The organism is Aquibium oceanicum (genome assembly GCF_001889605.1).
Lineage (GTDB): Bacteria > Pseudomonadota > Alphaproteobacteria > Rhizobiales > Rhizobiaceae > Aquibium > Aquibium oceanicum.
The window spans coordinates 2760114-2990799 of sequence record NZ_CP018171.1; the positions used below are offsets into that span (position 1 = coordinate 2760114).

Genomic DNA, 230686 nt, shown 5'->3' on the forward strand with positions numbered 1-230686 from the left:
CGCCGTGGCCGCAAACGGCGTGATCGGCCGCGAGGGCGGACTTCCGTGGAAGCTATCGACCGACCTCAGGCGGTTCAAGGCCGACACGATGGGCAATCCAATCGTCATGGGGCGCAAGACCTATGAGGGAATCGGCAAGCCGCTACCGGGCCGGCTGAACATCGTGGTGACGCGCGACGCGCGCTGGTCGGCGCAAGGGGTGGAGACGGCCGGCTCGCTCGACGACGCGATCACTCTCGCCAACGTGCGTGCCCGCTGCATGAGCGGCGCCAGCGAGATCGCGATCATCGGCGGCGGGGAGATCTACGAGCAGGCCATGGAGAAGGCCGACCGGCTCCATGTCACCCATGTCCTGGCCGACATCGACGGCGACACCTCGTTCCCTGCGATCGATCCCGCCGTCTGGGAAGAGGTCCGCCACAGCGACCATCCGGCGGGCGAAAAGGACAGTCACCCGACTCGTCATGTCGTCTACCGCCGCCGCGGATCATTTGGCTGACAATATCGTTATATCCGATTCTGATGGTTTCGGGCCGAATTCTGGTCCCTGCGCGCGATTTCGCTTGCGCGCGGCTCCCGCCCGCGTTGAAAGGGTGGGTGCCGATGCCTATAACACGGCCGAACGGCGCGACCCGCTCAGGCAACAATCAGCGGGCGCCGGCTTCGAAACGAGAGGAAATCGATGCCCTGGAGCAATCAGAGCGGAGGCGGCGGTCCATGGGGCGGCGGCGGCAACGGCGGTGGCCCGTGGGGCCAGGGTCCGCGCGGTCCACAGACCCCCAAGGGCACTCCGCCCGATCTTGAAGACATAATCCGTCGCGGACAGGACAGGCTGAAACGGGCGCTGCCCGGCGGCGGCGGGTTCAATCCTGCGATCGTGGCCATCGTCGTCCTGGCCCTCGTCGCGCTCTGGGCATTCCAGTCCGTCTATACCGTGCAACCGGACGAACTCGCCGTCGAATTGCGATTCGGCAAGCCGAAGCCGGAACTGTCGCAGCCCGGATTGCACTTCCACTGGTGGCCGATCGAGACGGTCGAGAAGGCAAACACGGCCGAGAAGCTGATCGACGTCGGCGAACTGCGCGGCGGCACCTCCTCGGGGCTTATGCTTTCGGGCGACCAAAACATCGTGGACGTCAAATTCTCGGTCGCCTACCAGGTGACGGATCCCGGCGCCTATCTTTTCAACGTGGCAAGCCCCGACGAGATGGTGCGTCAGATCGCCGAGAGCGCCATGCGCGAAGTCGTCGGCCGCCGTCCGGCGCAGGACATCTTCCGCGACGATCGCCAGGGCATTGCCGACAGCGTGCGCGACACAATTCAGTCCACGCTCGACGACTACGGCGCGGGCATTGCGGTGAACGCCATCTCGATCGAGGACGCGGCTCCGCCGCGCGAGGTCGCCGACGCGTTCGACGAGGTGCAGCGCGCCGAGCAGGACGAGGACCGGTTCGTGGAGGAATCCAACCAGTACTCCAACCAGAAGCTGGGACAGGCGCGAGGCGAGGCGGCGCAGTTGCGCGAAGAGGCCGCGGCCTACAAGAACCGCGTCGTTCAGGAAGCCGAGGGTGAGGCTCAGCGCTTCGTCTCGGTCTACGACGAATACGCCAAGGCGCCGGAAGTGACCCGCAAGCGCCTCTTCCTCGAAACCATGGAGAGGGTGTTGCGGGACTCCGACAAAGTCATCATCGAGCAGGGAGCGAACGGCCAGGGAGTGGTGCCATATCTGCCGCTCGACGAGCTTCGCCGCCGCCCGGGAGCCAATAGCCAATGACAAACCGCCTCGCATTCATAGCCGTCGCCGTCGCGATCGTGCTCGTCGTCGCGCTTTCGTCCTTCTTCGTCGTCACCGAACGCCAGCAGGCGATCGTCCTTCGCTTCGGCGAGATCGTCGACGTCAAGACCGAGCCAGGCATCTACTTCAAGCTGCCGTTCGGCTTCCTCGAGGCCGACAACGTGCAGATCGTCGAGGACCGGGTCATGCGCTTCGATCTCGACGACATCCGCGTCCAGGTCTCGGGCGGTAAGTTCTATGAGGTGGACGCCTTCGTCGCCTACCGCATCTCCGATCCGCGCACCTTCCGCCAGACCGTGTCGGGCAGCGTGGCTCTGGCCGAACAGCGGCTGCGCACCCGTCTCGACGCCGCCCTCCGCCGGGTCTACGGCCTGCGCGGCTTCGAGGCGGCGCTCTCCGACGAGCGCTCGTCGATGATGCGCGAGGTCGCCGAACAGCTTCGTCCCGACGCCGCATCGCTCGGCCTCGAGGTGCAGGACGTGCGTATCCGCCGCACCGACCTGACGCAGGAGGTCTCGCAGCAGACCTACGACCGCATGAGCGCGGAGCGCCTTGCCGAAGCCGAGAGGCTCAGGGCGCGCGGACGCGAGGCGGCGCAGCGCATCCGTGCCCGCGCCGACCGCGAAGTGGTCGAAATCCTCGCCGAAGCCCAGAAGGAATCGGAGATCCTACGAGGCGAGGGCGAGGCGGAACGCAACTCGATCTTCGCCGACGCATTCCAGCGCGATCCCGAGTTCTTCGAGTTCTACCGCTCCATGGCCGCTTATTCGCAGGCGCTCGAGGGAACGGGAACCACCATGATTCTCTCGCCGGATTCGGATTTCTTCCGCTATTTCGGTAGCGGTGGAGGTGGCGGCCGGGCCAATCCCGTTCCGCCGGCCGATCCGGCGCCCACTGGTGCCTTGCAGGATGGCGCGGACGCCGGAGCGAGCAACGCCGCGCCCGTGGCGCAGGAGCCCGCGACGGCGCCGCTTGCGCCTGCAACGACCGGGACCTCCGTCCCCGCCGCCGAATAGGATGAGCGACTTCTTCGCCGCCCTCGGTCTCGTACTGGTGATCGAGGGCGTCATCTACGGTGGCTTTCCCGCGACGGCCAAGCGCCTCGCATCGCAGATGCAGGAGATGCCGGAAAACGCTTTGCGCTACGGCGGTCTCGCCGCCGTCGCACTGGGGGTCGCCGTCGTGTGGATGGTGCGGGGATAACGCAGGATTTATCCGCCGCGCCTGTATCCTGTCGCAAACGCGCCCTAATTCTGGCAAACGGTCTGAACGTCGGAATGCGTGGCGGCACTCTCGCCTGCCGGGTCCGGCTCCATGCGGCGCCCACGTGGCTCGGGAGAATGTATTCATGGCTCTGATGCGAATGCCGGTTCTTATCCGCAAGACAGCGATATCCGCCTTCGCAGCGGCCGCTTTGGTCGGACTGGCGCTCCCGCCCGTTCCCGCGGTGGCCCAGACTCGCGGACCGGCGTCGGTCGCCGATCTCGCCGAAAACCTGCTCGAGGCGGTGGTCAACATCTCGACCTCGCAGAATTCCAAAGGCGGCGGGTCGGACAACGTGCCGATGCCGGATCTTCCGGAAGGCTCTCCGTTCCAAGATTTCTTCGACGAGTTTTTCCAGAACCGGCAGGGCAACGGCATGCCCCGGCGCGTGCAGTCGCTCGGATCCGGCTTCGTGCTAGACGCGGAGCAGGGCATCGTCGTCACCAACAACCACGTCATCGCGGACGCCGACGAGATCGAGGTGAATTTTTCCGACGGCTCCAAGCTCAAGGCCGAACTGGTCGGCAAGGACACCAAGACCGACCTTGCGGTGCTGAAGGTCGATCCGACGAAGAAGCAGCTGAAGGCCGTGTCGTTCGGCGATTCGGATGCCATCCGGATTGGCGACTGGGTCATGGCCATCGGCAATCCGTTCGGGCTCGGCGGGACGGTGACGGTGGGAATCGTGTCCGCCCGAAACCGCGACATCAATTCCGGACCTTATGACGACTTCATCCAGACGGACGCTGCCATCAACCGTGGCAATTCCGGCGGGCCGCTATTCAACATGGAGGGCGAGGTGATTGGCATCAATACGGCCATCATCTCCCCGTCCGGCGGTTCCATCGGCATCGGCTTCTCGATTCCGTCGCAGCTGGCCGAAAACGTCATAGCGCAGCTGCGGGAATTCGGCGAGACGCATCGCGGCTGGCTTGGCGTGCGTATCCAGCCCGTGACCGACGACATCGCCGAGAGCCTCGGAATGTCGAGTGCGAAGGGCGCGCTGGTCTCCGGCATCATCAAGGGCGGTCCGGTCGACAACGGCGTCATCCAGCCTGGCGACGTCATCACCAGATTCGACGGCAAGCCGATCGATGGGATGCGCGACCTCCCGCGCATCGTTGCCGACAGCCCGGTCGGGCAGGCCGTGGAAGTGGTCATCATCCGCAAGGGAGAGGAACAGACCGTCGAAGTGACGCTCGGCCGGCTCGAGGACGGGGAGCAGCTCGCCTCTGCAGAAACCGGCGACGGGGAGGAAGAGGAAGACGGTCCCCTGGCGACGGCGTCTGTGCTCGGAATGACGGTCGGCGAACTCGACGACGAAACGCGCACGCGCTTCGAGATATCGCCGGATGTTTCGGGTGTCGTCATCACTGAGGTCGCGGAAAACTCCGCCGCGGCCGAAAAGGGCGTCAAGGCTGGCGAGGTCATCACGGAAATCGCGCAGGAATCGGTCTCGTCGCCGCAGGACGTGATGGACCGGGTTGCCGCGCTGAAGGAGCAAGGCCGCCGCAATGCGCTTCTGATGCTCGCGTCCAAGACCGGCGAACTGCGCTTCATCACCCTGCGAATGGATTGAATTCACGCCTGGCGTGAAAGAACCGGCGCAAGCATCTTTGCGAAAGAGAAAAGGCGGCTTAGAGGGCCGCCTTCTTCCGTTCGCGCCAGTCGCTCCGTTTCAGGCTGTAGAACACGTGCCGCTTCAGATGCGGATGCGTGTCGGGCACCTTGGGGTGAGCGAAGTCACGCTCGGGATCCGGCCGTAGGCCGAGGCGTCGCATGACGGCGATCGAGCGATCGTTGTTCCAGACTGCGAAGGAGACGATCTCGTCGAGATCGAGTTCCTCGAACCCGAAGTCGAGAAGTGCTTCGCCGGCTTCGGTGACCAAGCCCTTGCCCCAGAATTCCGGTGCAAGCCGCCAGCCGATCTCGATCGTGTCCCCCGGCAGGATAGGCTCCAGCCCGCACGGGTTCAGGCCGGCGAAGCCGATCGTCTCGCCTGTCGCTGCGAGTTCCAGGGCCGTGAAGCCGTAGCCTCGTGCCGCGATCCCGGCCCGCAGGCGCTCCATGAAGTCGTCGGCCTCCTGCCTGCTCCGCCGGAACGGAAAGAAGGTCATCACCGCCTCGTCGGAGTTGACGCGGTGGAACAGGTCCCGGTCGCGGCTCTCCCAGTTGCGGATGACGAGGCGCTGGGTGCGCAGCGTCCTCATGCGGCGAACTCTTCGCTTGTGTAGCCTTGGAGGTAGAGCAGGGCGGTCAGGTCGCCGTGGTCTATACGGAAGCGCGCCTGCGCGGCGACGGAAGGCTTGGCATGGAGGGCAACGCCCATTCCGGCAATCTTTAGCATGTCGAGGTCGTTGGCTCCGTCTCCGACGGCAAGCGCCGCGTCGGTTGCGATGCTCAGCCGCTCGCAGGCGGCACGCAAGGCCGTCGCCTTCGCCTCGCGCCCGAGCACGGGCTCGGCGACCATTCCGGTCAGCTTTCCGTCTTCGTGAAGCAGGGTGTTCGCCTGATGCTCGTCGAAACCGAGTTTCGCAGCCACGGGACCTGTGAACAGAGTGAAGCCGCCCGATACCAGCGCCGTCCACGCGCCGTGCCGCTTCATCGTGGCGATCAGTTCGCGCCCCCCCTTCGCGAGGGTAATTCGTCCGGCGATCACCGCGTCTATGACGGGGAGGGCCAATCCCTTCAGGAGAGCCACCCTTTCGCGCAAGGCCGGTTCGAACGCGATTTCGCCGTTCATGGCGCGTGCCGTGATGGCGGCGACATGCTCTTTGAGCCCGACTTCGGCCGCGAGTTCGTCGATGCATTCCTGATCGATCATGGTGGAATCCATGTCGGCGAGCAGGAGCCGCTTGCGCCGGCCGTCCTCCGGTTGGACCGCGACGTCGATCGGCAACCCGGCAAGTGCGTCGCGCAGCGCCGTCTCGACCTGGCTCGGGTCAGGTACCTCCGGCACGGCGATGTCGCAGGCAATGCCGTCGGCCAACCATCGGCATCGGCTTGCACCAATCGCTTGCATCGCGTTATTCGCCGCCTCGGCGGTGACGGCCGCCGTTTCGGGGCTGGAGATGATGGTGGCGACGAATGGCACGGAAGGGGGCGCTCCGGAGGTCGGCCCGGGGCCGCTGAAGGACGCGATCCTGATAGCGGGACCGACCGCCAGCGGCAAGTCGGCACTGGCCGTGGCGGTCGCCAAGGCGACCGGTGGCGAAATCGTCAATGCGGATTCCATGCAAGTTTACTCGGTCCTGCGCGTCCTGACCGCGCGGCCCGGCGAAGCCGAACGCGCGAAAGTGCCTCACCATCTCTACGGACACGTGCCGCCCGATCGGCGATACTCGACCGGCGCCTGGCTGCGCGACGTCGAGGCTTTGCCGCGGCAATCCGACGGTCGGCCGAAACGCTACATCTTCACGGGAGGCACCGGTCTCTATTTTCGTGCGCTGACGGAGGGCTTGTCCGAAATGCCGCCGGTCGCCGCCGAAATCCGCGACAAGTGGCGCGAACGCCTGCTTCACGAAGGACCCGAGGCGCTTCATCGCGTGCTTCGGAAGAAGGATGCGGAGTCCGGCGATCGCATCCGCCCCGCCGACGGCCAGCGGATCGTGCGGGCGCTGGAAATTCTGGAGGCGACCGGCCTTCCCATTGGCTCGTGGCAATCGCGACCGGGACGGCCTCTGGTCGACCGAAACTCCGTTCAACTGTTCGTGATCGATCCGGACCGCGCCGCACTTCAAACCAGGATCGAGGGCCGTTTCGACCGGATGCTGGAGGCAGGCGCTATCGACGAGGTGAGACGATTGCTCGACCTCGGACTCGATCCCGCCCTCCCGGCGATGAAGGCGATCGGCGTTCCCGAACTTGGCGCGTTCCTGCGGGGCGAGGTCTCCAGGGAAGAAGCCGTGGCACGTGCGAAAGCGGCAACGCGGCAATATGCCAAGCGTCAGGCCACCTGGTTTCGCACGCAATTCGGTCCTGAATGGCGAAAGATCCAAATGCCGACGACGTCGGAAAACCCTGATTTACCTTTGGGGAATTAGAAGTCGGCACGCCTTTGGCGTTTAGTTCATGTTCGCGCATGAGTTGCAGATATTAACGCGCCTGTAATTCGGATCGTGCGACCATGCTTCGAGCTTGATAGGGGTCAGATGCGCTTCCACAAATCGGAGACGGCATTCTTCGTGTTCGTCGCCCTGATCCTGGTATCGGGCGTGCTGACCGTCTATGCCTATCACTCGGTTGGCGATTACGGTTTCGGCTACGTCCCGCGCGTGGACACCCTCACCGTGGCACGCCTGCTTTTCGGTTCCGCCGTCCTCACGGCCACGGCGCTGACGTTCGGGATGTTCTTCATCTATCCGCTGATCCGCACGCAGGTCAGGGAAGAGGGAAAGCTCAGGGCGATGACCGAATCCCTGAGCATGCGTTCGCAGACGCTCGAGCATGCCGCCCTGACCGACAGCCTCACCGGTATGCAGAACAGGCGCTACTTCGACGATGCGCTCGGCGAGTACCTGCAGGAGTTCAGGCGCATCAACAAGCCGGTCGGGCTCGTCATCCTCGACCTGGACCACTTCAAGGCGGTGAACGACACGCATGGCCACGATGTCGGTGACGAGGTGCTCAAGGCGGTGGCGAACTGCCTGCGCGACTTCACCCGGCACCATGACGTCGCCGCGCGCCTCGGCGGCGAGGAGTTCGCGGTCGTGGCTCCCAACATGGACATGGAATCGCTCGCGAAACTCGCCGAGCGCATCCGCATCGCCATCGCCCAGCTTTCGGTCAGTTCCGGCAACGTGACGCTGCGCGTCACGACGAGCGTCGGCCTGGCGGTCTGGGATCGCAAGGAAAGTGCGGAGGACTTTTTCCGGCGCGCCGACCGGATGCTCTACCAGGCGAAAAGAATGGGCCGCAACCGCGTCTGTGCCTGAAGTCTGGCGTTGTCTCCCGGGGCCGGTAGCCGGTTCGGGCAAAACGACATCCGCAAGAGATAGACACCCCTAGTGCAGGGCGAGCGAATCCGAAATTTCGCAGCGCGGCTTGGACATGCTCCGGACGCCATGGTCGCCCGCCGGCCGGAAATTGGCCTGCTGGCGAGGGTACCGATCGATGGTCCCAGGCAAGAGCAGCGGTAGGTTCGCCTGTAGGCTGGGCGAATGGGATCAGTCGTTGTTCTGCCGGAAGGCGCCGTCACCGAAGCGGCGAAGCGGGCGCCTTTCGGGTGTTTCGGGGCGCTGCGCCCGCGACATCTCGAAATCGGCCACCGGGCGCTTGAGTAGCGGGCTCTGCTCTCCGAAGAAGGAAGGGTCGCTTTCCGGATCCGCGCCCAGCGCGGGCCGCTCGATGCGGCGCATGCTGTCGATGATGGCGGCGAGGTCCACCTCTTCGTCCCGCGAGGCCTCTCCGATGCTGGCGTCCGCGTGGGCACCAGGGATCAGCGATTGCTCGAGTTCCTCGAACTTGAGGCGCATCGGCGTCGCTACCGCCTCGCCGAAGGCAATCGCCTCCCGCTGGCCCATCGACGACAGGAAGGCCAGCGTGGACGCGGAGGAATCCGCGATTGCCGAACGGATGATATCCTGGTCACGGTCGTTGGCCAGACGCATCGCGAAGACCGTGGAACACTGCGAAAGGATCGTCGGGTCCAGTTCGCCCGGTCGCTGCGTGACGACGCCGAGATAGCAGCCGTACTTTCGCCCCTCCTTGGCGATGCGCGCGAGCGCGTGCCGCGTCGGCGCGAACCCCAGCCTGTGGTCGGACGGCATGTAGCGGTGCGCTTCCTCGCAGACCACCAGGAGCTTCAGCTTGCCCTGGCTGCCTTGTGCGAGATCGAATGCGAGCCGCGCCAGAACCGAGCAGACGGAATTGACGACCTCGGAAGGCATGCCGGCGAGCTGGAAACACATCACCGGCTTGCCGTTGTGCGGCACGCGGAAGATCTTGCCGATCGCTTCGTGAATGTTGTCCTCGACGATGTGCGAACCGAACATGAAACGGAAGGCGGCATCGTTGACCACGCTCTCGATGCGTCCCTTCAGCGCTTTCAGCGCCGGGCGCTCGGCCTTCGATTCCAGCATTCCCATTCGCTCTTCGATCAGCCGCAGGACGTCCGACATGCGATAGGGAATGGGCGTGTCGGCTGTGATCGACCCCATGTCCGACGAGCGGCGCAGCCGCAGAGCGCCGCCGGGGTTGCGGTAGTTCACCTTGGCGACGGGGATGAGGTCGCGCAGGATGTCGATCTCCTCCACCACGTTGTCGCGCCCCCTGAAAAGAACCTCGGTGAGTTCCTCTAGGCTGAACAGCCAGAACGGCAGGTCGAGCGTCGTTTGGTCGAGGCGCGCCGCCTTCGACTTGAACGCCACGTAGAACTCGTTGTGCGGATCGAGGATCAGGATGCGCAGGTCCGGCCGCTCCTCGATCGCCTTGTGCAGGAGAAGCGAGACCGCGGTCGACTTTCCGACGCCGGTCGTGCCGACGATCGCGAAATGGCGGTTCAGCATCGAATCGACCGATATCCGCGCGCTGATGTTGGAATTCTGCGACAGGCAGCCGATGGACACGGACTTGCGCCCCGCGAGCTGGTAGACGGCTTCCAGATCACGCACGCGGATCTGGTGGGCGATCGCGCCGATGTTGGGATAGGTCGTGATGCCCCGGTCGAAGATCGGCTTCCTGGTGCCTTCCTCGTCGCGGACCTCGCCGATCAGTTCCAGATGCACCTTGATGGGGTTGTGGGAATCCTCGAGCCAGATGCCCGACGGCATCTCGATCGAGGAAACCAGGCCGACGAGGCGTGAATGGCCGGTATTGACCGAAATGAGCTTTCCGATGTTCCACAGGTTCGTCGGCGCGCCTTCGGCGGCGTCGGCGTAGGAGGCGATGCTGGCGCGCGCGCCATCGCAGTTGATGACGCGGCCGAGCATGCGCGCATCGGGCTGCCTGGGATCACGGCGGTCCTGGGCCGTCGCTTCGCCGCGCGCTCCGTCCTCGGCATACATCGATCGCGTCCCCGTCTTTTCGTTCGTTTTAAAGTCAAGACTAACCTGGCGGAGTTAAGGACGCGTGAGAGTGGATGGTTCACGGCCGGTAAACGCACGCGGTGCGATTGACGGAAGGTCCGTCTTCCGCGCTATGGCCGAGCCGCATTTTCTGCGTTGACGGCCGAACCATTGCGCCGTAGTGTCCGCGCCCATGACGACAGGGATCATTCTCGTAGTAGGCGCGCGCATGGGCAAGGCGGTGTAACCGCCGGGCGACAGCACCCCATGCGCGACAGACAGGCTCCTCCGGGGGCCTTTTTTATTGCTCGAAACGGAACTACACGGCTTCAAACGCCTCGGCAGGCGGACAGCAACGGGAACAGGACGATGAACAAGGCTCACAGCGACACCGGCAGGCGCGAGATGACGGGAGCCGAGATGGTCGTGCAGGCGCTCATCGACAACGGCGTCAAGCACATCTTCGGCTACCCCGGCGGCGCGGTACTTCCGATCTATGACGAGCTGTTCCAGCAGGAAGAGGTCCAGCATATCCTCGTGCGCCACGAGCAGGGCGCCGGCCACGCTGCCGAAGGTTATGCCCGCTCTACCGGCAAGGCCGGCGTGATGCTCGTCACCTCGGGTCCGGGCGCCACCAACGCCGTGACGCCGCTGCAGGATGCGCTGATGGATTCCATCCCGCTGGTCTGCATCACCGGGCAGGTTCCGACCTCGCTTATCGGCTCGGACGCTTTCCAGGAATGCGACACCGTCGGCATCACGCGGCCATGCACCAAGCACAACTGGCTGGTGAAGGACGTCAACCAGCTGGCCGGCATCCTGCATGAGGCCTTCCACATCGCCACCACGGGGCGCCCCGGTCCGGTCGTCGTCGACGTGCCGAAGGACGTCCAGTTCGCCAGGGGCATCTATACGCCGCCCCAGACCGCGCCTCGCACCTCCTACCAGCCAAAGGTTCAGGGGGACCTCGAAGCGATCAAGGCCGCGGTGGCGCTGATGGCGACGGCGAAGAAGCCGGTGATCTATTCGGGCGGCGGCGTCATCAATTCGGGACCCGAAGCCAGCCACCTCCTGCGCGAACTGGTCGACCTGACCGGCTTCCCGATCACGTCCACGCTGATGGGCCTCGGCGCCTATCCGGCGAGCGGCAGGAAGTGGCTCGGCATGCTCGGCATGCACGGCACCTACGAGGCCAACATGGCCATGCACGACTGCGACGTGATGCTGTGCCTCGGTGCGCGCTTCGACGACCGCATCACGGGCCGCATCAACGCCTTCTCGCCGAATTCGAAGAAGATCCACATCGACATCGATCCGTCGTCGATCAACAAGAACGTGCGCGCCGACGTGCCGATCATCGGCGATGTCGGCCGCGTGCTGGAGGACATGGTTCGCCTGTGGCGGGCGACCGTGCGACAGGACAAGAGCGGGCTGCATCCGTGGTTCGAGCAGATCGAACGCTGGCGCGCGCGCGATTGCCTCGCTTATCGCCCGAACGACGATGTCATCATGCCGCAATACGCCATCCAGCGGCTCTACGAGGCGACCAAGGACCGCGATACCTACATCACCACCGAGGTCGGGCAGCACCAGATGTGGGCTGCCCAGCACTACGGCTTCGAGAAGCCGAACCGCTGGATGACGTCGGGCGGGCTCGGCACGATGGGCTATGGCCTACCGGCCGCCCTCGGCGTGCAGATCGCCCATCCCGACGCGCTCGTCATCGATATCGCGGGTGACGCCTCGGTGCAGATGACGATCCAAGAGATGAGCGCGGCCATCCAGTTCGACGCGCCGATCAAGATCTTCATCCTCAACAACCAGTACATGGGCATGGTGCGCCAGTGGCAGCAGCTGCTGCACGGCAACCGGCTGTCGCATTCCTACACCGAGGCGATGCCCGACTTCGTCAAGCTCGCCGAAGCCTATGGCGGCCACGGCATCCGCTGCGAGAAGCCGGGCGACCTCGACGACGCCATCGCCGAGATGATCGAGGTGAGGAAACCGGTGCTCTTCGACTGCCGGGTGGCGACGCTCGCCAACTGCTTCCCGATGATACCGTCGGGCAAGGCGCATAACGAGATGCTCCTGCCCGACGAGGCGACGGACGAAGTGGTGGCGAACGCCATCGATGCCAAGGGCAGGGAACTTGTGTAGCCGATGGAAACCTTTCCGATTGCCATTTTCGAGGATCGCTATACCGGCGTCTATTCCGGTGGACGCTGGCTGGCGGTAGCAAGCGCGACTGACGGACTGGATGGGAAAGAGACGCGCATCGGCTTCTGCCTAGAATCGGATGACGGGCCATCTGGGTCGGATGTAGAGGCGGCAACATTCTGGGTAGATCCACCGCTCTGGATCGCGGTCGGCGGCACACCAGACGAAGCGCTTGCAAACTTGAGGAATACCCCGAAATGAACGCCCAGCTTCAGCCCACCGGCTCCGCCTACTTCATCGCCAGCGAGACCGAGAAGCCGGTAACCCATACGCTCTCCGTCCTCGTCGACAATGAGCCCGGCGTGCTCGCGCGCGTCATCGGTCTGTTTTCGGGACGAGGCTACAACATCGATAGCCTGACCGTGTCGGAAACCGAGCACGAAAAACATCTCTCGCGCATCACCATCGTCACGCGCGGCACGCCGCACGTGCTGGAGCAGATCAGGCATCAGCTGGAGCGCATCGTGCCGGTGCACCGGGTGGTCGATCTCTCCGTCGTGGCGCAGGAGCGTGGTCAGGACCGTCCGCTGGAACGCGAACTGGCCATGGTGAAGGTTTCGGGAACTGGGGATGACCGCGTCGAGGCGCTGCGGCTGGCCGACGCCTTCCGCGCCCAGGTGATCGACGCCAACACCGAGCATTTCATCTTCGAGATCACCGGCCGCGTCTCCAAGATCGAGCAGTTCATCGCGATCATGAAGCCGCTGGGGCTCGTCGAGGTGTGCCGCACGGGCGTGGCGGCGATGAACCGCGGACCCGAGGGTATGTGAGGGAAGGGGGCGGCGGCCGATCTGCGGCTAACCCGCCCGCTCAGATATCCAGCTCTTCCGTATGCGCGAATTCCGCCCGCTCCTGGATGAAGCGGAAGCGCGCTTCCGGCTTGGTGCCCATGAGCGCATCCACCATCGACTTCGTCGCCGCCGCGTCGTCCAGCACCTCGACCCTCAGAAGCATGCGCTTCTTCTTGTCCATAGTGGTCTCCTTGAGCTGGGAAGCCATCATCTCGCCGAGACCCTTGAAGCGGCCGATCTCGATCTTGCCCTTGCCGGTGAACTCGTTGGCCAGCAATTCGTCCTTGTGAGCATCGTCACGCGCGTAGGCGACCTTGCCGCCCTGGCTGATGCGGTAGAGCGGCGGCACCGCCATGTAGAGATGGCCGCCGCGGATCAGGTCCGGCATCTCCTGATAGAAGAAGGTGATGAGCAGCGAGGCGATGTGGGCACCGTCCACGTCCGCATCGGTCATGATGATCACGCGGTCGTAGCGCAAATCCTCGTCCCGGTACTTCGAGCGGGTGCCACAGCCGAGCGCCTGGATCAGGTCCGAGATCTGCTGGTTGCCTGCGAGTTTTTCGCTGCCGGCCGATGCGACGTTCAGGATCTTGCCACGCAGCGGCAGGATCGCCTGGCTGGCGCGGTCGCGCGCCTGCTTGGCAGAGCCGCCGGCCGAGTCGCCCTCGACGATGAAGATCTCCGCCCCGGCCGCGGCATTCTGCGAGCAGTCGGCCAGCTTGCCGGGCAACCGCAGCTTTCGCACGGCGCTCTTGCGCGAGACTTCCTTCTCCTGGCGGCGGCGCACCCGGTCGTCGGCGCGCGCGATGACCCATTCCAGCAGCTTTGACGCTTCCTGCGGATTGTCCGCCAGCCAGTGGTCGAACTGGTCGCGCACGGCGGTCTCTACGATGCGCTGGGCTTCCAGCGTCGCCAGCCGGTCCTTGGTCTGGCCGACGAATTCCGGCTCGCGGATGAACACCGACAGCATGCTGGCGGCCGAGATCATCACGTCCTCCGAGGTGATGATCGAGCCGCGCTTGTTGCCGGTCAGTTCCGCGTGGGCACGCAGGCCGCGCGTCAGCACGCCACGGAAGCCGGCCTCGTGCGTACCGCCCTCGGGCGTCGGAATGGTGTTGCAGTAGGAATTGACGAAGCCGTCGCCGCCAAACCAGGTGACGGCCCATTCGACCGAGCCGTGGCCGGATTGTTTGTCGCTCTTGCCGGCGAAGATTTCGCGGGTGACCTGAAAGTCATCGCCGAGCGAGGCGGCAAGATAATCCTTCAGTCCGCCGGGGAAGTGGAATACCGCCTTGGCAGGCGTCTCGTCCTTGCCGGTAATGAGTTCAGTCGCGCAGGACCACCGGATCTCGACGCCGCCGAACAGGTAAGCCTTGGAGCGCGCCATGCGGCAGAGCCGCGCCGGCTCGAACTTCGCACCCTTGCCGAAGATCTGCTCGTCGGGATGGAAGCGAGTGCGCGTGCCGCGCCGGTTCTGCACGTCGCCGAGCATTTCGAGCGGGCCTTGCGGAACGCCGCGCGAGAAGCGCTGCCGATAGAGTTTTCGCCCGCGTGCGACCTCCACCTCGAGGTCGTCGGACAGCGCGTTGACCACCGAGACGCCGACGCCGTGCAGGCCGCCCGAGGTCTCGTAGACCTTGGAATCGAACTTGCCGCCGGCATGCAGCGTGGTCATGATGACCTCTAGCGCCGACTTGTCCTTGAATTTGGGGTGCGGGTCGACGGGAATGCCGCGGCCATTGTCGGTGACGGTCAGGTAGCCGTCGGCGCCGAGTTCGACCTCGATGAAGGTGGCATGGCCGGCCACGGCCTCGTCCATGGAGTTGTCGATCACCTCTGCGAAGAGGTGGTGCAGCGCCTTGTCGTCGGTGCCGCCGATATACATGCCCGGCCGGCGCCGGACGGGCTCCAGCCCTTCCAGAACCTCGATGTCGGCGGCGCTGTAGGCGTCGCTGGCGTCCTTCGCCGCCGGTTGCGGCCGCGCGGCCTGTTTCCTCGGCGCCGATGCAGGTCGCTCCGCGGATGCCTTTTCCTGCGGCGGCGCCCGGTCGAGCGCTGCGAAGAGATCGTTGTTGCTGTCATCCATGCGGTGCAGATATCCGGTCAGCGAATCACATTCAATAGTGCCACGGAAGGACGGCCGGGCGATATCGGTTCCTGTTCCGTTCGGCCCATTGTCCCAACGAAATCGAACGAAATTCCTAACCTGGCGATAACCACGGTGCGCGATCGGTGCGAGCGGCCTGCGCCCCGATTGGCATTTGTTGAGGATTCCACCCGCAATGTCGAAGGCTACCGATCGAAACAGGCTACTCAGGGGCAAGCGTGAGAAGCAGGATTGTTACCATGATCGGGATCGCGGCCGTTTTTGGCGCGATTTCGATCTTCGCGGCCGACTTCTGGATCAAGAGCGCTGCCAATGCGCGGACGGCGGAAGTGACCGTGGAGGTTCCCGCCGGCCCAGCGGTCGCATTCGGGAAGATCGTCGTCGCCAACCAGCCGCTGCGCTACGGCACGCCGGTTGCGCGCGAGATGCTTTCCGAGATCGCCTGGCCACAGGAATCCCTGCCGGCAGGGGCCTTCGCCGGGATCGACGCGCTCCTCGCCGAGGGCGAGCGTGTCGTGCTGTCGCCCGTCGAGGTCAACGAACCGGTGCTGCTGTCAAAGCTCTCGGGGCCGGATGGGCGCGCCACGCTCTCCAACCTTCTGTCGCCGGGGATGCGCGCCGTCACCATCAAGACCGACGAGGTCGCCGGCGTCGGCGGCTTCATCACGCCGGGCGACCGCATCGACATCATGCTGACGCGCGACGCGGGACGCATCATGGAGGTCGAGCGCGCGGCGAAGGAAGCCTCCGGATCGACCGTCACCAGCGAGGTGGTGCTGGAGAACGTCAAGGTGCTGACGGTCGGGCAGGGCGCCGACACGAGGGACGTCAATCCGAAGGTCGTGAATTCCGTGACCGTCGAGGTGAACGCCGAGGGAGCCCAGAAGATCGCGCTGGCGCGCACCATCGGATCGCTGTCGCTGTCGCTCCGTTCGGCGGGCGAGGCGAAGGTGTCGAAGGCGGGCCTGATGACCATTTCGGCGTTCGGCGGCTCGGTGGGCGAGGAAATGGCCAGAGCGGCGAACGCGGTTGCGGCCGTGGCCAGCGGCGGCGACGAACCGAAATTCAAGACCGTGATCGTCACGCGGGGAACCGAAGAGGGACAGTCGTACCAGGTGCCGGACAACAGGTAGGCACACTAGGTAAGCAGTGGGGGCCTGCACGCAGGCTGGGGCAAGACAGACATGCAGACCATCGGGAGAACATCAGGCCTGGGTAGGGTGGCGCGCGCGATCTTCGTCGCCGCATGCGCCATGGCATGGACCGGCTCGGGCGGATCGCCGGCCTTCGCGAACGGCGAGGTGATCCACGTCTCCTCCGCCCGACCGGCGTCGATCAAGGTCGCGCGCGGCAAGCCGCAGACGATGAAGACGGCGACGCCCTTCTACGAGATCGTCATCGGCGATCCCGAGATCGCCAACGTCAGTCCGCTCACCGACAGGTCCTTCTACGTACTCGGCAACAAGCTCGGCACCACCGGCATCGCCCTGTTCGACGAGAACAAGCAACTCGTGGGTACTGTGGACATCGAGGTCACACTCGATACGGGCAAGCTCGCAGCGACGATCCGCGATGCCGTCCCGGGCGCCGACATCAAGGTGGAATCGGCAAACGGCCGGCTCGTCCTGTCGGGATCGGCCGAGGACGCGGTTGCCGCCGAAAAGGCCAACCGCATCGCCACGCGGTTCTCGGACGGGGAGGAGATCATCAACTCGGTCGACGTCTCCTCGTCGCAGCAGGTCCAGCTCAACGTCCGCTTCGTCGAAATCAACCGCCAGGTCGGGCAGGAACTGGGCGCCGCGCTCGGTGTCGCCTACACCGACGGCAATGGCGGCATCAGTTTCAACAGCAGCCCGAAGGCCTCATCGAACACGCCCGCGGCCAGGATCATCGGCGCGCTGACGACAGGTGGTCTCACGATCGATCTCGCGATCACCGCGCTGGAGGACAAGGGCGTCGCCCGGCGTCTGGCGGAACCGAACCTGATCGCAAGATCTGGTGAGAAGGCGAGCTTCCTCGCCGGCGGCGAGTTTCCCATCCCGGTCGCCCAGGACGAGAACAAGATCACCGTCGAGTACAAGAAGTTCGGCGTCAGCCTCGACTTCACGCCGAAGGTCCTGAGCGAAGGCCTGATCAGCCTCGACATCGAACCGGAGGTCTCGTCTGTCGATCCTTCTTCCTCCTACAAGGTCGGCGACATCGCCATCCCGGGCTTCATCGTGCGTCGCGCGCAGACCTCGGTCGACCTCAAGAGTGGCCAGAGCTTCATGATCGCCGGCCTGCTGCAGACGCAGAACGACATCACCACCCAGAACGTCCCGGGTCTGTCGAAGCTTCCGGTGCTGGGCAACCTGTTCTCGTCGAAGGCCTACCAGCGTCGCGAAACCGATCTCGTCATCATAATCACACCGTATCTCGTACAGCCGATCGACCCGTCCAGGAAGCCCGTCACCCCGATCGATCAGGTGCCGCCGGCCAGCAGCGTCGACTACTTTCTCGGAAACCAGGACGAGGGCCGTGTCGCGGAAGCCCTGCGGGTGCAGACGGCGGCGCGGCAGGGCTTGGCAATCGCCAGGGAAGGCGGACCGGGCCATTTCCTGGACCTGAACTGAGGAGCCCCAGATGTCCTTCGGACGCATGAAACTCGTGGCGGGCCTCGTCGCACTCGCGGCGCTGCCGGCTTGCACCTCGTCCGACTACATGCGGGTCGACGGCGTGACTCGCGGTGCCGGCGATGCCATCGCGGCGAACACGGTGATGCAGATGGTGGATCCCTGGCAGCCCGGAGTCGAGGACGCGGACCTCACAGTACCGGCCGACCGCACTCTGTTGACCACGTCGACCTCGAAGGACGACGCCGCCGTGGCCGATGCGGGCACCGATGACTAGGAGCAGCCGATGAGTGCCGAAGCACAGAAGAAGCGCATTGCGCTGATTTCGACCGACCGCGAGTTCGTCAAGGAAACCCGCGTCGCCTTCGCGACGTCCGAGGCGATCGAACTGGTCGTCATCGAGAAGCCCGTCGCCGAGTTGCGCGGCGAGGTTCAGCAGGCTGAAGCCGGAGCGATCATCGTCGATATCGACGCGTCGCAAATCGGCGACATCGAGGCCCTCCAGCGGCTGATCCGGAAGCTGGAAGGTCGGACGCCGGTGGTGGTGGTAACCGCCAGCTTCAATGCCGCGGCGGCCCGCATGCTGGTCCAGCTCAAGGTCGCCGATTTCCTCGTCAAGCCGGTGACGACCGCCGATCTAGTCCGTTCCGGCATCCGCGCGCTGCATGGACCAGGCCGGGAGGAAAATCCCGAGGCGCAGATCCACACCTTCGTCCCTGCCGCGGGCGGGGTCGGCAACACCACACTCGCCCTCCAAACGGCGTTTCAGCTGCACAACTCTGTCCTGCACGGTGCTTCCACCTGCGTGGTCGACCTCAATCTCCAGCAGGGCGCGTGCGCAGAGTATCTCGACCTCGAGCCGCGCTTCGATATCTCGGAAGTCGAAAGCCAGCCCGAGCGGCTCGACCGCCAGCTTCTCGACGTGATGCTTTCCAAGCACGCCAGCGGCCTCTGCGTGCTGGCCGCGCCGACGAGCCCCACCGAGATGCGCACCTTCGACACCGAGATCGTGGTGCGCATGCTCGATCTCGTGTCGGCCTATTTCGACAACGTCGTGATCGACATGCCGCGCACCTGGTTTCCGTGGACGGAAGCCGTGCTGCTCGGCTCCAACAAGCTCTACATCGTCACGGAGATGACGGTGCCGTGCCTGCGCCAGACGCAGCGGCTGATCCAGGCTTTTCACCAGACGGTGGGCAGGGAAGTGCATCCCGGCGTCATCGTGAACCGCTTCGAGCAGCGCCGCTTCGAGAACGGTGTCAAGCAGTCCGACGTGGAGGAGCTGCTGGGAGAGCACTTCGTCGGCGGAATATCGAACAATTACAAGCTCGTACGCGAGGCCGTCGACCGCGGCGTTCCGCTGCACGAGATCGATCCGGAGGCGAACGTGGTCAAGGACCTGAAGCGCATCATCCTGCCGGACGAAGCGAAAGCGGTGGCGACCAGGTCCCGGTCGCTGTTCGGCTACCGGCCGGGCTTCCTGAAGAAGGCCGGGTAGGGACAGGAAACGACGCAGATCATGTCGAGCCGATTTTCAGCACTGCAGAACCGCACGATCGCGACCGAAACCAGGCCGGAAACGCCGGTTGCCGAGCGGTCGAAGCCGGTCGTCATCCCGACCACCCGCAAACCGGAGCCCAAACCCGACGCGGCCGCCGCGCAGCCGAAGACCTCGAACCGGGTCATGGAGGCGCGCGGCCGTATCCACCGCATGCTCATCGAGGAGATCAACCTCGTGGCGCTGGAGAAGCTGCCGCGCGACGAGATGCGCCGCCAGGTGCACGACTTCGTTTCCGAGAAGACGCGCGAGGAGCGCATGGCGATCAACGTCGCCGAGCTGGACGATCTCGTGGACGACATCGTCGACGAAATGGTCGGCCTCGGGCCGCTGGAGCCGCTGTTGAAGGATCCGTCGATCAACGACATCCTGATCAACGGCCATGAGAACTGCTTCGTCGAAAGGCATGGAAAGCTTCAGCAAATCCACGTTCCGTTCAAGGACGAGGCGCACCTCCTGCGCATCATCGGAAAGATCGTCGCGGCGGTCGGACGGCGGGTCGACGAATCCTCGCCCATGGTCGACGCGCGCATGCTCGACGGGTCGCGCTTCAATGCCGCCATCCGCCCGGTCGGCGTCGACGGGCCGCTGGTGTCGATCCGGAAATTCTCCAAGAACAAGCTCGGGCTGCACAAGCTGGTCGAGTTCGGCGCGATCACGCAGCCGATGGCGGAGGTACTCGCGGCGGCGGTGCATGCCCGCAAGACGACGATCATCTCCGGTGGCACGGGCACCGGCAAGACGACGATGCTCAACGCCCTGTCGGCCTTCATCCCCGAGGACGAGCGCCTCATCACCATCGAGGACGCGGCGGAGCTGCAGCTCCAGCAGCCGCACGTCGCGCGCATGGAAACGCGTCCGCCCAACATCGAGGGCAATGGCGAGATCAGGCAGCGCGACCTCGTCAAGAACGCGCTGCGCATGCGCCCCGACCGCGTCATCCTGGGCGAGTGCCGCGGCGAGGAAGCGTTCGACATGCTCCAGGCGATGAACACGGGCCACGAAGGCTCGATGGCCACGATCCATGCCAACACGCCGCGCGACGCCATCGGCCGCCTCGAACAGATGCTCGGCATGACCGGCATGCCGATGACCGTCTCCTCGATCCGCAGCCAGATCGCCAGCGCGCTCGACATCATCGTCCAGCTCACCCGCCTTTCCGACGGCAAGCGCAAGGTGACGAGCGTCGCCGAAGTGACGGGTATGGAAGGCGACGTTATCCAGATGCAGGAAATCTTCCGCTTCGTGCGTACAGCCACCGAGAATGACGGCAAGATCGTCGGCCATTTCGAGGCGACTGGCATCCGGCCGCGTTTCCTCGACGACCTGAAGGCGATGGGCATCGAGTTCCCCGGCAAGTATTTCGAGCCGGGTCGGCCGCAGGAGTAGACCGTGGTCGAGGAGTTCACCACCGTACACCTGGTCTACGCCGCGGCCGCGATCTGCGGCATCCTGATCGCCGAGGCCGCGTACCTGCTCTTTGCCGGCCGCAGCGACCGGCGCAGCACGATCAACCGCCGCATGAAGCTGCAGCAGTCCCAGCTCAGCCAGGAACAGGTGCTGATCCAGCTGCGCAAGGAGCGCGGCGTCGGCACCTCCCGTTCGGTCTTCTCGCTTGCCCGCCTTCGCGATCTGCGCACGCAATCAGGGCTGGTGATGCCGCTGGCGAAGTTCCTGATGGCGACGTCCGGCGTGGCATTCGCGCTCGTCCTCGGTGCCATCGCCATGGGGCTTTCGATGCGCTTCGGCCTTCTCGCGCTCCCGCCGCTGACGCTGGCGCTGCCCTTCCTGGTGCTGCGCTTCCTGCGCAAGAAGCGGCACAAGCGCTTCGGCATCCAGCTTCCGGAGGCGCTGGAATTGATCACCCGAAGCCTTAAGGCCGGACATCCCGTGCCGGTGGCAATCGCCATGGTGGCGCGCGAGATGCCGGATCCCATCGGGACGGAGTTCGGTCTAATCGCCGACGAAGTGACGTATGGTTCCGACCTTGTGACGGCGCTCAACAACATGTTCCAGCGGGTCGGACACGAAGACCTTCCGCTGTTCGTCACCGCCGTCTCGATCCAGGCCACGACGGGCGGCAACCTGCGCGAGATCCTCGATGGGCTGGCGACCGTGATCCGCGAGCGCGGCAAGCTGCGGCGCAAGGTAAAGTCGATTTCCACCGAAGGCCGCATGTCGGCCTACATCCTGACGGCGGTTCCCATGTTGCTCGCGCTCGCCATGCTCATCCTGGTGCCAGACATGTACGGCGCGGTGATCGGCGAGCCGCTTACCTGGTATCTGCTGGGGGCGACCGGCTTCTGGCTGTTCCTCGGCAATTTCATGATGTTCAAGATGGCGTCCTTCCGGTTCTGACATGCTGGAGCACCTCGCATCCTTCTCGGGAATAGGACCGACGGCCATCGCCGCGCTAGCGTTGCTCCTGTTGGGCGGAGGCGCGCTCGCCTGGCCCATGCTCGCCGGCGACAGCGCCAAGAGCGACGTCAAACGGCGGCTGCGCGTTGAAGGGCTGGCAGAGGAGGACGGCGCAAGCCGGACCGAGCGCCGCGGCCGCAAGAGCGCGGTTCAGGACAAGGCGGTGAAGACCGCGCAGGAATTCTACGCCAAGAGCGATCCGAAAAGCGTCGCGCGCATCCGCCTGAAGCTGATCCAGGCGGGCTACATGGATCCGAGCGCCGTCGGCAACTTCTTCCTGTGCCGTTTCGGCGGCCTTTTGGCGGGTGCCGTCGCCGGCTTCGTCCTTGTGAACATTCTCGGCTTCGGTTCGTCGCCCCTGGAGCGCTGGGGGACTATCGGCGCGCTGGCGATCTTCGGCTACTTCCTCCCGGGGCTGGTGCTGTCGCGCATCGTATCGGCGCGCATGGCGGAGTATCGCAACGGTTTCCCCGACTTCATGGATTTGATGATCGTGTGCTGCGACGCCGGCATGAGCATGGAAGCCGGCATCGAACGTGTGGCGCGCGAAATCTCGGTCACCTATCCCTCGCTCGGGCAGAACCTCCAGCTCGTCTCGATCGAGCTTCGGGCCGGGCGCGGCATGGACGATGCACTGAAATCGCTCGGGGACCGGCTCTGCCTGGAGGAAGTCCGTTCCTTCGCCACGCTCCTGCAGCAGTCGCGGGAACTCGGTACCAGCCTGTCGGGCGCGCTGCGCGTCTTTTCGGACGACATGCGCAACAAGCGCATGTCCGTCGCCGAGGAGAAAGCACATGCGCTGCCGGCCAAGATGTCCGTCCCCGTGACGGTGTGCATCCTCCCCGTCGTCATCCTGATCGCAATCATCCCCGTGATCGTGAAGTACTCGGTCGGCATCGAGTGAGCCGTCTGGTTAACGGCTCGTGATCTTGTTCCCGCAAAATCCGCGCAGTCGCCAAACCGGGGTTTAACGCGCGCCTGTTATGGTCCGGAATCGAGGACGTGCATTCGGGGGCAGGGGCCATGACCACTCATTCCAGGCACATCGTTGCCGCCATCGCGCTGACCGTTCTGGCGCTGACGGGCTGCAGCAACACGACCGGTGGGATCGACACGACGCAGACGACGGCAATCGCCGGGTACGGCGACGTCAGCCAGAAGGATCTCGCGGCCGGCAAGCTCAATTTCCGCGAGGCGAACTACGGGTTGGCCGAGAAGCACTTCCGCAAGGCGGTGGAGTTGCGCGCCGACAACGCCGAAGCCTGGCTTGGTCTTGCCGCCTCATACGACCAACTCGGCCGGTTCGACTTTGCCGACCGCGCCTATGACCAGCTGGTCAAGCTGGCGGGGCGCCAGCCGCGCGTCGTTTCCAACATGGGCTATTCGCACTATCTGCGCGGCAACCCCGCCAAGGCGCGGGCGCTGCTCGAGGAGGCACGCCGCTCGCTGCCCGGCGATGTCGTGATCGAGGCCAACCTGGCGCTGCTCGACAAGGCCTGACGTCCCTTCAGTGCGCCGTGGCACGGGTGCCGCGGGCGAATGCACGGCGCGCCCTTGTGCTCGCCGTCGCGAGCATGGCGACGAGCGCCGGCCGCGCGGGTGTCTCCACGAACCGCCAGACCGCCCACGAGAGCGCCAGCATCCCCATTGTGACGAGAGCCACGGCCGGCCAGCGCCCGAGGTCCGGTGCAACCGCATTGATGGCTGCGTAGCCGATGTGCTGGTGCAGTAGGTAGAGCGGGTATGTCATCCCGCCGAGCGCCAGCACCATGGGTGTCGCGGGCACTGTTCTGTGGAACCGGATGGCGAGGATCGCAACCGCGAAGAGCGCGACGTTGGCGGCCAGCAGGTTCGGCAGCGCGATGGCTTCGCCGTAGTGCACCAGCATCCATTCCCGCCCCGGAAGCAGCATGTTGCACGAGAGCAGGAAGCTCGCGGCCAGAAGCAGCAGCGTCTCGGCGGATCGGCCGTGCTTCCAGACGTGCTGGAGCAGGATGCCACTCGCGAACCACGGCGCGTATTCGGTGATGAAGAGCATGCGCATCGCGCCGCTGCCGACGAAGAACTCGTTGAGCACCGAAAGCGCCAGCCAGCCGGCGACAAGCGCGATCTTCCAGCGGTCGAAGACCCCGAGGACCAGCGCAAGCGCGACCCAGCCGTAGAAGACGAGCTCGAGCACGATCGACCAGTAGACGCCGTCCATGAAGGGTTGCCCAAGCGCCGGCGACAGGATTATCAGGTTGGCCGCGAATTGCTCCGGGCTCGCCGGCAGGCGCGGATCGGCGACGACCCACAGCACCGCGAAGGTGATCGCCATGCAGGCGAGGAAGCCGGGATAGATGCGTGCGAAGCGGGCGATGGCAAAGGACTGCCAGTCGCGCCCGTCCGCCGACCAGGCGATGACGAAGCCACTGATGAGAAAGAACAGGTGGACCCCGAGGTAGCCGTAGATCGCGACCGGCGCCGCCTCGGGATAGGCGGTGTCGAGGTAGGAGTCGCCCGCAGCGCCGCGATAGAGATAATGGAAGCCGATCACCGCCAAGGCCGCGACGAGGCGCAGGAGATCGAGCGTGGCGAAGCGGTCGCTTTTCGCTGCGGTCCGTCTGCTGTCGGATGCGGATGCGGCCATTCGGGGCTCCTGTCTTTCAGGCCCGGAAAATAGCGCTTTCGGTTGCCGCTCGGGGAACTTCCTTAATTAACCATTAACCGGCCTCAGGCGGCCTGGCCGTAGAGGTCATAGGCGTCGGCCTCGTCGATCTTCACCGTCACGATGTCGCCGACGCGCAGCGGCCTCCGCGACTGGACGTGTACGGCGCCGTCGATCTCCGGGGCATCGTAGCGGCTGCGGCCCTTGGCAGCCGTGCCGTTCGCCTCGTCGATGATCACGGGCAGGCGCTTGCCGACCTTCTTCTTCAGGAGGTTGGCCGAGATCTTCTGCTGTCGGGCCATGAAGCGGTTCCAGCGCGTTTCCTTGATCTCCTCCGGCACCTCGGGCAGCCCCAACTCCTCGGACCGCGCACCGCCGACCGGCTCGTACTTGAAGCACCCCGCGCGGTCGATCTTCGCCTCGTCCAGCCAGTCGAGCAGCATCTCGAAATCCTCCTCCGTCTCGCCAGGGAAACCGACGATGAAGGTGGAGCGAAGCGCGAGGTCGGGGCAGATCTCGCGCCAGCGGGCGATGCGCTCGAGCGTCTTTTCCTGGTGCGCCGGTCGGCGCATGTTCTTCAGCACTTGCGGCGAGGCGTGCTGGAAGGGGATATCGAGATAGGGCAGGATCTTGCGCTCGGCCATCAGCGGGATGACCTCATCGACATGCGGGTAGGGGTAGACGTAATGCATGCGCACCCAGACACCGAGCGAGCCGAGTTCGTTCGACAGGTCGAGGAACTTCGCCCGCACCTCGCGGTCGTGCCAAAGGCTGGTCGCGTATTTGACGTCGACGCCGTAGGCGCTCGTATCCTGCGAGATCACCAGCAGTTCCTTCACCCCCGCGTTCACTAGCCTTTCGGCCTCGCGCAGCACGTCGGCGGCGGGCCGCGAGGCGAGGTCGCCACGCAGCGCCGGGATGATGCAGAAGGAACAGCGGTTGTTGCAGCCCTCCGAAATCTTCAGATAGGCGTAGTGGCGCGGGGTCAGCCTGACGCCCTGCGGCGGGATCAGGTCCACGAAGGGCTCGTGCGCCGGCGGCGCCGCTTCGTGCACGGCGGCCATCACGCTCTCGTAGGCCTGCGGCCCGGTGATCGCCAGCACGTTGGGGTGTTTCTCGCGGATCAGCTCCGGCGTCGCGCCCATGCAGCCGGTGACGATCACCTTGCCGTTCTCCGACATCGCCTCGCCGATGGCGGCGAGCGACTCGTCGCGCGCGGAATCCAGGAAGCCGCAGGTGTTGACGACCACGAGGTCGGCACCATCGTGCTTGCGGGCGATCTCGTAGCCCTCGGCGCGCAGGCGGGTGAGGATGCGTTCGGAATCGACCAGCGCCTTGGGGCAACCGAGACTGACGAAGGAGACGCGCGGAGCGTTCATGGGACGGCTTTCGACATGATGTAAGGGAGTTGTCGCGCCCATAGCACACTTGGCGCGCCTGCGTCATCTGCCCTGACGCGACGCAGCCATGCGACGGTGCGGCTTGTCATAGCGTTGGTCCAGGGCGGGTTCGCGGTTGTCCTTCCATCCGGATAGCCACTAGAAGCGAACCGATCCGGCATCGCGGGCGCGATCCGCCCGCACCGCGCCGGATCGCTTAAGGGTTGTCGATCGGCCGGATGTCCTTCTTCCTTTTCCTTCGCGACAATGCGCGCTGGCTCGCCGGCGGCTTCCTGATGACCTTCTTTTCCTCCTTCGGCCAGACCTTCTTCATCTCGCTCTCGGCTGGAAACATCCGGACGGAGTACGGCCTCTCGCACGGCGATTTCGGCCTGATCTACATGATCGCCACCTTGGGCAGCGCGCTGACGCTGCCGCGGCTCGGCCAGATCGTCGACCGCCATTCGGCCCGGCGAGTGGCCTTCCTCATCATGCCGATGCTGGCGCTGGCTGCGGTGCTGATGGCGTTCTCGCAGAACCTTATCCTGCTCGTGGTCACCATCTACATGCTGCGCCTGTTCGGGCAGGGAATGATGACGCACAACGCCTTCACGGCCATGGCGCGTTGGTTCTCCGGCCAGCGCGGACGGGCCGTTTCGGTGACGACGCTCGGCCACAATGCCGGCGAGGCGGTCTTTCCGCTGCTCTTCGTCTTTGTCGCCGGGCTTGTCGGCTGGCGCAATTCCTGGCTCGTCGCGGCGGCGGTGCTGGTGCTGGTGGCGCTGCCGGCGATCGCCGGCCTGATCGCCGTCGATCGGGCGCCACGCGCCACCGATCCGGTTTCGCGCAAGACCGAGGCACGCGACTGGACGCGCGGCGAGGTGCTGCGCGATCCGCTGTTCTACCTCCTCCTGATGGGTGTCATGGCGCCGGGCTTCATCGGCACGACGATCTTCTTCCACCAGGTCTATCTGGTCGAGCTACGCGGCTGGTCGCTCGAGTTCTTCGCCACCTCCTTCACCTTCATGGCGGCGATGACGATCACCTTCGCGCTGGTCGCCGGACAACTCGTCGACCGGTTCTCCTCGGTGGCGCTGCTGCCGAGCTTCCTGGTCCCGCTCGGGCTCTCCTGCCTGACGCTCGGGCTGCTCGACGCGCAATGGGCGGCCTACGTCTTCATGGGGCTGCTCGGTATCTCTTACGGCTTCTCCTCGACGCTGTTCGGCTCGCTCTGGCCGGAGATCTACGGGCTGAAACACCTCGGCTCCATCCGCGCCATCACGGTGGCGATCCTCGTCTTCGCCACCGCCATGGGTCCCGGCCTCACCGGCTACCTGATCGACCTCGGCTTCCCGCTGCCGGGCCAGGTCGTGGTCATGGGCGTCTACTGCCTCGCCATGGTGGCGCTGATGACCTACGTGTCGGCACGCATCAAGGCGCGCGCCTTGCCAGCGCCGCGGGCTTCGGATACCTCGCGATCATGACCGTCACCGTCCGCTTCGCTCCCTCGCCGACCGGCAACATCCACATCGGCAACGCGCGAACGGCGCTGTTCAACTGGCTGTTCGCCGAAAAGCACCGCGGCCGCTTCGTGCTTCGCTTCGACGACACCGACGCGGCGCGCTCGAAGCAGGAATACGCCGACCAGATCGTCTACGACCTGCACTGGCTCGGCATCTTTCCGGACATGATGGAGTACCAGTCCAAACGCGTCACGGCCTACGAGAATGCGGTCGAGAAACTGAAGCAGGCCGGGCTGCTCTACCCCTGCTACGAGACGCCGGAGGAACTGGAGCTCAAGCGCAAGATCAGGCTGTCGCGCAAGCTGCCGCCGATCTACGGCCGCGACGGGCTCGCCCATACCGACAAGGAGCGCGCCGAACTTGAGGCGGACGGGCGCAGGCCGCACTGGCGTTTCCTTTTGCCGAACTACAAGCGCGACCCGTTCGAAATGGTCCGCACCGACATCTCCTGGAACGACGTCGTGCGCGGCCAGGAGACGGTCGATCTGGGCTCGCTGTCCGATCCGGTCCTGATCCGCGAGGATGGCTCCTATCTCTACACGCTGCCTTCCGTCGTCGACGATATCGATTTCGGTATCACCCACGTCATCCGCGGCGACGACCACGTGACCAACACGGGGGTGCAGATCGCATTGTTCCGGGCGCTCGGCTCGCAGGAGCCAGAGTTCGGCCACCACAACCTTCTGACCACGTCGAGCGGCGAGGCGCTATCCAAGCGCACGGGCTCGCTTTCGATCAAAGGCCTGCGCGAAGACGGAATCGAGCCCATGGCGATCGCCTCCATGGCGGTTCTGACCGGAACGTCGGAGAACGTTACGCCGGAGAGCTCGCTGTCGGAACTGGCGCAGAAATTCGATCCCGCCGCGACGTCGCGCTCCTCCGCGAAGTTCGAGCCGGGCGATCTCGTCAACCTGAACCGGACGCTCCTGCAGGCAATGCCGTTCGGGGCTGCGCGGGACCGGCTGCTCGCCTACGGCGTCTTCGGCGAGAAAGCCGAGGCCTTCTGGCTGGCTGTGCGCGGCAATCTCGACCGCTTGCCGGACGCCGAACCCTGGTGGCGCATCGTCACGGTGAAGCCTGAGCCGGGCGCCGAACTGAGCGACGAGGACACGGAGTTCCTCCGGACGGCGTTCGACCTGCTTCCGGAAGAGCCGTGGGACGCCGGCACGTTCAAGGCCTGGGTGGGCAGGATCCGTGAAGAGACCGGCCGCAAAGGCAAAGGGCTGTTCATGCCGATCCGGCTGGCCCTCACGGGACGGGATTCGGGGCCGGAGCTCGCAGATCTATTGCCGCTTCTGGGTCGGGAAGGAACGATGGCCCGACGACCCTGATCCTGCGCTCCTCGACCGGCGGCAGCGTCGTCGGCGCGCTGACGGAGGCCGTCAACTCGGAGCCAGAATTTTCGCCGCCCAGGAGCTTGCGGATCGCCGCGGCATCGAGCCCGCCCTGAAGATTGGCGAGCGTCTCGGGATCGGCGGCAGGATCGGGACGGGCGGCAGGCCTGGGGACGACGGGTTCCTGCAGCGGGACGGGTCCGATGCTCATCGGTGGCGCCGTTTCCCCTGCGATGATCGAGAAGCTGCGCGTCGCCGCCGAGCAGCCGCAGCCGGGCGGCCGCTGGTATCCCGCTTCCCGATAGCGGAACGCGGTCGGAAGCTCCGTGTAGGGCACGCCGCTCATCGAGATCATCTGGTTCGTCTCTTCACCTGGCGTTCGATGCATGTAGAGCTCGACCTCGGTGCCGGGGCACATCGCCGAACACGCGGCCGCATCCCGGTCGAGATCGTCGGCATGAGACGAATAGGCAACCGGGAAGAAGTAGCCGTCGCAGGTGCGTACGCAGAGCGTCCGGAAGGTGCCCGAAACGCGCGGTTGAACCTCGATCAGATTGCCGCGACGGACGACGATGCGCCGGCGGCCTTCGTCTTCCAGTGGGAATCGCCGGGATTCGTTTTCGCTGCGATCCTGCGCGGCGCGAGCCTTGAACAACTGGTCGAACAGATTTCCGCCGCCCCTGCCGCCGTCCATCTGCCTTTCGCGGGCGCTGGCCTGACGCTCGCGGCAGCCGTTCCGGTCGATCGCGGCGAGGATGTTGGCCCGTTCGGCCCGCGAGCCGCCGCCGCCCAGTTGCCGGTGCTTGCGCTCCAGGGAGGCGAGGTTGGCCTGCATCCGGTCCAGCGTGTTCGAAAGCGACTGGCAGACACGGGCCGGATCGCCGCGCGAGAAGAAACCGCCGCCGCAATTGGCCCGGCGGCTCTGGGCCTCGGCCTTGGCGATCTGCGCGCGCTGCTGCTCGATCGCGCGCTCGTACTGACGTGCCTGCCGGGGCGAACCGCCGCCGGCAGAGAAATTCGCAAGCTGGGCTTCGAGGTCGCGGCAGACACGAGTCTGGGCAACTGCCTGACCGATCAGGGAAAAGACGGCGCACGCCGCCGCGAATGCCACAAGGGCAGCGCGCAGACGGATACTCCACCGCTTCCTCATCGAAATCCTCTGCCGGCTGGGCCTTCGTTTCCGGGCGCATTTCGCGCGAGCGGGAGGATAGGCGATCGAAGTTAACCGTCTCTTTAGGATGTCTCCCGCGCAGACGCTGTCTGCAAAGCGGCCTGCGAGGCTTCCACCACGGAAAGCGCGGTCATGTTGACGATGCCGCGCGAGGTGACCGAAGGTGTGAGGATGTGCGCCGGGCGCGCCGTGCCGAGCAGGATCGGCCCGACATGAAGCGCATCCGTCATGGCCTTGGCGGTATTGAGCGCGATATTGGCGGCGTCGAGGTTCGGAAAGACCAGCAGGTTCGCCTCGCCCTTGAGCTTGGAATGCGGAAAGACGCGATTGCGCAGCGCCTCCGAGAGCGCCGAATCGGCGTGCATCTCGCCATCCGCTTCGAGGTCGGGATCGCGTTCGGCGATCAGTGCCGCGGCGGTGCGCATCTTGAGCGTGCTCGCCGTGTCGCGCGAGCCGAAGTTGGAGAACGATAGCAGGGCGGCCTTGGGCTCGATGCCGAAACGGCGGATTTCCTCTGCGGCGAGGATGGTCATCTCCGCCAGTTCCTCCGCCGAGGGATCCACAGTGACATAGGTATCGGTGAAGAAGGTGACGCCGCGCTGCATGATCAGCATCGAGAGCGCCGAAAGATCGCGCACGCCAGGCTTGCGGCCGATGATCAGGTCGACGTTGCGCAGGTGTCGCTCGAAGCGTCCTTCCAGGCCGCAGATCATCGCATCCGCCTCGCCGCGCACCATGGCCAGCGCCGCGATCACGGTCGTGTTGGTTCGCACCAGCGTGCGCGCCGCCTCCTGCGTGACGCCGCGCCGCCCGCCGAGCCTGATGAGAAGGTCGACATAGTCGCGGTAGCGCGGATCGTCCTCGGGATCGATCAGGTCGAAATCCGTGCCCGGCCGGATCTTCAGCGCATAGCGCCTGAGCCGCGTGTCGATGACGTCGGGACGCCCGATCAGGATCGGCCGCGCGATGCCTTCCTCCAGCACCACCTGAGCGGCGCGCAGCACGCGCTCGTCCTCGCCGTCGGCATAGATCACCCGGTTGGCCGCTGCCGTGCGCGCGGTCGAGAACACCGGCTTCATGACCAGGCCCGAACGGAACACGAAGCGGTTCAGGCGATCGAGATAGGCATCCATGTCGGTGATCGGCCGCACCGCGACGCCGGTGTCGCAGGCGGCTCGCGCGACCGCCGGGGCGATGCGCAGGATGAGACGCGGGTCGAAGGGCGAGGGGATCAGGAAATCCGGCCCGAAGACCGGCGTCTCCGTAGCATAGGCGCGTGCGGCGACGTCGGAAGGCTCCTCGCGAGCGAGTGCGGCGATCGCCCGAACGGCCGCCATCTTCATCTCCTCGTTGATGGCGGTCGCGCCGACGTCGAGCGCGCCGCGGAAGATGTAGGGGAAGCAGAGAACGTTGTTGACCTGGTTGGGGAAGTCCGACCGGCCGGTGCAGATCATCGCGTCCGGCCGCGCCGCCCGCGCAACCTCCGGCATGATCTCAGGGACAGGGTTGGCGAGCGCCAGGATCAGGGGTTTTTCCGCCATGCCCGCGAGCAGTTCCGGCTTCAGCACGCCGGCCGCCGAAAGCCCCAGGAAGATGTCCGCCCCGCCGATGACGTCGGCGAGCGTGCGCGCGTCCGTCTCCTTGACGTAGGCGTCCTTCCAGCGGTCCATCTCCTCGGCCCGGCCGCGCCAGGCGACGCCGTAGCGGTCGGTGACCCAGATGTTTTCTCGCTTCGCACCGAGCGAGACGAGGAGGTTGAGGCAGGCGAGTGCTGCCGCGCCGGCGCCCGAGGTGACGATCTTGACCGTCTCGATCGCCTTGCCGGCGAGTTCCAGCCCGTTGAGCACCGCCGCCGCCACGATGATCGCCGTACCGTGCTGGTCGTCGTGGAACACCGGGATGTTCATCCGCGCCTTTAGCTGCTCCTCGACCTCGAAGCATTCCGGCGCCTTGATGTCCTCGAGGTTGATGCCGCCGAAGGTCGGCTCGAGCGCCGCGATTGTGGAGACCATGCGGTCGATCTCCGGTGCGTCGATCTCGATGTCGAAGACGTCGATGCCGGCGAACTTCTTGAACAGAACCGCCTTGCCTTCCATGACAGGCTTGGAGGCGAGCGGCCCGATGTTGCCGAGACCGAGCACGGCCGAACCGTTCGACACCACACCGACGAGATTGGCGCGCGCCGTGTAGTCGGCGGCGGTTGCCGGATCGTCGCGGATGGCGAGACAGGGCGCTGCGACGCCCGGCGAATAGGCGAGCGCCAGGTCGCGCTGGTTGCCGAGCGGCTTGGTCGCCTGGATCTCCAGCTTGCCCGGCGAGGGGTAGCGGTGGAAGAACAGCGCCGCCTCGTCGAAGTCGGAAGGGGCGGGGGCGTCGTGCTGGGTCATGTAGGTCTGTTCCGCGTTCCTGGCTCGATACCGGACCGGTCTAGCATGCCCGGCGGCGATTTCGACATGGTGACGGTCAAACCATTTCGGCGAACGCCTGGGAAGTTCTTAGCCTCCGACGCGCTCCTGCAGCGCCATCGCCCCTTGCGGCGCGCGGATCTTGCCCTCGTGGATGATGTAGATGAAGACGTCGCGCGGCTTCTTCTCGACCTTCGCATCCGGGTCGGCGAGCGGCAGGTCGTCCGGAACGCCGCCTTCCGCCCAGGTCTTCGCACGCGAAGCCCAGGCGTCGAGCTCGGTCGGCGCATAGGCGGTGGGCACGTCGTCCTCGCCCTTCTGCAGCCGCGCATAGACGAAATTCGCCGTCACGTCGGCGATCTCGGGATAGTCGTGGTGGTGGGCGTAGCAGATCGCCGCGCCGTATTTGCGCGCGAGCGGAGGGAAGGCGGGGTCGATGAAGGTCGGGTGGCGCACCTCGAGCACGTGGCGCAGCCTCAGGCCGGCGTGCTTGTCCGGCAGCAGCTTCAAGAAGCCCTCGAAATCTTCGGGCTCGAATTTCTTCGTGTTGGCGAACTGCCAGACGATCGGGCCGAGCTTGTCGCCCAGTTCCTCGATGCCCTGCGCGAAAAACTTTTCCATCGAGGGGCCGGCGTCAGCCAAGACCTTCTTGTTGGTGACGAAGCGGTTGCCCTTCACCGCGAAGACGAAGCCGTCCGGGCTCTCGGCGGCCCATTTGGCGAAGGTCTCCGGCGTCTGGCCGCGATAGTAGGTGCCGTTCACCTCGATCGTCCTCAGCCGCTGCGAGGCGTATTCGAGCTGGCGCTTCTTCGGTAGGTCGTCGGGATAGAACGTGCCCTCCCACGGCTCGAAGGTCCAGCCGCCGATGCCGCAGCGGATCGTGCCTGATCTGGTCATCGTCGTTCTCCGGGTTTGCGTCCGTCTGGGATGGCGGAAGTCATGGCCCACGAGCGGCAGCGATGTCCATGGGGCGAAGGCGGATCGCGCAGACGCTCCTGACAGACATAGCGAACTTCGCGGATGGCGTTTGCGAAGCATTAAGCCTGCGCGGCGGTGCCGGGGAACCGCGCGCGCCGCACGCCTGTTGAGCCGCCACGAAACGATCTCCCAAGGAGGGGAACATGTCGAAAGGCGCCTTCACCGCGGCAGTCCTCGCCGCAACGGCAGCAGGAGCGGTATCGCCGGCCGGCGCGGGGGAGCGGCACCATCACCGGCACCCGGTCGTCATCCATGTCCACGAGACCCACGGCGCGCCCTGGTATCGGCAGCCGCCCTGGATCGGCACGGGCGTGGCGCAATACTACAGCTACCATCCGAACCATCTGCCGGGCTACCCGCACGATCTGGCAGGCTACCCGATCCCGATCCATCGTCTGGACGCGGGCGATCCCGTCGTGCGGGCGTTCCGCGCGGCGCCCTCGATGCACGTCGACTGGTGCCTCGCGCGCTACCGCTCCTACGATCCGCGCAGCGACACCTTCCAGCCCTATCACGGCCCGCGCCGCGTCTGCCTCTCGCCGTATCGCTGACGACCCGAACTCGTCTCCTTCTGCGTCCGCCCTATGTAGCGGCGCATTGCGGTTCACGAGCGGGGACGAGGACGAATGAGATCGACTGGAATGCCGCGGGCGCTGATGCTGGCGCTCGCCCTTGCCATGGGGCTCGCGGCCACCGGCGCGCGGGCGCAGGTGCTGGCGACCGAGACGCTGACGGTCGCGACGCGCGAGGCGCCGCCCTTCGCCATGAGGGATGCCGACGGCAAATGGTCGGGCATCTCCATCGCGCTCTGGGAACACATCGCACGCGACCTGCAGCTCGACTACCGCTTCGAGGAAGCCTCGCTGGCCGACATGATCGACGGCGTCGAGGACGGCCGATACGACGCGGCGGTCGCGGCGCTGACCATCACGCCCGAGCGCGAGGCGGTCGTCGATTTCTCCCATCCCTTCTACACCACGGGCTTCGGCCTTGCGGTCTCGCAGGAGCGGGTGAACTGGCTGGGCATGCTGTTCGGGCTCCTGTCGTGGCAGTTCCTCCAGGCGGTGCTGCTGCTCGCCGCCGTGATCGCGGTGGTGGGGTTCCTGTTCTGGCTGTTCGAACGCAAGCGCAACGCCGACGAGTTCGGCGGCAAGTGGTGGAAGGGGCTCGGCTCGGGCTTCTGGCTGTCGGCCGTCACCATGACCACGGTGGGCTACGGCGACAAGGCGCCGCGCACGCCGAGCGGGCGGGCGGTGGCACTGGTGTGGATGTTCACCGCCATCATCATCACCTCGACCTTCACCGGCATGATCGCCTCGGCGCTGACGGCCGACCGCATCTCGGGCTCCATCCGCGGCCCCGACGACCTGCCGAAAGCTCTGGTCGGCTCCATCCAGGGCTCGGCCAGCGAGATCTGGCTCGCCGAGCGGCGGGTGAACTTCCGCAACTTCGACACCGTCGCGCAGGGCATGGACGCCGTCGCCGACGGTCGCATCGACGTCTTCGTCTACGACAAGCCGCTGCTGCAATATCTCGCGGCCGATATGGACGACGGCGAGACCGAGGTGCTGAGCGGTACCTTCGGCCGCCAGGACTACGGCATCGCCCTGCCGCAGGGCAGCCCGATGCGCGAAGCCGTCAACAACGCCCTGCTCACCTTCCTCGAGACCGAAGACTGGGACGCGCTGACGTTCCGGTATCTGGGCGAAGAGGAATAGCGGCGGGCGGCCCGGTCCCGGCTGCGGACGCGACCGGTCGTCGCCACCCGGCGGGTTTCGCCGTGGCCGATGGAGCGGTGGCGACGTTAGATAAGCACGAGCTCTGCGTTGGCTAACCCTCTACTCCGCCGCTTGCCTCTTCCCTCCCGCCGGCCTTCTCTCCAGCAGCTCCTTCAAAAACTGCCCCGTATAGCTCCGCTCCACCGCCACCACGTCCTCCGGACGTCCGGCCACGAGCAGTTCGCCGCCGCCGTCGCCGCCTTCGGGGCCGAGGTCGAGGACCCAGTCGGCGGTCTTGATCACTTCGAGGTTGTGCTCGATGACGACGACCGTGTTGCCCTGGTCGACGAGCTCGTGCAGCACCTCGAGCAGTTTCGCCACGTCGTGGAAGTGCAGGCCGGTGGTGGGTTCGTCGAGGATGTAGAGGGTCTTGCCGGTGGCGCGGCGGGAGAGTTCCTTGGCGAGCTTGATGCGCTGCGCCTCGCCGCCCGACAGCGTGGTGGCCTGCTGGCCGATGTGGATGTAGCCGAGGCCGACCTTCTTCAGCGTCTCCATCTTGTCGCGCACGGACGGCACGGCGGCGAAGAAGTCGGCGCCTTCCTCCACCGTCATGTCGAGCACATCGGCGATCGACTTGCCTTTGAAGGTGACGTCGAGCGTCTCGCGGTTGTAGCGCTTGCCGTGGCAGACGTCGCAGGTGACGTAGACGTCGGGCAAAAAGTGCATCTCGATCTTGATGACGCCGTCGCCCTGGCAGGCCTCGCAGCGGCCGCCCTTGACGTTGAAGGAGAAGCGGCCGGGCTGGTAGCCGCGCGCCTTGGCCTCGGGCAGGCCTGCGAACCAGTCGCGGATCGGCGTGAAGGCGCCGGTGTAGGTGGCGGGGTTCGAGCGCGGGGTGCGGCCGATGGGCGACTGGTCGATGTCGATGACCTTGTCCAGGAATTCCAGGCCCTCGATGCGCTCGTGCTCGGCCGGGTGCTCGCGCGAGCCCATGATGCGGCGCGAGGCGGCCTTGAAGAGCGTCTCGATCAGGAAGGTGGATTTTCCTCCGCCCGACACGCCGGTGACGCAGGTGAAGGTGCCGAGCGGGATCTCGGCCGTGACGTCCTTCAGATTGTTGCCGCGCGCGTTGACCACCTTGAGCCGGCGGCCCTTCTTCAGCGGCCGGCGCTGCTCGGGGAGCGGGATGGCGAGGTCGCCGGAGAGGTACTGGCCGGTGAGCGACTTCGGGTTGGCCATGATCTCGGCCGGCGTGCCTTCGGCCACGATGCGGCCGCCATGGATGCCGGCGGCCGGGCCCATGTCGACCACGTAGTCGGCGGTGCGGATGGCGTCCTCGTCGTGCTCGACCACCACCACGGTGTTGCCGATGTCGCGCAGGTGTTTCAGCGTATCGAGCAGGCGCGCATTGTCGCGCTGGTGCAGGCCGATCGAGGGCTCGTCGAGCACGTAGAGCACGCCGGTGAGACCGGAGCCGATCTGCGAGGCCAGCCGGATGCGCTGGCTCTCGCCGCCGGACAGCGTGCCGGAATTGCGCGACAAAGCGAGATAATCGAGGCCGACGTCGTTGAGAAAACGCAGGCGCTCGCGGATTTCCTTGAGGATGCGCGCGGCGATCTCGTTCTGCTTGGCGTTCATCGCCTGCGGCAGGGTCTCGAACCAGTCGCCGGCCTTGCGGATCGATAGCGCGGTGACCTCGCCGATGTGGCGGCCGTCGATCTTGACCGCCAGCGCCTCGGGCTTGAGGCGGTAGCCGGAACAGGCCGGACAGGGGGTCTCCGACATGTAGCGCTCGATCTCCTCGCGGCTCCAGGCCGACTCGGTCTCCTTCCAGCGCCGCTGCAGATTGGGGATCACGCCCTCGAAGGTCTTGGTGGTCTTGTAGGAGCGCAGGCCGTCGTCATAGGCGAAGGTGACCTGGCGCGAGCCGGTGCCGTGCAGGATGGCGTGGCGCGCCTCGTCGGACAGGTCCGACCAGCGGTCGCCGACCTTGAAGCCGAATACCTTGCCGAGCGCGTCGAGCGTCTGGCCGTAATAGGGCGAGGTGGAGCGCGCCCAGGGGGCGACGGCGCCGGCGCGCAGCGTGAGATTTTCGTCGGGGATGACGAGGTCGGGATCGATGGCGCGCTGGCTGCCAAGCCCGTCGCAGGTTGGGCAGGCGCCGAAGGGATTGTTGAAGGAGAACAGCCGCGGCTCGATCTCCGAAATGGTGAAGCCGGAGACGGGGCAGGCGAATTTTTCCGAGAAGAGCAGGCGCTCGTGCGTGTCGTTGAGCGACTTGTTGGCGCCGCCGCCGCCCGACGTCTCCTCGGCCGGCAGGGGCCGGTCGGCGAATTCCGCGATGGCGAGCCCGTCGGCGAGGCGCAGCGCGGTCTCGATGGAATCCGCCAGCCGGGCGGCAAGGTCTCCGCGCACGACGACGCGGTCGACCACGACGTCGATGTCGTGCTTGTACTTCTTGTCCAGCGTCGGCGCGTCGGCGATCTCGTAGAAGGCGCCGTCGACCTTAACGCGCTGGAAGCCTTTCTTCTGCAGCTCGGCCAGTTCCTTGCGGTACTCGCCCTTGCGGCCGCGCACGATGGGCGCCATGACGAAGAGCCGCGTGCCTTCCGGGAGCGCCAGCACGCGATCGACCATCTGCGACACCGTCTGGCTCTCGATCGGCAGGCCGGTGGCCGGCGAATAGGGCACGCCGACGCGCGCGTAGAGCAGGCGCATGTAGTCGTAGATCTCGGTGACCGTTCCGACGGTAGAGCGAGGGTTGCGCGAGGTGGTCTTCTGCTCGATGGAGATGGCCGGCGACAGGCCGTCGATCTGGTCGACGTCGGGCTTCTGCATCATCTCCAGGAACTGCCGCGCATAGGCCGACAGGCTCTCGACGTAGCGCCGCTGGCCCTCGGCATAGATGGTGTCGAAGGCGAGCGAGGACTTTCCGCTGCCCGACAGGCCGGTCATGACGGTCAAACTGTCGCGCGGGATGTCGAGATCGACGTTCTTGAGATTGTGCTCGCGCGCGCCGCGGATGGAAATGTATTTCTGGTCGGCCATGGCCGGTCGCAGCCTCGTGCTTGGTCTCGGGAGGAAGGATGCGGGCAACGATCCCGCAGCACCCCCATGTAGGATTTTTCGCCGCTCCGTCGAGGGACGCGCGCGCACGCCGCAACGAGTTAGCCGCGAATGCCGCAGCGGGGCAAGGGCAAGGAACAAAAAGGCAACAGCCTCCTGACACCGCCCTGTGCATAACCGGCGGACCGGCTTGAAACATGCGATCACGTTTTGCGTCGGGGCGGCGGATTTCGTTGACAGGCCCGGACCCTGGAGTCACTCTCCAAATGTCCTTCGCGAACGCCTCCATTCGGGGCCGATCGCTAGAAGCGGGGCCCCAGCGAGACGACGCAGGAGGCTCGAGCGCGAAGCGACGCGGATGCAACAGGCAGAGGAGAGAGGAATGACTCCACCGGACAGTCCCATCTGGCTCCGCTCGAATGCCGCGGAGCCGCGGCGGGCATAGGCGCGAGGGCGCCGGGGAAGCGGCCGTTCCCCCGACCCGCCGTTCACATCACAATCAGAGACTGTAGTCGGGCCGTCGATCCAGATCGCGCAGCGCCCGAAACATGACCGGAAGTTTTGTCCGGCAGTTCAGGAAGACCCCTGACACAGAACAAGCCCTGACCGCGTGACCGCGGCAGGGCTTTTTTCGTGTAGCGCACGAGAGGGATCAGTCATTCAAATCCCTCTACAAGGACGCGCGACCGCGACCTCGCGCCGCCATCATCCCACGAAAGCGCGCTCGACCACGAAATCGGCGGGTGCCGCGTTCGATCCTTCCACCAGCCCGGCCTTCTCGACGAGGTCCTTCACGTCGCGGATCATGTCCAGCGAGCCGCAGATCATCACCCGGTCGACTGCCGGATCGAACGATGCCACGCCGAGGTCAGCGAAGAGCTTGCCCGAAGCGATCAGGTCGGTGATGCGGCCGTTGCGCGCGGAGGACTCGCGTGTGGTGGAGGCGTAGTAGGACAGCCGCCCCTGCGTCAGCTCGCCGATCAGCGGGTCCTGCGACACGCTCTGAAACAGCGCGTCGCCGTATTGCAGTTCGGCGATGTCGCGGCAGGTGTTGGTGAGCACGATCTCTTCGAACTTCTCGTAGGTGTCGGGATCGCGGATCAGGCTGGCGAAGGGCGCGATGCCGGTACCAGTCGCGATCATCCACAGACGCTTGCCGGGCTTCAGCGCGTCCACCACCAGCGTGCCCGTCGACTTCTGGCGCAGGAGCACCGTGTCGCCCGGCACGATCTTCTGCAGCTCCGACGTCAGCGGACCATCTGGCACCTTGATCGAGTAGAACTCCAGTTCGTCGTCCCAGGCCGGGCTCGCGATCGAGTAGGCGCGGAACACGGGCTTTTCCGCGTTCGGCAGGCCAATCATCACGAACTCGCCCGAGCGGAAACGAAAGCTCTGCGGGCGCGTGATGCGGAACGAGAACAGACGATCGGTATGGTGCTTCACCGAAACCACCGTCTCGGCGTGGACGTTCGCCGGAATCGGGAACTTCAGCGGCTCGGCATTGGCGTTGGCGGGAACCGGAATCATCGGCTCGACCCTCGTGTCTGGAGTACGTTCGGCATGACCACTGGCGACGGTTCCGCAAGCGGCCCAAGTAGGTGGACGAGGCGTCGAAAACCTCTCTCTTGCTCGGTGAATTTATTAGTATACAAATGAAAATCGGGTCAAGGCGCAGGGGTAGACGCCCATTCCAAATGGCGCCTGATCCGTAGGGCGCACGTTTCGGGAATCCGCCATGGACGAGAAAACCGGCGTTTCACCGGCCGCAGTGGTCGCGGGCGTGGACGTCGGCGGAACGTTCACGGACCTGATCCTCATCGACGGTCGCGACGGCGGCAAGGTCCGCCTCGCAAAGACGCCCACCACGCTCGACAACCAGGCCTTCGGGGTCGTCAAGGCGCTGGAATCGATCGATTTTCCGATTGCCGGCATCGATCTCCTCGTGCACGGCACCACCACCACGACCAACGCGGTGCTGGAGCGCCGGCTGGCCAGGACCGGCATGATAACCACTGCCGGCTTCCGCGACGTGATCGAACTCGGGCGGCGCACCCGGCCTCAAGCCTACGGCATGACCGGCGTTTTCGTGCCGGTCATTCCGCGCGACCTGCGGCTCGAAGTCGCGGAGCGTATCGAGGCGTCGGGCGCCGTGCGCGTGCCTCTCGACGCGGAGGAGGTGAAGGCGGCGGTGCGCAAGCTGCTCGATGCCGGCTGCGAATCCCTCGTCATCCACTTCCTGCATGCCTATGCCAATCCGGTGCACGAACTGCGCGCTGCCGAGCTCGCGGCCGAACTCTGGCCGAACGGCCACGTCACCATGGGCCACGCGCTGCTGTCGGAAGCCCGCGAATTCGAGCGCGGCGTCACGGCCGCCGTCAACGCCTCGGTCCAGCCGATCCTTGAACGCTACGTCGGCCGCCTGCGGGCGGAGTTGCAGTCGCGCGGCTATGCCCGCGAGTTTCTGGTCATGAACGGCAATGGCGGCATGATCTCGGCCGGCCTGGTCACCCGCGAGGCGGCCAAGACCGTGATGTCGGGGCCCGCCTCGGGCGTCATGGCGGCGGCCTACACCGCGCGCCGCGCCGGCTTTGCCAACGTCATCACCTACGACATGGGCGGCACCTCCACCGACGTCGCCCTGATCCGCGGCGCCCAGCCGGCCGTCTCGAACGAGATCGAGATCGAGTACGCCATGCCGATCCACGTGCCAATGGTGGATGTGCACACCGTCGGCGCCGGAGGCGGATCGATCGCGCGGGTGGACGACGCCGGCCTGTTGCGCGTCGGACCGGAGAGCGCGGGCGCCATGCCCGGCCCGATCTGCTACGGGCGCGGCGGGACGGAGCCGACCATCTCGGACGCTAACCTGCTGCTTGGACGGTTGAATGCGAAGAAGCTCCTTTCGGTCGACGGCGCCGTCGACGTCGAGTTCATCCGCGATACATTTGCCCGCACGCTCGGGCAACGGCTCGGCGTCGACGCGACGACCGCCGCCGGCGCGGTGCTGACCATCGCCAACACCAAGATGGCGGGCGCGGTGCGCATGGTGTCGATCGCGCGCGGCAACGACCCGCGCGATTTCGCCCTCTTCGCCTTCGGCGGCGCCGGCCCGCTCCACGCCACCGCGCTCGCCCGCGAACTCGGAATCCCCAGGGTTATCGTCCCGGCACGGCCCGGCATTACAAACGCGCTCGGCTGCGTGGTCGCCGACCTGCGCCACGACTTCGTGCGCACGGTCAACCAGCCCGTCGCCGGCCTCGACGAGGCGGCGGTGCGCGACATCCTCGAGACCCAGGCCGCCGAGGGACGCGAAGCCATCGGCCGCGAAGCCGTCAAGCCGGCGGCGGTTCGGATCGTCCATTCCGCCGACATGCAGTTCGTCGGCCAGACTCACCTTCTCAACGTGCCGCTTCCCTCAGCCGCCGTCGACCGGTACGTGCTGCAGTCGCTGTTCGAAAAGGCCTATTTCGCGCGCTTCAAGGTCGAATTGCCGGAAATCCGCGCCAATCTCGTCAATCTGAACACCTCCATCATTGGCGAACGCGCGCCGGTCGACCTGTCGACGCTCATCGATCCCTCCGGCCGGGGCGCCGCGCTCGCCGACGCGCTTCTCCACACGAGGCCCGTCTGGTTCGACGGCACATGGCACGATACCCCCGTCTACGACCGCGAAAGACTGCCGCTCGACGCGTCGTTTGAGGGACCGGCGATCGTCGAGCAGATGGACGCCACGACCGTCATCGAGCCCGGCGACCGGGTCCGCTCCGATGTCGACGGAAATCTGATCGTGGAGGTGGGAAAGTCCGCATGAGCTCGCTCGACGCCATCACGCTTTCCGTCATCCAGGCCGGCCTTGCGCAGGTCTGCGACGAGATGGACCTGACCTTCTCGCGCGCCGCCTTCTCGCCGGTGATCGCGGAAGCCAACGACCGCTCCGACGGCATCTATTCCGCCGAGGACGGATCGCTGATCGCGCAGGGCATCGGAGGCCTGCCGGTCTTCGTCGGCGTCATGCAGTATTCCACCCGCACCATCATCGAGATGATTGCCGATGGCCGCTGCCAGCCGCCCGAGCCGGGCGACATCTACATCGTCAACGACCCCTATCTCGGCGGCACACACCTGATGGACGTGCGCTTCGCCATGCCGGTCTGGCGCGGCGAAAAGATCTTCTGCTGGCTCTCCAACACCGGCCACTGGCCCGACATCGGCGGCTCGGTGCCCGGCGGCTTCTCGGCCTCCGCCACCGCGGTCGAGCAGGAGGGCCTGCGCCTGCCGCCGGTCAAACTCTTCAAGCGCGGCAAACTTGATCCCGAGATCCACGCCATCATCGCTTCCAACATCCGCATCGCGGACCAGCGCATCGGCGACATCAAAGCCCAGGCCGCGGCCCTGATGGTGGGGGAGGAGCGGCTCTGCCAGCTTCTCGACCGCTACGGCGACGCCACCATCTCCGAGGCCATCGCGGAACTGCGCCGCCGTGCCGCCGACCAGATGCGCGCTCGCATCGCCGAGATCCCCGACGGGGTCTACCGTTCGAAAGCTTATGTCGATTCGGATGGCGTCGTCGACGAGCCGCTGACCATTGCGCTCGCCGTCGAAAAGGCCGGCGAGACGCTCTCTTTCGACTTCTCCGGCTCCAGCGCGCCGTGCACAGGGCCGATGAACAGCGTGCTCGCCACCACGCTCTCCTCCGTCTACCTCGCCATGCGCCACGTCTTCCCCGACGTGCCGATCAGCGCCGGCGCCTTCGAGCCGCTGGTGGTGAAGCGGCCGGAAGGCACTTTCCTCGACGCGCATTATCCCCGCCCTGTGTCCGGCTGCGCGGCGGAGGTCTCGCAGCGCATCGCCGAGGCCGTCTTCGCCGCGCTCGTCCAGGCGATCCCCGACCGGGTCACCGCCGCGCCCGCCGGCTCGTCGGGCAATTTCGCGCTCGGCGGCTTCGACCCGGCGCGGGGCCGCGGTTTCGTGCTCTACCAGCTCTCGGGCGGCGGCTATGGCGGCAATGCGGACCATGACGGGCTTTCCAACGGCTGCTCCACCATTGGCATCTCCAAGTCGCCGCCGATCGAGGTGATGGAGCAGGCCTACCCGATCCTCTACCGCCACTATGCCCTGCGCGAAGGCTCCGGCGGAGCCGGGAAACACCGCGGCGGCTTCGGCTTAAGCTATGAGATCGAACTCCTGCGCGGCGAGGCGCGCGCCTCCTTCGTCATGGACCATGGACGCTTCGGCCCGCAAGGCGCACTGGGCGGCGAGGACGGCGCGGTCAACACCGTCACCGTGTGGCGCGGCGGCGAGGCGCACGTCCCGAAACATCTTTCCAAGGAACAGGACATTCCCATGCAGCCCGGAGACCGCGTCGCGGTCGGCACGCCGGGCGGCGGCGGCTATGGCGACCCGCGCGAGCGCGATCCGGCCCTCGTCAGGCGCGACGTCGCGATGGGCTACTACACGCCGGACGAAGCGGCCGAGAAATTCGGCTACAACGGCTGATCTCCCGGCGGGTCAGCCGAAATTCTGCTCCCACGGATGCAGCCGCGCCAGTTCGGCGTCCTTTTCCTGCACGCGGCCATAGGCGGGGCGACCTGTTGCGCGGGCGAGGTAGTCTCGGAAGACCGGCTTATCCGGCAGCACCTTCATGATGTTCATTGTGAAACCGATGCCGCTCGCAAGCTGCGTGTCGGCGGCAGTGAAGGCGTCCCCGGCGGCGAACGCGTTCGCGGAAAGATGCCGCTCGAGATTGCCCACCAGGTCTTCGAACAAGCCGAAGGAATAGTCGTTGCTGCCATAGGTCAGCCCGTGCGCGCGCGCCGCGACGGCGGGGTCGAACACGGAATCGCTGTAGACCATCCAGGTGAGATAAGGCCCCCGGCGCGGATCGCCGATCGCCGGCGCCAGTCCGGCCTGCGGAAACGCGTCGGCCAGATGGATGCAGATCGCCGCCCGTTCGGTGATGGTCACGCCGTCATGCACGATCGCCGGAACCTTCTTGTTGGGCTGGATCGACCGGTAGGCCTCGTCCACGCCGCCCTTGGCGCGGATGTCGACGATCTCCATCCGGTAGTCGACGCCGAGTTCCTCCAGCAGCCAGAAGACGCCGGACGAGCGGGACCAGGGGGCGTGGTAGAAAGTCAGCATGGTGGCAATTCCGGGTGCGGCTCGATCAGGCCGAAGACTTAGCACGCCGCTCCTGACAGCAGAGCGTCAGGAGACCGCCCGGGAGAGTCGCCGGCTCCCGGGGAGGCATTGTAGGGGCAAGCCGTTCCGGGAGCCGGGAAAAATCCCCCGTCCAAGCCTCGTCCAGGGACAGGGGGTGAGCCGCACCCGAATGTTGCCAGATCGCGTGGGAGATACGCTTTCGGGATCCGCGACGCACGCCGACGATGTTTCCTCATTCCAGTGGGGGATCCTATTCCGCGATCGCGGAAACCGCGGCGGGGGACGGCCCACGGCCTCCGGCGGGCATTGAAGAGCGCCGCTCCGCGCCCTATATCTGAGCCATCGATCTTCTTGACGAACAATTGCTATCGCGCCCCGGCGCGTTCGGTTCTCCTTCTCGATTTCGATGCCCGACCGGGCCCGGCACGCGGCCGGCCGGCGGATCAAACGCCGATTTGAAAGGAAATCGACATGGAAACCGGAACGGTAAAGTTCTTCAACGCCACCAAGGGCTTCGGCTTCATCCAGCCCGACGCCGGCGGCCAGGACGTATTCGTTCACGCCTCCGCCGTTGAGCGCGCGGGCATGAACACCATCGTGGAAGGCCAGAAGCTCTCCTACGAGGTGGTCAAGAGCAATCGCGACGGCAGGAGCTCGGCCGAAAACCTGCAGGCGGCATAAGTTTCAGGCGCCTCCGGTCCGACCACGGATGTACTGGCGCGACCGTGGAGGCGCTGAAGAGAAGGTCGGGGAAACCCCCGGCCTTTTTTCATCAGAGGAGCACATCGATGCAGAACCCATTCGCCCCCGAAGCGGCCTTTGCGCCGAAACTCTCCAAGCACGAAGCCAAGGCCGACACCACCACGCGCGTGGCGCGCGAGATCATGGACGCCGAACTGAACAAGCGCGAGGCCAAGACCGAGCGCCTGCGCCTGGCGCGCCTCGCCAAGGAAGCCGAGGCGCCCGTCGACGAGCCCAAGAAGAAGGCCGCCCCGAAGAAGAAGGCGGTCAAGCGCGGGCAGGGCACCTGAGCCGACCGCACTCGCGGGGCGGGCAACGGAGCCGGCTCGCTCCCGGCAAACCGTCATCGGCTCGTCACATGAGCCCGCTATTGGTTCACCCAGCCGCACCGGACCACCGAGTGCGGCCCGCGTCTCCGGTCGCATGACCACGGATGAACTGGCATCGCCCGTGACGGCGCAACGATGGAAAGGTCGGGTCACCCCCGGCCTTTTTTCGTTTCGGGAGCTCGATCGTCCCTGAGGTCCCGAAAGGGGAGACGGAGAGGTGCCTCCTCTGTTAGCATCCTCCCGCCCCTCCTTCAAAAACCTGCAACTTCCTGTATGTGGCCCGCTTCCGAACGGCGGGGCGGTCTTACCGGGGGCGGTCTTGAGAGATTGCGATGAACGAGACTGTCAGGAATTTTCATGAGGCCGCGGCCCCGGCGTCCCCGGCGCCCGATGCACCGCTCGCCATTTTCGCGCGCGGGCTCGTCCGTCATTTCGGCGCGGTGAAGGCGGTCGACGGCGTCGACCTCGACGTGCCGCGCGGCATGATCTTCGCCGTGCTGGGTCCCAACGGTGCTGGCAAGACGACCTTGATCCGCATGCTGGCGACGCTGCTGACGCCCGACGCGGGCCAGGCAACCGTGATGGGCCACGATCTGCTCACCGAGCCGCAGTCCGTGCGCGCGTCGATCGCGCTCACCGGCCAGTTCGCCTCGCTGGACGAGGACCTGACCGGGCGCGAGAACCTCATCCTGCTGGCGCGGCTCTGGGGGTTCCGTCACCGCGCCGCGCGGGAGCGGGCGGACGAACTGCTTTCCGCCTTCGATCTGACGGGGGCCGCGCGGCGCCAGGTGAAGGATTTCTCCGGCGGCATGCGCCGGCGGCTCGACATCGCAGCCTCGCTGGTGGTGACGCCCGGCGTGCTCTTCCTCGACGAGCCGACGACCGGGCTCGACCCGAAGGCGCGCCAGGGCGTGTGGCGCATGATCCGCGACCTGGCGGCCGGCGGCGTCACCATCCTGCTCACCACGCAGTATCTCGAGGAGGCGGACCAGCTTGCCGCACGCATCGCCGTCATCGACCACGGCCGCAAGATCGCCGAAGGCACGAGCCGCGAGCTGAAGGCCGCGACCGGCTCCGGCTACCTGCACGTGACGCCGGCCGACCCGTCGCGCCTCGACGAGGCGGCCGAACATCTGGCCGCCCGGCTCGGCGGCACGGTGAAGCGCAACGCCGAAGGCGCGCGCCTTTCGGTCATGACCGCATCGGCGAGGCAGGCCAACGAAGCGATCGCGGCGCTCATCGCGTCGGGCATCGAGATCGCCGACTTCTCGATGGGCGCGCCGAGCCTGGACGAGGTGTTCTTCGCTCTCACCGGCGCGCCGGCCGACGAGGCCGCCGGCGACGACGCAGGACCCGTGGAGGTGACGCCATGACCGCGCGGTCGCCCTCGATGTTGTCCACCGTGGCGCCGCCGCGGCCGGCCGGCGCGTTCTCCAACGCGCTCACCTTCGGCTGGCGCGCGGTGCTGAAATTCCGCCATCTGCCCGAGCAGCTCTTCGACCTGATCATGACGCCGCTCATGTTCACGCTGCTCTTCACCTTCGTGTTCGGCGGCGCGCTGGCCGGTTCGCCGGGCGATTATTTGCAGTTCTTCCTGCCGGGCATCCTGGTGCAGACGGTGATGTTCAACTCGGTCTATTCCGGCGTCGGGCTCTCGACCGACCTGACAAAAGGCCTGTTCGAGCGCTTCCGCTCGCTGCCGATCTGGCAGCTCTCGCCCTTTGCCGGATTGATGGTGGGAGACGTCCTGCGCCACCTGATCGCGGGCATGATCATCCTCGGCGTCGGCCTGGCGCTAGGCTACCGGCCGCAGGCGGGTGTTGCCGGCGTCGTCGCTTCCTTCCTGCTGCTTTTCGCCATCGGCTTCGGCACGGGCTGGATCTTCATCGTGCTGGGACTGATCATCCGCACGCCGATGACGGTGATGACGGTCGGCTTCACCTTCATGTTCCCGATGGTCTTTGCCTCCAACATCATGGTGCAGCCCGAGACGATGCCGGCCTGGCTCGAGGCTTTCGTGGTACGAAACCCCGTCTCGCACATGACGACCGCGCTGCGCGGCCTGATGGCCGGCACCGCGAGCGGCAGCGAGGTGCTTCTGGCCTTGGCCGCGCCGGTGTTGCTCACGCTGCTGCTGGCGCCGGTGACGCTCTGGCTCTACCGGCGGAATTGATTTTTCGACACGGTCGGGATGGGGGGAGGTCGGAGCCTGCGCCAGCATGGCACCGTCCGCCGCCGACGAAATGGAGACTGCGATGCAAAAACTGCCTCTTCCGCTCTCGGGCTCGTGCCGCTGCGGCCGGGTCGAAATGCGCGTGTCGAAACCGCCGATCGCCACCAGCGCCTGCCACTGCCGCGGCTGCCAGAAGATGTCGGCCAGCGCCTATTCGCTGACGGCCATGATCCCGGCCGACGGCTTCGAGGTGACCAAGGGAGAGCCCGTCATCGGCGGCCTGCACGGGCCCCAGAGCCACCACTTCTTCTGCGACCACTGCATGACCTGGATGTTCACGCGCGCCGAAGGCATGGACTGGTTCGTGAACGTGCGGCCGACCATGCTGGACGACACCGCCTGGTTCCGGCCCTTCATGGAGACCTTTACCAGCACGAAGCTGCCATTCGCGGAGACGGGCGCGGAGAGGAGCTTCGAGGAGTTCCCTGCGATGGAGGAGTTTGAGGGGCTGCTGGAGGAGTATCGGGCGTGGGTGAGATAGCGCGCAATTTCTCTGGTCCCAAAACGGAAGTGGGAGTTTCATCCAACTCCTGCGGACAAAGCCCACAGACAGGCAAAAACTCTCTAAATAATATCTCCCATTAAAACCTCAAAGAACGCGCTATTTCTCTTCTTGGCATCGGAGACTAGTTTTTCGTACCCCAACACCTCGACAAAAGCATCGCGTCGTTCATGGTAACGAAAGAACCCTTGATGATCCCAGGAAACGTTGAAATCATGATCATCAATTACCGTTCTCAATGTTGGCTCTATATCCGCGACCAAATAACTAAAGATTCGAGTACCTTCCGGAACTTGTATGCGCGACCCGCTTGCAGAGATCAAACTTCCATCCGTCCGAATTTTCGCAATAGTCTCGTAGATTTGCTGAATCGGATCCTTCTTCGAATCACCAAAAAAATAGTCATTTCGCCCGGGTCGTTTGAATTCCACGAGGACAATGGAGTTGGCATCGCTGTTTCGATATACAGCGCACTCCTCGAACATTATCAAGTCCGCAACTTTATCTCCCGCCTGTCGCCGCCCTCCATGAATAGTTCTGTCGCTGGAGATGTACGTTACAAATGCAAGTCTTTCATCAATCATCCACAAATTATGCTGATAAAACTTTATGTTTTCACTATCTTTATGTCGAGGATACACAATATCATGGAATACATCTTCAAGACTTGTTCGACCATCCTCGCGCACTCCAATTACCTTCTCCGCCAAGTCTATGACGGTGCGACGATGAGCTACGTACGCCGCAAGAGCTTCCTTGTTCTCTTGCTCGATGTGAGAAAGTATCTCCTCTCTAGCCGCTTTCAGAGACTCAAAATCTCTTGTTTTCTCTTCTAGCTCCTTCTCCCATCTGCCCTGATCTCGATACCTCCGTAGGGCAAGGTCCGAAACAAATTGCTCTGCTCCCCAACTCATGGGCTTCGAACGGACGTAGTCAGCGGGGGCTCCCTTCAAGGCGGTCCTCAACAAAGGGTTCCTCACGAAGACGGAGACAAGGCTTTTTGCTTGATCGGTACGACGAGCCTCTCGATACTCGTTCTGTTGATCGAGTACGAGTTCAGCGACACGATTTGCAATTGCGTCAATCTCATCTTCATTTGCTTCTACGTCCGTCCGTGCCGTGTTCGCGCGATTATTCAGAAATTCTCCACTAACACTTGCGATTACGACGCGGCTTTTGCCGTCTCTCCCAAGAAACGAGGGAGTTCCGATCTTACCTTCCAGGCTTCTGCCGCTACCAATTATTCGGCCGTCCGCAAACAAAAGCATCGCATGCCTCGGGAATAGGTTTCCTTTCTCGGAGAGTGAAGTTCCTATTTCAAAGTCGTGCAGTTCGCCATCTATCTCGATCGTCTCATTCAACGTCACTTCGGAGCTAAATAGATTTTTGAATCGGTCGGCAGCGTCGTAAATTGTTCCATCTATACTAAGAGATATCTGGGGCATTCTGCCGGAAACAAAATAAGGAAGAAAATAGCGAATGATTCGATCTACAATTTGATCGGGATTGATATTTTCCACGACATTCACAAAATCAGGTTTTACTCCAGAATATCGGACAGAACAGCCAGTATCATCAATAAAAATTGTGTCTACGTTGGTGAACTTAATTTCCGGAGGCGCAAAAATATCGAACGAAAATGCCCTCGTTTCGAAAGCGGTGTCCTTTTTACTCCGTGAAGCGTAGTATATTTCATTAAAAACCTTAAAGGAAATAAATCGTCCGAAACCTTTTCCGCCTTTTCGTAGTTTATGACCAGTGAAGGGGGTAAGAAAGGCATCAAAATTATCTTCGGTGAGGCCGACCCCATTGTCTTTTATCGAAGCAAATACAGGTGAAAGGCTGATTTCAATCTCGATCTTTCCTTTCGCTAATTGCTTGGTATCGAAGCGCTCGGTAATAGAGTGGTATGCATTTGAGATGCACTCGAATACGGGTAGAAGAAAGTTGTCAACATTCGGCCTTAAATTCGTCCTCTTCACAACAGATATCATATCTGCGTGCTTCAGCGGAATATTAGTATTATCCATGTGCTCTCCTTATCTGAAGATAGAATTGTTTATCTTTAATTTCTTTAAGCATATATCATCGGGAAAAAATCGTGCTGCCTACGATTTGAGGCGGGCAAATTGAATATCCATTTATTATTCATACAAACTCAGGATGGCGACAGCGGCAATTTTCATGAGCGAACAGCATGCTCACAAGCTGGTCCGATGTTCGGTACCGGCTATTTATAACGGTGATGGCGTTTATAGGCGAGCTAGTATTTTCTCGTATCGCTGTGCAAAAGCCGGACCTCCGCCTGCAACAATACCAACACCTTGGGCGAATTCTGTCCCTGTTCCATCCACACCCCAACCCACCCACGCCACAATGCCCACCGGTTTCACGAGGCGCGGGCATGGCTGCAACACTGGACGATCGGACGATGAGGCGCATTGTGGCGCTGCTCGTCTCGTTCGCCGTGATGGCAGAGCGGGCCGCCGGCCGGTCCTTCCCGGTGCGTTTCGTCGTGCTGTGCATCCTGCGACACGCCGAGGCGGTGGCGCTGTTGTTTGTGGCCGAGACGTTCGAGGCGGATGTTTTCTACGTCCATGGCGATCCCGAAACGGGGTACGGCCCGGCAGACGCGATGGCGATCGCCATGCGCCTGCGCGCGCTCGCGTCGCTCGTCTTCGCCATGCTGGACCCAGCTGACCTGGACGACGGCTGGGTGATCGTCCTTAGCCGGCGAGCCCTGCGGTCCGATGCCCGTGCGTGCCTCACCGCGCCGTTTGGCTGGATTATCCCCTGCATCGACACCTCCTGAATGCCGTTGCTGGCCAACGTCCGACATTTGATCCGGATGGCCGGGCGGCGAATGCGCCGCGCGGCGCGTCGGGCGTTGGGCGCGGGTCTGCCGTCGCCGCAACCTCGCCGCAATGCTGGGACTGAATGGCCGTCAAGAAGGAACGGGCGCGCGCCAGCAGAGCCGGCCGCGCGCGAGGAGGTCCGATGAAACTTGTTGCACTGACGATCGCGCTCGCCGCCGTGGCGGCGCCCGCGCAGGCGATTTCGCGCTACAATTCGCTCGACATGAGCTGCGCCCAGGTGCAGTCGGCCGTGGCGCGGGAAGGGGCGGTGATCCTGCGCTATCCGTCGAAGCGCAAGCCGAGCCTTACCCTCTACGACCGATACGTCGAGCACGGCGGCTTCTGCGCGGTCGGCGAATACGCCGCCAACGACTGGATACCGACGGCCGACAAGGCGCAGTGCTTCGTGCGCGCCTGCAAGCCGGTCAACTACGACGACGACGTCCTGTTCAACTGAGCCCGCCGATGAGCCCCGCGCGCATCAGAAGCCGAAGCTCGTCTGGGCGGGCGCGTCCGGCCCGAGCCGCACACCTTCGAGCGAAAGCAGGCGCGTCTTGGTCGAAACGCCTCCGGGCGCAGAAAATCCGCCCGGCTTGCGACCGGCGGCAAGCACGCGATGGCACGGGATCACCAGCGGACACGGGTTCGAGCCCATTGCCTGGCCCGTCTCGCGCGCAGCGCCCGCATGCCCGGCGCGCTCGGCCAGTTCGCCATAGGTCGTCACCTCTCCGAAACCGATCGTCCGGGCTTCGCGGTAGATCGCCTTGCGGAAATCGCCCACGCCGCGAAGGTGGACCGGAACGGCGCGAAGATCCACGCGCTCGCCGGCCGCATAGCGCTTCAGGCTCCCCGCCAGCTGCGCCATCGCGGGCGGCAGCAGCGCTTCCAGGATCACCTTGGCATCGGCGCGGCACTCGGCATTGTGGAACCCGTTGCGCGGCATGGTCAGCAGCCGCTCGGTCTCGGCCGCGTCCCGGCCGGGAAGCTGCAGCCGCGTCAGCCCGTGCTCGCTCCACGCGATCCCGACCGGCCCGAACCGCGTCTCGACCAGGTGATGGCCCATGGCTGCCGGTCTCATCCCGCCTCCGCCGTGCTCCTCATGCTGGCCTCCTAGCATATCCGGATATCGGAACAAACAAGGAACTTCATGCCGTCCACCGCTTCGAACGACCCTGGCCGGACGACCGCCACCGGCCCTTGCCCGGCAAGCGTCTCTCCGGTAAGGAAAATCCGGGCGGGACGACGAGACGGCAAGGCTGACGCGGTGCATTCCGTACGACATCTCATTTTCGGCGCCCTCTGCCTCCCGCTGCTCGCCAGCGCGGGCTGCAGCACCAGCGGCGTCGACGCCGCGACCGTGCTATCGGTTGCGCCCATGGCCGATCCGGTGCTTCCCGCCGAAGGGCCGATTCTTTCGCTCGCCGAAGAGGAGGCCGTCCTCCACCCGACGCCCGAGATCAAGGCCGCCTATGCCGGACCGACGCCGTCGTCGATCAGCGCGGCCGCCGTAGCTTTCGCGCCGGCCGTCGCGAGCCCCGACGAGCGTGCCAAGGTCGACCGGCTTATCACCCATTACGCCGCCGAATACGAGGTGCCGGAGGATCTGGTGCGCCGGGTGGTGAAGCGCGAGAGCAATTTCCGCCCCGCCGCCTACAATCGCGGCCACTGGGGGCTGATGCAGATCAAGCACGCGACCGCCCGGGGCATGGGCTATGATGGCCCGGCCGAAGGCCTGCTCGATGCCGAGACGAACCTGCGCTACGCCGTCCGCTACCTGCGCGGCGCCTACATGGTCGCCGGCGGCAATCACGACCGGGCGGTGCAGTTCTACGCCCGCGGCTATTACTACGACGCCAAGCGGGCCGGCCTGCTCGACGAAACCGGCCTCGGCCGCGACCGCACGCGAAAGCGCAAGGCCGGCTGACCGCGCCGCATGACACCGGCATGACCGGCACACCATCCCCGCAGGCGGCGGAGGAGGGCAGGGCGGAGGCGGTCCGCGACATCGTGCTGGTCGGCGGCGGCCACGCCCATGTTCACGTCCTGAAGGCGTTCGGAAGCCGCCCCGATCCTCGCATCCGGGTGACCTTGGTGACGAAGGATCTCGACACGCCCTATTCGGGCATGCTGCCCGGTCTCGTCGCCGGCCTCTATCGCCGCGACGAGGTCTACATCGATCTGGAAAAGCTCTGCGCGGCCACCGGCACGCGCCTCGTCCACGCCACCGCGACCGGTCTCGACCGCGCGGCGCGGCGATTGCTTCTCGCCGACGGCGCGACCCTGCCATACGACGTCGTCTCCCTTGACGTCGGCATCACGCCGGCGCTCGACAGGATCGCGGGTGCGGCCGAGCACGGCATCACGGTCAAGCCGATCGGCAGGTTCCTGGAAAAGTTCGACGCGCTTCTGGGCCGGCTTTACGAGACCGGCGGTCCGCGACGCATCGTCGGCATCGGCGGCGGGGCAGGGGGCGTGGAACTCATCCTGTCGCTCAGGCACCGCCTGCTCCGCGACGCGCCGGCGAACGGTGTGACGCCCGACGCCTTCACCTTCGCGCTGGTGACCGGCAGCGCGATCCTGCCCACCCACAACGATCGTGTGCAGCAGGCCTTCCGCAAGACGTTCGCCGAACAGGGCGTGCGCCTGGTCGAGAACGCCCGGGTGCGCGAGGTCCGCGCCGACGCGGTGATCACCGCCGACGGAGAAGAGCTACCCGCCGACGCCGTGCTGGTGACGACCCACGCCGCTGCGCCGGGCTGGCTGCGGAACACCCGTCTCGACCTTGACGAGAAAGGTTTCGTGATGGTCGGGCCGACCCTCCAGTCGCTCGGCGACACTACCGTCTTCGCGGCAGGCGACTGCGCGGCCCTGGTGGAAACGCCGCGCGAGAAGGCCGGCGTCTACGCCGTGCGCGCCGGCCCGCCGCTGGCGCGCAACCTCCGCCACGTCGCACTGGGAGAGTCGCCCCGCCCGTGGCACCCGCAGAAGCGCCACCTCGCCCTCATCTCGACCGGCGGCAAACACGCCATCGCCTCGCGCGGCTGGCTCTACGCACAGGGCGACTGGGTCTGGACCGTCAAGGAATGTAACGACCGCCGCTGGATGCGGAAATACAAGGATCTGTGAGGCGCGAAGGCCGATCGACGTTCGACGCTACGTCGTTTGCAGTATTCGTGGGAGGACTGGCGGTGCCGTCTCAACCGCCGCCGATCGAGCCCAGCAGGGCCGCATCGCCTACCGCCACGAACCATGGGTTGGCGAAATCAACGTCTTCGGCCTGCTTGCGCTTGCCGTAGACGAAAGCCCCGCCGTCGGTCAGGCGCGTCGCCCCGCCCGCCGCGCGCAGCACCGCGTCGCCCGCCGCCGTGTCCCACTCCATCGTGCGGCCGAAGCGCGGATAGAGATCGGCCTCGCCGCTCGCGAGCAGGCAGAACTTCAGCGACGATCCGACCGAGACGGTTTCCGCGCCCGGGAACTTTTCGATGAAGGTGTCGGTCTCCGGCGTTCGGTGCGACCGACTGGCGACGACCTTCGGAGGAGTGGCGGCGGCGCGCACCGACATTTCCTCGGTCTCCTCGATCGCGAAGGACCTGGAGACGCGGCCGTGGGTCGCATGACTCGGACGGCCGGAATAGATGTCCCCGCGCGCCGGGGCGAAGACCACGCCGATCACCGGCTTTCCATCGCGAACCAGGGCGATGTTTACGGTGAAGTCCGACTTGCGCCCGATGAACTCCTTCGTTCCGTCGAGCGGGTCGATCAGGATGAATTCGGAGCCCAGATCGCCCGGCACCGTGCCGGCCGAGATCTCTTCCTCGGCGACGCAGACGACGCCTTCCAGCCTGTCGCGCAGTCCGGCGAGGATGATCTTCTCGGCCGCGCGGTCGGCTTCGGTCACCGGCGAGGAATCAGCCTTCGTGTCGGTCACGAAGCCCGCATCGTAGACCTCCATGATCGCCTTGCCGGCCTTGAGCGCCAGTTCTTCGAACAGCGCCAGGATCGCCCCGTCGTTTCGTGCGGTGTCGCTCATCGGTTCAGGCGATTCCCTTGTCGTTCAGCCAGGTGCCAATCTCCTCGGCGAGGTCTTCGGGCGTGCGGCCGGAGGTCTTGAGGTGGATTTCGGCGTTCTCGGGCGCCTCGTAGGGCGAATCGACGCCGGTGAAGTTGGTGATCTCGCCCTTCAGCGCCTTGGCATAGAGCCCCTTGGGGTCGCGCCGGGCGCATTCCTCGAAGGGCGTGTCGACGAAGATCTCGACGAACTCGCCTTCGCCCAAGAGTTCGCGCGCCATGCGCCGCTCCGCCCGGAAGGGTGAGATGAAGGAGACGAGCACGATCAGGCCCGCGTCGACCATCAGCCGGGCGGTCTCGGCCACGCGGCGGATGTTTTCCACCCGGTCCTCCTCGGTGAAGCCGAGGTCGCGGTTGAGCCCGTGGCGGATGTTGTCGCCGTCGAGGATGTAGGTGTGGCGACCCTCCGCGTGCAGCTTCTTCTCCAGAAGGTTCGCCACGGTCGACTTGCCGGAGCCGGACAGCCCGGTGAACCACAGCGCCACCGGCTTCTGGTGCTTCTGCAGCGCCCGCGCCTGCTTGTCGATGTCGAGCGCCTGCCAGTGGACGTTGGAGGCACGCCGCAGCGGATGACGGATCAGTCCGGCGCCCACCGTGCGGTTGGTCATCCGGTCGATCAGGATGAAGGCGCCGGTGGCGCGGTCGTCCGAATAGATGTCGAAGGCGACCGGCTGCTGCGTGGAGATGTTGCACGAGCCGATCTCGTTGAGCTCCAGCGACTTCGCCGCCTCGTGGGCGAAGGTGTTGACGTCGATCCGATGCTTGAGCGTCGTCACCGAGGCGGCGCACTGGTCGCTCTGGGTGCGCAGGATGTAGGTGCGTCCCGGCATCAGCGGATGCTCGTCGAACCAGATGACGTCGGCGGTGAACTGGTCCGCCACGTGCGGGCGCGCCGCGGGAGCGACCAGCATGTTGCCGCGCGACACGTCGATCTCGTCCGCAAGCACGATCGTCACGGCGTCGCCGGCGGCGGCACTCTCGCGGTCGCCGCCATGGGTGACGATGCGCGCGACCTTCGACGCCTTGCCGGACTTCGCCACCACCACCGGATCGCCCTTCGAAACCGTGCCGGAGGCGATCGTGCCGCTGAAGCCGCGGAAGTCGAGGTTCGGGCGGTTGACGTACTGCACCGGGAAGCGGAACGGCTTTTCCGCCTCGACATGCCCGACCGGCACCTGTTCGAGATGGTCGAGCAGCGTCGGGCCGGAATACCAGGCCATGTTGGTGGAACGGGTGGTGACGTTGTCGCCATAGCGGGCCGAGATCGGGATCGGCACGATCGCCTCGAAGCCAAGGTCCCTTGCGAACTCGAGATACTCCTCGGCGATCCGGCCGAAGACCTCCCGGTCGTAGCCGACGAGGTCGATCTTGTTCACCGCGAGCACGATCTGGCGGATGCCGAGCAGCGAGGCGATGAAGGAGTGCCGGCGCGTCTGGCGCAGGATGCCGCTGCGGGCGTCGACCAGCACGATCGCCAGGTCGGCCGTCGAGGCGCCGGTCGCCATGTTGCGCGTGTACTGCTCGTGGCCCGGCGTGTCGGCGACGATGAACTTGCGCTTCGTGGTGGCGAAGAAGCGGTAGGCGACGTCGATGGTGATGCCCTGTTCGCGCTCGGCCTCCAGTCCGTCGACCAGCAATGCGAAATCGATGTCCTCGCCGGTGGTGCCGTGCTTCTTCGAATCCTTCTCGAGCGCCGCCAGCTGGTCCTCGAAGATCAGCTTGGTGTCGTAGAGCAGCCGCCCGATCAGCGTCGACTTGCCGTCGTCCACCGATCCGCAGGTGAGGAAGCGCAGGAGCGACTTGTTCTCCTGCTCGGCGAGATAGGCGCGGAGCTCCGAGGGAACCCCGGCGGCCAGCGTGGCGCTGTCGTTCATCAGAAATAGCCCTCGCGCTTCTTCTTTTCCATCGACCCGGCCTCGTCGCGGTCGATCATGCGGCCCTGCCGCTCGGAGGTGCGGGCGACCAGCATCTCCTCGACGATCTCCTCCAGCGTCTCGGCCTCGGAATCGATCGCCCCGGTCAGCGGATAGCAGCCCAGCGTGCGGAAGCGGACCTTGCGGTTCTGCACGGTCTCGCCCGGCAGCAGCTTCATCCGGTCGTCGTCGACCATGATCAGCATGCCGTCGCGCTCGATCACCGGGCGCTCCTTCGCGAAATAGAGGGGAACGATCGGGATGTTCTCCTGCAGGATGTACTGCCAGATGTCGAGTTCGGTCCAGTTGGACAGCGGGAAGACACGGATCGATTCGCCGGGGGCGACGCGGGTGTTGTAGATGTTCCACATCTCCGGCCGCTGGTTCTTCGGGTCCCAGCCGTGCTGGCCGTCGCGGAAGGAGAAGATGCGCTCCTTGGCCCGGCTCTTCTCCTCGTCGCGCCTGGCCCCGCCGAAGGCGGCGTCGAAGCCGTATCGGTCGAGCGCCTGGCGCAGCGCCACCGTCTTCATGATGTGGGTGTGGGTGTTGGACCCGTGCGTGAACGGGCCGATGCCTTCCTTGACGCCTTCCTCGTTGATGTGGACCAGAAGATCGAAGCCGAGATCGGCGGCCATCCGGTCGCGAAAGGCGATCATCTCCCGGAACTTCCAGGTCGTGTCGACGTGCAGCAGCGGAAAGGGCGGCTTGCCCGGATGGAAGGCCTTCATGGCCAGATGCAGCATGACGGCCGAATCCTTGCCGATCGAATAGAGCATGACCGGCTTCGACATCGTCGCCGCCACCTCACGCATGATGTGGATGGATTCCGCTTCGAGGCGCTGCAGGTGGGAGGCCACCAGGGACATATCGGCCATTCCGTTTTCCAAAATGAGAAAGTGCGCGCTCTATGTTCGACCTGTCCGAGATATTCAAGCAAACGATTACCGAAATGTCTCCGATTGCAGGCATCTTTGCCCGAAGACACCATTGTTTGATGTCTCGACGGCTCGGGGCGGCGGCGCATATGATCCTCGCCGCGGGAATGCTCTCTTGCGCGCCGGATCGTGGTGCGGCCTCGGCTGGCATCTGAAGGTGTATGTGTCGCGCTATCTCGGCAGCGAGGAATTTCTCGCGACGCGGACCCTGGCCCCTGTCCGCCCCCCGCCATCCTTGTAAACCGCCGCGGCTTCGCCCATACAGCACGAAGCCGGAGGGATGGCCGAGCGGTTTAAGGCACCGGTCTTGAAAACCGGCGTGGGCGCGAGCTCACCGTGGGTTCGAATCCCACTCCCTCCGCCAGATGGCCTGGCAAACACATTCTCCTGCTCACGCTGAAGTGGAAAATTTGTTTTTATTTCCAAGGGATATAGGGCGAGGGCTGTTCACCTCCCAATCTTCGTGAGGTGGTGCCGGTCTCCGAGACAGGGGCATAAGGTGGATCGACCGATGAAAAAGACGATCCAGGATGAAGACACGCAGACGGTTCATGGCCGAATTCAAGGCGAAGGTCGCGCTTGAGGCGATCCGCGGTGAGGGGACGCTTTCGGAGCTGGCGACGAAGCACCAGCTTCATCCCACCAGATCACGCAGTGGAAACGGCAGGCCATCGAGAACCTGGCCAGAGCGTTCGACGACAAGTCTTCCGATGCGCAGGTCGGTCGGGGAGCCGAGGTGACGAAGCTGCGCGCCAAGATCGGCCAGCTCGTCGTTGAGCGGCATTTTTTGGCCAAAACCTTCGATCGCTGAGCCTGGATCGGAGGAAGATCATGATTGATCCCGATCACCCAGGGCTTTCAATCCGCCGCCAACGCGAACTCGTCTCGATCTCGCGGGCGTCGTTCTATCGTCAGCCGGCGGGCGAGACGCCGGAGAACCTCGAACTGATGCGCAACACCGACGAGGCGTTCATGGAAACGCCCTGGTATGGCTCGCGCCAGATGGCGCGGCACGTGCGTCGCCAAGGCTGGTGTGACGGCCGTAAGCGAGTTCGGCGGCTGATGCGCAGAATAGGCTTGACGTCGATCTACCAGCCACCGAAGACCAGCGAGCCGCAGCCCCGGCATCGCATCTATCCCTACCTGCTGCGGCACCGGGCGATCGAGCGGCCGGATCAGGTGTGGTGTGCCGACGTGACCTACATCCCGATGCGACGCGGCTTTCTCTACCTCGTGGCCATCATGGACTGGTTCAGCCGCAAGAGCCAGCCCTCGGGCTTGACCCGAGGGTGCTGGCCTGGCGGCTGTCGATCAGGGGAGCCAGTTCACAAGCTTCGCCTTCACGGCCACGCTGAAGGACGCCGGCATCCGCATCTCCATGGACGGGCGCGGCCGCTGGATGGACAACGTCTTCATCGAACGGCTGTGGCGCAGCCTCAAATACGAATGCGTGTTCCTCAACGCCTTTGAAACCGGCAGCGACGCCCGCACTCGACCTTCGGCGGCAGGACACCCGACGAGGTCTATGCTACGGCGGAAATGACGGAGCGACTGGCGGAATAGAAACCAACCCGATCCACCTTAGCCAAGCCGCCAAACTGTCTCACCAGGCGGGTCCACCTCAGTTCCCGGTCGAGGTATGCCAGATTAGAGCGCATGAAACCGGCGGGCCGGTTATCGTCGTTGATTTTCCTGAGGCCGCGTCTCCGACTGACGAGCGCTCGTCACAAGCACGCTCTTTTTGCGGTAGTTGCAGAACCTAGTGGGCCTCTATGGCGGACCCTTGGCGTTGACGGTGCCGGCTGGCGGATTGACGGCAATGGCCGGTGGGCTCGGCAATCCACAGCGTGAGCTCCACTAGGCAAGATGATTCTGTGGCCGGTTGCGCGCCCATCCGCAGCGCCTGGAGCGGGCCGAGGACAGGGAAAAAAATCGTAATCCGGATTGTTGACAATCTGATCGACAATGTGTCCTATTCCATCCATGGCGGATGGACTGGACATGGATCAGGCACTCGAAGTCACGTCGCGGATGGGCACCGGGGAACTCGCGCAGATCCTTCGCGACCGGATCGTGAGGGAAATCTATGTGGCCGGGCAGCGGCTGCGTGAGCGGGAGGTTTCCGAGGAGTTCGGCGCGTCGCGGGCGCAGGTGAGGGAGGCGTTCTCGCTGCTGGTCGAACGCCGCTTGATGGTGCGGGAGGCGAATGTCGGGGTGACGATAGCCCGGCTCGGCCCGCACGAGATCGTCGAACTCTACGAGTTGCGCGGCGCGGTCGAGGGGCTTGCGGCCCGCCTCGCTGCCGAGCGCGCGCCCGCGGGGGCCTGGGAAAGCCTGTGCCATGATTTCGGCGCGCCCGCCGACCGCATGATCGAGGAGCACGACATCGATGGCTATCTCGAACTGATCGACCGCGCCTATCGCTCGATCGTTTCTTACGCCGGCAATTCGGTCCTCCAGGAAACCATGGCGCAGATCTACGATCGCCTGGCGGTCCTGGCGCGTCGCTCGATCCTGTTGCCGGGCCGCACGGTGGAGGGGCTGCGGCTGCACCGCGAACTCCTCGCCGCCCTGGCGGCGAGGGACGGGGAGGCCGCCGAACGGATCAAGCGGGCCAATCTGAGCGGTGCCTGCGAGACGCTCCTGCGCTTCGCCAACTATGTCCGGTGAGGCGCATATGACGAGCGCCGCGACCTGGAATGTCGGCATAGACGTGGGTGGGACATTCACCGACATCGCCGCGGTCAACGGCGGTGACGGTCGAATGGAGGTCCTCAAGCTGCCGTCCTCGCCCTCTGATCCGGCGCAGGCCATGCTCGAGGGGCTGTCGCGGCTGGCAGAGCGGATCGGGGTCACGGGCGCGGCCTTCACGCGTGTCGCGCACGGAACGACGGTCGCGACCAACGCCCTCATCCAGGGGCGCGGGGCGCGGCTTGCCATCGTCACCACCCGCGGGTTTCGCGACGTGCTCGAGATCGGGCGGCAAACACGCCCCCTCATGTTCGATTTCCACACCGACAGTCCTCCGCCGCTGGTTCCGCGGGACCGCCGGATCGAGGTAGACGAACGCATCCTCGCGGACGGGTCGATCCATCGCGAACCGACTGAGGACGAGATCGCCCGCGTCGTCGAAGCGGTCGCGTCGTCTGGAGCCGACGCCTGCGCGGTGTGCCTCATTCACTCCTACCGGAACCCCGACCACGAAGCCCGCATCGGCGCCGCGCTCCAGGCGCGGATACCGAACCTCTTCCTTTCCCTCTCCCACGAGGTCCATCCGGAATTCCGCGAGTTCGAGCGGTTCTCGACGACCTCGATCAACGGCTTCGTCCAGCCCGAGATGGCCGGCTACCTGGCCCGCCTCCGTGCAGGGCTCAAGGCGAACGGGTGCGGGGCGGAGATCGGCATCAACCAGTCGTCGGGCGGGCTGATGCCGCTTAGCCGCGCGGCGCAATTGCCGGTACGAACGACGCTGTCGGGTCCGGCCGCCGGCATCGTCGGTGTCCTGGAAACGCTCGGCGACAGTTCGGTAGGTAATTTCATCACCCTCGACATGGGCGGGACGTCGGCCGACGTGAGCCTGGTGCGCGGATTCAAGCCGACCTTCACGTCGGAGCGCGAGATCGAGGGACGTCCCGTCAAGGTGTCGTCTATCGACATCAATGCCGTCGGCGCTGGCGGCGGGTCGATCGCCTGGATCGATACCGACGGCCTCATGAAGGTCGGGCCGCAGAGTGCGGGCGCGGTGCCGGGACCGGCCTGCTACGGGAAGGGCGGCGATCGCCCGACCGTCTCCGACGCCAATCTCGTGCTCGGTCGATTGCCGGCGGTGCTGATCGACGGCGAGATGCGGCTCGACGAAAAGGCCGCCGCCGCCGCCATCGGCGGGCTCGCGGCCGATCTTGGTCTGCCGATGCAGGAAACCGCGCTCGGCATCATCGAAATCGTCAATGCGACGATGGTCCGCGCGATCCGGCAGATCTCGGTGGAGCGGGGGATCGATCCGGAGGGGTTCGATCTCGTCGCCTTCGGCGGTGCAGGCCCGCTTCACGGGGCGGAAGTTGCCCGCGCGCTGGGCATTCGCAGGGTGATCGTCCCGGCCCGTCCCGGACTGCTGTGCGCCCAGGGTCTGCTGAATGCTCCCTTGCGGGAGGACTACGTGGTGGCGGTCGGAAAGCGGCTCGATCCGGCGGGCATGGACGCGCTTTCCGACGGCATCGCAGCGCTCGCCGCAAAGTCAGCCGCATGGTTTCGCTCGCTCGAAGGGGAGGGCGCGGTCGCCTATTTCGCCGATCTTCGCTTCGTCGGGCAGAACTACGAACTGCGCGTCGAAGTCGAGACCCCGACCGATGAGGCCAGGCTCCGCGCCGCCTTCGTCGCCCGTCATCGCCAGATGTACGGCCATGCGGACGCGGACGCCTCCATCGAAATCGTGGCGCTTCGCGCGGAGGCGATCCTGCCATTGGACGGCGGTCAATGGCATCCGGCCCCGTCCGCGCACGGCGAACCAGAGAGCGTCGGCAAACGGGCCGTCGTCTTCGATGCGCGCGGGAACATAGAAGCGGCGATCTATCGGCGGGAGGCGATCGGGCCGGGCGACCGCATCGAGGGGCCAGCCGTCATCGAACAGACGGATTCCACAGTGCTGGTGGGCCCCGGCGATCGGCTCAGCGCCGATGATCGCGGCAATCTCGTGATGGAGGTCGCCTGACCGTGCTCGTCCGTTCGCCCGGCCAAGAGGCTCTGTCGCCGATCCGCCTGCAGCTTCTGCAGAATGCGCTGGCCTCCGTCACCGACGAGATGTTCGCGGCACTGACCCGCACCGCTTTCTCCAGCAACATCAAAGAACGGCGGGACCATTCGACCGCGATCATCGACACGGAAGGTCGTCTGATTGCTCAGGCCGCGCACTCGCTTCCCATCCATCTTTCCGGGCTCATAGGCCTGGTCGGAGCCATCGGCGCGCGCTATCCGCTGGAGACGATCCGGCCGGGCGACATGTTCATCGCCAACGACCCGCACGAAGGCGGCGGATCGCATCTTCCCGACATCAACACCGCCGAGCCGGTCTTCGCTAACGGCAAGCTGATCTGCTTCGTCTGCACGATCGCGCATCACGCGGATATCGGCGGCGCGCGCGCCGGCTCCATGGCCTCCGGACTGACCGAAATCTACCAGGAGGGCATCCGGATACCGCTCGTTAAGCTCTTCGCGCAAGGCGAGCGCGTGGAGGACGTCTGGACGCTCATCCTGTTGAACATGCGCATGCGCGAGGAGCGGCTCGGGGATTTCAACGCCCAGTTCGCAGCGTCGCGGCTCGGGCTCCGCAGGATGGAGGAACTGACGGCGACGACCGATCCGGAAACACTGCTCGCGGCCTTCGAGGGCATCCTCGCCGGCACCGAACGCCGCATGCGCCATGCGATCGCAAGCATTCCGGACGGGGTCTATGCGTTCACCGACCTCATGGACGGCGACGGGCTGGCCGTTTTCGACATCCCGATCGCGGTGCGGATCGAAGTCGCTGGCGACGAGATCGCGCTCGATTTCGAAGGCACCGGGCCGCAGGTTCCAGGCAACATCAACCTGGTCTTCAACGGACTGCAATCCACCGTCGCCTTCGCGCTGAAGGTGCTGCTCGATCCACACGCTCCGAACAATTCCGGGCTTCTGCGACCCGTCACGATCACCGCGCCATGCGGCAGTATCGTGAATGCCACGGCGCCGGCCGCGGTCGCCCACAGGGTGCAGACCGGCATGCGGGTGGTGGACGCGATCTTCGGTGCGCTGCGGATGCCGTCACCGCGGCGTCCAACGGTTCGAACACCTCCGCGATGTTCTACGGCCGCGATCCGCGGACGGGACGCGAGTACGTCTACTTCGAGACGCTGGGCGGAGGCTCGGGGGCCCGCCGTACCCGCGACGGCAAGGACGGCGTCCAGGCCGGATTGACCAACACGTCCAACCTCCCGGTCGAGGCGATCGAAACGGAATATCCGCTTCTGGTGGAGAACTACAATCTGATCGAGGGATCCGGCGGGGTCGGTCGCACGAGCGGCGGTCGCGGCGTAGTCCGGGCCATACGCCCGCTCGGCCACGCGACCGTGTTCTCGGGATCGGGGGAGCGGTTCCGACACCGGCCGTGGGGCATCGACGGCGGCGGTGCGGGCCGTCCGGGCCGGTTCTACGTGCTGCGGGACGGCGTCGAGGAAGCCCTTTCGGAGAAGGCGGACAGGGTCGAGGTCGGACCGGCCGACGTGCTGGTGGTCGAGACGCCCGGTGGTGGCGGATGGGGGCGGCGCGAGTGAACGGGGCGCTCCAAATCACCGTCGGCATCCGGCGGCTGCTAGAAGTCGCGCTGCACGCGATGGCGCTGATGGCCGGGTGGGCCTATTTCGCGACGGCCGGCTTCATCACCCTCGACGTGATCGCACGCGCCTTCTTCGGCGTTTCGTCGGGGGCGACGACGGAAATCTCGGGCTATCTGCTCGCATTCGGCATCAGCTGGTCGCTGGCGCACACGCTCGCCGAGCGGGCGCACATCCGGATCGATCTTATGCTCAACAAGGCGCCACTTTCGGTACGGGTCTGGCTTCACCTGTTCGCCCTGCTCGCGCTTGTGGCGCTGGTGACGATCCTCTGCTGGTCGGCGGTAAACGTCATCGAGGAGACGCTCCTCTTCGATGCGCACGACCTCTCGGCGCTGCGCATTCCGATGATCGTTCCGCAAGGGCTCTGGAGTTTCGGTCTCTTCATGCTGGCTGTCTTCGCGATCGCGCTGACGGCGGAAGTGGTGCTGCTCCTCGCTCTGCGAAGGCCGGAAGAGATCGACGAACTCATGCGCCCGCACAATTCGCAGGACGAATCGGCGGAGGCGATCCGCGCGGTCGGAGGAGACCGCCGATGATCGCGCTCGTCGTCCTCCTGCTTTTCCTCCTGCTTTTGGGATGGCTCTGGTTGAGCGGCGCGTCGGTGGACGTCGACATCTGGCCGATCCTGGCCCTCTGCTTCCTGTTCGGAGGATTCCTGGCAGCCGGCGTCTACATTGCCGCGACGCTGGGCGTGCTGGGCGTCGTCACCGGCTTCGTGTTCTCGGACCGGCCGTTCTACAACTTCCTCGGCGCGACCGCTTGGACCACCTCGTCCAACTACGTGCTGATCGCGCTGCCGCTGTTTCTTCTCATGGGCGAGTTCCTTTTGCGGTCGGGCGTCTCGACGAAGCTCTACCGCGCGCTGAACCTGTGGCTCAACCGGCTGCCGGGCGGCCTTCTGCATACCAACATCGTCTCCTGCGCGGCGTTCTCCGCCATGTCGGGGTCCTCGATCGCAACGGCGGCGACGATGGGGTCGGTGGCACTGCCGCAGTTCGAGGACACCGCCTACGACAAGAAGGTCGTTCTCGGCTCGCTCGCGGCCGGCGGCGCGCTCGGAAGCCTGATCCCGCCGAGCACGCTGCTCATCATATACGCGTTGCTGACCAACACCTCGGCGGGCGCGCTCTACACGGCCGCGATCCTGCCGGCACTGCTGGTGACGGTCCTTTGCCTGCTGGTCATCCTCATCCACGGCCTGCGCCATCCGCTGCCGAGGTCGGAGATCAGGATACCGTTGAAGGAGAAGCTGAAGGGCACGGTGGGGATCATCCCGACCGTTCTCCTGATCTGCCTCGTGCTCGGGACGATCTATGGCGGCCTGGCCACGCCGACGGAGGCCGCGGCGTTCGGGGTGGTCGGCGCGGTGTTCTTCGCGGCCATCGAAGGAAAGCTCACGCTTAGAACCATCAACGAGAGCGTTCTCGCGGCCGCGCGCAGCACGGCGATGGTGGGGCTGATCCTGATCGGCGCCTTCGTGCTGAACTTCGTCCTGACGACCCTGCGGGTGCCGCAGTCTATGGCGGCCTTCGTGGTCGACCTGCCGCTGCCCGGCTGGTCGATCATGCTGGTCATCGTGCTGGTCTACATCGCGATGGGCACGGTCATGGAAGGCTTTTCGATGATCGTGACGACCATCCCGGTGATCTTCCCTATCGTCATCCAGCTTGGCTACGACCCGATCTGGTTCGGCGTGATGATCACGCTCCTGGTCGAGATCGCTCTCATAACGCCTCCGGACGGAACCGTGATGTACGTCCTGCAGGGCCTACGCAAGAGCGGTCCGATCACCGACATCTTCCAGGGAGTGCTGCCGTTCGTGGGAGCCTACTTCGCCGCGATCATCCTCCTGCTGATCTTCCCGGGCATGGCGCTGGTGCTGCTGTGAACGACCCAATGACGAGAGACGACCGAATGAGCAAGACCGCCGGCCCCCTGATGATTGACCTTCTTGGCGGAGCAGTCGGGCTGCTCACGCCTCCCGCCGACGAGCCGCTCGCCTATGGCCGCAAACTGCTCGATGGCGGTCTTTCCGCCGTCAACCTGACTATGGCGCTCTATGCGCGCGACATTAAGCCGGTGCTGGTCGAGTTCTTCGACTACCAGAACCTTTTCGCAGAAGCGCCGCACATGCTCCTCCACGTGAAGACAACGGAGGACATTCTCGAAGCGCGGCGCTCCGGGCGTCTCGGCATCATCCAGGGAGTGCAGGGGCTGCATTTCATCGAGGACCAGACGCCCTATATCCAGATTCTCGCGACGCTCGGCCTTCGGGTCGCGGCGCTCACCTACAACGAAAGCACGCAGTTCGGTGCCGGCTGCCTCGAACCCGTCGACGACGGGCTCACGCTCCTGGGGCGGCGGGCGGTTCGCGAACTGAACCGGTGCGGCATCCTGATCGACGTGTCGCATGCGGGCGAGCGCACCAGCCTGGAAATCGCGGAAATGAGCGAGACGCCCGTTGCCGCGACCCATTCGAACGCCAAGGCTCTGGTGCCGTCGGGCCGCAACCTGACAGACCCTCAGATCAAGGCGTTTGCCGCAGGCGGCGGCGTCATCGGAATTTCGCCATACTCACCGTTCTGCGGGACCGAGGCGCGCCCGACGCTCGACGACGTGCTCAAGCACTTCCGCTACGTCGCCGACCTCGTCGGACCCGAGCACGTTGCGATCGGCACCGACTTCTTCCCGCACTCCAAGATCAAGTGGGAGAACGGCACGCGCCGCATGTATCCCGAAATGGTCGGCCCCTACGTCTTCGAAACCCTCTATGCCGAAGGGCTCGCCGGGCATGCCGATCTGCCGCATCTCCCTCAGGCGCTGGAGAAGGCAGGCTTCAGCGGTCCGGAGGTCGAAGGAATCTGCGGCGGCAATGCCATGCGGGTCCTGAAGGCGGCGTGGGGGGCCTGACCATGCTCTTCAATCGTCCCCGCGCCGAGCGCGTCATGGAGCGTGAAGGTCTCGACGCGCTCCTCCTGGCCGATCCGCGCACCTTTATCTACGCCACGGACTTCCCGGTGCCGTCGACCTTCTCGTTCCTCGACCGGCCTTTCCTAGCGCTGGTCTTCGGCGACCGCGACCACACCGCGGCGGTGGTCCCGAGCTGGGATTTCGAGGACATGAAGCGGCGCAGCTGGGTTCCCGAAATCCTGGGCTACACGGAATTCGCGACCGACATGGACGGCGACCTCTTGCCCTCCTGGAAAGCCGCGCTCGACCGGCTGCTGCCGGCGAGCGCGCGAGTTGGCTTCGAAGAGCGCTACCTGCCGGCCTGGATCCTCTCGGCGATCGGCGAATTGCGGCCGAACCTGCGGCTCGTGCCGGCGCAGGCGGCGATCCGGGACATTCGCTCGGTGAAGACGCCGGACGAAATCGCGCGCATCCGCGTCGCCACCACCGCGATGGAGGAGGCGGTCGGAGACATGTTTGCGGCCACCCGGGACGGCGTGACGGAGACGCGACTCGGCCGGGTCTACGCCGCGGGCGTCGCGGCGCGGGGCTGCGAGAACATCGCCAACTTCGTGCTGGGCTTCGGCCCGGGCGGGGCCGTCAGCCATGCCGTCCCGGGCGAACGGAAGCTTCGTGCCGGCGATGCGATCCGCTTCGATCTGGGCGCCCGCTATCAGGGATACCACGCCGACACGGCGGTCACGCGCATGTGGAAATCCATGTCCACAGAGCAGGAGAACCTCTACCTCGGATGCCTGGATAGCCAACGCGCTGCGGCGGAACTGCTGCGCGCCGGCCGCCCCGTGCGCGAGCTCTACGACGCCGCCATACGCGTGGCGCGCAAGCGCATCCCCACCTTCCGCATGGAGCATGTCGGCCACGGGCTCGGAGTGGAGCACCACGAAAGCCCTCCGCTGATCGGCGGCGGGGAAGCGGTTCTCGAAGCCGACATGGTCATCAACGTCGAGACGCTCTTCCTCGACCCGGAACACGGCGGTTTCGCGATCGAGGACACCTACCTCGTGACCGAGACCGGCGCCCAGCAAATCACGGGTTTCGACCGCCAGCCCGTGCTGGAGCCAGTATGAGGCGGAAACACAAGAAAAGAGGATGGAACACATGAAGACGAGAATGAGACATCTCATCGCGGCGTCGGTGATCGGCATCGTTGCCGCTTCCGCGGCGCATGCGCAGGACAATCCGACGCTCAGCGGCGAAGGCGACAAGTTTACGTTGAAGACCGTGACGCAGACCCTGCCGACCCTGACGCAGTACACCAAGGTCGAAATGCCGATCTACAAGCAGGTCCCGGACTGGACGAACGGCCGGGTCGCCGTCGAACCGTCGACCTGGGCCGAATACGGAGTTCAGGCCGCCGACATCCTGAACCTCGTGCGGCAAGGCCAGGTCGATGTCGGGGCTGCTCCGCTGGCACAGGTCTCCGGCCAGGTTCCGTTCCTCGAGATCGCCGATCTCGCGGGCCTGAGCCCCGACGTGAAGACCGCGCGTTCGGTCGCCGACGCGGTGATCGACGCGTCGAACACGGAACTCGAGAAGTTCGGCATCCGCATGATCGGGACCTATCCCTTCCCGGCCAACATCATGTTCTGCAAGGATGAAGTGGACAGCCTCGCCGACCTCGAAGGCCACAAGGTCCGCACCTTCAGCCCCTCGCAGAACGATCTCGTCCAGAGCCTCGGCGGACAGACTGTCTCCATCGGCTTCCCCGAGGTCTACGGCGCGCTCGAGCGCGGAGTGGCGGACTGTGCGGTGACGGCGGCGCTGTCGGGCAACGCCGCCAAATGGTTCGAGGTGACCAACAGCATGCTGAACATTCCCGTGTCCTGGGGAACCGGCGGCTACTATGTCTCGCTCGACTGGTGGAACGGACTCGCCCCCGACGTCCAGACCTTCGTCGGCGATCTCTACGCAAAGATCGAGGACGAGCAGTGGGCATTGGCGGCCGCGGGCACCGCGGACGGCGTCGCCTGCAACTCGGGCGACGAAGCGAACTGCAAGATCGGCCAGCTCGTGTCCGCGGAACAGGCGATGAGTGTCGTGACCCCGTCAGAAGAGGACATGGCCAAGCTGCGCCAGACGCTGACGGATGTCGTGATCCCCGCCTGGGTCGCCCGCTGCGGGGAAGACTGCGCGGCGAAGTTCGACGAGATCCTTGGCCCGGTGACTGGCCTGTCCGCTTCGACGAATTGATGCGATGCCGGGCGGGACCTTCCCGCCCGGCCACTGACAGCCGGCGGACAGAGCCGACGAGACTTTCCAGGGAGACGAGTGTGGATGATGTGATAGGCGAGGCGCTCGACCGCCTCATCTGCGTGGAGATGCGCTATGCTTCCGGGGTGCCCAGAGGCATCATTCATCGGCTCTACGATGCCGCCCGCGCGGAGGCTGGACGCCCGCTGACCACGCTTGCGACTGAACTCCTGGTGAAGGCAGTCAAGCCGGGCGATCGCGTGCTGATCGTGACCGGCGCCGGCGCTCCACCGTTTCTGCCCTACGGCGAAACGGATGGACCGCTCGGCGCGGTGGCCATCGCCCATGCGCTCGACCTCGCTCTCGGTGCGAAGCCGATTTTCCTGTCGGAGGAGCGCAATCTGGCTCCGATCGCAGCGACGGCGGAAGCCGCGGGCCTCTCCGTTCTGGCAGAAGACATGTTCGCGGCCCGGGCCGCCTCCGCCATGTGCGTTCCGCTGCTCATGGCTCCGGAGGACTGGGAGGGCCAAGCCGCCGCGCTCGTCGAGCAGCACCGTCCGGCCGCGGTGATTTTCGTCGAAAAGGGCGGGCCTAACGACAAGGGCCGCTTCCACACGATCACCGGCAACGGACGGGACCGCACCGTCATGGCCTCGGCCGACGCGCTGGCCGACGCCGCGGGCAGGGCGGGCATCCCGACGATCGGTATCGGCGACGGCGGAAACGAGATCGGCTTCGGGCGCGTCACGGAGGCGGTCGCCGAGATACAGGAATTTGGCCGGAAGTGCCGCTGCGGCTGCGGAGGCGGCATCGGGACCATCGTCAGGACCGACGTCCTGATGGTCGCCGCGATTTCCAACTGGGCCGGCTACGCGCTCGCCGCGGGCATCGCGCTGGCAACCGACCGTCCCGACGCGCTCCATGATCTGGGCATCGAGTCCGACATGCTCGCCGCCTGCGCCCGGGCGGGTGCAGTCGACGGGTTGAACGGGCGTCAGATGAGAGGCGTGGACGGAACGACGGCTGAAACGCAGATCGCCGTCATGACGATGATCCACAACATAGTGAGCAACGCGCGCCGACCGCTGCGTCGCGAGTTCTAATCGGCGACGGCGCCTACGATTTTCTGTTTGTCAGGACAACACCAGGAGCCGGCACTCCTCTCCGGCTTCGGCGGGCGGTGCGAAGGGCGCGCGTACGATGAAGGCTCCGGCTTCGGCCATGACGCGGAGCATGGAGGAATCCTGGATCATCGAGGGCGTGGCGACGATGCGGCCGTCTTCGCGGCGGATCGCGGCGCGCAGGTAGTCCTGGCGCTGGTCGTTTGCGGACACCGGTGCGCCGAGAACGCCGGTTCGCAGATCCGCCTCGTGCAGCCGGCCCGCCATGCGCGCAACCAGCGGCTTGAGGAAGACATAGGAGCAGACGAGGCTCGCTACCGGATTGCCCGGCAGACCGACGATTTTTCGGCCGCCGAGCGTTCCCGCCATGAGCGGCTTGCCGGGACGCATGGCGATTTTCCAGAAGTCGAGTTCGCCGCCGCGCGCCGTCAGCACTTCGCGCACCAGGTCGTGGACACCGACCGACGCGCCGCCGATCGTCACGATCAGATTCGCGCCCGCTTCCAGCGCCCGGTCGAGCGTGGCCGATATGGCGTCGCGGTCGTCCGCAACGATGCCGCAGTCGAGCACTCGAGCCCCCGCGGAGCGGACGATTTCGGCCACGCCGAACCCGTTCGAGGCGATGATCTGGCCCGGCCCCACGATACTGCCGGGCGGCAGCAGTTCGTCGCCCGTCGCGATGACCGCGACCAGCGGCTTCCTCACCACGTCGAGCGCGGCGTGATTGGCCGAGGCGGCAAGCGAAAGAGCCGGCGGGTCGAGCCGGCGTCCGCGGTTCAGCAACGGCTGGCCTTCGGTGAAATCGAGGCCGCGCGCGCGCACGTGGCGTCGGGCGGAGACGGTTTCCTTGGCTTCTATGACATTGTCGGCGATCGTGGTCGCGTCTTCCTGGATAAGGACGCAATCGCTGCCCTCGGGCATCGGCGCGCCGGTGAAGATGCGCACCGCCTGGCCCGGACCGACCGTGCCGGCAAAGGGCCGTCCAGCCGGGGCCGCGCCGATCACCTTCAGCCGGGCGGGCAGGCGGGAGACATCGGCCGAGCGGACCGCGTAGCCGTCCATGGCGGAGGCGTCGAAGGGCGGCTGCGTGCGCAAAGATACGATGTCAGCCGCGAGGATGCGGTCGCCGCAATCCGCGATCGGCAGGCGTTCGGCCGCCAGCGGCTCGACGCCGTCGAGCAGCAGGCGCAGCGCCTCGTCGACGGGGAGGAGAGCGGACGTTCTAGCCTGCATCGACGCGCCAGTCGCCCGATTTGCCACCAGTCTTCTCCAGCAGGCGGATGCCCGAGATGGTCATGCCGCGGTCAACCGCCTTCGCCATGTCGTAGATGGTGAGGCAGGCGACCGAGGCGGCGGTGAGTGCCTCCATCTCCACGCCGGTCTTTCCGGTCACCGACGCGGTGGCCTTCACGCGCAGCCCCGGCAGGTCCTCGTCCGGGTCGATCTCGACCGACACCTTGTTCAGCATGAGCGGATGGCAGAGCGGGATGAGCTCGTGCGTCTTCTTGGCGGCCATGATTCCGGCAATCCGCGCCGTGCCGAGCACGTCCCCCTTCCTGGCGTTGCCGTCGAGGATCATGCGCAAGGTCGCGGGCGCCATCGTGACACAGCCCTCGGCCACCGCGACGCGTGCGGTCTCGGCCTTTGCACCGACGTCGACCATGTGCGCCTCGCCGGAGGTGCTGATATGGGTGAGGGCGGCCTTCTCGGGCATTTTGGCCTCAGGCCGATTTCCGGACGTCCGCCGAGCCTAGACCGAGCAGCGTTTTCGTGGCCGCCGCTACGTCGTCCTGGCGCATCAGGCTCTCGCCGACGAGGAACGTGTTGATGCCGCGCGTTGCCAGCCGGCGGCAGTCGTCGTTCGTGAAGATGCCGCTTTCGCCGACGAGGATACGATCGTCGGGAACCATCTCGGCGAGCCGTTCCGACGTTGCGAGATCAACCTCGAAGGTCCGAAGGTTGCGGTTGTTGATGCCGATCAGCGGCGAGGAAAGGCGCAGCGCGCGCTCCATTTCCGGTTCGTCGTGCACCTCGATCAGGACAGCCATGTCGAGAGAACGGGCCGTCTCCTCCAGCGCCTGTGCCTCGCCGTCCGAGACGCTCGCCATGATGATCAGGATGGCGTCGGCGCCCCAGTTCCGCGCCTCGAAGACCTGGTAGGGCTCGAACATGAAATCCTTGCGCAGCGCCGGCAGCGAGGTCTGCGACCGCGCGGTGGTGAGGAACTCCGGCGCGCCCTGGAACGACGGCGTGTCGGTCAGCACCGAGAGGCAGGCGGCGCCGCCGTATTCGTAGGCGCGGGCGAGTGCCGGCGGATCGAAATCGGACCGGATCAGTCCCTTGGAGGGGCTTGCCTTCTTGATCTCGGCGATCAGTGCGAAGGCGCCCGTATCGATCCTGGCGCGGATCGCGCCGGCGAAGTCGCGGGGAGGGGAGGCGTCCAGCGCGCGCGCCTGCATGTCGGCCAGCGGCACGAGCGCCTTCGCGGACGCGATCTCGTCGCGCTTGTAGGCTTCGATCCGGCGCAGGATGTCGGTCATTCGGCTCCCTCGCGGTTCGAGACGGCAACGAGCCGTTCGAGCGCCTTCTCGGCCTTGCCACCGTCGATCGCTTCTGCTGCCAGCGCGACGCCATCGTGAAGCGTCGATGCCCGTCCCGCCACGACGAGTGCAGCGGCGGCGTTCGCGAGAACGATGTCGCGGTAGGGCGACTTCTCGCCCGCCAGCACGGACCGCAGCGCCAGCGCGTTGTGGGCCGCATCGCCCCCGCGAAGGTCGGCGAAGTCGGCGCGCGGCAGGCCCGCGTCCTCGGGTTCGATGGTGAAGACGTCGACGGCTCCGTCTTTCAGCGCCGCCACTTTCGTGGAGCCCGCCGTCGTGACCTCGTCCAGGCCATCGCCGTGAACCACCCATGCGGCTTCGGCGCCGAGCGTCTTCAGTACGTTCGCCACCGGTTCGACCCACTCGGGCGCGAAGACCCCTACCAGAAGGCGTTTCACGCCGGCGGGGTTCGACAGCGGGCCGAGCAGATTGAAGATGGTGCGTGTCCCGAGTTCCACCCGTGCGGGGCCGACATGCTTCATGGCCGAATGGTGCTTCGGCGCGAACATGAAGCCGACGCCCGCTTCGCGGATGCAGGCGGCGATGCCCTTGGGACCGATGTCGAGATCGATGCCCAGCGCCGACAACGTGTCGGCCGCGCCGGATTTCGACGAAAGGGCCCGGTTGCCATGCTTGGCGATAGGGACCCCGGCGCCGGCCAGCACGAAGGCCGCGCAGGTCGAGATGTTGTAGGAGCCCGAGACGTCGCCGCCGGTGCCGACGATATCGATGGCATCCGCGGGCGCCGCGACCGGCAGCATCTTGGCGCGCATCGTCGCGACGGCGCCGGAAATCTCCTCGACGGTTTCGCCGCGCACGCGCATGGCCATGAGGAACCCGCCGATCTGCGCCGGCGTGGCTTCCCCCGACATGACGATGTCGAACGCGGCACGCGCCTCGTCGAACGTGAGGGCGCTACCCGACGCGACCTTGGCGATGAAGGGCTTGAAGTCGCTCATCCCGCCTCAAAAGCTCAAGGCCTGCTGGATGGCGGACTGGTTGACGCGGACGTCGTAGCGGCCCCGCAGTTCGGAGACGAGTTGGTCGAGCAGATCGTCCGACCAGCCGGATTGAAGCGCCTGGCGGGTCTCCGGCGTCAGCGATTCGGCGCTGGCTCCCGCCGGCTCGAAGACTTCCGTGACCTTGTAGACGATCTGGCCGTCACCGGTAGGCGTCGGTGTCGTGCCGGTGCCGCCTTCGGCCACACCGAATACTCCGGCGACACCCGATTCGCCGATATCGGCATCCGCCGCGCCGCGCCTGATGCCGCGCTTGACCTGCTTTTCCAGACCGAGTTCGGCGGCGATATCGTCCAGAGATGCGCCGTCGGCCACGCGCTTCCTGATTTCTTCGGCCTTTGCCGAGATGCGCGAGGACTTCTCGGCCGTCAGCCAGTCGGCGAGCACCTTCGGCTTCATCTCCTCGAGGGTGCGGTCGCGGCTGGGGGTGATTCCCTCGACCTCATAGAAGAGGAAGCCGCTGGATCCGATGTTGATCGCCGGGTTCTCGACGCCGACTTCCGTCTCGAAGACTCCGCCCAGCAGCACCGGCAGCTGCGGCACCTGCGACAGCGTCTCGCCATCCGGCCCTTGGCCCGACGAATCGATCGCCTCGATGACCACCGTCTGGAGGCCCAGATCCGCCGCGGCTTCCTGCATGGTCGCACCCCCGGCGCGCGCGTCTTCATAGCGATCATGCACGTCTAACAGGATGCGGTTGGCCTCGGCGAGCGCGAGCTCCTGGCGGATCTCGTCCTTCACCTCCGCAAGCGGCTTCACCACTTCCGGCTTGATCTCCGTCACGCGGACGATGGCCGGACCGAAGGCCCCGTCGACGATACCGCTGACTTCGTTCGGCTGGAGCTCGAAAGCGGCGTTGGCGATCGCACGATCCGGCACGCGCGTCTTTTCGAGCGTGCCGAGCCGCACGTCCTCCAGCGTCTTTCCTTCCGCGGTGACCATCTGTTCGAACGTGGCACCTCCCGAGATGCGATCGGCGGCGATCTTGGCCGCGTCCTCGTTGGCGAACACGATCTGCTCGATCGTGCGGCGCTCGGGCGTCGTGTAGTGGCTGGCGTTGTTCTCGTAGTCCTCTGCAACCTGTTCGTCGGTGACCGAGGACGGGTCGGCAATATCGGAGGGCTCAAGCTTGACGTAGGCGACGCGGCGGTATTCCGGTGCCGCATAGCGCGCCTTGTTGTCCTCGAAATACCCTGACAGCACCTGGTCCGAGGGATCTTCGACCGGCTCAACGAGCGTCGCGGGCAGGACGAGATATTCCGCGGTCCTGTCCTCTCCCTGATAGAGCGCCATGGCGCGCATGAAGGTATCGGGAACGGACAGTCCGTCGGAAACCGCATCCACGATCTGCTGGCGCACGGCCACCTGCTCGCGGTTCTTCAGATAGTCCTCGGGCCGCATGCCGATCTGCCGCAGGACGAACTCGAACTGGCGGCGGTCGAAGCCGCCGTTCGGTCCCTGGAACGCCGGGTCCTCCGCGGTGAGCAAAGCGAGGCGGTCCTTCGAGACCCCGAGATGCATGTTGCGCGCCTGCTCGTCCAGGACGGCACCGGCGATCACCTGCCCGAGCACCTGGTTGTCTAGGCCGAACGCCACCGCCTGCTCCCGCGTGATGCGTCCGCCGAACTGCTGGGAGATCGCCGAGAGCTGCCGGTCGTAGGCCAGCCTGTAGTCGATCGCCGACACCGTGGTGTCTCCGGCCGTGACGACGTCGCCGCCGGTCGTCCCGGCGAGCTGGCCGGATATTCCCCAGACGGCGAAGCTGAGGACCAGGAGCAGAAGCAGGAGCTTCGCCACCCAGGTTCCGGCCGCCGAGCGTAGTGAATCGAGCATCTGAGTTCCGAATTCGTGACAATTGTCGCGCAAGAAGGCGCGCATTCAGGTGAGCAAATAGACTCCTTCGAGGCGGGTGTCGATTGCTTTATGGTGCCGATTTGGTAGGAAACCCGCGCATCTCCTCGTTTCCTATCGGGATTTCAATCATGACCAAGGGCATCCGGCCGCTCGTCGCGGGCAACTGGAAAATGAACGGGACCGGCGCCTCGCTGGGCGAGCTACGGTCGATCGGCCACGGCTTCATGAGCGGGCTGGATACCGAGACGGATGCACTGCTGTGCGTGCCTGCCACTTTGCTGTGGCGAGCCCACGAGATTCTCTCCTCCACGCCCGTCCGCTGCGGCGGACAGGATTGCCATGCACGCCCGAGCGGCGCCCATACCGGCGACATTTCGGCGGAGATGCTGAAGGATGCCGGCGCGAGCCACGTCATCGTGGGGCATTCCGAGCGGCGGGCCGACCACGGCGAGACGGACGCGCAGGTCCAGCTGAAGGCCGAGGCGGCCTGGCTCGGCGGCCTGACCGCCATCATCTGCGTCGGCGAGACGCAGGCCGAACGCGACGCAGGCAGGACGCTCGACGTTCTCTCCCGGCAGGTCGCCGGATCGGTGCCGCCCGGCGCCACGCGCAAGAACACCGTCGTCGCCTACGAGCCCGTCTGGGCCATCGGGACGGGCCTGACCCCAACCGCCCGGGACGTTGCGCAGGCGCACGCGCACATCCGCGCGGAACTGGGAAAGAAGATGAACGCCGAAGCCGCCACGACCCGCATCCTGTATGGCGGTTCGGTCAAGCCCTCCAACGCGGTCGAGCTGATGTCGGTCGACAACGTCGACGGCGCGCTCGTCGGAGGAGCGAGCCTCAAGGCCTCGGACTTCCTGGGAATCGCGGAAGCCTACAGGTCGCTGTAGACGGCGGGAGCGCCCGATTTCGTTTGACACGAAGGTGCGGGACACCCACATCCCGCCGTGCCTGCGGGCACTTGCACTTGGAAACCCCGCAAAAGGCGTGTATTGAGCCGCGTCTTCTCCCAAGGCGTCGTACTTGCCGGAAAATTTCCGCGGATTGGAAATATGGAAACCATACTCGTTGTCATCCACCTGATGATCGTCCTTGCGCTGGTCGGCGTCGTCCTTCTGCAGCGTTCGGAAGGCGGCGGTCTCGGCATCGGCGGCGGGTCCGGCTTCATGACGGCGCGCGGTGCCGCGAACGCGCTGACGCGCGCGACGGCCATTCTCGCGGCAGCATTCTTCGTCACGTCGCTCGGGCTCACGTTGATTGCGCGCTACGGCGAACAGCCGATCGACATCCTCGAACGCCTGCCCGCGGGCCAGCAGCAGCAGGAAAACGGAACGGGTAGCGGCGGCGGTGTGCTCGACCAACTCGGCGGCAGCGATACGCCCGCGCCGGTCGAACCGGCGGCGCCCGCGGGTCCGCAGGTGCCCAACCAGTAGTCGTCGTCTTCTGATGCAATGAAACGGCCGGTTGTCCGGCCGTTTCTTCATGTCGAAGGCATTTCCTTTCTTAGACTGTTGTTTTGCTGCAACCCTTTTTCCTCGGTTCGCTCTTTGGAGCTGGCGAACCGACGAAGTTCGTTGAGAAAATTGATCTTTCTCCGCTATTATGCCGCAGCTCGCGGATAGGGATTTTCCAGACCGTCCGAGCTGTAGCGAAAGATGGATCGAGACGATGCGTTCAGGGCGTGTGTTGCTTGCATTGGGATTGGCCGCCGCGGTGGCGCTTGCCGCATTCGGACCGGCGCGTGCCGAAGGTGACAGGTTTCGTTTCTCTCCGCCGCCCCTGTCCCTGAAGAAGGAGCCGGCCAAGTCCGAGAAGGCAAAGCTCGCCTCGAAGGAGAAAACGAAGGCCGTTGCCGAGCGCCAGAAGGCGTCGGAAGCCCGGAAGGCGCAGCCCAGCGTTCCCGTCCCGACCGTCGCCGAGGTGGTCTCCAGCGGCAACAACGGCGAACTGCGTAGCACCGTGGAGCAGCAGACCGGCCTGTTCGGCGGCCTCTTCGGCAGCCCGGCCTCGCGGCTGCTGCCCCAGACCGAAGCACTCGACGGCGTGCTGGAGCAGACGCAGAAGGGCCGGAAATTCGCGGTCAAGGACGAGTTTGTTCCCCAGACCGTCGCCTTCTCCGGATATCAGCGCGGAACCATCGTGATCGATACGGGCAAGCGCTTCCTCTATCTGGTGGAAACGCCGACCAGCGCCCGCCGATACGCCATCGCGGTCGGACGGGAAGGCCTGGAGTTCAAGGGTACGGCCAAGGTCGGCGACAAGCAGGAATGGCCGCGCTGGATCCCGACGCTCGACATGCAGAAGCGCGAGCCGAAGAAGTACGGGCAGTACAAGGACGGCATGCCCGGAGGTCCAGCAAATCCGCTCGGTGCGCGCGCCATCTACCTCTACCAGGGCAAGAAGGACACGCATATCCGTATCCACGGCACGAACCAGCCGCAGACCATCGGCACCAATTCGTCGAACGGCTGCTTTAGGATGATCAACGAGCACGTGATGGACCTTTACGGCCGCGTGCGGGTCGGCACCGAAGTCGTGGTGCTCTGACAGAGTTCCCGCGGCCCGCATCCGCCGGGCCGCGACCTTCGACTGTTTAAGACCCGCATCGTGACCTGTCGCGGCTTGGCTGGAGAAGTTTACGCTGGCCGCGCGCGCTCTGCGATTGCCTGCACATCGACACCCTTCGGCAGGTTACCGAAAAAGTGGCCCCATTGCCCGGCGAGGCGTGACACGCAGAACACTTCCGCCACCGCAGCCGGCGCGTGCCTGACGAGCAGGACGCCCTGAAGCACGGCCATCCTCCGCGCGCACGATCGGTGACGAGGAGATCAACATCTTCCAGGTCGGGCGGCTCCGTGGGACTCGAAGGAGGGTAGGGCGGTCATCGAGTTTCCTCCTCACTTTCATTTTCGTTTCCGCGCCCCGGAGAGCTAAACCGGAGCGTTCGCCCTCGGTGGAACGACATATTCCAACCATCGCCGATCGCGCTTGCCGACGCAGGTCCGAAAGCAGCCGGGGGAAAGGTGGGCGGCGGGGATTTTTCCTCTGGCGGAATCGTGCTGCCAGCGTTAAGCCCTGACTCCCATGGCGCGATATGTATTCATCACTGGCGGCGTGGTTTCCTCGCTTGGCAAAGGCATCGCGGCGGCGGCTCTGGGAGCCCTGCTGCAGGCGCGCGGCTATCGCGCGCGCATCAAGAAGCTCGATCCCTATCTGAACGTTGATCCCGGCACGATGTCTCCGTACCAGCATGGCGAGGTGTTCGTGACCGACGACGGGGCCGAGACGGACCTCGATCTCGGCCACTACGAGCGGTTCACCGGACGGTCCGCGAACCAGCAGGACAACATCACCACCGGCCGCATCTACAAGAACATCATCGAGAAGGAGCGCCGCGGCGACTATCTCGGAGCCACCGTTCAGGTAATCCCGCACGTCACCGACGAGATCAAGAACTTCGTGCTCGAAGGCAATGACGAGTACGACTTCGTGCTGTGCGAGATCGGCGGAACGGTCGGCGATATCGAGGCGATGCCCTTCCTGGAAGCGATCCGCCAGCTCGGCAACGATCTGCCACGCAACAACGCGGTCTACGTTCATCTGACCCTGATGCCATGGATCCCCGCCGCCGGCGAGTTGAAGACCAAGCCGACGCAGCATTCGGTCAAGGAACTGCGCTCGATCGGCATCGCGCCCGACATCCTGCTGGTCCGCGCCGATCGACCGATCCCGAAGGAAGAGCGGCGCAAGCTCTCGCTGTTTTGCAACGTGCGCGAATCGGCCGTCATCCAGGCGCTCGACGTCTCGCACATCTACGACGTGCCCATCGCCTATCACAAGGAAGGGCTCGACGGCGAACTTCTGGCGGCATTCGGCATCGATCCTGCGCCCAAGCCGCGCATGGAACGCTGGCAGGAAGTGTCCGATCGCATCCAGAATCCCGAAGGCGAGGTGACGATCGCGGTTGTCGGCAAGTACACGGGCCTCAAGGACGCCTACAAATCGCTGATGGAGGCGCTTTCGCATGGCGGCATAGCCAACCGGGTGCGGGTCAAGCTCGACTGGATCGAGAGCGAGGTGTTCGAGAAGGAGGACCCGGCACCCTGGCTGGAAAAGGTGCACGGCATCCTCGTGCCCGGCGGCTTCGGCGAGCGCGGCTCGGAGGGCAAGATCCTGGCGGCTAAGTTCGCGCGCGAGCGCAAGGTTCCGTATTTCGGAATCTGTTTTGGCATGCAGATGGCTTGCATCGAGGCGGCACGGTCGCTGGCAGGCATCGAGGGAGCGTCCTCGACCGAATTCGGCCCGGCGAAGGAGCCGGTCGTGGGCCTGATGACGGAATGGTTGAAGGGCAACATGCTGGAAAAGCGCCGCGAGACCGACGATCTGGGCGGCACGATGCGGCTGGGCGCCTACGATGCGCGGCTGGCGCCGGACTCCAAGATCGCTGCGATCTACGGCGACACGGCGATCTCGGAACGCCATCGCCATCGCTACGAGGTCAACATCGACTACAAGGATCGCCTGGAACAGTGCGGCCTCGTTTTTGCGGGCATGTCGCCCGACGGCGTGCTGCCGGAAACGATCGAGTATCCCGACCATCCCTGGTTCGTCGGCGTGCAGTACCATCCCGAACTGAAGTCGCGCCCCTTCGAGCCGCACCCGCTGTTCGCAAGCTTCATCGGCGCGGCAGTGGAGCAGTCGCGACTGGTGTGACGTCCCGGCGAAGTGACGGCGGCAGCCGCCGGTGCCCTGATATCCGGCACCGGCCGCGGGCGTCGGCCGCTATTCCAACCGGATGCTGATCGCCTCGAGCAGGAACGTGTTGCCGGTCTCCTCGGGATCCGGCAAGATGCCGATGAAGTCGCCTAGATAATTGACCGCCGGCGGGACCTGGTAGGTGAAGGATGCACGATTAGCATCGGCGCCGACATCGAGCTTCTTCCATCCGCTGTTTCCCACTTCGTTCGTGGAATAAGCGACCCAGATCGTGCCTGGCTTGTCAGCCGTGCCGAGGATGGTGATTGTCGCTGATTTGCCGGAGGCTTGCAGTTCGATCTCGTGCGGAAGCGCAAGGGAAACTCCAGTGGTCCTGCCCGTCGGCACAGCACCTTCAAGATAGCCGGACAACGACAGGGCGGTTTCCTCCCGGCCGACCGAAAGGCCTTCGGGGACGATTATCGTCCCCTGCGGAAAATCCCCGGCGGTCATGAGGTAGTCGCCCTCCGCCGTTGACGTGAAACTTGCTTCCGGTATGGCGTTTTCGACTTGGTAGAGCCACCAGGAGGCCGTGGCCGTACCGAGGATGAGGATCGCCGCCAGGCCGGCGAATAACACCGATGCCCGCCCGGGTACGCGCCGCTCTCGGCGCGGGCGCTCCGCCTCCGGGGCATCGTGCTCGGGACCCGCCATTTCTTCGGGGACATCCGGGGCATGCTCCCTTTCGAGATCGGCGATGACTTCCTCCAGAATCGCGATGTGTTCGGGAGAATTCTCGGTGATGGTCTTGCGAGCACGGGCATAGATTGCATGGCGGTATCGGGGGGCTTGGTCAGGCAGGCGCCGCAACGCCGTCTCGATACTGTTGCGAATGACCGAATCAGGAGTGCCAGGAATGTTCATCGTTTCCTTCGAGCCATTCCGGTTTACGTTTCGTCCACTCTTTCCGCCTTTGCATAAATTGCACCGAAAAGCGCGCGGGCAAGGTTCTAATGGTGCGAATCGGGGATCTTCCTTGCGAGTCGACGTTGTGGCCTCCGGCTGCAACCGTAGGTGAGGCATTAAGATTCATTTTTGCAATCAATAATAGGGCTTCTCGATCCCGCGGCTCAACTGATGTTATCCTTAATCGCCTTCAACACTTTGCGAATGTACCCCGTCCCCACATAATTCCTTGTTAATTTTGGCGCGCTTCTGATAACTTCCTCTGGGGCAAGATTGATAGAGGAGGTGGGAGATGCTATTTTCAATAGTATCGAAGACCCTGAGGCGCACGCTGGCTGCGGCGCTGTTGATGACAACGGCCAGCGGGTTCGCATTATCGGCCGAGTCAGGGCTTTCAAGCGCTGCGATGGGCAAGCTGGTCGAAGCCGACCAGGTTCTCGCAAAAATTTCGGAAAACAGCGGCAAGGTTCGGGTAATTGTCGAGTTCGGCATGCCCCAGGCTGCCGGAGCGTCCGCAAGCGCTGCGGCGGATGACGAGGCGGTTACCTCGGCCGTGCATCAGAAGCAGGACGAGATCCTGGGCCGCGTGTTCGCGGCGCAGGGTGGCCTGTCCGGCGCGATGGCTTCGGACGACCTCGGCATCAAGAGAATGGACTTCTCGCCGATGTTCGCGGCAACCGTCGACGAGGCTACGCTGGAGAAGCTCGCCGCCGACCCGGCGGTGGTACGCATTCACGACGATGCGCTCGCCAAGCCGGATTTGCTGCAGTCGCTTCCGCTGATCGGCATGCCGAACGCCTACGCGGCCGGCGCGACCGGCAGCGGCTGGTATGTGGCCGTGCTCGACACGGGTGCGCGCCGGTCGCACGAATTCCTGATCTCGAGCGTCGGCTCGGCGGCGTGCTACAGCACGAACAACTCAAGCTATCCGTCTTTCAGCTACTGCCCCGGCGGTGTGGGCGCTTCGACGGACATCAACTCAGCGCTGGACTGCGACCCGGCGACGGTCTACGGGTGCGGCCACGGTACCCACGTTTCGGGCACCGCAGCTGGCTTCAACACCAGCCAGAGTTCTGGAGAGCCTACGAACGGCGTGGCCCGCAACGGCAAGCTGATTACCATCAACGTCTTCTCTCGGTTCACGACCTCCTCGAGCTGTGGCTCGAGCATCCGGTCCAACGGCTGCGTGCTGGCCTACACCTCCGACCAGATCAAGGGTCTGGAGCGTGTGTATGCGCTGCGCAACACCTACAAGATCGCCTCGGTGAACATGAGCCTTGGCGGCGGACAATATTTCTCCGCCTGCGATACGCAACCACATAAGCCGATCATCGACCAGTTGCGCGCCGCTGGCATCGCCACCGTGATCGCCGCGGGCAACAGCGGCTACAACACCAGCGTCGGCGCCCCCGGCTGTATCTCGAGCGCGATCACGGTCGCGTCCTCGACCAAGTCGGACGTGCGTTCCTCGTTCTCGAACTGGGGCTCCCTGATCGACGTGGTGGCTCCCGGTTCCTCGATCCTGGCGTCCTATGTAAGCGGATCGAGCAACTCTTTTTATAGCTCCCTGAGCGGCACCTCGATGGCCTCTCCGCACGTCGCGGGTATCTTCGCGGCGCTGAAGTCCGCCAAGCCCACCGCCACGGTCACGCAGATCGAGACGGCTTTGGAAGCCACGGGCGTCAACATCTCCTCGTCGGGCACGACGAAGCCCCGCGTGAAGGTAGACAGCGCCCTGACGTATCTGGGCGGCGGTGCCACGGCCAAAGCGGTGATGACCTCGCCGACGCCGGGCTCGACGCTCGGTTCTTCGGCGACGTTCGTGTGGACCGCCGGTACCGGCGTTTCGCAGTACTGGCTCTACGTCGGGTCAACCGGCGCGGGCTCGACCAACATCTACCAGGCCAGCCAGGGCACGAGTAAGTCGAAGACCGTGACGGGGCTTCCCTCCACGGGCACGATCTACGTGCGCCTGTGGTCGCTGTTTAGCGGCACGGGCTGGCAGTACAACGACTACACCTACAAGACCGGCGGCGGCGTGAAAGCCGTCATGACCTCGCCGACGCCGGGCTCCACGCTCGGTTCCTCGGCGACGTTCGTGTGGACCGCGGGTACGAACGTCAACTCGTACTGGCTCTATGTCGGTTCCACCGGCGTGGGTTCGTACAACATCCTGAACTCCAGCAACGGTACGAGCACGACGCGTACGGTGACGGGTTTGCCGTCCACGGGCACGATCTACGTGCGGCTGTGGTCGCTGATTTCCGGCGCCTGGCAGTCCAACGACTACACCTACAAGACCGGCGGCGGCGTCAAGGCGGTCATGACCTCCCCGACACCGGGTTCCACCCTCGGTTCCTCGGCGACGTTCGTGTGGACCACGGGTACGAACGTCAACTCGTACTGGCTTTATGTCGGTTCCAACGGCGTAGGTTCGTACAACATCCTGAACTCCAGCAACGGTACGAGCACGACGCGTACGGTGTCTGGCCTGCCGTCCACGGGCACGATCTACGTGCGGCTGTGGTCGCTGATTTCCGGCGCCTGGCAGTCCAACGACTACACCTACAAGGCCGGCGGCGCCGTCAAGGCCGTCATGACCTCTCCGACGCCGGGCTCCACCCTCGGCTCCTCGGCGACGTTCATGTGGACGACGGGTAGCGGCGTTAGCTCCTACTGGCTCTATGTCGGCTCCACCGGTGCGGGTTCGTACAACATCCTGAACTCCAGCAACGGTACGAGCACGACGCGTACGGTGACGGGTCTGCCGTCCACGGGCACGATCTATGTGCGCCTGTGGTCGCTGATCACCGGCACCGGCTGGCAGTACAACGACTACACCTACAAGGCCGGCGGTGCGGTCAAGGCCGTCATGACCTCTCCGACGCCGGGCTCCACCCTCGGCTCCTCGGCGACGTTCATGTGGACGACGGGTAGCGGCGTTAGCTCCTACTGGCTCTATGTCGGCTCCACCGGTGCGGGTTCGTACAACATCCTGAACTCCAGCAACGGTACGAGCACGACGCGTACGGTGACGGGTCTGCCGTCCACGGGCACGATCTATGTGCGCCTGTGGTCGCTGATCACCGGCACCGGCTGGCAGTACAACGACTACACCTACAAGGCCGGCGGCGGCGGGACGAAGTCCGTCCTTCTCTCACCGGCGAACGGAAGCAAACTGGCGACCTCTCAGAAGTTTACGTGGTCGGCGGTCAGTGGTGCTTCGCAGTACTGGATCTACTTCGGTTCGACCGTCGGTGGACAAAATTACTATAGCGCCACGCAGGGTACGACGACCACGAACACGTTCAACTTCAACAACTTCAACGGCCAGGCCATCTATATGCGGCTCTGGACGCTGTACAACGGAACGTGGGCATACAACGACTACAACTTCGTTGCACCTGGCGGGACGACGGGATCATCGGTATCCTCAGCGAACGGAACACCATCGGTATCCGCAGCCTTGACGCAGAGTTCGCTTCAGTAGCTCGACTGCAACCGTACCAACTCGACGCGATGCGGCGGCCACTCCGGTGGCCGCCGTTTCCTTTCCAGTTACCTTCCCGAAGCGTGCTTTCGGACCGGTTCTCGCTCTCCGCGCGATGCGCGGCATCGACCGCACTTGGAGTTTGGGGCCGGGCCTGTTTCCAGGCGTCCAGCCCGCGAAGTTGTCCCCGCTTTCTGGACAAGCGACGTCTTGTCACAATATCGCCCCGTTCTCGCCACAAGAGCTTTACAGGCTGCTAAACAATTTCGGTCTATGGATTACGTGCCGGTCATGGCGACTTGGGGGGTTCCCATCCGGCGCGTTGCTGTCTTAGGTTCGCGCCTGACAGCGTCTTGCAATGAGGGACTTCGGGGACGCCAATGATGCAGAGACGGACGACCAGGCGCGTACTTCGCGCGACGTCCCTGACATGTGTTGCGATGGCGGGTGTGGTGCTCACCTCCTGTGCCTCCCAGCCGACTCCGAAGGCCAAGCTAGCCAAGTCGAAGGAATACTTCGCCGAATCCGAGTACGGCGTGAAGGCGAGCCCCCGGGTGACGTCCACGAAGGCATTGCTGCCGCGCGGCGGCGGTCGCGACCAGATCGGCAAGCCCTACAAGGTCAAGGGCAAGTGGTACAAGCCGAAGGAAGATCCGGATTACGTGAAGGTTGGCAGGGCGTCCTGGTACGGCGACGCGTTCCACGGCCGGCTCACCGCCAATGGTGAAATATACGACATGACGCACCTGACGGCCGCGCATCCGACGATGCCGTTGCCGAGCTATGCGCGGGTCACCAATACGAAGAACGGCAACTCCGTCATCGTGCGCGTCAACGACCGCGGCCCGTTCGCCAACGACAGAATCATCGACCTTTCCAAGCGCGCAGCCGACCTGCTTGACTACACGCATTCCGGCATCGCACAGGTGAAGGTCGAATATGTCGGACGGGCGCCGCTGCACGGCCAGGATGACCGTTTCCTGATGGCCTCCTACAGGCCGGGCGGTGCGGATCCGGTTCCGGGCGGAGAGATCGCCACCGGCGTGATGATCGCAATGAACGGTCCCACACCCACCGCCCCATTGCCGACCACCTCCGTGGCCTTCGCCGGATCGCTCGGCACCCCGCCGGCTCAAACGACGCTGGCGCAGCCGGCGCTGGCCACCGCCAATCCATTGCTGCCGGCCGTCGATGCGGCTGATCCGTCACTGCCGTCGGTCGGTCCCGCAGTTCCCGAACGTCCCGCGTACGCCGGCGACCTGCCCGTCAGGATGGCCTCGCTGTCCTATGCCGAAGAACGGGTAAGCCGTGCCAACGAACCGTTCGGCGCGTTCGCCACCGGCATGACACCGGCGCAGATCGTCGCGTCGTGGGAGCGAGGGCAGGGGGGTGCTGTCGCGGCGGGCGGTGAGTACCTTGCCATCGGCACCTATGCCGATCGCGCCGAAGCGGATGCGATTGCAGGTGTCCTGTCGGAATTCGGCCGGCCAGAGATCGTCGCCGAACCGTCAGATGGCGCGGTCTGGTACACCGTCAACCTCCATGCCGACAGCCGCGAACCGCTCGACCGGATGCTGTCGCTTGCCTGGGCGTCCGGCGCCGCCGATGCCATCCCGGTCCGCGACTGAGCAGACCTCGATTGCGGTCGCCGCGATGAGACGTTGATTCCCCTTCCGCGACCTTGCTAGGTTGGACAATGATGAATGGGCCGGCTGCCGGTCCGTCATCGCGTGTCTGATCGTCCAAGTCACAGGATCGCGTACATGCCCCTTCTCCTGAAGGCGATCGCAGCCTTCGCCGCTATGGCTCTGCTGTCTTGCGCACCCGCGCGCGCGCAACTGTTCGAGACGCGGGCCGAGCAGGCCTTCGTGATCGACGCCGAGACGGGCACGATCCTGTTTGCCAAGGATCCGGACAAGCTGATACCGCCAGCCTCGCTCGCCAAGCTGATGACGATGGAAGTCGTCTTCCACGCGCTGAAGACCGGCCGTCTGTCACTGGACGACCAGTTTCTGGTCAGCGAGAATGCCTGGCGCACTGGCGGAGCGCCATCGGGCACGTCCACCATGTTCGCGGAGCTGAAATCATCCATTCCGCTCAGGGACCTGATCCAGGGCGTCATCGTTCAGTCAGCAAATGACGGCTGTATCGTCATCGCGGAGGGGATGGCCGGGTCGGAGGCGAACTTCGCCCAGCTCATGACCGAGCGCGCGCGTCAGATCGGCCTCAGCAAATCGGTTTTCAAGACCGCGACGGGACTTCCGGCGGAAGGCCAGGTGGTCACGGTTCGGGAGCTGGCAATGCTCGGGCTGCACATCTGGCGAGAATACCCCGAGTTCTACAAGTACTACTCGCAGCCGGATTTCACCTGGAACGGCATCCGGCAGTCGAACCGCAATCCGCTGCTCAAGATGGACATCGGGGCGGATGGCATGAAGACGGGCTACACGGAAGAGTCCGGCTACGGCATCGTGGGCTCCGTGGAGCGCGACGGGCGCCGGCTCTTCGCCGCGCTGAGCGGCATGTCCAGCGAAGCCGTCCGCGCCGAAGAGGCCAGGAAAATCCTCGATTGGGGCATGCGGGCCTTCGACAAGCTGGAGATTTTCGGCGCGGACGAAGTGGTCGGCGAAGCCAAGCTCTATGGCGGTGCCAAGGGCGGCGTGGAACTCAAGGCGAAGCAGCCGATCGCGATATTCGTACCCATCACCAATCGCGACCGGTTGATCGCGAGGATCGTCTATGAGGGGCCGGTCGAGGCGCCGGTGGAGGAGGGGACGCCGGTCGGCGCCCTGAAAGTCTGGATCGGCGAGACGCTGAGCCAGGAGACGCCGCTCTACGCCGCCGAAAGCGTGGGCACGGGACCGCTCTACAGCCGCGCGATCGACGCCGTCGAGGAACTCATGGTCGGCTGGCTGCGCTGAACCGTGCCGGCGTGGACCTTCGGCCCCAGCGGGACTATGTAGACGGCATGGCTTGGTGCCGAGGGATCGCCGTTTGCAACGCGGACTGTTCATAAGTTTCGAAGGCGGCGAAGGCGCGGGGAAGTCGACGCAGATCCGCCGCCTCGCCGAGGGGCTGCGCGCCCGGGGCTTCGACGTCGTCGTCACGCGGGAACCAGGCGGCTCGCCGGGCGCCGAGGCCGTACGCCACGTTCTCCTGTCGGGCGCGGCCGAGCCGTTCGGGTCGAAGATGGAAGCCGTGTTGTTCGCCGCCGCACGCTCCGACCACGTCGAGCAGGTCATCCGCCCCGCCGTCGAGCGCGGCGCCGTGGTGCTGAGCGATCGTTTCCTCGATTCCTCCCGCGTCTACCAGGGCGTCACCGGCGGTATCGATGGCGGCTTCATGCAGGCGCTCGAGCGGGTCGCGATCAATGGCATGATGTCCGACCTCACTCTAATATTAGACCTCGACCCGGCGGAAGGCCTGCGGCGGGCAGCCGAGCGTCGGGGCGACGAGACGGCCGACCGCTTCGAAAAGGAGACGCTGGCGATCCACGAACGGCGGCGGGAGGCGTTCCTCGATATCGCGCATCTCGAACCGGAACGCTGCGTCGTCGTCGATGCCGCGCGAAGCGAGGAGGAGGTCGCCGGGCGCATCGCAGCGGCGGTCGATGCCCTCATCGAAGGGCGTCAGGAAAAGGAAGCCGCCGAATGATTTTCGAGAGGATGGCGCCGGAACAATTCGACACCCTGGCCGAGGTTCCGGAGCCGGCGGAAAACCCGGTGCTCGCCGGCCATGAGGCACAGGCGTCGCAACTCGCTTCCGCCTACCGGTCCGGGAAGCTCCATCACGGGTTGATCCTTTCGGGGCCGCGTGGCGTCGGCAAGGCGACTTTCGCCTTCCATCTCGCCCATCACATGCTGAAACATCCCGACCGCACAAGGGCGCCCGAGCGCTTGGCCGTGCCCGACCCTGCTTCCTCGCTGTTTCGCATGATCGCCGGCGGCAGCCATCCCGGTGTGCTCTATCTGACGCGGCCCGTGAACGAGAAGACCAAGGCCTTTCGGGGAGCGGTTACGGTGGAGGAGATCCGCAGGGTCAATCGCTTCCTGTCGATGACCGCACACGACGGCGGCTACCGCATCGTCATCATTGATCCGGCTGACGACATGAACACCAACGCCGCCAACGCGCTCCTGAAGAGCCTGGAGGAGCCGCCGGGGCACACCGTCTTCATGCTGATCTCCCACGCCGCGGGCGGGCTCCTCCCCACGATACGTTCGCGCTGCCAGACGGTGCGATTTCATGGCCTGTCGGCCGACGAGGTCGCGGCGGTGCTCGCGCGTCTGGGAATGGCCCAGGGAACCGACGCTGGAGCGCTCGCCGCACGCACCGGCGGAAGTATCCGCGAGGCGATCCTGCTCACCGAGTATGGCGGGCTGGAGATCGCAGGCGCGATGGAAGGCCTCGTCGGCGCGAAATCGTTCGACACCGCCGCCGCCTGGAAGCTCGCCGACGCCGTCTCGGGGCGCGACCAGTCCATCCAGTTATCGCTGTTCAACCGGCACGTGCTCGATCATCTCGGCGCGCATGCCTCGGCCGCCGCGCTGGCGGGCGAACTCGGCCGGGCCGAAAAGATATCGGCGATGTGGCAGGAGGCGAGCCGCACCATCGGCGAGACAGAGACCTACAATCTCGACAAACGCCAGCACGTCGCTGGCCTGGTCCGGCGCATGCACGAGGTGCTCGGCGCCGACACGCGCCGGCAGGGATAGAATTCGCCGCCGCGATGCGCTATCTGCTCGGCTCCACCCGCGAAGCCGCCCGGTAAGATGTCCAGAGAAAAATTCTATATCACGACCGCGATTTCCTATCCGAACGGCAAGCCGCATATCGGCCATGCCTACGAGATGATCGCCACCGACGCGATTGCGCGGTTCCAGCGCCTCGATGGCAAGGACGTCTATTTTCAGACGGGAACGGACGAGCACGGCATCAAGATGTTCCAGACGGCGCGCAAGGAAGGCATTCCCACGCGCGAACTGGCCAGCCGCAATTCCGACGAGTTCGAGCGCATGGCCAAGGCGCTGAACGTCTCGCACGACTGCTTCTTCCGCACGACGGAGAAGCGCCATTACACCGCGAGCCAGGCGATCTGGAGCGCGATGGCGGCCAATGGCGACATCTACAAGGGCGGCTATGCCGGCTGGTACTCCGTCCGCGACGAGGCCTATTACGGCGAGGAGGAGACCGAGGTGCGCGAGGACGGCGTGCGCTACGGTCCGCAGGGAACGCCGGTCGAATGGGTCGAGGAGGAGAGCTATTTCTTCCGGCTTTCGGCCTATCAGGAGCCGCTGCTGAAGCTCTACGACGAGCGTCCGGACTTCATCGCGCCGCCCGAGCGCCGCAACGAGGTGATGAGCTTCGTGAAGTCGGGGCTGAAGGACCTCTCCATCTCGCGCACGACCTTCGACTGGGGCGTGCCGGTTCCGGGCGACGAAAAACACGTCATGTATGTGTGGGTCGACGCGCTCACCAACTACATCACCGGCGTCGGCTATCCGGACAGGGACGCCCCGATGTGGGAGCGCTGGCCGGCCGACGTGCACGTCATCGGCAAGGACATCGTCCGCTTCCATGCGATCTATTGGCCGGCATTCCTGATGTCGGCCGGGGTTGAGCTCCCCAAGCGTGTCTTCGGCCACGGCTTCGTGTTCAACCGCGGGGAGAAGATGTCGAAGTCCGTCGGCAACGTCATCGATCCGTTCGCTCTGGCCGAGCACTACGGCCTCGACCAGATGCGCTATTTCCTGCTCCGCGACATCCCGTTCGGTCAGGACGGCAGCTACAGCCATGACGCGATCGTGGCCCGCACCAATGCCGATCTCGCCAACGGCATCGGCAACCTGGCGCAACGCTCGCTGTCGATGATCGCCAAGAACTGCGACGGAAAGGCGCCGCAGAAGGGCGAACTCGCCGCAGAGGACGAGGCGATCCTGGCCGTATTGGCAAACGCGGTCGCGTCGTCGCGCAAGGCGATGGCCGAGCAGGCGATCCACCGGGCGCTTGCGGAGGTGATCGAGATCGTCGCCGAGGCAGACCGCTACTTCGCGGGCCAGGCGCCCTGGGCATTGCGCAAGACCGATCCGGCCCGCATGGAGACGGTGCTGTGGACCACAGCGGAGGTGGTGCGCCGCATCGCCATCCTGCTGCAGCCCTACGTGCCGGACTCTGCGGGCAAGCTGCTCGACCTGCTGGCGGTGGCCGGCGACAGGCGCGGCTTCGATGCGATCGGCGAGGCCGACGCGCTGGTTCCCGGTACGCCGCTTCCGGCGCCGGCCGGCGTCTTCCCGCGTTACGTCGAAACGACCGACGGCTGACGGCATGCTGGTCGACAGCCACTGCCATCTGGATTTCCCCGATTTCGCCCAGGAGCGCGAGGCCGTGATCGCGCGCGCGCAAGCCGCGGGCGTCGACCTCATGGTGACGATATCGACGCGCGTAAAGCGGTTCGACGAGATACGCGCAATCGCCGAGGCGCATGACAGCGTCTGGTGCTCCGTCGGCACCCATCCGCACAACGCGGCCGAGGAACTCGACGTCACCACCGAAGACCTCGTGCGCCTGTCTGCGCATCCGCGCGTCGTGGCGATCGGCGAGGCGGGGCTGGACTACTTCTACGACCGCTCGCCGCGTGAGGCGCAGGCCGAGGGCTTTCGGCGCCACATTGCAGCGGCGCGCGAGACCGGGCTGCCGCTGGTCATCCATTCGCGCGATGCCGACGACGACATGGCGGACATCCTGGAGGAGGAGACGGGGAAGGGGCCCTTCCCGTTCATCCTGCACTGCTTCTCCTCCGGCCGGGCTCTTGCCGATGCCGGCGTGCGGCTCGGCGGATACGTCTCCTTCTCAGGCATCCTCACTTTCAGGAAATCGACGGAACTGCGTGTAATCGCAGCCGGAATCCCGCGAGACCGTCTGCTCGTCGAGACCGATGCGCCTTATCTGGCACCCATGCCGCACCGCGGCAGCCGCAACGAACCGGCCTTCGTCGCCAACACCGCAGCCGTACTTGCGGAAACGCTCGGCGTCACACCGGACGAGATCGCGCGCCAGACGACCGAAAACTTCTTCCGGCTCTTTCAGAAGGTGAAGCGGCCCACGGGCGCGGACGCCTGATGGCCGGCGCCGACGTATTGCGCCTGACCATTCTCGGCTGCGGCTCTTCGCCGGGTACACCGCACATCACCGGCGATTGGGGCGCCTGCGACCCCGCCAATCCAAGGAACCGGCGCAGCCGCGCCTCCGCGCTGGTGGAACGCATCACGGCGAAAGGCCGGACGACCGTGGTGATCGACACGGGTCCCGATTTCCGCGAGCAGATGATCCGCACCGGCGTGCGTCGGCTCGATGCCGCGATCTTCACCCACCCGCATGCCGACCATATCCACGGCATCGACGACCTGCGCGGCTATGCGCTGGCGCAGCGCCGGCTGATGGACGTGCATGCCGACAAATACACCATGGAGCGGCTTCAGCACGGGTTCGGATACTGCTTCGAGACGCCGCCCGGCAGTTCCTATCCGCCGATCCTCAAGCCGGTGCGTATCGCCCATGACGTGCCGTTCGCGATCGAAGGAGAGGGCGGTTCCCTCACCTTCGCGCCGCTGCCGCAGATTCACGGCGACATTCTTTCGCTCGGCTTCCGCGTCGGTGACATCGCCTATTGCCCCGACGTCAGCGACATCCCGCCCGAGACCGCCGCTCGGCTCCAGGGCCTCGATACGCTGGTCATCGACGCGCTCCAGTACGAACGCCATCCCTCGCATCTTTCGCTTGAACAGGCGCTCGGCTGGATCGACCGCCTGAAGCCGAAAAACGCCGTGCTGACGCACATGCACATCCCGCTCGACTACGACACCGTGATGCGGGACACGCCTGCAGACGTGGTACCGGGATTCGATGGCATGGTAATCGAGGTTCCGGCTCCTAACAATTGAATCGCTTGGATATTCCGGAGGCACGATGAGCAAGAGCGTGGAACGGGTCCGCCAGGCCGCTGCGGCCAAGGGACTGAAGGTCGAGGTGCGCCGCATGGGCGAATCGACCCGCACCGCCGAGGAAGCCGCCGCGCAATGTGGCGTCGGCGTCGGTCAGATCGTCAAGTCGCTGATCTTCAAGGGCTCCGAGAGCGAAAAGCTCTATCTCTTCCTAGTTCCCGGCGACCGGCGGCTCGACCAGGAAAAGGCCGTGGCACTGGTCGGCGAAGCGCTGGTCCGCGCCGATCCGCGCGAGGTTCGCGAGCGCACCGGCTTCGCCATCGGCGGCGTGGCGCCGATCGGACACACGGGTCCGGTCGAAGCCTTCGCCGACGGCCGACTGGCGTCCTACGACATCGTGTGGGCGGCGGCCGGCGCGCATGACGCGGTGTTCTCATGCGAACCCAAGACCCTGATCGAGGCGGCCGGCGCTCAGGTCGCCGACATTGGCGTCTGAGCCACGGCGCTGTTTAGAACGGACACCACAGTGCCGGGGACGGCCACGAAACCGCACATTTCCGGACTTTCGCCACAGCCAAAAGTTCCATAATCTATCTTATGCGGCAAAGCTATGTGCGCAATGGTGGCGCGGTATCGCTCCCGCTGGCTCCACATTGGCTGGCCCTCTCCCCGCCAATCCTCGCCCGAACCGCCCTCGCGGCGACGGAACTGGCCGACGCCATTTCCAGGCGCCCGGCGTTCCCCTCGCTGCTGCGTCAATCCGGATCGCCGATGGTCAGCGCGATGTCCGAAAGTCCGTCGATGCCGCCGGTGATGCGATCGCCAGGGTTCACCGGTCCGACGCCGGCCGGCGTTCCGCTCATGATCAGGTCGCCGGGCCGCAGGTGGTAGAAACCGGAGAGATGGCTGACGATCTCGTCGACCTTCCAGATCAGCTCCGAGAGCCGCGCGTCCTGCCGTGGCGTGCCGTTCACCTCGAGATGGATACACTGCTCGCCGATCACGCCGAAATCGTCGCTCCGGGTGATCGGCGCCATGACCGCGGAGCCCTCGACGTCCTTGCCCAGATCCCAGGGCCGCTGCTTTTGCCGTGACGCGATCTGGAGGTCGCGACGCGTCATGTCGAGCCCGCAGCAGTAGCCGTAGATCGCATTCATCGCCGCAGCGCGTTCCACACGGAAAGCCGGCGCGCCGATCGCCAGCACGAGTTCCATCTCGTGGTGGAAGTCCTCCGTACCGGGCGGATACGGGATCGTTGTGCCCGTCGCCTGCAACGCCTGCGCCGACTTGGTGAAATAGAACGGCGCCTCGCGGTCGACTTCGAACCCCATCTCGGCGGCATGGGCGGCGTAGTTGCGCCCTACACAGAAGATGCGCCGCACCGGGAACAGAGACCCCTCCCCGATCACGGGTACGGCCGCGATCTCCGGCGGGTCGAACAGATAGCGCATCGTCATCCTCCTGATTTGCCGGCGGCGTCGACGCCCGGCACGCGACTCCATAGGCCGTTTGGCTCCGCCGTGCGCAAGCAAAAAACGTCGATAAACAGTCGACTGCATTACCGCCCCAGTGGATGCGACCCTGAATTCGATCGACCCGAGGGAGATAGTCGAGCCGACCATGTCGCAAATTGGCATTCAAGCGCGCAGACACCCCGTTGCTGTACTCCGGGCCGTGTGCAAGAACTGCCATCCTTTCGCTGATCTGGCTATGAAATGCATGGCTCCCCGGCTTCTCGTTATCGACGATCGCACGCCAACGCCCGACCAGGACAGCGGATCGGCCTGTACATTCTCCTACCTCCAGATTCTCGCGGGAGCGGGCCTGGATTTGACGTTCCTGCCCTCCGTACTGGGTGATGCCGGCCACTACTCGGACGCGATCCGTGCCCTGGGCGTTGAAGTGCCCAAGCCGGCGACATATCCCTCGCTGGAGGCAGCGGTCGATCAACTCGCGCCCAAATCGGACCTCGTCATCATCTTCCGCGCACCCATCGCGCAACGGGTGTTCGACCGCATCCGTCACGCCGCCCCCAGGGCGAAGATCATCTTCCACACCGTCGACCTTCATCATCTGCGCATGCGCCGGCAGTCGGAACTCGCTGGCGATCCGGAAATGGCAAACGCATCCGATGCAATGCGGCTCATCGAACTGGATATCGTCGCGCGCGCCGATGCAACCATCGTCGTCAGCAGCTTTGAAGATGTCATGCTTCGCGGCCTCGTCGCCGACGCAGACATCCGACATATCCCGCTCTTGCGCGAAGTGCCCAAGCGTGTCGGAGGCTGGTCAGCCCGGCTTTCTGGCCTTTTCCGTAGGCGGGGTCCACTCTCCTCACGCCGAGACATTGTATTCGTTGGAGGATTCGAGCACGCACCGAATGGGGACGGCGTGCACTGGTTCGTCTCGCAGGTATGGCCGAAGGTCTTGAACGCGGAACCTGGCAGCAGGCTTGTGGTGGCAGGGTCCAACCTCACCGCTGATATCGCTGCGCTGGCGTGCGAGACAATCACCCCTTTAGGACATGTACGGGATCTCGGTGCTCTGTTTTCGACCGCCCGCATGAGCATTGCCCCACTCCGCTATGGCGCCGGCGTCAAAGGCAAGATCGTCTCGAGCTTGAGCTACGAAGTTCCGGTCGTGGCAACACGGATCGCAGCCGAAGGCACGGGCTTGGTGGATGGCGTGAACGTTTTGATCGGCGACGACCCGCAGGAAATGGCAGATGCAGTCGTTCGCCTCCTTCGGGACGACGACTTGTGGCGGCGTCTCTCCAAGGCAGGATACCGGACCTTCATCGACGTCCATTCGCATACTGCGGGACGGCCAAAGATCATGAAGCTCGTCGAAGATCTCTTGCGATAGACCGTCCACAGCCAGAATTTTGCGTGTCGCTGGCGGCATAAGGTGGCTGGTTCATGGGAAAAAATGTTTGGCTGGGGAACCTGGATTCGAACCAGGACTAACGGAGTCAGAGTCCGTGGGTCTACCGTTAACCTATTCCCCAGCACGCGGCTTGCGCCGCTCCGTGCCTGGACGAGCCGTCCCGGCACGGGTATTGGCGGGCCTTTTAACACATCCGGTCGGGCGATCAAGGCAAAATCACCCTGCCAGCGCCACCGGAAATCATCCTCTTGAAAAGCCCGACGAAGGTCAAACCCCGTCGGGCCTAACGAAGTTCCATCCGTCTTATTCGACCCCGAACACCGTCGCGTAGCCCGCGACCACACGAGGCCGAGCTCCACCAGTCTTCTCATCATGGTCTTTCTGTGCCCTGCCCCAAGCTCTATGCTCGGCTCCAATGCCCCGGGCAATGCGGGAAAAAGAGGTCGCGAAGCTCAGTGACGCGCCGCCCGCTCCGCCGCGGCGAGGTCGGCCGTGGTCTTGGCGAGCCGGAAGGCGAGTTCCCGGATGATGCGGCTTGCGAGCTCGGGAAACTCCTTGATCAGCTCGAGGAAGTAGCCCTTACCGATCTTCAGCGCCGTCAGCCTGCCGTTCGCCCTCACGGTAGCCGAGCGCGGGATGTCGCAGAAGACCGACATCTCGCCCAGCAACGCATGGTCCCGCAACTGCGCCACAACGACCTCCGTTCCGCCCGATTCGGAAATGATGTCGGCAACCCCGCTCAGCACGATGAAGGCGCTGTCGCCGGCGTCGCCTTGACGAAACAGCACCTGCCCGTGCTCGAACTCCACCTTGTCCGACGCATAGGCCAGGAGCTTGAGCTTGGCCGGATCCATCGCCGCAAAGAGCGGGATCTTGCGAAGAACCTCCACCTCGTCCCTCAGAGTACTCATCACCGGTGCCCTTTCAGTTGGCCGCTCCCGCGAGCGAGCCGTCGGCTTCTGCCTCCCCGCGATCAGTCGGCGTCGATGCCTCGATCTCGTGGAAGGCTCCATTGGAGAATGTCAGAACACGGTCGAATTGTTCCGCGAGTTCGTCGTCGAGCAGCACGCACACATAGCCGGGCGACCAGTCCTGACCGGGAAGCAGCGGCCGGGAGAGCAGCCGCTGCATGATATCGCGACGTCCAGGTCCGTCCATCGAACCCAGCACCTCGTTGAGGATGATCATGTCCGGCTTCTTCAGCAGCGCGCGCGCGACGTGCAGCTTCTGGCGCTGTGTTTCGGAGAGCCGCCGGCCGCCATTGCCCATCTCGAAGTTCAGGCCGACGCGCAGCAGCCCGCCAGAAATGCCGGTCTGCCCGACGAGCTGCTGGACGGCGGCCAGCACCTTCTCCTTGCCGTCGACGACCGTCGACGAGATGCGGCCGAGCAGGATGTTGTCGAGCACGGTGGCGGTCGGGTTGTAGCGGTCGGGATCGTGGAAGAAGACCGGCGCGACGTCCATGCCGGCGATCTCCTCGCGCAGGTCGCGGCGGGCGGACAGGATCTTTTCCTCGGTCGCGGCGTCGAGCACGCCGAAACGGCTCTGCGCCTCGCAATAGCCGAAGGCGAGCTTGAAGACCTCCTGCCGGTCGTCGCTGCCGCGCGAGGACTTGCCGCGCGCCTTCTCGGTCTTGCTCTCGCGTCCGGGCTCCTGCCGCTCCGCCATCTTCAGGCGCGCGACGATCTCCTTGAGGCGGGCGACCTCCTCGAAGCTCACGTCGGCCACCGTCTCGAAGATCTTGCTGTCGGGCGCGAGGTCGCCGAAGAGCTCGATCCTCGCCTCCGCGATGCGCTGGCCCATCTCCTGGAAGGCTGTGCGCAGTCCGTGCCTGTCGAGAACCTCCAGCACCACCGGATTGCTGTTGAGGTTGGCGGGCGCCCAGGCGGGATCGCTCGCGGTGCCGAACAGAAGGTTCTCGCCGATCGTCGCTTGGGCGTTGTAGAGATCGGGGTCGAATGACTGGACGATGCCCTCCACGCCGAGACTGCCGGCGTTCTGGCGGAATTCGTGCCGCACCTCGACAATCTTGTCGCAGAAGACCGGGCTTTCCGCCGGATCGACGGTGCCGATGAGGCCGAGGTCCTGGATCTGCCGCGACAGGCCGGACAGTTCGAGCACGTCCGAGACATGCCGGTCGAGCGCTTCGGCGCCTTCGAGCCCGAGGTCGTCGAGGTTGATCCATTCCGCATTCGCGTCCGGGGGGACCTCGTTGAGCATTCCGGCCGAGACCTTTCGCGGCGGTGGCTCGCGTCCCGATGCGGACCCGACCGGCTGGTTCTTCACCACCATCAGCAGGTTGTCGTTGATCGTGCCCGCGGGGAAGTAGCTGCCGCTGTCGGCATAACCGATCCGGCGGCCCGTCAGGCTTTCGGGATGGTCCTCGAGCGATCGGCTCTCCAGCGCGATCGTGCCGGCGGCGGGCTGCACCAGCCGCACCAGCGAGGCGGCAAAGACGTTGGCGGCCGTGCGGGCCGCATCCTGGCCGTTGGTCACGATCGCGATCCGGTCGGACGGCGAAATCCGCATACGCAGATTGTCTGCGACGGTGCGGCCGGTCTCGTCCTCCAGCCGCACGTGGTCGAGTTCGAAACCCTGCGAGAGGCGCGGCACCGGCTCGTGCGGCATGCGCTGGAGCTCCGCCCCGATCAGCCCGTCGTCGCGGAAGCTGTCGATCGTCTGCTCGTAGCGCGCCTCGTTCATCAGCCGGATCTGGTCGTAGTCGATCAGCCCCTTGATCGGCCCGGGAAGGTCCTTGTAGGCGGCGATGACGGCCACGAGCTGGCCAATATCGAGCCGCCCCGTGATGACGAAATAGCCGCCGAGCAGATAGAACAGGAACGCCAGGAACTGCATCAGGAGGTTGTTGATGTACTTGACCGTGAACTTCCGCTGGTAGAGCTCGAAGCGGATGTCCAGGATCGACTGCAGCAGCCCGTAGTGGCGCGCGCGGGCGAAATTCGACATGTCGTTGACGTGGATATCGGCCGCCATGTCGACCGTCTCGGCCACCTGCCCCGACAGCCTGCGCGCCTGCATCTGCCGTTGCCGGCCGAGCACGATCAGCTTGCGGCGCATGCGCGGGATGATCCAGATCTGGAAAGCCACGATCGCGATGGTCAGGAGTCCGAAGTAGACCGACTGCAGGAACAGGAAGAGAAGCCCGGTGATCGCCTGTCCGCCCAGGAACAGCGGCAGCGAAAAGGCATCGCCAACGAACTCGCCGAGCGGCTCGACCTCGTCCTTGATGACCGAGGAAACCTCGGCCCCCTTGAGGTTGCGGAAGCGGGCGACGCGATAGCGCAGTACCCGGTCGAGCAGCGTGTAGCGCAGCTGGCGCAGCACTTCCTCGCCGAGCTTTCCCTTGTAGGTGTTGGTGTAGAGCTTGAACCAGCCGTTCAGGAAGACGAAGAACATGAACGCCGCGCAGAGCGCGAAGAGCATCTCGATGCGGCCGAACTGGAACCCATCGAACAGGATCACTTCGCGGCCGAACAGCGTCTCGCCGTATGGCATGGGAATGCGCAGGAAGGGCTGGGTCGCGTCGATCGCGTCGAAGTTTTCGCCCTGGATCGGCCCGTTGACGATCTGCTTGGGCAGTTCGAGCGACAGGAAATAGAACGGCATGGAGGCGACGATGACGAAGAGCAGCCACGCCTGCTTCAGACGCGAGTTCTTCCAGATGAATTTGAGAAGATTGCGTTCCAAAACCGCGGTGCCTTCGCCCCCATCCCCGACGGGCGCCCTAATGTGCACGATGCAGGAAGGAGTTCAACCGGGATCGCGATACGGCTGCGCGTGACGAACGATCAGTCGGGAGAACGTGCGTGTCGGCGCCGCCCGCTCAGCCGAAGAGCCGCTCGCCCTGCTCGTCGATCATCTGGCGCGCCTTGCGGAAGGATACATCGACGGCGTCGTCCAGCGAAGCGAAACGGTCGGCGCGAATCAGCCGGTGTTCCCTCGCCTGCCCGCCGACCTCCTTCGAGAGCACCGCGCAGGTCTGGTACTGGCCGTCCGCCTTGAACGGCGTGGCGCGGATCAGGAACCCCTTGTACTCCTGCTCACCCGCAGTCGCCGCTTCCTCTGGCCCGGCATCGCTTCCGCCGCCGATGCCGAACAGCCGTTTCAACAGAGACATCGGCGCCCTCTCCTCTTCATGCCGGTCCAGCCCGCCTCGCAAAACGCGCCGGTCATTGCGTCAAGTGTAGCACGATCTCGCGCCGGTGTGGCCGGGAGCGATGCTCGAACAGGTAGATGCCCTGCCACGTTCCGAGAAGCATGCGGCCGCCGGCGACGGGGATGGAAAGCGAGGTCTGCGTCAACGCCGCCTTGATGTGGGCCGGCATGTCGTCGGGCCCCTCAGTCGTATGCACGATCCAGCGCATGGACGGATCGTCGGCGGGTGGCACGAGACGCCGGAAGAATTCCTCCAGGTCGCGCCGCACGTCGGGATCGGCATTCTCCTGGATCAGGAGCGAGCAGGAGGTGTGGCGCACGAAGACCGTCAGCAACCCCTCCTCCACGCCCGTCTCGCGCACGAACGCCGCCGCGCGGTCGGTGATTTCGGTCAGGCCGGGGCCGTTGGTGGAGATCGTCAGGCGGGACTGGGGCATGCGGGCATGGGATCGGTACGTGTGAGGGCTCGGGGTGGATTACCCAGGCAAAAAATGGATCACGGCTCGGATCGCGCCGCCCGGAAATCCGCCATCCTCATCTCGAGGTCCGGCACGTTGAGTGCGCTGAGTGTCTGATCCGGGCTGACGTCGGACACCTGCCGGTATCCAGTAGGGGTCGGCAGGCGATGGACAGTCGTTCCGAGGCCATCTGCGTCGATCACCCAGAGTTCGGCAATTCCGAAACCGGCGTAGATAAGCGCCTTGCGTCCCGTGTCATAGGCAAAGCTCGTGTCGCCGATCTCGACCGCCAACAGGCAGGTTCCGCCGTTCAAGCCTTCCAACCCGACGGCTGTCTCATAGATCACGAAATCCGGTTCAAGGAAGGTATCGACGGATAGCCGTAGCGTCGTCTCGGGAGTGAAGCCGACACTCTCAGGCAGCTTCCGCGCCAGTGTCATCATCACCCATGTCTTCAGCCGCTCGTGTCGAATGCCCTTGGGCGACATCGGCACCGCCTCCCCCCCGATAAGTTCGAAGCGCTCATCCGCCGCGATGATGCCGGCCGCAACCGCGGCCTCGATTTCTGCGACGGTGAAGGGCCGCCGGCGCAAGCCCTCGGCGGCCTGCGTGGTCGGGGCGGCGATTGGCGCCGCAATGTGGAAGCGCTCGTTCATGAGAAGGAAGGTATCACTGTGAGTTGTCGTTGCGAAGCGATTGAGAAACGCATGCGCGTCCGCGGCTAGCTGTTTTTCTTTCTGCTAGCCTCCTGCCACTCAATCTCCAGTCGCGTCAGATGATATTCAAGGTAAGCGCGAAGTTCTGGTACTGAACTGGAGAACCCCATAATGGAGCTGAGATTGTCCCGGAAGAACGCGAGCATGCCGACTACCGCCAAGTTAACCGGAAGACCAACCAGCGCGAGGCGGCCAGCTATTCTCTCGGCCGCCCCTAACGCATTGGCGCCGAAAATGATGAGATTCCTAATGATTGGATACCCAATCGTAGCAAGGTGTTCACTACTTTCGGATGTCATGACCAAGAGGCGATCGACTTCCTCGAATAACGACCGTACTCGATCGGACATCGCGAATTGATCGCTTTCGAGCATCCAACGGACAATCGATCGTTCATATTCGAAGAGCTTCCTGAACTCTTCCGCCGTCAGAAGGGGGATGCCCGACTTCTCGGCCAGTTCCCGACCTTTTGCGAACCCCATTACGAGCGCGCCGTGTAGCCTGGCTATCTCTCCGAGTAGCGCTTGCAGTTGTGGCTCTAGAGGCTCCGTCACCTGCTTGGACGGATCAAGAGCTGCGAACGAACGCGCTTGAGCGATGAGGCCCGCACCGCTGATCCAGAGGTCATCTATATCCAACGCTGAGATTTCGTCGCATGCGATGGCGCTTCGATAGTCACTTAGAACATCGTCGAGTTGTGAGTAGCGGCCCCGCGCGTTTCCCAATCCCCTCAGAAGGGAATCCAAGCGCTTCTTTATCCTCTCATGCAACTTATGGAGTGTCGTATTCTCATGCTCGTTCGCACTGGGAAAACTGGGTACCCGTGCGAGTTCGCCGGCAACCCCAGCAAAGATTGGCCCGGTACCCTGTTTGACCGCGGACGGGGGTTGATGAACTTCGCTCGTGTGGACGGCTGCGTATACGCCGGTTCTCACGCGTTCAATGCGCCCCGCCATCGCAAGGCGGCTCAGTTCGCCTCGCATAGTCTTGTCGATCACGCGGTAATCGGCCGATATAAAGGCTTGCCTGATCTCCTCGATCGTCGCTGGTTCTTCACGCGACTCAAGGAAATCTATGATGAACGCAGCAATGGTCCTGTCAGGCTTCCTTCGCGCCTTTCCCTCGACGATCTCCGCAACCTCGTCCATGATCCGGTCAGCGCTGCGCGCCTCCGTCACCGTCCAGAATTCATCCGGCTGAGTTGCAATGGCGATGTCGGCTGATTCGCCGAACAGGCTGCGCGGCTCGGCGTGGCGTGTGTTGGGCAGGATGGCGCGATACCAATCGTGGATCAGCTTCCATGACGTTTCACGCGCGAAGTTGTCTTTGGCAATGGCATCCAGCGGCGCCCGCATCCACAACGGCAGATTCGCGAGGTACCGTTCGTCGCTGCGGACATCGATGAGCCAGAGTCGCTGGTCGATCAGTCGACCATCTTCTCGGTTCTGCTCCAGCCAGGCACAATCGGCGGAAACAGCGCTCCATACGGCGTCGGCGACGCCGTGGGTGTCGGCGGCGTTGGCGGCGGAGGCGGCGGCGGCGGCGGAGGCGGCGGCGTCGGAGGCGTCGGAGGCGTCGGAGGCGGCGTCGGCGGCGGCGGCGGAGGCGGAGGCGGCGGAGGCGGCGTAGGCGGCGGCGGAGGCGGAGTAGAGGGCGTCGGCGGCGGAGGCGGCGGAGGCGGCGGCGGAGGCGGTCATTTCATGCGCTGGATATTTGCGCGCAGCCCATGAAATGAAGATCGCCCGCCACGATTGCAGGATCAAGCCCTGCTTTCGGACGAGATCGAGGCGAACGTCCGGCAGGTCCATGACAGTGAATGCCACCGGAAAGCCCCGCAATGCGATCCGCGCCGCGATGGCCTGCGCCCAATCATCCGGTTTCCCAGCGAGCCACTTCCGAAGATCTTTCGGCGACGCGAATTCCGGCACGGCCTCAATACTCCTCCCGCTCATCACACCGTGGCAAACCAAAGCGAGCTGATCAAGCGCTCATGCAACTCCGGCAGCATGGCTTCAAAACGAAAGAACCCGGCGTCGCCGCCGGGTCCCTTAGTTTCGATCTCCAACACCCCTCAGCTGTCCAGAAAGCTCCTGAGCTTCCTCGATCTCGACGGATGCTTCAGTTTCCTGAGCGCCTTCGCCTCGATCTGGCGGATGCGTTCGCGGGTGACAGAGAACTGCTGGCCGACCTCTTCGAGCGTGTGGTCGGTGTTCATGCCGATACCGAAGCGCATCCTGAGCACGCGTTCCTCGCGCGGGGTGAGCGAGGCGAGCACGCGGGTGGTGGTCTCGCGCAGGTTGGCCTGGATCGCCGCGTCGATCGGCAGGATGGCGTTCTTGTCCTCGATGAAGTCGCCCAGATGCGAATCCTCCTCGTCGCCGACCGGCGTCTCGAGGCTGATCGGCTCCTTGGCGATCTTCAGCACCTTGCGCACCTTTTCGAGCGGCATGGCGAGTTTCTCGGCCAGTTCCTCCGGCGTCGGCTCGCGGCCGATCTCGTGCAGCATCTGGCGCGAGGTGCGCACGATCTTGTTGATCGTCTCGATCATGTGAACCGGGATGCGGATGGTGCGCGCCTGGTCGGCGATCGAGCGGGTGATCGCCTGCCGGATCCACCATGTCGCGTAGGTGGAGAACTTGTAGCCCCGGCGATACTCGAACTTGTCCACCGCCTTCATCAGGCCGATGTTGCCTTCCTGAATGAGATCAAGGAATTGCAGGCCGCGGTTCGTGTATTTCTTGGCGATCGAGATGACGAGACGGAGGTTCGCTTCCACCATCTCCTTCTTGGCAATCGCCGCCTCGCGCTCGCCCTTCTGGACCTGGTTGACGATCTTGCGGAACTCGCCGATCGAGATGCCGGTCTCCTGCGCCAGGTTCTGGATCTCGGCGCGCAGGTTGCGGATCGAATTGCCCTCGTTGCGGGTGAATTCCTTCCAGCCGCGCGTCGACAGGTTGCCGATGGCGCGTGTCCAGTTCGGGTCGAGCTCGGTGCCCTGGTACTCGCGCAGAAACTCCTCGCGACGCACGCCGTAGCTTTCGGCGAGCCTGAGCAGCCGGCCCTCGTTCTGCACCAGGCGCTTGTTGATGTCGTAAAGCTGCTCGACCAGAGCCTCGATGCGGTTCTGGTTGAGCGACAGCGACTTCACCGCCGTGATCAGCTCTTCCTTGAGCTTCTTGTAGGAACGCTCCTGGCTGGACGACAGGTTTCCGGCCGCCGCGAGACGCGCCTCGACCTGCTGGTCCTGCAGCTTGCGCAGCTTCTTGTAGGTGGCCGCGATCAGGTCGAGCGTCTCCATGACCTGCGGACGCAGTTCCGCTTCCATGGCCGCCAGCGACAGGCTCGCCTCGTCGTCCTCGTCGTCATCTTCCTCGACGCGGGATTCGCCGCCGACATTGGTGATGTCGTCGTCCTCGCGCGGCCCGCTGGAGCGGCGGCCGCGTTCGTCCACCTTGGGCTTGGCTTCCTCCTCGACCCGCTCGACCGCAGGCGCCTGCTTGGCCTCGGGGCCGGCATAGGTGGTCTCGAGATCGATGATCTCGCGCAGCAGGATCTTGGCTTCGTTCAGCTCGTCGCGCCAGATGATGATGGCCTGGAAGGTCAGCGGGCTTTCGCACAGCCCCGCGATCATCGTCTCGCGGCCGGCCTCGATGCGCTTGGCGATGGCGATCTCGCCCTCGCGCGACAGGAGTTCCACCGAACCCATCTCGCGCAGATACATGCGCACCGGATCGTCGGTGCGGTCCGTCGGTTCCTTCTTGGTGACGGTCGCGACCGCGCTGCCGGTCTGCTCGGCGACCTCGGTCGCCTCTTCCTCGGCGTCGGCCGCCTGTTCGCCCTCGGCGTCGTCGCTGGTCTCGTCGTCCTCGACCACGTTGATGCCCATGTCGGACAGCATCGCCATCGTGTCTTCGATCTGCTCGGAGGTCACTTCCTCGGACGGCAGGACGGCATTGAGCTCGTCCATCGTCACGTAGCCGCGCTTCTTGGCGACCTTGATCATCTTCTTGACGGCATCGTCGGAAAGATCGAGCAGCGGACCGTCGGCAGCGCCTTCGCGTTCGTTCTCGACCTCTTCCTTTTCTTTCGTCGCCATGCTTTCCTGTCTCCAACGTGAGAGGACGGCTGGACGGCCATTCTAGCTTGCCGTCAACGGACGTCGATGCGCCCGCCCCGTCTCAGCGAGTACCGATCTCGCGTAAATACACCATTAACCGTGTCTTACCAGCGCGCTGTGAGCCCTGCGCCGGTATCGGCATGGCCGCGCGGTTGCGCCGGCATGCTTTCCACCCCGATCGGAACGATCGCGAAACGTCCTGATTCCGTCATTTCGCCGTCAGGTCAAGCCGCCCTTGCACGATTCGTCGCGAAAACGCCAACAACGCGTCAGCTTCTCGCGACCCTCCCGGACGACACTCCGAAGCCTTCTATCAGCGCCTCGGTAGCCTGCACGTCGCGAAACTGTATCTGGACCTCGAGGAGCTGCCGGTAGTTTTCCTCCGTCGGATCCGCGGCGAGCGCCGCTTCGGCCGCTCTGAGTTCCTTATGTAGAACGCCGGCTGACTGGTGCAAGTGCAGAGCCTGGCTGAACGCGTCGCGGGCGTCGTCGAGGGCCGCATCCTCCAGAGCCGGCCATTGCCTGGCCCGCCGGACGAGCGCGACGGCGTTCTCCATCACCGTGTCCAGCCTCGCCTGGCTCAGCCAGGCCAGAATGGCGTCGCGGTCCGTCGCCTGCCCTTCGGCGATGGCGTCGAGCAGCCCGGCATGAAGCCGGCGCAGGTCCGGGTGCTTCAGATCCAGCCGTTCTATCGCCTCGAAGTGCTCGTCGATCAGCAAGGGATGGTTGATGAGCGCAACCATGATCACCGTCTCGCGCATCGGCATGGTTCCGGCCGAACTGCGCACCAGCGAGGACCGCGCGAGGCTGTCGGAGACGGCAAGGCGTCCCGGCGTCTGCCCTTGCCGTCCGCGACCATGCGCACCGTTTCGATCGCCCTTCTGGTTGGGATAGTTCTTCCTCTGCTGCCGCGCCGAGCCGAAGAAGGCCTCGATCCGTTCGCGCATCTCCTGGCCGTAGTGCCGACGCACGTTATCGTCGCGGATGCGCGAGGTCAGCTCTCGCAGCGACTTCTCCAGCACCGAACGCCGCTCCGGCGTGTCGAAGACCCCGCCCGAGGTCTCGCGCAGCCACAAGAGTTCCGACAGAGGGCGGGCGTCGGCGATCACGCTGCGAAACGCCTCCGGTCCGCCTTCCTTCACCAGATCGTCGGGGTCCTGACCCTGCGGCAAAAGCGCGAAGCGGACCGTGCGCCCGCCCTGGATCGACGGTAGCGCGAGGTCGGCCGCGCGCCAGGCCGCCTTCAGGCCGGCGGGGTCGCCGTCGAAACACAGCACCGGCTCCGGTGCCATGCGCCACAGGAGCTCCAGCTGGTTCTCGGTCAGCGCGGTACCGAGCGGGGCGACGGCGTTGGCGAACCCCGCCTGCGCCAGCGCGATCACGTCCATGTAGCCTTCCACGGCGATGACGGCGCCTTCCCTGCCCTGCCCCTTGCGCGCCCGGGCGAAGTTGTAAAGCACCTCGCCCTTGTGGAAGAGCTCGGTATCAGGTGAGTTCATGTACTTGGCCGCGACGTCGGGCGACATTGCGCGACCGCCGAAAGCGATGACCCGTCCGCGCGCATCCTCGATCGGGAACATGATGCGGTCGCGGAACCAGTCGTAGGAGACCGGGATGTCGTCGCCATGCCGCACGAGCCCACAGGCCTCGATCTGCTCCTTCGCGACTCCCTTGCCGGCAAGGTGTTCCTTCAGCGCGTTGCGCGATTCGGGGGCGTAGCCGAGGCGGAAGTCCTGTTGGGTGGCCGAGGCGACGCCGCGCTCGCGCAGATAAGCGCGCGCCTTCGCGCCGGCGGACGCCTGCAGCTGTTCCTGAAAGAAGCGCGTCGCCATCTCCATGACGTCGTGCAGGCTGGCGCGCTGCTTCTCGCGCTTCTCCATCTCCGGGTCGCGTGCCGGCATCGGAACCCCGGCCAGCTCCGCGATCCGCTCCACCGCTTCAGGAAACCCGAGGCCGTCGAGTTCGGTGAGGAAGCGAAAATGGTCGCCCGAGACGCCACAGCCGAAACAGTGGTAGCGGCCCTTCTTGTCCTCGCAGTGGAAGCTCGGCGACTTCTCGCCATGGAAGGGGCAGCAAGCCCACCAGTCGCCCCGCGAGGCGTTCGTCTTGCGCTTGTCCCACGACACGCGCTGCCCGATCACCGAGGATATCGGGACACGGTCGCGTATCTCATCGAGGAACTGGTTCGAAAAGCGCATGGGACGTATGTAGGCTGCCTCGCCTCGGCAAGCGAGACCTCCTCGCGGCTGTCACCGAGTTTCACAGCCTCAGCGAGCCCGAAACAGCAGAAAACCCCGCGGCCATCGTGGCTCGCGGGGTTTCCATGGAACATTAGCTGGGACGATTTCCGGACACGGACCGGCCCGCCGGCTTGTCCTTCTCCGTTGCCGTCCGCCGCGGTCTTACTGCGGCAACTGGTCGTCCACACCCTCGACGTAGAAATTCATGCCCAGCAGCGTGCCGATATCGGCGGTCTCGCCTTCCTTCAGCCACTCGGAGCCGTCCTGTTTGTTGATCGGTCCCGTGAAGGGATCGAGTTCGCCGGACGTAATCTTGGCTTCGGTCTCCTCGGCGAGCGCCTTCACGTCGTCGGGCATGTTGGTGTAGGGCGCCATAACGACGTGGCCGTCGGCCATTCCGCCCCAGACGTCGACTTGCTCCCAAGTGCCGTCCATCACCGCCTTGACGCGCTCGGCGTAATACGGGCCCCAGTCGTCGACGATCGAGGTGAGCTGGGTCTCGGGACCGAACTTGATCATGTCCGAGGCCTGGCCGAAGGCCTTGATGCCACGCTCATGAGCGACCTGCATTGGCGCGGTCGAATCGGTGTGCTGGGTGATGATGTCGACGCCCTGGTCGATCAGCACCTTGGCGGCGTCGGCTTCCTTGCCTGGGTCGAACCAGGTGTTGGCCCATACCACCTTGACCTTGAAGTCGGGATCGACCGACTGCGCGCCGAGGACGAAGGAATTGATGCCCATCACCACTTCCGGGATCGGGAAGGAGGCGATGTAGCCGGCGACGCCCTTCTCCGAGAGGCTGGCGGCGATCACGCCCTGCACGTAGCGGCCTTCATGGAACTTCGAATTGTAGGTCGCGACGTTCGGATGCTCGCGCTTGAAGCCGGTGGCATGCTCGAACTTCACGTCTGGGAACTTGGCCGCGACCTTGTTCGTGGCATCCATGTAGCCGAAGGAGGTGGTGAAGACGATGTTGCAGCCCGACCGGGCGAAGCGCTCGATGGCGCGCTCGGCGTCGGCGCCCTCGGGCACGCTTTCCAGATAGGCGATCTCGACCTTGTCCTCGCCGCCGAGCTCCTCCTGCATTTCCAGCGCGCCCTGGTGGTGTTGATAGGACCAGCCGAAGTCGCCGATCGGGCCGACATAGATAAAACAGGCCTTGGTCTTGTCCTGCGCCAGCGCGGTTCCCGCCGACATCAGGGCCGTCGCGGCGGCCAGTGCCAGTATCGTTCTTTTTTTCATTTGTTCATGTCCTCTGTTGGTTTCGAAAACGGGGAATTCGTCCGGGTGGATCTAGCGGTCCGGCACGAACGGCCGCCCCAGGGAAGCCGGAGTGTTCATCATCGTCAGCCGCCTGTTCCTGGAGATTAGAACGAGAACGACGATGGTTGCCAGATAGGGGAGCGAAGAAAGGAATTGCGACGGCACCGCCTTGACGAGACCGGCCAGCCAGTAGAGCAAACTGGGAAGTCCGGCCAGATCGGCGAGGTTGGTCGCCTGGATGTGCAGTTGGGCGATGGTGATGGCACCAAAGAGGTAGGCGCCGGCGAGCACCCGCCACGGGCGCCAGGAAGCAAAGACGACCAGCGCCAGCGCGATCCAGCCGCGGCCGGCGGTCATGTTCTCGATCCACTGCGTGGTGTAGACCAGAGACAGTTGGGCGCCCGCGAGCCCGGCGCAGAACCCGCCGAACATCACTGCCATGTAGCGGATCGCGATGACCTTGATGCCGAGCGCATGGGCCGAGGTATGGCTGTCGCCGACGGAACGCAGCGTGAGACCGGCGCGGGTGCGGAACAGGAACCACATGACGCCGGCCGTGAGCAGCAGCGAGATGTAGAACATCGGGTCCTGGCCGAACAGGAGTCGGCCGACCAGCGGAATGTCCGTCAGTACCGGAATGTCGAGTGCGCCGAGCTTGACGCCCGGCTGGCCGACGAAGGCCTCGCCGATCATGCCGGACAGACCGATGCCGAGCAGCGTGAGAGCGAGCCCGGTCGCGACCTGGTTGGTGACGAGCGTCAACGCCAGGAAGCCGAAGAGCAGCGAGAACAGCATCCCGGCAATGGCGCCGGCAAGGACGCCGATCCAGGCATTGCCCGTCATGTACGCCATCCCGAAGGCCACGACCGCGCCCATCAGCATCATGCCTTCGACGCCGAGGTTGAGCACGCCTGAACGCTCCACGACGAGTTCGCCGATCGCGGTAAGGAGCAGCGGCGTCGCCGCCGTCGCGATCGTCAGCAGGATCGCCTCAGCCATGCCCATGGGCGGTCTCCAGTGCCGGGGCGGCGGGCGCGGTTGCCGGTGCCGGACGCACGAGGCGGACGCGGTAGTGGATCAGCGTGTCGCAGGCCAGAACGAAGAACAGGAGCATGCCCTGGAAGGCGCGCACTGTCTTGTCGGTGACGCCGATGGCGATCTGTGCTGCCTCGCCGCCGAGATAGGAGAGCGCCAGCACGAAGCCGGCCGCCACGATGCCGAGTGGATTGAGCCGCCCGAGGAAGGCCACGATGATGGCCGCGAAGCCGTAGCCGGGCGAAATCGAGGGCTGCAGCCGGCCGATGGCGCCGGAGACCTCGGTGATGCCCGCCAAGCCGGCGAGCGCGCCCGAGACGAGGAAGGCGAAGATGATGGTCTGGATCGTCGAAAAGCCACCGAAGCGCCCTGCCCGCGGGCTCTGGCCGATCACCTTCACCTCGAAGCCCTTGAGCGTTCGAGACATCATGAACCAGATGCCGATCGCCGCGATGATCGCGAAGACGATGCCCCAGTTGGCGCGGCCCGACATCGGGAAGAGCTCCGGCACGATCGCCCAGGAATGGAACGGCGGCGCCTGGGGGAAACTCATTGCCGCCGGGTCTCGCCACGGTCCGCGCACCAGCCAGTCGAGGATCAGCTGGGCGACGTAGACCAGCATGAGAGACGTCAGGATCTCGTTGGTGTTGAAGCGTGCCTTCAGGATCGCGGGAATGCCCGCGTAGAGTGCGCCGCCGACGGCGCCGAAGATCAGCATTAGCGGCAGGACCGCCGCGTTCTGGAAATCGGGGAAATAGAGCGGGATCATGCTGCCCGCGATCGCGCCCATGGTGAATTGGCCCTCGGCGCCGATGTTCCAGTTGCTGGACAGGAAGCAGACGGACAGGCCGACGGCGATCAGGATCAGTGGCGCGGCCTTGATCGCCAGTTCGTGCAGCGACCAGACCTCGGTGAGCGGATCGATGAAATAGGCATAGAGGCCGACGACCGGGTTCTTGCCGAGTGCGGCGAAGATGATGGCGCCGGCAACGACCATGAGCGCGAAGGCGATGAAGGGAGAAAGCGCGGAGAAGAGCTTCGATTGCAGCGGACGGCGGACGAGTTCGATGCGCATCAGGCCGGCTCCGTCGCGTGATCGTGGACATGGCCAGGCTCGGCGCCGCCCATCAGGAGGCCGATCTTCTCGAAGGTGGCCTCGGCGCGCGGCAGCGGCTTCGACAGTTCGCCATTGTGCATGACGGCGATCGCGTCGGAGATCTCGAAGAGTTCGTCCAGGTCTTGGCTGATCACCAGCACGGCCGAGCCGGCGCGGGCGAGTTCGATCAGCGCTTGGCGGATGCGGGACGCCGCACCCGCATCGACCCCCCATGTCGGCTGGTTGACAACCAGCACGGCGGGCTTGCGGTCGAGTTCGCGCCCGATGATGAATTTCTGCAGGTTGCCGCCCGAGAGTGCGGAAGCCGGCGGGTCTTCCGCGCTCTTGCGCACGTCCATCTCCTGGTTGATGCGCTTGGCGGCGGCCGACACCGCGCTCGCGCGAATCGTACCGGCCGCGCCTAGGTAGGCGCCACGGTCCGTCGCGTGGCGCGAAAGGAGCAGGTTGTCCGAAAGCTTCATGGCAGGTGCCGCGCCATGGCCGAGCCGCTCCTCGGGCACGAAGGCCGCCCCCATCATGCGTCGAGCCGAAATGCCGTCGCGCCCGGCGGGCTTGCCCCTGACCGTCACCGTCTCGGGCCGGTCCTGCACGACCTCGCCGGAGATCGCCTCGAAGAATTCGCCCTGGCCGTTTCCAGCGACGCCCGCGATGCCGATGACTTCCCCCGCCCGTACATTCAGCGAGATGTCGCGCAAGGGAATGGAAAACGGCGTGGCCGGCGTGCGGCTCAGCCGATCGATGCGCAGAAGCACCTCGGCGCCCGCGATGGCTTCGGAATGCTCGCGGACGACCGCGTGCACCTCGCTACCGACCATCATGTTCGCGAGCGATGAGGCGGTTTCCGCGCGGGGGTCGCAATGACCGACCACCTTGCCGTGGCGCAGCACAGTGGCACGGTCGCACATACGCTTCACCTCCTCGAGGCGATGCGAGATGTAGAGGATCGACTTGCCCTCGCCGCGCAGCCTTTCCAGGGTCTCGAAGAGCTTGTCGGCCTCCTGCGGCGTTAGCACCGAGGTGGGCTCGTCGAGGATGATCAGCTGCGGTGTCTGGAGCAGGCAGCGGATGATCTCGATGCGCTGACGCTCGCCGACCGACAGGTCGCCGACCATGGCGTAGGGGTCGAGCGGGAGGCCGTAGCTGTAGGATAGAGCCTGTGCCTTGGCGGCAATCGTGGAAATCGGCGTCTTGTCGTCGAGCGACAGTGCGATGTTCTCGGCGGCCGTCAGCGCCTCGAACAGCGAAAAGTGCTGGAAGACCATGCCGATGCCGAGCTTTCTGGCTTCGCTGGGGCTGGTGATGCGCACCGGACGGCCTTCCCAGCGGATCTCGCCCGCGTTCGGCTCCAGCGAGCCGAAGAGCATCTTGACCAGCGTGGACTTGCCGGCGCCGTTCTCGCCGAGCAGGGCATGGATCTCGCCGCGCGCGATGTCGAGATCGATCCCGTCGCACGCCTTCAGGCTGCCGAAGATCTTCGTGAGACCGCGGACATCGAGAAGGGTCACGCCCCCTTGAGCGCCTTCGTCCGCCAAACTGCCTACCCCATTCTTTTTCTTTGTGTTCCCGTCCGCGATCGTAGGCGCGCCCCTCGCGCCGCGGAAAGCGACCTGCTCATTGAAAGAGCTTCAACAATTCCGGCACAATATCAAGGCAGGAGTATCGTCGTCCCCGTTGTCTTGCGGTTTTCGAGGTCGGTATGGGCTTGCGCGGCGTCCTTCAGGGCGTATCGCTGGTTCACTTCGACCTTCACGATGCCCCTTGCCACCATGTCGAACAGGTTGGCCGCCATGGATTCCAGGTCCTCGCGTCGCGCCGCGTAGGTGAAGAGCGTCGGCCGCGTGGCGAACAGCGAGCCCTTCTGCGACAGGATGCCCATGTTGAACGGCGGGATGGGGCCGGACGACTGGCCGAAGCTGACGAAGAGCCCAAGCGGGCGCAGGCAGTCGAGGGAAGCCGGGAAGGTGTCCTTGCCGACGGAATCGTAGACGACGTCGCACTTTTTGCCGCCGGTGATGGCCTTCACCTCCTCGACGAAATCCTGCGAATTGTAGTCGATGACGTGATCGAAGCCGTGCGCCTTGGCGAGCGCGGCCTTTTCGGGACCGCCGGCCGTTCCGATGACGGTGGCGCCGATATGTTTCGCCCACTGCCCGACCAGAAGGCCGACACCACCCGCGGCCGCGTGGTAGAGGATCGTGTCGCCGGGCTTCACCTTGAAGGTGCGGTTGAGCAGGTACTCCGCCGTCATGCCCTTCAGCATCATGGCGGCTGCCTGCTCGTCGGCTACGCCCTCGGGCACCTTGACGAGCGTCGCGGCCGGCATGACCCGCGCCTCGCAATAGGATCCGATCGGGCCGGCATAGGCGACGCGGTCGCCCGGCCGCAACCAGTCGACGCCATCGCCGACCTCCTCGACGACGCCCGCTGCCTCGTTGCCCGCGACCAGTGGCAGACCGTTCGGCGCCGGATAGAGGCCGCTGCGAAAATAGGTATCCAGGAAGTTCACACCGATTGCGGTGTGCCTGACCCGAACGTGACCCGCTGCCGGCGAAACGACGTCCACGTCTTCGTAGACCAGGACTTCCGGGCCGCCGTGATTGTGAACCCTCACTGCTTTAGGCACTCTTTGAACTCCTTGCTCCAAGATTCGGAAATAGCTGCATTATCCCGCCAATGACGAAGAGATATATGCCGGTCACCGCGATGCCGATCTTGACCAGATCGTAGGCCTGCATGTCCTGCACGAGAGCCACGGCTCCGAAGGCGCACCAGGCGAAGAAGATCGGCAGGTTGATGTTGCGCAGCCGCTGGACGCGCACCGGGTGCAGGAAATTGATGGGCAGGAAGGTCAGAATGCCGGCAAAGACCACGACGGCGAACGACACCCATTCGCCCGGCTGGATGACGAAGAGGGTGAATACGACCATGTTCCAGACGACCGGGAACCCCTTGAAGAAGTTCTCCTTCGTTTTGATGCCGGTGTCGGCGTAGTAGATGGCGCTGGAGACCACGATGATGGCGGCCGACAGGAAGGAGAGCCCCTCGCCCATGAAACCGCGCTGGTAGAGCGCGAAGGCCGGTATGAGCACGTAGGTGACATAGTCGATGATGTTGTCGAGCATGTCGCCGGACCAGGTGGGGAGAATCTCCTTGACCTGGAGCTTGCGTGCGATCGGGCCGTCGATCCCGTCGACGAAGAGCGCCAGGCCCAGCCACCAGAACATGGCCGTCCAGCGCTCCTCGCTCGCGGCGACGAGCGACAGGAAGGCCAAGAACGAGCCGGATGCCGTCAGCAGATGCACCGAAAAGGCGCGCGCCTGCGGCCACGTCACCTTCTTGCGGCTCAGGGGGATGCGTTCGGCCAGCTTGCGGCCGATGATGTTCTTGTTCACTGCCAATGCCGGTCCCGTGTCGAATTGACTGCCAATTGTTTGTAACGCCGCGAAACGGTCGAGCGATCCAGCGATCCTCCCGGTTTGTCCGCCGTGCTTCGGCGCCGCGCAGCCATTCGTCCCCTATCCTCCCATGGATTCTCGGCGGGACAGTACAAGCAGCGCCGTCCGCCACACAAGCCATGATGCATTGCGCCGCGTTGATTGGAGGCGGTCGGCCGCCATATAGGTTACCGTACAGAGACGTGAGCGGAAGGACGGAGTACGGGCCATGGATCATGCGGACGCGAATGACATCATCGTCGCCGGCGCGGGACCGGCGGGACTGATCGCGGCGCTGGCGCTTGCCGATGCCGGCTTCGGCGTAGAGCTGATCGGGCCGGCCCCATCGACCGAGGATCGCCGCACGACGGCCCTGATGATGCCGTCTCTGGCTTTCCTCGACGACCTCGGCCTGAAGGACGCCGTTCTGGCGCATGGCGCGCCGCTGCGGGCGATGCGCATCGTGGACGCGACGCGCCGCCTGCTGCGCAGCCGACCCGTCTCCTTCCATGCGAGCGAAATGGGGGAGGACGCCTTCGGCTGGAACATCCCCAACGGCGCGCTTGTGCGCGAACTCGAAGCCGCGGTGGTGGCGCGGACCGCGATCAACTGGACGCGCGAGGCGGTGTCGCGCTGGCAGGCGGCCGACGATGCCGTCGAGGCATTTCCCGCGGAGGCTGCGCCGATCACGGCCCGGCTGGCGGTCGCTGCCGACGGCCGGAACTCGAAGGCGCGAGAAGCCGCAGGGATCCGCGTCGCGACGCATTCGTACCGTCAGGCGGCGCTGGTGTTCAACTTCGCCCATGGGCGCCCGCACGGCGACATCTCGACCGAATTCCACACCGAGACCGGACCGTTTACGCAAGTGCCGTTGCCCGGCCAGCGATCGAGCCTGGTGTGGGTGCTCCGCCCCGAGCGCGCGGAGCAGCTGGCCGAGACCGGCGACGAGGAATTGTCGGCGCTGGTCGAGGAACAGATGCAGTCGATGCTCGGCAAGGTTTCCGTGGAGCCGGGCCGCCAGGTGTATCCGCTGTCCGCTGCGCTACCGTCGAGTTTCGCCAGGAAGCGCGTGGCGCTTGTCGGCGAGGCGGCGCATGTCTTTCCGCCGATCGGCGCCCAGGGGCTCAATCTCGGCATCCGCGACATCCGCGATCTCGCCGCGACCGCGCAGCGGCATGCGGAGGATCCCGGCTCGGGGGCGGCACTGCGCGCCTATTCGCTGCGCAGAGGCCCCGACATCCTCGCCCGCACCGGCGCGGTCAACGCGCTCAACCGTTCGCTGCTGTCGAACTTCCTGCCGGCGCAGCTTGCCCGCTCCGCCGGACTGGGCATCCTGTCGGCATCCGCGCCGCTGCGGGCCATGTTCATGCGCGAGGGCCTGGAGCCGGGTTCCGGCCTCAGGAGCGCCTTCTCAGGTCGACGGGAAGAGGTCGGGCGGTAGGAAACCGCTCTTGATGAGATAGAGAAGCCCGGTGACGGTGAAGACCGACAGCACCGTCGTGATCAGGACGCTCGCCGACGCCCGCTCCATCCACACCCCGTACTGCTGTGCGATGACGAAGACGTTGGTCGCGGTCGGAAGACCGGCGAGCAGCACGGCGGTGTAGACCCAGACCGGATCGAAATCACCGACTGCGCTGAGCACCAGGTAGCAGAGCACGGGATGCAGGATGAGCTTGATCCCGGCGATCGGCGCCATAGCACGGGGAACGCGCTTCAGCGGCCGCAGCGCCAGCGTCACGCCCATGGTGAAGAGCGCGCAGGGTGCGGCGGCCCGGGCGAGCATCTCCAGGAGCCTCTGGAGAGATTCGGGTGGCGTCCAGGCAAAGGCGGCGGCGCAAACCCCGACGGCGGTGGCTATGATGAAGGGATGCAGCACGATCCGCTTCACGACATCGACGACCAGCGATCCGAACGATCGCTTCTCGCCGCCCGACAAGGCCATCATCATCGGCGCGATGGCGAAGTGCATGATGTTTTCGAAGCAGAAGATGAGCGCAACCGGCACAGCCGCGGCCTCGCCGAAGGCGAGAAGTGCTATGCCCGGACCCATGTAGCCGATGTTGCCGTAGGCGGCGGCGAGCCCCTTGATGGTGCTCTCGGCGATCTCTCCGCGCGAGACGATCGCGGAGCCGACGAACATCAGAGCAAACATGGCATATGTGGAAAAGACGGCGCCGAAGATGTAGCTCCATTCCGTGAGCCGCTCGATCGGCGTCTTCGACAGGAGTTGGAAAAAGAGGGCCGGCAACGCGACATAGATGATGAAGATGTTCATCCAGCCGAGCGCTTCGAGAGGCTGTCGGACGATCCTGGCGACCACGAAACCGAGGAAGATCAGCCCGAAGAACGGCAGTACGAGGCCGAAGATGTCCGCCATGGATGAGAATGCCTGAGAACCGCCGTCGCGCTAGCCGCTGCGCGACGAAGCGTCAAGTGCAACCGCTATTGAACTGGCGTGCGGGTTGCGCCACTTATGATCGCGGGTGGTGACACATATGAGTTCGATAAGACAAGCAAAGTTCCAGATAGGCCAGGTGGTTTCCCACCGCCTGTTCCCGTTCCGAGGGGTGATCTTCGACGTCGACCCGGAGTTCGCCAATTCCGAGGAATGGTACGAGGCGATCCCGGAGCACATTCGGCCCCGCAAGGACCAGCCGTTCTACCATCTTCTCGCCGAGAACGCGGAGAGCGAGTACATCGCCTACGTGTCGGAGCAGAACCTGGTGCCGGACGAATCCGGCGAACCGATCCGGCATCCGCAGATTTCCGAGTTCTTCGTCAAGACGCCCGACGGCCGATACGAGCCCAAACCGACGGCCATGCACTGATATCCGGTCGAGACGGGTTCTTGAGCCTCAGTCGCGCTTCAACTCCAGCCGCGCGGTCTCCACGGGCTGCCCCGTCTCGGGATGCTTCTCGACCGTGGTGAGGATCATGCGATTTTCGCTCGGGCTCGAGAGCGTCATGGAAGCTTCGGGATGTCCCGGCCACTGGAGCGCGAGTTCGAGCGTGCGGCCGCTGCGACGGCCGGCCAGATCGGCGGTGCCGCGTGGCGATCCGACATAGGAGCCGGCATACCGCCCCTGCGACACCTTCAGCTCCGCTCCGAGCCTGGTCGAGAAGACCAGCATCGCGCGGCAGTTTCCGTGGAGCGAGATCGTTTCGGAACCGGCGTCGCCAACGAGAGTGCACGAGACGTTCACCGGCTTGGACGCCGCCGTCATCCGCACCGGCCCGCCGCCCGACCAGTTGCCTTCCAGCGATTTCAGGAAATCCTCATCCGAAGCGCTGGCCGGCGTCGCCAAGCCGAGCATGAATCCGAATAGCAGAAGGATGATCTTCTTCATTGGCGTCCGATCTGGGGTAGCGGCATTGGTGAACCCATGTTGAGCTATCTGAGCACTGGCGTGCGTATGACAAGCGATAGGAATGCGCGGACGCAACACGTTGTGTGACAGCGCCAGCACGTCGCGTGAGGACGCCGCCTAGACCAGTTCGACCTCGACCACACCGGGCACGGCGCGCATCGCCGATACGATCTGCGGGGAGACCTTGTAGCGGTCGGGCAACTCGATTTCGACCTCCCCCTTGCCGCCTTCCTTGATGACGATGAGGCTCACCTGCCCCTCGCCGCGTTGCGACAGGCGCGATGCGAGCGCGGGCACCGGGTCGGCATCGCGCAGGTAGACCCGCACCGCCTGCTTGATCCGGCCGGCCTCGTCCTCCAGCGACTGCACGGTCTGGATGCGCAGATTTACACCTTCCGGCCGGTCCTCGGCCGCGACGGTGATGACCAGCGATCGGCCTGGCTCCAGATGGTCGCGGAACTGTGCCAGCGTTTCGGAAAAGAGCACGGCCTCGTACTGGCCGCTGGTGTCCGAGAAGGTGACGACGCCCATCCTGTTTCCGGTCCGCGTCTTGCGTTCCTGCTTGGAGGTGACGGTGCCGGCAAGGCGCCCGGCGGTCGCGCCACGCTTCACGGCGGCGGAGAATTCCGCCCAGTTCTGCACCCGCAAGCGCTGGAGCACGGTCTTGTACTCGTCCAGCGGATGGGCCGAGAGATAGAAGCCGACCGCCTGAAACTCCCGGTGCAGCATGTCGGCCGGCTCCCAGGGCTCGACCGCGGGCAGCCGCAACGGCTCGCGGGGGCCGGCGAGCGCCATGCCGAAGATGTCGTGCTGGCCGGACTGGGCGTCTTCCGCTGCACGCTGCGCCAGCCCCATCATGCGTTCGACGCCGGCGAAGAGTTCGGCCCGGCCGCGCTGGAAGCAGTCAAGCGCGCCGGCGCAAACGAGGCTTTCCAGAACCCGCTTGCCGACGATCCGGGGATCGATGCGCTCGCAGAAATCCTCGAGGGTCTCGAACTGCTTTTCCTTCCGCTTCGCCACGATGTGCTCGACGGCCGCCTCGCCGACGCCTTTGATGGCGGCGAGCGCGTAGTAGATGCGGTTCTCGCCGACCTCGAAGGCGCGGTAGGAGGTCTTGACCGACGGCGCCACGACTTCGATGCCGAGCCGCAGGGCGTCCTGCCGGAAGTCGGCCAGCTTGTCGGTGTTGTTCATGTCGAGCGTCATGGACGCTGCCAGGAACTCGACCGGGTAGTGCGCCTTCATGAAGGCGGTCTGGTAGGAGACGATGGCGTAGGCCGCCGCGTGCGACTTGTTGAAGCCGTAGTCGGCGAACTTCGCTAGGAGGTCGAAGATGAAGTCGGATTGCTGCTTGGAGACGCCGTTCTTGACCGCGCCCTCGACGAAGACGCCGCGTTGCTTGTCCATCTCGGCGCGGATCTTCTTACCCATGGCGCGGCGCAGAAGGTCGGCCTGTCCGAGCGTGTAGCCGGCCAGTTCCTGGGCGATCTGCATCACCTGTTCCTGGTAGACGATGACGCCTTGCGTCTCCTTCACCAGGTGATCGATCTTGGGGTGGATCGAGGCGATCTCCTCCTCGCCGTGCTTGCGGGCGTTGTATGTGGGGATGTTCTCCATCGGGCCGGGGCGATAGAGCGCCACCAGCGCGATGATGTCCTCGATGCGGTCGGGCTTCATGCCGATCAGCGCCTTGCGCATACCGGCGGATTCCACCTGGAAGACCCCGACGACCTCGCCTCGCGCCAGCATCTGGTAGGTCTTCTCGTCGTCGAGCGGCAGCTTCGACAGGTCGATCTCGATGCCGCGACGCCTGACGAGCTTGACGGCGGTGTCGAGCACCGTAAGCGTCTTCAGGCCGAGGAAGTCGAACTTGACCAGTCCCGCATCCTCGACCTTCTTCATGTTGAACTGCGTGACCGGCATGTCGGAGCGCGGATCGCGGTACATCGGCACGAGTTCGGACAGCGGGCGGTCGCCGATGACGATGCCCGCCGCGTGAGTGGAGGCGTGGCGGTAGAGGCCTTCGAGCTTCTTGGCGATGTCGAGCAGCTGCTCGACGATCGGTTCCTTCTCCATCTCCTCCTGGAAGCGCGGCTCGGCAGCGATGGCATCGGCGAGCTTGACCGGGTTGGCGGGGTTGGCCGGCACCATCTTGCAGAGCCGGTCGACCTGACCGTACGGCATCTGCAGCACGCGCCCGACGTCGCGCAGCACCGCCCTCGCCTGCAGCGTCCCGAAAGTGATGATCTGGGCGACCTGGTCACGACCGTATTTCTCCTGCACGTAGCGGATCACCTCGTCGCGGCGGTCCTGGCAGAAGTCGATGTCGAAGTCGGGCATCGACACGCGGTCGGGATTGAGGAAGCGCTCGAACAGCAGCGAGAAGCGCAGCGGGTCGACGTCGGTGATCGTCAGGGCATAGGCGACCAGCGAGCCGGCGCCCGAGCCGCGCCCCGGACCGACGGGGATGTCGTGCGCCTTGGCCCATTTGATGAAGTCGGCGACGATGAGGAAGTAGCCCGGATATTTCATCCGTTCGATGACGCCGAGCTCGTATTCGAGCCGTTCGGCATATTGCTCGTGGGTGTAGCCGGGCGAGGCGCCCAGCGTTTCGAGGCGCATGGCGAGGCCTTCGCGCGCCTGGCGCTTCAATTCCTCCGTCTCGGCCATTTCGGCGGCTTCCGCGTCGTCGGCGGACGAGGCCGTGAAGCGCGGCAGGATCGGGCTGCGGTTCCTCGGAAAGTAGGAACAGCGCATGGCGATCTCGACGGTGTTGTCGATCGCCTCGGGCAGGTCCGAAAAGAGGGCAGACATCTCGGCCTGGCTCTTCAGGTAATTGTCCGGGGTCAGCCGCCTGCGGTTGTCGTCGCCGATCACCGATCCCTCGGCGATGGCGATCAGCGCGTCGTGCGCGTCGTAGTCTTCGCGCGCAGGGAAGAACGCCTCATTGGTGGCGACCAGCGGCAGTTCGTGCCGGTAGGCGAGGTCAACCGTCGCCGCCTCTATCGCGCGGTCGTAGCCCTTCGGACGCTGCAATTCGACGTAGAGGCGGTCGCCGTAGACGCTTTTCAGCCTGAGCAGGCGGTCCTCGGCCAATGCGGGACGGTCCCCCTTGAGGGCGCAGCCGATCGGGCCGCCCTCGCCGCCCGTCAGGCAGATGACGCCGTCAGACAGCGCGGCGAGCCACTCCTCGCGCACCTGCACCGGGTCGCCGGGCGGGGTCTCCAGATAGGCGCGGCTGACGATGCGGACGAGATTGGCGTAACCCGCCTCGGTGGCCGCGATCAGCACGACCGACGCGCGCTCCCGGCCGGCGGCGCGCCCGTGGCCGCGGCTCGACTGTGGCTCCTCGCCTGCGAAGGCGATTTCCAGCTGGCAGGCGATGATCGGCTGGACGCCGTCCTTGGCCGCGTACTGCGCGAATTCGAGCGCGCCGAAGAGGTTCGACGTGTCGGCAACCGCGATCGCCGGTGCCCCGTCTGCGACCGCGTGCGCCACGATCTTCTTCAGCGGCAGCGCGCCTTCGAGCAGCGAATAGGCGGAATGGACGCGCAGGTGGACGAAGCTGCGCGCGGGCGCCGGTGCCAGCGGAGCGGCGGCTTCCGCAGCGGCACGCTTCAACGGATCGCGGATCTTGCGTTCTTCGGCCATGCGACTCGGGGCTTCAGGATGTTTCTCCCGGCATCATTCTAGGTGACGACGGATGCGTCCAGTGCGGAAGGCCGACGGTACACAGCTATCGGGTCGGCACACCGATCAAGAAAACTGGTGCCGGGTCCCGCATTGAAGGGTCAAAGATGCAATATCGAGTGACAAGTTCCGGCAGTTTCAGGCGAACTCCATGATCACCGCGTCGACAGCCAGGCTCTCGCCCGGCTTGGCGTTCACCTTCGTCACGGTGAGGTCGCGGTCGGCGCGCAGGACGTTTTCCATCTTCATGGCCTCGACGACGGCGAGCGTCTCTCCGGCCTTGACCTCCTGCCCTTCCTCGACCGAAATCGAGACCACCATTCCAGGCATGGGGCATAAGAGAAGCTTCGAGGTGTCCGGCGGGAGCTTGACAGGCATCAGCCGGTCGAGTTCGGCGGTCGCCGGCAGCATGGCGCGGGCGGTCACCGACATGCCTTTCCAGGCGATGCGCAGGCCGTTGGCGATAGGCCGCAGCTGCGCCGTCACGGAACGGTTCCCGACGGTTCCGCGCCAGACCGCCTCGCCGGGGCGCCAGCTGGATGCGACCGTCAGCGGCTTGCCGCCGGCCACGCGCAGATCGACCTCGAGCGGGATGGAAATCATGCCTTCCGCGATGCTGACCGGAATGTAGTCGTCGCCGATCTTCACCTCCCAGTCGGGCTTCAGCGCGCCGGTGTGGGGTGCCAGGCGGCCGGTCAGCCGGTCGAGACGATCCTTGCGCAGGAGTTCGACAGAGAGGGCGACGGCGGCGAGGACGGTCGTGTCGTCGGCATCCGGAAGGATTGGTTCGAAGCCGTCCGGATACTCCTCCGCGATGAAGGCGGTCGAAAGCCGGCCTTCGCGCCAGCGCGGATGCTGCATCAGCGCGGCGAGGAAGGGGATATTGTGCTCGATGCCGTCGACCACGAAGGCGTCGAGCGCATCCGACATCGCGTCGATCGCCTCGATGCGGGTCGGCGCCCAGGTGCAGAGCTTGGCGATCATCGGATCGTAGAACATCGAGATCTCGGCACCCTCGGTGACGCCGGTGTCGTTGCGCACCACGACGTCGCCGATCCGTCCCTCCTCCGGCGGCTGGTAGCGGGTCAGCCGGCCGATCGAGGGCAGGAAGTTGCGGTAGGGGTCTTCGGCGTAAAGCCGGCTCTCGACGGCCCAGCCGTTGAGCTTCAGGTCCTCCTGGCGGATCGACAGCTTCTCGCCCGCCGCGACGCGGATCATCTGCTCCACGAGGTCGATGCCGGTGATCAGTTCGGTCACCGGATGCTCGACCTGCAGGCGCGTGTTCATCTCGAGGAAGTAGAAGTTGCGGTCCTTGTCGACGATGAACTCGACCGTGCCGGCGCTCTGGTATTCCACCGCCTTGGCCAGCGCGACCGACTGCTCGCCCATGGCGCGGCGGGTCGCGTCGTCGAGGAAGGGCGACGGCGCCTCTTCCACGACCTTCTGGTTGCGGCGCTGGATGGAGCATTCGCGCTCGCCGAGATAGATGGCATTGCCATGCCCGTCGCCCAGCACCTGGATCTCGATGTGGCGGGGATCGACGACGAACTTCTCGATGAAGACCCGATCGTCGCCGAAGGAGGACTTCGCCTCGTTCTTGGAAGACTGGAAGCCCTCGCGGCACTCGGCGTCGTTCCAGGCGATGCGCATGCCCTTGCCGCCGCCGCCGGCCGACGCCTTGAGCATGACCGGATACCCGATCTCGCCGGCGATCCTGACCGCGTGGTCGGCATCTTCGATGACGCCGAGCCAGCCCGGAACGGTATTCACCTTCGCCGCATTGGCGAACTTCTTCGATTCGATCTTGTCGCCCATCGCCTCGATGGCTCGGGGCTTGGGACCGATGAAGACGATGCCTTCCTTTTCCAGCGCCGCGCAGAAGGAGGCGCGTTCGGACAGGAAGCCGTAGCCCGGATGCACCGCCTCCGCGCCCGTCGCCTTGCATGCATCGATGATCTTGTCGCCGACAAGATAGCTCTGCGCCGCCGCGGCCGGGCCGATGTGGACCGCCTCGTCAGCCATCTCCACATGCACCGCGTCGCGGTCGGCGTCGGAATAGACCGCCACCGTCGCGATCCCCATCTTCCGGGCGGTCTTGATGACGCGGCAGGCGATCTCGCCGCGGTTGGCAATCAGGATTTTCTTGAACATAGAAGCCGCGCTTCCCCCACTGCGTACGGTTCCCTTATTATGGAGAACCGGTCACCCGCTCAATAGCCCCGCCACCGAACCGCGGTCGATGCCGCCGGAGCAACGCCGGTGTGCATCATCCGTCGATCCGCCGCCAGTCCCCTGCCACGGCGACAGGGGCGAGACGGTTCAGGAGATCGCAACGCTTTTCGTCGTGCGTGATGGGCAGGATTCGCGACGGTGCGGCGACGGATTTCTTTCCTCCGCGAGCTTTAGGATATATCCGCTTGCGCAGGCGCGGATGCAAACACGTTCCGATGAACAGCACTCGCGCACGTGGAGAGGGAGTATCGAATGCCCAGCATCGACGCCGGCAACCGCAAACGGCACTGGGCGAGGACCAGGAACCTGGCCTTCGCCGTCGTGGCCGTGTGGGGCGTCGCAGCGATACTGGTTCCGCTTGCGGCGACGGCGGTCGGCGTGTTCCCCTTCCTGGATACCCCTTTCGGCTCAATCGTGTGGGCGCAGGGCTCGCTCTTCGCCGCGGTCGTTCTGATCTGGTCCGTGAACCTGCGGCAGGACCGGATCGACGACGTGACCGGCGTCGGGGACTGAGGGCCAATATGACGGACGACGACCGCGGCAGAAGCGGTTTCATCGACAATCCCGGCAAGCTCTTCGTTCTGGGGACGCTCGGCTTTTTGGCGTTCTTCGCCTTCATGGCGGTGCTGGAACAGATGGGGGTCGGAAGCGCGTCGATCGGGGCTGGCTTCCTCGTTTTCACGGTCGGATTCTACGCCGTGATCGGCTGGCTGGCGCGCACCGCGCGGGTCGATGTCTATTACGTCGCCGGCCGCGCAATTCCGACGCACTACAACGGCATGGCCACAGCGGCCGATTTTCTGTCCGGCGCGTTTTTTGTGGCGCTGGCCGGGGGCATCTACTTCGGCGGCTACCCCTATCTTGGCTTCGTGACAGGCATCGCCGGCGGCTTCGTGCTCGTGAACGCGCTGCTCGCACCCTTTCTGCGTAAGTCCGGCTGCTACACGGTCCCGGATTTCATCGGGACCCGCTATGGCAGCCGCACGGCGCGGCTCTGCGCGCTGGTCGTGCTGGCGGTGACGTGTTTCGTCTACCTGACCGCGCAGGTGAGCGCGACGGGGACGATCGCCGCGGTCACGCTCGGGTTACCGTTCGAGCAGGGCGTATGGCTGGCGACGATCGCCATTTTCGCCTGCTCCATGCTCGGCGGGATGCGCGGCGTCACCTGGACCCAAGCAGCCCAGTATGTCGTGCTGGCCATCGCCTTCCTGGTGCCGGTCCTGTGGATCGCGAGCGGGCAGGGCTTCGGATCGATCCCGTTCTTCTCGCTCGGCGACGCGATCGACCGCGTGACGGAGCTCGAGGCCCTGCACGGCTTGCATCCGGCCCGCGAGGCCATTGAAGGCTTGTCCGTGCTCGCCCAACCGCAGGGCGCGGAGGGCAGCGGTTGGACAATGGTGTCGCTCGCCGTCTGCATCATGGCCGGAACGGCCGCGATGCCGCACATCCTCATGCATTCGTTCACCACGCCCACAGTGCGGTCGGCGCGCCGGTCGGTGGGATGGGCGATCGTGTTCGCAGCGGTCCTCCTCCTCTCGGCGCCCGCCCTCGCCACGCTGACCAAGCTGCAATTGCTCGACCCGTCGCTGGCGACGTCTGTAATCGGCAAGGCGGTCGCGGAGGTCTCGAACCTCGGCTGGGTGCAGCATTGGACGTCGGCCGGAATGATGGCCGTCGCGGACCAGAACGGCGACGGGATCGTCCAGCTGAACGAGTTTTTCCTGCGGCCCGAATTGATCGTGCTGGCGGCGCCGGAGATCGCGGGGTTGCCGCATGTGCTCACGGCGCTGGTGGCGGCCGGTTGCCTAGCAGCGACGATGTCGACGGCCAACGGCCTGCTGCTGGCCATCGCCAATGCGCTGTCGCACGATCTCTACCACAAGGTCGTCGATCGCAAGGCGGATACGTCGCGCCGGCTGATCGTGGCCCGCCTGCTGCTGCTCGCCGCGGGCGCGGCTGCGGCCTACGCGTCCTCGCTGCAGGTGGCCGGCATCCTCGGCACGCTTGCCTGGGCCTTCGGCTTCGCGGCTTCCGGCCTGTTCTTCCCGCTGGTGCTCGGCGTGTGGTGGAAGCGGGCCAACATGGCGGGCGCGGTGGCGGGAATGGTCGGCGGTTTCGCGGCCGGGTCGGCCTATCTCTACCTGGTGTTCAACGAGATCATTCCGCCGCTGCTCGGGATCGACGACATGCGCTTCGGCATCGTCGGCATGGCGGCGAGCCTCCTGTGCATGATCGCCGCCACGCTGCTGACGCGCCCTCCTTCAAGGGAGGCCCAGGACATGGTCGACGAGCTGCGCATGCCGGGCGGACAAACCATCCTCGGCCAGGACTGAGCGGCCTGCCTCAGCCGGAGGCGTTGCGCACGTCCGCGACGGCTTCGAGCGCCTTGGCGAGGCGGTCGTCGCGTTCATAGATGTCGGCGAAGTACTCCACCTTTCCGTCCTGGTCCGGCCAGGCGGTGAAATAGGCGACGTAGACGGGGATCTTACGGTTCACCTTCTCGGTGGAATGGCCCTGCCCGATCTTCGCCGCGACGTGATCGACAGTGGTGCCGAGGACCGCGGCGGCCATGCCTCGCGGGTCGTGCAGCCTGACGCAGCCGTGGCTGAAGGCGCGGACGTCCTTGTTGAACAGGCTCTTGGACGGCGTGTCGTGCATGTAGATGGCGTGCTTGTTGGGGAACAGGATCTTCAGTTCCCCGAGCGCGTTCGCCTCGCTCGGCGTCTGCCTGACGTTGAAAGGGACCTTGCTGTTGTACTGCCACCAGTTGATCGACGACGAGGATATGTGGCGGCCCTTGGAATCCGTCACCTCGTAGCCGGAGCGATCGAGATAGCCTGGATCCTGGCGCAGGCGCGGCAGCATCTCGTTGACAATGATCGACTGCGGCACGCCCCAGTAGGGGTTGTAGTCGATCTGTTCGATCTCGTCGAAGAAGAAGCTTGTCTGGTTCGACACCTTGCCGACGACGACTCGCATCGACAGCTGGTCGACGCCATGGTCGTTGTAGGTCGCCGTGAATGCGGGCTGGTTGATGAAGACGCGCGGGCTGCCGAGGTCGGAGGGATGCCAGCGCAGCTGTTCCAGCGCGGTCTCGACCTTGCGCACCCGGTCGGCCTTGGACGTACCGGCGAAAGTTGCCACCGTTCGCGGACCGATGATGCCGTCGGCGCTCAGGCCCTTGGACTTCTGGGCCGCCTTGACCAGCGGCACGAGATCGTCCGAGTAGGTGTGGTTGCCGGCGTCGCGGGCAAGCAACTCGGCATATTCGGAGCGGAAGGCGTCGTCGGCCTCGCGGGCGAAGAGCTTCAGCATCTTGGGCAGTTCGGCGCTGATGCCGCCCGGTTTGAGGAGCAGCCCGGCATCGACGACGATGTCGTTTTCGGCGCTCGCGCGCAGGACCTCGAGCTCCGCCACAAGGGCCTGGTACCTGTCGTTCTGCGGATGCCGCGACTCCATATAAGAGCGCGGATCTTGCGTGCGGGAGAGCGTATCGAGGACGGCGGCGAGATCGAGCGGCTTCTCGGGGAAATCATAATAGCCCGAGATGCGGTTCGGATTGACGCGTCCCGAGAACGCGTCGCGGACGTAGCGCAGCACCCTGGCCGAGAGCGCCATCTCGAACCGGACAAGCTCCCTGTTGCGCTCTGGTATCTCGGACAGATCGAAGCCGGCGGGCGGCGGCGTGACCGTGTACTGGGCCGGATCCAGCCCGTACGTGCCGGCTTCGCCCAGCACGCGCAGGGCTTCCACGGCGCGGGCGTTGGCGTTGTACCCGCTCACCCAGACGAAGTCGGGATGCTCGGCATAGTGTTTCTCGATCGCCTTTGCGATCTCCTTCTCGGCCGCCAGGTCGTAGCCCTCGAGGCCGGCGACGGCCTCGCCGAAGCCGGACCCGCCGAGGGTCGGTTCGAAGGAGACGTTCCGCGGTCGTTCGATCAGCTCCTTGAACGAGACCTTCACGAGCGGGTCGGCCCTGTACTTGTGGTAGGACGGAGCGGATATCTTCGTGATCGGGGCGGGCTTTGCCGCTTGCCGCGGCGCCGGCTGGGCCACCGGCTCACGCGTCTGGCGCTGCTCGTAACGCTGGTCGTAGCGCGGATTGCGGCCCCGGTAATCGTGGCGCGACTGCCGCTGCTGGATGCCACCCCCAAAGAGCATCTGGAAGAGATTGTCCGCCTGCGCCGGCTGCGCCGTGTTGCCCAGAAAGGCGGCGAAGGCGGCGGGAAGGAGGATGCTGCGGTGGCGTAGCTTCATGATTTGTCCGATTGCACGTTTCGAGCTTTAGCCCCGGGGGAGCGTGGACGGGAGACCCGCCGGCGACGAGCGCCACCCGAGCCCACTATAGTGAATCATCCCGCCAAGGTTAAGCTTCCATGAAAAATGCGGCCCCAGTGTCACGATGGCGGCGGCGCGTGGACTTTTCGCAACGCGCCGCTACAACAGCGCCGTTGTCTGAACCAGAGGCCGATCGTGACCGCACAGGCTCCCGCCGGGATTTTCCCGCTTTCCGCCGACCCGACCCCCTACCGGAAGATCGCGGACGGGCATGTCGGGACGGAGACGTTCCGGGGCCAGGAGGTGCTGGTCGTGGAGACGGAGGCACTTCGGCTTCTCTCGGAGGCGGCCTTCGCCGACATCAACCACCTGCTGCGGCCCGGGCATCTGAAGCAGCTGGCGAGCATCCTCGAAGACCCGGAGGCGACCGACAACGACCGCTTCGTCGCCTACGATCTCCTGAAGAACGCCAACATCGCGGCCGGTGGCATCCTGCCGATGTGCCAGGATACCGGCACGGCGATCATCATGGGCAAGAAGGGCCGCCGGGTGTGGACCGAAGGCGGCGACGCGGAGGCGCTCGGACAGGGCGTCCTCGACGCCTACGAGCGCAAGAACCTGCGCTATTCGCAGCTCGCGCCGCTGTCGATGTTCGAGGAGAAGAACACGCGCAACAACCTGCCGGCGCAGATCGACATCTACGAGGAAGGCGAGGACGCCTACAAGTTCCTGTTCGTGGCCAAAGGCGGCGGCTCGGCCAACAAGACCTTCCTCTACCAAGGCACGCCGTCGCTGATGACGCACGAAAGGATGATCGCGTTCCTGAAGGAGAAGATCCTCACGCTCGGCACGGCCGCCTGCCCGCCCTATCATCTCGCGATCGTGATCGGCGGGACGTCGGCAGAAATGAACCTCAAGACCGTGAAGCTCGCCTCGACCCGCTATCTGGACGGCCTGCCGACGCAAGGCAGCGAGAGCGCGCACGCGTTCCGCGACCTCGCCATGGAAGAAGAGGTGCATCGGCTGACGCAGCAGATGGGGGTGGGCGCGCAGTTTGGCGGCAAGTATTTCTGCCACGACGTTCGCGTCATCCGCCTGCCGCGCCACGGCGCCTCGGTTCCGATCGGGCTCGGCGTCTCGTGCTCGGCCGACCGGCAGGCGCTCGGCAAGATCACGAAGGACGGCGTCTTTCTGGAGGAACTGGAGACCAATCCTGCACGCTATATGCCCGACATCGACGAGGCGCGGCTGGGATCCGGCGTGGTCGAGGTGGACCTGAACCGGCCAATGCCAGAGATTCTGGCGCTCCTATCGCGTCACCCAGTGAAGACGCGGCTTTCGCTCACCGGTACGATCGTGGTGGCGCGCGACATCGCCCATGCGAAGATCTGCGAACGGCTTGAACGCGGGGAAGCCATGCCGGCCTACATGAAGGACCATCCGGTCTACTACGCCGGCCCCGCCAAGACACCGGCCGGCTATGCCTCGGGATCGTTCGGCCCGACCACGGCTGGGCGGATGGACGCCTACGTCGACCAGTTCCAGTCGTTCGGCGGCTCCATGGTGATGCTGGCCAAGGGCAACCGGTCCCGACAGGTGCGCGAGGCCTGCGCCCGGCACGGCGGCTTCTATCTCGGATCGATCGGAGGACCGGCGGCGCGGCTCGCGCAGGACTGCATCCGCAACGTCGAGGTGCTGGAGTATCCCGAACTCGGCATGGAAGCGGTGTGGCGGATCGAGGTCGAGGATTTTCCCGCTTTCATCGTCATCGACGACAAGGGCAACGACTTCTTCAAGGAATTCGATCTCGGCTGACGGTCCGTTCGTCGCGACGCACGCTCACGCAACGTTGATGAACCTTCGCAGCGTCGGAGGGCGCCCGAGGTTGACTGACCGCGACATGGCAGCATGATGGCCGCCGGAGTGGACGGACCGAAGGTCCGATCGAGAGGAAAAGACGGAATGAAGCCACTTTTTTCGCGCATTCTCCTGGCCGTGGTGACGGCCCTGTTCCTGTGCGCACCGGGGCCCGGTTTCGGCACGTCCGGTACCGCGCAGGCCGAGAACGCCTTCGCGCGCTTCATTCGCGGCGGGCAGCCGAGGGCCGAGCACAGCCGCTACAGGTCGTCGGACAAGTCTCCGATCCCCCGCCAGGTGGTGCGCTATGACGGGCGGTACGGCAAGGACACGATCGTGGTCGACACGTCGGAGCGGCGGCTCTACTACACGCTGGGCAACGGCCGGGCGATCAAATACGGCGTCGGCGTCGGACGCGAAGGCTTCACCTGGTCGGGCACGGACCGGATCTCGCGCAAGGCCGAGTGGCCGGGCTGGACCCCTCCCCCGCAGATGATCCGCCGCGAGGCTGCCAAGGGCCGCAAGCTTCCTGCCCACATGCCCGGCGGACCGGACAATCCCCTTGGCGCTCGCGCGCTCTATATCGGCGGGACGCTCTACCGCATCCACGGCACCAACCAGCCTTGGACGATCGGCCATGCGATGTCCTCGGGCTGCATCCGCATGGCCAACGAGGACGTCATTCACCTCTACGAACAGGTCGGCGTCGGCACGAAGGTGGTGGTGCTCCGCTGAGCGGATCCCGAGGAAGGACGCAACGACATGGCGAGGAAGAGCCTGCAGGCGATGCTCGACGACGCGAATGCCGAGGTCGAGGCATGGTCGCCGCAAACCGCGTCCGAAAGGCTTCGACGCGAGGACACATTGCTCGTCGACCTGCGCGACCCGCGGGAACTCGAGCGCGAGGGCAAGATCGCAGGGGCATTCCACTGTCCGCGCGGCATGCTGGAATTCTGGATCGATCCCGACAGCCCCTACCACAAGGACGTCTTCTCCTCGGACAAACAGTTCGTCTTCTTCTGCGCCGGCGGCCTGCGTTCCGCGCTTGCGGCCAAGACGGCGCAGGACCTGGGGCTCGAACGGGTGAGCCACATCGAAGGCGGCTTCGGCGCCTGGAAGGAAGCGGGCCTGCCGCACGAGCCGGGCAAACCCAGGAGCTAGACAGAAACCGAGCGTTCAGTGAGCGAGCGTGGCGTGCTGCCCGCCCGCGACGAAGGATGTGAGTTCGGCGAGCACGCCCGGTCCGGCGACGATGCGGCGGTGGCCGAGGCCCGGCGCCCAGACGAGCCGGACATGGCGACCGGCGCTGGCATAGGCCTTCGCATTTTCGGCCGGCACTTCCTTGTCGTCCGGCGCGTGAATGACCAGCGTCGGGATATCCACCCGCGCCAGTTGGTTCGCGCCGACGAAATCATCCAGCGGACGGCCGGACAGCCGCTCGATATGGCCCACCAGAGCGGTTTGCGTCCGCGTGCCGAGGTTCATCATACGGCCGAAATCTGCGAAATAGGCCGGCATGGAGTTGGGCGCGGAGATGAGCACGAGGCGTTCGGCCGCGACCGCCGGGATGCCACGGATCGAGCCGACGATCGCATTCACCGCCACGGCGCCGCCGAAGGAATGTCCGACGACCGCGTCGAAGGGTCCGAACCACTCGGCCGCCTTGGCGGCGGCCTCGACGGCATTGGCCATGTTGAGCCGCCGGCCGGACGATTTTCCGTGGCCGGGAAGGTCGATGGCAATGACACGGGCGCCCGACCGGCGCAACGCATCGATCAGCGCGGCCATGTGGTCGGTGCGCGAATGCCAACCATGGATGACGAGAACGGTGCGGCGGCGATCCGTCCCCTGGGGAGGCCGGAAGTCATGCGCCACGATGCAGCTGGAACCGGTGGTCAGGCGGTGCTGCCGGGCCTCTGCCATGAAGGGCGCCGCCTGGTCGAGCGCGCGCCGTTCCTTCTCCGGCACACGGTCAGGATGGGGGGTGCGGCAGAACAGCTCGAAGGCGGCTCTTCCCGCGATCCCGGGGGCGATGTGGTCTGCTACTCGAAACGCGGAACGGATGACAGTCAACGGAAATGATGCCATGGTGGGAATCCGTCAATTAGTTCAAGCGTGAACAGTATTAGTTCAAGGATGAACAAAAAGCAAGACCTTCCCTGGGACAATCCGCGATTCCGGAACTGGATCGCCGTGGTGCGCGCCGAAAAGGCTGTGGTGCGGGCGCTGACCAAGGCGCTGGCACCCTTCGACCTGAAGCTGGCGCAGCTCGACATGTTGATGAACCTGTTCCGGCATCCGGGGATGTCGCAGCACGACCTCGCGCGCCGGCTGCTCGTCGGCCGCTCGAACATCACCATGCTTCTTCCACAGCTGGAGAAGCAGGGACTGCTGCGGCGCGAGAGCGACGCCTCCGACAAGCGCGTCATGCGCCTGTTCCTGACGTCCGAAGGCGAGGCGCTGCTGATGCAGGCGCTGGAGGTCTATACCGGGCTCATCGACAAGGTGATGTCGCAGTCCAGCCCGCGCGAATGCGACATGGTGGGCGAACAGATGCGCCGCATCGAGGAGATGCTGGCAAACGAGTGAGCGGCCGGACGCGCGCCGGCCCCGCTCCCGTCAGCGGATGACGAGCACCGAACAGCGCGCATGGCGCACGACGCGTGCGGCGGTCGAGCCGATCAGGTAATCCTGGAAGCCCGGCCGGTGCGAGGCGATGACGATGACTTCGGAGCCGTGCTCGCCGGCGGCGGCGAGAATCGCCGAGGCAGGCTGGCCGATCCGCACGTCGATCTCCGCGGTGACCCCCTCATCCCTTGCCAGTTGCTCGAGCCTTGCGATGGCCTCGTCCCGAGAACTCTCCATGATGCCGCGCGGAAGCTCGGCCGCGACATAGGTCGGTACGTCCTCGACGATGTGCACGAGCACGATCGAGGCTCCGTCGTCGGCGAGCTGGCGCGCCGCGTCGAGCATGAGCTTCGCCTTGCCCGATTCGTGCAGGTCGATCGGAACGAGAATTTTCGAGTACATGGTAACCCCTCCGCAAATGCCGGAACATTTCGCAGGCCGAAGATGGCCTGCGCACGGGTATGCGCGCATTGCGATGGATCAATCGTCGCGGCGGCAGCAGGGTTCAGTCGGCGACGAGCGGATGGTCGCTGAGGAACGCTACGACGCGCTTCTTGAAGGTGCGGTCGCCGACGGAGAGCATGTGGTCGCGGCCATCGATTGCGAAGACCTCCGCATCCGGCATCAGGGCTGCCAGCGGCTCCGGTGCGCCGGCGATGTCGTCGGTGGTGCCAACCGCGATCAGGGTCGGCTGCGAGATGCGCGCCGCGTCCGCCTCGTCCAAGAGATCGCGCGACGTGGCGATGCAGGCGGCCAGCGCCCGGCGATCGCTTTTCGTCTGGTCCGCGAAGGCGCGGAACATCCGGCCGCGGGAATGCTCGATGGCGGAGGGATCCTCGGCGAGCAGCGCATCGGCGATCGTGCCCCATTCGCCCACACCCTCGACCATGCCTATACCCAGCCCGCCGAAGACGAGCGTGGCGACCCTGGAAGGATGCTCGAGCGCGGTAAAGGCGCAAACGCGCGCGCCCATCGAGTAGCCCATCAGGTGGGCGCGTTCTATTGAGAGATGGTCGAGCAGCGCGGCGGCGTCGGCGGCCATGCGCGAAGGGCGATAGTCTTCCGGATCGTAGCTTTTCGACGAGTTGCCGTGGCCGCGGTTGTCGATCGCGACGACGCGGTATCCCGCCTCCGTCAACGTGCGCACCCATCCCGGACCGACCCAGTTCACCTTGATGCTCGAGGCGAAGCCGTGGATCAGCAGGACCGGATCGCCCTCCCCTTCGTCGATGTAGGAAAGGTCGAACCCTTCATGGGTGAACGATGGCATGCGCTGCGTATCCCGCCGTCTCAGTTGCCGCCGGCGGCCTGGATCAGGGGATGGGTGAGCATATCTCCCTCCTCGATGCCCATGGCTTCCGCTGTGCCGCGGTTCAGTTCCAGCACGAAGCGGGCGGGCACGGTCGGGCCCGGCGAGATGGTGTCGGTGGAGAAGGGTTCGCCCGGGAGGATGGCCAGCACCTTGCCCTTTTCCGAGATGAACAGGAGATCGAGCGGGAGGATGGTGTTCATCATCCAGAAGCCGAGCGGCTGCGTCTGTTCGAAGACGAAGAGCATGCCTTGGCTTTCCGGCATGCGCTCACGGAACATCAGGCCCCGGCGGCGCTCTTCCGGTTCGTCGGCGATTTCCACCGCGAAGCTCTTCTTTCCCTGATCGGTCTCGGCCACGAGCGGCGCCGGGTCGACCGGCAGGATCATCGGGCTTCCAGCCTCCTGCGCGGAGACGCTGGGCGCGGAAAGCATGACGAATGCGGTGAAAAAGACGAGGGCTGGCATCCGAACCAGCCCGGCAAAGCGTCGCATCATGTCCAGTCCCGTCAGTTGGAGAACGGCAGCGTCCCAACATCGGGATGAATTTCGGCGGCCATAAGGCCTTTCTCGCCGCGACCGAAGCGTACCAGAACCACCTGGCCGGGACGAAGCTCGGCAATGCCGAACTGGCGCAACGTTTCCATATGGACGAAAATGTCTTCCGTCCCCTCGCCGCGCGTCAGGAAGCCGAAGCCCTTGGTGCGGTTGAACCACTTTACCAGCGCCCGCTCGAGGCCGCTCTCGGGAGCGACGGTGACATGGGTGCGCTGGGCCGGCTGCTCCTTGGGATGGACGGCGGTGCTCATGTCCATCGACAGGACCTTGAAGCACTGAAAGCCCCGATCGCCGCGCCGGATAAGGCAGACGATCCGCGCGCCCTCCATGGCGGTCTGGAAACCATCGCGCCGAAGGCACGTCACGTGAAGCAGGATGTCGCCGAAGTGCGGCTCGTCGGGAAGGATGAAACCATATCCCTTCGCGACGTCGAACCACTTGATCGCACCGGCTATTTCGGTCAGATCCTCGGACGGGCCGTTGTCGGCATTCAGGGCCGCGGCCCTGAACAATTCCCGTCCCTCCGTAGAGGAATTATCCCCCATCCGAACGCACCTTCCAATCGGCCACTCTACTGATTCCCGAATTCAGGATAACACCGTGGTCGCCCCTGTCAGCAGGCGTTAAGCATTTTTTTCAAGTTTTACGCAGTCTGATTCAAGCCCCGCGCAAGCTTCGGCAAGCTTAACCGGCTGAATGTTGCCTCAGAGCCTCGCGTGCGCCATATGCGGGGCGGCTTTCACCGCCGAAAAATGGTCAGGAAAGAACGACATGCGCTATCTGCACACCATGGTCCGCGTCGCCGACGTCGAGGCTTCGCTGGACTTCTATTGCACCAAGCTCGGGCTCGAGGAGATGCGCCGCATCGATAACGAGAAGGGTCGGTTCACGCTGATTTTCCTCGCCGCGCCGAAGGACAAGGCGACCTCGGCATCGTCTCGGGCGCCGGAACTCGAACTGACCCACAACTGGGACCCGGAAGAGTACAAGGGCGGGCGCAATTTCGGCCACCTCGCCTACAAGGTCGACGACATCTACGAGACCTGTCAGCGGCTGATGGACATGGGCGTGACCATCAACCGGCCGCCGCGCGACGGCTACATGGCCTTCGTGAAGTCGCCGGACGGCATCTCCATCGAGCTTCTTCAGGAAGGCGAGGCGCTGGCGCCCAAGGAGCCGTGGGCGTCGATGGAAAACACCGGCAGCTGGTAGCGGTCTCTTCGGTCGCCGGGTCGCGGGCGCAGCACACCCGCGTTGCGCTTGCACTCCTTTTGCGCCGTGCTAACACGGTCGCCGACGCAATAATTGGTTTTGGGGGGCCACGCTCATGAAGGAAGTCCTGGTCGAGCTGGAGCGCAGGCGCGAGGTCGCCCGCCAGGGCGGCGGGGCCGAGCGCATCGCCGCGCAGCATAAGCGAGGCAAGCTGACCGCGCGCGAGCGCATCGGCGTCTTCCTCGACGAGGGATCCTTCGAGGAGTTCGACATGTTCGTCGAACACCGCTCGACCGATTTCGGCATGGAGAAGACGAAGTATGCCGGCGACGGCGTCGTCACGGGATGGGGCACGGTCAATGGCCGCACCGTCTTCATCTTCGCCAAGGACTTCACCGTGTTCGGCGGCTCGCTATCGGAGGCACATGCCGAGAAAGTGGTGAAGGTGCAGGAGATGGCGCTGAGGAACCGTGCGCCGATCATCGGCATCTACGACGCCGGCGGCGCGCGCATTCAGGAAGGTGTGGCCGCACTCGGCGGTTACGCCGAGATCTTCCAGCGCAACGTTCTGGCCTCCGGCGTAATCCCGCAGATCTCGGTGATCATGGGCCCGTGCGCGGGCGGCGACGTCTATTCCCCGGCCATGACCGACTTCATCTTCATGGTGCGCGACACCTCCTACATGTTCGTCACCGGGCCGGACGTGGTGAAGACGGTGACCAACGAGACCGTGACGGCCGAGCAACTCGGCGGCGCCTCGATCCACACGACCAAATCCTCGATCGCCGACGGCGCCTACGACAACGACGTCGAGGCGCTATTGCAGATGCGGCGACTGATCGACCTTCTGCCGGCGTCGAATACCGCGCCGCTGCCGGAGATCGAATGCTTTCAGCCCGCCGACGAGATCGACATGGGGCTCGACCGACTGGTGCCGGACAACGCCAACAAGCCCTACGACATCAAGGAACTGATCCTGAAGACCTGCGACGAGGGCGATTTCTTCGAGATTCAGGCGGCCTTCGCGAAGAACATCGTCACCGGCTTTGGCCGCGTCGAGGGGCGCACGGTGGGCTTCGTGGCGAACCAGCCGATGGTGCTGGCCGGCGTGCTCGATTCCGACGCGAGCCGCAAGGCGGCGCGCTTCGTGCGCTTCTGCGACTGCTTCAACATTCCGATCGTCACCTTCGTGGACGTGCCCGGATTCCTGCCCGGCACGAGCCAGGAATATGGCGGGCTGATCAAGCATGGCGCCAAGCTGCTCTTCGCCTATGCTGAGGCGACCGTTCCGAAGATCACCATCATCACCCGCAAGGCCTATGGCGGCGCCTACGACGTGATGGCGTCGAAGCACCTGCGCGGCGATTTGAACTATGCCTGGCCGTCGGCCCAGATCGCCGTCATGGGCGCCAAGGGCGCGGTCGAGATCATCTACCGCAAGGACATCGCCGACCCGGAGAAGATCGCCGCTCACACCAAGGCCTACGAAGACCGCTTCCTGTCGCCCTTCGTCGCGGCCGAGCGCGGATATGTCGACGAGGTGATCATGCCGCACTCCACCCGCCGCCGCGTGGCGCGGGGCTTGCGCATGCTGCGCAACAAGGACCTGGAGAATCCCTGGAAGAAGCACGACAACATTCCGTTGTGAGGTGCCTAGTCATTTTCAACGCCTGCATTGCGTCCGCCGCGGTGAACACGGGAAGACAAGACACCTGGGCGTTCTCGCGTAGAGTCTGTTCGCGGATTTCGTACAGGTGGTATCCGCGGTACGCGCGTCGACTTGTGCCCGGCCGGCAAAGCGATCACAGTTCTCCCAACGAGATATCCGAAAATCACGGGAGAGCACGATGAGGAAGTGGAGCATGGCCGTCGCGGTTGCGGCAGCGATCGGGTCTGCGCAGGGTGCGGCGGCGGCCGACGTCAAGGTGATCAACGAAAAGGCGGCGTTTCCCGAGGGGCCGGCCTTCATCGACGGAAAGCTGCATTACGTCGAGTATGGAGGCAACACGATCCTGGTCTGGGACGGCCAGACGAACAAGGAGCTATGGAAGAGCGAGGGCTGCGGGCCGTCCGCGGTCTTGCCGCTCGGCGACGGCGACCTGATCGTGACCTGCTACGACAATGGCACCATCGCCCGCGTATCGCGCGGCGGCGAGACGATAGCCAGCTACGACAAGGACGAAGCCGGGGACGCGCTGCTGGGCCCCAACGATCTCACTTCGGACGGCAAGGACGGCGCCTGGTTTACGGCGTCCGGACCTTGGGAATCCGGGCCGATCGTGGGCAAGGTCTACCACCTGTCTGCCGACGGGACGATCCGCATGTCGGCGGATGATCTGCACTACGCCAACGGCATCGCCCTGTCGGCGGACGGCAAGCGCCTTTATGTCAACGAATCGGAGGCCGGCCGTGTCATCTCCTTCGCGGTCGGCGAAGACGGATCCCTGTCGGACCGCCGCCTCTTCGTGCGCGTCGGTGCGGTCGACGAGGCGTCTGGTGCCGGAGCCTACCCGGATGGCATCAAGATCGGGCCGGACGGCAATTTCTGGATTGGCCAGTATTCGAGCGGCCGCGTTGTCGTGGTGGATGCCGAGGGTGCCTTTGTGAAAGCCGTTGAGGTCCCATCGCCGACGGCGCCGAACCTCGCTTTCGCACCGGACGGGAAGTCGATCTTCGTCATGTCCGTCGACGATACCTCGAATGCGCCTTACTGGGGCAAGGTCTACGAGGTGCCGTTGGAATAGCGGATCGCACGCGGATTCCGGCGGCGGCCCTCCCGAAGCCCCGCCAATTCGGGTCTTTGGCGCCGCGTCTGTGAGCCGCAACACAGACGCGCGAGCTCTCCTCGGCTTTTCCTGACCGGGTGTCCTTCGGAGGCACCCATCGCGTCGGAGCGGAGATTTGCGCCATGACCAACATTATCCAGCAGCCACAGCCGTTCGATCTCGTCGGCGATCCGGTTTTGATCGCCGGCATCGGACAGGGTTTCGAAGCCACACTCAACTGGCGTGTCCACGAGGGGCATGACGAGCGGACCGGCTTCTTCAACGTCGGCGGCGGCACGGGCGAGCACGGTCAGTTCCAGGTGCAGGCGGCGATCGGCGACGCCGCCTTCCAGCTCGACAGGCTATTCGTGGAAGTGTTCGAAGAGAGCGCGCAGGACGGGTCGGAGATCAACAAGGTGATCGTTCCGGTGATCTACGGGCCGCGCATCGTGCCGGGCTACATCGGTTACCGCATACACGTCGTGAAAGCCGGCGACACGCTGTCGAAGATCGCGCGGGACACTTATGGCGACGCCGGGCAGTTTTCCCGCATCGCGCGAGCCAATCCGCAATTGATCAGCGACCCGAACCAGATCTTCGTCGGCCAGGTGCTGAAGGTGCCGATCGGCGCGTGAAGCGTGGCGCGAGAAGCAGTTATCGGACGCCGTAGGGCGTAACCTCCTCGTAGGCGGCGGCAAGGGTCAGGACGGCCAAATCGCCGCGCGGGCGGCCGATGAGTTGCATGCCCATGGGGCGGCCGGTGTCGTCGAAGCCGACCGGTACGTTGACGGCGGGACAACCGGCCATGGTGGCGAGCGCACAGACTTCCATCCAGCGGTGGTAACTGTCCATCTTCCGGCCGGCGATCTCGGCGGGCCAGTGGCGGTCGATCGGAAACGGGAAGACCTGCGCGGTCGGCACGGCGAGGAAATCGAAGCGGTCGAACAGGCCGACGACGTGGCGGAACCAGGCGGTGCGCACGGCGGAGGCGGCATGGATCTTTGCCGCCAGCAGGTCGAGACCGCCCTCGACTTCAAAGATCGCTTCCGGCTTCAGCATGTGCCGGCGGTCGGGATCGTCGTAGTGGACCTTCAGCGCGCTTCCGGAGGTGAAGTGGCGCAAGGTCACGAAGGCCTGCCAGAGCGATTCGAAGTCGAAAGCCGGGACGAACGGCTCGACGGTCGCGCCCGCACCTTCAAGGGTCTTCAGAGCTGCGGAGCACAGGTCGAGTATCCCGAGCTCCATGGCAAGGTGCCCGCCGAGATCGCCGAGCCAGGCAATGCGGACGCCTTCCGCCTCAGGCCTCAGGGCATCGAGAAAATCGGTGTCACCGTCTAGCGAGAGCGGCGAACGGACGTCGTACCCGCTCTGGACCTCGAGCAGCAGCGCCATGTCGCGGACGCTGCGCCCCATGGGGCCCTCGACGCCCATCTGTGTGACGAAGGCCTCGGGCTGCGGGCCGGCGGCCACCCTGCCCTGCGAGGGGCGAAACCCGTACACATTGTTGTAGGCAGCGGGGTTGCGCAGGGAGCCGCCCATGTCGCTGCCGTCGGCCACCGGCAGCATGTGGAGCGCCAGCGCCACCGCCGCGCCGCCGCTGGAGCCGCCCGCGCTCAGGCCATGGTCGAAGGCGTTCAGCGTCGGGCCGAACACGGGGTTGTAGGTGTTGGAGCCGAGGCCGAATTCCGGCACGTTGGTCTTGCCGATGATGATGGCGCCGGCGGAACGAAGCCGCTCGACGAAAAAGTCGTCCACGTCCGGCACGTTGTTGGCGAAGATCGGAGAGCCGAAAGTGGTGCGCAGGCCCTTCGTCTGTGCCAGGTCCTTGACCGCCATCGGTACGCCAAAGAGCAGGCCCTTCCCCTCACCTCCCGCAAGCCGCCGGTCGGCGTCGTCCGCCTCCCGCAGGAGTTCCTCGCGGTCGCGCAGCGACACGATGGCATTGACGTGGGAATTGACCTTATCGATGCGGGAGAGCACCGATTTCACGACCTCGGCGACCGAGTAGGTGCGGTCGCGGATCGCCTCGGCCAGATCGGCCGCGCCGAGACGGCCGATGTCGTCGGGCGGGGAGAAGCGCCCGTTGCCGGGCGTCGGCATGGTGTTGGTCAACGCTGAAAACCCTCCCCTTGCGCCGGACGGCTCAGGGGCAGGGATTTCCGACCCGCTGGTGAATGTCGTCCACGGCCTTCTGCATCTCCTCCGTCCACTTTACGTCCGCCGAGTCAAGCGCCAGAGCGAGCTGATCGAGGTTTGTGGCGCCCACGATGTTGGAGGTCATGAAGGGACGCTGGGTGACGAAGGCGTTGGCGAAGAGTGCCGGCTCCAGTCCGAAGGACCGGGCGAGATCGCTGTAGGCGCGGTGCGCATCGAGGGCGTGGGGTTTCTCGTAGCGCTGCAGGCGGTCGAAGAGCTGCTTGCGCGAGCCCTTCGGCAGCGCTCCGTTGTCGTATTTGCCCGAGAGGTAGCCCTGCGCCAGCGGCGAGTAAGCGAGCAGGCTCACGGTCTCGCGCCGGCAGACCTCCGCGAGGTTCACCTCGAAGGTGCGATTGACCAGGCTGTAGGCGTTCTGGAGCGAGGCCGGACGCGGTCCGACGCCATTGTCGCTTTCGGCGAGATAGCGCATGACGCCCCAGGAACTCTCGTTGGACAGTCCGTAGTGCCTGATCTTGCCCTGCTTCACCAGTTCGTCGAAGACGGCAAGCGTTTCGGCGATGGGGGTCTCGTCCGCGAGGACGGTATCGGCCTCTTTGCCGACACGCGTCGGATTGGCGCCCCAGGGGACCGGCCGGTCGGGAAAATGGATCTGGTAAAGGTCGAGATAGTCGGTCTGGAGCTTGGCGAGAGACTTCTCTACGGCGTCGAAAATGTCGGCACGCACCAGCTTGGAGGGACGGCCGCCGCGGAACCATTCGTTGTCGGTGCGGCCCACCACCTTCGAAGCGAGCACGACGCGATCGCGGCCGCCGTTCTTCGTGAACCAGTTGCCGATGATGGTCTCGGTGCGTCCCTGCGTCTCGGGCTTGGGCGGAATGGGGTAGAGCTCGGCGGTGTCGATGAAATTGACGCCGCGGTCGAGTGCCATGGCGATCTGGGCATGCGCCTCGGCCTCATCGTTCTGCTCCCCCCATGTCATGCTTCCCAGACAGATGGCGGACACGGAAAGGCCGGTGCGGCCGAGCGGGCGCTTGTGCAAAGTTGGAACTCCGTCAGGATATCGGTTGGCGCAGAGAATTCGCGCGGAAGCCCCTTATAGCCAACCCGGCGCTGAGCTCAAACGCGCAATGGCAGAACCTTGCGTCGCCCGCTTGCGGCTTCGTCCATTGGTCGGGAAGGATTTTCGATCAGCGGCGGCCGGCGAGGCGGCGCTTTTCCTGGTCGATCAGCATGTTGGCGATCTGCATGCGGATCGCGGCACGCTCCCGCAGCCGCGGTTCGGCGCGGTCGGGGTGGTTGGCCATGGCGAATTCGCGCCGGATGCGGTCCATGTCGCGCGGCCAGCGTGCGGTCGCCATGCGCAGTTCCGCGGCGATAGCCTCCGGCTCGATGGAGGGCAGCGGAGGCTCGGTGGGCTCGGGGGTTTCCATGCCCGGGGTATCCCGCACGGTTTCCCGATCCTCGTTTTCGCGATAGACGCTCTCGACGAAATCGCTCGGCATGCTCGCCCAAAGCTCCTCTACCGCATCTTTCGGCGCGACGTAGCCGAACGGTACCGCGGGACGGCCGGAACCTTCCTTCTCGCGCTCCGATCTGTCGAGGAGCTCGTCGAGCAGCGATGTGAATTCACTCGTCGTAAACGCGGCCATCGTCAAACCTCCGCCATTACAACGCGGGTGGATGAAAACTGCTCCGAACTCTATGCGAAATCACTTAATTTTCCGGTGATCGTAAGGATCGAATTCGAGACATCAGCATCGAAGACGAAGGGTTGGCTCGAAACGAGCCGGCAGCACGCATGGCAGCCATGCGTTATGTTGCAGTGCACAAAAGCGTCACGAATCACCATTATGTAGTTCTGCGGGAGGAGAGCCGAACAGGAGTTTTTCCATGGGTTTCCTTACCGAACTTTTTTCCCGCCCGCGGCCAGCCGAGGAGCAGCGCTATCGCAGCGCCATGGTCCTGCTCAACGGCATGAGCAATGCCGAGCGCGCGGACATCGGCATCAAGCCGGCGGATTTTCCGCGGATCGCACGGCGGATGGCGTCGCGCTGAGCCAACCGAGCGGGGCGACACGATCCGCGCGGGAGACCGCTTTCCGGCGCTTGAACGTCGGGGGCTTCACAGACGCGCCGCAAACCCGGCATAGGCTGGGACCTTCAAACGGAGGTCCGCCATGTCGATTCGCTCTCTCGCATTGCTTGCGCTTGGCGCATCTATCCTTCATGCACCGGCCGCTCTGGGACAGGACCTCCCCTACCAGGACGACCGGTCGGACGCCGAGGCGCTGATCGAATCCTACTACAACGCCGTCAACAGGCGGGAATTTGCCCGCGCCTGGGACTACTACGGCGAGAAGAAACCCGCCGCCGATTTCGACGCGTTCTCCGATGGTTATGTCGAGACCGAGCGGGTCGAACTCGTCACTGGCCCCGTCGGCGAGGAAGGAGCGGCCGGCAGCCGGTTCTTCAACGTGCCCATCGCGATCCGCGCCACCAACACGGACGGCAGCGAACAGGTGTTTTCCGGCTGCTACACGGCGAGGCTCGCCAGCCCCCAGATCCAGGGGGTCCCGTTCCAGCCCCTGCACATTTCCGACTGGTCGTTCTCCAAAGCGCAGGAACCGCTGGAGGACGCCGTGCCGGCGCAGTGCGGCGACGCGCCCGTGCCCTCGGAGCAGAAGGTGCTTCTGCGCCGGGCGAAAGAACTCTTCGAGACCGCCTATTCCGACATCTGCGGCTGGGGCGCCGGTGGCGACGCGTCGCAGAAGGAGCCCGAAGTCCACACGATCAGCTACCACGCGACCTATGACGGACCCGAGGAGCCGGCGCGGCAGGCGCATCTCTTTCGCTTCTTCTGCGGCATGGGCGCCTACAACGAGAGCCACGTCTATTACATCTCGACCGAGCTCGACGGACTGCGCCAGCTGCAGTTCGCCGAACCGGACTTGCAGATCCGCCGCGAGAACGACGACGATTCCGAAAGTCCCGTCGAAGACGTTCGGATCGTCGGCTACACGGTGGAGGACCAGCTGGTGAACTCGTTCTATTCGCCCGAGGAGCACACGATCTCGTCGCACTCGAAGTGGCGCGGCGTGGGCGATGCCTCATCCTCGGGCCTGTGGCTCTTCCGCGACGGCAGCTTCACGCTGGTGCGCTACGAGGTCGACGCCACCTATGACGGCGAGATCAATCCGCAGACGGTGCTGGACTACTACACCGCGCCCTGAGGACGTCTATTCGCCGAACCCGGCGCCGACCTTCTTCGGCGCGAGGCGAATGAGGCGCGAATCCAGAACGGCGGCCTGGCGGTGAACCACCGCCTTCTGGTACTCGGGATCCTTGACCATCTCGACGAAGGCGGCGCCCGACGGGTATTCGGCGATGAAGCAGTGGTCCCAACTCTCCTCCTGTGGACCGATCAGCATCAGCCGGAAGTCGCCAACCCAAGCGATACGGCCGCCGACGCGACGAAAGACCGGGCCGCTCTCGCGACCATAAGCGGCATAAGCCTCCGCGCCGGTCGCCTTGCGCGCGTCCGGATACGCAGCCGCGTCGCGCAGACGAACCAGGTTGAGCATATGGATCGGACCTTCCTCCGCGAGCCCGCGGAACTCGCCGAACTTTTCGCGCGTGGGGTCGATGTAGCCGGTCATATTGCGTCTTTCTTCGAGGTGATCCGGTTCAGCGGACCGACAGCATCCAGTTCAGCGTCTCGCGCCAGTCGGTCATGCGGATCGGGGTGCCATGCGTGCCGGTCTCGAAGCGGACCATGCGCACGGGATAGTTCGGCGCGGCGGCGAGGACGGAGCGAAAGAAGGCCTCCTGGCTCGCCACGGGGAACACGGTGTCGCGGCTCCCCTGCCCCAGGAACAGCGGGACGCGCGCCTTGAAGGCGGCGCTCTTCACGAAGCCGTCGTTCCACATCGAGCCGAGCAGAAGCAGGCCGCCGAGGCGCGGGACGATGCTGGGGTCGTCGGCCAGCCGATAGCAGAGCGCGCCGCCCATCGATCCGCAGGCGACGAAGACCGGCGCACCGGGCGAGCGTTCCGCATAGTGGCCGATTAGTGTCGCCACCGTGTCGACGCCGGCCTCGCCGAAATCGGGGAAATCCGGCGAGAGGTAGAGCCCGCCGTTTTCAGCCATCAAATTCTTGATGCGGTTGAAATTGCCGCCAAAGGTGAAGTCGTCGACGCCCTGCTTGCGGCTGCCGCCCTGCCCGTGAAGGTAGACGGTAATGACTCTCGCGCCCGAGGTCTCGCCGACGGCCACATTGGGAATGCCGTCGAGCGACAGATCCTGCTGCTGGCGCCGCACGCCCAGCGCGACGTAGCGGCCATGGGCGCGGCGTTCGGGGATCTCGTCGCGCTGGTTGATGTCGCGCATCTCACGATAGTCCACCACCCGGTAGGCGCCGTTGTCGGAGGAGGACAGGAGGGCCGGATAGGCGAAAAGATCGTCCTTGAAGGACTTAAGCTGCAGGCTCGCCGCCGACGCGGCGATAGTAGCCATGAGGAGAGCGGCTGCCGTACAAAGGAAAGTCCGAGAAGACATCATCGCCGCTGAATAGACGCCGCGCGGCGGTCAAGGCAAGGTCAGTCCTGGAGAACCCCACCGGCTTCGTGCATCGCTTCGGGTGTGTCGACGTCGACGAAGGCGCCCTTGCCGATCTCGACGTCGACGACGTCGGCCGCGCCGCCTTCCACGATGTGGCGGGCGCCGGTGTCGCCCTCGAGGCTCTCGACCACGGGGAAGAGGCTGCGCGGCAGGATGACGGGGTTGCCGCGCTTGCCGTTGTGGGTGGCGCGCACGATCGCGGTGCCGCCGGAATTTTCGAAGGCCGCGATCATGCGGTCGAGGTCGGCCGTCGTCACCTCGGGCATGTCGCCGAGCACGATGAGTGCGCCCTGGGCGTCGGCCGGGACGGCGCGAATGCCGGCTTTCAGCGAGGAGGACAGGCCGGAGGCAAAATCGGGGTTTTCGACGGTGTCGACCTGGAGGCCTTCCAGTGTTTTCGAGACCCGCTCCGCTTGATGCCCGAGCACGACAAGGGTGGATATGGCCCGGCTCGCCGTGACACGGCTTGCGGTGCGGCGAATGAGCGGGTCGCCCTGGAAGCCCGCCAGCAGCTTGTTGGGTCCGCCCATGCGGCTCGATCGGCCGGCCGCCAGTATGACGGCGCAAACGCTGGGACGTGGCGCGGGTGCGATCTTCTCGCGCGGCTGCGGGCGGGTCGGGATTTCCATCAGAAGCCCGCCAACGCCCATGCGCGCGATATCGCCGGAGCCCACCGGGATGCCCGCCACGATGCGCTCCAGCACCCAGTCGAAACCGTTGGTCTTGGGACTGCGCGCGCAGCCCGGCGCGCCCAGCACGTGGACCTCGCCGACGCGGCCCAGTACCAACAGGTTCCCCGGATCAACGGGCATGCCGAAGCGCTCGACCGTGCCACCCGCGCGCCGTATCGCGGCGGGGATGATGTCGTCGATGTCGCTGACGGCGGAGGCCCCGAAGATCAGGACGATGTCGGCCGATGCCGCGGCTTCGGTGATCGCGGCTGCAAGGTCGACCTCTTCGTGCGCGGTGCGGCGTTCGCCGAGCAGCGTGCCTTTCAGGCGCTGGAGCCTGTCGCTCGTGATGCGCGTCGTCTTGTCGAGGACGCTCGCCTTGGTGCCCGGAAGCGTCGTCTGGATGAGGCCGACTCGCTTAGGGACGTAGGGATCGACGGCGAAGGCCTCGTCACCGGCGCACAAGGCGACAACGCGTTCCACGAGTTCGCCGGCGACGGCGAAGGGGATGATCTTCACCGTCGCGACCATCTGGTCGGCCTCAACGGCGGAATGCCCGGCGACCGTGGCGATGGTGATGGAGGGATCGACCGCATTGATGGCGTCGATGAGCGCGCGGTCGACGGTGAAGACCCCCGCGGCCTCCGCGTGCAGGTTCACCCGGCCGGTAGCCGGCGGCTTCACCTCGATGGAACATGTTTTCAGAGCGGCGGCGATGCGGCGCGCGGCATCGTCCTCGCCGAGATCGCTCGGATCGAGAACGGCGGCGACCACCCGGTCGTGCCCGGCTTCGGTCAGCGCGGAAACATCCTCGGCGGTGAGTCGGTGGCCCTTCTTCAGCCGGCGGCCGCGCAGCGCGGTCGCATGGGCGAGTATCGCGCCCTGCGCATTTTCGATCGCAACGGGACCGAACCTCATGCGGCGCGGCTCTTTTCCTCTTCCGCCAGCCCGCGCGAGCGGAAGGCGGCGATCACCTGCGCCAGCACCGCGACGGCGATCTCGGCGGGGCTCGCCGCGCCGATGTCGAGCCCGATAGGCGCCTGGATGCGCTCGATCGCCTCGCGCGCGAGGCCCATGGCCATCAGCCGCTCGACGCGCTTGCCGTGCGTCTTGCGGCTGCCGAGCGCGCCGACATAGAAGCAGCCGGCATCGAGCGCAGCCTTGAGCGGGATGTCGTCGATCTTGGGATCGTGGGTGACGGCGGCGACAGCGGTGTAGGGATCGAAGGGCCGGTCCTTGAGCACGGTTTCGGGCCAGTCGGCGTGCAGCGGGACGTCGGGGAAACGGTCGGGTGTGGCGAAGGCGGTGCGCGGGTCGATGATCTCGATGTCGTAGCCCGCGATCCGGGCCATCGGAGCGAGCGCCTGGCTGATGTGGACCGCGCCGATAACCACCAGCCGTGGCGGCGGCAGATGAACGTTGAGGAAATGCTTGCGGCCGTCCGACTCGACCGTGCCGGACTTGCCGGACCGGAAGGCTTTCGCGACCGGCTCGGCGAGGCCGCCGGAAACGCGATCGTTCTCGCGCACCACACGGTCGCTTCCGTCAGTCAGGTCAGTGACCAAGATGACGGCGCGGCGTGCGCGGCGGGCCTCGTTGATCTCCTTCAGAGACTTCGGATCCATCGGCGTCTCCCGTCAGCCCAGCCGCTCGACGTAGACGCTGATCCGGCCGCCGCAGGACAGGCCCACCTGCCAGGCCGTCTCGTCGGCCACGCCGAATTCCAGCATGCGCGGCTTGCCGCTTTCGAGGATGTCGATGGCCTCGGCGACCACCGCGCCTTCCACGCACCCGCCCGAGACGGAGCCCTGGAAGTTGCCTTCGGCATCAATGACGAGATGGCTGCCGACCGGGCGCGGCGCCGAGCCCCAGGTCTCGACCACGGTGGCGATGGCCACGTCGCGGCCCTCGTTTTTCCAGGTCTCGGCAACGGTCAGCGGGTCGATGGTTTCGTCGAATGCTGCGGAATGGTCCATGGCGGTTCTCCCCGACAAGATATGGTCACGCCGCTTGCCGATTGCCAAGCAGCGAGAGATAGCGCCGCGGATCAGCATCGCGGGAGCGGGTCTGCGACAGCGAGGCGCACAGGTCCTCCAGCGCGTTCAGCGTATGCACGGGGCGGAACTCGTCGACGTGCGGCAGCATGGTGCGCACTCCCCTCGCCTTCGGCTCGAAGCCGTCGAACCTCAGCAGCGGATTGAGCCAAATCAGCCGGCGGCACGACTTGTGCAGGCGGTCGATCTCCGTCTCCAGCATGGCGACGTCGTCGCGTTCCAAGCCGTCTGTGATGAGGAGCACCACGGCGCCCTGGCTCAGCACGCGGCGCGACCAGACCCGGTTGAACTCGTGCAGCGTCTGGCCGATCCGCGTCCCACCGGACCAGTCGCGCACGGCGAGCGAGCAATCCGCCAGCGCCTCGTCCGGATCGCGGTGACGCATCTGGCGCGTCAGGTTGGTCAGCCGCGTGCCGAAGACGAAGGTGTGCACGCGGCGGCGCTTCTCCGTCAGCGCGTGCAGGAAATGCAGGAAGATGCGGGTGTACTGGCTCATCGAGCCGGAGATGTCGGCAAGCACCACCAGCGGCGGATGGATTTCGCGTTGAGAGCGAAACTTCGGCAGGATCAGGTCGCCGCCCGTCCGCAGGCCGGTGCGCAGCATGGCGCGCGCGTCGGTGCGCCGGCCGCGCGGGTCGGACTTGTAGCGACGGGTTTTCACGAGATCGAACGGCAGGCGCAGGTTGGCAATCTCGCGCTTGGCATCGGAAATCTCGCGCGCAGTCATCTGAGCGAAATCCTTGCCGCGCAGCACCTCGCTGCCGGAGAAGGTGAAGCGGGCGTCGACCTCGACCTCGGGGATTTCCTGGGGTTTCTTCTTGTTCTCGTGCCCTTCGAACATGGCGTCCGCCACGCGGCTCTCGGCCGCGCGCGGCTTCTGGCGCTCGCGTGTGTCCGGCGCGACGGGCGAGAACATGGCGAGCATCTTTTCCACCAGCTCGCGCGATTTCCAGTAGAGGCGGAAAGCCTCGTCGAAGGTGGCATGGTCCTCGCGGCGCGTCACCAGCACCGAATGCAGCACCCAGTAGAAGTCGTCGCGGGTTCCGATGCCGGCGGCCAGCACCGCCTCGATGGCATCCTTCACCGCAGCCGGCCCGACCCGCATGCCCGCCTTGCGTAGCGCGCGGGCGAAATAGACGATGTTGTCGGCGAGCCGGCCGTCGGGCTTGGCGGCATTCCGTACCGTGATATTATCCGGCCTGGTCGTCATTGGAGGTGTCCGGCATTGACAAGAGCTGTCGAACCGCCAAGGCGTCGTCGACTGAACCAGGACGAGAAAAGAGAGCTGAGGGCGGCGGATGCCCAGCTCTTCGCGAAGAAATATGGCCGGAAATCGCAAAAGGGTGTGGAACCGAACGACCGCAAGTACGACCGCGAATTCGGGGAGCGGCTGAAACAGATTGAGCCGGACGAACTCGACCAACTGCTGAGGCACGGGGAAGAGTAGCCGCGCATCGCCCTATCCCGCAGCGGACATCTCGGCCTGAACTTCCTTCAGGAGCCGCCGGCCCTCGCCCTGCTCGATGCGGGCGATGTCGTCCTGGTACTTCAGCAGGACGCCGATCGTGTCGGAGACCGTCTCGGGATCGAGCGCGATCTTGTCGAGTTCGGTCAGCGCGCTTGCCCAGTCGATCGTCTCGGCGACGCCCGGAGACTTGAAGAGATCGAGCTCGCGCAGCTTCTGGATGAAGCGCACGAGTTCGGCGGAAAGCTTGCGGTTGGCGCCGGGCACCTTGCGGTGGACGATCTCCAGTTCGCGTGCTGCGTCCGGATAGTCGACCCAGTGATAGAGGCAGCGCCGCTTCAGCGCATCGTGGATCTCGCGGGTGCGGTTGGTGGTGATGACGACGATGGGCGGCTCCTCCGCCTTGATCGTCCCGATCTCCGGAACCGTGACCTGGTAGTCCGACAGGATTTCCAGCAGGAACGCCTCGAACGCCTCGTCGGTGCGGTCGAGTTCGTCGATGAGAAGCACCGGCGCGCGGCCGCCCGTGCCCGACAGCGCGTCGAGGATCGGCCGCCGGATCAGGTATTTTTCGGAGAAGACGTTCTTCTCCATGAGGTCGCGGTCGGTCTGGCCGGCGGCCTCGTCCATGCGGATCTCGATCATCTGGGCGGCATAGTTCCACTCGTAGACGGCCGAGGAAACATCCAGTCCTTCGTAGCACTGGAGGCGGATGAGCCGGCGTCCGAGGGCGCTGGCCAGCACCTTGGCGATCTCCGTCTTGCCGACGCCGGCTTCGCCTTCGAGGAACAGCGGCCGCTTCATGCGCAGGCTGAGGAACAGCACGGTCGCCAGTGCGCGATCGGCGACATAGTCGGCACCTTCGAGAAGCGCCATGGTCTCGTCGATCGACTGCGGAAGCGGGTGGCTGTCCGGACTGCTCATGAAATCTCCATGAAGGGCGGGCCGCTAAAGCACATGATAGGAGCGGCGATGATAGAGGAGCGGGCGCGAATCGTCGCCGACATGGAGCGCCCTCACCCGCCCGAAGAGCACACGGTGGGTGGCGAAGTCCTTGGCCTCGACGAGTTCGCAATCGAACACCGCGAGCGCGTCGGGGAGCGTCGGAGCGCCGGTGGCGATCTTTTCCCAGCCGCCGCTCTCGAACCGTTCGGCCTGGGATTTGCCGGTGAGGCCGGAAAAATCGGACGCCAGGGGCTCGTGCCTGGCGCCGAGCGTGTTCAGCGCGAAGACGCCGTTGTCGCGGAAGCGGTCGTTATCCTCATTCTCCCGGTTGAGGCAGACGAGGATCGTCGGCGGATTGTCGGAGACGGAACAGGCGGCGATGACGGTCGCGCCGCGCCTTCCGGCGGCACCGTCCGTGGTCACGATGTGAACCGCACCGGCGAAATTCGCCATGGCGTCGCGGTAGTGGCCGGGCTCGATCTGGCTCTTCTTCAACACGAGGCAGGGCTTTCGGGGAAGGCGTGGGGCATGAGCGCCAATATAGGGTTATGCGGCAAAGCCACAAGCCGGGCCGCCGAGCCGCATTGCATCGCCGCCGAACCTTCTTTACCAGCGTTGCTGACACGCTGGGCGAGAACGAAAAAACCACCCGATGTCCAAGCACATCCTTCCGGCACTTCTTCTGATCGGCCTGTCTACCGGCTCCGCCTCGGCTGAAACGCTCGGCCTTGCGGCCCCGCTGTCGGACACCGCGGCACTGCTGGGCGAACAGATGCGCGCCGGTGCGGCAGCCGCGATCGAGGCGGCAGGCGGCGATAACGAACTCGACGTCCGTGACACCGAATGCACGGCCGAGGGCGGCACCGCCGCCGCGCGGCATTTCGTCGAGGCCAAGGTGGCGGCCGTTACCGGGTTCCTGTGCGTCGAAGCGATCGAGGCGGCGATGCCGATTCTGGCCGAGGCCGGGATCCCGGTGATCACGACTGGGGTTCGGGTCGACAGCCTGACCGACCGGAAGGAAAAGACCGGCTGGTCGGTCTTTCGGCTCGCGCCCCGCACCGACGAGGAACTGGCGGCGGTCTCGAGGATCCTGACCGACCGCTGGCGCGACGAGCTGTTCGCGGTGATCGACGACGGCACGATCTACGGGCGCGAACTGGCGGAGGGATTCCGCCTCGCCGCCGAGCAGTCCGGGCTGAAACCGGTGTTCACCGACACGTTCCGCCCGCAGCTCGAAAACCAGATCGCGCTGGCTGGCCGGCTGCGCAAGGCCGGCGCGACGCATGTCTTTGCCGGCGGCGACCGGGCCGACATCGCCATCCTCGGCCGGGACGCGGCCGAACTCGGCTACGACCTCGTGATCGCCGGCGGCGAGGCGCTGCGGGCGGCGCGCGACGAGGTCGACCTCGTGCCCGGAACGCTGATGATCGGGCTGCCCGACTGGGCCGACACCGCAGACGCGCAAGTGGTGGCGAAGCTCCGCGCCGCAGGCGTTGAACCGGAGGGCTACGTCGTGCCCACCTACGCGGCGGTCGAGATCGCGCTGGCGGCAATGGCCGCGGCGGAAGAATCCGACGCGACGATCGCCGGATCGCTCGCGGGCGGAACTTTTTCCAGTGCGCTGGGGGACGTTCGTTTCGACGCGAAAGGCGACTGGACGGGGAACCCGTACAGGCTGTTCAGCTATGGCGGCAACGAATTCGTACCAGTGGAGTGAGGGACAGAATGGTGCAACGGACCGGTCCGCGTAACGCCCTGACCGACGTGGCAGGGTTGCGCGTTGCGAACGCGCACGATCCGGTCCTGCGCTCAGGTGTTACCGCCGTGCTGTGCGATCGGCCGACGGTTGCGGCGGTGCAGGTGCTCGGCGGTGCGCCAGGCACGCGGGAGACCGACCTGCTGGAGCCGCACAACGCGGTCGAGACGGTGGACGCGATCGTTCTGTCGGGCGGCTCCGCCTTCGGGCTGGATGCGGCTTCAGGGGTGCAGGCGTTGCTGCGCGAGAAAGGCGTCGGAATCAAGGTGCGCGGCCTGTCCATACCGATCGTGCCGGCCGCCATCCTGTTCGATCTGGTGAACGGCGGGAACAAGGACTGGGGCAGATACCCGCCCTATCGCGACCTCGGCTACGAAGCGGCCGATGCCGCGGCGGAAGCATTCGCCACCGGCTCGGCCGGGGCGGGCTACGGCGCGCTCACCGCCGGGCTGAAGGGCGGACTGGGGACTGCTTCGACGCTGACGAAGGACGGCATCACGGTCGCGGCGCTGGTTGCGGTGAACGCCGTCGGATCGGCGACTGTCACCGATACGCCGAACTTCTGGGCCGCGCCGTTCGAGATCGACGGCGAGTTCGGCGGTCTCGGGCTGCCTTCACCCATGCCGATCGACGCCGCGGACGTGCGGTTGAAATTCCGCGACGGCAATGCGCCGGCCGCTAACACCACGATCGCGGTGATCGCGACGGACGCGGCACTGACCAAAGCGGCGGCGAAGCGGCTGGCGATGGCCGCGCATGACGGTTTCGCCCGCGCGCTGTGGCCCGCGCACACGCCGGCCGACGGCGACCTTGTCTTCGCGCTTGCCACCGGTGCGGCAGAAAGGGCGCCACAGGGCGACGAGATGATAGAGATTTGCGCGGCCGCCGCTTCGACCATGGCGCGCGCGATCGCCCGCGGCGTCCACGACGCGACCGCGACCGAGGGCGACTTGTTGCCGGCATGGTCGCAGCGCGTGCGGGCAAGCCGCGGCGAATCCTGATAGGCTTAGAACGCCTTCCTGGGACCGACCGCCCTAACCGGAGATCGACGATGACACGCCTGCTGACCGCGCTGCTTTTCTTCTTCCCGATCCTCGCTGGTGGAGCCGCGCATGCGGGGAATGTATCGGAGCTGGAAATCCTCGGCTTCAGCTCCGACGGCTCGATCTTCGCCTTCGAGGAGTACGGCATCCAGGACGGCTCGGGCTTTCCCTACGCCAACCGGTTCTACGTCGACGTCGCATCCGACAGCTTCGTGACGGGCACGCCGATCCGCATCCTACTGCAGGACGAAAGTGCGACCTTGCGCGATGCCCGCGCCCAGGCGCGGGCGCCCGGCCAATCCATCGTCTCGGATGCCGAACTCATGGCCAACCGGGGCTACACGGCCGGCGCAAACGCGATCACCGAGCTTTCGGCCGATCCGTTCCGGATGAATGTAAACCCGCGCCCGGTCATCCCGCCGGTCGACGACCCGATCGAGTTCCGGCTGGAGGAGTTCAATCTCGATGCGCAAGGGTGCGAGAACCTCGGCCCGACAATGGGTTTCCGGCTGCTCCGCGTCGATCTCAGACAGGACGGGTCCGTTTCGCTCGTGCATGAAGACGAATCGATCCCGCAGAGCCGCAACTGCCCTCTGGGCTATCGGCTCGGCGCCGTCCAAACCATCCATCCGGATGCCGGAGCGCCGTCCTATGCCGTGTTGATCGCAATCGAGAGCTTCGGGTTCGAAGGACCGGATTACCACTGGATCGCGGTCACCGGCCGGCTTTGAGGGCACGTCGAATATCCGCGCCGGCAGTTCCGGAGTTCGCAGTGCCGCCATCGCCCCGTTCGTGGACCTCCGCGGTCCTTCATCTGGTCATCGAGTCGATCGTCTGGAGCGGCCTGATGGCAGCGAGCGCGGCGTTCTCAGTTTGGCGCTACGATTGGCAAGACGGCATGGCGATCTTATCCGTCGCGGTGCTCTTTGCCCTCGGCGGCGTGCTCGCCTATGCGCCCGCGATCGTGGCGGCGGGGTTCGTTGCCGGCAAGCGGCGGCCCGAGACCCGGTTCGCCACCTATCTGGTCGCGCTCGCTACCGCCACGATCGGCGCCACGGCGCTGCTTTTCGGGCTCTACTACCGTTCCTACTATGCGGAATGGCACGGCCCGGCCTTGTCCGTCGAGTGGACGTATCAACTGGTCTTCACGGTGGCGGCGGCCGTCTACCATTTCTGCGTCCTCGGCATCCGGCTGTTCCTGCCGATCGGATTTCCGGCCCTGCTGGCCGTTTCCCTGTGGTATGGCGCCCGGGCGCGTTGAGCGCATCGCGATCGTCTGCTAGAGCGGCGCGTACCGCCCGAAAAACTGGGAATGAACGCATGATCCCGCGCTACTCGCGGCCCGAGATGGTCGCTCTCTGGTCTCCCGAGACGAAGTTCCGGATCTGGTTCGAGATCGAGGCGCATGCCTGCGACGCGCTTGCCGAAATCGGCATCATTCCGCAAGAAGCCGCCCGCACGATCTGGGAGAAAGGAGGCAGCGCGGAGTTCGACGTCGCGCGCATCGACGAGATCGAACGCGAGACAAAGCACGACGTCATCGCCTTCTTGACGCACCTCGCCGAGATCGTGGGGCCCGACGCCAGATTCGTGCACCAGGGCATGACCTCGTCGGACGTCCTCGACACCTGCTTCAACGTGCAGCTCGCGCGCGCTTCCGACCTTCTGCTTTCCGACGTGGACGGCCTTCTGGCGGCGCTTAAGGAGCGCGCCTTCGAACACAAGGACACGATCACCATCGGCCGCTCGCACGGCATCCATGCCGAACCCACCACGTTCGGCGTGAAGCTGGCGCAGGCCTATGCCGAGTTCGACCGCTGCCGGTCCCGCCTCGTGGCGGCGCGCGAGGAGATCGCCACCTGCGCGATCTCGGGCGCTGTCGGCACGTTCGCCAACATCGATCCGCGCGTGGAGGAGCACGTCGCGGAGAAGATGGGGCTGAAGCCAGAGCCGGTCTCCACGCAGGTCGTGCCGCGCGACCGCCACGCCATGTTCTTCGCCACGCTCGGCGTTGTCGCGTCTTCCATCGAGCGGCTGGCGATCGAGATAAGGCACTTGCAGCGGACCGAGGTGCTCGAGGCGGAAGAGTATTTTTCGCCGGGCCAGAAGGGCTCCTCCGCCATGCCCCACAAGCGCAATCCCGTGCTGACGGAGAACCTGACGGGGCTCGCGCGCATGGTGCGCTCGTATGCCCTGCCGGCGATGGAAAACGTGGCGCTTTGGCACGAGCGCGACATCTCGCATTCCTCAGTCGAGCGCATGATCGGGCCGGACGCGACCATCACGCTCGACTTCGCCCTGGCGCGGCTCACCAACGTGGTGGAGAAGCTCGTCGTCTATCCCGACAACATGCTGAAGAACATGAACAAGTTCAGCGGACTCGTCCATTCGCAGCGGGTGCTGCTGGCGCTGACCCAGGCCGGCGTTTCACGCGAGGATTCATACCGCCTCGTCCAGCGCAACGCGATGAAGGTGTGGGAAAAAGGCAAGGACTTCCTCGAAGAACTGCTCTCGGACGAAGACGTGCGCGCCGCGCTTCCCGAGGACGTCATCCGCGAGAAATTCGATCTCGGCTATCACACCAAGCACGTGGACACGATTTTCCGCCGCGTCTTCGGCGCTGTCTGACGCGGGGGAACGGAACGCGCAAGCCCGCGTTTCCAGCCATCGGAGGGGCCACGGAGGCCAGCGATGGCGAAGTACGAACATGATTTCGAGGAGCAGCAGCCCGGCATCACACGCTACGTGGTGTGGGCGCTGGCAATTTGTCTCGCGGTCGGCGGGTTTCTCTACGCAGATGGATACTTCGACGAGATCGTCGAGCAGACCACGGAAGCACCGAACCCGCCCACCGACGCAGGCTGATATCTGATCGCGGCGCATCCTGCTTGCAGCCGAAAAGGCGGGTCGCTACATGGGCGGCCATGAAAGCCAAGGACGCCGACATCCTCATCATTCCAGGCTACACCAATTCCGGAGCGGACCATTGGCAAAGCCGTTGGGAGGCCAAGCTCTCGACGGCCCGGCGGGTCGAACAGGCGGAATGGTCGAAGCCGGTGCGCGAGGACTGGACGGCGGCCGTAGCGGAGGCTGCCAATTCGGCCGACAGACCGGTCGTGCTGGTCGCGCATTCGCTGGGCATCCCGACCGCCATCCACGCTCTTCCCGAGATTCGCAAGCCGGTGGTGGGCGCATTCTTCGTGGCACCGCCCGACGTGGCGAACTCCAACATCCGTCCCAAGCATCTGATGACGTTCGGGCCCTACCCGCGCGACCCCCTGCCCTTTCCCTCAGTTGTGATCGCCAGCCGCAACGACGCGTTCTGCGATTTCGACGTGGCGGAAGACATCGCCGCCGCTTGGGGATCGCTTTTCATCGACGCGGGCGCGGCGGGCCACATCAACGCCGAGGCAGGCTTCGGTCCGTGGCCTGAGGGATCGATGGTGTTTGCGCGGTTCCTGTCGCGGTTGAGGGCGGGTTGAGCTCTTAGCCGAGGCTGTCGCGCGCCTCCTGGATCAGCGTTGCCGAGCCGGCCGCGATGACGCGGTGTTCAGACGCGATCGCCTGGAAGCGGAAGCCCATCTGCGAGAAGCGGCCGACCATGTTCGTGTTGGTGATGTAGATCGCCGCCACCTTGCCGGCGGCCGCGGTGCGCTGCCCGATGTCGGCCAGCGTCTCCATCATGTCCTCGCGGGTCGGGTCGATCGCGGCCCCCTTGGTCCAGGCGATGGAGAAATCGGACGGGCCCACGAAGATGCCGTCGATGCCCGGCGTCTCGAGGATGCCGTCGAGGCAGTCGAGCGCCTGGCGAGTCTCGACCATAGCGAAGGCGATGGTGCGGGTGTTGGCGTTGAGCAGCCATTCCTGGGCGTTCCTGACGGCACTGCGCGGAAGCGCGAAGGTGGGACCCCAGGAGCGCTCGCCGAGCGGCGGATACTTCATCGCCCCGGCGAAGGCCTTGGCATCCGCCACCGAGTTGACCATCGGGGCGATGACGCCCTCGGCGCCGAAATCGAGCGCGCGGCTCGCCATGTCGAACCGGCCGACCGGTATCCTGACCAGCGGGTGACTGCCAGCCCTCAGGATGGCCGGAATACTGCGCAGGACGCTGTCCTCGTGATGCCCGCCATGCTGCATGTCGAGCGTGACCGCGTCGAAGGCCTGGCCCGCCATGATCTCGACGGTCAACGGGTCCGGAACGCCCGACCATGCGGTGAAGACCGTTTCCCCCTCGTTGAGCCGCTCCAGAAGCGTCTTCATCGGTATCGTCCCTCCATGCGATCGAACGGCATGTAATCAGAGCGGCCGCGGCCTAAAAAGCAAAAAACCGCCCGGCGGGCGGTTTTCCGGTTGCGCCAGAGCGCGGCGCGTCACGCCTTGCTGACCTGCTCGGCGGCGACGACCAGCAGTTCGTCCATCGTGCGGCGGATCTGGTGGTCTGACTGCTCGACGCCGGCGGCGTCGAAATCGCCACGAACCTTGCGGAAGACGTCCTCGTCGCCGGCTTCCTCGAAATCGGCTTTCACCACCTCGCGAGCATATGCGTCGGCATCGTCGCCGGACTTGCCTAGCTTCTCGGCCGCCCAAAGCCCCAGCAGCTTGTTGCGGCGGGCCATCGACTTGAACTTCAGCTCCTCGTCATGGGCGAACTTGTTCTCGAAAGCGTCCTTGCGGCTCTTAAGATTGTCCATGGTGCATGCCTCCGGCCAGGGATCGATTCTCGTGCGGTTCCAATATGGCGACGCGGTCGACAAATCAAAAGGATTCGCTCGGGTCAATCGCAGTGTTCCGACGGGAGCGCGGCAAATGGCCCCCGCACCCGCGACGCAGCGACGAGTGGTGGACGGCCGGAGCGATTGCCATTGAGAAGCGGGCGCAAGTGCGCTAGAGACCGGCTTCGAGTTACCGAAAGGGCGAATACCCCGCCCCACGACCGGTCCCCGTTTCACCAGAAGGACCAGAGCAACCCATATGAACCGTCGCCGCCGCATATACGAAGGCAAGGCCAAGATACTCTACGAGGGCCCGGAGCCGGGAACGCTGGTCCAGTTCTTCAAGGACGATGCCACCGCCTTCAACAAGAAGAAGCATGAGGTGGTCGACGGAAAGGGTGTGCTCAACAACCGCATTTCCGAGCACATCTTCACGCATCTGAACCGGATGGGCATCCCCACGCACTTCATCCGCCGGCTCAACATGCGCGAGCAGCTGATCAAGGAAGTCGAGATCATCCCGCTCGAGATCGTCGTCCGCAACGTCGCGGCGGGATCGTTGTCGAAGCGGCTCGGCATGGAGGAAGGCACCGTCCTTCCGCGCTCGATCATCGAATTCTACTACAAGGCCGACGCTCTCGACGATCCGATGGTGTCAGAAGAGCACATCACCGCTTTCGGATGGGCGTCGCCGCAGGAGATCGACGACGTGATGGCGCTCGCCATCCGCGTCAACGACTTCCTCTCCGGCCTCTTCCTTGGCGTCGGCATCCAGCTCGTCGACTTCAAGATCGAATGCGGCCGGCTCTTCGAAGGCGACATGATGCGCATCGTGGTCGCCGACGAGATATCGCCGGATTCCTGCCGCCTGTGGGACGTCTCCACGAACGAGAAGCTCGACAAGGACAGGTTCCGCCGCGACATGGGTGGCCTCGTCGAAGCCTACCAGGAAGTCGCACGGCGCCTCGGCATCATGAACGAGAACGAGCCGCCGCGCCCGACCGGTCCGGTACTGGTGTCGACGGACGGCGGAGCCAACAACGGCAAGGGCCGCGGCAAGCCGCACTGATCCGCGGCATCGGAAATTCGCCAGGACAAGGATTGGGGGCAGTGATCAAGGCGCGAATCACCGTCACGCTGAAGAACGGCGTGCTCGACCCTCAGGGAAAGGCCATCGAAGGAGCGCTCGGTGCGCTTGGCTTCGAGGGCGTCGGCCATGTTCGGCAGGGAAAAGTCTTCGACGTCGAACTCGAAGGCTCAGATACGGCGAAGGCCGAGGCTGACCTGAAAGCCATGTGCGACAAGCTTCTGGCGAACACGGTGATCGAGAACTATAGTATCGCCATAGCATGAGGCCGCCGGTTCCATACCAGGTCAAGGAAGAGGCTGCGTCACTCAGGCTGTCTATGACGGGGATCCAGACGGACGCGCACGATATCTGCGGCATGCTGGCGCAGCACGACGGGTGGATCGAACCGCGGCTGGAGTTGCGCAAGCTAGCCGAGCCCCGGCGGCCCCTGGAGTCCTGAAACGGCCGCGTCTATTGCCCTGTCCCATTGATTGCATGGACTTTGTCACTGATGAAATCAGCCGTCGTCCTCCTCCCCGGCCTCAACCGCGACCGCGACATGATCGCGGCCCTGACCAAGGTTTCCGGAACGCCGCCTGTCACGGTCTGGCAGACGGACACGGAGATCCCGGACGTCGATCTCATCGTCATCCCCGGTGGGTTCTCTTACGGCGACTACCTGCGCTGCGGAGCGATCGCGGCTCGAATGCCGGTCATGCGCGCCGTGGCCGAGAAGGCCCGGCAGGGCGTCATGGTGATGGGCGTGTGCAACGGCTTCCAGATCCTGCTCGAAGCCGGACTGCTGCCGGGCGCCCTGATGCGCAACACCTCGCTCAAGTTCGTCTGCCGCGAGGTGAAGCTCGAGGTGGCGAACACCGACACGCCTTTCACGCGCGCCTATCAGCCAGGCCAGATCATCCGCTGCCCCGTGGCGCATCATGACGGCAACTACTTCGCCGACGCCGAGACGCTGGCGCGTATCGAAGGTGAAGGCCAGGTGGTCTTCCGCTATGCCGAAGGCACCAACCCCAACGGTTCGATCAACGACATCGCCGGGATCGTCGACTCCCGCGGCAACGTTCTTGGCCTCATGCCGCATCCCGAAAACCTGATCGAGGCCGCCCACGGCGGCAAGGACGGGCGCGGGATCTTCGAATGCGCACTTGGAATCGCCGCATGATCCTCCAGATGCAGCGGAACGCCCAGGACACCGGACCTGAACATTGAGCATCGCCGAAGCTGACAAAGCCGAGACCGAAAAAGCCACGGCGACGACCCGTCATGTGGTTCGCGAGGGGTCATCAAGGCGCGGACTGTTCTCGGAGGCGTTTGGCGACATCGGCGCGGCCCTGAAGCGCCGTCGTGTCTGGGTTGCACTCGCCTCGGAGGACATTGGAGAAGGTTTCCGGCGCTCAACGCTGGGTCCGATCTGGCTCCTGATCAACTTCCTGCTGTTCCTCGGCATCCTCATCGTTATCATGGGACGCTTCGCCGAAGTGCCGAACTACCCGGCCTTCGTGGCCAGCGGTCTTATGGTCTGGCTCTACATCTCGGAGATTCTCGGAGAGGGCTGCGGGATATTCACCCGCGAGGAGGGTTTCATAAAGGGCACGGTGCTGCCGCTTTCCGTCTACGTCCTGCGCCAGACCATGCGCTCCGTCATCCGCGGCGGCTACATGCTTGCTGGCGCGGCACTCGTGTTGCTGTTGACTGGTGCCATACCGACGACGACGTGGCTGACCTCGCTCGCCGGTATCGTCGTGCTCGTTTTAACGGCGCCGCCCGTGATCATCCTGCTCGGCATCCTCGGCGTGGTTTTTCCCGACATCCAGTTTTTCATGGGAAATATCATCCGCATCGGGTTCTTCGTCACGCCGATCTTCTGGTCCAAGCCAAGCGAGTTCGGGATGCGGGCGCTGCTTTATCACTGGAATCCCTTCACCTACTACATCGACATCGTGCGCACCCCGATCATCTTTGACGCGGTGCCGCTGGATTCCTGGGCAATGGTGGGGCTGATGTCGGCGGGGCTGTGGATTGCTGCCATCCTGGCGCTCGGCTACTACCGGCGCCGCATCGTGTTCATGATCTAGCGATTGGCCACAGTTCGACAATGGTCTCGATCCGCATCGAAAACGTCGGGCTTCGCTACCCGATTACCCGTAAACTCTCCCTAGAGAGACTTCGGCCCGGGGCGAAGGCCGCGTCCGGAGCCATGGCGACGAGCGTGGGCGGCCGTGTCGAAGGCAATTCCGCGCACCGCTACGTCGAGGCGCTGAGCGACATCAGCCTGTCGATCGAGGCCGGCGACCGGCTCGGTCTCGTCGGTGCGAACGGTTCGGGCAAGACGACGCTGCTCAAGGTGCTCTACGGCATCTACCCGCCGACCAGCGGAACGCTCACCATCAAGGGCCGCGTCGATGCGCTGTTCAACATCAATCTCGGGTTCCGGCCGCAGGCGACGGGCAGGAGGAACGTCTACTTGCGCGGGCTGCTCAACGGGTGGGAACCCGAGCTGATCAACGCCAAGATGGACGAGATCATTGCCTTCAGCGAACTGGAAGAATTCATCGACATGCCCTTCAAGACCTACAGTCAGGGCATGGCGGCCCGCCTCGCCTTCGCGGTGGCAACCAGCCTGGAGCCGGAAATCCTGCTGATGGACGAATGGATCGGCGCCGGCGACGCCTCCTTCCAGGAAAAGGCGCGCGCACGCATGAACGACCTCGCCCAAAAGGCCGGCATCATCGTCCTGGCCAGCCACAACCATGCGCTGCTGAGGAAGACCTGCAACAAGGCGCTCAAGCTCGAGCACGGCAGGCTCGTCGCCTTCGGACCGGCCGAGGAAGTTCTGAAGGCTGCCTAGTTCGCTCCGGGCGCCGCACGAAGCCTCGTCTGCCTATATCCTGACCCGGTCTCCGCTGCCGGCACCGCCGAAGACGGTCCGGAACAATATCCGCAAATCGAGCAGGAACGAACGGTCGCGGACATACTCCGCGTCCTTTTCCGCCAGCTTCACCGGATCCGACATGTCGATGTCGTTGATCTGTGCGAGCCCGGTGATTCCGGGCCGGACCGACAGGACCCCGCGGCTGACCCGCTCATCTATGAGTTCGGTTTGGGTTGGCAGGCAGGGGCGCGGCCCGACGAGGCTCATGTCGCCGCGCAGCACGTTCCACAATTGCGGCAGTTCGTCGAGCTTCCAGCGCCTGAGTGCGCGCCCGATCGGAGTGATCTGCGAAGCCAGAGCCTGGTGCGTCGGCACGCTCGGCAGACCACCATACATGCTCCGGAGCTTGTAGCAGCGGAAATGCCTACCGTTTCGCCCTACCCTCTCCTGAACGAAGATGCCGGGGCCCTCGCTCTCGCGCCGGATGGCAAACGACAGAACGAGGATGACCGGACCGGCGAGGACGAGCACCAGGGCGGCGCAACAGGCGTCGAAGATTCGCTTCAGCATGTATGATCCGGCTCACGGGCCGCGCCATGATGGAGCACGGTCCCCGTCTCTACCGTTTTTTGCGGGAGGCGGACAATCGCGAAAGAGATCGCTGCCCGCCGCAAGGCGAATGCGAGCGGCTTAACGCGGGGCTGCGGCTGCGCTACAAGCATGCGCCTCCCGGCCGGGAGGCCATGCCGCCACGTGAGAGACGAATGAATCATCCAGCTATGGAGACGCAGCACGGTCTCGCATCGAAGATATCGTCCCGCACAGCGACGGTCGGGATCATCGGACTCGGCTATGTCGGATTGCCGCTCGCGGCGGCATGCGCCCGCGCGGGGTTTCAAACGGTCGGTTTCGATATCGACGAGACCAAGATCGAGGCGATCGGTGCTCGTCGATCCTACATCGATGCGGTCGATTCGCAGGAACTGGCGCGGCTCGTCGACGCCAGGTCGCTCCGCGCGACGATCGCCTTCGAGGAACTCGCATCCTGCGACATCATTGTCATCTGCGTGCCGACGCCGCTCGGCGTGCACCGCGAGCCCGACCTGCAATATGTGGAGAACACGACACGCACGATCGCACGCTTCCTGAAGGCGGACCAGATCGTCGTGCTCGAATCGACGACCTATCCGGGAACGACCGAGGAAATCGTCCGGCCGATCCTGGAGCAGTCGGGTCTGCGCAGCGGGCAGGATTTCTTCCTGGGGTTCTCTCCGGAGCGCGAGGACCCCGGAAACAGGAAATACACGACCACAATCATTCCCAAGGTGACGTCGGGAGACGGCGAGACCGCCTCGACGCTCGTCGGCGCTTTCTACGAGGCCGTCTTCGACCAGGTGGTTGCCGTGTCGGCGCCGCGCGTGGCGGAAGCAGTGAAGATCACCGAGAACATCTTCCGCGCCGTCAACATCGCCTTGGTCAACGAGTTGAAGGTGATCTACGACGCGATGGGCATCGACATCTGGGAGGTGATCGACGCGGCCTCCACCAAGCCGTTCGGCTACATGCCGTTCTATCCCGGACCGGGACTGGGAGGACATTGCATCCCGATCGACCCGTTCTACCTGACGTGGAAATCGCAGGAATACGGGCTGCGCACCCGCTTCATCGAGCTTGCCGGCGAGATCAACACGTCGATGCCGCTCTACGTGGTCGCAAAGCTGGAACGGCTGCTCGACCGGACCCAGAAGAGATCGCTGGGTTCGGCGCGCATCCTGCTGGTCGGTATCGCCTACAAGAAGAACGTGTCCGACGTGCGCGAGAGCGCATCCTTCGAGATCATGCGCCTTTTGGAGCAAAGGGGCGCGGGCGTGGAATTCCATGATCCGCTGGTGGAGACCATCCCGCCGATGCGAAGGTTTCCCGAACTGGCAGGGCGAAGCTCCGTCGGGCTGACGCCGGCGGAAATCGAGCGGTTCGACGCGATCCTGATCGCGACCGATCACGACAGCGTCGACTACGCCCTTCTGTCGGTCCATGCGCGCCTGATCGTGGACACGAGGAACGCGCTCGAGAAGCGGGGGCTTGCGACACCTTCCGTTTTCAAGGCCTGAGCATTCCTCTAAAAAACCACTCTTGGACGCGAAACAGTAGTGCGCGCATCCGGCGCTTGCCATCGGCTTGACCTCCAAATAGGAGAGCTTCGTGCCCCGACTGTTTCGCCGGTAGCGCATCCGGCCTCATCCCGGCGTGAACGACCGCCGATCTGTGGCCGCAACATGAACATATGGGCCACCCGTCCTTCTCTCCCGCGGGTCGACCTGCCTTCCGCAACCCTTTGGAGGTGCTTCTTGCAGTTCATCGATCTCGCCGCCCAACGGGAGCGCCTCGGAGAAAGATTACCTCGCGCGATCAACCGGGTGGTCGAAAGTGGCGCGTATATATTCGGTCCTGAAGTCGCCGCGTTCGAGGCGCGGATGGCGCAATACATCGGGACCAAGCACGCGATAGGCTGTGCCAACGGCACCGACGCGCTGCTGATACCGCTGATGGCTGCCGGAATCGGCGAGGGCGACGCCGTGTTCGTTCCCTCCTTCACCTTTGCGGCAACCGCCGAAGTGGTGGCGCTGGCCGGCGCCGAGCCCGTCTTCGTCGACGTGAACGCTGGCGACTACAACATCTCGATCGATAGCCTCGAAGCCGCGATCGGCTTCATCAGGGACGAAGGCCGGCTGCGGCCACGGGCGATCATTCCCGTCGACCTGTTCGGCCAGGCCGCCGACTACGCCGCCATCGAGGCGATTGCGGCCCGCGAAGGCCTGATGGTTCTCGAGGACGCCGCCCAATCGATCGGCGGAACCGCCGGCTCGCGCAAGTGCGGCTCGTACGGAAATGTCGCGGGCACCAGCTTCTATCCGGCGAAACCGCTCGGCTGCTATGGCGACGGCGGGGCGATGTTCACCAATGACGACGATATGGCCGAGGTGCTGCGATCGCTGGCTTTCCACGGCAAGGGCAAGACCCAGTACGACAACGTGCGCGTCGGCCTCAACTCACGGCTGGATACGATCCAGGCGGCCGTGCTGATCGAGAAGCTCGATATCCTCGAAGAGGAGATGGAAGCGCGCCAGGTCGTGGCGAAGGGTTATGTCGACGGCCTCGCCGGCGTGGTGCGCGTACCGGATCTCGTCGCCGGCACGCGCTCGGCCTGGGCGCAGTTTGCCATCGAGACCCGGCGCAGGGACGAGCTGAAGGCCCATCTCGCCAAAAAAGGCATTCCGAGCGTCATCTACTATCCCAAGCCGCTCCATGCGCAGGAGGCTTACCGCGATTATCCCGTTGCGCCCGGCGGGCTGCCGGTGAGCGAGACGCTGCCGGGGCAGATCCTGTGCCTGCCGATGCACCCCTACCTCCAGCCCGACGCGGTCGACCAGATTGTCAGTGCCGTGCGGGAATTCGCCGGCAACGAAAGCCTGGTGCCCTAGCCCTTCTTCGACATGAGGTCGTGAGCCGACCATGCCCGAAATGGTACTCCTGACCGGTGCGAGCGGGTTTATCGGCGGCGTGGTGGCACGCATGCTGAAGGCTCGCGGCTACGCGATAAGAGCGGTCTCGCGGCAGCCGGCAACGCTCGACTCGAGTTTCGACGAGACAACCTCGCTTCCCGACCCCAACAGCGGCGAAAGCGGATGGACGCCGCTGCTGGCCGGCGTGACGCACGTGGTCCACTGCGCCGGGGAGAACAAGTCCCTTCCCTACGAGGCTTGCCGGGAGCCCAATGTGGAGCTTCCCGGGCGCCTCGCGCGCGCGGCGGCCGGCCATCTGACAGGCCGCTTCGTGCTGCTGTCGTCGGTGCGCGCGGTCTGTGATGGCAGGTCTGGGGAGGCCATTTCGGAGACCACCACAGAGGCGCCGCAGGACGCCTACGGGAAGTCGAAACTCGAAGGCGAGCGGCGCGTCCAAGCGGCGCTTGGACCTGAAGGCCGATACCTGATCCTGCGTCCCGCGCCGGTCTACGGTCCCGGCGCGCGCGGCAGCTTCCGCAGCCTCTCACGCCTGGCGTCCCTCCCCCTTCCTCTGCCGCTGGCGGGCCTGACCGCGCGGCGGTCTCTCGTGGATGTGGAGAGCCTCGCCGAGGCGATGGTGCATGTCCTCCAGTCGCCTCTCGCCTCGCCCCGCGTCTACATGGTCTCCGACGAGGCGCCGCTGACCGTGGGGGAAATCATCGGCGCAGTCCGTAAGGGGCTCGGGCGCGGACCAGGCCTTTTCTCCGTACCGCCATCTCTGCTGCGACGTATCGCGCTGGTAGGCAGGCAGGAAGACATGTGGCGAAAGCTGAGCGATCCGCTCGTGGTGGATCCTTCCCGGCTCGCCGCTACCGGCTGGAGGCCGGCTGCCGATACCATGCAGCGAATAAGCCGATATGCAGAGCGTGGCTTGCCCGCTAAATGATCTGATCCGGACCGGCACCTGGTCCGCCCCTTTCGGCCGAAACGGCTGGCAGGCTACAAGCACCGGTTCGAAAATCTCATGAATCCATCCTTGCCGCCAGCGCTCGACCGGAACAACAAGCTGTTTACCGTCGCCGTCATGGGTGGAGGCGGCGTCATCGGCAGCGGCATAAGCATCCTGGTGGGCGGTTCGGTCTATGCCAATCTGTATCACGCCGCGCGGGGTCGTATTTCCCTTCCGCGAGACCGCGACGTTCTCACGATCACCGCCGCATTCGCCTTCTTCTACTGCGTCCAGGCCTTCTCCAGCATCATCCATTACAGCCACCTGAAATCGCTCTGGCCGCTTGTGCAGTACGGACCGTTCCTGGCTTTTCCCCTGATTTACGCGAGGGTCGCGATTTCCAGGCGGAAGGCCCTGGCGACGGCTACCGAGGTGGGCTTCGTCCTGGGCGCGATCGCCGGCTTCATCTTCGCTGCGATCGAAATTTTCTGGATCGGAGCCAGCAGGGCCGAAGGCCTGTCGGGCAATCAGGGTCCGTTCGCGGTGGTCAACGCGGTTATCTACGGCGGTTGCATCGTCGCCGCTCTCAGGCACGGGGGCGCCATCGGCGTGACGAGCCTCGTTGCCGCGGCTCTTGCAGCGGGGACGATCCTGATGTCCGGGACCCGGTCGTTGTGGCCGATGATCGTGGTCGCGCCGGTCCTGCTGGTGTTCCTCTATCCCTCGGAAGCGCGGCGGTTTTTCTCGCCGAAGCGCGCCGCGATCGCCGGAGCGCTCGCCCTCGTCATCGGCGTATTTGCCTTTCCACTGGCTCAGGACCGGATCGCCGCCCTTCTCTCGGATTACGACCGGGTCTTCGTGGAAGGGAAACTGGACAACTCGCTCGGCACGCGGCTGCGCGTGTGGGAAACCGGCTACCAGCTCATCCTCGAAAGGCCGCTGCTGGGACACGGCCCCGACAAGGCCGACGAACTCATGGGCGGATACACCCATTTCCACAATTTCCTGATGAACGCGTGGGTGATGTCCGGGCTGCCAGGGGTGGCCGCCGTGCTCGCGCTCCTCGTGACGCCCGTTATCGTGCTTGCGCGACGACGGGGCGGCGATCTGCAAAAATTCGGCTTCGCACTTTCGCTCCTGCTGTCGACAAGCTACGTCGCCAGCGGAACCGTCGGGATCATGTTCGGCCATGACATCCTCGACGCGCTCTTCATTTACGGGATGATCGTGGCCGCGTTCCTGGCGTGCGGGGATGATGACGCCCGAACGCCGGCGGATTCGGTCTCTCCGAAGGGTGGTGGCCGAGAGGCCTGAACCTCAGGACTTCGCCTGTTCCAGTTCGGACGGAAACATGCGAGCGGGGAACGGGACCACCTTATGCATGCCCTGGTGCGGACGGTCGCCCCGCGCCTCCTTGGTAACAGGGGTCTTGGTCGCAGGCGGTTCGAACGCAGCCGCGCCGTTCACATGCTCCGCCGCGTCAGACCCGGCGCCATTCCCCGGAGTTACGGCAGGCTCCCGTTTGCCGCGATGGCTGATCGCCGGCTTGTAGAGCGCCTTCATGATCGCGATCGCGGTCTCCTTGTCGCCTCTTTCGACGGCCTCGGCCAAGCGTTCCAGCGCCGTGGCGATCTCCGTCCACTCGAAGAGGCCGGTGCGGAGGCCAAAGACGCTCGGAACGCCGATGTCTGTGATGTCCTCGCCGGGCGCGCTCAGGATCTCGTGGACCTTCTCGCCCGGACGGCGTCCGGTCACCACGATGGGAATGTCGCGATTGGGTTCCTTGCCGGCGAGCCGGATCATGATGTCGGCGACAGCCATGATCGAGACCGGCTCGCCCATGTCGAGCATGTATATGCCCGGTCCGTCCTCGGGCCAGCGCAGGGCCGAATCGGCCGCCGACAGGATGACGAGATCGACCGCTTCGCCGATCGTCATGAGATAACGCGTCATCGCCGGATCGGTGATCGTCACCGGTCCGCCGTTGTCGATCTGACGCTGGAAAATGGTCGACACCGAGCCGTCGCTGCCGAAAACGTTGCCGAATCGGACACCGATGAAGTTCGTACCGCGGCCCGACGCGCTCGCCTTCCTCCTCTGCATGTAGTGCATCGAATTGACGATCTGTTCGGCGAACCGCTTGGTGAAGCCGAGCACGGACGTCGGGTCCGCTGCCTTGTCGCTCGAGATCAGGACAAAGTGCGCGACCTTGCATTCCGTGGCTACTTCCACGCAGTTCTTGGTGCCGAAGACGTTCGTCCGGACCGCCGATATCCAGTTGTCCTCCAGGATGGGCACGTGCTTCAGCGCCGCGGCGTGGAAGATAACGTCCGGCCGGAAATCCCGCACCACGCGCGAGAATGACGACTTGTCGCCGATGTCGACAAGTCGGGCGATCAGCCGCTCCTCGTAGATCCGGGCGAGATCCGACTGGAGCTGAAAGATGTTGAACTCGGAGATGTCGGCCACCAGAACGGCCTCGGCGCCCATGTCGAGCGCCCTCCTGACCAGGGTCCGGCCGATCGAACCGGCGCCGCCGGTCACGATGACCCGCTTGTCGCGCAGGATGCTCGCCAGCATCTGCTCGTCCGGCGTCACGGTAGACCGCCGGAGGATGGTTTCCATCTCCACCCGTTCCAGCACCAGCTTGCCGGCCCGGCGTGACTGCAGCATGCCGGAAAACTGATCGACGTCGACACCGTGCTGCCGCGCGATACGCACCAGTTCCGGGAACTCCATGAACTCCTTGTCGGCATGCTGGCCGAAGATGATCATGGAAATCTTCTCGGTGTCCTTCAGGTACTCGTAGAGGACATGCTGGGCCTGCTCCTTGCGGCCCACGACCGGCACGTTCTGGACGCGGCTGCCCATGACGGCGGCATCCTCGGGCGAAACGATCCCGATGATGTCGATGCCATCGTCCGCGGCGCTGCGGCCGTAGTTGATGATCATGTCCGCGTCGTTGAGGCGTCCGAAAAAGAGCGCGCGCGTGCTTGAGCGCTTCCGGAATCCCAACTCGCCCATGCTCCAGCCGGACCCCTCGCGCAGGTATCGGTATATGAGACGCGGCGAGGAAATGAATACGAACGACATCATGAAGAAGACGATGAACTGTCGTTCGTTCAGACCCGCGATCGGGTAGACTGCCCTGATCGAGATCGCCGTCAGGTAGAGCACGATCGTCAGGATGAGGCAGTTGCGGAAGATTCCGAAGAAGTCCGGCGTTGAGGCGAACCGCCACATCATCCGATAGAGGCCACTGTAGCGGAACAGGAGGTGGGCGAAGACCCCGACCGACAGCCATGCCGTCAGCGAGGAACGCGAATAGGGATCGATCGAAAGGTTCGATCCGGACAGCGCCAGACTGAGCGGCACCGCCGCCAGGACCATTGCGACGTCCATTGCGACGATGATCAGTCTTCTCACGCTAGGCTGTATCGCACGAATACGCGCGAGAATACGATGCATGCGCTGTCCCACTTTCCGACGGTGCAGCAGCCCCAGTAATGGCTTATAAAGCGTTTCGCGGCCTGCCGCTAGGCTCTCCTGCCCACGAGAAGACCGGCCGGCGCAGATCGAACCCGCACGTTCCTCAGCTGGCGACGGCGTCCTTGATGGCTTTGACGAGGTCGGTCTTTTCCCAGGAGAAGGCGCCGTCGCGGCCGGGTTTGCGGCCGAAATGGCCGTAGGCGGCTGTGCGGGCGTAGATCGGGCGGTTGAGATCGAGATGGCGGCGGATGCCCGACGGCGACAGGTCCATCACCTTGCGCAGCGCGGCCTCGACCGCCGCCTCCTCCACCGTGCCCGTGCCGTGCAGGTCGACGTAGATCGACAGCGGCTGGGCCACGCCGATGGCGTAGGAAAGCTGGATGGTGCAGCGCTCGGCGAGCTTGGCCGCCACCACGTTCTTGGCCAGATAACGCGCCGCATAGGCGGCCGAGCGGTCGACCTTGGTCGTGTCCTTGCCCGAGAACGCGCCGCCGCCATGCGGCGCCGCCCCGCCATAGGTGTCGACGATGATCTTGCGGCCCGTCAGGCCCGCGTCGCCGTCAGGCCCGCCGATGACGAACTTGCCGGTCGGGTTGACGTACCAGTTGCAGTCCTTGGCGATCGGCAGGTCGCCCAGCGCCTCGCGGATGTAGGGCTCGACCACCTGGCGCACCTTCTTGGAGTCCCAGCCCGCCTCGAGATGCTGCGTCGACAGGACGATCTGCGTCACCTCGGCCGGCTTCCCGTCGGCGTAGCGCACCGTCACCTGGCTCTTGGCGTCGGGCCCCAGCCGGGAGGCCTCGCCCTCGCCCTTGTGGCGGGCGGCGGCCAGGAGCTCCAGGATCTTGTGGCTGTAGTAGATCGGCGCCGGCATCAGGTCCGGCGTCTCGCGGCAGGCATAGCCGAACATGATGCCCTGGTCGCCCGCGCCTTCCTCGCCCTGCCGGTCCGACGCGTTGTCGACACCCTGCGCGATGTCGGCCGACTGGCCGTGCAGGAGCACGTCGATGCGCGCCTTCTTCCAGTGGAAGCCGTCCTGCTCGTAGCCGATGGCGCGGATCGCCTTGCGCGCCGCCGACTTGAACTTCGACGGGTTGATGATGGGGAACTCCTTGGCGTCCTCCAGGACGTTGCCGTCCTTGTCCTGCTTGAGCAGCGACTTCGGCACCCGCACCTCGCCGGCGATCACCACGCGGTTGGTGGTGGCCAGCGTCTCGCAGGCGACGCGCACGTCCCAGGGGTCCATGCCCGCCTTCTTCGCCTCCCGGTAGACCAGATCGACGATCTCGTCGGAGATGCGGTCGCAGACCTTGTCGGGATGGCCTTCGGATACGGATTCGCTGGTGAAGAGGTAGTTCGAGCGCGCCACGGGTGTCCCCTCAAGAAAGGCGCGAAACGGCGGGATGCCGTTTCGCGCGCGCGTCTGTTAGCCGAGCCCGTCACCATGCGTCAAGCATGCAGACGCCCGCCTCGCCCAAGTCCATCATACCGGAACCCGCCGAAGAACCCGCGCCACAGAAGACGAAACCTCACCCGCACAAACGCGGATCAGGCCTCCTCGTCGCCCAGCGCCATCACCAGATCGACAAGCTTGCGGCGCACGAGACGTCGCCGGCAATCGACCGAGCGTCCCGAACCTAGTCTCGCGGGGGGTAAATGCCGTACAGCGCGATGCACCACATCATCGTCAGGTATGGACTCCGCTTGGCTATTGGCTGGCCGCCGCCGGTGTTCGTAATCATGGCCGAATTCATGATCTTGTTCGCCGGGCCTTCGTGGTACGCGTGCAACTCGGGATCCGAACCGAGAAACTTTCCTCCCGGTCCCCCCTTGTCCGCATACTCGTTGGTGGCCTGGACCGCATGATTGTGGGACGGCATGTTGGTGATGCCGACGGTGAGTTGTTCCGTCCCGCCGATCTGGCCTTGCAGGTAGTTCGTCAGGCCGGGCCCCTGCCCGTTGTGGATCGGCCCACGCCCGCGCAGGTCCGGCAGGGCGAAGGTCGTCTGGCCGTTCCCGCCATAGGTCGTGCCGAGAAGCGAAAAGAGGGCGGTATTCGTTTGAATTGCGATGAGCTGTCCGTCGGCGCGCGCCCACCCCCTGGGGCAGAAATTGGCGCCGGTTACCATCAATTGGCCGACAAACGGTTCGGACTGCGCGGCGGCGGGTGTAGACATCAACGTCGCGATCGGCAAGGCCGCCATCATGGCGAGATACCTGAGCGAATTCTTAGGATTGGAGTTCATCTCTGTTGCTCCATACGCATTGGTGAATGATATGGAAGTGTGCCCCCATCTTCCAATATTTGCAATTCTATTACGCGCCTCTACAAATGCCAAAGATTCTTAATTTCTTTATTATTTGTTTTTTCTTAAATTTATGTATCTCTTCCACCCTACCAAACGCATGATGAACGCAATTGTATTGGATATTTGCAAATATAAAAATTTTTTCGGTGAGCATCGCCTAAAGCATGAACCTGTACCGGCGCCTTCGCGTCCAACCAGCCGCGGCGGCATTTCTGTGACGAATTCGAAAAGCCAGCCGATCGTGCTGACCGCTTTCGGCTTTGGGATTTGTAATGGCGCGAGATCTCGTATCGCGAGAGCCATTCCCCGGATCAACACGTGAAGCCCCCTTTCGACCCCTGCCCTGTCACCCCCGACAACATTGCATTCGTCCTCGGCCGGGGATATCTCCGGCGTCATGACAACACCCCCCATCCACGTCGTCGGCGGCGGGCTCGCCGGCTCGGAGGCCGCCTGGCAGATCGCCTCGGCGGGCGTGCCGGTCGTCATCCACGAAATGCGCGGTGTGCGCGGCACCGAGGCCCACAAGACGGACGACCTCGCCGAACTCGTCTGCTCCAATTCCTTCCGCTCCGACGACGCGGAGAACAATGCCGTCGGCCTGTTGCATGCCGAGATGCGACTCGCGAACTCGCTGATCATGGCGTCGGGCGACGCGCACCAGGTTCCGGCCGGCGGCGCGCTCGCTGTGGATCGCGACAGCTTCTCCGCCGCGGTGACCGCCAGGCTGGAGGCGCATCCGCTCGTCACGGTCTTGCGCGAGGAGATATCGGGCTTGCCACCGGCCGAGTGGGACCAGGCCATTATCGCCACGGGTCCGCTGACCGCCCCATCGCTGGCCGAGGCGATCCGCGCCGAAACGGGCGCCGACGCGCTCGCCTTCTTCGACGCCATCGCGCCGATCGTGCATTTCGACACGATCGACATGGAAACCGCCTGGTTCCAGTCGCGCTACGACAAGGTCGGGCCAGGCGGCACGGGGAAGGACTACGTCAACTGTCCGATGGACAAGGACCGGTACTTCGCCTTCGTCCAGGCGCTGATCGATGGGGGCAAGACCGAGTTCAAGGAGTGGGAAGGCACCCCCTATTTCGACGGCTGCCTGCCGATCGAGGTCATGGCGGAACGCGGCGTGGAAACGCTGCGCCACGGGCCGATGAAACCGATGGGGCTCACCAACGCGCACGACCCGGCGGTCAAGGCCTACGCCGTCGTGCAGCTTCGCCAGGACAATGCACTCGGCACGCTCTACAACATGGTCGGTTTCCAGACCAAGCTGAAGCATGCCGAGCAGGTGCGCATCTTCCGGATGATCCCCGGACTGAAGAACGCGGAGTTCGCCCGGCTCGGCGGCTTGCACCGCAACACCTACATCAATTCACCCGTGCTGCTCGACGGTTCGCTGCAGCTGAAGTCGCGGCCGGGGCTGCGCTTCGCCGGACAGATCACCGGATGCGAAGGCTATGTTGAATCGGCGGCGATCGGCCTTCTTGCCGGCCGCTTCGCCGCGGCCGAGCGGCTCGGCCGGCCGCTTTCCACGCCCCCCGCCACGACCGCTTTCGGGGCACTGCTCGGCCACATCACCGGCGGTCACATTGTCTCCGACGACGAGCCCGGCAAGCGATCCTTCCAGCCGATGAACGTCAATTTCGGGCTGTTTCCGCCGCTCGATCCGGGGACCAAGCTGAAGCCGGAAGGATTCGAGGGGCGTTTCCGCGGCAAGGACAAGGCATCCGCCAAGAAGCGCGCCGTGACCGCCCGGGCTCTCGCCGACTGCAAGGCATGGCTCGGGCTGGAAATGCGCCAGGCGGCGGAATAGCGACCGCTTCGCGCGGGTCAGCCCCATTGCAGGGCCGGCGCCTCCCTGTCGTCCGACACCGCCAGCCGACCGACGGCGCGTTTCAGGGCCGCGACGCATTCTCCGTCGAAGGCTGCGCCTGTGTCGCGGTCGAGGATGGCGAAGGCCTCGGCCACCGGCATCGCCGCGCGATACGGACGGTCGGCCGTCAACGCGTCGAAGACGTCGGCGACCGTCAGCATTCTGACCTCCGACAAGATCTCGTCGCCTTTCAGCCCGTACGGATAGCCTTTCCCGTCGAGACGTTCGTGATGGGCGCCCGCAATGTCGGCGAAATCGCGGAAGATTGCCACCTTGCGCAGGATATCGGCGCTGTGGGCGGGATGGCTGCGGATCGACTGCCACTCCGCCTCGGCAGGTTTTCCCGGCTTGTCGAGGATCTGGTTGGAGACGGCAAGTTTGCCGATGTCGTGCAGTAGCGCGGCCCGCCGCAGCCAGCGCCGGTGCTCCGGGTCCAGTCCCAGTTCCTCCGCGATCATGTCAGTGAAGAGCGTAACACGACGGCTGTGGCCGGCGGTGAAGGGGCTTTTGGCGTCGATGACGTCGGCGAAGGCCGCTGCAATGTCGTCGACATAATCCTCGGTCACGACTGCGCTCGTGCGCGCCGGCGGCAAGGCGAAGAGGTGGTTTTCGAGGTTCCCGTCCTCGAGCACCTCCCAGAAGCCTGGATGCCGCTCGGCGGCAGCGAAGGCATCGACGACGGCAGGATCGAACCATGAGTTCCGCCGTGCCAAGACCTCGGCGCGGGCCGCCATGCGCCCGCCATCGGAATGGAAGATATCGGCTATCTGGGAGACAAGCGCGATTCGGGAGGCCAGCGGAATGGCGGCGCCCACTCTTCCCTCCGGCTTGCCCGAACCGTCCCAGTGTTCGTCGAGCCAGCGGATGCCTTCCTGAACCGCATCGGAAAATCGCATCTTGGCGGCGATATCCGCTCCGCGATGGCAACGGGTCTCGATAAGTTCGCGGGCAATCTGACCGCCGTTGCGCAAGATGTTGAGGATGGCACGCACGCGCTCGGAGAAGCCTGATTCCAGACCGGTCTTGTCGAAGACGAACCGCAGGGCCGCGGCGAGGCTGCCGTCAATCGTTTTGAAGTCGCGCTTGAACGAGATGTCGTCTGCCAGATAGAGTTCGCAGATACGCGCCGCGTTGCTGGAGCAACCGAGATCCTTCAACAGCACGGTGAAATAGAGGTCGGACAGCGCCGCGTCGTCGAGCCCCATTTCCATGCCGATCTGCGTACCGATCCAGCAGGCGCGCTTGCAGTGGCCGACAGGCTGCCCTTCCGTGAGATCGAGCGCGTGGCTGAGCGCACCAAGGAGTTCGGCTAGGCTCAACGCGCTGGCGCGCGGATGCGGCGCGGCAGGAGGCATCGGCTGGGCGGAGACCGTGGCAAGCGGGGAGATCATGTGCAAGTCCTAACCGATCGATCATTAAGAACTCGCAAGCGCCTTGCCCTTGCGGACATGGCTGGACCGGGCCCGAACCGTCAATGGATGAGGATGCGAGATGCCTGAGCAGAGCAGCGAATTTTTCCGCGTCGAGCGTGATGGCGCCGTCGTTCACCTCATGATGAACCGTCCCGAGCGCTCGAACGCCATGTCGCCCGACTTCTGGCGCGACCTTCCTCGCCATCTGGATGCGCTCGGGCGCGACGAGACGGTCCGCTGCGCCGTGATTTCCGGAGAGGGCCGCAACTTCACCGGCGGAATGGACCTTTCGGCCTTCGCCGACATCGCCAGGCTCTTCGACAACGAGCCGGGACGCGCCGCCTATGCCATGCGGGACGTCATCCTGAACCTGCAGGACGCGTTCAACGCCATCGAGCGCGCCCGCTTCCCCGTGATCGCGGCCATTCATGGCGCCTGCATAGGCGGGGGCATCGACCTGATTACCGCCTGCGACATGCGGATCGCGTCGTCCGACGCGTTCTTCGCGATCGAGGAGATCCACATCGGCATGGCGGCCGACGTGGGCACGCTGCAGCGCCTGCCGAAGCTCATAGCACCGGCGATCGCAGCCGAACTCGCCTATACCGGCCGACGCTTTTGGGCCGAAGAGGCGAAAGGCTTCGGTCTCGTCTCGGCCATCCATGCAGACCCGCAGGCGATGCTCGCGGCGGCGCTGGACCTTGCCCGCTCCGTCGCGGCGAAATCGCCGCTGGCGATCGCCGGCATCAAGCGCAATCTCGCCTATTCGCGCGACCACTCTGTGGCAGACGGCCTCGATTACATCGCAGCCTGGAACGCCGGAATGCTGCGGCCCGGCGATCTGATGGCGGCCGTGCAGGCGAAGATGGCCAAGCGGGACGCGGCGTTTCCGGACCTTTTGCCGAAGGGGTAACGAAACGGCCAATGCGACGAGACGTTGCAACGCCACATTGAAGAGGAATAACGTCGGCGGTATCGCGTGCGCGCCTACTCCGCCGCCTGAACCACACCGTTCGCCCGCACCGGCTCGCCCGGCAATCCCGGCCTTCCGGCTTCACCCGGATTGCGGAGCACGTAGTCCGCCTTGATGCTCTCCGAAGTCTGGCGCGAGCCGTCGTGGCTCCAGCCGGGGGGCATGAAGAGGTAGCCAAGACGCTGCCGTACCGTCAGTCCGGGCGAGACGGCGTCCTTCAGCATACCCCACCATTCGTGGAAGGCGACCTTGACCGGATTGAAGGTGCCGAGGTTCCTGACGATCCCGTAGCGCGGCCGGTCCTCATCAAGTTCCGGGACGAAGGTGCCGAAAATACGGTCCCAGACGATCAGGGTGCCGGCGTAGTTGGCGTCGAGATAGCGCGGGTTGGTGGCGTGGTGGACGCGGTGGTGCGAGGGCGTGTTGAACACCGCCTCGAACCAGCGGGGCAGCCTGTCGATCGCCTCGGTGTGGATCCAGAACTGCCAGACGAGGTTGAAGCCGAAGACGAAGGCGATTACCGCCGGATGGAACCCGAGCAGCACGATCGGCGCCTGCAGGACGAACATGCCGGTGAAGGTTCCGGTCCAGGACTGCCTCAGCGCCGTCGAGAGATTGTAGTGCTGGCTCGAATGGTGATTGACGTGCTCGGCCCAGACCCAGCGCACCCGGTGCGCGATGCGGTGGTACCAGTAGTAGCGCAAATCATCGAGCAGGAAGGCGATGGCGAAGACCCACCAGTGCAGGCCGAGATCGAAGACGCGGAACTGCCACACCCAGAGCAACGCGGTATAGGCGACGAAGCCGAGCAGGATGCCGGCGACGACGTTCCCGGTGCCCATCATCAGGCTGGTCAGTGTGTCGCGGGTCTCGAAATCGCCCTTGGCACGGCCGGTGCGCACGAGCCACAGTTCAAGCAGGATCGCTCCGACGAAGAAGGGGATCGCCAGTTCCGTGACTTTCGGGAATTGATATCCGTCCATCAGGCGCTCTCCCTCGTTTGATGTTTGTGCGAGGGGACGAGCCGGCCGGCCAGCCGCCACGCTTCGCCCTGATCCGCGAACTCGAATCGTCCACCGCGCCAGGTGTAATCCTTAAGCGTCAGTTGCAGCGCCGCTGATCCGGCCGGCTCCACCCTCAGGATGTCGGCCGGGGTCACGATACGCGTGAGGAAGTGTCCGCCGAAGGCCTGTACGATGCCGGTGCGTTCGCCGGACAGTTCCAGGAACGCCGCGCCGCGATCGCTCGACAGCACCACCGCGCCGGTCCTCTCCCCGGGAAAATCCACGGCGAAACGCTGTCGCGCCGCTTGCGCGTCGGGCAGCACGGCATTGCGCGTTCCGCCGGTGAGATGCACCGACAGAACGATGGCGGCGATGCCGACCACCACCATCGCGACGAGTAACGGCAGGCTCATGCCTCTTTCATCCTCCCGCCGCCAGCCTTTGCGGACCGGCGACAGCCAGAATTAGCATCCCTGCGCCAGACGTCAAAGCCGGGCATCGTCACCATCCGCGGGCGGCGCGGCGCAGCATGATCCAGTGCTTTCGCGTCACGGATATCGGCTTGCCGCCGTCCAAGGGTGACGCGGCGATGCGATCCAACTGCGCGCCGGCAAGCGCGGCCGGCAGGTAGGCGGGCCGCAACGATAGGGTCATGCCTGTGGCGCCCGTTTCGAAACGCCCGAGGTGCTCCCGTCCCAATGCGATCATCGCCGCCACCGCCCGCTCGGCCCCCTCGCCCGCGCCGAGCAATGCCTCGCGGTCGGTTCCGGCGGCAGCGAGGATGTCGGCGGGCACGTAACACTGGCCGCGGGCGCGGTGCTGCGGCAGGAGGCGCAGGAGCCCAGCGATGCCCTGGGCGCAGCCCGCGTGACCGGCAAGCGGGGCGTGGGCGACTGCGGCTTCCGGTTCGAGCACGAGGGAGGCGAGCTGGATCAGCGCGCCCGCTGTTTCCCCGCAATAGCCTTCGAGGCTGTTCCGGTCGGGCATCGGATCGTCGTAAAGATCGAAGATGCGGGCTTCCAGCATGTTGTCGAAGGCGGCACGTGGAAGCTCGTGGTCCTCGATCGCGCGCCGAAGTCCGTCGGCGACCGGATTGCCGGTGACAGCTCCTTCTGGCGCAGCGATCATGTCCCGCCACCATTGCAGCCGGATCTCTCCGGGCAGCGGCTCGCTCACCATATCACGCACGCGCGAGACCTCGACGTTGAAGGCATAGAGCGCGAGAAGCGCCGCCCGCTTGTCTTCCGGTGCGTAGAGCACCGATAGATAGCGGTCGGGATCGCCCTTGCGGACGATCTCGGTCACATGGCCGGCATCGGCTTCCATGTCATTCGACAGCGACGAGCGCGGCCGCCACTGCCCTTTCCTCGGCCAGCAACACGTTGTAGGTGCGCACCGCCGATCCGGTCGACATCGAATCGGCCGAGAGGCCGGCGTCCCGCAAGGTCTGTCGCAATGGTGTGGGCAAGCGGCGGAGATCGCGGCCCATACCGACCAGCAGGACCTCGATCCCGACCGCCTCCGCCAACACTTTGGCGAGGTCCTCCTCGCGGAGGTCTTCAGGGTCGGAAGGCTGCCAGCCATGGATGCCCGACGGCAAGCAGAGGATCGATCCGCGGTGGGACATGCCGGCGAAGCGAAAGCCGCCATTGCCATATGCGTCGATCGGTGCGCGGCCCGGGAAATGGGCCTCGCGGATGATCATGCCGCTGCTCATGCCTTGCTCAGGCCTTCGAGGCCTGCGTCGGCATCGTACCTGTCGCGTTGTCGTCCGTTTCCTGCGAGAGCGCGCCGGGGCGCAGCTTGAACAGGATGAGGAGCGGCGCGGCGATGAAGATCGACGAATAGGTACCGAAGATCACGCCGAACAGCATCGCCGCAGTGAACGAACGGATGACCTCTCCGCCGAACAGGAACAGCGCAAGCAGGGCGAGGATCGTCGTGAGCGCAGTGAGCGTCGTTCGCGACAGGGTCTCGTTGATGGCGATATTGAGCAATTGCGGCAACGGCATCCTCTTGTATCGCCGCAACTCCTCGCGCACGCGGTCGTAGACCACGACAGTGTCGTTCAGCGAGTAACCGACGATCGTCAGGATGGCAGCGATCGAGGATTGATTGAACTCGATGCCGCTGATGACGAAGAAGCCGATGGTGATGACGATGTCGTGCACCGTCGCGATGATGGCACCGATCGCGAACTGCCACTCGAAGCGGAACCAGACATAGACGAGGATGAGCATCAAGGCGACCAGCACGCCGATCGTTCCTTGCGTCGCCAGCTCGCTCGACACCGTCGGACCCACGGTTTCGACGCGGCGTATGTCGAAATCATCTCCCAGTTCCGTCTGAACCTTCGTGACGGCGCTCTGCTGGGCGTTCTCGCCGCCATCCTGCGCCTGAACGCGGATCAGCACGTCCGTCTCGGGTCCGAACTGCTGGACCTGCACCTCGCCCAGATTCAGTCCGGAAAGGCGTCCGCGAATCTCGCCGACGTCTGCCGCTCCCTGGCGCGATTGCACCTCGATCAGCGAACCGCCCTTGAAATCGATGCCGTAGTTCATGCCGACCGTCATGAACAGCACGACGGCGCCTATCGACAGCGCCGAGGACAGGCCGAACGTCCAACGGCGCATGCCCATGAACGGGATGCGCGTTCCAGACTTGATCAGCGATATGTAGGAGCGTGGCAGTTCCTTCGGCTTTGCCCGGCGGACCCAGGTGGCGATCATCCAGCGGGTGACGGTGAAGGCGGTGAAGACCGTCGTCACGATGCCGATGGCGAGCGTCACGGCGAAACCCTTCACGGGACCGCTGCCGAGATAGAACAGCACGACGGCCGCGATCAGCGTCGTCAGATTGGCGTCGACGATGGTCGCCATGGCGCGGGAGAAGCCGGCGTCGATCGCCTGGATGAGCGATCGCCCGTTTCGCCGCTCCTCGCGGATGCGCTCGTAGATCAGGACGTTCGAATCGACCGCCATGCCCATGGTGAGCACGATGCCGGCGATGCCGGGCAGCGTCAGGGTTGCCCCAAGGACGGACAGGATCGCCACGATCATGGCCACGTTGGCGAGGAGCGCGAGATTGGCGATGAGGCCGAGGAAGCCGTAGGCAGCGAACATGAAGATGACGACGAGAACCGCGCCGATGACGCCGGCCAGCTTGCCGGCGTCGATGGAATCCTGGCCGAGGCCGGGGCCGACCGTGCGTTCCTCGATGATGGTCAGGTTCGCCGGCAGCGCGCCCGCCCGCAGCAGCACGGCGAGATCGTTTGCGCTCTGGACGTCGAAATTGCCCGAAATCTGTCCGGTGCCGCCCAGGATGGGTTCGCGGATCTGCGGCGCCGAGATCACCTGGTTGTCGAGGATGATCGCGAACAGGCGTCCCACGTTCTGCTGCGTCGCCTGGCCGAAGCGCGAGGCGCCCTTGGTGTCGAAGCGGAAGGAGACCACCGGCTCGTTGGTGCGCTGGTCGAAGGAGGCCTGCGCGTCTACGAGGTTCTCGCCCGAGACGATGACGCGGTTCTCGATGAGGTAGGGTACCGGCGGATCGTCGGTCGAATACATTACGGTCGAGCCCGCGGGCGGGCGACCCTCGATCGCTTCCTGGACGGGCACGCTGCTGTCGACCATCTGGAAGGTCAGCTTCGCCGTCTGCCCCAGAATGTCCTTCAGGCGCTGCGGGTCCTGTAGCCCCGGCACCTGCACGAGGATGCGGTCGTCGCCCTGACGCTGGATCACCGGCTCGGTGGTGCCGAGTTCGTTGACACGCCGGCCGACCACCTCGATGGACTGCGACAGCGCCGAATTCAGCCGGTAGGTGATACCCTCTTCGGTGAGCGTGTAGCGCAGCAGGCCGGGTTCCGGCTCCGCCAGTTCCAGTTCCGACACGGTGCCGCCGGCGAAGAGGCCCGCGGATATCGGCTCCGTCAGTGACGCGAGCGCTTCCTTGGCCTTTTCGATGTCGGCCTGGTCGCGGATACGCACCTGCACCGTCCGGCCGGTGCCCGACAGTCCCGTATAGCCGATGCGCTCGTCTCGCAGCAGGCGGCGGATATCGTCGCGGGTGGTCTCCAGTCGCTCGTCGATGAGATCCTGGCGCTCGATCTGCAAGAGGATGTGCGATCCGCCCTGGAGGTCGAGGCCCAGCGTCATCTGGCGCTTGGGAAGCCAGTCCGGCAAGTTGGCGAGCGTGGATTGGGAGACCAGGTTGGGCGCCGAGAAGACGACGCCTAACAGCACCGCCAGCCAAATGAGGATGGTCTTCCAGCGCGAGAAATAGAGCATGTGCTGTCCTGTCAGGCGAAAGCGCTAGGCGTCCGCCCGCATCTTGTTTATTTCTGGGCGTTCTGGTTGGCGACCGGCTCGCCCTTGACCCGGACGTCGGCGATGGTCGAGCGCAGGGCCGTCACCTTCATACCGCCGCCGAGATCGATCTCGAGCTCGTTGTCGTTGATCACCTTGGTGACCTTGCCGACCAGACCGCCGCCGGTGACCACGGAATCGCCGCGGCGGACGGCCGCCAGCATCTCCTGGCGCCGCTTCATCTGCTGGCGCTGAGGACGGATGATCAGGAAATACATGATGACGAATATGAGCACGAACGGCAAAATGCTGATCAGCATGTCAGGCGCCCCCGCTGCCGTTTGCGCATAAGCCGGTGTCACGAACATCAGTATCTCCTGCGGAACGAGCCGGGGCGCAACGCACCCCGGCCAAAGGTGCGCGGAATATAGTCGCTCGGACCGCCAATGCAACCGACATGCTGGCGCTTTTGCGGCTGACCTCTCCGTGCTAGAGGCGCCCTTCCCCGGAGGCTTGGAAACCTGACAGCACCATGGCGAACGACACCTTGGAAAACCTCGGCGCAAAACTCGATCGCCTTATCCTGGCCGTCGAAAGGCTCGCTCCGCCCCCTCCCCGGCCGGCGGACTTCGCCGCGGCGGACTGTTTCGTGTGGCATGCAGAGACCGCCACGCTGGAGCCAATCGCCCGGGTCAACCGCGTCGACATCGCCCTGATCAAGGGCGTCGACCGCGTCCGGGACATCCTCGTCGACAACACGCAGCGCTTCGCGGCCGGCCTGCCGGCCAACAACGTGCTTCTGTGGGGCGCGCGAGGCATGGGCAAATCGTCGCTGGTCAAGGCCGCGCACGCGGCCGTCAATGCAACTGGCGGGACCGCACTCAAGCTGGTCGAGATCCATCGCGAGGACATCGACACGCTGCCGACGTTGCTCGGAATGCTCAAGGCGGCACCGCACGCCTTCATCCTGTTCTGCGACGACCTCTCCTTCGACCACGACGACACCTCGTACAAATCGCTGAAGGCGGCGCTCGAAGGCGGCGTAGAAGGGCGGCCGGGCAACGTGATCTTCTACGCCACGTCCAATCGCAGGCACCTTTTGCCGCGCGACATGATCGACAACGAGCGATCGACGGCGATCAACCCCGGCGAAGCGGTCGAGGAAAAGGTATCGCTGTCGGACCGCTTCGGGCTGTGGCTGGGCTTCCACAAGTGCTCGCAGGACGACTACCTGGAGATGGTGGAGGGATACGTACGCCATTTCGGTCTGAAGACCGACCCGGAGACCATGCGCGCCGAGGCGCTCGAATGGGCGACCACGCGCGGCGCCCGCTCGGGGCGTGTCGCGTGGCAGTTCGTCCAGGATCTCGCCGGGCGCCTGGGACAGCGACTGGACGCGTAGACCGGCCTAGAGGTCGATCCGCTACTCGAGGAATTCGGTCGGGTCTACCGGCGAGGAGTCCTTGCGGACCTCGAAGTGGAGTTTTGGACGATCGGCGGAGCCGCTCATGCCAGAGACCGCGATCTCCTGTCCCCTGCGGACCGTATCGCCGCGCGAGACCTTGAGCTTGCTGGTATGGCCGTAGACGGTGACGAGGCCGTCCTCGTGGCGCACGAGCACGGTGTTGCCGAATTCCTTCAGCCCGTCGCCGGCATAGATCACCACGCCGTTCTCGGCCGCTTTCACCGGGGTTCCTTCGGGCACCGCGATGTCGATGCCGTCATTGACCTTGCCGCCGGCCGCGCGGCCGTAGCCCTCGATGATGCGGCCGCGCGCGGGCCAGCGCATGCGGCCGATACCCGTGGCGTCGGGAGCGATGGCGGCGGTATCGGTCGTGACCTCCCTGATCGCCTTTTCGGACGGCTTGGGCGGCGTATAGGCAGTGACGGGGCTTGCGGTCGCTTCCTTGGCGGCATTCTTGGTCGCGCCGGTCTGGATCGGGTCTACCTTGGCGGGCGCGGCTTTAGCGACGCGCGTGCTTCCTCCGACCGGGATGGTCAGCTTCTGGCCGATCTGGAGGTGGCCGTCGGACAGGCCGTTCGCCGCCTTCAGGTCCGTCGCGCTCACGCCGGTCTTCTTGGCGATGGCATAGAGGGAATCGCCGGCGACGACGGTGTAGACGTTTCCGGAACTCGAGGTGGAACCCGTGGTTGACGCCGTCTGGCGCGCGCTCGAGTCACGCTCCTTCGGCGCCTGCGGAAGGACCGCGGCCTGCTGCACCGGGGCGGGCTTGGGCAAAGGTGCCTTTTCGGCGGGAACGTCGAAACGCGTGCCGCTCGAAGACTTGGCCTCGGCCACCTTCGGGTTGGCATCCGGCGCCGAAACGCCGGCCTTGCGCGAATAGGCATAGGTCGGGATCACGACCTTCTGGCCGGCGGCCAGTTGGTCGGCCGACGCCATGCCGTTCGCTTTCAGTATCTCTGAGCTCGGTACGCCGAAGCGCTTGGAGAGATTGTGGACGGTCTCGCCCGGACGCACGGTGACCTCCGTACCGCCGGCGCTCGACCAGCCCTTTTGGCCGCCGGCGGGCGCGGCCTGCGGAGCAGGCGCGGCGGCAACGGGCTGCGGCGCGGCAGTGTAGGTGACGGTGCGGTCGACCGGATTGGGTTCGGCGCTGGCGGTGCGCACCGGGACGGACGCGGCCGGCGGAAGGGAACCCCGCTGAACGCTGCCGGTGGTGACAGGCTCGACCGCGCTGCGCGACATCGCGACCGGAGCGGTCGTGGCGACTGGCTGCGCGTCGCCCGGATAGGGCTGGTCCACCTGATTGCGGATGATCGCCCGCTGGTTGGACGTCGAGCCGGTGAAAATGTCGTCGGTGAAGATGCCTTCGCTGAAGCGCGTGGCGCCCGAACTGCACCCCGCCAGGAAGGTGGTGGCAGCCAGAATTGCCGCAAACCGGGAATATTGGCGCCCGCTCGTCCCCAAAGCCCTTAGCCGCATCGCTTTACTCGCGTAACCCGTTACAGAATCTATCAGGATTAAAGCGCGTTAATGTTACTGGCTGGTTAAGGCTGAACAAAAGAACAGTATTGCCCGACCGTCGCGGTCAGATTTTCGATGCGATTCCAGGCAGGACGGGTTGCAGGCGCACCTTGCCGATGTCCTCGCGGTCGAAGCGGCTCCCGACCTTCGACAGCCGGGCCAGCGCCTGCACGTCGTCGCCGGGCCCGATCGGCGCGATCATCACGCCGCCCGAGGTCAACTGGTCGACGAAGGTGCGGGGCAGGTTGTCGAACGCGGTCCAGGCGATGATGCGGTCGAACGGACCTTCGCCGGGCAGGCCCTTCATCGCGTCGGCCTGGCGGACGGTGACGTTGCCGATGGCCAGCGCGTCGAGGCGCTGCCGTGCCTGGTCGACCAGGGTCTTGTAGCGGTCGACGCTGACGATGCGCGAGGCGAGCCGTGACATCAGCGCGGCGGTAAAGCCGGAACCCGTGCCGATCTCAAGAACCTTGTGGTGCGGCTCCAGCGCCAAAGCGTGGATGATCTGCGCCTGGAGATCGAGCCCCTCCAGCGCCTCACCGCAGGCGATCGGGATCATCCGGTCCGACCACGCGGCCCCGTGCCATTGTCCGGAGACGAAGTTGCGCCGCGGCACGGCCTCGACCGCCGAGACGAACTCCTTGCGCGTGATCCCCTTGCCGCGCATGCGAAGCAGGAAGGCCGCGAAGCCTTCCCGATCCTCCACCGCGACTGTCATGCGATCGCCTTCTCCATCGGCGCGATCAGGTCCTGCGCCGTGAGGTCGAGTTGCATGGGCGTCACCGAGACGTATTTGTCGCGCAGAGCCGCGAGGTCGGTCCCCTCGCGCACTTCCACCGGTTCGCGGCCGAAGCGCAGCCAGTAGTAGGGGAAGTTGCGGCCGTCCTTGCGCTCGTCGATCCACAACCCGTGCACCCGCTTGCCCTGGGTGGTGATGCGGTTGCCCACGACCTCCTCCGGCTCGCAGTTCGGGAAGTTGATGTTGACGAAACTGCCCGGCGGCATGTCGGTCTCGATGAGCTTCTTCAGAAGCGGCGGCGCCAGGGTTTCGACAACGTGCCATGGCACGATGCGGCCGTCGTCGCTGACGTTGTAAGCCTGGCTGAGCGCGAGCGAGCGGATGCCGAGCAGCGCTCCTTCCATCGCGCCCGCGACGGTGCCCGAATAGGTCACGTCATCGGCGACGTTCGCTCCGGAGTTCACGCCAGAAAGCACGAGATCAGGCAGTTCGCCGATGATCTTGCGCACGCCCATGATGACGCAGTCGGTTGGCGTGCCGCGCAATGCATAGCGGCGGTCGTCCATCTTGCGGATCCGCAGCGGCTCCGACAACGATAGGGAGTGCGCGAAGCCGGACTGGTCCGTTTCCGGCGCTACGACCCACACGTCGTCCGACAGCGTGCGGGCGATGCGTTCGAGCACCGCGAGTCCCTCGGCGTGGATGCCGTCGTCATTGGTCAGCAGTATGCGCATCAATTGGCTCCGATCCGGTCGAGCCCGCCCATATAGGGGCGCAAAACTTCAGGAATAGTGACCGAGCCGTCGTCGTTCTGGTAGTTCTCCATGACCGCGATGAGAGCGCGGCCGACGGCGACGCCCGAGCCGTTGAGCGTGTGGACGAAGCGCGGCAGCACCCTGCCCTGGCCGTCCTCCGGGATCGGCCGGTAGCGCGCGTCCATGCGCCGCGCCTGGAAATCGCCGCACACCGAGCAGGACGAGATCTCGCGATAGGCGTTCTGCCCCGGCAGCCACACCTCGATATCGTAGGTCTTGCGAGCGCCGAACCCCATGTCGCCGGTGCACAGCACCACTGTCCGGTAAGGCAGGCCGAGCCGCTTCAGCACCTCCTCTGCACAGGCCGTCATGCGCTCGTGTTCGTCGATCGAGGAGTTCTCGTCGGTGATCGAGACCAGCTCGACCTTGTAGAATTGGTGCTGGCGCAGCATGCCGCGCGTGTCCTTGCCCGCCGACCCGGCCTCGGAGCGGAAGCAGGGCGTGAGCGCGGTGTAGCGCAGGGGCAGGTTCTTGGCGTCGAGGATTTCCTTGGCGACGAGGTTTGTAAGGGGGACTTCGGCGGTGGGGATGAGGCCCAGTCGACCGTCTCCGTGCGGTACGAAGAAAAGGTCTTCCTCGAACTTTGGAAGCTGGTTGGTGCCGAACAAAACGTCGTCGCGAACCATCAACGGCGGCTGCACCTCGGTATAGCCGTGCTCCGTCGTGTGCAGGTCGAGCATGAACTGCCCCAGCGCACGCTCCAGCCGCGCAAGCTGCCCCTTCAGCACGGTGAAGCGCGATCCCGATAACTTTGCCGCGCGCTCGAAGTCCATGAGGCCCATGGCTTCGCCGATCTCCCAGTGCTCCTTCGCCGAATTGCTGCGGCTGGGCTCGCCAACCCGGCGCACCTCGACATTGTCGTGCTCGTTCTTTCCTTCGGGAACGCCGTCCAGCGGAACGTTGGGAATGACGGCGAGTGCCGCTTCCAGCACCTGGTCCAACTCGCGCTCGCGCGCCTCGCCATTCTGGACGAAGGTCTTGATCTCGCCGACCTCGCCCTTCAGCCGCTCGGCCAGCGCCATGTCGCCGGAGCGCATGGCGTTGCCGATCTCCTTGGACGCCTGGTTGCGGCGCTCCTGCTTCTGCTGGAGCTCGGTGACGTGGTCGCGCCGCGCCTCGTCCTTCGAGATCAGGTCTTCGACCGTGGACAGCGAATCCTCCGCGGACCAGCCGCGCTTTTCGAGCGCTGCAGCGAGGGCCTGCGGGTTTTCGCGTATCCATCTGATGTCGAGCATGGCGTGAGACTTTTCCCTTGCTTGGAGCGGCCAGCCGCCCCTTCCACCCCCCTCGCCCGGCAGCGCGACATGCCGCGATGCCCGAGCGAAACGAGGCGGTGAGGGCGTAAACCGCAAACCGGGAGTTCGCAAGGGCGAACCACGAGTGCGCGTGGCGGCCCGACCGCCCGATCAGCGTGCGATCAGCCGATCCGCGTGTTGCAATGGCGTCGTCGCGCGTGGCTCACCACATCGTCGCCTTCGCCCGCTCCGGCCATTCCGCGTCATAGGCCTCGCCGTCGATCTTCTCGCGGCTGGTGATGGCGAGGATATGCCCAGGCGTCGGCAGGCTCTTCGGGTCGACGTGCTTCTCGGCGTTCCACAGGTCGGAGCGCACGATCGCGCGGGCGCACTGGAAGTAGACCGCATCGACCGAAACCACCATGACCGAGCGCGCCGGCTTGCCGTCGACCGCGAAGGAGGCACAGAGCTCGGGATCGACCGACAGCGTCGCGCGGCCGTTGACCCGGAGCGTCGTGCCTGACCCGGGAATGAGAAAGAGCAGGCCCACGCGCCCGTCGCGCACCACGTTCTTCAGCGAATCGGCCCGGTTGTTGCCGCGCCGGTCCGGCAGCATCAGCGTGCGCTCGTCATGGATGCGCACGAATCCCGGCAGGTCCCCGCGCGGCGAGCAATCGAGCCCCTCCGGCCCCGCGGTCGCCAGCGCCACGAACGGCGAGGCCTCGATCAGCGCGGCGTACTCCGGGATGATCCGGTCGAGTTCCTTGACCAGCGACGTCTCGCCGGGCTGTCCGTAGAGGGCTTCGAGCTGGGCGATGGTGGTGATGGTGGTCATCGGGATCCCGTAAAAGTCAGGTTGTATTCGGCGCGAGCAATCCCGCTTCGTCAGCCTCTACAACTCGACGGCCCGAAATTCGCTGCCCATTGCGCCGGCATCTCCTTGCAGAGGCATCACCGTCGGAAGCGGTTCGGCACGCTTCCCTTTCTGCTTCCTCCGGCGATACACGCTCTGGTACGCACGCCGTTGTTTTGTGACTTCGTAGAGCACGATGCCCGAACTCGTCCCCATATTGAGGCTCTCGATCATTCCGAACATGGGGATCGCCACGCACATGGCGCTACGTTCGACCGCGAGTTCGCTGATGCCTCGCGCCTCGTTGCCGAACCAGACGGCCGGTTTCGTGTGCCGCGTGTAGTCGCCCTCGTGCAGATAGACGTTCGTTTTGCTTTTCACATGCGGCGAGGTGACAATCGAAACGACCCCTTGCTTCTCGAGATGATGAAGGCAGGCTTCCGTACTATCGAAGCGCTTGGCGAACGTCCATTTGACGGCCGAAACCGAAGTCTTCGAAAGCGACGACCGCTCGCGCATGTCCTGCCAATCGTCGGGCAGCGTCCTGCGCGGATCGACGATGTAGACCTTGTCCACGCCGAGAGCGTTCACGTTTTGGATCGCCGTGCCGATGTTCTTGAAGTCGGCGGGGTCTTCGAGGACGGCGATCAGGTTCTTGCAGCGAAACGACTTGATCGCTTCCGCGCGCTTGCGGACCGAGGGCTTGGATTTCTTGGGCTCGAGAGTTTCCATCATGGTGTCTTAGCACGTCGAAAAATAGCTTCAAGCAGCATGCCCGAGCTGTACTGTCCGAGACTGACCAGATAGCCCCTGGCCCAACGATCACGCACATGCACGGACTTGCAGCAGAAGTCCCGCTTTGCCACACACGCCCGCATGAAAAACGAACAGTCGATCGCCAAGGCCGCCTTGTGGATGGGCGGCTGGCTCGCCCTGATGCTCACCATGCCCGTGGCCGGTCGCGAGGCCGCGCGTCACATTGACGTCTTCCAGCTCATGGTGCTGCGCTCGGCCATCGGGCTCGTCATGCTGTCGCCGCTGGTGATGTTGGCCGGCGGATGGCGGTCTGTGCGCACGCCCGTGCTCGGCCAGCACATCGGTCGCAACGTGGTGCACTATGGCGGCCAGTACCTGTGGCTCTACGCGCTGACCCTCATACCGATCGCGCAGCTGATCTCGATCGAGTTCACCATGCCGATCTGGACGGCGCTCTTTGCCGTGATTTTCCTCGGCGAGCGGGTCGGGTGGCGCAAGGCGTTATCGATCGCGCTGGGGCTCGCCGGCGTAGCGGTCATCGTGCGACCCGGCGGCGACAATCTGAACGTCGGCCAGCTCTATGCGCTCGCCGCCGCCTTCGGCTTCGCCATCTCGGTCATCATGATCAAGACGCTGGTGAAACGCGACAGCGTCACCACGATCATCTTCTGGATGCTGGTCATCCAGACCATCCTCGGCATCGTGCCGGCGGCTCTCGTCTGGCAGGTGCCGCCGGCCTCGGCCTGGCCGTGGATCGCGGTCGTGGCCTTCTGCGGCACCTTCTCGCACTACTGCATGGCCCGGGCCATGGTGCACGCCGAAGCGACCGTGGTGGTGCCGATGGATTTTCTGCGCGTACCGCTGGCCGCGGTGGTCGGCTACCTCGTCTATGCCGAGGCGATCGATATCTACACCGCGCTCGGCGCCGGCATGATCCTGTTCGGCAACCTGGTCAATCTGCGCAGGGCCGGCACGGCGCGCATCCCAGCCGGCTGACACTGCGGAGCGTGGGGAAAACCCGCCGAAGCTAGCCCTGCCGCCCGCTTCTCCTTGTCAAGCGGTCGATCGCCCGTATATCACCGCGCGAGGCAGGGGAAGGAAGAAGCGGCACGAGCCGCCCGCCCGGCATGACGGGAGTACGGGCAGCGGATGCCGAAGATCATCGACGTCCAGAACGTGACGAAGCGGTTCGGCAACGTGCTGGCCGTCGACGACTGCTCGCTCAGCGTCGAGGAAGGCACGATCACGGGACTGATCGGCCCGAACGGCGCGGGCAAGACGACGCTCTTCAACATGGTCGCCGGGGCCTTCCCTCCCACTTCCGGGCGCATCCTTCTCGGCGGAGAGGACGTGACGGGACTGAAGGCGCACGCGCTTTTCGCGCGCGGCCTCTTACGCACCTTCCAGATCGCGCAGGACTTTTCCAACATGACGGCGCTGGAAAACCTGATGTTGGTTCCGGCCGGCCAGTCGGGCGAGTCGCTGTTTTCGGCCTGCTTCCGGCGCGGCAAGGTGACAGCCGAGGAAGACGAGACCCGCCGCCGTGCCGACGAGGTCATGCAGGTCATCCGCCTCTCCCACGTGAAGAACGAGCGCGCCGGCAATCTGTCCGGCGGCCAGAAGAAGCTGCTCGAACTCGGCCGCGTGATGATGGCGAAACCGCGCGTCGTGCTGCTCGACGAGATCGCGGCCGGCGTCAACCGCACGCTGCTCAACGATCTCGCCGCCGTCGTGCAGTCCCTCAATCGCGAGGACGGGCTCACCTTCTTCGTCATCGAGCACGACATGGACCTGATCGCCCGTCTTTGCGATCCCGTCATCGTCATGGCGGCGGGCAGCGTCATGATGCAGGGGCCGATGTCGGAGATCCGCAACGACCCCGAGGTCATCGAGGCTTATTTCGGCGGCGCGCCAGCGGCAGGGGCGCACTGATGGCCCTCCTGGAGATGACCGGCATCCACGCCGGCTACGGCGGCGCCAACATTCTCAACGGCGTGTCGATCGCGATCGACGCCGACCAGATCGGCGTCATCGTCGGCCCCAACGGCGCGGGCAAGTCGACGACGCTGAAGGCGCTCTTCGGGCTGCTGACCGTCAGCGAGGGCTCGACCGTCTTCGACGGCAGGGACATCACCAACACGGCGCCGGAACGGCTCGTCGAACAGGGCCTGTCCTTCGTGCCGCAGGAATTCAACGTCTTCCCCACAATGTCGGTGGAGGAGAACCTGGAGATGGGCGCCTATGTGCGCCGCGATTCCTACCGGCACATGATCGATCAGGTCTACGGGTTCTTCCCGCCACTCAAGGAAAAGCGCCGCCAGCCGGCGGGCGAACTTTCCGGCGGGCAGCGCCAGATGGTGGCGATCGGCCGCGCGCTGATGACGGAACCGCGCCTGCTGCTTCTCGACGAGCCGACCGCGGGCCTGTCGCCACGCTACATGGGCGAGATCTTCGACCGGATCGTCGCCATCAATGCCGCGGGTGTGGGCATCCTGATGGTCGAGCAGAACGCGCGCCAGGCGCTGGGGCTCGCGCATCGCGGCTTCGTGCTCGCCGGCGGCCATAACCGCTTCACCGGGACCGGCGCGGAACTGCTCGCCGATCCCGAGGTCGCCAGGAGCTTTCTCGGCGGAGGAGCCGACGCCCATGACTGACGCCGGTCTCCTCTCGATCCTGCCGATCAGCGAATTCGTCTTCTTCCTCAACAAGGTCGTGATCGCCGGCCTGATCATCGGTTCGATCTATGCGCTGGGCGCCGTCGGCGTGACCCTGATCTTCGGCATCCTGCGCTTTGCCCATTTTCCGCATGGCGACATGATGACGGCCGGCGCCTTCTTCGCGCTGATCCTCCTGTGGGCCTTTCCCGGCGCGGGCGCGCTGGTCGGGCTGCCGACCGCCTTCGTACTGATGCCGATCGCGATGGCCGCCACCGCAGCGATGGCGATCGGTCTCGACCGTGTGTTCTACAGGCCGATGCGGATGGCCGGGGTAAAGCCGGTGGTCATGGTCATGACCTCCATCGGCGTCATGCTGATGATGCAGGGGCTGATCCGCCTCTTCGCCGGCACGGGCACGCGCCAACTCTACGTCGATACCGATTCCAAGGACATCTACCGCATCCCGCTCGGCGGCCGCGACCTCGTGATCACAGAGCCGCAGCTTCTCCTCTTCGTTACTACGATCGTGGCGGTGGTGGCGCTTCACCTTTTCCTGACGCGCTCGCGCATGGGCAAGGCGATGCGCGCCGTTTCCGACAATCCAGACCTCGCCCGCGTCTCCGGCATCTCGATCGACCACGTGGTCCGCACGACCTGGCTGATCGCAGGCGCGCTCGCCGCGGCCGGCGGTACGCTGCTGGCGCTCGACGTGACGCTGAAGCCCGATCTCTCCTTCAACATCATCCTGCCGATATTCGCCGCCGCGATCGTTGGCGGCGTCGGCCAGCCTTACGGCGCCATCGCGGGCGGGCTCCTGGTCGGCTTCACCGAGACACTCGCGGTGTTCAACTGGACCGTGCTGCTGCGCCCGCTGAAGCCGCTCCTGCCGGACTTCATCGAGATCCCCGCGAAACTCGCCTTCGTGCCGACCGAGTACAAGATCGTGGTTCCGTTCTTCATCCTTGTCGCGGTGCTCATCTGGCGGCCGACCGGCATCTTCAAGGGGAGGCTGAACACATGAGGACGCCGCCGCTGCGGGAGACCGTGCTCTTCGCCGGCCTCGCCGTCGTCATCGCCGCCGTCTTCGCATGGCTCGGCGCGGCATACTCGGTGCGCATGCTTACCGAAGCTGCCTGCTACGCCATCATCGCGCTCGGCCTCACGATCCAGTGGGGTTATGCGGGCCTGTTCAACGTCGGCCTGATGGGATTCGTGGCTCTCGCCGCCTTCATGACGGTCCTGGTCTCCTATCCTGTCAACTGGACCTTCTGGGAGGGCGAAGGACCCATGCTCCTCGGCCAGGCGCTGCTGACGCTCGTCATCGGCGTCGCCATCACATGGGGCGTGTCGCGCTCGCACCGGCATGGCGTGCCGAAGTGGCTGCGCACGCTGCTGACGCTAGTCGCTGCCGCGATCACCTATCTCGCCGTCCAGGGGCAGCTCGATCCGGCGGCAACGCTGATCGAACGCGAGGCCGGCTTCGTCGGCGGCTTTGGCCTGCCGGTCTGGGCCGGCTGGGTCGCAGGCGGGCTCGTCGCCGGGCTGCTCGGCTGGGCGATGGGCCGCATCACGCTTGGCCTGCGCGCCGACTACATGGCGATCGCCACGCTGGGCATCGCCGAGATCGTCAAGGCCTTCCTGAAGAACGCCGACTGGCTGACGCGCGGCACGCTGACCGTGTCTCCCCTGCCCTGGCCCGTGCCGACGCCGCAGGAACTCGGCTTCGTCGCCTCGCGCGCGGCTTATCTCAGCGTCACTGCCGTCATCATCGTCGTGCTCTACGTGCTTCTGGAACGCGCCTGGCATTCGCCCTGGGGCCGCATGATGCGCGCGATCCGCGACAACGAAGTCTCGGCCGCCGCAATGGGAAAGGACATCAACCGGCGACGGCTGGAGATGTTCGTGCTCGGCAACTTCATCATCGGCATCGGCGGCGCGGCCTTGATCACCTTCACGACCATCTTCGACCCCGCCGCCTTCGCGCCGCTCAACCACACCTTCCTGGTCTGGGTGATGGTCATCCTTGGCGGAGCCGGCAACAATCTGGGCACCATCTTCGGCGCTCTCCTGGTCTACGTCATCTGGACCATGTCGGAACCGATCGCACTCGCCGCCTTCATGCTGGCCGAGCACTGGGGCGATAGCTTCTTCGGCTGGGACGCGCCCGCCGACCTGCATACCCGCGCCCTCCAAATGCGCGTCTTCGTCATCGGCCTGACGATCACCCTGGTGCTGAGATTCGCGCCGAAGGGGCTGCTGCCGGAGAAGGTGGTGCGGCACGAGTAGCGCCTACGGTCCGCCCAAGATTGCAGCCACCGCGAGACCATCCAGATCGAGGCCTCCCTCCAAAAATGCGCCCCGATTATCGGTGTTTCTGCGCGACTGAAGACCTGCCTGGAAATTCGGATCGCGTCAGAACACGAAAATGCCCGGGCGGTCGTCCGCCCAGGCCTGTCGATCCGATCTTGCGTCGATGCCTACTGGACCTGGCCCACTTCCTTGAAGCCGGGACCCTCGACGACCATCTCGATGATGACGCCCGGCACGTCGCCAGCCTCGTCGAACTCGTGGCTGCCGGAGGCGCCCTCGTAGTTGACGTCGGTGCCCTCGGCGATCAGCTTCTTGGCCTTCTCCCATTCGCCCGGGAAGATGGTCTCGCCCGGTGCGGTGGCGACTTCGCGCAGCGCCGCGCTCACGCCCTCGCGGTCGGCCGAGCCGTTCTTCTCGATGGCCAGCGCCAGCAGGAAAGCCGCGTCATAGGCCTGCGGGCCGAACGACGCGTTCGGGTCGAGACCGCCTTCCTTGGCGAGTTCGGCATACATCCCGGTGCCCGGGGTCTCCGAACGGCCGATCTTGGTGCCGATGAAGCCGTCGAGCTTGCCTTCACCGATGGCCGTCACCAGCGAATCGCCAATCATGCCGTCGCCGCCGGCGAACTGCGAGAAGTCGCCGCTCTCCAGGGCCTGGCGCACGATCGTCTGGCCCGAGCCGTCGACATAAGCGAGGATGACCAGCATCTGGGCGCCAGACGAGGCGAGCGAACCGATCTCGGCGCGATAGTCGGCCTTGCCGTCCTCGTGCGCCTCGTTGGCGGCCACGGTGCCACCGAGCGCCTCGAAGGACGATTGCAGCGCTTCGGCAAATCCCTTGCCGTAGTCGTTGTTGACGTAGGTGACGGCGATGTTGTCGTGGCCCTTGTCCTTGAGCAGCTTGGCAAGCACCTCGCCCGAATACGCGTCCGAGGGCGTCGTGCGGAAAAGCAGGTCGTTGTCCTCGATCGTCGAGAGGGCCGGCGAGGTGGCGGCCGGCGACACGATGACAACGTTGCCGGGGATCGCTGCGCTGTTGGCTGCGGCGATGGTCTCGCCCGAGCACAGCGGACCGACGAGCGCGGTGACGTTCTCGGCGTTCACCAGGCGGTCGGCGGCATTCGAGGCGGCGGTGGCGTCGATGCAGGTCGAGTCGGCTTGGACCATGGACAACTGGCCCCCGAGGATGCCGCCCTGGTCGTTGACGTGCTTGACAGCCAGCGCGGCGGCATCGTGGATCGGCGGCACGAGGGTCTCGATCGGACCGGTGAAGCCGCCCAGGAATCCCAGTTTCACATCTTCGGCGCTCGCCGCGCTTGCCGCGATCACCGCGACGCCCGCCACGGCTGCGGCGATCAGTTTGCGAAACGCAACACTCATGAATTCATTCTCCCATATTGTCCGATGATTGGCATCCGATGGCCGGACCCGAGTGGTCCCGCGCGCCGGACATGCGCCGGGTGCCGTGATGACGATATTGGAAGCGGGTCTGCGCTTTGTAAAGGCCGGGCCGGGGCGGACCGATGGGTCGCTCATGGCAGTTTTCGATTTTCCGCCCGCCGGCTCAGGTTCCGTCATGACAGTTTCTAAAGCGGCTTGACGAATGTAATAACATTACATAGTCGAGAACTGCGGACGAACGGAACGCCGCCGCGCTCACGGAGATGGACGATGAGATACCTGTTTGCCACGACGATCCTCGCAGGCCTGACCGCTTTCGCACCGGCGGGCGTGACCCAGGCTGCCGACTCCGAACTGAAGGTCGTGGCCAGTTTTTCGATCATCGGCGACATGGCGCGGCAGGTCGGTGGAAACCGCATCGACCTCGTCACGCTGGTCGGGCCGAACGGCGACGCCCATGTCTACGAGCCGAGGCCGGCGGATGCAGTCGCAATGGCTGGAGCCGACGTCGTGCTCGCGAACGGCCTGCATTTCGAGGGTTTCCTGTCGCGTCTGGCCGAGGCAAGCGGCTCGGTCGCGCCGGTCGTCGAATTGACGAATGGCGTAGAGACGATTGCCACTGAAGACGATGATCACGATCACGAAGCCGGCGAGGAGGCGCAGGCCGGGAGCGAAGCGGATCATGATCATGTTCACGAGGCGGAGCATGCCGACTCGGCGGAAGACGATCATCACGATCACGGCCCTGTCGATCCGCACGCCTTCCAGTCGGTGCCGAACGCCAGGATCTACGTGCGGAACATCGCGCAGGCGTTCTGCGGCGTGGATCCGGAGGGATGCGGGATCTACCAGGCCAATGCTGCGGACTACACGGAAGAACTGGATGCGCTGGACGCCGTCATCCGCGAGACGGTGACGTCCATCCCCGAAGACCGCCGCACGATCATCACCTCGCACGACGCGTTCGGCTATTACGGCAAGGAATACGGCATCCGGTTCCTGGCTCCGGAAGGCATCTCGACCGATGCCGAGGCGTCCGCCGCGGATGTCGCCGCGCTGATCCGGCAGGTGCGCGAGGACGAAGCCGCGGCGATTTTCGTGGAGAACATCACCAACGCCCGCCTGAGCGAGCAGATCGCCTCGGAAACAGGGCTCCAGATCGGCGGCACGCTCTATTCCGACGCGCTTTCAGGCCCGAACGCTCCCGCATCCACCTATATCGGGATGATGCGGCACAACATCGAGACCATCGCCCGGGCGATCGAGGGAAGCTGAACCCTTTCAGCTTCCCCTGAAAGATCCTAGCCGTTCACCACCTGCTTGTGCGGCACGTCCGCCCTGCCCTTCTTGAGCAGTTCCGAAACCAGGAAAGCGAGCTCGATCGCCTGGTCGGCGTTGAGGCGCGGGTCGCAATGCGTGTGGTAGCGGTCCTGAAGCTCCTCGTCGCGGATCGCCCGTGCGCCGCCGGTGCATTCGGTGACGTTCTTGCCTGTCATCTCGACATGGATTCCGCCCGGATGCGTGCCCTCCGCGCGGTGCACCTCGAAGAAGGTCTGCACTTCCTTGAGAATTCGGTCGAACGGCCGGGTCTTGTAGCCGGCCGCGGTGATCGTGTTGCCGTGCATGGGATCGCACGACCACACCACCTTGCGGCCTTCCTTCTTCACCGCGCGGACAAGCTTCGGCAGGTTTTCCCCGGCCTTCTCGGAGCCAAAGCGGGCGATGAGGGTCAGCCGGCCCGGCTCGTTTTCGGGGTTCAGGAGGTCGATCAGGTTGAGCAGTCCGTCCGGCGTGATCGAGGGGCCGCACTTAAGGCCGAGCGGGTTCTTGATGCCGCGACAGTATTCGATGTGGGCGTGGTCCGGCTGGCGCGTGCGGTCGCCAATCCAGATCATGTGGCCGGAGGTCGCGTACCAGTCGCCCGAGGTGGAATCGACGCGGGTCAGCGCCTGCTCGTAGCCGAGGAGCAGCGCTTCGTGGCTGGTGTAGAAATCCGTCTCGCGCAGGGCGAAATTCGTCTCCGACGTGATGCCGACGGCCCGCATGAAGTCCATCGTCTCGGTGATGCGGTTGGCGAGCGCCTCGTAGCGCTCGGCCTGCGGGCTGTCTGAGACAAAGCCCAGCATCCACTTGTGCACGTTCTCCAGCGAGGCGTAGCCGCCCTGCGCGAAGGCGCGAAGGAGGTTCAGCGTCGCGGCCGACTGGCGATAGGCCATCTCCTGGCGCGCCGGATCGGGCACCCGCGACTTCTCGTCGAAATCGATGCCGTTGATGATGTCGCCCCGGTAGCTCGGCAGCGTCACGCCATCCTTCGTTTCGGTGTCGGAGGAGCGCGGCTTTGCGAACTGGCCGGCAATGCGGCCGACCTTCACCACCGGCTGCGAGCCGGCGAAGGTGAGCACGACCGACATCTGAAGGAAGACGCGGAAGAAGTCGCGGATGTTGTCCGCGCCGTGTTCGGCGAAGCTCTCCGCGCAGTCGCCACCCTGGAGCAGGAATGCCTGGCCCTCGGCGACCTGAGCGAGCTGCTTCTTCAGCTTGCGCGCCTCGCCTGCAAAAACCAGCGGCGGATAGGTGGCGAGCTGCTTCTCCACGGTCTCGACCGCGGCAGCGTCCGGATAGCTCGGGACCTGGCTGATCGGCATGTTGCGCCAGGAGTTCGGAGACCATTTCTTCGTCATGACAAGCACCCAATTGCCGCCCCGCGCCACGCGCGCCCGGGCGGTCCCTGTCTACGGGATGCGGCTCTATACAGGAACAAGGCGGTTGCTTCCACCCGGAAGTTGGGTGGAAAAGGCAGCGGAAATCGCCGCCGGGCAAGCCTCGGAGCCGGATCGTGCGCTTCTTCAGATGCTCTGGGCGTTGGACGCCATTCGTACGCCGGCACTTCGCCCGCCGCTCGGCACCACCACGAGCTGCGTGATCTTGCCCTGCTTGAACTGGTTCAGGAAGCGGTCGTAGTCCTTGAAGGCGACGCATCCATGCGATTCCGCCGGGCGCCCGCGCAGCAGATAGCTGTGGGTGAGGAAACCGTCGCGGCCGTGCTTGTTCTTTCCGTCGACCGGAAGCATGCGGATGGCTTCGACCCCGTGGAAGCGTTTCTCGCGCATCTTGAGATTGTAGACATGCGGCGGGGTCGGCCCGTTCATCCTGACGTTCGCATAGCGCGGATTGTCGGCCATCTTGCCGATTCCGGAATGAGCTTCGAGAACACTGCCGTCGGGCATATAGACCTTTGCGGCGCTGATATCGTAGACGGCGACGCCTTTGCCGGCACTGGTTCCGCCGCCGAACAGGTTCCGCAGGCTGAACCCGCCGCCCGAATTCCTTTCGGCGGGCTCATCCGGCCGCGCATAGGCGAGTTGCTTCGGCTTGGCTGCCGGGCGCTCGCGTGCCTGACCCGGATCGTTGGATTTCCGCGCCGGCTGCTCGCCGGCTTGTCCGGTAGAACTCGGCTGCCCTTCCCTCGCGGACTTGGACACCTCGTAGTGCGGGCGCGGCTCCGGCAGAGGGATGTCGAACAGGTCCTGTTCCCCCTCTGGCAGCGCGGCGAGCTCGTCCTGTGGCTGCAGGCCCGGATCGCCAAGAGCGTCGGGCTCTTCCTGCGTCTCCCGCAGCAGCGCGGCGAGCGCGGCGGACGCCGCGGGAGAAGGATCGCCATAGGCCAGCAGGACCGGGGCCGGATCGAAAGCCCCGGCGAGCGGCGGCCCGAAACGGTCCGGCGCGGGCCCGGCGGCCTGCGCGATCGGCTGCGGCGATTCCGTCTGGCCTGGCCGGCCGAAGAGGGTGGCCAACTTTCCGGACGTCAGGGCGGCCCGCCTGACGACGTCGTCGAAACGCGCGGCACTGTCGGAGACATCTTCCCTTTCGGTAACGGCAGCAATGCGCGCCGTCTTGTCGCGACCCGCGGCGTCATTTGCCGCGAAACGTGTCGATGCGGCTCGCAGCCTCGACACCTTGCCCCCGTGGGTTCGCTGGCTGGCAACCTGGAACGTCATCCTGTCGGCGGCATGAAACTGCGTCATGGGCAGGATAGACAGCGACCCGAAGGCAAAGGAACTGCTCGCGGCGGCTATGACCAAAGCGGCGCAGACAGTTGCGCCGAGAAAGGCGGGGCCAACGCACACAATCAGCAATGAACCGAGCAGGCGGCGCGTATCCCGCGGACGAATGATTTTACTCACGAAAACGCCAAGCCGGAAAATCCCGCAACGATCATCGCGCCGACGCGCGGCTGCGAATGCGTGACTTCCGGATTGTCCCCTTCTTGACCGAACGATTGAGAGAAGATGGACAAATGTGGTTAAAGTTTGCTTGCAGCGGGTGTTCTTGAGCCGAACAGGCGGCAGACTGATGGCGCGCTGCTCGAAGGTGCCTGCTTCACAGCTTCGGCGGATGCGGATCGGCAGTAACGGCGGCCACTCGCATTTCCAGCGCCGTCGCGAACAAGCTCCGCTCGTGGCCGTTCAGCATCACGGCCCGGGGATAGAGCGGCGCATGCCGGTCATCGTGCAACGGCGTGTCGAAGCCCTCGGTCTCCTCGATGAATCGCCGCATGCCGTCTTCGCCATGTTCGGCGAGAAAACCCTGGAGCACGGCATCGAGGTAGGACCGCAGGATCTTCGGCGGCTCGGGGTGATGCGGAATGTCGGGATCGGCCTCGTAGACATAGACTGGAACGCCGGATGGCACCGGCTCTTCCGTCTCAAGCGCCTCGATCTCGACCGGCAAGCGGCGGTATCGCGCCTCGCGCTCGTCGACAGCGGCAAGATTCTCCGCCCGGTCGAATACAAGCAACCCGTCGCAGATGGCATCCGGATCGCGTCTTACGCTGAGGAGCGCGGCTGGAAATCCGGGCATGTCCGGGCGCGGCCGCCATATCCTGCGCCATCCCCGCAGTCGAGCCGGCACTGCGTGAACGATTTCGGTCCGGTGCGTCGCCCGGTTCACCAGCGAGCCGTAGCCAAAGTAGGCGACGAGCTTTCCCGAACTGGCGAGGTCCGCGAGATCAGGGGATATCCGCACGCGGTCAGTCGATCCTTTTGCCATTCTCCACGCGGTAGCTCCGCTGGTACATGGTGACGAGTTCCTCGGCGGCACTTGGATGTACGGCCATGGTGCGGTCGAAATCGGCTTTGGTAAGCCGCGCCTTGACTGCGATGCCGAGCAGTTGCGCCATCTCGCCGGCGTCCGGACCGAGGATGTGCGCGCCCAGCACGCGCTTGGAAGTCCCGTCGACCACGAGCTTGACCAGCATTTTTTCGTCGCGGCCGGCGAGCGTGTGTCGCATCGGCCGGAAGGACGCCTTGTAGACGTCCACCGTCTCGAACTTCTTGATCGCGTCGTCCTCGGACAGCCCAACCGTGCCGAGTTCCGGCTGTGAGAAGACGGCGGTCGCCACCTCGTCGTGGTCGGGGCTGGTCGGGTTGTCCTTGAAGGCGGTTTCCACGAAACACATCGCCTCATGAATGGCCACCGGCGTCAGCGACACGCGCTCGGTGACGTCGCCGACGGCGTATATGTTGTCGACGTTCGTTCGCGAATACGCGTCGACGAGGATCTCGCCTTTCGGGCCGATCTCGATGCCAGCCTTCTCCAGCCCCACCCCTTCCGTGTTCGGCTGGCGCCCGAGCGCGAGCATGACCTCGTCGGTCGCCAGCGTCTGGCCGTCCGACAGATGCGCGTCGAGCCGTCCGTCGCCACGCCTCTCGATCCAGTCGAAGATCGTGTGGCACAAAATGCGGATGCCTTTCTTCTCCATGGTCTCGTGCAGCATGCGCCGCAGGTCCATGTCGAAGCGCCCGAGGATCTCGCGGCCGCGATAGACCAGCGTCGTCTCGACGCCGAGGCCATGGAAGATGTTGGCGAACTCCACCGCGATGTAGCCGCCGCCCGCGATGACGATCGACTTTGGCAGTTCTTCCAGATGAAAGGCCTCGTTGGACGAGATGCAGAGCTCATGTCCGGGAAGCGCCGCATGCGGGTTCGGACGCCCGCCGGTGGCGATCAGGATCCTGTCGGCCGTGACGGTGCGGTCCTGCCCGACGAGACGGACCGTGTGGGCATCCACGAGTTCGGCGCGCGTGTCGAACAGTTCGGCGCCGGCATTCTCCAGCCCCTTTCGGTAGAGGCCTTCGAGCCGGGCGATCTCGCGATCCTTGTTGGCGATCAGCGTCTTCCAGTCGAACGACGCCTCGGGGACGGTCCAGCCGTAACCGGCCGCGTCCTCGAAATGCTCCGGAAACTGCGATGCGTAGACGAAGAGCTTCTTCGGCACGCAGCCGCGGATCACGCACGTGCCGCCGTAGCGAAACTCCTCGGCGATCGCGACCTTCTTCCCGAGCGAAGCGGTCATCCGTCCAGCACGCACACCGCCCGAGCCACCGCCGATCACGAAGAGATCGTAGTCGAAATTCGCCATGTCGTTTCCTTGCCTCGCTCCGTCTCGACCGCGTCGCCCCAGGCAGGCGGTTCGCGGCGACTCTTATCCGATGGCGCAACCGGATGAAACGCCGCCTACCCGAGGTCTCCCACCGGAAAAAGAAAAAAGCCCGGGGCGACCGGGCTTTTCGAGGAATGTCTTTGCGCCGCTACTGCGCCGGCGCCGCCTCGGTGCCAGCGGGCGCGGGCGTCGCCGCCGACTGGGGCGCCTGGGCCTGTAGTTCCTCGCCGACCGCGGCGGCGAGGTCGCGGGCCAGACCGCGCTGCCAGATCTCGGCCGCCTGGTCGAGGTCGCGGATGATCTCCGGACCCTTCTCGATCAGGGCCTTGCCCGCCTCCGAACTGTAGAACTCCGCTATCGCGTTGAGCTGCGCCTCGTCGAAATTGCGCGCATAGGCGAGTGCCGCCTCCCGTTCGAGGTCGCCGCGGCGGCTGGCCAGTTCGAGCGCCTTCTGGTCGACGGTCGCGATGATGAGGTCCTGCAGGTTGGGGTCCTTGCGGATGAGTTCTTCTTTCAAGGCTCTGGCGGCAAACGGAAGGATCAGGTCGTACTGCTGGGTTGCCTGCAGCGCATCGAGCGCGCCGCGGGCGGCCTTCAGATGGGTGTCCGAAATGTCCTGAGCGAGCACCGGCGCGGCGCCGGCGAGAAAAGCCGCGGCGGCGATCGCCGTCGCGAGGCGTCGTGCTGATTGCTTGAGGATCATGGCGAAGAAACTCCCTGGCTATCGGGTAGGTTTGATTGTCTTGACGCCGGACTTCCCGGCGATGATCGCGACATCCGCGAAATCGAGAAACATGCCGTGCTCGACGACGCCGGGAATGGCGTGGAGAGCGTCGGAAAGCGCTCTTGGATCGTGAATGAGGCCAAATGATGCATCGAGGATGTAGTGCCCGCCATCCGTGAGGAAAGGCGTCCCCTCGGCCATCCGCAGCACGATCCGGCCCGACAGCCCCAGCTTTTCGGATGCCTTGAGGACGGCCATCTGCGTGGCGGCGAGACCGAACCGGTTCACCTCGATAGGCAGCGGAAACCGCCCAAGCCGGTCGACCAGCTTGGTCTCGTCGGCGATGACGATCATGGAATCGGAGGCAGCGGCCACGATCTTTTCGCGCAGCAGCGCGCCGCCGCCGCCCTTGATCAGGCGAAGCTGCGTATCGACCTCGTCCGCGCCGTCGACCGTCATGGCCAGATGCGGAACGTCGTCGAGCGTCGTCAGCGGGATGCCGAGTTCGCGGCACATGATCGCCGTGCGTTCCGACGTCGGGACGCCGGTGACCGGCATCCCGTCGGCGACCGCCGCGGCGAGCAGGCGGATGAACTCCTCCGCCGTCGAGCCGGTGCCGATGCCGATCACCATGCCGGCCTCGACATGGGCCAGCGCGGCACGGGCGGCTTCCATTTTCAGCAGTCGAGCGTCCATCGGCGAGAAAGCAGCCTCCCCCAGTGCAAGAATTGGTTCCCCCCAGCGCGTGCTCCTATCATTTCTGGCCATGGCGGCAAAGGCTTTCTGGCTCAGCCGGAAACCCGCTCCTTGCCCGACACCGGCAACCCGGCGTAATCGCTGCGTCGAAGATCACGAACGGGGACAGGAATGGACGCAAAGACGCCGACGATCGTGTTCGACCTCGACGGCACGCTGGTCGACACGGCCGACGACCTGATCGCTAGCCTCAACCACGCCCTTTCAACCGAGGGGATGCGCCGCGTCGATCCGGCCTGGCTGAGGCCATACGCGGGACATGGCGGGCGCGCGATGATCGAGCGTGTCTATGCCGCCGAGCGGCGTGCGCTGGCGCCCGGACTGCTGGACGCACTGGTGAAAGGCTTCCTTGACCATTACTCCGACAGCATTCCGGGAGTCTCCCGTCCCTTCCCGGGCGCGGTCGAGGCGCTGGAACGGCTGGCTGACGCGGGGTTCCGGCTGGCCGTGTGCACAAACAAGCCGCAGGACTACTCCGACCGGCTGCTTGAAGCCCTCGGCCTGAGCGCGCATTTCTCCGCGATCTGCGGCGCAGACGCCTTAACCTTCCGAAAACCCGATCCCCGCCACCTGGTCGAAACGATCCTGCGGGCGAACGGCGATCCCGGGCGATCGGTGATGGTCGGGGATTCCCGCACTGACGTGGACACGGCACGGGCCGCCGGGATCCCGGTCGTCGCCGTCGAATTCGGCTACAGCGACGTCCGCGTCCACGATCTCGGACCCTCGACCGTCATCGCGGATTTCGGCGAACTCACGCCCGACCTCGCCCGGCGGCTCATTTCGGCGGCCGGCGGCTGAAACCCCGATCGTGACGGTCCCCGGCAACGGCATCTTGCAATCCGGACGCGGCGCGGGTATTTTAGTGTGGTTGATATTTTCGGCCGATCGATCTGGCTGTCCGCGATCTTCGCGTTTGCTCGTATCTATCTCCAAAATCTCGATACCACCGGTCGCGCATTCGTGCCGGCCAAGCGAAGTTGCAAACGCAAGGAAGATCCAAATGGCAACTGGCACTGTGAAATGGTTCAACGCGACCAAGGGCTTCGGCTTCATCCAGCCTGACAATGGCGGCCAGGACGTTTTCGTCCACATCTCCGCCGTCGAGCGCGCCGGCATGTCGAACCTCGTTGAAGGTCAGAAGATCAACTTCGAGGTCGAGCAGGACCGTCGCACCGGCAAGTCCGCCGCTGGCAGCCTCAGCAAGGCGGCCTGATTTCGGGCGTGCCGCCGGCCTCCGGGCCTGAATGGCAGCGCAACCTACCGACGGACCCGAAGGGCGACCAGCGCGCCGGGACGTCACAAGATAAAAGGCGGGGCCGGTCCCCGCCTTTTTCTTTGCCTGCTCTCCCGCGTTTTCTGCGCATGCCGGCGTTCGGCGGATGACAAGCGGCGCGCGAAGCCCCTATCCTCCTCCGACCTGCATGGAGAGGAGTGGACGATGGAAAAGGTATCGGTTGGGTTCGTCGGCGTCGGGCTGATGGGCCACGGGATGGCAAAGAACATCCTGGAGAAGGGTTTTCCCCTCACGATCCTGGCGCACCGCCGGCGCGAGGCGGCCGAGGATCTCAAGGCGCGCGGCGCCGGGGAAGTCACCTCCGCCCGCGAACTGGCGGAAAAATGCGACATCGTCGTCTTGTGCGTGACCGGCAGCGCACAGGTCGAGGCGATCGTCAACGGGCCGGACGGGCTCGTTAGCGCCGGACGGCCGATCCTGGTCTGCGACTGCTCGACCTCCGACCCCTCCTCCACGATTCGCCTCGCTGCCGAACTCGCCGGCAAGGGCATGGCGCTCGTCGACGCGCCGCTTTCGCGCACACCGAAGGAGGCGCAGGCCGGCACGCTCGACGTGATGGCCGGCGGCGAAACGGAGCATTTCGAGCGCGTCCGATCCGTGCTCGAGACCTTCGCACAGAAAATCGTCCACACCGGCCCCGTCGGCAGCGGGCATACGATGAAGCTCCTGAACAACTTCGTGTCCCTGGGTTACGCCGCGATCTATTCGGAGGCGCTCGCGCTCGGCGCAAAGGCGGGCCTCACTCCGCAGGTCTTCGACAGCGTCATCAGCGACGGCCGCATGGATTGCGGCTTCTACCAGACCTTCTTCAAATACGTGCTGGAGCGCGACCGCGACGCGCACAAATTCACCCTCGGCAATGCGCTGAAGGACCTGAGCTATCTCTCCGCCTTCGCCAATGCCACCGGCTCCTCCAATCCAATGGGCGCCGCCGCACGCAACTCATTCGCGCTGGCGGTCGGCACCGGCCACGCGGAGGATTACGTGCCCATGCTGTCCGACGTCATCGCCGGGTTGAACGGGGTAGCGTTGGCAGGCTCCGAAGGCTGAGCAGCCCCTCAGCGGCCATTTGCGCCGACCAGCTTCAGGTTTTCGCCGAGTAGGACCTCGATGTCGAGTGGCGCCTGATCGAAGATAGTGCCCGCGAGCGCCGGGCGCGCCAGATAGTAGCCCTGGAGGAAATCGGCACCGGCAGTGAGCGCGGCGGCGAGGTCGGTCGCGGTTTCGATTCCCTCGACCAGCACCTGGCATCCCATGTCCCGAAGCCCGGAGAAGAGATCCGGCAGCAGGGCAGAGGCGTCCGGGTTGCGGGCGACCGCCTGAAACCAGCCGGCGTCGATCTTGACGGTGTCGGGCTCCAGCAGATGGACCCGGTCCAGCGTCGATTCGCCCGCGCCGAAATCGTCGACGGCGATTTTCACGCCAATGCGCTTCATGTCCACGGCGAACGCGCGGACCTGCTCGCGGCTCGTCGCCACCCCCTCCGTGATCTCGCAGACCGCCAGCGACGGATCTGGCAGCGTTTCCCGCGCAAGCCATTCGATGTGCTCGGCATCGGGCAACGGCAGGCCCGGGTCAACGTTGAAGAAGAGTTCCAGTCCGTCGATGCCGATATTGGAATAGTTGCGGAAATGGAGCATTCGACAGACATTTTCGAGCGCCTCACGCCGCGCCGTCTCGACCCGGGCGAAGAGTTCCTGCGCGGGCACCGCCTGGCCTCTCGTGAAGGCGATCGCCAGGGCCTCGCAGGCGAAGGGCACCAGCACGTCTCTGTCGACCCGAAAGAGCATCTGGTAGCTGCTCTTGAGGAGGAGTTCGCGGTGACGTCCGAAGACGATGCCGACCTCGTCGACATGGACTGCAAGCTCGTTGCTCAAGCACGGCTCCGTCGATCGGCAGCCGCCATCAGCCGGCCGATCCCCGCGTCCGGCGTCCGAATGCGCGCGCGGGCGGACGGGGGGCGCTGTCTCCGATTCCTATCCGCGGCTCTGTCCGTTCGACCACCGGGCGCTTCCCCGGAACGTCGGTCTTCTTTTCGTCCCGCGAGAAGACGGAAAAGCTGGTAGGCGCAAGTTCGGGACGGGCGAGAACGTAGCCTTGAACCATGGAAGCGCCGGATCGCTCGGCGAGTTCGAGTTGCCAGGTTTCCTCGATTCCTTCGAAGACAGTCGTGATGCCACGCGCCGTGAACGTGTCGACCATCGCCTTGAGGAGCGCGAAGCCTGGACCGGAATCCATGAGATGGGTGATCCAGTGCGCGTCGAACTTCACGATGTCGGGACGCAGTTCCTCGATGCGGGCGATGTCGGAATCGTCCGCGCCGTAGTCGTCCACAGCGATCCGAAAGCCGCTTGCGCGCAGAGACGCCACGAACTGGCGCAATGTCTCGGTGGAGGCCGACTTCTGCTCGGTCACCTCGCAGACAATCCGCTCCGGGTGGAGACCCGCCTCGTGCAGCACCAGGCGCATCTCGCGGATCGCCACGTCCACGACTTCGCGGTCGGTAAACAGCGACGGGTCGAAGTTGACGAAGATCGTGGCCGACGGGTCGAGGCAGGCGCCCGCGTTGAGAAGATGCAGGGTCCTGGTCAGCGTTTCGACGTGGTAGCGGTCCACCGCGGGCACCGACCGGAAGAACAGGCCCGGCGAGACAGGCTGGCCCTCGCGGAACGGCCGGATCAGCCCCTCGAAGGCCGCGATGGCGACCTTGCCGCCCTGGAAGGCAAAGATCGGCTGAAAGGCGCTCTTGAGCACATAGACGCCCCAGACGCCGGCATAGGTGCCGTCATCCTGCCGTATGATATGATCCAGTCCTGAACTGCGCGACAAAGCCGCTCTCCGAGGGTCAGGAAGCCTTCGCGATAGCGCATAAGCTTTTTCGTCCGGTTAATGTGTGAGATTTTTCGCACTTCGGGCCGCAAATTCCCTCCCCTCTCCTTGCGGTGCCATCGCCATTGCGACAATACGGTCCCGCCGCAGTGGCAGAACAATCGCCAGCATCAGGAGATCCGACCCATGGCATTCCTTGCCGATGCCCTTTCCCGCGTGAAGCCCTCCGCAACCATCGCGGTCGCACAGAAGGCCCGGGAACTGAAAGCGCAGGGTCGCGACGTCATCAGCCTCGGCGCCGGCGAGCCGGATTTCGACACGCCCGACAACGTCAAGAACGCGGCGATCGACGCGATCCGCCGCGGCGAGACGAAGTATCCTCCGGTCTCCGGCATTGTGCCCTTGCGGGAGGCGATCGCCGCGAAGTTCAAGCGCGAGAACAATCTCGACTACGCCCCGTCGCAGACCATCGTCGGCACGGGCGGCAAGCAGATATTGTTCAATGCCTTCATGGCCACGCTGAACCCGGGCGACGAGGTGGTCATCCCTGCGCCCTATTGGGTCAGCTATCCCGAGATGGTTCTGCTGTGCGGCGGAACGCCGGTCTTTGCGGATACGACCATCGACAACGGCTTCAAGCTGACCGCCGAGGCGCTGGAGAAGGCGATCACGCCGAAGACCAAGTGGCTGGTGATGAACTCGCCGTCCAACCCGTCGGGCGCCGCCTACACCCGGGAAGAGCTCCGCGCCCTCGCCGACGTGCTGTTGAAGCATCCGCACGTCTGGACGCTCACCGACGACATGTACGAGCACCTGACCTACGGCGACTTCCAGTTCGTCACGCTGGCCGAAGTGGAGCCGGGTCTCTACGACCGCACGCTCACCATGAACGGCGTGTCCAAGGCCTACGCCATGACCGGATGGCGCATCGGCTACGCGGCCGGCCCGGCGCAACTGATGAAGGCGATGGACACCATCCAGAGCCAGCAGACCTCGGGCGCCTGCACCATCGCGCAGTGGGCGGCCGTAGAGGCGCTGAACGGGCCGCAGGACTTCGTCACGAAGAACAAGGCGATCTTCCAGGGCCGCCGCGACCTCGTCGTGTCGATGCTCAACCAGGCCTCCGGCATCAAGTGCCCGGTGCCGGAAGGGGCCTTCTACGTCTACCCGTCCTGTGCGGGCGTGATCGGCCGCAAGGGTCCGTCGGGCAAGGTCATCGCCGATGACCAGGATTTCGTCACCGAACTCCTGGAAGCCGAGGGCGTGGCCGTCGTCCACGGTTCGGCGTTCGGCCTCGGCCCCAACTTCCGCATCTCCTACGCCACGTCCGAGGAACTGCTGGAAGAGTCTTGCATCCGCATCCAGCGCTTCACGGCATCGCTGAGCTGAGCCCCTCCCCGCGGCGCCATTCTCCCGGCGTCGCGGCGAAGCGCGCCTTGAAGGCGCGGCCGAAATGGGAGAGGTCGGCGAAGCCGCAGTCGTAGGCGATGGTGCCGATCGGCAGGCGGGCCCAGCGCGGGTCCCGCAGCCGTTTCGCGGCGAGGATCAGCCGCTCTTCGAGGAGGTGCGCGCCGAAGCTGGTGCCGGCCTTCTCTAACAGCCGGTGAACCCACCGTTCCGAAATCCCCAAAGCTCTCGCGGTGCCGACGACGTCCAGCGCAGGATAGTCCAGTCGTTCGTCGACATGGCGCCGGATGCGGAGATAGGTAGCTTCGCGGCGCGCGGCCATCGACCTGCGGCGATCCTCCACCCGCCTCGCCGAGCGCCAATGCGGCCAGATCCAATAGCGTCGAGAAGAGACGCGCCGCGGCTAAGGCGGGAAGTGCGGCGCCGCTCTCGTGCAGCGTGCGGGCGGTCTCAGTCAGCAGGCGGCCGACGACCGGGTCGTGCGACAGCGCCGCGGGCAGCCGCGGAAAACCGCCGGGAAGCCGCTCTTCCAGAAGCCGGACGGGCACGAAGAAGGACGCAACGCCGAGCGCCGGCCTGCGCCGGTGCTCGAGTGCGAAGGGAACGCCGGAAGCGAAGATACCGACCTCGCCGGGGCGCAACACGACGGTGCGGCCCGACTGGCCGATTTCGCTCAGCCCCACGGTCTGGTAGTTCAGGTATAAGCATTCCTCGCGCGAACGGGCGATTTCCCGCCGCGTCCGGATCACCTCGTGAGCGGTCGCGCGGACCCGGTTGACCGCGCCCTCGCCGAGCGGAACGTGTTCGACGCGCGCCCGGAACGTTTCGCGCACCGGGTCGTCAGCTTCGGGCGCGAGTTCCATGAAGGCCTCGCAGATCGCTTCGCGATAGTAGCCGAATGCTGCACTCCGCTCGACGTCGCGCGTGTCCCAGACGCGCGGCGGCAGCGCCTCCGACTGATCCCTCGCCATGCCAGTATCGCGCATCGTCCTTCCCCCCGTGCGCTCCAGGTCGATCCTTGTGCGCGCTCAGCCATTTCCCATCATGGCTGGGCGCGCTCAAATCCTCCCTCTCATCGTAGTCCAAGGAGGAAGACATGGCCACTTACGTGCTCGTCCACGGCGCCTGGCATACGGGCGAACTCTTCGAGGAGGTCGCGGCGCCCATCCGCGGCGCCGGACACGAGGTCCACCTGCCGACAATCGCCGGAAACCGACCGGGCGACGAAAAGACGATCGGGCTCGCACCGGCGATCGCCTCGATCGTCGACTACCTCGTCTCGAACGATCTCTCCGACGTGATCCTGCTCGGCCATTCCTATGGCGGCATGATCATCACCGGCGTCGCCGATGCGGTGCCTGAACGGCTGCGACGGCTGATCTACTGGAACGCCTTCGTTCCCAACGACGGAGAATGCCTGAACGACATGGTGCCACCGCACTACGTGGCATTGTTCGACGCCGTCAGCGGCCAGAGCAGCGACAATTCGGTGATGCTCCCCTACCCGATCTGGCGCGAGGCCTTCATCAACGACGGCGACGCGGCGCTCGCGCAGTCGTCCTTCGACAGGCTGAACCCGCACCCCTATGCGACCTTCACCGATCCGATCAACCTCAAGACGAACCCCGCGGACATGCAGGTCGCGAAGTCCTACATCAACGCCACCTCGGATACCGCGCTGCCGCAGAGCCTCGGCTGGCATCCGCGCCTGTCGGAAAAGCTCGGCCTCTTCCGGCTGGTGCAGACGCCGGGCAGCCATGAGATGTGCTTCTCCGACCCGGCAGGCCTCGCAGAGGCGATCATGGCGGCGGGCCGGGACTGACCAGGCCAACCGGCCTGCCTGTCAATTCCGTGCCTTCCGCTTGACCCTTCCTTAACGGGCGCTGGTCCATACCCGCTGAAGTAGCGATTGCGAGGCATTGACGATGCTGGCGGGCGAATTCGCTGACGGAGCGTCGATCTCGCTGATCGACCTCCAGAGCGACCTCATCGAAAAGATTGCGTTCCGCGAACCTCTGGGGATGATCGCAGAATCGCTGTGCCTGCATGCACAGAGCCTAGCGCCGGAAGCGATCTGTTCCATCCTCAGGGTCACCGAGGATGGGCGGCTTTCGACGCTCGCCGGCCCTTCGCTTCCCACCCACTATTCCGACGCAATCGACGGTCTCCAGATTGGACCTTACGTGGGTTCCTGCGGAACGGCAGCACATTTCGGCGTAGCTGTGGAAGTCACGGACATCGCGACCGACAGGCGCTGGGCAGATTTCAAGGCGCTGGCCCTGCCGCTCGGCCTTCGCGCCTGCTGGTCGAGCCCCATCAAGGCCCGCGACGGCCGCGTCATCGGCACCTTCGCCTTCTACTTCCGCACCCCGCGCGGCCCGAGCGATCTCGAGCACGAGGTGGTCAAGCGCTGCGGGCAGCTCTGCGCCATCGCTATCGAGCACGAGGAGATCGCACGCCGCGTCCACGAGATGGCCTATACCGATCTTCTGTCGGGGCTTCCCAATCGCGCCAGCTTCCTGAGACGCGTCGCCCACCTGTCGAAGAACGACAGCCGGCCTTTCGCGCTCCTGCTAATCGATCTCGATCACCTGAAGGAGGTCAACGACACGCTGGGTCATGCCGGCGGCGATGCGCTGATCCGCACCGTGGCCGCCCGCCTGCGCGAGGCCGGCCCGGCGGTCGAGCCGCATCGCCTGGGCGGCGACGAGTTCGCCGTGCTGCTGCCTGGATGTGGCGCTGAAGCCGAGATGGCCGAGGCCGCGCGCTGCCTGATCGAGGTGCTGCGACATCCGTTCACGTTCGATGGCCAGTCGATCGCGCCCTTCGTCACGATCGGCGGAGCACTGTTCGACGGCGCGGACCACGACGCCGAAACGCTCTGCCAGAACGCGGATTTCGCGCTGTACCACGGAAAGTCCGAGAGCCGTGGCAGCTTCGTGCCTTTCCGCCCGGAAATGCGCACCGCCATCACCCGCCGTATCCAGTCGATTCGTGATCTCGACGAAGCACTCTCGGAGGGTCGCGTCTTTTGCGCCTATCAGCCGATCGTGCGTATCGACACGGGCGAGATCGTCGGTCTCGAAGCCTTGGCGAGAATGCGCAGACCGGACGGCCGGATTCTCAGCGCGGGCGAGTTCCATCAGGCGATGAGCGATGCGCGCACCGCCACCAGGCTGACCGATCACATGCTGCGGGAGGTCGCCGCCGATGTACGCCGATGGCTGGACATGGGCATCCCGTTCCAGCATGTCGGCGTGAACGTCACCGGCGCGGACTTCCGCGCCGGATGCCTCGACCAGCGTATCGAGGAAACGTTCGCGGCAGCTGACGTCCCTCTGCGGCACGTGATCCTGGAAGTGAACGAGAACGTCTACGTGGGCGGCAGCGACAACGGCGTCGCGCGAGCCGCGGAAAGCCTTCGTTCGAAGGGCATGCGTATCGCGCTCGACGACTTCGGCACCGGGCACGCCTCGCTCACCCATCTCCTCGACTTCCCCGTCGACATCATCAAGATCGACAAGTCCTTCGTCGACCGCATCGTTGACGACCGGCCGAGCCTCGCCATCGTACAGGCGCTGGTCGAGGTCGCGCGCAAACTCGACATGCGCATCGTCGCCGAAGGCATCGAGACGGCCGAGCAGGCCGACAGGCTGCTTGCCCTCGGCTGCGTGCTCGGACAAGGCTACCGCTATTCGCGCCCGGTCCCCGCGACGGTGACGACCGAACTGCTGCTGCGGTTCGCGCAGCGCGCCCATCCCGTGCTGAAACGTCCCCAACTGCCGCTGCGCGCCCACGGCTGACGTCCCACGCACCCATCCCCGGACTACTCCCTCCCCGTCATTGCCGTGCTACAACACGCACGTAGAAAAAACTTGTCTCACGGCATGGCAAGAAGGGATAGGAAACATGAAAACACTCCTCGTCGCGGCGCTCATCGTCGGCGCCATGGGCACAAGCACGATGGCACAGGAAAACAGGATCGATCGGGTGCGCCCGGACGCACCCGAACTCGCCGCGCCCGGCCCGCACGCGATCGGCGTGCGCACGATCGAACTGCTCCACGAGGACCAGGTCGACATCCTCAACGTCGAGGCCGGCAAGCCGCATCCGCGCTACGATCGCCCGCTTACGGTCGAGGTCTGGTATCCGGCCGAAGGCGATGCCGTCGGCGGCACCTATGAAGGTGTCTTCCTGCGCGACGGCGTCACGCAGGTCTCGCTGGAAGGCCGCGCGGTGCGCGACGGCGCGCCCAAGAAGGCCGAGACGGGCGCCTGGCCGCTCGTCGTCGTCTCGCACGGCTATCCTGGAAATCGATTCCTGCTCAGCCACCTGGCGGAGAATCTTGCCACCAAGGGTTATGTCGTCGTCTCCATCGACCACACCGACTCCACCTACAACGACCAGGCCAAGTTCGGCTCCACCCTGGTAAACCGCTCGCTCGACCAGATCTTCGTCCTCGACGAGATCGATCGGCTGTCGAAGGACGAGGCGAGCTTCCTGAACGGCATTGCCGATGCATCGAATGCCGGTCTCATCGGCTATTCCATGGGCGGATACGGAGCGGTGATAACCGCCGGCGGCGGCGTGACCGAGGCGAGCACCAAGTACGAATGGGGTGCGCCCGATGGCACGCTGGCGATCCACCAGGCCGGATCGCCCACGCACGACGCGCTTCCCGATCCGCGCTACAAGGCGGCGATCGCCTTCGCGCCGTGGGGCATGGAGCGCGGCTTCTGGGATGCGGAAGGCCTGAAGGGCATCGAGATCCCGATGTTCTTCGTCGCCGGCAGCGTCGACGACGTTTCCGGCTACGAGAAGGGCGTGAAGGTGATCTACGAACAGGCCGTCAATTCCGATCGCTATCTCCTCACCTTCGAGAACGCCAACCATAATGCCGCCGCACCGATGCCTGCTCCGGTCGAGTCCTGGAAGGTCTCCGAAAAGCTCGGCTGGGCGCCTTTCGACCACTATGCCGATCCGGTCTGGGACACGGTGCGCATGAACAACATCGCCCAGCACTTCGCCACCGCCTTCCTGGGCAAGGAACTGAAAGGCGACGAGAGCATGGATGCCTACCTCGACCTCGTCGAGAACGCGCAGGATGGTGTGTGGGCGGTCAACGAGGACAAGTCCTTCAAGCCCGAGCACACCTACTGGAAGGGTTTCGGCGACCGAACCGCCAAGGGCCTGAACCTCATGCACGCCGCACCGGCGGCCAACTGACTCCGAATGCGATCCGGGGCGGCCGCCGCTGCCCCGAATCACCCTTGTCACGGTGTGAAACCCGTGTGACGATGCCTGCAGCCGGGCAATGAGATCCGGCGCGCGACGGCCGGCAGGCCGGCCGCCGCTCACGAGGAAACGTGAGAAGGAGGTCGTCCAAAATGGGAAATCGCGCCGGAGGCAGACGCACGGGACCGAAATGCATCGCCATTGTCGGTCCCTTCGCAAGTGGCAAGACATCGCTCCTCGAGGCCCTTCTGGCCCGAACCGGCGTCATCCAGCGCCAGAACACGGTCTCTTCGGGAAGCACGGTCGGGGACCATTCCGCCGAGGCCCGCTCGCATCAGATGAGCGTCGAGGCCTGCGTGGCGACCACCGAGTTCATGGGCGAGAGCCTGACCTTCATCGACTGTCCCGGTTCGATCGAGTTCGCCTACGAGGCCGAACCCGTGCTGGCGGCCTGCGATCTCGCCGTGGTGGTTGCCGAGCCTGACGAGAAGAAGATCCCTGCCCTGCAGCTCATCATGCGCACGCTTGACGAACTCGGCATCCCGCGCGTGCTCTTCCTTAACAAGATCGACAAGTCGGCCGAAGGCGTGCGCGACACGCTGAAGATGCTGCAGCCCGCGAGCGTCACGCCGCTGCTGCTTCGCCAGATCCCGCTGCGCAAGGACGGCGTGATCGTCGGCTCGATCGATCTCGCCCTGGAGCGCGCCTACATCTATCGCGAACACGCCGAGAGCGAGATCGCGCCCATTCCCGACGACGAGAAGGCGCGCGAGATCGAGGCGCGCTTCTCGATGCTCGAACGCCTGGCCGACCACGACGACGTGCTGATGGAGCAGCTGCTCGACGAGATCGAACCGCCGCGCGACGAGATCTTCGACGATCTGGCGGCGGACCTGCGCGACGGCGCCGTCATCCCTGTCCTGATCGGCTCCGCCGAGCGCGGCAACGGGATCCTGCGCCTCCTGAAGACCATCCGCCACGACGCGCCCGACGCCGCCGCAACGCGCGAACGCCTAGGGCTGGAGGCGGACGGAGGCACCGTCCTACAGGTGATGAAGACCATTCACACGCCGCATGGCGGCAAGCTGTCGGTCGCGCGCGTACTCGCTGGCGAGATCGCCGATGGTGCCGAACTCGTCGCTCCGGATGGACGCGGCGGCCGGATTTCGGGCCTCTACAGGCTGCTCGGCCGCGACCAGGCGAAGCTTCAGAAGGCCGGCGAGGGCGAGACGGTCGCTCTCGGTAAGCTGGACGGGATTAAGACTGGCGACACGCTCGCGGCCGGCAAGTCGCCGCCGGTGGCTCTGGCCCCGCGGCTTGCACCGGAGCCAGTCTATGCCATTGCGCTGCGCCCGCTCGAACGCAAAGACGAGGTGAAACTGTCCGCCTCGCTACAGAAACTGGCCGAGGAGGATCCTTCGCTCCTCATCGAGCATCAGGACACGGGCGAGACGGTCATCTCCGGCCATGGCGAGATGCATCTTCGCGTCACGACCGAGCGGCTCGACAGCAAATACCAGATCACCGTCCAGTCGTCCCGGCCGGGCATTCCCTATTGCGAGACGATCCGCAAGGGCGCCACGCAGCGCGGCCGCCACAAGAAGCAGTCGGGAGGACACGGCCAGTTCGGCGACGTGGTGCTCGACATCAGGCCGCTGCCGCGCGGCTCCGGTTTCGAGTTCACCGACACGATCACCGGCGGCGTCGTGCCGAAGCAGTACATCCCTTCGGTGGAGAGCGGCGTGCGCGATTTCCTGAAGTCTGGGACCTTCGGCTTCCCGGTGGTCGACATCGCGGTCAACCTGTCGGACGGCTCCTACCACACGGTGGATTCCTCCGACATGGCATTCCAGATGGCGGCCAAGCTCGCCATGCGCGAGGCAATGCCGGCCTGTTCGCCGGTGATCCTGGAGCCGGTGATGAAGATCGAGGTCTACACGCCGTCCGACTCCACCGCCAGGGTGACTGCGATCCTGCCGCAGCGGCGCGGCCAGATCCTCGGCTTCGACGCGCGTCCCGGCTGGGAAGGCTGGGACGTGGTTGAGGCGCTGATGCCGCAATCGGAGATCGGCGACCTGATCGTCGAACTGCGCTCGGCAACCGCCGGCGTCGCCACCTACCGGGCGAGCTTCGACCACATGGCCGAAATCGCGGGCCGCCAGGCCGACGAGGTGATGAACGCCCGAAACAAGGCCGCCTAGAAGGCCTTTTTGGCGGATTGCCTGGTGCCGTGATCGGGGATACTCCTCCCGCGACGTGAGGAGTTTCCCTTGAGCGAGCGCATCCGCATTCTGGACGAAAAGGTCCTGTCCGACGACTGGGCCTTGCTGACGAAATATACCATCGCCTACCGCCGCTTCGACGGCCGGTGGGAGGAACAGGTCCGGCAGGTCTACGACCGCGGCGACGGGGCGGTGATCCTGCCCTTCGATCCGACGCGGTCCACGGTGCTTCTGGTGCGCCAGCTTCGCTTTCCGGCCTTCGTCACCGGCCATCCCGAACCACTCATCGAGGCCTGCGCGGGAAAGCTTGAGGGAGACGATCCGGAGACCTGCATCCGCAAGGAGGCCGAAGAGGAACTGGGTTACAGGTTGCGCGCCATCGAGCCGCTCTTTTCTCCTTACATGTCGCCCGGCAGCGTCTCGGAGCGCATCTGGTTCTTCACCGGGCACTATTCGCAAAGCGACCGGATTTCGTCCGGTGGCGGTGCAGAAGACGAAGGCGAAGACCTCGAAGTCCTGGAGATGACGGTGGACGACGCTTACGCGGCCTGTCTCGATGGACGGATCATCGACGCCAAGACGATCATGCTCATTCAGCACCTGAAGCTTCGCGAAGCCACCCATACCTGACCGATCCGCCACGCCGTCTTCGCGCGCGCGGCAGGCCGAAACCGCCGATGGGCAAGGCGCTCAGCCCTTCTCCCACCGTGGCCGCCGCATGGCGAACGTCTCCGTCACCGAGGCGTAGTCCATGTAGCCCAGCCGGGTGAGATTGCCTGCCTTGACGTAGTCGAACAGCCCGTCGGTCAGCACCGCGTCGTCGATGTGGACGCCGATCACCTGGCCGACGACCACCAACCCGCCAGCTGGTTCACCTGACAAGAGTTTCGGCAGGAAGATGTCGGTGACTTTGCACTCCAAGGCCGCGTGGGCCTCGGCGACCCGAGGGGCCGCGATCAACCGGGAGGGCGCCGGTGTCAGCCCTGCGATGCCGAATTCGCTCGTGCCGCGCGGCGCTGCCACCGACGTCGCGTTGATCTTTTCGGCGAGATCGCGGGAGGCGAGGTTGGCGACGAACTCGCCAGTCTCGCGCGCGATGGAAAAACTGTCCTTCTCGCTCTCCGACGAAAACCAGACGAGCATCGGACGGCCGGAGAGCGGGCCGAAGAACGAATAGGGCGCGAGGTTCAGTTCACCCGACGCGCTGCGGCTCGAGATCCAGCCGATGGGCCGCGGTGAAACGATCGCCTTCAGCGGGTCGTGCGGCAGCCCGTGACCCTTGGACGCTTCGTAGAACATGTCAGCCCTGCCACGGTCCGGAGTAGTCGCTGACGAGCGCGGTCGGGTCGGGTCGCGGGCGCTCCAGGATCACGCCGGTGTGCGTGCCGATGTGGACGAATCCCACCACGCTCTCGTGCGGCGCGAGCCCCAGGATGGTTCGGCCCTCCTCCGCGTCGGAGTACCAGTTGGTGATCAGATTGGCGCCATAGCCCAGCGCGTTGGCAGCGATAATCAGGTTCATGGCCGCCATGCCGCCGGACAGCAACATTTCCCACTGCGGGATCTTGGGGTTTTCCTTCGGCGAGGAGACGACGCCAATGACCAGCGGCGCGCGGGTGAAGCGCGTGCGCTCCTGCTCGCGGCGGGCGTCGGCCAGCGGACCTTCGCGCTTCTCGGCCAGTTCCGCCAGCTTCTCCCCGATCGCGTGACGGATATCTCCGCGGTAGAGGATGAAACGCCACGGCGCCAGCCGCCCATGATCCGGCACGCGGCTGGCGATCCGGATCATGGTCGCGATGTCGTCCTCGCTTGGCCCCGGTTCGGAAAGCTCGTTGATGGGCGCGGACTTGCGAGCGAGCATGAAATCGATGATGGATGAGTTCAAATGTCTGATCCTGAAATTCGGGAGGACTTGGAAAACCACGGCGCGAAACCATCGTTCCGGCAGCCTTGAAATTGCCATTGCATTGGGCTTGATGGCAAGTCGATGTCAGGGGGCCCGATGTCAGAGGGAAAATACAGTCTGTTCATCCGTCGCGCCCTGGTCGTCCTGTTCGCGTTGGCGCCGCTTCACGCGCTGGCGCAGGATGACGTCGACATCGATCTCAAGCTCACTCTGCCCGGCGGCATTTCCGGCTATGCGCCTGCCACAGGCGACCGGCCGCTCGCCCTCGGCAACATGAAACAGGTCACGCTCTCCGCGCAGCTGACCGCCGATTTGCCGGAGCTCGCCCGGGGTGTGATCTGGCGCGTGTTCCGCCCCGAACCGGGCGACGACGGCAAGCTGCCGCTGGTCGCCGACGAGCAGGGCGGCACCCGCATCATCTCGCTGGAGCCAGGCAGCTATCTCGTCCACGCCGCCTTCGGCCGGGCCGGCGCCACCAAGCGCATCACTGTCGGCAACGACGAGCAGCGCGAGAACTTCATCCTCGAAGCGGGCGGCCTGAAACTCGACGCAGTGCTGGCCAACGGCATGCCGATCCCGCCGTCGAAGCTCAAGTTCTCCATATACGAAGCGGCCGAAGGCTCCGACGGCGATCGAGCCCTGATCGTGCCGAACGTCAGCCCGAACAGCATCGTGCGGCTGAACGCCGGCGTCTATCACGTCGTGTCGACCTACGGCGTGGTCAACGCGGTGATCCGCTCCGACATCCGTGTCGAGGCAGGAAAGCTGACCGAGGCCACGGTGGAGCACAAGGCCGCCCAACTGACCCTGAAGCTGGTGCGCGCGTCGGGCGGCGAGGCGATCGCCGACACGTCCTGGTCCGTGCTGACCGAATCGGGCGACGTGGTGCGCGAAAGCGTCGGGCCGTTCGCCTCGATGGTGCTGGCGGAAGGCAACTACACCATCGTCGCCAAAAACCGCGACCGGATCTACCAGAAGGATTTCGAGGTTCAGGCTGGACAAAACCGCGACGTCGAGGTCATCACCTCGGAAGACGGGGCCGACATACGCTCGGACGGCAGCGAACGCGCCGCCGTCGAATAGCGCTGCCCTTGTCCGTTCCGCCTCAGCAATTGGCCGGTCGCCGGTTGCCCGGTCGCAGCGGGAAACGCCTTGCCCCGCGCCGCCGTTCGGCCACCACAGGCGCCATGGAGAAAACGGCGTTCTTCAGGAAGTTCAGCAGCGCCTTGCGCTCGCGGATTGGTTCCATCTCATCCCACGGGACTACGCGCCCGATGCGCACGTCGATCGTGCCGCCGGAAAGGCGGGCGAACTCGCGGATCAAGAGCGAGGTGCGCAGCGTCAGCGAGATGTTGCCGATCATGCGCGGCAGCGGCCGCTTGTCGGCGGTCAGGTCCATGTGGCGGCTGACGAGATGGAAGAGCCTTCCGCACTGGCCCGAGAAATAGAGCGGGATCACGGAGGCTCGGGCGTCCTGAACCAGGCGGGCAGCGAACATCTTCCAGGGCAGATCCTGCGCCTTGCCGAAGCCCTTCGGCGCCGTCGCGACCCCGCCGGCAGGGAAGATCACGATCGTCACGCCTTCCCGCAGGAGCCGCAGCGCTTCGTGGCGAACCTGGAGATTGTTCTTCAGCGCCTCCTTCGATTCGGAGAAATCGATAGGCAGCGAATAGGGTTCGATCTCCGGCACCTTGAGCAGTTCGGAATTGATCATCACGCGGAACGGCCGGCCGAGCTGCTCGGCCAGCGACAGGACTGCGATCCCGTCGCCGATGCCGAATGGATGATTCGCGACGATCACCAGGGGCACGCAGGGCTCGATCGTCGGCGGCCAGGCTTCGGAGTGAAGGACGCGCACGCCGATCAGGTCCAGCATGCGACCGAAGATGCGGTGCCCGCTCGGAACGATCTCGGTCTTCCAGATCCCATAGAGCGCGGCGTACTTGTCGCGGCCCGACACGCCCTCGATCGAGCGGATCACCCAGCGCTTGATCGGCGCCTGAGCTGCGTTCGCATAGGACAGCTCGGGAAACGGAATCGGTCGGGTGCGCAGGCGGGGCAGCATGAGCGCGCTTGTGCCCGCGTTCGATGACAGCCGTATGAAGCGGGCGGGGCTGCATCTCCCCGCCCCGCAAATACCTAGGTCAGGCGGCCGCTTTCGCCTGCTTGCGCCGGATGTCCGGCGGAACCGCCTCCGACGCCAGTTGGGCGATGGCCTCGTCGAGCGCCATCGATTGCTGGTCGCGCGAGCCGAGGCGACGGATGTTGACGGTGCCTTCCTCCGCCTCGCGCCGGCCGCACACCAGCATGACAGGCACCTTGGCGAGCGAGTGCTCGCGGACCTTGTAGTTGATCTTCTCGTTGCGCAGGTCCGCCCGCGCCTGCAGCCCCGCCGCCTTCAGCTTCTCTACGACAGCGAGCGCGTATTCGTCCGCATCCGACGTGATGGTGGCGACCGCCACCTGCACCGGCGCGAACCACAGCGGTACGTGACCGGCGTAGTTTTCGATCAGGATGCCGAGGAAGCGCTCCATCGAGCCGCAGATCGCCCGATGGACCATCACTGGCTGCTTCTTCTCCGAATCCCTGTCGATGTAGAAGGCTCCGAAACGCTCCGGCAGGTTGAAGTCCACCTGCGTGGTGCCGCACTGCCATTCGCGGCCGATCGCGTCCTTCAGCACGTACTCGAACTTCGGCCCGTAGAAGGCGCCCTCGCCCGGGTTGATCGAGGTCTTGATGCGCCCGCCCGACTGCTCTTCGATCGTCTTCAGGACCTCGCCCATGATGGCCTCGGCGTGATCCCACGCCTCGTCCGAGCCGACACGCTTCTCGGGCCGGGTCGAGAGCTTGACGCTCACATGCTCGAAGCCGAAATCGGCATAGGTCGACAGGATCAGGTCGTTGATGCGCAGGCACTCGGCCGCGAGCTGGTCCTCGGTGCAGAAGACGTGGGCGTCGTCCTGCGTGAAACCGCGCACGCGCATCAGTCCGTGCAGCGCGCCCGACGGTTCGTACCGATGCACGTTGCCGAATTCTGCATAGCGGATAGGGAGTTCGCGGTAGCTCTTCAGGCCGTGCTTGAAGATCTGGACGTGCCCCGGGCAGTTCATCGGCTTGATGGCGAAAACCCGGTGGTCGGCCTCCTCATCGTCCGGATTGGTGAAGGCGTGCGCGGATTTCACCGCGAACATGTTCTCCTGGTACCAGCCCCAGTGGCCGGACGTCTCCCACAGAGACTTGTCGAGGATCTGCGGCGCGTTGACCTCCTCGTAGGTGCCTTCAAGCCTGCGGCGCATGTAGGCGACGAGGGTCTGGAACATTCGCCAGCCCTTCGAGTGCCAGAACACGACGCCCGGTCCCTCCTCCTGGAAGTGGAACAGGTCCATCTCCCGCCCGAGACGGCGATGGTCGCGCTTCTCGGCCTCCTCCAGCATGTGGAGATAGGCGTCGAGCTGCTCCTGGTTGGCCCAGGCGGTGCCGTAAATGCGCGTCAGCATCGCGTTGTTGGCATCCCCGCGCCAGTAGGCGCCAGCCACCTTCATCAGCTTGAAGGCGTTGCCGATCTGCCCCGTCGAGGCCATGTGCGGTCCGCGGCAGAGGTCGAACCAGTCGCCCTGGAAATAGATCTTGAGATCCTGGTCCTCGGGGATCGCGTCGATCAGTTCGACCTTGTAGCTCTCGCCCTTGTCGCGAAACACCTTGCGCGCCTGCTCGCGGTCCCAGACCTCCTTGGCAAAAGACCGGTTGCGCTGGATGATCTCGCGCATCTTCTTTTCGATGACCGGAAAATCGTCCGGGGTGAACGGCTCGTTGCGCGCGAAGTCGTAGTAGAAGCCGTTCTCGATCACCGGGCCGATCGTCACCTGCGTGCCGGGCCACAGTTCCTGCACGGCCTCGGCCAGCACGTGCGCAGTATCGTGGCGGATCAGCTCGAGCGCGCGCGGATCGTCGCGGGTGATGATCTCCACAGCGCCACTGCGTCCCACCGGATCGGAAAGGTCGCGCACCTGGCCGTCGAGAGCATAGGCGACCGATTTCTTCGCCAGCGACTTCGAGATGGATTCGGCCAGCGCGGCACCGGTCAATGCCGCGTCGTATTCGCGGACAGAGCCATCGGGAAAAGAGAGGGAGATGGCGGAAGCCATGATTGTCTGTCCTTTCTGTCCAGTCCCGCCTACGGACGCGGGTGGTTCTTGCAATGGCGGCCAGTCACTTGGGACGATGCCGCAGCCGGCGCGCTACATATGTCACGCGCCGGCGCGCGTAAAGACCTGCGGGGCATGACCGCCGCATCGATGCCCCCGCCGGAGCGGGTATGGGGATCGGAGGATTCGGCGCCTATGAAGCGCTGCTGTTGTCCTCGATGGGCGCGTCAGGACCGTTCTTCTTGATCGAGTCGATCGCGTTCTGGGCACTTGCCTTCGAGCTGTATCCCTCGGTCGAGAACATCACCTCGCTGTTGTATTTGAATCGGACACGGAACTCGCCCCGCTTGTCCTTCCAAATCTCGAACTTGTGGGCCATGCCGGCACCCCCTCCTGTGCTGTTTAACAATAGTTAGAGTGCCAGCACTCGCCGGATTGGACAAGCGGAAGATGCCAAGCCGAACGTCTTGGAGCGGTTTATCCGTGGGAATGCCGGGCGGAAAGCCGCCAGAAGCGCCAGGGTGTCCACCACCGCAGGTCGGGTGCCAGTCGGTCGGGCACGTTGTCGATGCCGTGGGTGCCGCCGGGCCCGCAGCGCATGACGCGGAACAACCCCATCCAGCCGCCCGACCAGAGCCCGTGCCGCGCCACCGCCTCGTAGGCATATTCCGAGCAGGTCGGCATGTGCCGGCACGTGTTGCCGATGAAGCCGGACAGGGTGAGCTGGTAGAGCCGCACCAGCCCGGTGCCGAGAAGGCGACCGGGCGTGCGAGACCACGGGCCGGTGTAGTTGCGGGAAGTGGCTGAGCCCCTACGAACAGTATTCACGGATCACCCGCCTCGCATTCAGCACAAACTGCGGTCCCGCTTCGGTTGCGGGGATCCAGATCCGTTCATTGCTGATGTCATAGTGCCCACCCGGGATGCGATTGCGTGTCCGAAAGGCCTGAACGAGCTTCATCTGCGGAGATTGCTCTGCATGGCCGTGCTTCATGATCTGGCGGGGTGCTTCGCCGATGCATTCGATGCAACGGGACATATCTGGCGATGATCGCAAGGACCTCGTCGCGGTGTCTGGCCAGCGCTTCCGAGGGTCGCATCGGCCTGCTCAGGCCGCCGCCTCGGCGGACTTCCGTTCGATCTGGCCGATCGCGTCCACCACGGCGTCGAAGGTCAGCATGGTCGAGGCGTGCCGCGCCTTGTAGTCGCGCACCGGCTCCAGATATTTGAGATCCTCGAAGCGGCCTTCCGGCGGCGCGCCGTTCTCCTTCAGCATCTTGCGCATCGTCTCCCGCACTCCACGCAGTTCCTCCGCGCTGGCGCCGACCACGTGGCTCGCCATGATCGAGGAGGACGCCTGACCGAGCGCACAGGCCTTCACGTCATGGGCGAAGTCGGTCACCACGCCGTCCTTCATCGTCAGGTCGACCACCACCGTGGAGCCGCAGAGCTTCGAATGCGCTGTCGCGCTCGCGTCCGGATGCTCCAGGCGGCCGATGCGGGGGATGTTTCCCGCAAAACCGAGTATTTTCGCGTTATAGACGTCGTCGATCATGGTTTTGCGCGGGCCGCGGGTTTCGGTGACAATCCGTTCCCCCCGACCACCTTTCATTTGGACCTTGAGCCAATATATAATGATCACGATCCCGATGCGACAAGGCGCATGCGCGCGTCTGGCATGAACCGGGATCGTCGACGCCGTTTTCGGGCAATCATCGGAAATCCGTTTCCCCTGAAAAGGCTGTGGTCCGTTCAACTCGTTCCTCCGTATGAGGGGAACTACGGGAGACGCTTTTCATGGACGCCATCGTGAAGAAATTCGAAGATATCGCCGTAGCCGCCACCCAGCCCGAGGTAGAGCGCCCGTCGCAGGCCGAAGTCGAGGCGGCTGTGCGAACCCTTCTCCTGTGGATCGGCGAGAACCCGCAGCGCGAAGGCCTTCTCGAAACGCCCGAACGCGTCGCGAAAGCTTATACCGAGATGTTCTCTGGGTACGGCCGCGACCCGGCCGATGAGCTCGGCCGCACCTTTGAGGAGGTCGCGGGCTTCGACGACCTCGTCATCGAGAAGGACATCACCTTCCACTCGCACTGCGAGCACCACATGGTGCCGATCATCGGCAAGGCCCATATCGGCTACCTGCCGGACGGCAAGGTCGTCGGCCTGTCGAAGCTCGCCCGCGTGGTCGACATCTTCGCGCAGCGCCTGCAGACGCAGGAAGCGATGACGGCGCAGATCGCCGGCGCGATCCAGGACGTGCTGAACCCGCTCGGCGTGGCCGTCATCATCGAGGCGGAGCACATGTGCATGGCCATGCGCGGCATCCGCAAGCAGGGTGCTACCACGATCACATCCACCTTCACCGGGGCATTCCGCGACAGTCCCGAGGAGCAGGTCCGCTTCATGACGCTGCTTCGCGCCGGCGGACGAGGGTGATCCGCCACACCGGCGGCGAAACAGGCATGGCCGACACGATCTTCCCTCCCCCCTCGCCCGACAAGGCCGTGCTCGAGGAAGGCGCGGTCTTTTCGCCGCGCTTCGATTCATCGGGCCTCATCACGGCCGTCGTTACCGATGCGGGCGACGGCATGCTCCTGATGGTCGCATACATGAATGCCGAAGCACTGGCGCTGACGCTGCGCACTGGCATCGCGCACTACTGGTCCCGCTCGCGCAATTCGCTCTGGAAAAAGGGCGAGACATCGGGAAACTTCCAGCACGTGGTGGACCTCCGAACCGACTGCGATCAGGACGCGGTCTGGCTGAGCGTCAATGTCGAAGGAGACCAGGCAACCTGCCACACGGGACGGCGTTCCTGCTTCTACAGGAAAGTGGTTGAGGACGATGGCGTTGCGAGGCTGGAGAATGACGGCAGCGAGCCGGTCTTCGATCCCGCTACCGTCTACGGCAAATTGAAATAGCTGCACCAACGTGCGGTCCGTCACAGATTCATGAAAAAGATAGGTGTCTCTGGCACCATCGGAGCTGGGACCTAGGGGAGATCACGATGCTCGAGTGGGCATCGCTTCGCGCGAAGCAGGAGTTGCGTGACGGACACGGCAGTGTTCCCGTCGAGGCGCCTCCGCTGCCGGAGCCTGCGAAGAAGACCGGGATCGCACTCGCGCTGGGCGGCGGGGCGGCCCGCGGCTGGGCCCATATCGGCGTGCTACGCGCGCTGGACGAGGCTGGAATCCAGATCGACATGATCGCCGGCACCTCGATCGGCGCGCTGGTCGGCGGCTGCTATCTCGCCGGGAAGCTGGACGAACTGGAGGAATTCGCGCGCGGCCTGACCAAGCGGCGCGTCTTTGGTCTGCTCGACTTCCATTTCGGCGGCAACGGCCTATTCGGCGGCATGCGGCTGACGGCCCGCATGAAGGAGCACATGAACGGGCTGACCTTCGAGGATCTGCCGAAGCCGTTCGTGTGCGTCGCCGCCGAAATCCGCACCGGGCACGAAATCTGGCTGTCGAGCGGCAACCTCATCACCGCCATGCGCGCTTCCTATGCCCTTCCGGGTGTCTTCGAGCCGGTCACGGCCAACAAGCGCGTGCTGGTCGACGGCGCGCTTGTCAATCCCGTTCCCGTCTCGGTCTGCCGCGCCTACGAGCAGCCACTCGTGGTGGCGGTCAACCTGCACTACGACCTGTTCGGCCGCGCCGCCGTCATCAAGCACAGCGCCGGCGACCTGATGATCGAAAAGGATGCGCCCCGCCCGGATGCCCGCACCGCGAAGGGTAGCGAACACGAAAAGCGCATCGGCATTACCGGCGTCATGGTCGAGGCCTTCAACATCATACAGGACCGTATCTCGCGCGCGCGGCTTGCCGGCGATCCGCCGGACATGTCCCTGCAGCCGAAGCTCGGGCACATCGGCCTGACCGAATTCCACCGCGCCGACGAGGCGATCCGGCTCGGCTACGAGGCGACTATCGCGAACCTCAACGAGTTAAAACGATTGCAGACGGTTCTCGCCTGAACCGGCTCTTCACCCGGCTATCGCCGCGTCCGTCAGCCTGAACTGCATCGATTTCGAGCCGTTCCAGTAGTTCGCCGAAATGGAGCCGGCGACGTGGACCGTCCGTCCCTGGCTCTTCAGCAGGAAATTGCCGAGGTCGGTCTCGGCGCAGCGGAACGCCATGGCCTGGATGCGGCCACCGCCCCCCGATTTGAGATCGACGCGCAGATGGCCGGTGCCGACGGGTCGCACCCGGGCGATCTCGTGCCGGGGCAGCACAAAGACCGGCTGGGCATGGCCAGCGCCGAAGGGGCCGGCCTTCTCTATGATCTCCAGCAGCTGGAGATTGGCGCCTTCGGCGAGCAGCGCCGCATCAACCTTCAGCGTCTCCTCGTGGCGCAGGCGAAAGACGTCCTCCGACGCCATTTCCTCGAAGAAGGCGCGCAGAGCACCGAGCTTCTCGCGCTCCACCGTGATACCCGCCGCCATCGCGTGACCGCCGCCCTTCACCAGGAGGCCACGCGACACCGCCTCCCGTACGAGCCGCCCGAGATCGAAGCCGGGGATGGAACGGCCCGACCCGGTTCCCATGCCGTTGGCGTTGAAGGCGATGGCGAAGGCGGGGCGGCGGGCATGGTCCTTCAGGCGGGAAGCGAGCAGGCCGACAATACCCGGATGCCATTTCTGCGAGGCAGTGACGACCACCGCCGGCCCCTTGCCGGAGATCAGCTCCGCATCCGCTTCGGCGCGCGCTTCCTCCAGCATGGTACGCTCCAGCGCCTGGCGCTCCTGGTTCAGGCGATCCAGCGTCTCGGCGATCTCGCGCGCTTCCACCGGGTCGTCGGTGGCAAGCAGGCGCGCGCCGAGCGCGGCGTCGCCGATGCGTCCGCCGGCATTGATGCGCGGACCGATCAGGAAACCGAGGTGGAAGGTGTTCACCGGCTCGCCAATGCGGGAGACCCGCTGAAGCGCTGCGAGCCCCGGATTCTGCATATGCCGCGCCGCGATCAGGCCCTTCACCACGAAGGCGCGGTTGACGCCGGAGAGCGGAACGACGTCGCAGACCGTCGCTAGCGCGACGAGGTCGAGCAAGGAAAGCAGGTCCGGAGGACGCGTCCCGCCGAGGCGTTGTCGCAGGATCTTCGCGGTCTGCACCAGCGTCAGGAACACCACGCCTGCTGCGCAGAGATGGCCCTGGCCGGAAAGATCGTCATCCCGATTGGGATTGACGACCGCCACGGCGTCCGGCAGCGGCCCGCCCACCTGGTGATGGTCGAGCACAACGACGTCCGCCCCCGCTTCGTTCGCGGCGGCAATGGAGGGGCCGCTGTTAGTGCCGCAATCGACGGTCACGATCAGCGAGGCGCCGCGGCCGACCAGTTCGCGCATGGCGTCAGGGTTCGGCCCATAGCCCTCGAAGATGCGGTCGGGAATGTAGATTTCCGTCTCGATGCCGTAGTGGCCGAGGAAACGCTTCATCAACGCCGACGATGCCGCCCCGTCGACGTCGTAGTCGCCGAAGATCGCCACCCGTTCGCGCCGCTCGACCGCCCGCGCCAGGCGCTCGGCCGCCTTCTCCATGTCGGTCAGTGAGGCCGGATCGGGCAGGAGGTCGCGGATGGTCGGATCGAGGAAGCCGAGGCAGGCGTCTGAATCGATGCCGCGACCGGCGAGCACCCGTGCCACGATGTCGGGCAGACCGTGGTTCTGCGCGATGGCGAGCGCGACGTTCTCGTCACGCACGGAGAGCCGATGCACCCAGGAGAGGCCGGATGCCGATCGCTTTACGTTGAGGAACGGGCGCAGATCAGCCATGGCCCGTCCCGAATCGTGCGTTCATGCAGCGGAAAATAGGTGTTCCGCAAGACCGATTGCAAAGCCTGCCGGTCTTCAGAACTTCTCCAGGTCTTGGTGCTTGGCCTTGATCTCGCGAACAGTAAGCGAAGACGAACGCATCACGATGGTGTGGGTCTGGATGTAGTCGCGCGCGAACTTGACGCCGGCGAGCAGGTTGCCGTCGGTCACGCCGGTCGCGGCGAAGAGCACGTCTCCGCGCGCCATCTCGTCCATCTGGTAGACCTTATTGGGATCGGAGATTCCCATCTTGGCGGCACGGGCGACCTTTTCGTCCGTGTTCAGCTGCAGGCGCCCCTGCATCTGGCCGCCGATGCAGCGTAGCGCCGCCGCCGCCAGCACGCCCTCCGGCGCCCCGCCGATGCCGATGTAGATGTCGATGCCTGTCTCGTCCGGATCGGTGGTGTGGATGACGCCGGCGACGTCACCGTCGCCGATCAGGCGGATCGCAGCACCCGTGGCGCGCACTTCCTCGATCAGGCGGGCATGACGCGGCCGGTCCAGAATGCAGGCGGTGATCTCGTTGACCTTTACGCCCTTCGCCTTGGCGACGCTTTCGAGGTTCGCGATCGCCGGCGCGTCGATGTCGATGACGCCGGCCGGATAGCCGGGGCCGACGGCGATCTTGTCCATGTAGACGTCGGGCGCGTAGAGCAGGCTGCCCTTCTCGGCGATGGCAATGACCGCGAGCGAGTTCGGCAGGTTCTTGGCGCAGATCGTCGTGCCTTCCAGCGGATCGAGCGCGATGTCGACTTCCGGCCCCTCGCCGATGCCGACCTCCTCGCCGATGTAGAGCATCGGAGCCTCGTCGCGCTCGCCCTCGCCGATCACGACGGTGCCCTTGATCGGCAGGCGGTTGAGCTCGGAGCGCATGGCGTCGACCGCCACCTGGTCGGCCGCCTTCTCGTCGCCCCTGCCGCGCAGTCTCGCGGCGGCCACGGCGGCGCGTTCGGTGACGCGAACCAGTTCGAGGGTCAGGATGCGGTCGAGACCGGCCGAAGCGCTTTTCAACATGAAGGTTCCTGCAAGGACAATGATTGTGCGGCGTCTCCTTTTGTCAAAGCCGCCACGACCCGGCAAGTGGCTGGCGGTCGGATATATTGCCCGCTTTCAAGATCAATCGATTGAATGCGACAGCCGTCCGAACGGGAGCGGCGTTTCAGCGCGTGACCGTCCGCCGCCGCGCGAACCCCGATTCCTTCGCCAGCCTGAAAAGGAGAAACAGGAGCCCAGCGACCAGCACCGCCGACACGACAATGCCGACCCAGGGCTGGGGACCTTCGAAGAAGACTTCGTGCATGATGCGCCCCGGCAAGAAAGTGAAGCCGCCGGCCAGGACCAGCGCGCCGAGATAAGTGGTCTGCATGGCCGTCCGGTGCTCCGCGATGCGCCCTTGCCGGGCGAGCCACACGCCCTTGACCAGGAACCAGATCGTCGCGATCGACAAGAGATGGATCGGGCTCCAGATACCGATGAGGCGGATGACGTGGATGAACAGCGAACTGACGGCGACGACCAGCATAAGGGCTACCCAGACGCGACCGGCAATGCGATGCGCCCTGTCGCCCTTCCCGCGAAACAGCACCACCCCGCCGAGGAAGAAGCAGACGATTGCGAACAGGGAATGGATCTGGATGGCGAAATTCGCTTCTAGCAGCGGAGACAGGGTCATCGTGAATCGTCCTTGTCGGTCTTAAGGGAAGCGGCCCATAGGCCGGCTACGCTTGACCTGTGCCCCCGCGTCCTGTTTCTCAACGAGGCATTCGCGAGCGGACGGACGAGATACGTGAGAGGAACGGTTCTGCAATCCACGAAGCGCGAATTGCAGGCGGCGGTCCGCTCGCCACTGCTGTGGGCAGCCCTCGCCGCCGCCGCGCTCGTGTTGGGTCTGGCCGGCCCCTTCGGCACCTATGACGGGCTCGCGCTGCCGGGCCGCCTCGCCTACTGGGCTTTCGTGGCGGTGGTCACCTGGTTCACCGGCTTCGGATCGGTGGCGTTGCTGAACGCGCTTTTGCCGGGCACGAGAAGCGCCACCCGCGACTTCTTGTTCGGCGCACTGGCCGGTTTGCCGGTGACGACGCTGGTCTGGGTGTTCAATCTCTGGATCTTCCCCGAGGACGGGATCGGCTTCCTGCCGCTGCTCGCCTACGTCACGATGTTGGCCGCCATTGTCTCGGCGATCGTGTCGGTGTTCTCGGAAAAGATGGCGAGCGGTCTCGCGGCAAATTCGGCAACGGCGCCCGCCGTGGTTCCGGAAAGGCCGCCGCTGCTCGACAGGATGCCACCGGCATTGCGCGGCAGGCTCCGATACCTCTCCATGCAGGATCACTATGTCGAGGTCGTCACCGACAAGGGCTCGCATCTCGTGCTGATGCGGCTTTCGGACGCCATCGCCGAAACCGCTGGGATCGACGGCGTGCAGATCCACCGCTCGCACTGGGTGGCAAGGGAGGCTGTCACCGGCTCTGGGCGCCAGGGCGATCGGATCGTGTTGCAACTCGCCGGCGGAGCCGAACTGCCGGTCAGCCGCTCGAAGCTGCGCGAGGTCCGCGAAGCCGGATTGCTCTGAGGCCTCAGGCCGCCCGTTCGATGCGGATCACCTGCGGCTTGTCGAGCAGGTGCTTGTCCTTCTCCATGCCCTCGACCGCCTTTCGGACGGCCGCTTCGGTCGTTTCGTGC

At 65.2% G+C, this 230686-nt stretch carries 206 protein-coding genes, 2 tRNA genes and 4 pseudogenes (2 of these 212 only partly in view); 111 read left to right on the forward strand and 101 right to left on the reverse strand.

Features of this window, described 5'->3' with window-relative positions:
- The 5 genes from BSQ44_RS13510 to BSQ44_RS13530 form a co-directional block, all read left to right on the forward strand.
- Positions 1-499, forward strand: the 3' portion of a protein-coding gene (locus tag BSQ44_RS13510; protein WP_072608050.1) for a dihydrofolate reductase. The gene continues 20 nt to the left of window position 1, outside the view; the window shows 499 of its 519 coding nt (coding positions 21-519); the start codon falls outside the window, past its left edge; its stop codon occupies positions 497-499.
- 183 nt (positions 500-682) lie between these two features.
- Positions 683-1774, forward strand: coding sequence for an FtsH protease activity modulator HflK (gene hflK / locus BSQ44_RS13515; protein ID WP_072604994.1), 1092 nt, complete (start codon positions 683-685; stop codon positions 1772-1774).
- Entirely contained in the window at positions 1771-2811 is a 1041-nt protein-coding gene (gene hflC / locus BSQ44_RS13520; protein WP_072604996.1) for a protease modulator HflC, read from the forward strand. Before hflK ends, hflC begins: the two co-directional genes overlap by 4 nt.
- Position 2812: 1 nt before the next feature.
- Positions 2813-2998, forward strand: coding sequence for a DUF2065 domain-containing protein (locus tag BSQ44_RS13525; RefSeq protein ID WP_072604998.1), 186 nt, complete (start codon positions 2813-2815; stop codon positions 2996-2998).
- Between the two features lie 154 nt (positions 2999-3152).
- Positions 3153-4637, forward strand: coding sequence for a DegQ family serine endoprotease (locus BSQ44_RS13530; protein WP_072608051.1), 1485 nt, complete (start codon positions 3153-3155; stop codon positions 4635-4637).
- A gap of 58 nt (positions 4638-4695) precedes the next feature.
- Here BSQ44_RS13530 and BSQ44_RS13535 read toward each other — a convergent pair whose 3' ends face one another.
- Complete coding sequence (locus BSQ44_RS13535) at positions 4696-5268, reverse strand: GNAT family N-acetyltransferase (protein ID WP_072605000.1); 573 nt, start codon at positions 5266-5268, stop codon at positions 4696-4698.
- A complete protein-coding gene (gene serB / locus BSQ44_RS13540) occupies positions 5265-6152 on the reverse strand; it encodes a phosphoserine phosphatase SerB (RefSeq protein ID WP_072605002.1) in 888 nt (295 codons plus the stop codon). The genes BSQ44_RS13535 and serB overlap by 4 nt, the downstream gene beginning before the upstream one ends.
- Between serB and miaA the strand changes: the two genes are divergently transcribed.
- Both miaA and BSQ44_RS13550 read left to right on the forward strand, forming a co-directional pair.
- Positions 6130-7101 (forward strand): tRNA (adenosine(37)-N6)-dimethylallyltransferase MiaA, encoded by a 972-nt coding sequence (gene miaA, locus BSQ44_RS13545; RefSeq protein WP_072605004.1) that lies wholly within the window; start codon positions 6130-6132, stop codon positions 7099-7101. The two genes, serB and miaA, sit on opposite strands and share 23 nt — an antisense overlap.
- Positions 7102-7209: 108 nt before the next feature.
- Positions 7210-7992: a GGDEF domain-containing protein gene (locus BSQ44_RS13550; protein WP_072605006.1), complete on the forward strand. Its 783-nt coding sequence runs from the start codon at positions 7210-7212 to the stop codon at positions 7990-7992.
- A gap of 231 nt (positions 7993-8223) precedes the next feature.
- Here BSQ44_RS13550 and BSQ44_RS13555 read toward each other — a convergent pair whose 3' ends face one another.
- Positions 8224-10062 carry an ATP-binding protein gene (locus BSQ44_RS13555; RefSeq protein ID WP_072605007.1) on the reverse strand — a complete coding sequence of 613 codons (1839 nt, stop codon included), beginning with the start codon at positions 10060-10062 and terminating at the stop codon, positions 8224-8226.
- A 369-nt stretch (positions 10063-10431) separates the two neighbouring features.
- Here BSQ44_RS13555 and BSQ44_RS13560 point away from each other — a divergent pair, with 369 nt between their 5' ends.
- Genes BSQ44_RS13560 through ilvN form a run of 3 tightly spaced genes read left to right on the forward strand, consistent with a single transcriptional unit; the run spans position 10432 to position 13049 of the window.
- Entirely contained in the window at positions 10432-12219 is a 1788-nt protein-coding gene (locus BSQ44_RS13560; RefSeq protein WP_072605009.1) for an acetolactate synthase 3 large subunit, read from the forward strand.
- A gap of 3 nt (positions 12220-12222) precedes the next feature.
- Positions 12223-12480: a hypothetical protein gene (locus BSQ44_RS13565; protein WP_072605011.1), complete on the forward strand. Its 258-nt coding sequence runs from the start codon at positions 12223-12225 to the stop codon at positions 12478-12480.
- Entirely contained in the window at positions 12477-13049 is a 573-nt protein-coding gene (gene ilvN / locus BSQ44_RS13570; protein WP_072605014.1) for an acetolactate synthase small subunit, read from the forward strand. The genes BSQ44_RS13565 and ilvN overlap by 4 nt, the downstream gene beginning before the upstream one ends.
- A gap of 40 nt (positions 13050-13089) precedes the next feature.
- On the opposite strand, the gene parE is transcribed toward ilvN, so the two are convergent.
- Positions 13090-15156, reverse strand: a complete 2067-nt coding sequence (parE, locus tag BSQ44_RS13575; protein WP_072605016.1) for a DNA topoisomerase IV subunit B — start codon at positions 15154-15156, stop codon at positions 13090-13092.
- A 260-nt stretch (positions 15157-15416) separates the two neighbouring features.
- Here parE and cpaB point away from each other — a divergent pair, with 260 nt between their 5' ends.
- From cpaB to BSQ44_RS13615, 8 genes are all read left to right on the forward strand, one after another.
- Positions 15417-16310, forward strand: coding sequence for a Flp pilus assembly protein CpaB (gene cpaB / locus BSQ44_RS13580; RefSeq protein ID WP_072605018.1), 894 nt, complete (start codon positions 15417-15419; stop codon positions 16308-16310).
- 78 nt (positions 16311-16388) lie between these two features.
- On the forward strand, positions 16389-17789 hold the full coding sequence (locus BSQ44_RS13585) for a type II and III secretion system protein family protein (RefSeq protein ID WP_378216570.1): 1401 nt from the start codon (positions 16389-16391) through the stop codon (positions 17787-17789).
- Positions 17790-17799: 10 nt separating this feature from the next.
- The gene (locus BSQ44_RS13590) at positions 17800-18066 is read left to right on the forward strand and encodes a hypothetical protein (protein WP_235633236.1); all 267 of its coding nucleotides are present in this window, start codon (positions 17800-17802) and stop codon (positions 18064-18066) included.
- Positions 18067-18075: 9 nt separating this feature from the next.
- On the forward strand, positions 18076-19287 hold the full coding sequence (locus tag BSQ44_RS13595) for a CpaE/TadZ family protein (protein WP_072605022.1): 1212 nt from the start codon (positions 18076-18078) through the stop codon (positions 19285-19287).
- Positions 19288-19308: 21 nt separating this feature from the next.
- Positions 19309-20736 (forward strand): CpaF family protein, encoded by a 1428-nt coding sequence (locus BSQ44_RS13600; RefSeq protein ID WP_072605024.1) that lies wholly within the window; start codon positions 19309-19311, stop codon positions 20734-20736.
- 3 nt (positions 20737-20739) lie between these two features.
- Positions 20740-21705: a type II secretion system F family protein gene (locus BSQ44_RS13605; RefSeq protein WP_072605026.1), complete on the forward strand. Its 966-nt coding sequence runs from the start codon at positions 20740-20742 to the stop codon at positions 21703-21705.
- Between the two features lies 1 nt (position 21706).
- Positions 21707-22669: a type II secretion system F family protein gene (locus tag BSQ44_RS13610; RefSeq protein WP_072605028.1), complete on the forward strand. Its 963-nt coding sequence runs from the start codon at positions 21707-21709 to the stop codon at positions 22667-22669.
- A 119-nt stretch (positions 22670-22788) separates the two neighbouring features.
- On the forward strand, positions 22789-23265 hold the full coding sequence (locus tag BSQ44_RS13615; RefSeq protein ID WP_072605030.1) for a tetratricopeptide repeat protein: 477 nt from the start codon (positions 22789-22791) through the stop codon (positions 23263-23265).
- Between the two features lie 7 nt (positions 23266-23272).
- Here the strand turns inward: BSQ44_RS13615 and BSQ44_RS13620 are convergent, their stop codons facing one another.
- Positions 23273-24394: an acyltransferase family protein gene (locus tag BSQ44_RS13620; protein WP_072605032.1), complete on the reverse strand. Its 1122-nt coding sequence runs from the start codon at positions 24392-24394 to the stop codon at positions 23273-23275.
- An 83-nt stretch (positions 24395-24477) separates the two neighbouring features.
- Entirely contained in the window at positions 24478-25791 is a 1314-nt protein-coding gene (gene rimO, locus BSQ44_RS13625; RefSeq protein ID WP_072605034.1) for a 30S ribosomal protein S12 methylthiotransferase RimO, read from the reverse strand.
- 239 nt (positions 25792-26030) lie between these two features.
- Here rimO and BSQ44_RS13630 point away from each other — a divergent pair, with 239 nt between their 5' ends.
- A complete protein-coding gene (locus tag BSQ44_RS13630; RefSeq protein ID WP_072608053.1) occupies positions 26031-27275 on the forward strand; it encodes an MFS transporter in 1245 nt (414 codons plus the stop codon).
- On the forward strand, positions 27272-28645 hold the full coding sequence (gltX, locus tag BSQ44_RS13635) for a glutamate--tRNA ligase (protein ID WP_072605037.1): 1374 nt from the start codon (positions 27272-27274) through the stop codon (positions 28643-28645). The genes BSQ44_RS13630 and gltX overlap by 4 nt, the downstream gene beginning before the upstream one ends.
- Here gltX and BSQ44_RS13640 read toward each other — a convergent pair.
- The 3 genes from BSQ44_RS13640 to BSQ44_RS13650 form a co-directional block, all read right to left on the reverse strand.
- Entirely contained in the window at positions 28563-29798 is a 1236-nt protein-coding gene (locus BSQ44_RS13640) for a DUF2865 domain-containing protein (protein ID WP_072605040.1), read from the reverse strand. The genes gltX and BSQ44_RS13640 overlap by 83 nt on opposite strands.
- Before the next feature lie 83 nt (positions 29799-29881).
- Entirely contained in the window at positions 29882-32206 is a 2325-nt protein-coding gene (locus BSQ44_RS13645; RefSeq protein ID WP_072605042.1) for an NADP-dependent malic enzyme, read from the reverse strand.
- Positions 32207-32314: 108 nt separating this feature from the next.
- Entirely contained in the window at positions 32315-33121 is an 807-nt protein-coding gene (locus tag BSQ44_RS13650) for a DUF72 domain-containing protein (RefSeq protein WP_072605044.1), read from the reverse strand.
- Between the two features lie 224 nt (positions 33122-33345).
- Between BSQ44_RS13650 and BSQ44_RS26340 the strand changes: the two genes are divergently transcribed.
- Complete coding sequence (locus BSQ44_RS26340; RefSeq protein ID WP_083534734.1) at positions 33346-33753, forward strand: BA14K family protein; 408 nt, start codon at positions 33346-33348, stop codon at positions 33751-33753.
- Between the two features lie 75 nt (positions 33754-33828).
- Positions 33829-34920: a transporter substrate-binding domain-containing protein gene (locus BSQ44_RS13660; protein WP_083534735.1), complete on the forward strand. Its 1092-nt coding sequence runs from the start codon at positions 33829-33831 to the stop codon at positions 34918-34920.
- A 120-nt stretch (positions 34921-35040) separates the two neighbouring features.
- Here the strand turns inward: BSQ44_RS13660 and uvrA are convergent, their stop codons facing one another.
- Together uvrA and BSQ44_RS13670 are read right to left on the reverse strand one after the other, a co-directional pair.
- On the reverse strand, positions 35041-37968 hold the full coding sequence (uvrA, locus tag BSQ44_RS13665; RefSeq protein ID WP_072605048.1) for an excinuclease ABC subunit UvrA: 2928 nt from the start codon (positions 37966-37968) through the stop codon (positions 35041-35043).
- Between the two features lie 723 nt (positions 37969-38691).
- Complete coding sequence (locus BSQ44_RS13670) at positions 38692-39513, reverse strand: ferredoxin--NADP reductase (RefSeq protein ID WP_072605050.1); 822 nt, start codon at positions 39511-39513, stop codon at positions 38692-38694.
- Positions 39514-39721: 208 nt separating this feature from the next.
- Here BSQ44_RS13670 and BSQ44_RS13675 point away from each other — a divergent pair, with 208 nt between their 5' ends.
- Together BSQ44_RS13675 and BSQ44_RS13680 are read left to right on the forward strand one after the other, a co-directional pair.
- Positions 39722-41797 carry a hydantoinase/oxoprolinase family protein gene (locus BSQ44_RS13675; RefSeq protein ID WP_072605052.1) on the forward strand — a complete coding sequence of 692 codons (2076 nt, stop codon included), beginning with the start codon at positions 39722-39724 and terminating at the stop codon, positions 41795-41797.
- Positions 41794-43482 carry a hydantoinase B/oxoprolinase family protein gene (locus BSQ44_RS13680; protein ID WP_072605054.1) on the forward strand — a complete coding sequence of 563 codons (1689 nt, stop codon included), beginning with the start codon at positions 41794-41796 and terminating at the stop codon, positions 43480-43482. The genes BSQ44_RS13675 and BSQ44_RS13680 overlap by 4 nt, the downstream gene beginning before the upstream one ends.
- 12 nt (positions 43483-43494) lie before the next feature.
- Here the strand turns inward: BSQ44_RS13680 and BSQ44_RS13685 are convergent, their stop codons facing one another.
- On the reverse strand, positions 43495-44127 hold the full coding sequence (locus BSQ44_RS13685) for a glutathione S-transferase family protein (protein WP_072605056.1): 633 nt from the start codon (positions 44125-44127) through the stop codon (positions 43495-43497).
- A gap of 492 nt (positions 44128-44619) precedes the next feature.
- Here BSQ44_RS13685 and BSQ44_RS13690 point away from each other — a divergent pair, with 492 nt between their 5' ends.
- From BSQ44_RS13690 to BSQ44_RS13710, 5 genes are all read left to right on the forward strand, one after another.
- Positions 44620-44829: a cold-shock protein gene (locus tag BSQ44_RS13690; protein ID WP_072605058.1), complete on the forward strand. Its 210-nt coding sequence runs from the start codon at positions 44620-44622 to the stop codon at positions 44827-44829.
- 107 nt (positions 44830-44936) lie between these two features.
- On the forward strand, positions 44937-45179 hold the full coding sequence (locus BSQ44_RS13695; RefSeq protein ID WP_072605060.1) for a hypothetical protein: 243 nt from the start codon (positions 44937-44939) through the stop codon (positions 45177-45179).
- 371 nt (positions 45180-45550) lie between these two features.
- Positions 45551-46591, forward strand: coding sequence for an ATP-binding cassette domain-containing protein (locus tag BSQ44_RS13700; protein ID WP_072605062.1), 1041 nt, complete (start codon positions 45551-45553; stop codon positions 46589-46591).
- Positions 46588-47391, forward strand: coding sequence for an ABC transporter permease (locus tag BSQ44_RS13705; protein ID WP_072605064.1), 804 nt, complete (start codon positions 46588-46590; stop codon positions 47389-47391). The genes BSQ44_RS13700 and BSQ44_RS13705 overlap by 4 nt, the downstream gene beginning before the upstream one ends.
- A gap of 82 nt (positions 47392-47473) precedes the next feature.
- Positions 47474-47932 (forward strand): GFA family protein, encoded by a 459-nt coding sequence (locus BSQ44_RS13710; protein ID WP_072608054.1) that lies wholly within the window; start codon positions 47474-47476, stop codon positions 47930-47932.
- Between the two features lie 83 nt (positions 47933-48015).
- Here the strand turns inward: BSQ44_RS13710 and BSQ44_RS26885 are convergent, their stop codons facing one another.
- Entirely contained in the window at positions 48016-49983 is a 1968-nt protein-coding gene (locus BSQ44_RS26885; protein ID WP_157894593.1) for a hypothetical protein, read from the reverse strand.
- Positions 49984-50357: 374 nt separating this feature from the next.
- On the opposite strand from BSQ44_RS26885, the gene BSQ44_RS13730 reads away from it, so the two are divergent.
- Both BSQ44_RS13730 and BSQ44_RS13735 read left to right on the forward strand, forming a co-directional pair.
- Complete coding sequence (locus tag BSQ44_RS13730) at positions 50358-50765, forward strand: hypothetical protein (RefSeq protein ID WP_072605073.1); 408 nt, start codon at positions 50358-50360, stop codon at positions 50763-50765.
- A 185-nt stretch (positions 50766-50950) separates the two neighbouring features.
- Positions 50951-51265, forward strand: a complete 315-nt coding sequence (locus BSQ44_RS13735) for a hypothetical protein (RefSeq protein ID WP_072605075.1) — start codon at positions 50951-50953, stop codon at positions 51263-51265.
- A gap of 24 nt (positions 51266-51289) precedes the next feature.
- Here BSQ44_RS13735 and BSQ44_RS13740 read toward each other — a convergent pair whose 3' ends face one another.
- The gene (locus BSQ44_RS13740; RefSeq protein ID WP_072605078.1) at positions 51290-51886 is read right to left on the reverse strand and encodes a methylated-DNA--[protein]-cysteine S-methyltransferase; all 597 of its coding nucleotides are present in this window, start codon (positions 51884-51886) and stop codon (positions 51290-51292) included.
- A 186-nt stretch (positions 51887-52072) separates the two neighbouring features.
- Here BSQ44_RS13740 and BSQ44_RS13745 point away from each other — a divergent pair, with 186 nt between their 5' ends.
- On the forward strand, positions 52073-52732 hold the full coding sequence (locus BSQ44_RS13745) for a lytic transglycosylase domain-containing protein (protein WP_235633237.1): 660 nt from the start codon (positions 52073-52075) through the stop codon (positions 52730-52732).
- 20 nt (positions 52733-52752) lie between these two features.
- Positions 52753-53934: an FAD-dependent oxidoreductase gene (locus BSQ44_RS13750; RefSeq protein ID WP_072605080.1), complete on the forward strand. Its 1182-nt coding sequence runs from the start codon at positions 52753-52755 to the stop codon at positions 53932-53934.
- A gap of 70 nt (positions 53935-54004) precedes the next feature.
- On the opposite strand, the gene cysQ is transcribed toward BSQ44_RS13750, so the two are convergent.
- The 3 genes from cysQ to cysD are packed head-to-tail and all read right to left on the reverse strand — an operon-like array spanning position 54005 to position 57655.
- On the reverse strand, positions 54005-54838 hold the full coding sequence (cysQ, locus tag BSQ44_RS13755) for a 3'(2'),5'-bisphosphate nucleotidase CysQ (RefSeq protein WP_072605082.1): 834 nt from the start codon (positions 54836-54838) through the stop codon (positions 54005-54007).
- A gap of 4 nt (positions 54839-54842) precedes the next feature.
- Positions 54843-56750: a sulfate adenylyltransferase subunit CysN gene (gene cysN, locus BSQ44_RS13760; RefSeq protein ID WP_072605084.1), complete on the reverse strand. Its 1908-nt coding sequence runs from the start codon at positions 56748-56750 to the stop codon at positions 54843-54845.
- Entirely contained in the window at positions 56750-57655 is a 906-nt protein-coding gene (cysD, locus tag BSQ44_RS13765) for a sulfate adenylyltransferase subunit CysD (protein WP_072608056.1), read from the reverse strand. The genes cysN and cysD overlap by 1 nt, the downstream gene beginning before the upstream one ends.
- Before the next feature lie 343 nt (positions 57656-57998).
- Here cysD and BSQ44_RS13775 point away from each other — a divergent pair.
- The 11 genes and pseudogenes from BSQ44_RS13775 (at position 57999) to BSQ44_RS13835 (ending at position 70355) form a co-directional block, all read left to right on the forward strand.
- A tRNA-Ser gene (locus BSQ44_RS13775) sits at positions 57999-58088 on the forward strand.
- A gap of 166 nt (positions 58089-58254) precedes the next feature.
- Positions 58255-59287, forward strand: a pseudogene (locus tag BSQ44_RS13785) (IS3 family transposase).
- Between the two features lie 438 nt (positions 59288-59725).
- The gene (locus BSQ44_RS13790; RefSeq protein WP_072605089.1) at positions 59726-60394 is read left to right on the forward strand and encodes a GntR family transcriptional regulator; all 669 of its coding nucleotides are present in this window, start codon (positions 59726-59728) and stop codon (positions 60392-60394) included.
- Positions 60395-60401: 7 nt separating this feature from the next.
- Positions 60402-62432 (forward strand): hydantoinase/oxoprolinase family protein, encoded by a 2031-nt coding sequence (locus BSQ44_RS13795; protein WP_072608057.1) that lies wholly within the window; start codon positions 60402-60404, stop codon positions 62430-62432.
- 89 nt (positions 62433-62521) lie between these two features.
- Positions 62522-64029, forward strand: a pseudogene (locus tag BSQ44_RS13800) (hydantoinase B/oxoprolinase family protein).
- Positions 64026-64628 carry a TRAP transporter small permease gene (locus BSQ44_RS13810; RefSeq protein ID WP_157894594.1) on the forward strand — a complete coding sequence of 201 codons (603 nt, stop codon included), beginning with the start codon at positions 64026-64028 and terminating at the stop codon, positions 64626-64628. The pseudogene BSQ44_RS13800 and the gene BSQ44_RS13810 overlap by 4 nt, the downstream one beginning before the upstream one ends.
- Positions 64625-65980, forward strand: a complete 1356-nt coding sequence (locus BSQ44_RS13815) for a TRAP transporter large permease (RefSeq protein WP_083534741.1) — start codon at positions 64625-64627, stop codon at positions 65978-65980. Before BSQ44_RS13810 ends, BSQ44_RS13815 begins: the two co-directional genes overlap by 4 nt.
- A 26-nt stretch (positions 65981-66006) precedes the next feature.
- Positions 66007-67002, forward strand: coding sequence for a dipeptidase (locus BSQ44_RS13820; protein ID WP_072605097.1), 996 nt, complete (start codon positions 66007-66009; stop codon positions 67000-67002).
- A 2-nt stretch (positions 67003-67004) separates the two neighbouring features.
- Positions 67005-68129, forward strand: a complete 1125-nt coding sequence (locus BSQ44_RS13825) for a M24 family metallopeptidase (protein ID WP_157894595.1) — start codon at positions 67005-67007, stop codon at positions 68127-68129.
- Positions 68130-68172: 43 nt separating this feature from the next.
- The gene (locus BSQ44_RS13830; RefSeq protein WP_157894596.1) at positions 68173-69252 is read left to right on the forward strand and encodes a TRAP transporter substrate-binding protein; all 1080 of its coding nucleotides are present in this window, start codon (positions 68173-68175) and stop codon (positions 69250-69252) included.
- A gap of 80 nt (positions 69253-69332) precedes the next feature.
- Positions 69333-70355 carry a glutamate cyclase domain-containing protein gene (locus BSQ44_RS13835; protein WP_072605103.1) on the forward strand — a complete coding sequence of 341 codons (1023 nt, stop codon included), beginning with the start codon at positions 69333-69335 and terminating at the stop codon, positions 70353-70355.
- A gap of 30 nt (positions 70356-70385) precedes the next feature.
- Here BSQ44_RS13835 and BSQ44_RS13840 read toward each other — a convergent pair whose 3' ends face one another.
- From BSQ44_RS13840 to BSQ44_RS13860, 5 genes are read right to left on the reverse strand one after another with little or no spacing between them, the layout of a single operon-like run.
- Positions 70386-71606 carry a molybdopterin molybdotransferase MoeA gene (locus BSQ44_RS13840; protein ID WP_072605105.1) on the reverse strand — a complete coding sequence of 407 codons (1221 nt, stop codon included), beginning with the start codon at positions 71604-71606 and terminating at the stop codon, positions 70386-70388.
- Complete coding sequence (moaC, locus tag BSQ44_RS13845; protein WP_072605107.1) at positions 71596-72087, reverse strand: cyclic pyranopterin monophosphate synthase MoaC; 492 nt, start codon at positions 72085-72087, stop codon at positions 71596-71598. The genes BSQ44_RS13840 and moaC overlap by 11 nt, the downstream gene beginning before the upstream one ends.
- 7 nt (positions 72088-72094) lie before the next feature.
- Positions 72095-72913, reverse strand: coding sequence for an indole-3-glycerol phosphate synthase TrpC (trpC, locus tag BSQ44_RS13850; RefSeq protein WP_072605110.1), 819 nt, complete (start codon positions 72911-72913; stop codon positions 72095-72097).
- On the reverse strand, positions 72910-73932 hold the full coding sequence (gene trpD / locus BSQ44_RS13855) for an anthranilate phosphoribosyltransferase (RefSeq protein ID WP_072605112.1): 1023 nt from the start codon (positions 73930-73932) through the stop codon (positions 72910-72912). The genes trpC and trpD overlap by 4 nt, the downstream gene beginning before the upstream one ends.
- A gap of 6 nt (positions 73933-73938) precedes the next feature.
- Positions 73939-75825, reverse strand: a complete 1887-nt coding sequence (locus BSQ44_RS13860) for a SurA N-terminal domain-containing protein (protein ID WP_072608059.1) — start codon at positions 75823-75825, stop codon at positions 73939-73941.
- Positions 75826-75974: 149 nt separating this feature from the next.
- Here BSQ44_RS13860 and tpiA point away from each other — a divergent pair, with 149 nt between their 5' ends.
- From tpiA to BSQ44_RS13880, 4 genes are all read left to right on the forward strand, one after another.
- Positions 75975-76739 carry a triose-phosphate isomerase gene (tpiA, locus tag BSQ44_RS13865; RefSeq protein WP_072605114.1) on the forward strand — a complete coding sequence of 255 codons (765 nt, stop codon included), beginning with the start codon at positions 75975-75977 and terminating at the stop codon, positions 76737-76739.
- 162 nt (positions 76740-76901) lie between these two features.
- Complete coding sequence (gene secG / locus BSQ44_RS13870; RefSeq protein ID WP_072605116.1) at positions 76902-77282, forward strand: preprotein translocase subunit SecG; 381 nt, start codon at positions 76902-76904, stop codon at positions 77280-77282.
- Between the two features lie 235 nt (positions 77283-77517).
- A complete protein-coding gene (locus BSQ44_RS13875) occupies positions 77518-78396 on the forward strand; it encodes a L,D-transpeptidase (RefSeq protein WP_072605118.1) in 879 nt (292 codons plus the stop codon).
- Between the two features lie 537 nt (positions 78397-78933).
- A complete protein-coding gene (locus BSQ44_RS13880) occupies positions 78934-80562 on the forward strand; it encodes a CTP synthase (protein WP_072605121.1) in 1629 nt (542 codons plus the stop codon).
- A gap of 69 nt (positions 80563-80631) precedes the next feature.
- On the opposite strand, the gene BSQ44_RS13885 is transcribed toward BSQ44_RS13880, so the two are convergent.
- Positions 80632-81468, reverse strand: a complete 837-nt coding sequence (locus BSQ44_RS13885) for a hypothetical protein (protein WP_072605123.1) — start codon at positions 81466-81468, stop codon at positions 80632-80634.
- A gap of 334 nt (positions 81469-81802) precedes the next feature.
- Here BSQ44_RS13885 and BSQ44_RS13890 point away from each other — a divergent pair, with 334 nt between their 5' ends.
- From BSQ44_RS13890 to BSQ44_RS13930, 9 genes are all read left to right on the forward strand, one after another.
- Complete coding sequence (locus tag BSQ44_RS13890) at positions 81803-85000, forward strand: S8 family serine peptidase (protein WP_083534745.1); 3198 nt, start codon at positions 81803-81805, stop codon at positions 84998-85000.
- Positions 85001-85383: 383 nt separating this feature from the next.
- Positions 85384-86628 carry a septal ring lytic transglycosylase RlpA family protein gene (locus BSQ44_RS13895; RefSeq protein ID WP_072608060.1) on the forward strand — a complete coding sequence of 415 codons (1245 nt, stop codon included), beginning with the start codon at positions 85384-85386 and terminating at the stop codon, positions 86626-86628.
- Between the two features lie 135 nt (positions 86629-86763).
- Entirely contained in the window at positions 86764-87921 is a 1158-nt protein-coding gene (locus tag BSQ44_RS13900) for a D-alanyl-D-alanine carboxypeptidase family protein (protein ID WP_072605127.1), read from the forward strand.
- A 73-nt stretch (positions 87922-87994) separates the two neighbouring features.
- Positions 87995-88654 (forward strand): dTMP kinase, encoded by a 660-nt coding sequence (tmk, locus tag BSQ44_RS13905; RefSeq protein ID WP_072605129.1) that lies wholly within the window; start codon positions 87995-87997, stop codon positions 88652-88654.
- Positions 88651-89715, forward strand: a complete 1065-nt coding sequence (locus BSQ44_RS13910; protein WP_072605132.1) for a DNA polymerase III subunit delta' — start codon at positions 88651-88653, stop codon at positions 89713-89715. The genes tmk and BSQ44_RS13910 overlap by 4 nt, the downstream gene beginning before the upstream one ends.
- Before the next feature lie 57 nt (positions 89716-89772).
- Positions 89773-91320: a methionine--tRNA ligase gene (gene metG / locus BSQ44_RS13915; protein ID WP_072605134.1), complete on the forward strand. Its 1548-nt coding sequence runs from the start codon at positions 89773-89775 to the stop codon at positions 91318-91320.
- A gap of 4 nt (positions 91321-91324) precedes the next feature.
- Complete coding sequence (locus BSQ44_RS13920) at positions 91325-92119, forward strand: TatD family hydrolase (RefSeq protein ID WP_072605148.1); 795 nt, start codon at positions 91325-91327, stop codon at positions 92117-92119.
- The gene (locus BSQ44_RS13925; protein ID WP_072605150.1) at positions 92119-92940 is read left to right on the forward strand and encodes an MBL fold metallo-hydrolase; all 822 of its coding nucleotides are present in this window, start codon (positions 92119-92121) and stop codon (positions 92938-92940) included. The genes BSQ44_RS13920 and BSQ44_RS13925 overlap by 1 nt, the downstream gene beginning before the upstream one ends.
- A 25-nt stretch (positions 92941-92965) precedes the next feature.
- Positions 92966-93436, forward strand: a complete 471-nt coding sequence (locus BSQ44_RS13930; RefSeq protein WP_072605153.1) for a YbaK/EbsC family protein — start codon at positions 92966-92968, stop codon at positions 93434-93436.
- 259 nt (positions 93437-93695) lie between these two features.
- Here the strand turns inward: BSQ44_RS13930 and BSQ44_RS13935 are convergent, their stop codons facing one another.
- Positions 93696-94391, reverse strand: coding sequence for a fumarylacetoacetate hydrolase family protein (locus BSQ44_RS13935; protein WP_335622597.1), 696 nt, complete (start codon positions 94389-94391; stop codon positions 93696-93698).
- Positions 94392-94509: 118 nt separating this feature from the next.
- On the opposite strand from BSQ44_RS13935, the gene BSQ44_RS13940 reads away from it, so the two are divergent.
- Entirely contained in the window at positions 94510-95805 is a 1296-nt protein-coding gene (locus tag BSQ44_RS13940; RefSeq protein ID WP_072605158.1) for a glycosyltransferase, read from the forward strand.
- A 68-nt stretch (positions 95806-95873) separates the two neighbouring features.
- Here BSQ44_RS13940 and BSQ44_RS13945 read toward each other — a convergent pair.
- The 15 genes from BSQ44_RS13945 to pcsA form a co-directional block, all read right to left on the reverse strand.
- Positions 95874-95947 (reverse strand) — tRNA-Gln (locus tag BSQ44_RS13945).
- A 331-nt stretch (positions 95948-96278) separates the two neighbouring features.
- Entirely contained in the window at positions 96279-96737 is a 459-nt protein-coding gene (locus BSQ44_RS13950) for a cyclic nucleotide-binding domain-containing protein (RefSeq protein WP_072605161.1), read from the reverse strand.
- 13 nt (positions 96738-96750) lie between these two features.
- Positions 96751-99534 (reverse strand): ABC transporter transmembrane domain-containing protein, encoded by a 2784-nt coding sequence (locus BSQ44_RS13955; protein WP_072605163.1) that lies wholly within the window; start codon positions 99532-99534, stop codon positions 96751-96753.
- A gap of 136 nt (positions 99535-99670) precedes the next feature.
- On the reverse strand, positions 99671-99964 hold the full coding sequence (locus tag BSQ44_RS13960; RefSeq protein WP_072605166.1) for an HlyU family transcriptional regulator: 294 nt from the start codon (positions 99962-99964) through the stop codon (positions 99671-99673).
- Between the two features lie 52 nt (positions 99965-100016).
- Entirely contained in the window at positions 100017-100439 is a 423-nt protein-coding gene (locus tag BSQ44_RS13965; RefSeq protein WP_072605168.1) for a secondary thiamine-phosphate synthase enzyme YjbQ, read from the reverse strand.
- A 59-nt stretch (positions 100440-100498) separates the two neighbouring features.
- The gene (locus BSQ44_RS13970) at positions 100499-101116 is read right to left on the reverse strand and encodes a Uma2 family endonuclease (protein WP_072605170.1); all 618 of its coding nucleotides are present in this window, start codon (positions 101114-101116) and stop codon (positions 100499-100501) included.
- A 65-nt stretch (positions 101117-101181) separates the two neighbouring features.
- Positions 101182-103104: a hypothetical protein gene (locus tag BSQ44_RS27215; RefSeq protein ID WP_169858328.1), complete on the reverse strand. Its 1923-nt coding sequence runs from the start codon at positions 103102-103104 to the stop codon at positions 101182-101184.
- Between the two features lie 143 nt (positions 103105-103247).
- On the reverse strand, positions 103248-105272 hold the full coding sequence (gene rpoD, locus BSQ44_RS13985) for an RNA polymerase sigma factor RpoD (protein ID WP_072605177.1): 2025 nt from the start codon (positions 105270-105272) through the stop codon (positions 103248-103250).
- A gap of 290 nt (positions 105273-105562) precedes the next feature.
- Positions 105563-107491 (reverse strand): DNA primase, encoded by a 1929-nt coding sequence (dnaG, locus tag BSQ44_RS13990; protein ID WP_072605179.1) that lies wholly within the window; start codon positions 107489-107491, stop codon positions 105563-105565.
- Positions 107492-107695: 204 nt separating this feature from the next.
- Positions 107696-108775 carry a BMP family ABC transporter substrate-binding protein gene (locus tag BSQ44_RS13995; protein WP_072605181.1) on the reverse strand — a complete coding sequence of 360 codons (1080 nt, stop codon included), beginning with the start codon at positions 108773-108775 and terminating at the stop codon, positions 107696-107698.
- 51 nt (positions 108776-108826) lie between these two features.
- Positions 108827-109801 (reverse strand): ABC transporter permease, encoded by a 975-nt coding sequence (locus BSQ44_RS14000; protein WP_072605183.1) that lies wholly within the window; start codon positions 109799-109801, stop codon positions 108827-108829.
- On the reverse strand, positions 109788-110906 hold the full coding sequence (locus BSQ44_RS14005; RefSeq protein WP_114579970.1) for an ABC transporter permease: 1119 nt from the start codon (positions 110904-110906) through the stop codon (positions 109788-109790). The genes BSQ44_RS14000 and BSQ44_RS14005 overlap by 14 nt, the downstream gene beginning before the upstream one ends.
- Complete coding sequence (locus BSQ44_RS14010; protein WP_072605186.1) at positions 110906-112480, reverse strand: ABC transporter ATP-binding protein; 1575 nt, start codon at positions 112478-112480, stop codon at positions 110906-110908. The genes BSQ44_RS14005 and BSQ44_RS14010 overlap by 1 nt, the downstream gene beginning before the upstream one ends.
- A gap of 113 nt (positions 112481-112593) precedes the next feature.
- A complete protein-coding gene (locus BSQ44_RS14015) occupies positions 112594-113571 on the reverse strand; it encodes a quinone oxidoreductase family protein (protein ID WP_072605188.1) in 978 nt (325 codons plus the stop codon).
- A complete protein-coding gene (gene pcsA / locus BSQ44_RS14020; protein ID WP_072605190.1) occupies positions 113564-114340 on the reverse strand; it encodes a phosphatidylcholine synthase in 777 nt (258 codons plus the stop codon). Before pcsA ends, BSQ44_RS14015 begins: the two co-directional genes overlap by 8 nt.
- A gap of 271 nt (positions 114341-114611) precedes the next feature.
- Between pcsA and BSQ44_RS14025 the strand changes: the two genes are divergently transcribed.
- Complete coding sequence (locus tag BSQ44_RS14025; RefSeq protein ID WP_072605192.1) at positions 114612-115823, forward strand: UbiH/UbiF family hydroxylase; 1212 nt, start codon at positions 114612-114614, stop codon at positions 115821-115823.
- Here BSQ44_RS14025 and BSQ44_RS14030 read toward each other — a convergent pair.
- Positions 115794-116762, reverse strand: a complete 969-nt coding sequence (locus BSQ44_RS14030) for an AEC family transporter (RefSeq protein ID WP_072605194.1) — start codon at positions 116760-116762, stop codon at positions 115794-115796. The two genes, BSQ44_RS14025 and BSQ44_RS14030, sit on opposite strands and share 30 nt — an antisense overlap.
- A 118-nt stretch (positions 116763-116880) precedes the next feature.
- Here BSQ44_RS14030 and hspQ point away from each other — a divergent pair, with 118 nt between their 5' ends.
- Positions 116881-117213 carry a heat shock protein HspQ gene (gene hspQ, locus BSQ44_RS14035; protein WP_179948729.1) on the forward strand — a complete coding sequence of 111 codons (333 nt, stop codon included), beginning with the start codon at positions 116881-116883 and terminating at the stop codon, positions 117211-117213.
- Between the two features lie 27 nt (positions 117214-117240).
- Here the strand turns inward: hspQ and BSQ44_RS14040 are convergent, their stop codons facing one another.
- From BSQ44_RS14040 to BSQ44_RS14050, 3 genes are all read right to left on the reverse strand, one after another.
- The gene (locus BSQ44_RS14040; RefSeq protein WP_072605196.1) at positions 117241-117732 is read right to left on the reverse strand and encodes a hypothetical protein; all 492 of its coding nucleotides are present in this window, start codon (positions 117730-117732) and stop codon (positions 117241-117243) included.
- Between the two features lie 138 nt (positions 117733-117870).
- Positions 117871-121404 (reverse strand): DNA polymerase III subunit alpha, encoded by a 3534-nt coding sequence (dnaE, locus tag BSQ44_RS14045; RefSeq protein WP_072605198.1) that lies wholly within the window; start codon positions 121402-121404, stop codon positions 117871-117873.
- Between the two features lie 177 nt (positions 121405-121581).
- Positions 121582-123594, reverse strand: coding sequence for an acetyl-CoA carboxylase biotin carboxylase subunit (locus tag BSQ44_RS14050; protein WP_072605200.1), 2013 nt, complete (start codon positions 123592-123594; stop codon positions 121582-121584).
- 333 nt (positions 123595-123927) lie between these two features.
- Between BSQ44_RS14050 and BSQ44_RS14055 the strand changes: the two genes are divergently transcribed.
- The gene (locus BSQ44_RS14055) at positions 123928-124188 is read left to right on the forward strand and encodes a sodium/substrate symporter small subunit (RefSeq protein ID WP_072605203.1); all 261 of its coding nucleotides are present in this window, start codon (positions 123928-123930) and stop codon (positions 124186-124188) included.
- Between the two features lie 8 nt (positions 124189-124196).
- Complete coding sequence (locus BSQ44_RS14060) at positions 124197-126008, forward strand: VC_2705 family sodium/solute symporter (RefSeq protein WP_072605205.1); 1812 nt, start codon at positions 124197-124199, stop codon at positions 126006-126008.
- Positions 126009-126018: 10 nt separating this feature from the next.
- Here the strand turns inward: BSQ44_RS14060 and BSQ44_RS14065 are convergent, their stop codons facing one another.
- The gene (locus BSQ44_RS14065) at positions 126019-127932 is read right to left on the reverse strand and encodes a L,D-transpeptidase family protein (RefSeq protein WP_072605207.1); all 1914 of its coding nucleotides are present in this window, start codon (positions 127930-127932) and stop codon (positions 126019-126021) included.
- 216 nt (positions 127933-128148) lie between these two features.
- Here BSQ44_RS14065 and BSQ44_RS14070 point away from each other — a divergent pair, with 216 nt between their 5' ends.
- The 3 genes from BSQ44_RS14070 to BSQ44_RS14080 all read left to right on the forward strand — a co-directional run bounded on the left by BSQ44_RS14070 (position 128149) and on the right by BSQ44_RS14080 (position 130971).
- Positions 128149-129768 carry a fumarate hydratase gene (locus BSQ44_RS14070; protein ID WP_072605209.1) on the forward strand — a complete coding sequence of 540 codons (1620 nt, stop codon included), beginning with the start codon at positions 128149-128151 and terminating at the stop codon, positions 129766-129768.
- Positions 129769-129915: 147 nt separating this feature from the next.
- Entirely contained in the window at positions 129916-130545 is a 630-nt protein-coding gene (locus tag BSQ44_RS14075; RefSeq protein WP_114579972.1) for a L,D-transpeptidase, read from the forward strand.
- Positions 130546-130572: 27 nt separating this feature from the next.
- Positions 130573-130971, forward strand: coding sequence for a rhodanese-like domain-containing protein (locus tag BSQ44_RS14080; protein ID WP_072605212.1), 399 nt, complete (start codon positions 130573-130575; stop codon positions 130969-130971).
- Between the two features lie 15 nt (positions 130972-130986).
- Here the strand turns inward: BSQ44_RS14080 and BSQ44_RS14085 are convergent, their stop codons facing one another.
- Positions 130987-131898, reverse strand: coding sequence for an alpha/beta hydrolase (locus tag BSQ44_RS14085; protein ID WP_072605235.1), 912 nt, complete (start codon positions 131896-131898; stop codon positions 130987-130989).
- Between the two features lie 48 nt (positions 131899-131946).
- Here BSQ44_RS14085 and BSQ44_RS14090 point away from each other — a divergent pair, with 48 nt between their 5' ends.
- Complete coding sequence (locus BSQ44_RS14090) at positions 131947-132399, forward strand: MarR family winged helix-turn-helix transcriptional regulator (RefSeq protein WP_072605238.1); 453 nt, start codon at positions 131947-131949, stop codon at positions 132397-132399.
- Between the two features lie 30 nt (positions 132400-132429).
- Here BSQ44_RS14090 and BSQ44_RS14095 read toward each other — a convergent pair whose 3' ends face one another.
- From BSQ44_RS14095 to BSQ44_RS14110, 4 genes are all read right to left on the reverse strand, one after another.
- Complete coding sequence (locus BSQ44_RS14095) at positions 132430-132840, reverse strand: universal stress protein (protein WP_072605240.1); 411 nt, start codon at positions 132838-132840, stop codon at positions 132430-132432.
- Between the two features lie 103 nt (positions 132841-132943).
- A complete protein-coding gene (locus BSQ44_RS14100) occupies positions 132944-133708 on the reverse strand; it encodes an alpha/beta fold hydrolase (RefSeq protein WP_072605241.1) in 765 nt (254 codons plus the stop codon).
- Positions 133709-133728: 20 nt separating this feature from the next.
- On the reverse strand, positions 133729-134244 hold the full coding sequence (locus BSQ44_RS14105; protein WP_235633238.1) for a DUF192 domain-containing protein: 516 nt from the start codon (positions 134242-134244) through the stop codon (positions 133729-133731).
- Positions 134245-134255: 11 nt separating this feature from the next.
- Positions 134256-134849 (reverse strand): cold-shock protein, encoded by a 594-nt coding sequence (locus tag BSQ44_RS14110; RefSeq protein ID WP_072605243.1) that lies wholly within the window; start codon positions 134847-134849, stop codon positions 134256-134258.
- Between the two features lie 226 nt (positions 134850-135075).
- Here BSQ44_RS14110 and BSQ44_RS14115 point away from each other — a divergent pair, with 226 nt between their 5' ends.
- The 4 genes from BSQ44_RS14115 (at position 135076) to BSQ44_RS14130 (ending at position 138916) form a co-directional block, all read left to right on the forward strand.
- Positions 135076-135516, forward strand: a complete 441-nt coding sequence (locus tag BSQ44_RS14115) for a VOC family protein (RefSeq protein ID WP_072605245.1) — start codon at positions 135076-135078, stop codon at positions 135514-135516.
- 115 nt (positions 135517-135631) lie between these two features.
- Complete coding sequence (locus tag BSQ44_RS14120) at positions 135632-137164, forward strand: acyl-CoA carboxylase subunit beta (protein WP_072605247.1); 1533 nt, start codon at positions 135632-135634, stop codon at positions 137162-137164.
- A gap of 199 nt (positions 137165-137363) precedes the next feature.
- Entirely contained in the window at positions 137364-138260 is an 897-nt protein-coding gene (locus BSQ44_RS14125; protein WP_083534749.1) for an SMP-30/gluconolactonase/LRE family protein, read from the forward strand.
- A gap of 164 nt (positions 138261-138424) precedes the next feature.
- Entirely contained in the window at positions 138425-138916 is a 492-nt protein-coding gene (locus BSQ44_RS14130) for a Gmad2 immunoglobulin-like domain-containing protein (RefSeq protein ID WP_072605251.1), read from the forward strand.
- A gap of 19 nt (positions 138917-138935) precedes the next feature.
- Here BSQ44_RS14130 and BSQ44_RS14135 read toward each other — a convergent pair whose 3' ends face one another.
- The 3 genes from BSQ44_RS14135 to BSQ44_RS27540 form a co-directional block, all read right to left on the reverse strand.
- Complete coding sequence (locus tag BSQ44_RS14135; protein WP_072608064.1) at positions 138936-140381, reverse strand: amidase; 1446 nt, start codon at positions 140379-140381, stop codon at positions 138936-138938.
- A 43-nt stretch (positions 140382-140424) separates the two neighbouring features.
- Positions 140425-141477 (reverse strand): aldo/keto reductase, encoded by a 1053-nt coding sequence (locus tag BSQ44_RS14140; protein WP_072605253.1) that lies wholly within the window; start codon positions 141475-141477, stop codon positions 140425-140427.
- 148 nt (positions 141478-141625) lie between these two features.
- Positions 141626-142087 carry a hypothetical protein gene (locus tag BSQ44_RS27540; RefSeq protein ID WP_072605255.1) on the reverse strand — a complete coding sequence of 154 codons (462 nt, stop codon included), beginning with the start codon at positions 142085-142087 and terminating at the stop codon, positions 141626-141628.
- A gap of 241 nt (positions 142088-142328) precedes the next feature.
- Between BSQ44_RS27540 and BSQ44_RS27220 the strand changes: the two genes are divergently transcribed.
- Together BSQ44_RS27220 and BSQ44_RS14150 are read left to right on the forward strand one after the other, a co-directional pair.
- A complete protein-coding gene (locus BSQ44_RS27220; protein WP_169858329.1) occupies positions 142329-142493 on the forward strand; it encodes a hypothetical protein in 165 nt (54 codons plus the stop codon).
- A 121-nt stretch (positions 142494-142614) separates the two neighbouring features.
- Complete coding sequence (locus tag BSQ44_RS14150) at positions 142615-143667, forward strand: DUF1176 domain-containing protein (RefSeq protein ID WP_072605257.1); 1053 nt, start codon at positions 142615-142617, stop codon at positions 143665-143667.
- A 6-nt stretch (positions 143668-143673) separates the two neighbouring features.
- On the opposite strand, the gene BSQ44_RS14155 is transcribed toward BSQ44_RS14150, so the two are convergent.
- The 8 genes from BSQ44_RS14155 to BSQ44_RS14195 all read right to left on the reverse strand — a co-directional run bounded on the left by BSQ44_RS14155 (position 143674) and on the right by BSQ44_RS14195 (position 150687).
- The gene (locus BSQ44_RS14155) at positions 143674-144093 is read right to left on the reverse strand and encodes a DUF1330 domain-containing protein (protein ID WP_072605259.1); all 420 of its coding nucleotides are present in this window, start codon (positions 144091-144093) and stop codon (positions 143674-143676) included.
- 28 nt (positions 144094-144121) lie between these two features.
- Positions 144122-144949, reverse strand: coding sequence for an alpha/beta fold hydrolase (locus BSQ44_RS14160; protein ID WP_335622598.1), 828 nt, complete (start codon positions 144947-144949; stop codon positions 144122-144124).
- An 83-nt stretch (positions 144950-145032) separates the two neighbouring features.
- Positions 145033-146643, reverse strand: a complete 1611-nt coding sequence (locus tag BSQ44_RS14165; RefSeq protein ID WP_072605263.1) for an NTP transferase domain-containing protein — start codon at positions 146641-146643, stop codon at positions 145033-145035.
- Positions 146640-147350: an XdhC family protein gene (locus BSQ44_RS14170; protein WP_072605266.1), complete on the reverse strand. Its 711-nt coding sequence runs from the start codon at positions 147348-147350 to the stop codon at positions 146640-146642. Before BSQ44_RS14170 ends, BSQ44_RS14165 begins: the two co-directional genes overlap by 4 nt.
- Before the next feature lie 12 nt (positions 147351-147362).
- Positions 147363-147701, reverse strand: coding sequence for an XdhC family protein (locus BSQ44_RS14175; RefSeq protein ID WP_072605268.1), 339 nt, complete (start codon positions 147699-147701; stop codon positions 147363-147365).
- Between the two features lie 25 nt (positions 147702-147726).
- Positions 147727-148989, reverse strand: a complete 1263-nt coding sequence (locus BSQ44_RS14180) for a vWA domain-containing protein (protein WP_072605271.1) — start codon at positions 148987-148989, stop codon at positions 147727-147729.
- Positions 148990-149238: 249 nt separating this feature from the next.
- On the reverse strand, positions 149239-150168 hold the full coding sequence (locus BSQ44_RS14190; protein ID WP_072605273.1) for an AAA family ATPase: 930 nt from the start codon (positions 150166-150168) through the stop codon (positions 149239-149241).
- Positions 150169-150192: 24 nt separating this feature from the next.
- On the reverse strand, positions 150193-150687 hold the full coding sequence (locus BSQ44_RS14195; RefSeq protein ID WP_072605275.1) for a flavin reductase: 495 nt from the start codon (positions 150685-150687) through the stop codon (positions 150193-150195).
- Between the two features lie 154 nt (positions 150688-150841).
- On the opposite strand from BSQ44_RS14195, the gene BSQ44_RS14200 reads away from it, so the two are divergent.
- The 7 genes from BSQ44_RS14200 to BSQ44_RS14225 all read left to right on the forward strand — a co-directional run bounded on the left by BSQ44_RS14200 (position 150842) and on the right by BSQ44_RS14225 (position 156470).
- On the forward strand, positions 150842-151906 hold the full coding sequence (locus tag BSQ44_RS14200; RefSeq protein ID WP_072605277.1) for a branched-chain amino acid ABC transporter substrate-binding protein: 1065 nt from the start codon (positions 150842-150844) through the stop codon (positions 151904-151906).
- An 11-nt stretch (positions 151907-151917) separates the two neighbouring features.
- Positions 151918-152946, forward strand: a complete 1029-nt coding sequence (locus BSQ44_RS14205) for a P1 family peptidase (RefSeq protein ID WP_072608066.1) — start codon at positions 151918-151920, stop codon at positions 152944-152946.
- A gap of 50 nt (positions 152947-152996) precedes the next feature.
- Positions 152997-153719, forward strand: coding sequence for a DUF2259 domain-containing protein (locus tag BSQ44_RS14210; RefSeq protein ID WP_072605280.1), 723 nt, complete (start codon positions 152997-152999; stop codon positions 153717-153719).
- 41 nt (positions 153720-153760) lie between these two features.
- Positions 153761-154249, forward strand: coding sequence for a hypothetical protein (locus BSQ44_RS14215; protein ID WP_072605282.1), 489 nt, complete (start codon positions 153761-153763; stop codon positions 154247-154249).
- Between the two features lie 59 nt (positions 154250-154308).
- Positions 154309-155616, forward strand: a complete 1308-nt coding sequence (gene purB / locus BSQ44_RS14220) for an adenylosuccinate lyase (protein ID WP_072605285.1) — start codon at positions 154309-154311, stop codon at positions 155614-155616.
- Positions 155617-155679: 63 nt separating this feature from the next.
- Positions 155680-155853, forward strand: a complete 174-nt coding sequence (locus BSQ44_RS26890) for a hypothetical protein (RefSeq protein ID WP_157894598.1) — start codon at positions 155680-155682, stop codon at positions 155851-155853.
- A 59-nt stretch (positions 155854-155912) separates the two neighbouring features.
- Positions 155913-156470 (forward strand): RBBP9/YdeN family alpha/beta hydrolase, encoded by a 558-nt coding sequence (locus tag BSQ44_RS14225; protein ID WP_072605287.1) that lies wholly within the window; start codon positions 155913-155915, stop codon positions 156468-156470.
- A gap of 4 nt (positions 156471-156474) precedes the next feature.
- Here BSQ44_RS14225 and BSQ44_RS14230 read toward each other — a convergent pair whose 3' ends face one another.
- On the reverse strand, positions 156475-157248 hold the full coding sequence (locus BSQ44_RS14230) for an HpcH/HpaI aldolase family protein (protein ID WP_072605289.1): 774 nt from the start codon (positions 157246-157248) through the stop codon (positions 156475-156477).
- Between the two features lie 110 nt (positions 157249-157358).
- Positions 157359-157679, reverse strand: coding sequence for a DUF1476 domain-containing protein (locus tag BSQ44_RS14235; protein ID WP_072605291.1), 321 nt, complete (start codon positions 157677-157679; stop codon positions 157359-157361).
- Between the two features lie 280 nt (positions 157680-157959).
- Here BSQ44_RS14235 and purC point away from each other — a divergent pair, with 280 nt between their 5' ends.
- The 5 genes and pseudogenes from purC to BSQ44_RS14265 all read left to right on the forward strand — a co-directional run.
- On the forward strand, positions 157960-158769 hold the full coding sequence (gene purC / locus BSQ44_RS14240; RefSeq protein ID WP_072605293.1) for a phosphoribosylaminoimidazolesuccinocarboxamide synthase: 810 nt from the start codon (positions 157960-157962) through the stop codon (positions 158767-158769).
- A gap of 41 nt (positions 158770-158810) precedes the next feature.
- The gene (gene purS / locus BSQ44_RS14245) at positions 158811-159053 is read left to right on the forward strand and encodes a phosphoribosylformylglycinamidine synthase subunit PurS (RefSeq protein ID WP_072605296.1); all 243 of its coding nucleotides are present in this window, start codon (positions 158811-158813) and stop codon (positions 159051-159053) included.
- Positions 159054-159280: 227 nt separating this feature from the next.
- Positions 159281-159949, forward strand: a complete 669-nt coding sequence (gene purQ / locus BSQ44_RS14255) for a phosphoribosylformylglycinamidine synthase subunit PurQ (protein ID WP_072605300.1) — start codon at positions 159281-159283, stop codon at positions 159947-159949.
- A gap of 43 nt (positions 159950-159992) precedes the next feature.
- Positions 159993-160862, forward strand: coding sequence for an ABC transporter permease (locus BSQ44_RS14260; protein ID WP_083534751.1), 870 nt, complete (start codon positions 159993-159995; stop codon positions 160860-160862).
- Positions 160863-161059: 197 nt separating this feature from the next.
- Positions 161060-161635 (forward strand): annotated as a pseudogene (locus BSQ44_RS14265) (ABC transporter ATP-binding protein); the annotation flags it as partial.
- A gap of 33 nt (positions 161636-161668) precedes the next feature.
- On the opposite strand, the gene BSQ44_RS14270 reads toward BSQ44_RS14265, so the two are convergent.
- Positions 161669-162229 (reverse strand): sugar transferase, encoded by a 561-nt coding sequence (locus tag BSQ44_RS14270; protein WP_072605305.1) that lies wholly within the window; start codon positions 162227-162229, stop codon positions 161669-161671.
- A gap of 194 nt (positions 162230-162423) precedes the next feature.
- Here BSQ44_RS14270 and BSQ44_RS14275 point away from each other — a divergent pair, with 194 nt between their 5' ends.
- The 4 genes from BSQ44_RS14275 to BSQ44_RS14290 all read left to right on the forward strand — a co-directional run bounded on the left by BSQ44_RS14275 (position 162424) and on the right by BSQ44_RS14290 (position 167425).
- Entirely contained in the window at positions 162424-163770 is a 1347-nt protein-coding gene (locus tag BSQ44_RS14275) for a nucleotide sugar dehydrogenase (RefSeq protein WP_235633240.1), read from the forward strand.
- Between the two features lie 237 nt (positions 163771-164007).
- Complete coding sequence (locus BSQ44_RS14280) at positions 164008-165141, forward strand: DegT/DnrJ/EryC1/StrS family aminotransferase (RefSeq protein ID WP_072605310.1); 1134 nt, start codon at positions 164008-164010, stop codon at positions 165139-165141.
- A gap of 31 nt (positions 165142-165172) precedes the next feature.
- Complete coding sequence (locus BSQ44_RS14285) at positions 165173-166108, forward strand: NAD-dependent epimerase/dehydratase family protein (protein ID WP_083534752.1); 936 nt, start codon at positions 165173-165175, stop codon at positions 166106-166108.
- Between the two features lie 78 nt (positions 166109-166186).
- Entirely contained in the window at positions 166187-167425 is a 1239-nt protein-coding gene (locus tag BSQ44_RS14290) for an O-antigen ligase family protein (protein WP_072605312.1), read from the forward strand.
- Between the two features lie 3 nt (positions 167426-167428).
- On the opposite strand, the gene BSQ44_RS14295 is transcribed toward BSQ44_RS14290, so the two are convergent.
- The 3 genes from BSQ44_RS14295 to BSQ44_RS14310 form a co-directional block, all read right to left on the reverse strand.
- Positions 167429-169537 (reverse strand): nucleoside-diphosphate sugar epimerase/dehydratase, encoded by a 2109-nt coding sequence (locus tag BSQ44_RS14295; RefSeq protein WP_157894599.1) that lies wholly within the window; start codon positions 169535-169537, stop codon positions 167429-167431.
- A 166-nt stretch (positions 169538-169703) separates the two neighbouring features.
- Positions 169704-170969, reverse strand: a complete 1266-nt coding sequence (gene metK, locus BSQ44_RS14300; RefSeq protein ID WP_072601982.1) for a methionine adenosyltransferase — start codon at positions 170967-170969, stop codon at positions 169704-169706.
- A gap of 268 nt (positions 170970-171237) precedes the next feature.
- Positions 171238-171846 (reverse strand): phage tail protein, encoded by a 609-nt coding sequence (locus tag BSQ44_RS14310; protein WP_083534754.1) that lies wholly within the window; start codon positions 171844-171846, stop codon positions 171238-171240.
- Positions 171847-172306: 460 nt separating this feature from the next.
- Between BSQ44_RS14310 and trmFO the strand changes: the two genes are divergently transcribed.
- Positions 172307-173728 carry a methylenetetrahydrofolate--tRNA-(uracil(54)-C(5))-methyltransferase (FADH(2)-oxidizing) TrmFO gene (gene trmFO, locus BSQ44_RS14315; RefSeq protein ID WP_072605319.1) on the forward strand — a complete coding sequence of 474 codons (1422 nt, stop codon included), beginning with the start codon at positions 172307-172309 and terminating at the stop codon, positions 173726-173728.
- A 17-nt stretch (positions 173729-173745) separates the two neighbouring features.
- On the opposite strand, the gene BSQ44_RS14320 is transcribed toward trmFO, so the two are convergent.
- Complete coding sequence (locus tag BSQ44_RS14320; RefSeq protein WP_072608070.1) at positions 173746-175143, reverse strand: HD-GYP domain-containing protein; 1398 nt, start codon at positions 175141-175143, stop codon at positions 173746-173748.
- 136 nt (positions 175144-175279) lie between these two features.
- Between BSQ44_RS14320 and BSQ44_RS14325 the strand changes: the two genes are divergently transcribed.
- Positions 175280-176113 (forward strand): crotonase/enoyl-CoA hydratase family protein, encoded by an 834-nt coding sequence (locus BSQ44_RS14325; RefSeq protein ID WP_072605321.1) that lies wholly within the window; start codon positions 175280-175282, stop codon positions 176111-176113.
- A 74-nt stretch (positions 176114-176187) separates the two neighbouring features.
- On the opposite strand, the gene BSQ44_RS14330 is transcribed toward BSQ44_RS14325, so the two are convergent.
- The 6 genes from BSQ44_RS14330 to yajC form a co-directional block, all read right to left on the reverse strand.
- Positions 176188-177156 (reverse strand): sterol desaturase family protein, encoded by a 969-nt coding sequence (locus tag BSQ44_RS14330; protein WP_179948730.1) that lies wholly within the window; start codon positions 177154-177156, stop codon positions 176188-176190.
- On the reverse strand, positions 177156-177590 hold the full coding sequence (locus tag BSQ44_RS14335) for a hypothetical protein (RefSeq protein ID WP_072605323.1): 435 nt from the start codon (positions 177588-177590) through the stop codon (positions 177156-177158). The genes BSQ44_RS14330 and BSQ44_RS14335 overlap by 1 nt, the downstream gene beginning before the upstream one ends.
- Positions 177591-177678: 88 nt before the next feature.
- Positions 177679-178503: a phytoene/squalene synthase family protein gene (locus tag BSQ44_RS14340; protein ID WP_072605326.1), complete on the reverse strand. Its 825-nt coding sequence runs from the start codon at positions 178501-178503 to the stop codon at positions 177679-177681.
- Between the two features lies 1 nt (position 178504).
- Positions 178505-178894 carry an Mth938-like domain-containing protein gene (locus BSQ44_RS14345; RefSeq protein ID WP_072605328.1) on the reverse strand — a complete coding sequence of 130 codons (390 nt, stop codon included), beginning with the start codon at positions 178892-178894 and terminating at the stop codon, positions 178505-178507.
- A gap of 7 nt (positions 178895-178901) precedes the next feature.
- Positions 178902-181463, reverse strand: a complete 2562-nt coding sequence (gene secDF, locus BSQ44_RS14350; protein WP_072605330.1) for a protein translocase subunit SecDF — start codon at positions 181461-181463, stop codon at positions 178902-178904.
- A gap of 47 nt (positions 181464-181510) precedes the next feature.
- Positions 181511-181849 (reverse strand): preprotein translocase subunit YajC, encoded by a 339-nt coding sequence (yajC, locus tag BSQ44_RS14355; RefSeq protein ID WP_072605332.1) that lies wholly within the window; start codon positions 181847-181849, stop codon positions 181511-181513.
- Between the two features lie 164 nt (positions 181850-182013).
- Here yajC and BSQ44_RS14360 point away from each other — a divergent pair, with 164 nt between their 5' ends.
- A complete protein-coding gene (locus BSQ44_RS14360) occupies positions 182014-182883 on the forward strand; it encodes an ATP-binding protein (protein WP_072605334.1) in 870 nt (289 codons plus the stop codon).
- A 21-nt stretch (positions 182884-182904) separates the two neighbouring features.
- On the opposite strand, the gene BSQ44_RS14365 is transcribed toward BSQ44_RS14360, so the two are convergent.
- The 6 genes from BSQ44_RS14365 to BSQ44_RS14390 all read right to left on the reverse strand — a co-directional run bounded on the left by BSQ44_RS14365 (position 182905) and on the right by BSQ44_RS14390 (position 188844).
- Positions 182905-184425 carry a peptidoglycan DD-metalloendopeptidase family protein gene (locus tag BSQ44_RS14365; RefSeq protein ID WP_072605336.1) on the reverse strand — a complete coding sequence of 507 codons (1521 nt, stop codon included), beginning with the start codon at positions 184423-184425 and terminating at the stop codon, positions 182905-182907.
- Positions 184426-184531: 106 nt separating this feature from the next.
- Positions 184532-185185, reverse strand: coding sequence for a protein-L-isoaspartate(D-aspartate) O-methyltransferase (locus BSQ44_RS14370; protein ID WP_072605338.1), 654 nt, complete (start codon positions 185183-185185; stop codon positions 184532-184534).
- Positions 185182-185940, reverse strand: a complete 759-nt coding sequence (gene surE / locus BSQ44_RS14375; protein ID WP_072605340.1) for a 5'/3'-nucleotidase SurE — start codon at positions 185938-185940, stop codon at positions 185182-185184. Before surE ends, BSQ44_RS14370 begins: the two co-directional genes overlap by 4 nt.
- The gene (serS, locus tag BSQ44_RS14380) at positions 185940-187256 is read right to left on the reverse strand and encodes a serine--tRNA ligase (RefSeq protein ID WP_072605342.1); all 1317 of its coding nucleotides are present in this window, start codon (positions 187254-187256) and stop codon (positions 185940-185942) included. Before serS ends, surE begins: the two co-directional genes overlap by 1 nt.
- 223 nt (positions 187257-187479) lie before the next feature.
- Entirely contained in the window at positions 187480-188091 is a 612-nt protein-coding gene (locus BSQ44_RS14385; protein ID WP_072605345.1) for a pyridoxamine 5'-phosphate oxidase family protein, read from the reverse strand.
- Positions 188092-188148: 57 nt separating this feature from the next.
- Positions 188149-188844 (reverse strand): TrmH family RNA methyltransferase, encoded by a 696-nt coding sequence (locus BSQ44_RS14390; RefSeq protein WP_072605347.1) that lies wholly within the window; start codon positions 188842-188844, stop codon positions 188149-188151.
- A gap of 141 nt (positions 188845-188985) precedes the next feature.
- Here BSQ44_RS14390 and BSQ44_RS14395 point away from each other — a divergent pair, with 141 nt between their 5' ends.
- The 5 genes from BSQ44_RS14395 (at position 188986) to BSQ44_RS14415 (ending at position 193808) form a co-directional block, all read left to right on the forward strand.
- Positions 188986-189861, forward strand: coding sequence for a DMT family transporter (locus BSQ44_RS14395; protein WP_072605349.1), 876 nt, complete (start codon positions 188986-188988; stop codon positions 189859-189861).
- Positions 189862-190023: 162 nt separating this feature from the next.
- Complete coding sequence (locus BSQ44_RS14400; RefSeq protein ID WP_378215354.1) at positions 190024-190797, forward strand: ABC transporter ATP-binding protein; 774 nt, start codon at positions 190024-190026, stop codon at positions 190795-190797.
- Positions 190797-191519 (forward strand): ABC transporter ATP-binding protein, encoded by a 723-nt coding sequence (locus BSQ44_RS14405; protein WP_072605353.1) that lies wholly within the window; start codon positions 190797-190799, stop codon positions 191517-191519. The genes BSQ44_RS14400 and BSQ44_RS14405 overlap by 1 nt, the downstream gene beginning before the upstream one ends.
- The gene (locus BSQ44_RS14410) at positions 191512-192543 is read left to right on the forward strand and encodes a branched-chain amino acid ABC transporter permease (RefSeq protein WP_210187878.1); all 1032 of its coding nucleotides are present in this window, start codon (positions 191512-191514) and stop codon (positions 192541-192543) included. Before BSQ44_RS14405 ends, BSQ44_RS14410 begins: the two co-directional genes overlap by 8 nt.
- On the forward strand, positions 192540-193808 hold the full coding sequence (locus BSQ44_RS14415) for a branched-chain amino acid ABC transporter permease (RefSeq protein WP_072605355.1): 1269 nt from the start codon (positions 192540-192542) through the stop codon (positions 193806-193808). Before BSQ44_RS14410 ends, BSQ44_RS14415 begins: the two co-directional genes overlap by 4 nt.
- Before the next feature lie 191 nt (positions 193809-193999).
- Here the strand turns inward: BSQ44_RS14415 and BSQ44_RS14420 are convergent, their stop codons facing one another.
- The gene (locus tag BSQ44_RS14420; protein ID WP_072605357.1) at positions 194000-195211 is read right to left on the reverse strand and encodes an ABC transporter substrate-binding protein; all 1212 of its coding nucleotides are present in this window, start codon (positions 195209-195211) and stop codon (positions 194000-194002) included.
- A gap of 291 nt (positions 195212-195502) precedes the next feature.
- Here BSQ44_RS14420 and BSQ44_RS14425 point away from each other — a divergent pair, with 291 nt between their 5' ends.
- Positions 195503-196507: a metal ABC transporter solute-binding protein, Zn/Mn family gene (locus BSQ44_RS14425; protein ID WP_083534755.1), complete on the forward strand. Its 1005-nt coding sequence runs from the start codon at positions 195503-195505 to the stop codon at positions 196505-196507.
- A gap of 26 nt (positions 196508-196533) precedes the next feature.
- Here BSQ44_RS14425 and BSQ44_RS14430 read toward each other — a convergent pair whose 3' ends face one another.
- The 6 genes from BSQ44_RS14430 to rpiA all read right to left on the reverse strand — a co-directional run bounded on the left by BSQ44_RS14430 (position 196534) and on the right by rpiA (position 203094).
- On the reverse strand, positions 196534-197913 hold the full coding sequence (locus BSQ44_RS14430; RefSeq protein WP_072605359.1) for a class II 3-deoxy-7-phosphoheptulonate synthase: 1380 nt from the start codon (positions 197911-197913) through the stop codon (positions 196534-196536).
- 165 nt (positions 197914-198078) lie between these two features.
- The gene (locus BSQ44_RS14435; RefSeq protein ID WP_083534996.1) at positions 198079-199257 is read right to left on the reverse strand and encodes a DUF2778 domain-containing protein; all 1179 of its coding nucleotides are present in this window, start codon (positions 199255-199257) and stop codon (positions 198079-198081) included.
- A 355-nt stretch (positions 199258-199612) separates the two neighbouring features.
- Positions 199613-200281, reverse strand: a complete 669-nt coding sequence (locus tag BSQ44_RS14440; RefSeq protein ID WP_072605362.1) for a gamma-glutamylcyclotransferase family protein — start codon at positions 200279-200281, stop codon at positions 199613-199615.
- On the reverse strand, positions 200262-201653 hold the full coding sequence (gor, locus tag BSQ44_RS14445) for a glutathione-disulfide reductase (RefSeq protein WP_072605365.1): 1392 nt from the start codon (positions 201651-201653) through the stop codon (positions 200262-200264). The genes BSQ44_RS14440 and gor overlap by 20 nt, the downstream gene beginning before the upstream one ends.
- Positions 201654-201822: 169 nt before the next feature.
- Positions 201823-202377: a DUF2059 domain-containing protein gene (locus BSQ44_RS14450; protein ID WP_072605367.1), complete on the reverse strand. Its 555-nt coding sequence runs from the start codon at positions 202375-202377 to the stop codon at positions 201823-201825.
- Between the two features lie 18 nt (positions 202378-202395).
- Positions 202396-203094, reverse strand: a complete 699-nt coding sequence (gene rpiA, locus BSQ44_RS14455) for a ribose-5-phosphate isomerase RpiA (RefSeq protein ID WP_072605370.1) — start codon at positions 203092-203094, stop codon at positions 202396-202398.
- Positions 203095-203265: 171 nt separating this feature from the next.
- On the opposite strand from rpiA, the gene BSQ44_RS14460 reads away from it, so the two are divergent.
- From BSQ44_RS14460 to BSQ44_RS14470, 3 genes are all read left to right on the forward strand, one after another.
- Entirely contained in the window at positions 203266-203955 is a 690-nt protein-coding gene (locus BSQ44_RS14460; protein ID WP_072605372.1) for an HAD-IIIA family hydrolase, read from the forward strand.
- A gap of 202 nt (positions 203956-204157) precedes the next feature.
- Positions 204158-204370, forward strand: coding sequence for a cold-shock protein (locus BSQ44_RS14465; protein WP_072605374.1), 213 nt, complete (start codon positions 204158-204160; stop codon positions 204368-204370).
- A 225-nt stretch (positions 204371-204595) separates the two neighbouring features.
- The gene (locus BSQ44_RS14470) at positions 204596-205501 is read left to right on the forward strand and encodes an NAD(P)-dependent oxidoreductase (RefSeq protein ID WP_072605376.1); all 906 of its coding nucleotides are present in this window, start codon (positions 204596-204598) and stop codon (positions 205499-205501) included.
- A gap of 8 nt (positions 205502-205509) precedes the next feature.
- Here BSQ44_RS14470 and BSQ44_RS14475 read toward each other — a convergent pair whose 3' ends face one another.
- Together BSQ44_RS14475 and BSQ44_RS14480 are read right to left on the reverse strand one after the other, a co-directional pair.
- Positions 205510-206328: an EAL domain-containing protein gene (locus tag BSQ44_RS14475; RefSeq protein WP_072605378.1), complete on the reverse strand. Its 819-nt coding sequence runs from the start codon at positions 206326-206328 to the stop codon at positions 205510-205512.
- 28 nt (positions 206329-206356) lie between these two features.
- A complete protein-coding gene (locus BSQ44_RS14480) occupies positions 206357-207280 on the reverse strand; it encodes an EAL domain-containing protein (protein ID WP_072605380.1) in 924 nt (307 codons plus the stop codon).
- 186 nt (positions 207281-207466) lie between these two features.
- On the opposite strand from BSQ44_RS14480, the gene BSQ44_RS14485 reads away from it, so the two are divergent.
- Positions 207467-208669 (forward strand): pyridoxal phosphate-dependent aminotransferase, encoded by a 1203-nt coding sequence (locus tag BSQ44_RS14485; RefSeq protein ID WP_072605382.1) that lies wholly within the window; start codon positions 207467-207469, stop codon positions 208667-208669.
- Here BSQ44_RS14485 and BSQ44_RS26600 read toward each other — a convergent pair.
- Together BSQ44_RS26600 and BSQ44_RS27915 are read right to left on the reverse strand one after the other, a co-directional pair.
- Complete coding sequence (locus BSQ44_RS26600) at positions 208650-209009, reverse strand: helix-turn-helix domain-containing protein (protein ID WP_114579974.1); 360 nt, start codon at positions 209007-209009, stop codon at positions 208650-208652. The genes BSQ44_RS14485 and BSQ44_RS26600 overlap by 20 nt on opposite strands.
- Positions 209010-209100: 91 nt before the next feature.
- Positions 209101-209673: pseudogene (locus BSQ44_RS27915) on the reverse strand (AraC-like ligand-binding domain-containing protein); the annotation flags it as partial.
- Between the two features lie 110 nt (positions 209674-209783).
- Between BSQ44_RS27915 and BSQ44_RS14495 the strand changes: the two are divergent.
- The 5 genes from BSQ44_RS14495 (at position 209784) to BSQ44_RS14515 (ending at position 216774) form a co-directional block, all read left to right on the forward strand.
- The gene (locus tag BSQ44_RS14495; protein ID WP_072605384.1) at positions 209784-210509 is read left to right on the forward strand and encodes an alpha/beta hydrolase; all 726 of its coding nucleotides are present in this window, start codon (positions 209784-209786) and stop codon (positions 210507-210509) included.
- Between the two features lie 103 nt (positions 210510-210612).
- Positions 210613-212490, forward strand: coding sequence for a putative bifunctional diguanylate cyclase/phosphodiesterase (locus BSQ44_RS14500; RefSeq protein WP_072605386.1), 1878 nt, complete (start codon positions 210613-210615; stop codon positions 212488-212490).
- 106 nt (positions 212491-212596) lie between these two features.
- Entirely contained in the window at positions 212597-213913 is a 1317-nt protein-coding gene (locus BSQ44_RS14505; RefSeq protein ID WP_072605389.1) for an alpha/beta hydrolase family protein, read from the forward strand.
- A gap of 161 nt (positions 213914-214074) precedes the next feature.
- Positions 214075-216123, forward strand: a complete 2049-nt coding sequence (locus BSQ44_RS14510) for an elongation factor G (RefSeq protein WP_072605391.1) — start codon at positions 214075-214077, stop codon at positions 216121-216123.
- Positions 216124-216192: 69 nt separating this feature from the next.
- On the forward strand, positions 216193-216774 hold the full coding sequence (locus BSQ44_RS14515) for an NUDIX domain-containing protein (RefSeq protein ID WP_072605393.1): 582 nt from the start codon (positions 216193-216195) through the stop codon (positions 216772-216774).
- A gap of 60 nt (positions 216775-216834) precedes the next feature.
- On the opposite strand, the gene BSQ44_RS14520 is transcribed toward BSQ44_RS14515, so the two are convergent.
- A complete protein-coding gene (locus BSQ44_RS14520; protein ID WP_072605395.1) occupies positions 216835-217443 on the reverse strand; it encodes a flavin reductase family protein in 609 nt (202 codons plus the stop codon).
- A 1-nt stretch (position 217444) separates the two neighbouring features.
- Positions 217445-218029: a nitroreductase family protein gene (locus BSQ44_RS14525; protein ID WP_072605397.1), complete on the reverse strand. Its 585-nt coding sequence runs from the start codon at positions 218027-218029 to the stop codon at positions 217445-217447.
- A gap of 117 nt (positions 218030-218146) precedes the next feature.
- On the opposite strand from BSQ44_RS14525, the gene BSQ44_RS14530 reads away from it, so the two are divergent.
- A complete protein-coding gene (locus BSQ44_RS14530) occupies positions 218147-219133 on the forward strand; it encodes a hypothetical protein (RefSeq protein ID WP_072605399.1) in 987 nt (328 codons plus the stop codon).
- A gap of 22 nt (positions 219134-219155) precedes the next feature.
- Here the strand turns inward: BSQ44_RS14530 and BSQ44_RS14535 are convergent, their stop codons facing one another.
- The 5 genes from BSQ44_RS14535 to BSQ44_RS14555 all read right to left on the reverse strand — a co-directional run bounded on the left by BSQ44_RS14535 (position 219156) and on the right by BSQ44_RS14555 (position 223750).
- Positions 219156-220112 carry a lysophospholipid acyltransferase family protein gene (locus tag BSQ44_RS14535; protein ID WP_072608074.1) on the reverse strand — a complete coding sequence of 319 codons (957 nt, stop codon included), beginning with the start codon at positions 220110-220112 and terminating at the stop codon, positions 219156-219158.
- 82 nt (positions 220113-220194) lie between these two features.
- Positions 220195-222195, reverse strand: coding sequence for a threonine--tRNA ligase (thrS, locus tag BSQ44_RS14540; RefSeq protein ID WP_072605401.1), 2001 nt, complete (start codon positions 222193-222195; stop codon positions 220195-220197).
- 193 nt (positions 222196-222388) lie between these two features.
- Positions 222389-222574 carry a YegP family protein gene (locus BSQ44_RS14545; protein ID WP_072605403.1) on the reverse strand — a complete coding sequence of 62 codons (186 nt, stop codon included), beginning with the start codon at positions 222572-222574 and terminating at the stop codon, positions 222389-222391.
- A gap of 98 nt (positions 222575-222672) precedes the next feature.
- The gene (gene yidD, locus BSQ44_RS14550) at positions 222673-223023 is read right to left on the reverse strand and encodes a membrane protein insertion efficiency factor YidD (protein WP_072605405.1); all 351 of its coding nucleotides are present in this window, start codon (positions 223021-223023) and stop codon (positions 222673-222675) included.
- A 280-nt stretch (positions 223024-223303) separates the two neighbouring features.
- Complete coding sequence (locus BSQ44_RS14555; protein ID WP_072605407.1) at positions 223304-223750, reverse strand: iron-sulfur cluster assembly scaffold protein; 447 nt, start codon at positions 223748-223750, stop codon at positions 223304-223306.
- Between the two features lie 242 nt (positions 223751-223992).
- Between BSQ44_RS14555 and folE the strand changes: the two genes are divergently transcribed.
- The 3 genes from folE to BSQ44_RS14570 all read left to right on the forward strand — a co-directional run bounded on the left by folE (position 223993) and on the right by BSQ44_RS14570 (position 226174).
- On the forward strand, positions 223993-224631 hold the full coding sequence (gene folE / locus BSQ44_RS14560; RefSeq protein WP_072605409.1) for a GTP cyclohydrolase I FolE: 639 nt from the start codon (positions 223993-223995) through the stop codon (positions 224629-224631).
- A gap of 26 nt (positions 224632-224657) precedes the next feature.
- Positions 224658-225116 (forward strand): phosphoribosyl-AMP cyclohydrolase, encoded by a 459-nt coding sequence (hisI, locus tag BSQ44_RS14565; RefSeq protein ID WP_072608075.1) that lies wholly within the window; start codon positions 224658-224660, stop codon positions 225114-225116.
- 86 nt (positions 225117-225202) lie between these two features.
- A complete protein-coding gene (locus BSQ44_RS14570) occupies positions 225203-226174 on the forward strand; it encodes a patatin family protein (protein WP_072605411.1) in 972 nt (323 codons plus the stop codon).
- A gap of 9 nt (positions 226175-226183) precedes the next feature.
- Here BSQ44_RS14570 and recJ read toward each other — a convergent pair whose 3' ends face one another.
- The 3 genes from recJ to BSQ44_RS14585 all read right to left on the reverse strand — a co-directional run bounded on the left by recJ (position 226184) and on the right by BSQ44_RS14585 (position 229679).
- Complete coding sequence (gene recJ / locus BSQ44_RS14575) at positions 226184-227968, reverse strand: single-stranded-DNA-specific exonuclease RecJ (protein ID WP_072605413.1); 1785 nt, start codon at positions 227966-227968, stop codon at positions 226184-226186.
- A gap of 75 nt (positions 227969-228043) precedes the next feature.
- Entirely contained in the window at positions 228044-229021 is a 978-nt protein-coding gene (glpX, locus tag BSQ44_RS14580) for a class II fructose-bisphosphatase (protein WP_072605415.1), read from the reverse strand.
- A gap of 145 nt (positions 229022-229166) precedes the next feature.
- Positions 229167-229679, reverse strand: coding sequence for a DUF2306 domain-containing protein (locus BSQ44_RS14585; RefSeq protein WP_072605417.1), 513 nt, complete (start codon positions 229677-229679; stop codon positions 229167-229169).
- A 114-nt stretch (positions 229680-229793) separates the two neighbouring features.
- Here BSQ44_RS14585 and BSQ44_RS14590 point away from each other — a divergent pair, with 114 nt between their 5' ends.
- The gene (locus BSQ44_RS14590) at positions 229794-230576 is read left to right on the forward strand and encodes a LytTR family DNA-binding domain-containing protein (RefSeq protein WP_157894600.1); all 783 of its coding nucleotides are present in this window, start codon (positions 229794-229796) and stop codon (positions 230574-230576) included.
- Between the two features lie 4 nt (positions 230577-230580).
- Here the strand turns inward: BSQ44_RS14590 and BSQ44_RS14595 are convergent, their stop codons facing one another.
- On the reverse strand, positions 230581-230686 hold the 3' end of the coding sequence (locus BSQ44_RS14595; RefSeq protein WP_072605421.1) for a homoserine dehydrogenase. The gene runs 1208 nt beyond the window's last position; 106 of the gene's 1314 nt are visible here — the last part of the coding sequence; the start codon falls outside the window, past its right edge; its stop codon occupies positions 230581-230583.

Coding starts and splice junctions, on each gene's coding strand:
- hflK (WP_072604994.1), top strand. CDS start 683: ATGCCCTGGAGCAATCAGAGCGGAGGCGGCGGTCCATGGGGCGGCGGC.
- hflC (WP_072604996.1), top strand. CDS start 1,771: ATGACAAACCGCCTCGCATTCATAGCCGTCGCCGTCGCGATCGTGCTC.
- BSQ44_RS13525 (WP_072604998.1), top strand. CDS start 2,813: ATGAGCGACTTCTTCGCCGCCCTCGGTCTCGTACTGGTGATCGAGGGC.
- BSQ44_RS13530 (WP_072608051.1), top strand. CDS start 3,153: ATGCGAATGCCGGTTCTTATCCGCAAGACAGCGATATCCGCCTTCGCA.
- BSQ44_RS13535 (WP_072605000.1), bottom strand. CDS start 5,268: ATGAGGACGCTGCGCACCCAGCGCCTCGTCATCCGCAACTGGGAGAGC.
- miaA (WP_072605004.1), top strand. CDS start 6,130: ATGATGGTGGCGACGAATGGCACGGAAGGGGGCGCTCCGGAGGTCGGC.
- BSQ44_RS13550 (WP_072605006.1), top strand. CDS start 7,210: ATGCGCTTCCACAAATCGGAGACGGCATTCTTCGTGTTCGTCGCCCTG.
- BSQ44_RS13555 (WP_072605007.1), bottom strand. CDS start 10,062: ATGTATGCCGAGGACGGAGCGCGCGGCGAAGCGACGGCCCAGGACCGC.
- BSQ44_RS13560 (WP_072605009.1), top strand. CDS start 10,432: ATGAACAAGGCTCACAGCGACACCGGCAGGCGCGAGATGACGGGAGCC.
- BSQ44_RS13565 (WP_072605011.1), top strand. CDS start 12,223: ATGGAAACCTTTCCGATTGCCATTTTCGAGGATCGCTATACCGGCGTC.
- ilvN (WP_072605014.1), top strand. CDS start 12,477: ATGAACGCCCAGCTTCAGCCCACCGGCTCCGCCTACTTCATCGCCAGC.
- parE (WP_072605016.1), bottom strand. CDS start 15,156: ATGGATGACAGCAACAACGATCTCTTCGCAGCGCTCGACCGGGCGCCG.
- cpaB (WP_072605018.1), top strand. CDS start 15,417: ATGATCGGGATCGCGGCCGTTTTTGGCGCGATTTCGATCTTCGCGGCC.
- BSQ44_RS13590 (WP_235633236.1), top strand. CDS start 17,800: ATGTCCTTCGGACGCATGAAACTCGTGGCGGGCCTCGTCGCACTCGCG.
- BSQ44_RS13595 (WP_072605022.1), top strand. CDS start 18,076: ATGAGTGCCGAAGCACAGAAGAAGCGCATTGCGCTGATTTCGACCGAC.
- BSQ44_RS13600 (WP_072605024.1), top strand. CDS start 19,309: ATGTCGAGCCGATTTTCAGCACTGCAGAACCGCACGATCGCGACCGAA.
- BSQ44_RS13610 (WP_072605028.1), top strand. CDS start 21,707: ATGCTGGAGCACCTCGCATCCTTCTCGGGAATAGGACCGACGGCCATC.
- BSQ44_RS13615 (WP_072605030.1), top strand. CDS start 22,789: ATGACCACTCATTCCAGGCACATCGTTGCCGCCATCGCGCTGACCGTT.
- BSQ44_RS13620 (WP_072605032.1), bottom strand. CDS start 24,394: ATGGCCGCATCCGCATCCGACAGCAGACGGACCGCAGCGAAAAGCGAC.
- rimO (WP_072605034.1), bottom strand. CDS start 25,791: ATGAACGCTCCGCGCGTCTCCTTCGTCAGTCTCGGTTGCCCCAAGGCG.
- BSQ44_RS13630 (WP_072608053.1), top strand. CDS start 26,031: ATGTCCTTCTTCCTTTTCCTTCGCGACAATGCGCGCTGGCTCGCCGGC.
- gltX (WP_072605037.1), top strand. CDS start 27,272: ATGACCGTCACCGTCCGCTTCGCTCCCTCGCCGACCGGCAACATCCAC.
- BSQ44_RS13640 (WP_072605040.1), bottom strand. CDS start 29,798: ATGAGGAAGCGGTGGAGTATCCGTCTGCGCGCTGCCCTTGTGGCATTC.
- BSQ44_RS13645 (WP_072605042.1), bottom strand. CDS start 32,206: ATGACCCAGCACGACGCCCCCGCCCCTTCCGACTTCGACGAGGCGGCG.
- BSQ44_RS13650 (WP_072605044.1), bottom strand. CDS start 33,121: ATGACCAGATCAGGCACGATCCGCTGCGGCATCGGCGGCTGGACCTTC.
- BSQ44_RS26340 (WP_083534734.1), top strand. CDS start 33,346: ATGTCGAAAGGCGCCTTCACCGCGGCAGTCCTCGCCGCAACGGCAGCA.
- BSQ44_RS13660 (WP_083534735.1), top strand. CDS start 33,829: ATGAGATCGACTGGAATGCCGCGGGCGCTGATGCTGGCGCTCGCCCTT.
- uvrA (WP_072605048.1), bottom strand. CDS start 37,968: ATGGCCGACCAGAAATACATTTCCATCCGCGGCGCGCGCGAGCACAAT.
- BSQ44_RS13670 (WP_072605050.1), bottom strand. CDS start 39,513: ATGATTCCGGTTCCCGCCAACGCCAATGCCGAGCCGCTGAAGTTCCCG.
- BSQ44_RS13675 (WP_072605052.1), top strand. CDS start 39,722: ATGGACGAGAAAACCGGCGTTTCACCGGCCGCAGTGGTCGCGGGCGTG.
- BSQ44_RS13680 (WP_072605054.1), top strand. CDS start 41,794: ATGAGCTCGCTCGACGCCATCACGCTTTCCGTCATCCAGGCCGGCCTT.
- BSQ44_RS13685 (WP_072605056.1), bottom strand. CDS start 44,127: ATGCTGACTTTCTACCACGCCCCCTGGTCCCGCTCGTCCGGCGTCTTC.
- BSQ44_RS13690 (WP_072605058.1), top strand. CDS start 44,620: ATGGAAACCGGAACGGTAAAGTTCTTCAACGCCACCAAGGGCTTCGGC.
- BSQ44_RS13695 (WP_072605060.1), top strand. CDS start 44,937: ATGCAGAACCCATTCGCCCCCGAAGCGGCCTTTGCGCCGAAACTCTCC.
- BSQ44_RS13700 (WP_072605062.1), top strand. CDS start 45,551: ATGAACGAGACTGTCAGGAATTTTCATGAGGCCGCGGCCCCGGCGTCC.
- BSQ44_RS13705 (WP_072605064.1), top strand. CDS start 46,588: ATGACCGCGCGGTCGCCCTCGATGTTGTCCACCGTGGCGCCGCCGCGG.
- BSQ44_RS13710 (WP_072608054.1), top strand. CDS start 47,474: ATGCAAAAACTGCCTCTTCCGCTCTCGGGCTCGTGCCGCTGCGGCCGG.
- BSQ44_RS26885 (WP_157894593.1), bottom strand. CDS start 49,983: ATGGATAATACTAATATTCCGCTGAAGCACGCAGATATGATATCTGTT.
- BSQ44_RS13730 (WP_072605073.1), top strand. CDS start 50,358: ATGGCTGCAACACTGGACGATCGGACGATGAGGCGCATTGTGGCGCTG.
- BSQ44_RS13735 (WP_072605075.1), top strand. CDS start 50,951: ATGAAACTTGTTGCACTGACGATCGCGCTCGCCGCCGTGGCGGCGCCC.
- BSQ44_RS13740 (WP_072605078.1), bottom strand. CDS start 51,886: ATGAGACCGGCAGCCATGGGCCATCACCTGGTCGAGACGCGGTTCGGG.
- BSQ44_RS13750 (WP_072605080.1), top strand. CDS start 52,753: ATGACCGGCACACCATCCCCGCAGGCGGCGGAGGAGGGCAGGGCGGAG.
- cysQ (WP_072605082.1), bottom strand. CDS start 54,838: ATGAGCGACACCGCACGAAACGACGGGGCGATCCTGGCGCTGTTCGAA.
- cysN (WP_072605084.1), bottom strand. CDS start 56,750: ATGAACGACAGCGCCACGCTGGCCGCCGGGGTTCCCTCGGAGCTCCGC.
- cysD (WP_072608056.1), bottom strand. CDS start 57,655: ATGTCCCTGGTGGCCTCCCACCTGCAGCGCCTCGAAGCGGAATCCATC.
- BSQ44_RS13790 (WP_072605089.1), top strand. CDS start 59,726: ATGGATCAGGCACTCGAAGTCACGTCGCGGATGGGCACCGGGGAACTC.
- BSQ44_RS13795 (WP_072608057.1), top strand. CDS start 60,402: ATGACGAGCGCCGCGACCTGGAATGTCGGCATAGACGTGGGTGGGACA.
- BSQ44_RS13815 (WP_083534741.1), top strand. CDS start 64,625: ATGATCGCGCTCGTCGTCCTCCTGCTTTTCCTCCTGCTTTTGGGATGG.
- BSQ44_RS13820 (WP_072605097.1), top strand. CDS start 66,007: ATGAGCAAGACCGCCGGCCCCCTGATGATTGACCTTCTTGGCGGAGCA.
- BSQ44_RS13825 (WP_157894595.1), top strand. CDS start 67,005: ATGCTCTTCAATCGTCCCCGCGCCGAGCGCGTCATGGAGCGTGAAGGT.
- BSQ44_RS13830 (WP_157894596.1), top strand. CDS start 68,173: ATGAGACATCTCATCGCGGCGTCGGTGATCGGCATCGTTGCCGCTTCC.
- BSQ44_RS13840 (WP_072605105.1), bottom strand. CDS start 71,606: ATGCAGGCTAGAACGTCCGCTCTCCTCCCCGTCGACGAGGCGCTGCGC.
- moaC (WP_072605107.1), bottom strand. CDS start 72,087: ATGCCCGAGAAGGCCGCCCTCACCCATATCAGCACCTCCGGCGAGGCG.
- trpC (WP_072605110.1), bottom strand. CDS start 72,913: ATGACCGACATCCTGCGCCGGATCGAAGCCTACAAGCGCGACGAGATC.
- trpD (WP_072605112.1), bottom strand. CDS start 73,932: ATGAGCGACTTCAAGCCCTTCATCGCCAAGGTCGCGTCGGGTAGCGCC.
- BSQ44_RS13860 (WP_072608059.1), bottom strand. CDS start 75,825: ATGCTCGATTCACTACGCTCGGCGGCCGGAACCTGGGTGGCGAAGCTC.
- tpiA (WP_072605114.1), top strand. CDS start 75,975: ATGACCAAGGGCATCCGGCCGCTCGTCGCGGGCAACTGGAAAATGAAC.
- secG (WP_072605116.1), top strand. CDS start 76,902: ATGGAAACCATACTCGTTGTCATCCACCTGATGATCGTCCTTGCGCTG.
- BSQ44_RS13875 (WP_072605118.1), top strand. CDS start 77,518: ATGCGTTCAGGGCGTGTGTTGCTTGCATTGGGATTGGCCGCCGCGGTG.
- BSQ44_RS13880 (WP_072605121.1), top strand. CDS start 78,934: ATGGCGCGATATGTATTCATCACTGGCGGCGTGGTTTCCTCGCTTGGC.
- BSQ44_RS13885 (WP_072605123.1), bottom strand. CDS start 81,468: ATGAACATTCCTGGCACTCCTGATTCGGTCATTCGCAACAGTATCGAG.
- BSQ44_RS13890 (WP_083534745.1), top strand. CDS start 81,803: ATGCTATTTTCAATAGTATCGAAGACCCTGAGGCGCACGCTGGCTGCG.
- BSQ44_RS13895 (WP_072608060.1), top strand. CDS start 85,384: ATGCAGAGACGGACGACCAGGCGCGTACTTCGCGCGACGTCCCTGACA.
- BSQ44_RS13900 (WP_072605127.1), top strand. CDS start 86,764: ATGCCCCTTCTCCTGAAGGCGATCGCAGCCTTCGCCGCTATGGCTCTG.
- BSQ44_RS13910 (WP_072605132.1), top strand. CDS start 88,651: ATGATTTTCGAGAGGATGGCGCCGGAACAATTCGACACCCTGGCCGAG.
- metG (WP_072605134.1), top strand. CDS start 89,773: ATGTCCAGAGAAAAATTCTATATCACGACCGCGATTTCCTATCCGAAC.
- BSQ44_RS13920 (WP_072605148.1), top strand. CDS start 91,325: ATGCTGGTCGACAGCCACTGCCATCTGGATTTCCCCGATTTCGCCCAG.
- BSQ44_RS13925 (WP_072605150.1), top strand. CDS start 92,119: ATGGCCGGCGCCGACGTATTGCGCCTGACCATTCTCGGCTGCGGCTCT.
- BSQ44_RS13930 (WP_072605153.1), top strand. CDS start 92,966: ATGAGCAAGAGCGTGGAACGGGTCCGCCAGGCCGCTGCGGCCAAGGGA.
- BSQ44_RS13935 (WP_335622597.1), bottom strand. CDS start 94,391: ATGCGCTATCTGTTCGACCCGCCGGAGATCGCGGCCGTACCCGTGATC.
- BSQ44_RS13950 (WP_072605161.1), bottom strand. CDS start 96,737: ATGAGTACTCTGAGGGACGAGGTGGAGGTTCTTCGCAAGATCCCGCTC.
- BSQ44_RS13960 (WP_072605166.1), bottom strand. CDS start 99,964: ATGTCTCTGTTGAAACGGCTGTTCGGCATCGGCGGCGGAAGCGATGCC.
- BSQ44_RS13965 (WP_072605168.1), bottom strand. CDS start 100,439: ATGCCCCAGTCCCGCCTGACGATCTCCACCAACGGCCCCGGCCTGACC.
- BSQ44_RS13970 (WP_072605170.1), bottom strand. CDS start 101,116: ATGAACGAGCGCTTCCACATTGCGGCGCCAATCGCCGCCCCGACCACG.
- rpoD (WP_072605177.1), bottom strand. CDS start 105,272: ATGGCGACGAAAGAAAAGGAAGAGGTCGAGAACGAACGCGAAGGCGCT.
- dnaG (WP_072605179.1), bottom strand. CDS start 107,491: ATGCGCTTTTCGAACCAGTTCCTCGATGAGATACGCGACCGTGTCCCG.
- BSQ44_RS13995 (WP_072605181.1), bottom strand. CDS start 108,775: ATGAAAAAAAGAACGATACTGGCACTGGCCGCCGCGACGGCCCTGATG.
- BSQ44_RS14000 (WP_072605183.1), bottom strand. CDS start 109,801: ATGGGCATGGCTGAGGCGATCCTGCTGACGATCGCGACGGCGGCGACG.
- BSQ44_RS14005 (WP_114579970.1), bottom strand. CDS start 110,906: ATGCGCATCGAACTCGTCCGCCGTCCGCTGCAATCGAAGCTCTTCTCC.
- BSQ44_RS14025 (WP_072605192.1), top strand. CDS start 114,612: ATGGATCATGCGGACGCGAATGACATCATCGTCGCCGGCGCGGGACCG.
- BSQ44_RS14030 (WP_072605194.1), bottom strand. CDS start 116,762: ATGGCGGACATCTTCGGCCTCGTACTGCCGTTCTTCGGGCTGATCTTC.
- hspQ (WP_179948729.1), top strand. CDS start 116,881: ATGAGTTCGATAAGACAAGCAAAGTTCCAGATAGGCCAGGTGGTTTCC.
- BSQ44_RS14040 (WP_072605196.1), bottom strand. CDS start 117,732: ATGAAGAAGATCATCCTTCTGCTATTCGGATTCATGCTCGGCTTGGCG.
- dnaE (WP_072605198.1), bottom strand. CDS start 121,404: ATGGCCGAAGAACGCAAGATCCGCGATCCGTTGAAGCGTGCCGCTGCG.
- BSQ44_RS14050 (WP_072605200.1), bottom strand. CDS start 123,594: ATGTTCAAGAAAATCCTGATTGCCAACCGCGGCGAGATCGCCTGCCGC.
- BSQ44_RS14055 (WP_072605203.1), top strand. CDS start 123,928: ATGCCCAGCATCGACGCCGGCAACCGCAAACGGCACTGGGCGAGGACC.
- BSQ44_RS14060 (WP_072605205.1), top strand. CDS start 124,197: ATGACGGACGACGACCGCGGCAGAAGCGGTTTCATCGACAATCCCGGC.
- BSQ44_RS14065 (WP_072605207.1), bottom strand. CDS start 127,932: ATGAAGCTACGCCACCGCAGCATCCTCCTTCCCGCCGCCTTCGCCGCC.
- BSQ44_RS14075 (WP_114579972.1), top strand. CDS start 129,916: ATGAAGCCACTTTTTTCGCGCATTCTCCTGGCCGTGGTGACGGCCCTG.
- BSQ44_RS14080 (WP_072605212.1), top strand. CDS start 130,573: ATGGCGAGGAAGAGCCTGCAGGCGATGCTCGACGACGCGAATGCCGAG.
- BSQ44_RS14085 (WP_072605235.1), bottom strand. CDS start 131,898: ATGGCATCATTTCCGTTGACTGTCATCCGTTCCGCGTTTCGAGTAGCA.
- BSQ44_RS14090 (WP_072605238.1), top strand. CDS start 131,947: ATGAACAAAAAGCAAGACCTTCCCTGGGACAATCCGCGATTCCGGAAC.
- BSQ44_RS14095 (WP_072605240.1), bottom strand. CDS start 132,840: ATGTACTCGAAAATTCTCGTTCCGATCGACCTGCACGAATCGGGCAAG.
- BSQ44_RS14100 (WP_072605241.1), bottom strand. CDS start 133,708: ATGCCATCGTTCACCCATGAAGGGTTCGACCTTTCCTACATCGACGAA.
- BSQ44_RS14105 (WP_235633238.1), bottom strand. CDS start 134,244: ATGATGCGACGCTTTGCCGGGCTGGTTCGGATGCCAGCCCTCGTCTTT.
- BSQ44_RS14110 (WP_072605243.1), bottom strand. CDS start 134,849: ATGGGGGATAATTCCTCTACGGAGGGACGGGAATTGTTCAGGGCCGCG.
- BSQ44_RS14115 (WP_072605245.1), top strand. CDS start 135,076: ATGCGCTATCTGCACACCATGGTCCGCGTCGCCGACGTCGAGGCTTCG.
- BSQ44_RS14120 (WP_072605247.1), top strand. CDS start 135,632: ATGAAGGAAGTCCTGGTCGAGCTGGAGCGCAGGCGCGAGGTCGCCCGC.
- BSQ44_RS14125 (WP_083534749.1), top strand. CDS start 137,364: ATGAGGAAGTGGAGCATGGCCGTCGCGGTTGCGGCAGCGATCGGGTCT.
- BSQ44_RS14130 (WP_072605251.1), top strand. CDS start 138,425: ATGACCAACATTATCCAGCAGCCACAGCCGTTCGATCTCGTCGGCGAT.
- BSQ44_RS14135 (WP_072608064.1), bottom strand. CDS start 140,381: ATGCCGACGCCCGGCAACGGGCGCTTCTCCCCGCCCGACGACATCGGC.
- BSQ44_RS27540 (WP_072605255.1), bottom strand. CDS start 142,087: ATGGCCGCGTTTACGACGAGTGAATTCACATCGCTGCTCGACGAGCTC.
- BSQ44_RS27220 (WP_169858329.1), top strand. CDS start 142,329: ATGGGTTTCCTTACCGAACTTTTTTCCCGCCCGCGGCCAGCCGAGGAG.
- BSQ44_RS14150 (WP_072605257.1), top strand. CDS start 142,615: ATGTCGATTCGCTCTCTCGCATTGCTTGCGCTTGGCGCATCTATCCTT.
- BSQ44_RS14155 (WP_072605259.1), bottom strand. CDS start 144,093: ATGACCGGCTACATCGACCCCACGCGCGAAAAGTTCGGCGAGTTCCGC.
- BSQ44_RS14160 (WP_335622598.1), bottom strand. CDS start 144,949: ATGGCTACTATCGCCGCGTCGGCGGCGAGCCTGCAGCTTAAGTCCTTC.
- BSQ44_RS14165 (WP_072605263.1), bottom strand. CDS start 146,643: ATGAGGTTCGGTCCCGTTGCGATCGAAAATGCGCAGGGCGCGATACTC.
- BSQ44_RS14170 (WP_072605266.1), bottom strand. CDS start 147,350: ATGGATCCGAAGTCTCTGAAGGAGATCAACGAGGCCCGCCGCGCACGC.
- BSQ44_RS14175 (WP_072605268.1), bottom strand. CDS start 147,701: ATGGACCATTCCGCAGCATTCGACGAAACCATCGACCCGCTGACCGTT.
- BSQ44_RS14180 (WP_072605271.1), bottom strand. CDS start 148,989: ATGACGACCAGGCCGGATAATATCACGGTACGGAATGCCGCCAAGCCC.
- BSQ44_RS14190 (WP_072605273.1), bottom strand. CDS start 150,168: ATGAGCAGTCCGGACAGCCACCCGCTTCCGCAGTCGATCGACGAGACC.
- BSQ44_RS14200 (WP_072605277.1), top strand. CDS start 150,842: ATGTCCAAGCACATCCTTCCGGCACTTCTTCTGATCGGCCTGTCTACC.
- BSQ44_RS14210 (WP_072605280.1), top strand. CDS start 152,997: ATGACACGCCTGCTGACCGCGCTGCTTTTCTTCTTCCCGATCCTCGCT.
- purB (WP_072605285.1), top strand. CDS start 154,309: ATGATCCCGCGCTACTCGCGGCCCGAGATGGTCGCTCTCTGGTCTCCC.
- BSQ44_RS26890 (WP_157894598.1), top strand. CDS start 155,680: ATGGCGAAGTACGAACATGATTTCGAGGAGCAGCAGCCCGGCATCACA.
- BSQ44_RS14225 (WP_072605287.1), top strand. CDS start 155,913: ATGAAAGCCAAGGACGCCGACATCCTCATCATTCCAGGCTACACCAAT.
- BSQ44_RS14230 (WP_072605289.1), bottom strand. CDS start 157,248: ATGAAGACGCTTCTGGAGCGGCTCAACGAGGGGGAAACGGTCTTCACC.
- BSQ44_RS14235 (WP_072605291.1), bottom strand. CDS start 157,679: ATGGACAATCTTAAGAGCCGCAAGGACGCTTTCGAGAACAAGTTCGCC.
- purC (WP_072605293.1), top strand. CDS start 157,960: ATGAACCGTCGCCGCCGCATATACGAAGGCAAGGCCAAGATACTCTAC.
- purQ (WP_072605300.1), top strand. CDS start 159,281: ATGAAATCAGCCGTCGTCCTCCTCCCCGGCCTCAACCGCGACCGCGAC.
- BSQ44_RS14270 (WP_072605305.1), bottom strand. CDS start 162,229: ATGCTGAAGCGAATCTTCGACGCCTGTTGCGCCGCCCTGGTGCTCGTC.
- BSQ44_RS14275 (WP_235633240.1), top strand. CDS start 162,424: ATGAATCATCCAGCTATGGAGACGCAGCACGGTCTCGCATCGAAGATA.
- BSQ44_RS14285 (WP_083534752.1), top strand. CDS start 165,173: ATGCCCGAAATGGTACTCCTGACCGGTGCGAGCGGGTTTATCGGCGGC.
- BSQ44_RS14290 (WP_072605312.1), top strand. CDS start 166,187: ATGAATCCATCCTTGCCGCCAGCGCTCGACCGGAACAACAAGCTGTTT.
- BSQ44_RS14310 (WP_083534754.1), bottom strand. CDS start 171,846: ATGAACTCCAATCCTAAGAATTCGCTCAGGTATCTCGCCATGATGGCG.
- trmFO (WP_072605319.1), top strand. CDS start 172,307: ATGACAACACCCCCCATCCACGTCGTCGGCGGCGGGCTCGCCGGCTCG.
- BSQ44_RS14320 (WP_072608070.1), bottom strand. CDS start 175,143: ATGCCTCCTGCCGCGCCGCATCCGCGCGCCAGCGCGTTGAGCCTAGCC.
- BSQ44_RS14325 (WP_072605321.1), top strand. CDS start 175,280: ATGCCTGAGCAGAGCAGCGAATTTTTCCGCGTCGAGCGTGATGGCGCC.
- BSQ44_RS14330 (WP_179948730.1), bottom strand. CDS start 177,156: ATGGACGGATATCAATTCCCGAAAGTCACGGAACTGGCGATCCCCTTC.
- BSQ44_RS14335 (WP_072605323.1), bottom strand. CDS start 177,590: ATGAGCCTGCCGTTACTCGTCGCGATGGTGGTGGTCGGCATCGCCGCC.
- BSQ44_RS14340 (WP_072605326.1), bottom strand. CDS start 178,503: ATGGAAGCCGATGCCGGCCATGTGACCGAGATCGTCCGCAAGGGCGAT.
- BSQ44_RS14345 (WP_072605328.1), bottom strand. CDS start 178,894: ATGAGCAGCGGCATGATCATCCGCGAGGCCCATTTCCCGGGCCGCGCA.
- secDF (WP_072605330.1), bottom strand. CDS start 181,463: ATGCTCTATTTCTCGCGCTGGAAGACCATCCTCATTTGGCTGGCGGTG.
- yajC (WP_072605332.1), bottom strand. CDS start 181,849: ATGTTCGTGACACCGGCTTATGCGCAAACGGCAGCGGGGGCGCCTGAC.
- BSQ44_RS14360 (WP_072605334.1), top strand. CDS start 182,014: ATGGCGAACGACACCTTGGAAAACCTCGGCGCAAAACTCGATCGCCTT.
- BSQ44_RS14365 (WP_072605336.1), bottom strand. CDS start 184,425: ATGCGGCTAAGGGCTTTGGGGACGAGCGGGCGCCAATATTCCCGGTTT.
- BSQ44_RS14370 (WP_072605338.1), bottom strand. CDS start 185,185: ATGACAGTCGCGGTGGAGGATCGGGAAGGCTTCGCGGCCTTCCTGCTT.
- surE (WP_072605340.1), bottom strand. CDS start 185,940: ATGCGCATACTGCTGACCAATGACGACGGCATCCACGCCGAGGGACTC.
- serS (WP_072605342.1), bottom strand. CDS start 187,256: ATGCTCGACATCAGATGGATACGCGAAAACCCGCAGGCCCTCGCTGCA.
- BSQ44_RS14385 (WP_072605345.1), bottom strand. CDS start 188,091: ATGACCACCATCACCACCATCGCCCAGCTCGAAGCCCTCTACGGACAG.
- BSQ44_RS14390 (WP_072605347.1), bottom strand. CDS start 188,844: ATGATGGAAACTCTCGAGCCCAAGAAATCCAAGCCCTCGGTCCGCAAG.
- BSQ44_RS14395 (WP_072605349.1), top strand. CDS start 188,986: ATGAAAAACGAACAGTCGATCGCCAAGGCCGCCTTGTGGATGGGCGGC.
- BSQ44_RS14405 (WP_072605353.1), top strand. CDS start 190,797: ATGGCCCTCCTGGAGATGACCGGCATCCACGCCGGCTACGGCGGCGCC.
- BSQ44_RS14410 (WP_210187878.1), top strand. CDS start 191,512: ATGACTGACGCCGGTCTCCTCTCGATCCTGCCGATCAGCGAATTCGTC.
- BSQ44_RS14415 (WP_072605355.1), top strand. CDS start 192,540: ATGAGGACGCCGCCGCTGCGGGAGACCGTGCTCTTCGCCGGCCTCGCC.
- BSQ44_RS14420 (WP_072605357.1), bottom strand. CDS start 195,211: ATGAGTGTTGCGTTTCGCAAACTGATCGCCGCAGCCGTGGCGGGCGTC.
- BSQ44_RS14425 (WP_083534755.1), top strand. CDS start 195,503: ATGAGATACCTGTTTGCCACGACGATCCTCGCAGGCCTGACCGCTTTC.
- BSQ44_RS14430 (WP_072605359.1), bottom strand. CDS start 197,913: ATGACGAAGAAATGGTCTCCGAACTCCTGGCGCAACATGCCGATCAGC.
- BSQ44_RS14435 (WP_083534996.1), bottom strand. CDS start 199,257: ATGACGCAGTTTCATGCCGCCGACAGGATGACGTTCCAGGTTGCCAGC.
- BSQ44_RS14440 (WP_072605362.1), bottom strand. CDS start 200,281: ATGGCAAAAGGATCGACTGACCGCGTGCGGATATCCCCTGATCTCGCG.
- gor (WP_072605365.1), bottom strand. CDS start 201,653: ATGGCGAATTTCGACTACGATCTCTTCGTGATCGGCGGTGGCTCGGGC.
- BSQ44_RS14450 (WP_072605367.1), bottom strand. CDS start 202,377: ATGATCCTCAAGCAATCAGCACGACGCCTCGCGACGGCGATCGCCGCC.
- rpiA (WP_072605370.1), bottom strand. CDS start 203,094: ATGGACGCTCGACTGCTGAAAATGGAAGCCGCCCGTGCCGCGCTGGCC.
- BSQ44_RS14460 (WP_072605372.1), top strand. CDS start 203,266: ATGGACGCAAAGACGCCGACGATCGTGTTCGACCTCGACGGCACGCTG.
- BSQ44_RS14465 (WP_072605374.1), top strand. CDS start 204,158: ATGGCAACTGGCACTGTGAAATGGTTCAACGCGACCAAGGGCTTCGGC.
- BSQ44_RS14470 (WP_072605376.1), top strand. CDS start 204,596: ATGGAAAAGGTATCGGTTGGGTTCGTCGGCGTCGGGCTGATGGGCCAC.
- BSQ44_RS14485 (WP_072605382.1), top strand. CDS start 207,467: ATGGCATTCCTTGCCGATGCCCTTTCCCGCGTGAAGCCCTCCGCAACC.
- BSQ44_RS26600 (WP_114579974.1), bottom strand. CDS start 209,009: ATGGCCGCGCGCCGCGAAGCTACCTATCTCCGCATCCGGCGCCATGTC.
- BSQ44_RS14495 (WP_072605384.1), top strand. CDS start 209,784: ATGGCCACTTACGTGCTCGTCCACGGCGCCTGGCATACGGGCGAACTC.
- BSQ44_RS14500 (WP_072605386.1), top strand. CDS start 210,613: ATGCTGGCGGGCGAATTCGCTGACGGAGCGTCGATCTCGCTGATCGAC.
- BSQ44_RS14505 (WP_072605389.1), top strand. CDS start 212,597: ATGAAAACACTCCTCGTCGCGGCGCTCATCGTCGGCGCCATGGGCACA.
- BSQ44_RS14510 (WP_072605391.1), top strand. CDS start 214,075: ATGGGAAATCGCGCCGGAGGCAGACGCACGGGACCGAAATGCATCGCC.
- BSQ44_RS14520 (WP_072605395.1), bottom strand. CDS start 217,443: ATGTTCTACGAAGCGTCCAAGGGTCACGGGCTGCCGCACGACCCGCTG.
- BSQ44_RS14530 (WP_072605399.1), top strand. CDS start 218,147: ATGTCAGAGGGAAAATACAGTCTGTTCATCCGTCGCGCCCTGGTCGTC.
- thrS (WP_072605401.1), bottom strand. CDS start 222,195: ATGGCTTCCGCCATCTCCCTCTCTTTTCCCGATGGCTCTGTCCGCGAA.
- BSQ44_RS14545 (WP_072605403.1), bottom strand. CDS start 222,574: ATGGCCCACAAGTTCGAGATTTGGAAGGACAAGCGGGGCGAGTTCCGT.
- BSQ44_RS14555 (WP_072605407.1), bottom strand. CDS start 223,750: ATGATCGACGACGTCTATAACGCGAAAATACTCGGTTTTGCGGGAAAC.
- folE (WP_072605409.1), top strand. CDS start 223,993: ATGGACGCCATCGTGAAGAAATTCGAAGATATCGCCGTAGCCGCCACC.
- hisI (WP_072608075.1), top strand. CDS start 224,658: ATGGCCGACACGATCTTCCCTCCCCCCTCGCCCGACAAGGCCGTGCTC.
- BSQ44_RS14570 (WP_072605411.1), top strand. CDS start 225,203: ATGCTCGAGTGGGCATCGCTTCGCGCGAAGCAGGAGTTGCGTGACGGA.
- recJ (WP_072605413.1), bottom strand. CDS start 227,968: ATGGCTGATCTGCGCCCGTTCCTCAACGTAAAGCGATCGGCATCCGGC.
- glpX (WP_072605415.1), bottom strand. CDS start 229,021: ATGTTGAAAAGCGCTTCGGCCGGTCTCGACCGCATCCTGACCCTCGAA.
- BSQ44_RS14585 (WP_072605417.1), bottom strand. CDS start 229,679: ATGACCCTGTCTCCGCTGCTAGAAGCGAATTTCGCCATCCAGATCCAT.